Annotated in this window: 215 protein-coding genes and 1 tRNA gene (2 of these 216 cut by a window edge); 139 read left to right on the top strand and 77 right to left on the bottom strand. The window is 66.1% G+C overall.

Annotation, left to right across the window (positions count from 1 at the left end):
* The 3 genes in view from ACFFJ6_RS16015 to ACFFJ6_RS16005 are tightly spaced (each overlapping or abutting the next) and all read left to right on the top strand, a layout consistent with a single transcriptional unit that may run on beyond the window.
* A protein-coding gene (locus ACFFJ6_RS16015; RefSeq protein ID WP_378389426.1) for a CoA pyrophosphatase crosses the window boundary here: on the top strand, window positions 1-275 show its 3' portion. It extends 388 nt beyond the left edge of the window; only the last 275 of its 663 coding nucleotides appear in the window; the start codon falls outside the window, past its left edge; it ends in the stop codon at window positions 273-275.
* Entirely contained in the window at window positions 272-535 is a 264-nt protein-coding gene (locus ACFFJ6_RS16010) for a DUF6111 family protein (RefSeq protein ID WP_378389424.1), read from the top strand. Before ACFFJ6_RS16015 ends, ACFFJ6_RS16010 begins: the two co-directional genes overlap by 4 nt.
* Window positions 532-1,788: a CCA tRNA nucleotidyltransferase gene (locus tag ACFFJ6_RS16005; RefSeq protein WP_378389422.1), complete on the top strand. Its 1,257-nt coding sequence runs from the start codon at window positions 532-534 to the stop codon at window positions 1,786-1,788. Before ACFFJ6_RS16010 ends, ACFFJ6_RS16005 begins: the two co-directional genes overlap by 4 nt.
* Window positions 1,789-1,851: 63 nt before the next feature.
* On the opposite strand, the gene ACFFJ6_RS16000 is transcribed toward ACFFJ6_RS16005, so the two are convergent.
* From ACFFJ6_RS16000 to ACFFJ6_RS15990, 3 genes are all read right to left on the bottom strand, one after another.
* Window positions 1,852-2,085 carry a YodC family protein gene (locus tag ACFFJ6_RS16000; protein ID WP_378389420.1) on the bottom strand — a complete coding sequence of 78 codons (234 nt, stop codon included), beginning with the start codon at window positions 2,083-2,085 and terminating at the stop codon, window positions 1,852-1,854.
* Window positions 2,086-2,160: 75 nt separating this feature from the next.
* On the bottom strand, window positions 2,161-2,793 hold the full coding sequence (queE, locus tag ACFFJ6_RS15995) for a 7-carboxy-7-deazaguanine synthase (RefSeq protein ID WP_378389418.1): 633 nt from the start codon (window positions 2,791-2,793) through the stop codon (window positions 2,161-2,163).
* A 12-nt stretch (window positions 2,794-2,805) separates the two neighbouring features.
* Window positions 2,806-3,255 carry a tRNA (cytidine(34)-2'-O)-methyltransferase gene (locus ACFFJ6_RS15990; RefSeq protein WP_378389416.1) on the bottom strand — a complete coding sequence of 150 codons (450 nt, stop codon included), beginning with the start codon at window positions 3,253-3,255 and terminating at the stop codon, window positions 2,806-2,808.
* Window positions 3,256-3,531: 276 nt separating this feature from the next.
* On the opposite strand from ACFFJ6_RS15990, the gene petA reads away from it, so the two are divergent.
* From petA to ACFFJ6_RS15975, 3 genes are all read left to right on the top strand, one after another.
* Complete coding sequence (petA, locus tag ACFFJ6_RS15985; RefSeq protein WP_378389414.1) at window positions 3,532-4,059, top strand: ubiquinol-cytochrome c reductase iron-sulfur subunit; 528 nt, start codon at window positions 3,532-3,534, stop codon at window positions 4,057-4,059.
* Window positions 4,060-4,109: 50 nt separating this feature from the next.
* A complete protein-coding gene (locus ACFFJ6_RS15980; RefSeq protein ID WP_378389412.1) occupies window positions 4,110-6,179 on the top strand; it encodes a cytochrome c1 in 2,070 nt (689 codons plus the stop codon).
* Between the two features lie 180 nt (window positions 6,180-6,359).
* Window positions 6,360-7,034 carry a dienelactone hydrolase family protein gene (locus tag ACFFJ6_RS15975; protein WP_378389410.1) on the top strand — a complete coding sequence of 225 codons (675 nt, stop codon included), beginning with the start codon at window positions 6,360-6,362 and terminating at the stop codon, window positions 7,032-7,034.
* 647 nt (window positions 7,035-7,681) lie between these two features.
* Here ACFFJ6_RS15975 and ACFFJ6_RS15970 read toward each other — a convergent pair.
* Together ACFFJ6_RS15970 and pdxH are read right to left on the bottom strand one after the other, a co-directional pair.
* Window positions 7,682-8,455, bottom strand: a complete 774-nt coding sequence (locus ACFFJ6_RS15970) for an SDR family NAD(P)-dependent oxidoreductase (protein WP_378389408.1) — start codon at window positions 8,453-8,455, stop codon at window positions 7,682-7,684.
* Window positions 8,452-9,090: a pyridoxamine 5'-phosphate oxidase gene (gene pdxH / locus ACFFJ6_RS15965; RefSeq protein WP_378389406.1), complete on the bottom strand. Its 639-nt coding sequence runs from the start codon at window positions 9,088-9,090 to the stop codon at window positions 8,452-8,454. The genes ACFFJ6_RS15970 and pdxH overlap by 4 nt, the downstream gene beginning before the upstream one ends.
* A 192-nt stretch (window positions 9,091-9,282) precedes the next feature.
* On the opposite strand from pdxH, the gene ACFFJ6_RS15960 reads away from it, so the two are divergent.
* Window positions 9,283-9,621, top strand: coding sequence for an RT0821/Lpp0805 family surface protein (locus ACFFJ6_RS15960; RefSeq protein WP_512700692.1), 339 nt, complete (start codon window positions 9,283-9,285; stop codon window positions 9,619-9,621).
* A 118-nt stretch (window positions 9,622-9,739) separates the two neighbouring features.
* Complete coding sequence (locus ACFFJ6_RS15955; RefSeq protein WP_378389402.1) at window positions 9,740-10,708, top strand: DnaJ C-terminal domain-containing protein; 969 nt, start codon at window positions 9,740-9,742, stop codon at window positions 10,706-10,708.
* A 247-nt stretch (window positions 10,709-10,955) separates the two neighbouring features.
* Here ACFFJ6_RS15955 and ACFFJ6_RS15950 read toward each other — a convergent pair whose 3' ends face one another.
* The 3 genes from ACFFJ6_RS15950 to ACFFJ6_RS15940 all read right to left on the bottom strand — a co-directional run bounded on the left by ACFFJ6_RS15950 (window position 10,956) and on the right by ACFFJ6_RS15940 (window position 13,336).
* Window positions 10,956-11,777 (bottom strand): alpha/beta fold hydrolase, encoded by an 822-nt coding sequence (locus tag ACFFJ6_RS15950; RefSeq protein WP_378389399.1) that lies wholly within the window; start codon window positions 11,775-11,777, stop codon window positions 10,956-10,958.
* A 273-nt stretch (window positions 11,778-12,050) separates the two neighbouring features.
* On the bottom strand, window positions 12,051-12,824 hold the full coding sequence (locus tag ACFFJ6_RS15945; RefSeq protein ID WP_378389397.1) for an anti-sigma factor family protein: 774 nt from the start codon (window positions 12,822-12,824) through the stop codon (window positions 12,051-12,053).
* A 23-nt stretch (window positions 12,825-12,847) separates the two neighbouring features.
* On the bottom strand, window positions 12,848-13,336 hold the full coding sequence (locus ACFFJ6_RS15940; protein ID WP_378389395.1) for a sigma-70 family RNA polymerase sigma factor: 489 nt from the start codon (window positions 13,334-13,336) through the stop codon (window positions 12,848-12,850).
* 183 nt (window positions 13,337-13,519) lie between these two features.
* Here ACFFJ6_RS15940 and fabI point away from each other — a divergent pair, with 183 nt between their 5' ends.
* The 4 genes from fabI (at window position 13,520) to ACFFJ6_RS15920 (ending at window position 17,634) form a co-directional block, all read left to right on the top strand.
* Window positions 13,520-14,341 carry an enoyl-ACP reductase FabI gene (fabI, locus tag ACFFJ6_RS15935; protein WP_378389393.1) on the top strand — a complete coding sequence of 274 codons (822 nt, stop codon included), beginning with the start codon at window positions 13,520-13,522 and terminating at the stop codon, window positions 14,339-14,341.
* 154 nt (window positions 14,342-14,495) lie between these two features.
* Window positions 14,496-15,089 carry a histidine phosphatase family protein gene (locus tag ACFFJ6_RS15930; protein WP_378389391.1) on the top strand — a complete coding sequence of 198 codons (594 nt, stop codon included), beginning with the start codon at window positions 14,496-14,498 and terminating at the stop codon, window positions 15,087-15,089.
* Between the two features lie 210 nt (window positions 15,090-15,299).
* A complete protein-coding gene (gene aroC, locus ACFFJ6_RS15925) occupies window positions 15,300-16,385 on the top strand; it encodes a chorismate synthase (RefSeq protein ID WP_378389389.1) in 1,086 nt (361 codons plus the stop codon).
* A 49-nt stretch (window positions 16,386-16,434) separates the two neighbouring features.
* Window positions 16,435-17,634, top strand: coding sequence for an adenylate/guanylate cyclase domain-containing protein (locus tag ACFFJ6_RS15920; RefSeq protein ID WP_378389387.1), 1,200 nt, complete (start codon window positions 16,435-16,437; stop codon window positions 17,632-17,634).
* A gap of 334 nt (window positions 17,635-17,968) precedes the next feature.
* On the opposite strand, the gene clpS is transcribed toward ACFFJ6_RS15920, so the two are convergent.
* A complete protein-coding gene (gene clpS, locus ACFFJ6_RS15915; RefSeq protein ID WP_378389385.1) occupies window positions 17,969-18,280 on the bottom strand; it encodes an ATP-dependent Clp protease adapter ClpS in 312 nt (103 codons plus the stop codon).
* 219 nt (window positions 18,281-18,499) lie between these two features.
* Between clpS and ACFFJ6_RS15910 the strand changes: the two genes are divergently transcribed.
* Complete coding sequence (locus tag ACFFJ6_RS15910; protein ID WP_378389383.1) at window positions 18,500-19,342, top strand: DUF1194 domain-containing protein; 843 nt, start codon at window positions 18,500-18,502, stop codon at window positions 19,340-19,342.
* A gap of 321 nt (window positions 19,343-19,663) precedes the next feature.
* On the opposite strand, the gene yiaY is transcribed toward ACFFJ6_RS15910, so the two are convergent.
* Both yiaY and adh read right to left on the bottom strand, forming a co-directional pair.
* A complete protein-coding gene (gene yiaY, locus ACFFJ6_RS15905; RefSeq protein ID WP_378389381.1) occupies window positions 19,664-20,815 on the bottom strand; it encodes an L-threonine dehydrogenase in 1,152 nt (383 codons plus the stop codon).
* Window positions 20,816-20,999: 184 nt separating this feature from the next.
* Window positions 21,000-22,520 (bottom strand): aldehyde dehydrogenase, encoded by a 1,521-nt coding sequence (gene adh, locus ACFFJ6_RS15900; RefSeq protein ID WP_378389379.1) that lies wholly within the window; start codon window positions 22,518-22,520, stop codon window positions 21,000-21,002.
* Between the two features lie 235 nt (window positions 22,521-22,755).
* Here adh and ACFFJ6_RS15895 point away from each other — a divergent pair, with 235 nt between their 5' ends.
* The 3 genes from ACFFJ6_RS15895 to ACFFJ6_RS15885 all read left to right on the top strand — a co-directional run bounded on the left by ACFFJ6_RS15895 (window position 22,756) and on the right by ACFFJ6_RS15885 (window position 26,703).
* On the top strand, window positions 22,756-24,639 hold the full coding sequence (locus ACFFJ6_RS15895) for a sigma-54-dependent Fis family transcriptional regulator (protein ID WP_378389377.1): 1,884 nt from the start codon (window positions 22,756-22,758) through the stop codon (window positions 24,637-24,639).
* Between the two features lie 254 nt (window positions 24,640-24,893).
* Window positions 24,894-25,589: a glutathione S-transferase family protein gene (locus ACFFJ6_RS15890; protein ID WP_378389375.1), complete on the top strand. Its 696-nt coding sequence runs from the start codon at window positions 24,894-24,896 to the stop codon at window positions 25,587-25,589.
* A 106-nt stretch (window positions 25,590-25,695) separates the two neighbouring features.
* A complete protein-coding gene (locus tag ACFFJ6_RS15885; RefSeq protein WP_378389373.1) occupies window positions 25,696-26,703 on the top strand; it encodes an SDR family oxidoreductase in 1,008 nt (335 codons plus the stop codon).
* Between the two features lie 52 nt (window positions 26,704-26,755).
* On the opposite strand, the gene ACFFJ6_RS15880 is transcribed toward ACFFJ6_RS15885, so the two are convergent.
* Window positions 26,756-28,267, bottom strand: coding sequence for an AMP-binding protein (locus ACFFJ6_RS15880; RefSeq protein ID WP_378389372.1), 1,512 nt, complete (start codon window positions 28,265-28,267; stop codon window positions 26,756-26,758).
* Window positions 28,268-28,611: 344 nt separating this feature from the next.
* Here ACFFJ6_RS15880 and ACFFJ6_RS15875 point away from each other — a divergent pair, with 344 nt between their 5' ends.
* From ACFFJ6_RS15875 to ACFFJ6_RS15855, 5 genes are all read left to right on the top strand, one after another.
* On the top strand, window positions 28,612-29,835 hold the full coding sequence (locus ACFFJ6_RS15875; RefSeq protein WP_378389370.1) for a hypothetical protein: 1,224 nt from the start codon (window positions 28,612-28,614) through the stop codon (window positions 29,833-29,835).
* A gap of 20 nt (window positions 29,836-29,855) precedes the next feature.
* On the top strand, window positions 29,856-30,431 hold the full coding sequence (locus ACFFJ6_RS15870) for a hypothetical protein (RefSeq protein ID WP_378389368.1): 576 nt from the start codon (window positions 29,856-29,858) through the stop codon (window positions 30,429-30,431).
* A 2-nt stretch (window positions 30,432-30,433) separates the two neighbouring features.
* Window positions 30,434-30,826, top strand: a complete 393-nt coding sequence (locus ACFFJ6_RS15865; protein WP_378389366.1) for a phage holin family protein — start codon at window positions 30,434-30,436, stop codon at window positions 30,824-30,826.
* 83 nt (window positions 30,827-30,909) lie between these two features.
* Window positions 30,910-31,542 carry a hypothetical protein gene (locus tag ACFFJ6_RS15860; protein ID WP_378389722.1) on the top strand — a complete coding sequence of 211 codons (633 nt, stop codon included), beginning with the start codon at window positions 30,910-30,912 and terminating at the stop codon, window positions 31,540-31,542.
* Between the two features lie 18 nt (window positions 31,543-31,560).
* The gene (locus tag ACFFJ6_RS15855) at window positions 31,561-31,716 is read left to right on the top strand and encodes a hypothetical protein (RefSeq protein ID WP_378389364.1); all 156 of its coding nucleotides are present in this window, start codon (window positions 31,561-31,563) and stop codon (window positions 31,714-31,716) included.
* Between the two features lie 108 nt (window positions 31,717-31,824).
* Here ACFFJ6_RS15855 and ACFFJ6_RS15850 read toward each other — a convergent pair whose 3' ends face one another.
* On the bottom strand, window positions 31,825-32,754 hold the full coding sequence (locus ACFFJ6_RS15850) for a response regulator (RefSeq protein WP_378389362.1): 930 nt from the start codon (window positions 32,752-32,754) through the stop codon (window positions 31,825-31,827).
* A complete protein-coding gene (locus ACFFJ6_RS15845) occupies window positions 32,744-36,112 on the bottom strand; it encodes a hybrid sensor histidine kinase/response regulator (RefSeq protein ID WP_378389360.1) in 3,369 nt (1,122 codons plus the stop codon). Before ACFFJ6_RS15845 ends, ACFFJ6_RS15850 begins: the two co-directional genes overlap by 11 nt.
* Window positions 36,113-36,272: 160 nt before the next feature.
* Here ACFFJ6_RS15845 and urtA point away from each other — a divergent pair, with 160 nt between their 5' ends.
* From urtA to ACFFJ6_RS15810, 7 genes are all read left to right on the top strand, one after another.
* On the top strand, window positions 36,273-37,535 hold the full coding sequence (gene urtA / locus ACFFJ6_RS15840; RefSeq protein ID WP_378389358.1) for an urea ABC transporter substrate-binding protein: 1,263 nt from the start codon (window positions 36,273-36,275) through the stop codon (window positions 37,533-37,535).
* Window positions 37,536-37,714: 179 nt separating this feature from the next.
* Entirely contained in the window at window positions 37,715-38,641 is a 927-nt protein-coding gene (urtB, locus tag ACFFJ6_RS15835; RefSeq protein WP_378389356.1) for an urea ABC transporter permease subunit UrtB, read from the top strand.
* A gap of 16 nt (window positions 38,642-38,657) precedes the next feature.
* Complete coding sequence (gene urtC, locus ACFFJ6_RS15830; RefSeq protein WP_378389355.1) at window positions 38,658-39,809, top strand: urea ABC transporter permease subunit UrtC; 1,152 nt, start codon at window positions 38,658-38,660, stop codon at window positions 39,807-39,809.
* Between the two features lie 10 nt (window positions 39,810-39,819).
* The gene (gene urtD / locus ACFFJ6_RS15825; protein ID WP_378389353.1) at window positions 39,820-40,575 is read left to right on the top strand and encodes an urea ABC transporter ATP-binding protein UrtD; all 756 of its coding nucleotides are present in this window, start codon (window positions 39,820-39,822) and stop codon (window positions 40,573-40,575) included.
* Window positions 40,576-40,721: 146 nt separating this feature from the next.
* Window positions 40,722-41,411 carry an urea ABC transporter ATP-binding subunit UrtE gene (gene urtE, locus ACFFJ6_RS15820; protein WP_378389352.1) on the top strand — a complete coding sequence of 230 codons (690 nt, stop codon included), beginning with the start codon at window positions 40,722-40,724 and terminating at the stop codon, window positions 41,409-41,411.
* 48 nt (window positions 41,412-41,459) lie between these two features.
* On the top strand, window positions 41,460-42,689 hold the full coding sequence (fmdA, locus tag ACFFJ6_RS15815; RefSeq protein WP_378389349.1) for a formamidase: 1,230 nt from the start codon (window positions 41,460-41,462) through the stop codon (window positions 42,687-42,689).
* Between the two features lie 188 nt (window positions 42,690-42,877).
* Window positions 42,878-43,222: an FmdB family zinc ribbon protein gene (locus ACFFJ6_RS15810; protein WP_378389347.1), complete on the top strand. Its 345-nt coding sequence runs from the start codon at window positions 42,878-42,880 to the stop codon at window positions 43,220-43,222.
* Window positions 43,223-43,247: 25 nt separating this feature from the next.
* Here the strand turns inward: ACFFJ6_RS15810 and ACFFJ6_RS15805 are convergent, their stop codons facing one another.
* Both ACFFJ6_RS15805 and ACFFJ6_RS15800 read right to left on the bottom strand, forming a co-directional pair.
* Window positions 43,248-44,054, bottom strand: a complete 807-nt coding sequence (locus tag ACFFJ6_RS15805; RefSeq protein ID WP_378389345.1) for an MOSC domain-containing protein — start codon at window positions 44,052-44,054, stop codon at window positions 43,248-43,250.
* Window positions 44,051-45,085 carry a 2Fe-2S iron-sulfur cluster-binding protein gene (locus ACFFJ6_RS15800; protein ID WP_378389343.1) on the bottom strand — a complete coding sequence of 345 codons (1,035 nt, stop codon included), beginning with the start codon at window positions 45,083-45,085 and terminating at the stop codon, window positions 44,051-44,053. The genes ACFFJ6_RS15805 and ACFFJ6_RS15800 overlap by 4 nt, the downstream gene beginning before the upstream one ends.
* 107 nt (window positions 45,086-45,192) lie before the next feature.
* Between ACFFJ6_RS15800 and ACFFJ6_RS15795 the strand changes: the two genes are divergently transcribed.
* Complete coding sequence (locus tag ACFFJ6_RS15795; RefSeq protein ID WP_378389341.1) at window positions 45,193-46,656, top strand: aminotransferase-like domain-containing protein; 1,464 nt, start codon at window positions 45,193-45,195, stop codon at window positions 46,654-46,656.
* Window positions 46,657-46,688: 32 nt separating this feature from the next.
* On the opposite strand, the gene cobS is transcribed toward ACFFJ6_RS15795, so the two are convergent.
* A complete protein-coding gene (cobS, locus tag ACFFJ6_RS15790) occupies window positions 46,689-47,483 on the bottom strand; it encodes an adenosylcobinamide-GDP ribazoletransferase (protein WP_378389339.1) in 795 nt (264 codons plus the stop codon).
* A 403-nt stretch (window positions 47,484-47,886) separates the two neighbouring features.
* Between cobS and hyfB the strand changes: the two genes are divergently transcribed.
* The 16 genes from hyfB to flbD all read left to right on the top strand — a co-directional run bounded on the left by hyfB (window position 47,887) and on the right by flbD (window position 67,763).
* Entirely contained in the window at window positions 47,887-49,905 is a 2,019-nt protein-coding gene (gene hyfB / locus ACFFJ6_RS15785) for a hydrogenase 4 subunit B (protein WP_378389337.1), read from the top strand.
* Window positions 49,896-50,852 carry a respiratory chain complex I subunit 1 family protein gene (locus ACFFJ6_RS15780; RefSeq protein ID WP_378389335.1) on the top strand — a complete coding sequence of 319 codons (957 nt, stop codon included), beginning with the start codon at window positions 49,896-49,898 and terminating at the stop codon, window positions 50,850-50,852. The genes hyfB and ACFFJ6_RS15780 overlap by 10 nt, the downstream gene beginning before the upstream one ends.
* A gap of 2 nt (window positions 50,853-50,854) precedes the next feature.
* Window positions 50,855-51,517, top strand: a complete 663-nt coding sequence (locus ACFFJ6_RS15775; protein WP_378389333.1) for a hydrogenase-4 component E — start codon at window positions 50,855-50,857, stop codon at window positions 51,515-51,517.
* On the top strand, window positions 51,514-52,965 hold the full coding sequence (locus tag ACFFJ6_RS15770; RefSeq protein WP_378389331.1) for a hydrogenase 4 subunit F: 1,452 nt from the start codon (window positions 51,514-51,516) through the stop codon (window positions 52,963-52,965). The genes ACFFJ6_RS15775 and ACFFJ6_RS15770 overlap by 4 nt, the downstream gene beginning before the upstream one ends.
* 9 nt (window positions 52,966-52,974) lie before the next feature.
* On the top strand, window positions 52,975-54,486 hold the full coding sequence (locus ACFFJ6_RS15765) for a hydrogenase large subunit (protein ID WP_378389329.1): 1,512 nt from the start codon (window positions 52,975-52,977) through the stop codon (window positions 54,484-54,486).
* 2 nt (window positions 54,487-54,488) lie between these two features.
* Window positions 54,489-55,022 carry an NADH-quinone oxidoreductase subunit B family protein gene (locus tag ACFFJ6_RS15760; RefSeq protein WP_378389327.1) on the top strand — a complete coding sequence of 178 codons (534 nt, stop codon included), beginning with the start codon at window positions 54,489-54,491 and terminating at the stop codon, window positions 55,020-55,022.
* A 231-nt stretch (window positions 55,023-55,253) separates the two neighbouring features.
* Entirely contained in the window at window positions 55,254-57,221 is a 1,968-nt protein-coding gene (locus ACFFJ6_RS15755; RefSeq protein WP_378389324.1) for an autotransporter domain-containing protein, read from the top strand.
* Between the two features lie 373 nt (window positions 57,222-57,594).
* Window positions 57,595-57,951, top strand: coding sequence for a hypothetical protein (locus tag ACFFJ6_RS15750; RefSeq protein ID WP_378389322.1), 357 nt, complete (start codon window positions 57,595-57,597; stop codon window positions 57,949-57,951).
* A gap of 226 nt (window positions 57,952-58,177) precedes the next feature.
* Window positions 58,178-60,919: a cation-transporting P-type ATPase gene (locus tag ACFFJ6_RS15745; RefSeq protein ID WP_378389320.1), complete on the top strand. Its 2,742-nt coding sequence runs from the start codon at window positions 58,178-58,180 to the stop codon at window positions 60,917-60,919.
* 36 nt (window positions 60,920-60,955) lie between these two features.
* Entirely contained in the window at window positions 60,956-61,855 is a 900-nt protein-coding gene (locus ACFFJ6_RS15740; RefSeq protein WP_378389318.1) for a universal stress protein, read from the top strand.
* Window positions 61,856-62,206: 351 nt separating this feature from the next.
* The gene (gene sciP, locus ACFFJ6_RS15735; protein WP_002714638.1) at window positions 62,207-62,482 is read left to right on the top strand and encodes a CtrA inhibitor SciP; all 276 of its coding nucleotides are present in this window, start codon (window positions 62,207-62,209) and stop codon (window positions 62,480-62,482) included.
* A gap of 173 nt (window positions 62,483-62,655) precedes the next feature.
* A complete protein-coding gene (fliF, locus tag ACFFJ6_RS15730) occupies window positions 62,656-64,257 on the top strand; it encodes a flagellar basal-body MS-ring/collar protein FliF (RefSeq protein WP_378389315.1) in 1,602 nt (533 codons plus the stop codon).
* 6 nt (window positions 64,258-64,263) lie between these two features.
* A complete protein-coding gene (gene fliG / locus ACFFJ6_RS15725) occupies window positions 64,264-65,355 on the top strand; it encodes a flagellar motor switch protein FliG (protein ID WP_378389313.1) in 1,092 nt (363 codons plus the stop codon).
* Window positions 65,355-65,972 carry a FliH/SctL family protein gene (locus ACFFJ6_RS15720; protein WP_378389311.1) on the top strand — a complete coding sequence of 206 codons (618 nt, stop codon included), beginning with the start codon at window positions 65,355-65,357 and terminating at the stop codon, window positions 65,970-65,972. The genes fliG and ACFFJ6_RS15720 overlap by 1 nt, the downstream gene beginning before the upstream one ends.
* A gap of 18 nt (window positions 65,973-65,990) precedes the next feature.
* Window positions 65,991-66,335 (top strand): flagellar motor switch protein FliN, encoded by a 345-nt coding sequence (gene fliN, locus ACFFJ6_RS15715; protein WP_054164393.1) that lies wholly within the window; start codon window positions 65,991-65,993, stop codon window positions 66,333-66,335.
* Between the two features lie 48 nt (window positions 66,336-66,383).
* Window positions 66,384-67,763, top strand: a complete 1,380-nt coding sequence (flbD, locus tag ACFFJ6_RS15710; protein ID WP_378389308.1) for a sigma-54-dependent transcriptional regulator FlbD — start codon at window positions 66,384-66,386, stop codon at window positions 67,761-67,763.
* 184 nt (window positions 67,764-67,947) lie between these two features.
* Here flbD and ACFFJ6_RS15705 read toward each other — a convergent pair whose 3' ends face one another.
* From ACFFJ6_RS15705 to ACFFJ6_RS15695, 3 genes are all read right to left on the bottom strand, one after another.
* Window positions 67,948-68,103 (bottom strand): hypothetical protein, encoded by a 156-nt coding sequence (locus ACFFJ6_RS15705; protein ID WP_378389306.1) that lies wholly within the window; start codon window positions 68,101-68,103, stop codon window positions 67,948-67,950.
* Window positions 68,104-68,198: 95 nt separating this feature from the next.
* On the bottom strand, window positions 68,199-68,474 hold the full coding sequence (locus tag ACFFJ6_RS15700) for a DUF1488 family protein (protein ID WP_378389304.1): 276 nt from the start codon (window positions 68,472-68,474) through the stop codon (window positions 68,199-68,201).
* A 40-nt stretch (window positions 68,475-68,514) separates the two neighbouring features.
* Window positions 68,515-68,784: a hypothetical protein gene (locus ACFFJ6_RS15695; RefSeq protein ID WP_378389720.1), complete on the bottom strand. Its 270-nt coding sequence runs from the start codon at window positions 68,782-68,784 to the stop codon at window positions 68,515-68,517.
* A 226-nt stretch (window positions 68,785-69,010) separates the two neighbouring features.
* Here ACFFJ6_RS15695 and ACFFJ6_RS15690 point away from each other — a divergent pair, with 226 nt between their 5' ends.
* Window positions 69,011-69,847 (top strand): transglutaminase-like domain-containing protein, encoded by an 837-nt coding sequence (locus tag ACFFJ6_RS15690; protein WP_378389302.1) that lies wholly within the window; start codon window positions 69,011-69,013, stop codon window positions 69,845-69,847.
* A 73-nt stretch (window positions 69,848-69,920) separates the two neighbouring features.
* Window positions 69,921-71,030, top strand: a complete 1,110-nt coding sequence (locus ACFFJ6_RS15685) for an ATP-dependent DNA helicase (RefSeq protein WP_378389300.1) — start codon at window positions 69,921-69,923, stop codon at window positions 71,028-71,030.
* 219 nt (window positions 71,031-71,249) lie between these two features.
* On the opposite strand, the gene ACFFJ6_RS15680 is transcribed toward ACFFJ6_RS15685, so the two are convergent.
* On the bottom strand, window positions 71,250-71,945 hold the full coding sequence (locus tag ACFFJ6_RS15680; RefSeq protein WP_378389298.1) for a methyltransferase domain-containing protein: 696 nt from the start codon (window positions 71,943-71,945) through the stop codon (window positions 71,250-71,252).
* A 273-nt stretch (window positions 71,946-72,218) separates the two neighbouring features.
* Here ACFFJ6_RS15680 and ACFFJ6_RS15675 point away from each other — a divergent pair, with 273 nt between their 5' ends.
* Window positions 72,219-72,743: a Dps family protein gene (locus ACFFJ6_RS15675; RefSeq protein ID WP_378389296.1), complete on the top strand. Its 525-nt coding sequence runs from the start codon at window positions 72,219-72,221 to the stop codon at window positions 72,741-72,743.
* Window positions 72,744-73,048: 305 nt separating this feature from the next.
* On the opposite strand, the gene ACFFJ6_RS15670 is transcribed toward ACFFJ6_RS15675, so the two are convergent.
* The 3 genes from ACFFJ6_RS15670 to ACFFJ6_RS15660 form a co-directional block, all read right to left on the bottom strand.
* Complete coding sequence (locus ACFFJ6_RS15670) at window positions 73,049-73,576, bottom strand: hypothetical protein (protein WP_378389294.1); 528 nt, start codon at window positions 73,574-73,576, stop codon at window positions 73,049-73,051.
* Window positions 73,577-73,615: 39 nt separating this feature from the next.
* Complete coding sequence (locus ACFFJ6_RS15665) at window positions 73,616-74,128, bottom strand: PaaI family thioesterase (protein ID WP_378389292.1); 513 nt, start codon at window positions 74,126-74,128, stop codon at window positions 73,616-73,618.
* Window positions 74,129-74,207: 79 nt separating this feature from the next.
* Window positions 74,208-74,897, bottom strand: a complete 690-nt coding sequence (locus tag ACFFJ6_RS15660) for an HAD family hydrolase (RefSeq protein WP_378389290.1) — start codon at window positions 74,895-74,897, stop codon at window positions 74,208-74,210.
* 463 nt (window positions 74,898-75,360) lie between these two features.
* Here ACFFJ6_RS15660 and ACFFJ6_RS15655 point away from each other — a divergent pair, with 463 nt between their 5' ends.
* Complete coding sequence (locus ACFFJ6_RS15655; RefSeq protein ID WP_378389288.1) at window positions 75,361-76,071, top strand: DNA helicase; 711 nt, start codon at window positions 75,361-75,363, stop codon at window positions 76,069-76,071.
* A 942-nt stretch (window positions 76,072-77,013) separates the two neighbouring features.
* Here the strand turns inward: ACFFJ6_RS15655 and ACFFJ6_RS15650 are convergent.
* From ACFFJ6_RS15650 to ACFFJ6_RS15640, 3 genes are all read right to left on the bottom strand, one after another.
* Window positions 77,014-77,955, bottom strand: a complete 942-nt coding sequence (locus ACFFJ6_RS15650; RefSeq protein WP_378389286.1) for an aldo/keto reductase — start codon at window positions 77,953-77,955, stop codon at window positions 77,014-77,016.
* Between the two features lie 90 nt (window positions 77,956-78,045).
* Entirely contained in the window at window positions 78,046-78,891 is an 846-nt protein-coding gene (gene olsA, locus ACFFJ6_RS15645; RefSeq protein ID WP_378389284.1) for a lyso-ornithine lipid O-acyltransferase, read from the bottom strand.
* A gap of 231 nt (window positions 78,892-79,122) precedes the next feature.
* Window positions 79,123-79,986 carry an AraC family transcriptional regulator gene (locus tag ACFFJ6_RS15640; RefSeq protein ID WP_378389282.1) on the bottom strand — a complete coding sequence of 288 codons (864 nt, stop codon included), beginning with the start codon at window positions 79,984-79,986 and terminating at the stop codon, window positions 79,123-79,125.
* Between the two features lie 229 nt (window positions 79,987-80,215).
* On the opposite strand from ACFFJ6_RS15640, the gene ACFFJ6_RS15635 reads away from it, so the two are divergent.
* The 6 genes from ACFFJ6_RS15635 to ACFFJ6_RS15610 all read left to right on the top strand — a co-directional run bounded on the left by ACFFJ6_RS15635 (window position 80,216) and on the right by ACFFJ6_RS15610 (window position 87,290).
* Window positions 80,216-82,342 (top strand): molybdopterin-containing oxidoreductase family protein, encoded by a 2,127-nt coding sequence (locus ACFFJ6_RS15635; RefSeq protein ID WP_378389280.1) that lies wholly within the window; start codon window positions 80,216-80,218, stop codon window positions 82,340-82,342.
* A 73-nt stretch (window positions 82,343-82,415) separates the two neighbouring features.
* Window positions 82,416-82,721, top strand: a complete 306-nt coding sequence (locus ACFFJ6_RS15630; protein ID WP_378389278.1) for a 4Fe-4S dicluster domain-containing protein — start codon at window positions 82,416-82,418, stop codon at window positions 82,719-82,721.
* On the top strand, window positions 82,718-84,028 hold the full coding sequence (locus tag ACFFJ6_RS15625) for an FAD-dependent oxidoreductase (RefSeq protein WP_378389276.1): 1,311 nt from the start codon (window positions 82,718-82,720) through the stop codon (window positions 84,026-84,028). The genes ACFFJ6_RS15630 and ACFFJ6_RS15625 overlap by 4 nt, the downstream gene beginning before the upstream one ends.
* A 205-nt stretch (window positions 84,029-84,233) precedes the next feature.
* Entirely contained in the window at window positions 84,234-85,274 is a 1,041-nt protein-coding gene (gene dctP / locus ACFFJ6_RS15620; RefSeq protein ID WP_378389274.1) for a TRAP transporter substrate-binding protein DctP, read from the top strand.
* Between the two features lie 138 nt (window positions 85,275-85,412).
* Complete coding sequence (locus ACFFJ6_RS15615) at window positions 85,413-85,955, top strand: TRAP transporter small permease subunit (protein WP_378389272.1); 543 nt, start codon at window positions 85,413-85,415, stop codon at window positions 85,953-85,955.
* Window positions 85,956-85,967: 12 nt separating this feature from the next.
* Window positions 85,968-87,290: a TRAP transporter large permease gene (locus ACFFJ6_RS15610; protein ID WP_378389270.1), complete on the top strand. Its 1,323-nt coding sequence runs from the start codon at window positions 85,968-85,970 to the stop codon at window positions 87,288-87,290.
* Between the two features lie 189 nt (window positions 87,291-87,479).
* On the opposite strand, the gene ACFFJ6_RS15605 is transcribed toward ACFFJ6_RS15610, so the two are convergent.
* From ACFFJ6_RS15605 to ACFFJ6_RS15595, 3 genes are all read right to left on the bottom strand, one after another.
* Entirely contained in the window at window positions 87,480-88,655 is a 1,176-nt protein-coding gene (locus ACFFJ6_RS15605) for a PQQ-dependent sugar dehydrogenase (protein ID WP_378389268.1), read from the bottom strand.
* An 84-nt stretch (window positions 88,656-88,739) separates the two neighbouring features.
* Entirely contained in the window at window positions 88,740-88,919 is a 180-nt protein-coding gene (locus ACFFJ6_RS15600) for an HtrA2 peptidase (RefSeq protein ID WP_254985435.1), read from the bottom strand.
* Between the two features lie 132 nt (window positions 88,920-89,051).
* Window positions 89,052-89,705 (bottom strand): glutathione S-transferase family protein, encoded by a 654-nt coding sequence (locus tag ACFFJ6_RS15595; protein WP_378389265.1) that lies wholly within the window; start codon window positions 89,703-89,705, stop codon window positions 89,052-89,054.
* Between ACFFJ6_RS15595 and ACFFJ6_RS15590 the strand changes: the two genes are divergently transcribed.
* On the top strand, window positions 89,698-89,916 hold the full coding sequence (locus ACFFJ6_RS15590) for a hypothetical protein (protein WP_378389263.1): 219 nt from the start codon (window positions 89,698-89,700) through the stop codon (window positions 89,914-89,916). The genes ACFFJ6_RS15595 and ACFFJ6_RS15590 overlap by 8 nt on opposite strands.
* Here the strand turns inward: ACFFJ6_RS15590 and ACFFJ6_RS15585 are convergent.
* The gene (locus ACFFJ6_RS15585; RefSeq protein ID WP_378389261.1) at window positions 89,885-91,135 is read right to left on the bottom strand and encodes a glycosyltransferase family 87 protein; all 1,251 of its coding nucleotides are present in this window, start codon (window positions 91,133-91,135) and stop codon (window positions 89,885-89,887) included. The two genes, ACFFJ6_RS15590 and ACFFJ6_RS15585, sit on opposite strands and share 32 nt — an antisense overlap.
* A gap of 197 nt (window positions 91,136-91,332) precedes the next feature.
* Here ACFFJ6_RS15585 and ACFFJ6_RS15580 point away from each other — a divergent pair, with 197 nt between their 5' ends.
* From ACFFJ6_RS15580 to ACFFJ6_RS15550, 7 genes are all read left to right on the top strand, one after another.
* Window positions 91,333-92,535 (top strand): pyridoxal phosphate-dependent aminotransferase, encoded by a 1,203-nt coding sequence (locus tag ACFFJ6_RS15580; protein ID WP_378389259.1) that lies wholly within the window; start codon window positions 91,333-91,335, stop codon window positions 92,533-92,535.
* Window positions 92,536-92,675: 140 nt separating this feature from the next.
* Window positions 92,676-93,200, top strand: a complete 525-nt coding sequence (locus ACFFJ6_RS15575) for a DUF992 domain-containing protein (protein WP_378389257.1) — start codon at window positions 92,676-92,678, stop codon at window positions 93,198-93,200.
* 257 nt (window positions 93,201-93,457) lie between these two features.
* Window positions 93,458-93,925, top strand: coding sequence for a DUF992 domain-containing protein (locus ACFFJ6_RS15570; protein WP_378389255.1), 468 nt, complete (start codon window positions 93,458-93,460; stop codon window positions 93,923-93,925).
* Between the two features lie 184 nt (window positions 93,926-94,109).
* A complete protein-coding gene (locus ACFFJ6_RS15565; RefSeq protein ID WP_378389253.1) occupies window positions 94,110-96,161 on the top strand; it encodes an elongation factor G in 2,052 nt (683 codons plus the stop codon).
* Between the two features lie 105 nt (window positions 96,162-96,266).
* Window positions 96,267-96,542, top strand: a complete 276-nt coding sequence (locus ACFFJ6_RS15560) for a helix-turn-helix domain-containing protein (RefSeq protein WP_378389251.1) — start codon at window positions 96,267-96,269, stop codon at window positions 96,540-96,542.
* An 8-nt stretch (window positions 96,543-96,550) separates the two neighbouring features.
* Window positions 96,551-97,396 (top strand): shikimate dehydrogenase, encoded by an 846-nt coding sequence (locus ACFFJ6_RS15555; protein ID WP_378389718.1) that lies wholly within the window; start codon window positions 96,551-96,553, stop codon window positions 97,394-97,396.
* A 58-nt stretch (window positions 97,397-97,454) separates the two neighbouring features.
* Window positions 97,455-98,078, top strand: coding sequence for a hypothetical protein (locus ACFFJ6_RS15550; RefSeq protein WP_378389249.1), 624 nt, complete (start codon window positions 97,455-97,457; stop codon window positions 98,076-98,078).
* Window positions 98,079-98,250: 172 nt separating this feature from the next.
* On the opposite strand, the gene ACFFJ6_RS15545 is transcribed toward ACFFJ6_RS15550, so the two are convergent.
* The 3 genes from ACFFJ6_RS15545 to ACFFJ6_RS15535 form a co-directional block, all read right to left on the bottom strand.
* Entirely contained in the window at window positions 98,251-98,880 is a 630-nt protein-coding gene (locus ACFFJ6_RS15545) for a trimeric intracellular cation channel family protein (protein WP_378389247.1), read from the bottom strand.
* A gap of 28 nt (window positions 98,881-98,908) precedes the next feature.
* Entirely contained in the window at window positions 98,909-99,724 is an 816-nt protein-coding gene (locus tag ACFFJ6_RS15540; RefSeq protein WP_378389245.1) for an enoyl-CoA hydratase/isomerase family protein, read from the bottom strand.
* A gap of 154 nt (window positions 99,725-99,878) precedes the next feature.
* Entirely contained in the window at window positions 99,879-101,018 is a 1,140-nt protein-coding gene (locus tag ACFFJ6_RS15535) for an alpha-hydroxy acid oxidase (RefSeq protein ID WP_378389243.1), read from the bottom strand.
* Between the two features lie 158 nt (window positions 101,019-101,176).
* On the opposite strand from ACFFJ6_RS15535, the gene ACFFJ6_RS15530 reads away from it, so the two are divergent.
* The 16 genes from ACFFJ6_RS15530 (at window position 101,177) to ACFFJ6_RS15455 (ending at window position 118,141) form a co-directional block, all read left to right on the top strand.
* Window positions 101,177-101,389, top strand: coding sequence for a hypothetical protein (locus tag ACFFJ6_RS15530; protein WP_378389734.1), 213 nt, complete (start codon window positions 101,177-101,179; stop codon window positions 101,387-101,389).
* A 218-nt stretch (window positions 101,390-101,607) separates the two neighbouring features.
* Window positions 101,608-102,960 carry a phosphoglucosamine mutase gene (gene glmM, locus ACFFJ6_RS15525; RefSeq protein WP_378389241.1) on the top strand — a complete coding sequence of 451 codons (1,353 nt, stop codon included), beginning with the start codon at window positions 101,608-101,610 and terminating at the stop codon, window positions 102,958-102,960.
* Between the two features lie 166 nt (window positions 102,961-103,126).
* Window positions 103,127-104,389: an MFS transporter gene (locus tag ACFFJ6_RS15520; protein ID WP_378389239.1), complete on the top strand. Its 1,263-nt coding sequence runs from the start codon at window positions 103,127-103,129 to the stop codon at window positions 104,387-104,389.
* A gap of 312 nt (window positions 104,390-104,701) precedes the next feature.
* Window positions 104,702-105,547 carry an outer membrane protein gene (locus ACFFJ6_RS15515; protein ID WP_378389237.1) on the top strand — a complete coding sequence of 282 codons (846 nt, stop codon included), beginning with the start codon at window positions 104,702-104,704 and terminating at the stop codon, window positions 105,545-105,547.
* A 140-nt stretch (window positions 105,548-105,687) separates the two neighbouring features.
* Window positions 105,688-106,512 carry an outer membrane protein gene (locus ACFFJ6_RS15510; protein WP_378389235.1) on the top strand — a complete coding sequence of 275 codons (825 nt, stop codon included), beginning with the start codon at window positions 105,688-105,690 and terminating at the stop codon, window positions 106,510-106,512.
* Window positions 106,513-106,592: 80 nt separating this feature from the next.
* Window positions 106,593-107,198 (top strand): glutathione S-transferase family protein, encoded by a 606-nt coding sequence (locus ACFFJ6_RS15505; protein WP_378389233.1) that lies wholly within the window; start codon window positions 106,593-106,595, stop codon window positions 107,196-107,198.
* Complete coding sequence (locus tag ACFFJ6_RS15500) at window positions 107,198-107,668, top strand: GNAT family N-acetyltransferase (RefSeq protein WP_378389231.1); 471 nt, start codon at window positions 107,198-107,200, stop codon at window positions 107,666-107,668. The genes ACFFJ6_RS15505 and ACFFJ6_RS15500 overlap by 1 nt, the downstream gene beginning before the upstream one ends.
* 273 nt (window positions 107,669-107,941) lie before the next feature.
* Window positions 107,942-108,466 (top strand): PAS domain-containing protein, encoded by a 525-nt coding sequence (locus ACFFJ6_RS15495; protein ID WP_378389229.1) that lies wholly within the window; start codon window positions 107,942-107,944, stop codon window positions 108,464-108,466.
* A complete protein-coding gene (locus ACFFJ6_RS15490) occupies window positions 108,444-109,745 on the top strand; it encodes a methyl-accepting chemotaxis protein (RefSeq protein WP_378389227.1) in 1,302 nt (433 codons plus the stop codon). The genes ACFFJ6_RS15495 and ACFFJ6_RS15490 overlap by 23 nt, the downstream gene beginning before the upstream one ends.
* Before the next feature lie 107 nt (window positions 109,746-109,852).
* The gene (locus tag ACFFJ6_RS15485; RefSeq protein WP_378389225.1) at window positions 109,853-110,203 is read left to right on the top strand and encodes a hypothetical protein; all 351 of its coding nucleotides are present in this window, start codon (window positions 109,853-109,855) and stop codon (window positions 110,201-110,203) included.
* A gap of 166 nt (window positions 110,204-110,369) precedes the next feature.
* Window positions 110,370-110,648: a hypothetical protein gene (locus tag ACFFJ6_RS15480; protein ID WP_378389223.1), complete on the top strand. Its 279-nt coding sequence runs from the start codon at window positions 110,370-110,372 to the stop codon at window positions 110,646-110,648.
* Window positions 110,649-110,943: 295 nt separating this feature from the next.
* The gene (locus ACFFJ6_RS15475) at window positions 110,944-112,116 is read left to right on the top strand and encodes a phosphoserine transaminase (protein WP_378389221.1); all 1,173 of its coding nucleotides are present in this window, start codon (window positions 110,944-110,946) and stop codon (window positions 112,114-112,116) included.
* A 167-nt stretch (window positions 112,117-112,283) separates the two neighbouring features.
* On the top strand, window positions 112,284-113,873 hold the full coding sequence (gene serA, locus ACFFJ6_RS15470; protein WP_378389219.1) for a phosphoglycerate dehydrogenase: 1,590 nt from the start codon (window positions 112,284-112,286) through the stop codon (window positions 113,871-113,873).
* A 227-nt stretch (window positions 113,874-114,100) separates the two neighbouring features.
* Entirely contained in the window at window positions 114,101-115,786 is a 1,686-nt protein-coding gene (locus ACFFJ6_RS15465) for a methyl-accepting chemotaxis protein (RefSeq protein WP_378389217.1), read from the top strand.
* Between the two features lie 187 nt (window positions 115,787-115,973).
* Window positions 115,974-117,656 carry a methyl-accepting chemotaxis protein gene (locus ACFFJ6_RS15460; protein WP_378389215.1) on the top strand — a complete coding sequence of 561 codons (1,683 nt, stop codon included), beginning with the start codon at window positions 115,974-115,976 and terminating at the stop codon, window positions 117,654-117,656.
* 146 nt (window positions 117,657-117,802) lie between these two features.
* Window positions 117,803-118,141 (top strand): hypothetical protein, encoded by a 339-nt coding sequence (locus ACFFJ6_RS15455; protein ID WP_378389213.1) that lies wholly within the window; start codon window positions 117,803-117,805, stop codon window positions 118,139-118,141.
* Window positions 118,142-118,285: 144 nt separating this feature from the next.
* Here the strand turns inward: ACFFJ6_RS15455 and ACFFJ6_RS15450 are convergent, their stop codons facing one another.
* Window positions 118,286-119,641 carry an esterase-like activity of phytase family protein gene (locus ACFFJ6_RS15450; protein ID WP_378389211.1) on the bottom strand — a complete coding sequence of 452 codons (1,356 nt, stop codon included), beginning with the start codon at window positions 119,639-119,641 and terminating at the stop codon, window positions 118,286-118,288.
* A gap of 184 nt (window positions 119,642-119,825) precedes the next feature.
* Here ACFFJ6_RS15450 and mbfA point away from each other — a divergent pair, with 184 nt between their 5' ends.
* A complete protein-coding gene (gene mbfA, locus ACFFJ6_RS15445; RefSeq protein ID WP_378389209.1) occupies window positions 119,826-120,797 on the top strand; it encodes an iron exporter MbfA in 972 nt (323 codons plus the stop codon).
* 214 nt (window positions 120,798-121,011) lie between these two features.
* Entirely contained in the window at window positions 121,012-123,105 is a 2,094-nt protein-coding gene (locus ACFFJ6_RS15440) for a methyl-accepting chemotaxis protein (RefSeq protein ID WP_378389207.1), read from the top strand.
* A 157-nt stretch (window positions 123,106-123,262) separates the two neighbouring features.
* Here the strand turns inward: ACFFJ6_RS15440 and ACFFJ6_RS15435 are convergent, their stop codons facing one another.
* The 6 genes from ACFFJ6_RS15435 to ybaK form a co-directional block, all read right to left on the bottom strand.
* Complete coding sequence (locus ACFFJ6_RS15435; protein ID WP_378389205.1) at window positions 123,263-124,234, bottom strand: Bug family tripartite tricarboxylate transporter substrate binding protein; 972 nt, start codon at window positions 124,232-124,234, stop codon at window positions 123,263-123,265.
* Window positions 124,235-124,385: 151 nt separating this feature from the next.
* Entirely contained in the window at window positions 124,386-125,291 is a 906-nt protein-coding gene (locus ACFFJ6_RS15430; protein WP_378389203.1) for a DMT family transporter, read from the bottom strand.
* Between the two features lie 106 nt (window positions 125,292-125,397).
* Window positions 125,398-126,318 (bottom strand): DMT family transporter, encoded by a 921-nt coding sequence (locus tag ACFFJ6_RS15425; protein WP_378389201.1) that lies wholly within the window; start codon window positions 126,316-126,318, stop codon window positions 125,398-125,400.
* A 116-nt stretch (window positions 126,319-126,434) separates the two neighbouring features.
* On the bottom strand, window positions 126,435-127,721 hold the full coding sequence (locus tag ACFFJ6_RS15420; RefSeq protein WP_378389199.1) for an NAD(P)/FAD-dependent oxidoreductase: 1,287 nt from the start codon (window positions 127,719-127,721) through the stop codon (window positions 126,435-126,437).
* 227 nt (window positions 127,722-127,948) lie between these two features.
* Complete coding sequence (locus tag ACFFJ6_RS15415) at window positions 127,949-128,437, bottom strand: GNAT family N-acetyltransferase (protein WP_378389197.1); 489 nt, start codon at window positions 128,435-128,437, stop codon at window positions 127,949-127,951.
* 274 nt (window positions 128,438-128,711) lie between these two features.
* Complete coding sequence (gene ybaK / locus ACFFJ6_RS15410; RefSeq protein ID WP_378389195.1) at window positions 128,712-129,188, bottom strand: Cys-tRNA(Pro) deacylase; 477 nt, start codon at window positions 129,186-129,188, stop codon at window positions 128,712-128,714.
* Between the two features lie 224 nt (window positions 129,189-129,412).
* On the opposite strand from ybaK, the gene ACFFJ6_RS15405 reads away from it, so the two are divergent.
* A complete protein-coding gene (locus ACFFJ6_RS15405; protein ID WP_378389193.1) occupies window positions 129,413-130,036 on the top strand; it encodes a class I SAM-dependent methyltransferase in 624 nt (207 codons plus the stop codon).
* A 111-nt stretch (window positions 130,037-130,147) separates the two neighbouring features.
* Here the strand turns inward: ACFFJ6_RS15405 and ACFFJ6_RS15400 are convergent, their stop codons facing one another.
* Entirely contained in the window at window positions 130,148-130,972 is an 825-nt protein-coding gene (locus ACFFJ6_RS15400) for an aldo/keto reductase (RefSeq protein ID WP_378389191.1), read from the bottom strand.
* Window positions 130,973-131,357: 385 nt separating this feature from the next.
* Here ACFFJ6_RS15400 and ACFFJ6_RS15395 point away from each other — a divergent pair, with 385 nt between their 5' ends.
* From ACFFJ6_RS15395 to ACFFJ6_RS15380, 4 genes are all read left to right on the top strand, one after another.
* Complete coding sequence (locus tag ACFFJ6_RS15395) at window positions 131,358-131,684, top strand: PilZ domain-containing protein (protein ID WP_378389189.1); 327 nt, start codon at window positions 131,358-131,360, stop codon at window positions 131,682-131,684.
* A 138-nt stretch (window positions 131,685-131,822) separates the two neighbouring features.
* Window positions 131,823-132,875 carry an HD-GYP domain-containing protein gene (locus ACFFJ6_RS15390; protein ID WP_378389187.1) on the top strand — a complete coding sequence of 351 codons (1,053 nt, stop codon included), beginning with the start codon at window positions 131,823-131,825 and terminating at the stop codon, window positions 132,873-132,875.
* Window positions 132,876-133,136: 261 nt separating this feature from the next.
* Window positions 133,137-134,429, top strand: a complete 1,293-nt coding sequence (locus ACFFJ6_RS15385) for an adenylosuccinate synthase (protein ID WP_378389185.1) — start codon at window positions 133,137-133,139, stop codon at window positions 134,427-134,429.
* A gap of 37 nt (window positions 134,430-134,466) precedes the next feature.
* A complete protein-coding gene (locus ACFFJ6_RS15380) occupies window positions 134,467-136,071 on the top strand; it encodes a hypothetical protein (RefSeq protein ID WP_378389183.1) in 1,605 nt (534 codons plus the stop codon).
* 486 nt (window positions 136,072-136,557) lie between these two features.
* Here ACFFJ6_RS15380 and ACFFJ6_RS15375 read toward each other — a convergent pair whose 3' ends face one another.
* The 4 genes from ACFFJ6_RS15375 to carA all read right to left on the bottom strand — a co-directional run bounded on the left by ACFFJ6_RS15375 (window position 136,558) and on the right by carA (window position 139,380).
* The gene (locus tag ACFFJ6_RS15375; protein ID WP_054161531.1) at window positions 136,558-136,776 is read right to left on the bottom strand and encodes a hypothetical protein; all 219 of its coding nucleotides are present in this window, start codon (window positions 136,774-136,776) and stop codon (window positions 136,558-136,560) included.
* Window positions 136,777-137,414: 638 nt separating this feature from the next.
* Window positions 137,415-137,618, bottom strand: a complete 204-nt coding sequence (locus tag ACFFJ6_RS15370) for a light-harvesting protein (protein WP_054161530.1) — start codon at window positions 137,616-137,618, stop codon at window positions 137,415-137,417.
* A gap of 12 nt (window positions 137,619-137,630) precedes the next feature.
* A complete protein-coding gene (gene pufB / locus ACFFJ6_RS15365; RefSeq protein WP_011440233.1) occupies window positions 137,631-137,786 on the bottom strand; it encodes a light-harvesting antenna LH1, beta subunit in 156 nt (51 codons plus the stop codon).
* 400 nt (window positions 137,787-138,186) lie between these two features.
* Window positions 138,187-139,380, bottom strand: a complete 1,194-nt coding sequence (gene carA, locus ACFFJ6_RS15360; RefSeq protein WP_378389180.1) for a glutamine-hydrolyzing carbamoyl-phosphate synthase small subunit — start codon at window positions 139,378-139,380, stop codon at window positions 138,187-138,189.
* Between the two features lie 147 nt (window positions 139,381-139,527).
* Between carA and ACFFJ6_RS15355 the strand changes: the two genes are divergently transcribed.
* On the top strand, window positions 139,528-140,229 hold the full coding sequence (locus tag ACFFJ6_RS15355; RefSeq protein ID WP_378389178.1) for an alpha/beta fold hydrolase: 702 nt from the start codon (window positions 139,528-139,530) through the stop codon (window positions 140,227-140,229).
* 152 nt (window positions 140,230-140,381) lie between these two features.
* Entirely contained in the window at window positions 140,382-140,837 is a 456-nt protein-coding gene (locus tag ACFFJ6_RS15350; protein WP_378389176.1) for a GatB/YqeY domain-containing protein, read from the top strand.
* Between the two features lie 285 nt (window positions 140,838-141,122).
* Here the strand turns inward: ACFFJ6_RS15350 and ACFFJ6_RS15345 are convergent, their stop codons facing one another.
* Window positions 141,123-142,703 carry a DHA2 family efflux MFS transporter permease subunit gene (locus ACFFJ6_RS15345; RefSeq protein WP_378389174.1) on the bottom strand — a complete coding sequence of 527 codons (1,581 nt, stop codon included), beginning with the start codon at window positions 142,701-142,703 and terminating at the stop codon, window positions 141,123-141,125.
* A gap of 22 nt (window positions 142,704-142,725) precedes the next feature.
* Window positions 142,726-143,910: an HlyD family secretion protein gene (locus ACFFJ6_RS15340; RefSeq protein WP_378389172.1), complete on the bottom strand. Its 1,185-nt coding sequence runs from the start codon at window positions 143,908-143,910 to the stop codon at window positions 142,726-142,728.
* A 216-nt stretch (window positions 143,911-144,126) separates the two neighbouring features.
* On the opposite strand from ACFFJ6_RS15340, the gene ACFFJ6_RS15335 reads away from it, so the two are divergent.
* Together ACFFJ6_RS15335 and ACFFJ6_RS15330 are read left to right on the top strand one after the other, a co-directional pair.
* A complete protein-coding gene (locus ACFFJ6_RS15335) occupies window positions 144,127-145,734 on the top strand; it encodes an acyl-CoA synthetase (RefSeq protein ID WP_378389170.1) in 1,608 nt (535 codons plus the stop codon).
* A 585-nt stretch (window positions 145,735-146,319) separates the two neighbouring features.
* The gene (locus ACFFJ6_RS15330) at window positions 146,320-147,159 is read left to right on the top strand and encodes a DUF2189 domain-containing protein (RefSeq protein ID WP_378389168.1); all 840 of its coding nucleotides are present in this window, start codon (window positions 146,320-146,322) and stop codon (window positions 147,157-147,159) included.
* A gap of 9 nt (window positions 147,160-147,168) precedes the next feature.
* Here ACFFJ6_RS15330 and ACFFJ6_RS15325 read toward each other — a convergent pair whose 3' ends face one another.
* The 3 genes from ACFFJ6_RS15325 to ACFFJ6_RS15315 form a co-directional block, all read right to left on the bottom strand.
* Window positions 147,169-147,309 carry a hypothetical protein gene (locus ACFFJ6_RS15325; RefSeq protein ID WP_378389716.1) on the bottom strand — a complete coding sequence of 47 codons (141 nt, stop codon included), beginning with the start codon at window positions 147,307-147,309 and terminating at the stop codon, window positions 147,169-147,171.
* An 80-nt stretch (window positions 147,310-147,389) separates the two neighbouring features.
* Entirely contained in the window at window positions 147,390-147,857 is a 468-nt protein-coding gene (locus ACFFJ6_RS15320) for an SRPBCC family protein (RefSeq protein ID WP_378389166.1), read from the bottom strand.
* Entirely contained in the window at window positions 147,850-148,164 is a 315-nt protein-coding gene (locus ACFFJ6_RS15315; RefSeq protein ID WP_378389164.1) for an ArsR/SmtB family transcription factor, read from the bottom strand. Before ACFFJ6_RS15315 ends, ACFFJ6_RS15320 begins: the two co-directional genes overlap by 8 nt.
* 125 nt (window positions 148,165-148,289) lie before the next feature.
* On the opposite strand from ACFFJ6_RS15315, the gene ACFFJ6_RS15310 reads away from it, so the two are divergent.
* Window positions 148,290-148,907 carry a LysE family translocator gene (locus tag ACFFJ6_RS15310; RefSeq protein WP_378389162.1) on the top strand — a complete coding sequence of 206 codons (618 nt, stop codon included), beginning with the start codon at window positions 148,290-148,292 and terminating at the stop codon, window positions 148,905-148,907.
* Window positions 148,908-149,066: 159 nt separating this feature from the next.
* Here ACFFJ6_RS15310 and ACFFJ6_RS15305 read toward each other — a convergent pair whose 3' ends face one another.
* Window positions 149,067-149,867 (bottom strand): N-formylglutamate amidohydrolase, encoded by an 801-nt coding sequence (locus tag ACFFJ6_RS15305; protein ID WP_378389160.1) that lies wholly within the window; start codon window positions 149,865-149,867, stop codon window positions 149,067-149,069.
* A gap of 86 nt (window positions 149,868-149,953) precedes the next feature.
* Here ACFFJ6_RS15305 and ACFFJ6_RS15300 point away from each other — a divergent pair, with 86 nt between their 5' ends.
* Window positions 149,954-150,865 carry a transglutaminase family protein gene (locus ACFFJ6_RS15300; RefSeq protein WP_378389158.1) on the top strand — a complete coding sequence of 304 codons (912 nt, stop codon included), beginning with the start codon at window positions 149,954-149,956 and terminating at the stop codon, window positions 150,863-150,865.
* 32 nt (window positions 150,866-150,897) lie between these two features.
* The gene (locus tag ACFFJ6_RS15295; protein ID WP_378389156.1) at window positions 150,898-151,308 is read left to right on the top strand and encodes a gamma-glutamylcyclotransferase family protein; all 411 of its coding nucleotides are present in this window, start codon (window positions 150,898-150,900) and stop codon (window positions 151,306-151,308) included.
* Here ACFFJ6_RS15295 and ACFFJ6_RS15290 read toward each other — a convergent pair.
* A complete protein-coding gene (locus tag ACFFJ6_RS15290; RefSeq protein WP_378389154.1) occupies window positions 151,298-151,540 on the bottom strand; it encodes a hypothetical protein in 243 nt (80 codons plus the stop codon). The genes ACFFJ6_RS15295 and ACFFJ6_RS15290 overlap by 11 nt on opposite strands.
* A 757-nt stretch (window positions 151,541-152,297) precedes the next feature.
* On the opposite strand from ACFFJ6_RS15290, the gene dnaG reads away from it, so the two are divergent.
* The 11 genes from dnaG (at window position 152,298) to ACFFJ6_RS15235 (ending at window position 163,648) form a co-directional block, all read left to right on the top strand.
* Entirely contained in the window at window positions 152,298-154,307 is a 2,010-nt protein-coding gene (gene dnaG / locus ACFFJ6_RS15285; RefSeq protein ID WP_378389152.1) for a DNA primase, read from the top strand.
* Window positions 154,308-154,563: 256 nt separating this feature from the next.
* The gene (rpoD, locus tag ACFFJ6_RS15280; protein WP_378389150.1) at window positions 154,564-156,684 is read left to right on the top strand and encodes an RNA polymerase sigma factor RpoD; all 2,121 of its coding nucleotides are present in this window, start codon (window positions 154,564-154,566) and stop codon (window positions 156,682-156,684) included.
* Between the two features lie 635 nt (window positions 156,685-157,319).
* Entirely contained in the window at window positions 157,320-157,589 is a 270-nt protein-coding gene (locus tag ACFFJ6_RS15275) for a DUF4160 domain-containing protein (RefSeq protein ID WP_378389148.1), read from the top strand.
* Between the two features lie 7 nt (window positions 157,590-157,596).
* Window positions 157,597-157,863, top strand: coding sequence for a DUF2442 domain-containing protein (locus ACFFJ6_RS15270; protein WP_378389146.1), 267 nt, complete (start codon window positions 157,597-157,599; stop codon window positions 157,861-157,863).
* Between the two features lie 554 nt (window positions 157,864-158,417).
* Window positions 158,418-158,768 (top strand): VOC family protein, encoded by a 351-nt coding sequence (locus ACFFJ6_RS15265; protein WP_378389144.1) that lies wholly within the window; start codon window positions 158,418-158,420, stop codon window positions 158,766-158,768.
* Window positions 158,769-158,949: 181 nt separating this feature from the next.
* Complete coding sequence (locus ACFFJ6_RS15260; protein WP_378389142.1) at window positions 158,950-159,195, top strand: hypothetical protein; 246 nt, start codon at window positions 158,950-158,952, stop codon at window positions 159,193-159,195.
* Entirely contained in the window at window positions 159,195-159,401 is a 207-nt protein-coding gene (locus tag ACFFJ6_RS15255) for a hypothetical protein (protein WP_378389140.1), read from the top strand. Before ACFFJ6_RS15260 ends, ACFFJ6_RS15255 begins: the two co-directional genes overlap by 1 nt.
* 541 nt (window positions 159,402-159,942) lie before the next feature.
* A complete protein-coding gene (locus tag ACFFJ6_RS15250) occupies window positions 159,943-160,344 on the top strand; it encodes a hypothetical protein (protein WP_378389138.1) in 402 nt (133 codons plus the stop codon).
* 2 nt (window positions 160,345-160,346) lie between these two features.
* A complete protein-coding gene (locus ACFFJ6_RS15245) occupies window positions 160,347-161,147 on the top strand; it encodes a hypothetical protein (RefSeq protein ID WP_378389136.1) in 801 nt (266 codons plus the stop codon).
* Between the two features lie 1,018 nt (window positions 161,148-162,165).
* A complete protein-coding gene (locus ACFFJ6_RS15240; RefSeq protein WP_378389134.1) occupies window positions 162,166-163,188 on the top strand; it encodes a sensor histidine kinase in 1,023 nt (340 codons plus the stop codon).
* 88 nt (window positions 163,189-163,276) lie between these two features.
* Window positions 163,277-163,648: a hypothetical protein gene (locus tag ACFFJ6_RS15235; RefSeq protein WP_378389133.1), complete on the top strand. Its 372-nt coding sequence runs from the start codon at window positions 163,277-163,279 to the stop codon at window positions 163,646-163,648.
* 119 nt (window positions 163,649-163,767) lie between these two features.
* On the opposite strand, the gene ACFFJ6_RS15230 is transcribed toward ACFFJ6_RS15235, so the two are convergent.
* The 4 genes from ACFFJ6_RS15230 to ACFFJ6_RS15215 form a co-directional block, all read right to left on the bottom strand.
* Window positions 163,768-164,619 (bottom strand): SDR family NAD(P)-dependent oxidoreductase, encoded by an 852-nt coding sequence (locus ACFFJ6_RS15230; protein WP_378389131.1) that lies wholly within the window; start codon window positions 164,617-164,619, stop codon window positions 163,768-163,770.
* An 82-nt stretch (window positions 164,620-164,701) separates the two neighbouring features.
* Window positions 164,702-164,986 carry a hypothetical protein gene (locus tag ACFFJ6_RS15225; protein ID WP_378389129.1) on the bottom strand — a complete coding sequence of 95 codons (285 nt, stop codon included), beginning with the start codon at window positions 164,984-164,986 and terminating at the stop codon, window positions 164,702-164,704.
* Between the two features lie 42 nt (window positions 164,987-165,028).
* Complete coding sequence (locus ACFFJ6_RS15220) at window positions 165,029-166,369, bottom strand: S8 family serine peptidase (RefSeq protein WP_378389127.1); 1,341 nt, start codon at window positions 166,367-166,369, stop codon at window positions 165,029-165,031.
* A 243-nt stretch (window positions 166,370-166,612) separates the two neighbouring features.
* On the bottom strand, window positions 166,613-167,728 hold the full coding sequence (locus ACFFJ6_RS15215; protein ID WP_378389125.1) for a beta-ketoacyl-ACP synthase III: 1,116 nt from the start codon (window positions 167,726-167,728) through the stop codon (window positions 166,613-166,615).
* A 342-nt stretch (window positions 167,729-168,070) separates the two neighbouring features.
* On the opposite strand from ACFFJ6_RS15215, the gene ACFFJ6_RS15210 reads away from it, so the two are divergent.
* On the top strand, window positions 168,071-168,412 hold the full coding sequence (locus ACFFJ6_RS15210; protein WP_378389123.1) for a cupin domain-containing protein: 342 nt from the start codon (window positions 168,071-168,073) through the stop codon (window positions 168,410-168,412).
* 247 nt (window positions 168,413-168,659) lie between these two features.
* Window positions 168,660-169,223, top strand: coding sequence for a type 1 glutamine amidotransferase domain-containing protein (locus ACFFJ6_RS15205; protein ID WP_378389121.1), 564 nt, complete (start codon window positions 168,660-168,662; stop codon window positions 169,221-169,223).
* A gap of 159 nt (window positions 169,224-169,382) precedes the next feature.
* Here the strand turns inward: ACFFJ6_RS15205 and ACFFJ6_RS15200 are convergent, their stop codons facing one another.
* A complete protein-coding gene (locus ACFFJ6_RS15200) occupies window positions 169,383-169,736 on the bottom strand; it encodes a hypothetical protein (RefSeq protein WP_378389119.1) in 354 nt (117 codons plus the stop codon).
* Window positions 169,737-169,989: 253 nt separating this feature from the next.
* Here ACFFJ6_RS15200 and ACFFJ6_RS15195 point away from each other — a divergent pair, with 253 nt between their 5' ends.
* Window positions 169,990-170,808: a lytic murein transglycosylase gene (locus ACFFJ6_RS15195; protein WP_378389117.1), complete on the top strand. Its 819-nt coding sequence runs from the start codon at window positions 169,990-169,992 to the stop codon at window positions 170,806-170,808.
* 42 nt (window positions 170,809-170,850) lie between these two features.
* Here ACFFJ6_RS15195 and ACFFJ6_RS15190 read toward each other — a convergent pair whose 3' ends face one another.
* Together ACFFJ6_RS15190 and ACFFJ6_RS15185 are read right to left on the bottom strand one after the other, a co-directional pair.
* Entirely contained in the window at window positions 170,851-171,549 is a 699-nt protein-coding gene (locus ACFFJ6_RS15190) for a flagellar hook assembly protein FlgD (RefSeq protein WP_378389115.1), read from the bottom strand.
* A gap of 13 nt (window positions 171,550-171,562) precedes the next feature.
* On the bottom strand, window positions 171,563-173,071 hold the full coding sequence (locus ACFFJ6_RS15185; RefSeq protein ID WP_446694990.1) for a flagellar hook-length control protein FliK: 1,509 nt from the start codon (window positions 173,069-173,071) through the stop codon (window positions 171,563-171,565).
* Window positions 173,072-173,398: 327 nt separating this feature from the next.
* Between ACFFJ6_RS15185 and mnmA the strand changes: the two genes are divergently transcribed.
* The 11 genes from mnmA to ACFFJ6_RS15130 all read left to right on the top strand — a co-directional run bounded on the left by mnmA (window position 173,399) and on the right by ACFFJ6_RS15130 (window position 182,479).
* Complete coding sequence (gene mnmA, locus ACFFJ6_RS15180) at window positions 173,399-174,595, top strand: tRNA 2-thiouridine(34) synthase MnmA (RefSeq protein ID WP_378389714.1); 1,197 nt, start codon at window positions 173,399-173,401, stop codon at window positions 174,593-174,595.
* Window positions 174,596-174,613: 18 nt separating this feature from the next.
* Window positions 174,614-175,252, top strand: coding sequence for a class I SAM-dependent methyltransferase (locus ACFFJ6_RS15175; RefSeq protein WP_378389111.1), 639 nt, complete (start codon window positions 174,614-174,616; stop codon window positions 175,250-175,252).
* Between the two features lie 41 nt (window positions 175,253-175,293).
* A complete protein-coding gene (locus tag ACFFJ6_RS15170) occupies window positions 175,294-175,638 on the top strand; it encodes a hypothetical protein (protein WP_378389109.1) in 345 nt (114 codons plus the stop codon).
* 109 nt (window positions 175,639-175,747) lie between these two features.
* A tRNA-Met gene (locus ACFFJ6_RS15165) sits at window positions 175,748-175,824 on the top strand.
* A 346-nt stretch (window positions 175,825-176,170) separates the two neighbouring features.
* Window positions 176,171-177,220 (top strand): substrate-binding domain-containing protein, encoded by a 1,050-nt coding sequence (locus ACFFJ6_RS15160; RefSeq protein WP_378389712.1) that lies wholly within the window; start codon window positions 176,171-176,173, stop codon window positions 177,218-177,220.
* Window positions 177,221-177,381: 161 nt separating this feature from the next.
* Entirely contained in the window at window positions 177,382-177,831 is a 450-nt protein-coding gene (ureE, locus tag ACFFJ6_RS15155) for an urease accessory protein UreE (protein WP_378389710.1), read from the top strand.
* A complete protein-coding gene (locus tag ACFFJ6_RS15150) occupies window positions 177,821-178,501 on the top strand; it encodes an urease accessory protein UreF (RefSeq protein WP_378389107.1) in 681 nt (226 codons plus the stop codon). The genes ureE (ACFFJ6_RS15155) and ACFFJ6_RS15150 overlap by 11 nt, the downstream gene beginning before the upstream one ends.
* A gap of 15 nt (window positions 178,502-178,516) precedes the next feature.
* Window positions 178,517-179,215 carry an urease subunit beta gene (ureB, locus tag ACFFJ6_RS15145; protein WP_378389105.1) on the top strand — a complete coding sequence of 233 codons (699 nt, stop codon included), beginning with the start codon at window positions 178,517-178,519 and terminating at the stop codon, window positions 179,213-179,215.
* 2 nt (window positions 179,216-179,217) lie between these two features.
* The gene (gene ureC / locus ACFFJ6_RS15140) at window positions 179,218-180,924 is read left to right on the top strand and encodes an urease subunit alpha (protein ID WP_378389103.1); all 1,707 of its coding nucleotides are present in this window, start codon (window positions 179,218-179,220) and stop codon (window positions 180,922-180,924) included.
* The gene (ureG, locus tag ACFFJ6_RS15135; RefSeq protein ID WP_378389100.1) at window positions 180,921-181,571 is read left to right on the top strand and encodes an urease accessory protein UreG; all 651 of its coding nucleotides are present in this window, start codon (window positions 180,921-180,923) and stop codon (window positions 181,569-181,571) included. Before ureC (ACFFJ6_RS15140) ends, ureG (ACFFJ6_RS15135) begins: the two co-directional genes overlap by 4 nt.
* Complete coding sequence (locus tag ACFFJ6_RS15130; protein WP_378389098.1) at window positions 181,568-182,479, top strand: urease accessory protein UreD; 912 nt, start codon at window positions 181,568-181,570, stop codon at window positions 182,477-182,479. Before ureG (ACFFJ6_RS15135) ends, ACFFJ6_RS15130 begins: the two co-directional genes overlap by 4 nt.
* Here ACFFJ6_RS15130 and ACFFJ6_RS15125 read toward each other — a convergent pair.
* The 9 genes from ACFFJ6_RS15125 to ACFFJ6_RS15085 form a co-directional block, all read right to left on the bottom strand.
* Window positions 182,403-182,846 (bottom strand): MarR family winged helix-turn-helix transcriptional regulator, encoded by a 444-nt coding sequence (locus tag ACFFJ6_RS15125; RefSeq protein ID WP_378389096.1) that lies wholly within the window; start codon window positions 182,844-182,846, stop codon window positions 182,403-182,405. The two genes, ACFFJ6_RS15130 and ACFFJ6_RS15125, sit on opposite strands and share 77 nt — an antisense overlap.
* 36 nt (window positions 182,847-182,882) lie before the next feature.
* A complete protein-coding gene (locus ACFFJ6_RS15120) occupies window positions 182,883-183,587 on the bottom strand; it encodes an ABC transporter ATP-binding protein (protein WP_378389094.1) in 705 nt (234 codons plus the stop codon).
* Window positions 183,584-184,366 (bottom strand): ABC transporter ATP-binding protein, encoded by a 783-nt coding sequence (locus ACFFJ6_RS15115; RefSeq protein ID WP_378389092.1) that lies wholly within the window; start codon window positions 184,364-184,366, stop codon window positions 183,584-183,586. The genes ACFFJ6_RS15120 and ACFFJ6_RS15115 overlap by 4 nt, the downstream gene beginning before the upstream one ends.
* The gene (locus ACFFJ6_RS15110) at window positions 184,363-186,255 is read right to left on the bottom strand and encodes an ABC transporter permease (RefSeq protein WP_378389090.1); all 1,893 of its coding nucleotides are present in this window, start codon (window positions 186,253-186,255) and stop codon (window positions 184,363-184,365) included. The genes ACFFJ6_RS15115 and ACFFJ6_RS15110 overlap by 4 nt, the downstream gene beginning before the upstream one ends.
* 96 nt (window positions 186,256-186,351) lie before the next feature.
* The gene (locus tag ACFFJ6_RS15105) at window positions 186,352-187,548 is read right to left on the bottom strand and encodes an ABC transporter substrate-binding protein (protein WP_378389088.1); all 1,197 of its coding nucleotides are present in this window, start codon (window positions 187,546-187,548) and stop codon (window positions 186,352-186,354) included.
* A gap of 37 nt (window positions 187,549-187,585) precedes the next feature.
* Complete coding sequence (locus tag ACFFJ6_RS15100; RefSeq protein ID WP_378389086.1) at window positions 187,586-188,170, bottom strand: amino acid synthesis family protein; 585 nt, start codon at window positions 188,168-188,170, stop codon at window positions 187,586-187,588.
* Window positions 188,167-188,751, bottom strand: a complete 585-nt coding sequence (locus ACFFJ6_RS15095; protein WP_378389084.1) for an amino acid synthesis family protein — start codon at window positions 188,749-188,751, stop codon at window positions 188,167-188,169. Before ACFFJ6_RS15095 ends, ACFFJ6_RS15100 begins: the two co-directional genes overlap by 4 nt.
* Window positions 188,744-189,658 (bottom strand): UPF0280 family protein, encoded by a 915-nt coding sequence (locus tag ACFFJ6_RS15090; RefSeq protein WP_378389082.1) that lies wholly within the window; start codon window positions 189,656-189,658, stop codon window positions 188,744-188,746. The genes ACFFJ6_RS15095 and ACFFJ6_RS15090 overlap by 8 nt, the downstream gene beginning before the upstream one ends.
* 4 nt (window positions 189,659-189,662) lie before the next feature.
* On the bottom strand, window positions 189,663-191,156 hold the full coding sequence (locus tag ACFFJ6_RS15085; RefSeq protein WP_378389080.1) for a 6-hydroxynicotinate reductase: 1,494 nt from the start codon (window positions 191,154-191,156) through the stop codon (window positions 189,663-189,665).
* Window positions 191,157-191,459: 303 nt separating this feature from the next.
* On the opposite strand from ACFFJ6_RS15085, the gene ACFFJ6_RS15080 reads away from it, so the two are divergent.
* From ACFFJ6_RS15080 to ACFFJ6_RS14980, 21 genes are all read left to right on the top strand, one after another.
* Window positions 191,460-191,963, top strand: coding sequence for a (2Fe-2S)-binding protein (locus ACFFJ6_RS15080; RefSeq protein ID WP_378389078.1), 504 nt, complete (start codon window positions 191,460-191,462; stop codon window positions 191,961-191,963).
* A gap of 11 nt (window positions 191,964-191,974) precedes the next feature.
* Window positions 191,975-195,526 (top strand): molybdopterin cofactor-binding domain-containing protein, encoded by a 3,552-nt coding sequence (locus tag ACFFJ6_RS15075; protein WP_378389708.1) that lies wholly within the window; start codon window positions 191,975-191,977, stop codon window positions 195,524-195,526.
* A gap of 195 nt (window positions 195,527-195,721) precedes the next feature.
* On the top strand, window positions 195,722-196,495 hold the full coding sequence (locus ACFFJ6_RS15070) for a ferredoxin--NADP reductase (protein ID WP_378389076.1): 774 nt from the start codon (window positions 195,722-195,724) through the stop codon (window positions 196,493-196,495).
* A gap of 117 nt (window positions 196,496-196,612) precedes the next feature.
* Window positions 196,613-197,809, top strand: coding sequence for an amidohydrolase family protein (locus ACFFJ6_RS15065; RefSeq protein WP_378389074.1), 1,197 nt, complete (start codon window positions 196,613-196,615; stop codon window positions 197,807-197,809).
* A gap of 239 nt (window positions 197,810-198,048) precedes the next feature.
* Window positions 198,049-199,215 (top strand): transporter substrate-binding domain-containing protein, encoded by a 1,167-nt coding sequence (locus tag ACFFJ6_RS15060; protein ID WP_378389072.1) that lies wholly within the window; start codon window positions 198,049-198,051, stop codon window positions 199,213-199,215.
* 22 nt (window positions 199,216-199,237) lie between these two features.
* On the top strand, window positions 199,238-199,846 hold the full coding sequence (locus tag ACFFJ6_RS15055) for an ANTAR domain-containing response regulator (protein WP_378389070.1): 609 nt from the start codon (window positions 199,238-199,240) through the stop codon (window positions 199,844-199,846).
* 244 nt (window positions 199,847-200,090) lie between these two features.
* Entirely contained in the window at window positions 200,091-201,347 is a 1,257-nt protein-coding gene (locus tag ACFFJ6_RS15050) for an ABC transporter substrate-binding protein (RefSeq protein ID WP_378389068.1), read from the top strand.
* A gap of 60 nt (window positions 201,348-201,407) precedes the next feature.
* Complete coding sequence (gene urtB / locus ACFFJ6_RS15045) at window positions 201,408-202,301, top strand: urea ABC transporter permease subunit UrtB (RefSeq protein ID WP_378389066.1); 894 nt, start codon at window positions 201,408-201,410, stop codon at window positions 202,299-202,301.
* Window positions 202,302-202,303: 2 nt separating this feature from the next.
* Window positions 202,304-203,449, top strand: coding sequence for an urea ABC transporter permease subunit UrtC (urtC, locus tag ACFFJ6_RS15040; RefSeq protein WP_378389064.1), 1,146 nt, complete (start codon window positions 202,304-202,306; stop codon window positions 203,447-203,449).
* Between the two features lie 4 nt (window positions 203,450-203,453).
* Window positions 203,454-204,203, top strand: a complete 750-nt coding sequence (gene urtD / locus ACFFJ6_RS15035) for an urea ABC transporter ATP-binding protein UrtD (protein ID WP_378389062.1) — start codon at window positions 203,454-203,456, stop codon at window positions 204,201-204,203.
* Complete coding sequence (urtE, locus tag ACFFJ6_RS15030; protein ID WP_378389060.1) at window positions 204,203-204,898, top strand: urea ABC transporter ATP-binding subunit UrtE; 696 nt, start codon at window positions 204,203-204,205, stop codon at window positions 204,896-204,898. Before urtD (ACFFJ6_RS15035) ends, urtE (ACFFJ6_RS15030) begins: the two co-directional genes overlap by 1 nt.
* A 73-nt stretch (window positions 204,899-204,971) precedes the next feature.
* The gene (locus ACFFJ6_RS15025) at window positions 204,972-206,009 is read left to right on the top strand and encodes an aliphatic amidase (RefSeq protein ID WP_054160790.1); all 1,038 of its coding nucleotides are present in this window, start codon (window positions 204,972-204,974) and stop codon (window positions 206,007-206,009) included.
* A 162-nt stretch (window positions 206,010-206,171) separates the two neighbouring features.
* Window positions 206,172-207,494 (top strand): purine-cytosine permease family protein, encoded by a 1,323-nt coding sequence (locus tag ACFFJ6_RS15020; protein ID WP_378389058.1) that lies wholly within the window; start codon window positions 206,172-206,174, stop codon window positions 207,492-207,494.
* Between the two features lie 75 nt (window positions 207,495-207,569).
* The gene (locus ACFFJ6_RS15015) at window positions 207,570-209,018 is read left to right on the top strand and encodes an amidase (RefSeq protein ID WP_378389056.1); all 1,449 of its coding nucleotides are present in this window, start codon (window positions 207,570-207,572) and stop codon (window positions 209,016-209,018) included.
* A 39-nt stretch (window positions 209,019-209,057) separates the two neighbouring features.
* A complete protein-coding gene (locus ACFFJ6_RS15010) occupies window positions 209,058-210,077 on the top strand; it encodes an alpha/beta fold hydrolase (protein WP_378389054.1) in 1,020 nt (339 codons plus the stop codon).
* Between the two features lie 72 nt (window positions 210,078-210,149).
* On the top strand, window positions 210,150-210,701 hold the full coding sequence (gene ureE, locus ACFFJ6_RS15005) for an urease accessory protein UreE (protein WP_378389052.1): 552 nt from the start codon (window positions 210,150-210,152) through the stop codon (window positions 210,699-210,701).
* Window positions 210,702-210,703: 2 nt separating this feature from the next.
* A complete protein-coding gene (locus ACFFJ6_RS15000; RefSeq protein WP_378389050.1) occupies window positions 210,704-211,372 on the top strand; it encodes an urease accessory protein UreF in 669 nt (222 codons plus the stop codon).
* A gap of 10 nt (window positions 211,373-211,382) precedes the next feature.
* Entirely contained in the window at window positions 211,383-212,078 is a 696-nt protein-coding gene (locus ACFFJ6_RS14995) for an urease subunit gamma (RefSeq protein WP_378389048.1), read from the top strand.
* A 4-nt stretch (window positions 212,079-212,082) separates the two neighbouring features.
* Window positions 212,083-213,792 (top strand): urease subunit alpha, encoded by a 1,710-nt coding sequence (gene ureC, locus ACFFJ6_RS14990; protein ID WP_378389046.1) that lies wholly within the window; start codon window positions 212,083-212,085, stop codon window positions 213,790-213,792.
* A gap of 3 nt (window positions 213,793-213,795) precedes the next feature.
* A complete protein-coding gene (gene ureG, locus ACFFJ6_RS14985) occupies window positions 213,796-214,452 on the top strand; it encodes an urease accessory protein UreG (RefSeq protein WP_378389044.1) in 657 nt (218 codons plus the stop codon).
* Window positions 214,418-215,272, top strand: coding sequence for an urease accessory protein UreD (locus ACFFJ6_RS14980; RefSeq protein ID WP_378389042.1), 855 nt, complete (start codon window positions 214,418-214,420; stop codon window positions 215,270-215,272). Before ureG (ACFFJ6_RS14985) ends, ACFFJ6_RS14980 begins: the two co-directional genes overlap by 35 nt.
* Here ACFFJ6_RS14980 and ACFFJ6_RS14975 read toward each other — a convergent pair whose 3' ends face one another.
* The 8 genes from ACFFJ6_RS14975 to ACFFJ6_RS14940 form a co-directional block, all read right to left on the bottom strand.
* The gene (locus ACFFJ6_RS14975) at window positions 215,273-217,585 is read right to left on the bottom strand and encodes a nitric oxide reductase activation protein NorD (RefSeq protein WP_378389040.1); all 2,313 of its coding nucleotides are present in this window, start codon (window positions 217,583-217,585) and stop codon (window positions 215,273-215,275) included.
* Window positions 217,582-218,382, bottom strand: coding sequence for a CbbQ/NirQ/NorQ/GpvN family protein (locus ACFFJ6_RS14970; protein WP_378389038.1), 801 nt, complete (start codon window positions 218,380-218,382; stop codon window positions 217,582-217,584). Before ACFFJ6_RS14970 ends, ACFFJ6_RS14975 begins: the two co-directional genes overlap by 4 nt.
* Window positions 218,383-218,829: 447 nt before the next feature.
* Window positions 218,830-219,447, bottom strand: a complete 618-nt coding sequence (locus ACFFJ6_RS14965; RefSeq protein WP_378389036.1) for a pyridoxamine 5'-phosphate oxidase family protein — start codon at window positions 219,445-219,447, stop codon at window positions 218,830-218,832.
* Complete coding sequence (phnN, locus tag ACFFJ6_RS14960) at window positions 219,444-220,046, bottom strand: phosphonate metabolism protein/1,5-bisphosphokinase (PRPP-forming) PhnN (protein WP_378389034.1); 603 nt, start codon at window positions 220,044-220,046, stop codon at window positions 219,444-219,446. Before phnN ends, ACFFJ6_RS14965 begins: the two co-directional genes overlap by 4 nt.
* Complete coding sequence (locus tag ACFFJ6_RS14955) at window positions 220,043-221,197, bottom strand: alpha-D-ribose 1-methylphosphonate 5-triphosphate diphosphatase (RefSeq protein ID WP_378389032.1); 1,155 nt, start codon at window positions 221,195-221,197, stop codon at window positions 220,043-220,045. The genes phnN and ACFFJ6_RS14955 overlap by 4 nt, the downstream gene beginning before the upstream one ends.
* Window positions 221,198-221,211: 14 nt before the next feature.
* Window positions 221,212-221,910 (bottom strand): phosphonate C-P lyase system protein PhnL, encoded by a 699-nt coding sequence (phnL, locus tag ACFFJ6_RS14950; RefSeq protein WP_378389030.1) that lies wholly within the window; start codon window positions 221,908-221,910, stop codon window positions 221,212-221,214.
* 8 nt (window positions 221,911-221,918) lie between these two features.
* Window positions 221,919-222,713: a phosphonate C-P lyase system protein PhnK gene (phnK, locus tag ACFFJ6_RS14945; protein ID WP_054160801.1), complete on the bottom strand. Its 795-nt coding sequence runs from the start codon at window positions 222,711-222,713 to the stop codon at window positions 221,919-221,921.
* Window positions 222,706-222,928, bottom strand: the end of a protein-coding gene (locus ACFFJ6_RS14940; RefSeq protein WP_378389028.1) for an alpha-D-ribose 1-methylphosphonate 5-phosphate C-P-lyase PhnJ. 659 nt of this gene lie beyond the right edge of the window; only the last 223 of its 882 coding nucleotides appear in the window; its start codon lies beyond the right edge, outside the window; the stop codon is at window positions 222,706-222,708. The genes phnK and ACFFJ6_RS14940 overlap by 8 nt, the downstream gene beginning before the upstream one ends.

The following is a 222,928-nucleotide window of genomic DNA, read 5'->3' as shown; positions in this document are numbered from 1 at the left end:
TGGACGTCTACGGTACGGGCTTCGGTTTTCGCATCCTGCCGACGGTGGCGCGGGTGCGGCCCGGCTTCGAACTGACCATCAACAAGTCCGAAGTCGACGACGCCTTCGAAGTGCCGCTGTCGTTCCTCATGGATCCGGGTAATCATCAGTTGCACAGCAAGGAATTCCGCGGCGCGCTGCGGTCCTACTACGCGATGCCGTTCGCCGAGCGCTACATCTGGGGCGCGACCGCGGGCATCCTGCGCGTGTTGTACGAGCGGATCTGCCTGCCATGATCCGTGCCATTCTGACGGAAGTCGGGATCTTCCTGATCCCCTTCATCCTGTACGCGGGCTATCTGCTGATCACGCGGGCGGCGCTGACGCATCGCTCGTCCTGGCCGTTGCGGACCGTCGCCTGGCTGCTGATCGCGGCGCTGGCGCTGGTGATCATCAGCCTGCTGCTGCTGGTGCATTATTCGGGCGCCCCGCCGGGCGCGACCTATGTGCCGGCGCATATCGAGGATGGCCGGCTCGTCCCTGGAGCCGAAAAATGACCGGCGCGGTGGTGCGCGCCGATGCGCCCTGGCTGCATGGCGGCCCGGCCGCCAAGGTGCTCGCACTGCTGAACGGCGGCGGCGAGGAGGCGCGGGTGGTCGGCGGCGCGGTGCGCAACGCGCTGCTGCGGCTGCCGATCGGCGACGTCGACATCGCCACCACGGCGCTCCCCGACGAAGTGGTTCGCCGCGCCAAGTCGGCCGGCATCAAGGCGGTGCCGACCGGCATCGAGCACGGCACCGTGACGCTGGTGCTGGACGGCCACGGCTTCGAAGTCACCACGCTGCGCGAGGACGTCGAGACCTTCGGCCGCAAGGCCAAGGTCGCGTTCGGCCGCGACTGGGTGCGCGACGCCCAGCGCCGCGACTTCACGGTCAACGGCCTGTCGCTGTCGCCCGACGGCACGGTGCACGACTATGTCGGCGGCCTCGACGACATCGCGGCGCGGCGGGTGCGGTTCATCGGCGATCCCGATCAGCGCATCGCCGAGGACTATCTGCGCATCCTGCGGTTCTTCCGGATTCATGCCGCCTACGGCGCCGGCGCGCCGGAGCGCGACGGGCTGCTCGCCTGCATCCGCGGCGGCGGCGGCCTCGCCACGCTGTCGGCCGAACGGATGCGGATGGAGATCCTCAAGCTGATGGTCGCGGACGGCGCGCTGGCCTCGGTGGTGGCGATGGCCGATGGCGGCCTGCTGCTCAAGGTGCTGGGCGGCGTCACCTATCCGGGCACGTTCGCGGCGATGATCGACGCCGAGGCGGCGCTGGGCCTCGAACCCGATCCGGTGCGGCGCCTTGCGGCGCTGGCGGTGGCGGTGACCGAGGACGCCAAGCGGCTGACGCAGCGGTTGCGGCTGTCGAATGCCGAGAACAAGCGGCTGGATTCGATGGGTCACCGCTGGTGGCGGCTGTCCGGCATGGACGACGCGACGGCGCGGCGCCGGCTGTATCGTCTCGGCGAGGCACGTTTCCATGATCGCATGATGCTGGCCTGGGGACGGGCCGGCAGCCGGGCCGATCCCTCCTATTGGCGGGAGCGGATCGCCTTGCCGCAACGCTGGCGTGCGCCGGCTTTTCCCCTCAAGGCCGCGGATTTCATCGCCCGCGGCTTTGCCGCCGGGCCGGCGCTCGGTCATGTGCTGACGCTGGCGGAGGATGCCTGGCTGGCGGCGGATTTCCCGCTCGACGCGGACCGGCTGCAGGCGATCGCCGACCAGACGGCGGCGCGGTTCGCCCGCGATCATCTTCTGTAGCTGAGACGTCCGTTGCGGCCCTGGATCGGGTCCAGGACCGCAAGGTTTCGCGACGAAACGCGCTCAGGCGACCTTGCTGGCCTCGGCGTCGTCCTCGCTGTCGTCGTCCTCATCCTCGTCTTCGTCCTCGTCGGCGACTTCGATCGCTTCGAGAACGGCGAGCGGCAGGCTCTCGCGGAACAGGTCGCCTTCTTCGCCCATCCACACGCACACCGCTTCGTCGGCGCGGGCTTCCGCCACCGTCATTGCCTGGCCGCCGGATTTCAGGATCACGACGTCGCCCGCTTTCAAGTCCATGTTTGGCTCCCGCTGGAAGTGTTGATCACGCGGCGGAGCCTAGCGGTTCGGCATGACAGGGCGATCACGGCCCGGCTAGCGGATGCCGATCGCCTTATGGGTCTGGACGCTGAGCCTCCATTGCGGGTGGCGCAGGCAATAGTCGATCGCCTCCCGGGTGTTGTCGGCCTGCCGCGGGCCGTCCATCGGCTGCAGCGAGAACCGCTCGAAGGCGAGGTGCTGGAACCGCTCCGGCAGCGCGCCGTCCTGCGGGTACACCAGCTTGAGCTCGTTACCGCATTGCACGCGCAGCGGCGCGCCGGCTTTCGGACTGACACAAAGCCAATCAATTCCGTGGGGTGGCTCGATCGTGCCGTTAGTTTCGACGCCGATCGCGAAGCCCCGCTTGTGCAGCGCATCAATTAGTTCCGGGTCGACCTGCAGCAGCGGCTCGCCGCCGGTGATCACTACATAGTGGTCCTGATCGTCGCCGATCCATTGCGCTGCAATAACAGCCGCGAGCTGATCAGCGTCCGCATAGCGACCCCCGAGTGTGCCGTCGGTGCCGACAAAGTCAGTGTCGCAGAATTTGCACACCGCCTGATCGCGATCCTGCTCGCGGCCCGTCCACAGATTACATCCCGCAAATCTGCAGAACACCGACGCGCGTCCGGCATGCGCGCCTTCGCCCTGCAGGGTCAGGAAGATTTCTTTCACCGCGTAGCTCAACTCGTGTCCTTCTCAGTCTCGTGTCTGCCGCAGCGCCTCGCCGACCACCAGCGCGGCTGCCATCGCGACGTTGAGCGAGCGCATCGCCGGCTGCATCGGAATGACCACCTGCGCATCGGCCGTCTCGGCGACTTGTTGCGGTACGCCAGCGCTTTCTCGGCCCAGTAGCAGCACGTCAGTGGATCGGTAACGCTGTTCGAGATAGGGCGTTACGCCTTTAGTTGTAAGTAAAATCACGCGACAGTCGGCGCTATCCCGCCATTGCATGAATTTTGACCAGGAATCGTGCCGCACGATCGTTACCTGGTCGAGATAGTCCATTCCCGCCCGACGGAAATGACGATCGGAGATCGGAAAGCCGGCCGGCTCGATGATGTGAGCCTCGACGTTCAAACACGCGCAAAACCGAAGAATAGTGCCGGTGTTTTGAGGAATGTCGGGCTGGTACAGGGCGATCCGCATTCCGTAATGCTCCGTAGCAACTGAATCATAACTCGCGAGGTGACATCACTGCTTGGTCGAATTGTCCGAGCTGCGGCGATTAGCCCTTCGCGGGCTTGCGCTCTACCGGCAAGGGTGCCAATAGATCGATTCTGAACTGTCTGTTTCTAGCTGAACGGTTGATGACAAGCAGCCGTTGAATGCGTGGGCTGTGGAGTTCGGCGACCCTGCCTCGGGCGATTATTCGCACCTGCCAGAACCGCATCGCCGGCCGCAGAGATGAAAGGGCTTTGGATCGTGACGACAGAGACTTCGGCGGAACCGACACGCCGTGATTTTCTCTACATCGCAACCGGCGCCGTGGCTGCTGTCGGAGCAGCGGCCGCCGTATGGCCGTTCATCGCGCAGATGAACCCGGACGCATCGACGATCGCCGCCGGCGCCCCGATCGAAGTCGACCTCACGCCGATCGCCGAAGGGCAGGACATCAAGGTGTTCTGGCGCGGCAAGCCGATCTACATCATGAACCGCACCAAGAAGCAGGTCGAGGAAGCGCTCGCGGTCAACCTGTCGTCGCTGCCTGATCCGCAGACCGACCAGGAGCGCACCAAGCCGGGACACGAGCAGTGGCTGGTCGTGATCGGCATCTGCACCCATCTCGGCTGCATCCCGATCGCGCACGAGGGCAATTACGACGGCTTCTTCTGCCCGTGCCATGGCTCGCAATACGATTCGTCCGGCCGCATCCGCCAGGGGCCGGCGCCGCTGAACCTGCCGGTCCCGCCCTACCAATTCGTCTCCGACACCAAAATCCAGATCGGCTGACACGCTCTCCGTCCAGCGTCGTCGCTATATCCCTTGCTTAGGATCGCATCATGAGCGGACCATCGACCTATCAGCCACAGAGCCCTTTCATGAAGTGGCTCGAGCAGCGCCTGCCGATCGCGGGCCTGGTGCATTCGTCGTTCATTGCCTACCCGACTCCGCGTAACCTCAACTACTGGTGGACGTTCGGCGCCATCCTGTCGATGATGCTGGCGGTGCAGATCGTCACCGGCATCGTCCTGGCGATGCACTACACGCCGCATGTCGATCTCGCCTTCGACTCGGTCGAGCGCATCGTGCGCGACGTCAACTACGGCTGGCTGCTGCGCAACATGCACGCCGCGGGTGCGTCGATGTTCTTCATCGCCGTCTACGTGCATATGCTGCGCGGCCTGTATTACGGCTCCTACAAGGCGCCGCGCGAAGTGCTCTGGATCCTCGGCGTCATCATCTACCTGCTGATGATGGCCACCGGCTTCATGGGTTACGTGCTGCCGTGGGGCCAGATGAGCTTCTGGGGCGCCACCGTGATCACCAACCTGTTCTCGGCGGTCCCGTTCGTCGGCGACAGCATCGTGACGCTGCTGTGGGGCGGCTATTCGGTCGGCAACCCGACCCTGAACCGGTTCTTCTCGCTGCACTACCTGCTGCCCTTCGTGATCGCCGGCGTCGTCGTGCTGCACGTCTGGGCGTTGCACGTCACCGGCCAGAACAACCCGGCCGGCGTCGAGCCGAAGACCGAGAAGGACACCGTTCCGTTCACGCCGTACGCGACGCTGAAGGACGCGTTCGGCATGTCCTGCTTCCTGGTGTTCTACGCCTGGTTCATCTTCTACATGCCGAACTATCTCGGCGACCCGGAGAACTACGTTCCGGCCAACCCGGGCGTGACCCCGGCGCACATCGTGCCCGAATGGTACTACCTGCCGTTCTATGCGATCCTGCGCTCGATCCCGAACAAGCTGCTCGGCGTCGTGGCGATGTTCGGCGCGATCCTCGTCCTGCTGTTCCTGCCCTGGCTGGACAGCGCCAAGGTTCGCTCGTCGCGCTACCGGCCGCTCGCCAAGCGCTTCTTCTGGGGCTTCGTGGCCACCTGCGTGATGCTGGGCTGGCTCGGCGGCAAACCGGCGGAAGGCATCTACACGATCCTCGGCCGCGTCTTCACATTCTTCTACTTCGCCTACTTCCTGATCGTGCTGCCGCTGCTGTCGCGGGTCGAGAAGACCCTGCCGGTGCCGAACTCGATCGCCGAAGACGTGCTGAACAAGGGCAAGATCATGAAGACGACGGCCGCGAGCCTTTTCGCGGTGCTGCTCGGCGGTTCGCTGCTGGTCGGCGCCGTGCAAAACGCCAAGGCCTCGGAAGGCGGCGAAACCCCGCCGTCGCTGAGCTGGAGCTTCTCGGGTCCGTTCGGAACCTATGATCGCGCTCAGCTTCAGCGTGGCTTCAAGGTCTACAAGGAAGTCTGCTCGGCCTGTCACTCGCTGAAGTTGCTGCAGTATCGCAACCTCGCCGAGCCGGGCGGCCCGAGCTTCACCCTCGACCAGGCCAAGGCGATCGCCGCCGAAGCCTCGATCAAGGACGGCCCGAACGACGCCGGCGAGATGTTCGAACGCCCCGGCCGTCTGGCGGACACCTTCCACTCGCCGTTCCCGAACGAGCAGGCGGCCCGCGCGGCCAATGGCGGCGCCGCTCCGCCGGACATGTCGCTGCTCGCCAAGGCGCGGTCCTATCCGCGTGGCTTCCCGCAGTTCGTGTTCGACCTGTTCTCGCAGTTCCAGGAGCAGGGTCCGAACTACATCGACGCGCTGCTGCAGGGCTATCAGGACCCGCCGCCGGAAGGCTTCGCGCTTCCGGATGGCTCGTACTACAACAAGTGGTACCCGGGCCATTCGATCAAGATGCCGCCGCCGATCTCGGACGGTCAGGTGACCTACGACGACGGCTCGCCCCAGACCGTTCAGCAGTACGCCAAGGACATCGCGTCCTTCCTGATGTGGGCCGCCGAGCCGCATCTCGAAGCCCGCAAGCGCCTCGGTCTGCAGGTCATGATCTTCCTGATCATCCTCAGCGGCCTGTTGTACTTCACCAAGCGCAAGGTCTGGTCAAACGTGCACTGAGCACGCCGGCTACACGCCTCACTCTTCGCGCGTTAGACGCGCGCGAGACGGAAAGCCCCCCGCAAGGGGGCTTTTTTGTTGCGCGTTTTCCGCGCCCACCGGTCGCGCCGCCGGCGATTGCATCCGCCGGGCGGTGCGGACAATATGCGCCGCAATGAAAGTGCAACTCACGGAGGATTCATGGGCACGATCATCACCTTCAAGCGTCCCGACGGCAAAGAGGCGAACGGCTATCTGGCCAATGCGGCCCGCGGCAACGCGCCCGGCGTCGTCGTGATTCAGGAATGGTGGGGCCTGTCCGAGCAGATCAAGGGGCTGACCGACCGCTTCGCGCTCGCCGGTTTCGATGCGCTCGCGCCCGATCTCTACAACGGCAAGGTCGTGCCCTATCACGACACGGACGCCGCCAACAAAGAGATGAGCTCACTCGACTTCATGGATGCCACGACCCAGACGGTGCGCGGCGCCGCGGCCTATCTGGCGCGCAACGGCGCCAAGGTGGGCCTCACCGGCTTCTGCCTCGGCGGCGCCGTGACGGTGATCGGCGCGTGCAAGATTCCCGAGCTGAGTGCAGCGGTTGTGTTCTACGGCATTCCGCCCGAGCAGGTCGCCAAGCCGTCCGACGTGCGCGTGCCGATGCAGGGCCACTTCGCCAACCGCGACGACTGGTGCACGCCGCAACTGGTGGATGCGTTCGAGAAGGGCATGAAGGAAGCCGGCAAGTCGGCGGAGTTCTTCCGCTACGAAGCCGACCACGCTTTCGTCAACGAGCAGCGCGCTGCGGTGCATGATCGCGAGGCCGCGGAACTCGCGTGGTCGCGTGCGACTGCATTCTTTGGAAAGCATCTCGGCTGATCACCCGACGGTGGCCGGTTGCCTGTAAAATTTGAGCTTTCGGCTGAACACTTGGAAGAAGGGTTGCTGCGATAACGCTGTCAGATCTACGAGGACAGCAATGGTTGACAAAGTTGTAAAGCCAGGTCGCATCATCGATTTCGCGAACTATCAGCGAGCGCAGCGGCCGAGTCGGGCACCGGCAATGAGCGGCCGCTTCTGTCGCTACTGCGGGGCAGCGCTGTTCGAGGACGACCGTGAGGAGGATTGCTCCAGTGCGGGCATCCTGCAGCAAGGCCCCACGCGAACCCGGTCGCCCCGCCGGTTCCGCGCGGACTGAAGACCCTTCCGATAAAACCGAAGCGCCGGTTCTGAGAGATCAGAACCGGCGCTTTCGATTCAAATGAACGTATCCGGTGACCAAATCCGGCTCTGCCCAAGTCGTGCCCGGCCTTGTGCCGGGTAGGACGTGGGGTGATGTCGGATCAGTTGTGCTTGGCTGAAAGATCAGAGCTGCCAATCAGCTCCCGCCGTCATCCTGAGGTGCCCGCGGAGCCGCGCACTGCGCGGCGCTGCGGGCCTCGGAGGATGGGCCGCACGCCCTGTGGCCGCATCCTTCGAGGCGCGCTCTGCGCGCACCTCAGGATGACGGCTCCGCACAGGGCAGACTAGACGTGCTGGCCGCCGTTGATGTGGATTTCGGCGCCGTTCACGTAGGACGAGGTCTCGGTGCACAGCACGTAGATGATCTTGGCGACTTCGTCCGGCGTGCCGAGCCGGCGCATCGGGATGTCTTCCTGGACGATCTTCTCGGTGCCGGGCGACAGGATCGAGGTGTCGATCTCGCCGGGCGCGATCGAATTGACGCGCACGCCGATCGGACCGAAGTCCGACGCCATCTCGCGCGTCAGCGCCGCGAGCGCCGCCTTCGAGGTGGCATAAGCGGCGCCGGCGAACGGATGCACGCGCGAGCCGGCGATCGAGGTGACGTTCACGACCGACCCCTTGGCCGCCTTCAGCTCCTCGATCAGCCCGCGCGCCATCATGATCGGCGCGAAGAAGTTGACGTGGAAGACGTGCTCCCAGGTGTCCATTTCGGTGTCGATCGAGCCGAGCCGGCCTCCGCTCGCGTTCTTCGGCGAGATCGCCGCGTTGTTGACCAGCGCATGCACCAGCGCGCCGTCGAGCCGTTCGCGGATTTCATCGATGCCGCGCAGCGTGTCGGCGCGATCGCCGAGATTGATTTGGATATGATCTTCCGGCCCGGCGCCCCACGGGCATTCCTCCGGGAACGGGTGCCGCGAGCAGGTGATCACGCGCCAGCCGGCGCTGGAAAAACGGATCACCGTGGCGTGGCCGATGCCGCGACTGGCGCCGGTCAAGATCATCGTCCGGCGCTGCGCGTTGCCCTCGGGCGCACGCTTCGGTGTGTCGGGACTCATGGGTAAAGCCTTGTCTTGGTCCAGGGGTGGGCCGGTGTGTCCCGGCTGAATTCGATGCGGTCGTGCAGGCGGAACGGGCGGTCGTGCCAGAATTCGATCCGCGACGGCGTGATCCGCCAGCCGCTCCAGCCCGGCGGGCGCGGAACCTCGCCGACCAGATGCCGCGCCGCGACCTTGGCGATCGCCTGTTCGAACGCGAAACGGCTCTCTAGCGGCTGCGACTGCTTGCTGGCCCAGGCGCCGATCTGCGCCTGCTTGGGCCGCGTCGCGAAGTAGGCGTCGGCCTCTGCCTCGGTCACCGGCGCCACCGTGCCGCGGATGCGGACCTGCCGGCGCAGCGACTTCCAGTGGAACAGCAGCGCCGCCTTGGGATTGGCGGCGAGTTCGCGGCCCTTCTGGCTGGCAATGTGGCTGTAGAACACGAAGCCGTCGTCGTCGTAGCCCTTCATCAGCACCATGCGGACGTCCGGCAGGCCGTCGGGATCCACCGTCGCCAGCGCCATCGCGTTCGGATCGTTCGGCTCGGAGCCGCTCGCTTCCGCAAGCCATTCAGCGAACAGGCCAAACGGATTCTCCGCCGCGGTGAAATCACCGGACGTTAACTCACTGTGGTGTTTGATGGAGGTATCGCTCATGCGAGGGGATCCGACTTGTGCTTCACCGCGCTCCCGAACGCGCCGGCGGCTCTGTATAGGCCAGACCTATATAGGGCACGGCGGTGCGTTGTCCTATCGACGATCGGCCGCTCCGCCGGCCTGATAGTCATTCTAATGGGGGTGGGGCTCGGCGGCTGCAGCGTCGGAGGCAAGGACGCGGCATTTGCCCAAATGGACGCCAGCGAGTTCACCGGCTCGATCCGCGCCCTGACGCCGTCGGCGGAAAGCGGCCCAAGCGAAGCCGATCTGGCGCTGGCGCGCATCGCCGCGTCCGACGTGCTGACCAAAGGCGGCAAGGATTCCAGCCAGCCGTGGGAGAACCCGACCACCGGCGCGCGCGGTTCGGTCACGCCGCTCGCCGCGGCCTATACGGCGGACGGCCGGTCCTGCCGCGACTTTCTCGCCAGCTACGTCAAGGACGGGGCCGAAAGCTGGATGCAGGGCGCCGCCTGCCGGTCGGCTCAGGGCCACTGGGAAATCCGCTCGCTCAAGCCGTGGCGTCGGACCTGACGCGCCTGCGAAAGCGGGGCCGAAAGCGGTTGCAAAACAGACACAAACACCCCAGATGAAACCCGACTGGGCGTTCTGCCCATAGTTCGATTCCTGATTCCTGAAGGAGACGTGACGGATGCGCGACCCCTACGAGGTCCTGGGGGTGCAGCGGGACGCCAGCGCTGCGGCGATCAAAAGCGCCTATCGCAAGCTGGCCAAGAAGCATCACCCCGACGCGAACAAGAACGACCCGAAGGCCGCTGCCCGTTTCGCCGAGGTCAACTCCGCCAACGAGATTCTCGGCGACGAGGCCAAGCGCAAGCAATTCGACCGCGGCGAGATCGACGCCGAAGGCAAGCCGCGTTTCCAGGGCTTCCCTGGCGGCGGTGCGCGCGGCGGTCGTGCCGGCGGCGGCTTCGAGCAGTACAATTTCCGCAGCGGCGGCGCTGGATTCGGCGGCGGCGCGGGCGGTGGGTTCGAAGACATCCTGAATTCGATGTTCGGCGGCGCGGCCGGCATGCGCAGTGGTGCGCGCGGCGGTGGGGCCGGTGGCTTCGACTTCGACGGCGGCGGCTTTGCCCCCGACCTCGACCAGAGTGTCGCGATGACGGTGACGCTCGAAGAGGCCGCGAAGGGCTCGGAAAAGCGCGTCCGGTTGCCGAGCGGCAAGGAGCTCAACGTCAAGATTCCGGCCGGCGTCGGGCCGGGCCAGCAAATCCGGCTGAAGGGGCAGGGCGAGAGCGCGCCCGGCCATCGTCCCGGCGACCTGCTAATCACCGTCAACTACGCGCCGCATCCGTACTTCAAGGTCGACGGCAGCGATCTGCGGCTCGAACTGCCGATCACGCTGTACGAGGCGGTGCTCGGCGCCAAGGTCCGCGTGCCGACGCTGACCGGCGCGATCGAGCTGTCGATCCCGAAGAACACGTCGAGCGGCCGCATCTTCCGCCTCAAGGGCAAGGGCCTGCCGAAGGCCGGCGCGGCCGGCGATCTGTTCGTCACCATCCGGATCGTCCTGCCCGACGGCCACGACGCCGAACTCGAAGCGCTGATGACGAAGTGGCGCGACGGCCACCCGTACCACCCGCGCAGCGATCTGGGGTGATCCTGAAAGCTTGCTGCCGCGACGAGTGTCACCCTCCCCTGGAGGGGGAGGGTCGCTCGCATAGCGAGCGGGGTGGGGTGGCGAAGAGTTCATCCGCCGTGCCCGCGGCTCACCCCACCCCGGCACGCACCCGCTACGCGGCTGCGTGCCGACCCTCCCCCTCCAGGGGAGGGTGAAGACAGCTCACGTGTAGCTCCCGACACTCCATCTGCGAGGCGTTGTCGAGACTCGACAGCGGCTCGTTCCGCTAAGCGTTCGCCTCCGCCACGAACGCATCGAGCAGCGCGTTGAAGCGGTCGGCCTGCTCCCATTGCGGCAGGTGGCCGGCGCCGTCGATCACCTGAACCGCGCCGCGCCACAGCGTCGGCATCGTCAGTGTCTTGAAATATTCGCCGTTGACCAGCTGCTCCTCGGCGCCGTGCAGGACCGCGAGCGGCTGCCTCAGGTTTGCCACAAGGTCGATTTCGTCCCGATAGCCGCCCGGCGCGATGCTGGCGGCGAGCTGTCCACGCGCGCGTCCCTCGGTCCGCAGCACGTCCGCGACCATCTCGGGCGGCAGCGCAGTGACGCCCGGCCGGAACGCTGCCGCCACATAGGCCCGCGCCTGCTCCTCGTTCAGTTCGGGCTGAAACGTGTAGGCCATTGCGGGCGTTGCAAGAAACGCCTGCTCCATCGCGGGCGGAAAGCCGATCGGCGGCGTGCCGAAGATCGCAAAGCCCTTCGCCCGCGGCAGATCCGGCGCAGCCTCCAGCACGATATGTCCGCCCAGACTCCAGCCGACGAACACAGCCTCGGCGGCGCCGAGCTTGCCCGCAAACTCGCGCAGCATCGCCGCATAGCCCGGCATGGTGTAGGTCGCCGCCGGATCCGCCGCATCGGCCGACTCCCCATGCCCCGGCAAATCAGGCACCAGCAGTCGATACTTGGCGCCGAGAGCGCCGTCGAGTTGTCGGCCAAAGGCGCGCGACGACGCCGAATTGCCGTGGACGATCACGACGGTCGGCCCGCTGCCGGCGGACTGGCGGTAGGCGATCCGCCCGGCGCACGTCTCGATCGACTGAGTCTGCATACTGGTATCCCTTCACCCCGAATGGAGGTGATAAAATACCAAAGCGGTATCTGAGGGAAGTCTGCGCCCGGGCTGGGCCGGCCCAAAGTGGGAGCGGCCTCGGCGCGGGGGATCAGCGCAAACCCCGGCCAAGGCCGCTTGCGCCGATCGGCGGATCAGACGCCATCGCAGCATCGTGATTCGGTCGGACGACAGTGAGGCGCGTCGATGTTGGAATCCGCGATTATAAGTGTCGAAATTTGGACGGTGCCAAATCGGTGAACTAATCGCCAGCTAACCGCCTGTCTTCTCCGTCTGCGCGTACACCTGCTTGGCCACCTGGCTCAGCCGCTCCTTGTCGGTGGGCCCAGCCAGCACGTAGCCGACGCCGCGATCTGCCCAGAACAGCGCGCCGTCGCGAGCGTCGCTGGCGTAGCGCATCTGCGTCGCGTCGGTGGCGGCGCGTGACGTGTAGAGTGTGAAGCGCTCTCCGTTCGCGCTTTCGTACATCAGGAAAGCGGCCGGCGCGTCCGGCCCGGGCAGCAGACGGCCGCCCACGAGTTTAAGCCCGCTGGCTTCAAGCTCCGGCGCTGTCACCGTGTAGCCCACGCGTTTCGACAGCCATTGCTGCAGATGCGCGCGCTCCGAGGCTTCGACTTCGACCGGGTGCCGCACCTCGACCACGTAGAGTCGATGCGCGTCGAGCGCATCAACCGTGAAGCTGCGGAATGCGCTCGGCGTCGTCGCGGCACCGCGGGCGAACCATCCGGCCCCGCCGCCGACGATGAAGGCCGCCAGCGTCGCTGCCATCGCGCCGGCGATCCAGCGTCGCGGCGGCGCTGCGCTGAGCCGGTCGAGTTGCAGTCGCGCCGGGATCGGCTCGTCGAGAACGCGATCGTAGCGGGCATGCAGCGCCTCGGCCATCGCCTGCCACGAGCGGACGCGTTGCGCATCCGCAGGATGTGCGGCGAGCCACGCTTCGACATCCGCGCGCCGCTCCGCCGGCAATTCGCCGTCCACATAAGCGTGCAGCTCGTCCTCAGTGACGGGCATCAGGGGCTCAGTCATGGTGGTTCGTCTTTCGCATCGGCTTATTTCACCTGCTTGAGCATCGGCCGCTCGCCGTCGAGGCTGGCGCGGATGTGGGCGCGGGCGCGGGCGAGGCGGGACATCACGGTGCCGATCGGCACGCCCTGGATCTCGGCGACCTCGCGATAGCTCAGCCCTTCCAGCACGACGAGCAACAGCGCCGCGCGCTGCTCCTCGACCAGCGTCGCCAGCGCCCGCGCAATGTCGCCCCCCTCCGCTTCCGTGCCGCTGGCGTCGACGCTGGTGTCGGTCAGCGGCATCAAGGTCGGGCGCCGCGCCAATGTGCGCCGGCGGTTGCGGTTGAGATTGGTCAGGATGGTGTAGAGCCAGCTGCGCAGGTCGCCGCCGAGAAACAGCTTCTCGGAGCGCAGCGCCCGCACCAGCGTGTCCTGCACCAGATCATCGGCGATGTCGGTGTCGCGCGCCAGCGCCCGGGCGTAGCGCCGCAGGGCCGGGATCATCGCTTCGACGCCGTCTCGGAAATCGTTCATCGCGGGCCTGTGGCTCGTGCGCGCATCTTGTGCCGCTCCGACAACCATAACACCGCGCAAGCAACTCTATTCCAGTCCGGCGAACCGCGCCAAACGGCTGAATTTGCTCACAAACATTCGGGCTGTACCCGGCTGGGGCGGTGGTGTAGGTCGGGGCAGCAATTCAAGCCGAGGGGATGTGACATGGCGACTGGTTCGGGCCTGATGCAGGGCAAACGTGGGGTCATTCTCGGCGTGGCCAACAATCGCTCGATCGCCTACGGCATCGCCAAGGCCTGTCGCGAGCAGGGCGCCGAAGTCGCGCTGACCTATCAGGGCGATGCGCTGAAGAAGCGTGTCGAGCCGCTCGCCGCCGAGCTCGGCGGGCTGGTGCTCGGCCATTGCGACGTCACCGATGCGTCGACGATCGATGCCGTGTTCGACGTCGTGAAGGAGAAGTGGGGCAAGATCGACTTCGTCGTCCACGCCATCGCCTTCGCCGACAAGGACGAACTCGACGGCCGCTACATCGACACCTCGGAGGCGAACTTCTCCAAGTCGATGCTGATCTCCTGCTACTCGCTGACCGCGATCGCACAGCGCGCCGAAAAGCTGATGACGGACGGCGGCTCGATCATCACGCTGACCTATTACGGCGCCGAGAAGTGGATGCCGCATTACAACGTGATGGGCGTCGCCAAGGCCGCGCTGGAAGCCAGCGTGCGCTATCTCGCCGCCGACCTGGGCGTCAAGAACATCCGCGTCAACGCGATCTCGGCGGGACCGATCAAGACGCTGGCCGCGTCGGGCATCGGCGACTTCCGCTACATCCTGAAATGGAACGAACATAACGCGCCGCTGCGCCGCACGGTGTCGATCGAGGAGGTTGGCGACAGCGCCTTGTACTTCCTGTCCGACCTGTCGCGCGGCGTCACCGGCGAAGTCCATCACGTCGATGCCGGCTACCACGTGGTCGGCATGAAGAACCCCGACGCCCCGGATATCTCGCTCGGCGGCAAGGACTAACCGTCAAGTTTGACTTCCCGCCCAATGTCGTCATGCCCGGGCTGGTCCCGGGCATCCGCGTGTTCGACAACACCCTGATAGCAAGAACGTGGATGGCCGGGACGTGCCCGGCCATGACGGTTTGATAGATTTCGCTCTCACCACTGATCAGGCCATGCCCACCATCTACTTCATGCGTCACGGCCAGACCGACTGGAACGCCACCGGACGTTATCAGGGGACGCAGGACATTCCGCTCAACGACAAGGGGCGGGGGCAGGCGAGCACAGCCGGGCGGCTGCTCGGCGAGGTGCTGGCGCGCGAGGGGCGAGATGCCGCGACGCTGTCTTATGTGTCGAGCCCGCTCGGCCGCGCCCGCGTCACCATGGAGCTGGCGCGCGTGAAGCTCGGGCTGCCGGCGCAGGGTTATGCGACCGACGAGAGGCTGCGCGAAATCACCTATGGGGCCTGGGAAGGCTTCACGGTGGAGCAGATGCAAGCCTCGGACGCAAAAATCTATGCCGCCCGCCAAGCCGACCGCTGGACCGTCGCGCCGTTGCGGGGCGAGAGCTACGCCGACCGCTTTCCGTTCGTCGCCGACTGGGTCGCGTCCGTGACCGCCGACACCGTCGCGGTCGGCCATGTCGGCACCTGCCGGATGCTGATGGTCGCATGCGGCGTCAAGACCCCGACCGAAGCGCTGGAGGGACTGATTTTACAGGGCTCCGTTTATATGTTCCGCGACGGCGGCTTGGAGATTGTGAGCTGAGGCACGGACGCGCGCGCTCTTCCTTCTCCCCTCATGGGAGAAGGTGGCGCGGACGCCGTCCGCGCCGGATGAGGGGGCGCTGACCGCGCGGCGAACCCTCACACGGCGAGTTGCGCTCGCAACCCGCTCCTGCTGGAGTTGAGGGTTGGTTTGACCCTGTTCGACCGGCGCGTTACCACACCGGCGCAATTCTTGAGGGGCGGGTCCGCCATGTCGTTCAACACTTTCGGTCACATGTTTCGGGTCACCACCTTCGGCGAGAGCCATGGCGTGGCGATCGGCTGCGTGGTCGACGGCTGCCCGCCGCTGATCCCGCTGACCGAGGCCGACATTCAGGGCGATCTCGATCGCCGCCGGCCGGGCCAGTCGCGCTTCACCACCCAGCGCCAGGAAGCCGACCAGGTGAAGATCCTGTCCGGCGTGATGGTGCATCCGGAGACCGGGGTGCAGGTCACCACCGGCACGCCGATCGCGCTGCAGATCGAGAATACCGACCAGCGCTCCAAGGACTATTCGGACATTCAGAACAAATTCCGCCCCGGCCACGCCGATTTCACCTATGAGGCGAAGTACGGCATCCGCGACTATCGCGGCGGCGGCCGCTCCTCGGCGCGCGAGACCGCGAGCCGCGTCGCCGCCGGCGCGGTGGCCCGCAAGGTGATCGCCGGCATGAGCGTGCGCGGCGCGCTGGTGCAGATCGGCCCGCACAAGATCGACCGCGCCAAATGGGACTGGGACGAGATCGGCAACAACCCGTTCTTCTGCCCGGACAAGGACGCGGCCGGATTGTTCGCCGATTATCTCGACGGCATCCGCAAGGCCGGCTCGTCGATCGGTGCGGTGATCGAGATCGTGGCCGAGGGCGTCCCGGCCGGGCTCGGCGCGCCGATCTACGCCAAGCTCGACGGCGACATTGCCGCCGCGCTGATGAGCATCAATGCGGTCAAGGGCGTCGAGATCGGCGACGGCTTCGCCAGCGCCGAACTGACCGGCGAGCAGAATGCCGACGAGATGCGGATGGGCAATCATGGCCCGCAGTTCCTGTCCAACCACGCCGGCGGCATCCTCGGGGGCATCGCGACGGGTCAGCCGGTGGTGGCGCGGTTCGCCGTCAAGCCGACCTCGTCGATCCTGACGCCGCGCAAGACCGTCGATCGGGCCGGCGCCGACACCGAGATCCTCACCAAGGGCCGCCACGATCCCTGCGTCGGCATTCGGGCGGTTCCGGTCGGCGAAGCCATGGTCGCCTGCGTGCTCGCCGACCACCTGCTGCGCCACCGGGGACAGGTCGGCTGATCCGCCCGACCGGGTGCAAAGCAGCATCCGACCTGCTATTGGTACGCGGATGCACGAAAACCGACTCCGCGCCCTGATCGACTGGCTGGTCGATGGCGCGCGCTCCGCGCCAGACCCCATTGTGATGATGACGCAGACCTGCGAGCGCCTGGTCGAGGCCGGCGTGCCGCTGGCGCGCGTCGCGGTTTTCGTCGAGACTCTGCATCCTGACATCTACGGCCATCGTTTCATCTGGCGGCCGGGCAAGGAGGCAGAGGTCGGCGAGACGACGGTCGATGTCGACCTATCCGACGAATATCTGCGCAGCCCCCTGAAGGTCCTATACGACCACGGCGTAGAAGTCCGGTTCCGGCTCGACGATCCGGCCAGCCGGAACTTTCCGATTTTCGACGACATGCGTGCCGAAGGCATCACCGACTACGCGGCGCTCCCGCTGCAATTCCTCGACGGCAGCTTCCACGCCGCGAGCTACGCGACGCGGCAGCCCGGCGGCTTCACCGACGCGCAGCTCAACGCGATCCGCGCGGTGATTCCGCCGATCGCCCGGCTGGTGGAAGTGCTCAGCCTGCGCGAGATCGCCACCACGCTGCTCGACACCTATGTGGGCAACCGCGCCGGCGCGCGCATTCTTGCTGGCCAGATCCGCCGCGGCCATGCGGACATGCTGCGCACCGCAATCTGGCTGTCGGATCTGCGCGGCTTCACGGCGCTGTCCGACCGGCTGCCGCCGGAAGTGATGGTGAAGCTGCTCAACGCCTATTTTGACTGCCAGGTCGGGCCGATCCTGCGCCATGGCGGCGAGGTGTTGAAATTCATGGGCGATGGTCTTCTCGCCGTGTTTCCGATCGCAGACGATCGCGTCGATGAAGTCGACGTCTGCGCGCGGATGCTCGCCGCGGCCCACGAATGCCGCGTCAATGTCGCCGCGATGAACTACATCGAGGGCAACCACGTCATCGAGAGTTTCCGCTTCGGCGTCGCGCTGCATGTCGGGCAGGTGCTGTACGGCAATATCGGCGGCGGCAACCGGCTCGACTTCACCTGTGTCGGCCCCGCCGTCAATCTCGCGGCTCGGCTGGAGCGGATCGCCGGGCGCCTCGGCCGCACCGTGGTGGCCTCGTCCGATTTCATCAACCTCTGCGGCGACGGCTTCGTGGAGATCGGCGAATTCCCGATCGACGGGCTGTCGCACGCCGAGCGGGTTTACGGTCTCGAAGTCGAAACGCTGCAGGCGGCGGAAGGGCTGTAGACATCTGCCAGAATCGGCGGAGCTCAAAGAGCATCGGCATCGCTAGTTGCATGCAGCCCCTGGCCCCACGAGTAGCAGAGGGATCGCATGTGAAAATTGCGGTGGCGGCGATGATCACCCTCCCCTGGAGGGGGAGGGTCGCTCGCGCAGCGAGCGGGGTGAGGTGGCGACGTTACGAAACGCGGTGCCCGCGGCTCACCCCACCCCGTCGAGCACCGCGCTTCGCGCGCTGCCCGCCGACCCTCCCCCTCCAGGGGAGGGTGAAGAAAGCGCCGGTGCTGATGGTCTTTGCCGAGGCGAGACGAACGGTTCGGGACGCGCAACGAAGCTCCGCCTACTCCTCAGGTTCCGTCGTGAACAGCAGCGGATAGCCTTTGGCGCGGCCGGCGTCGGTGGCGCGGGTGGCTTTGGTTTCGGCGACGTCCCTGGTGAACACGGCGACGACGCAGACGCCGCGCTGGTGGGCGGTGAGCATCACTTTGTACGCCTGTTCCTCGGTCATCCTGAACTCGGCCTTCAGGATCATCACCACGAAGTCGCGCGGCGTGAAGTCGTCGTTGACGAGGATGACCTTGTGCAGCTTCGGCCGCTCGATCTTCGGCTTGGTCTTGGTCGTCCGACGCGTGACGACATCGATGTTGCTCATATCGTTCACCGCTGTTGATCGGTCCGAGTTTACAACTCCGGCGGCGCCGGCGAAACCTGTGCCGCTGTGCGATCTGCGCATTTTCGATGCAGCGCACGGCCCGCTCTTGTCCGCGGGCTTTTGCTATCAGTGAAACGTGATCGCGGTGGAACCGGCTTTCCGGTTGCGCGCGTCGTACGTCGTGTCACGATCGTGTCATCCTCGAGCGGAGGGCGTGCGATGCGGTGGATCTCGATCGGCACGATAGCCGCCGCTGTCACGGCGGCCGGCATGGTGGCGGGTCTCGCCGCGCCCAACCGGGCACCGCAACTCGCTGATCGCCCCGACGATTCCAAAACGGTGGATGTCGAACTGATCCTCGCGGTCGACGTCTCGTATTCGATGGATATGGACGAACTCGCGGTCCAGCGTGAGGGCTACGCGCAGGCGCTGCGCTCCAGTGAATTTCTCAAGACGCTGAAGACCGGCCCGACCGGCCGCATCGCCGTGACGTATTTCGAATGGGCGGCCGCCGGGGACCAGAAGATCATCCTGCCCTGGCAGATCATCGACGGGCCGGAATCGGCCGACTCGGTCGCGAACGAAATCATGAATGCGCCGCTGCGGCGCGCATCGCGGACTTCGATCTCCGGCGCGATCAATTTTGCCGTGCCGCTGTTCGACCAGAATCCCTATCACGGCCTGCGCCGCGTCATCGATATCTCCGGCGACGGCCCCAACAACAATGGCGAGCCGGTGACGATGGCGCGCGACGCCGCGGTGGAGAAGGGCGTCGTCATCAACGGCCTGCCGATCATGGTGAAGGAGCCGTCCTATTCGACGATGGATATCGAGAATCTCGATTACTACTACGAGGATTGCGTCATCGGAGGTCCGGGCGCGTTCGTAGTCACGATCAAGAGTCGCGACAAATTCAAGGAGGCGATCCGCACCAAGCTGGTGATGGAAGTCGCCGGACTGACGCCTCCCGGCTGGATCGTACCGATCGCCGGGCAGGAGAAGTCGGCGCGAGTCTCCTGCCTGGTCGGCGAGAAAATCTGGCAGGATCGCTGGGGCAGGTAGTCGCGGCGTTGATCTCCAATCCAGCCATGACCCTCGGCCTCTCGTTTGTCATTCCGGGGCGCGCGTAGTGCGAGCCCGGAATCCATGTTCACTGGACTCTCGTTCGATCGTCACGTCCGCCGTGCTCAGCAGCAGCGCTGCGGCGTATGGATTCCGGGTTCGCCGCTACGCGGCGCCCCGAATGACGAGGGTGGGGTGCATTTCAGATTCCGGGGGCACTCAGCCACTCATGGCTTGAGCGCCCCCGGATGGTTGGAGCCGTCGCTCTGAGCAAGCCCACGGACGCACGACGCGCGGGCATCCCAGGCTTGCCTAGAGCCGTCAGGCCGCAGCGCGGAAGATCGTTTCGATCTCGGACTGCGTCGCCTGCTTCGGATTGGTGAAGCCGCAGGCGTCCTTCAGCGCGTTGGCGGCGAGGATCGGCACGTCGGTTTCCTTCATGCCGAGACCGCCGAGCCCTGCCGGAATGCCGACATCCGCCGACAGCCGCTGGATGGCGTGAATGGCGGCGTCGGCGCCTTGCGCATCGGTCATGCCGGTGACGTCGACTCCGAGCGCGTGGGCGACGTCCTTCAGCCGTCCGGCTGCGACCTGCGCGTTGTAGGCCTGGACGTGCGGCAGCAGCACCGCGTTGCAGACCCCGTGCGGCAGGTCGTAGAAGCCGCCGAGCTGATGCGCCATCGCGTGCACGTAGCCGAGCGACGCATTGTTGAACGCCATGCCGGCGAGGAAGCCCGCATAGGACATCGCCTCGCGGGCGGCGAGGTTCTGGCCCTCGGCGACGACGGTGCGCAGGCTGTTGGAGATGATCGACATGGCCTTCAGCGCGCAGGCATCGGTGATCGGCGTCGCCGCGATCGACACATAGGCTTCGATCGCATGGGTGAGTGCATCCATGCCGGTGGCCGCCGTCAGCGCTGCAGGCTTGCCGAGCATCAGCACCGGATCATTGACCGACAGCAGCGGCGTGGTGTGGCGGTCGACGATGGCCATTTTCACCTGGCGTTCCTCATCGGTGATGATGCAGAAGCGAGTCATCTCGCTCGCCGTGCCGGCCGTGGTGTTGACGGCGATCAGCGGAAGCTGGGCGTGCGCCGACTTGTCGACGCCCTCGTAGTCCTTGATGCTGCCGCCGTTGGTGGCGGTGAGCGCGATGCCCTTGGCGCAGTCGTGCGCCGAGCCTCCGCCGAGCGAGATGACGCAGTCACAGTTTTCCTGTTTCAGCAGCGCGAGTCCGTCCTCCACGTTCCGGATGGTCGGGTTCGGCTTGGCGCCGGGGAAGATCACGCTGCCCACGCCGCGCTCGACCAGCATCGAGGCGATCTGGTCGGCGACGCCGAGCTTGTGCAGGCCGCTGTCGGTGACGATCAGTGCGCGTGTGAAACCGCGGGCCTTGGCGTGGTCAGCGGCGCTCGACACGCAGCCGGCGCCGAACAGGTTGAGAGAGGGAATGAAAAAGGTTGTTGCGGTCATTGTGTTTCCTTCCATGCGTTTGTTGTTGGTCGGTGGTCGATGAGCCGCTCGGCCGGACGAATGTGCCGGTCCAGATGCGCTCCGTATTGCAGGGCAAGGCCGTGCGGCCCGGACGGCGCCGGAAACGCCGTCCGGAGTTGCTGCGGCTGGGTGCTGCGCACCCGCCGCGGAAATGAGTTGCGTCCTAGAAAAAGCCGAGCGGTCCGGTCCCGTAGCTCACCAGCAGGTTCTTGGTGTGCTGATAGTGATCGAGCATCATCTTGTGGGTCTCGCGCCCGATGCCGGATTGCTTGTAGCCGCCGAAGGCGGCGTGCGCCGGGTAAGCGTGGTAGCAGTTTGTCCACACCCGGCCGGCGGCGATGGCGCGCCCGAACCGATAGGCGCGGGTGCCGTCCCGCGTCCAGACGCCGGCGCCGAGGCCATACTGGGTATCGTTGGCGATGGCGACGGCCTCGGCTTCGTCTTTGAAGGTGGTGACCGACACCACGGGGCCGAAGATTTCTTCCTGGAAGATACGCATCTGGTTGTGACCGCGGAACACGGTCGGATGCACGTAGTAGCCGCCGGCGAGATCGCCGGGCAACTGCGCGCGGGCGCCGCCGGCGAGCAGTTCGGCGCCTTCCTGGCGGCCGATGTCGATATAGGACAGGATCTTGTCGAGTTGTTCCTGCGACGCCTGCGCGCCGATCATGGTGGCCGGATCGCGCGGGTCGCCCTGGCGGATTGCGGCGACGCGGGCGAGTGCCCGCTCCATGAAGCGGTCGTAGATCGACTCCTGCACCAGCGCGCGGCTCGGGCAGGTGCACACCTCTCCCTGATTGAGCGCAAACATCACGAAGCCTTCGATCGCCTTGTCGAAGAACGGATCGTCCTCGGCCGCGACGTCGCCGAAGAAAATGTTCGGCGATTTGCCGCCGAGTTCGAGCGACACCGGCACCAGATTCTCGCTGGCGTATTGCATGATGAGCCGGCCGGTCGAGGTCTCGCCGGTGAAGGCGATCTTGGCGATGCGCGGGCTCGACGCCAGCGGCTTGCCCGCCTCGACGCCGAAGCCGTTGACGATGTTGAGCACGCCCGGCGGCAGCAGGTCGCCGATCAGCTCGGCCCAGACCAGGATCGACGCCGGGGTCTGCTCGGCGGGCTTGAGCACCACGCAATTGCCGGCGGCGAGCGCCGGCGCCAGCTTCCAGGCCGCCATCAGCAGCGGGAAGTTCCACGGAATGATCTGGCCGACGACGCCGAGCGGTTCGTGGAAGTGGTAAGCGATCGTATCGTGATCGATTTCTGAGATCGAGCCTTCCTGGGCGCGTAGTGCACCCGCGAAGTAGCGGAAGTGATCGATCGCCAGCGGCAGGTCGGCGGCGCGTGTCTCGCGGATCGGCTTGCCGTTATCGAGGGTTTCCGCGGTTGCGAGCAGATCGAGGTTGTCCTCCATCCGGTCCGCGATGCGATTGAGAATGAGTGACCGCTCCGTTGTGGTCGTCTTCGCCCAGCCCGGGCTCGCCGCATGCGCGGCATCGAGCGCGAGTTCGATATCTTCTTTCTGCGAGCGCGGAATCTCTGTGATCTTGCCGCCGGTAATCGGCGTGGTGTTGTCGAAGTAGCGGCCTTCGAGCGGCTCGATCCAGCGCCCGCCGATGAAGTTGCCGTAGCGGGTTTTGAAGATCGAACTCGCCTTGGGCTGCAGTGTGGTGATGATGTTCATGGCTTCCTCCCGATTTATTGAAGCGGAAGCAACTACGCACATCGTGTGCCAATTGCGCGGGACGGCGCGCCGGATGCGCGACCAATGGCGCAGCGCGTTGATAAGTCAGGGAGGATTCTACGTTGCGCGAATTTGCGCTGGCGTTCGTTCTCTGGACAGCGCGCGACACTGCGTGTGATACTGCGATCAGTTGGGCGCAACAGCTGTTGCAGAATCCAACATTCCGGAGACGCCCATGTCGCCTGCATCAAGTCATGATGCCGTTTTCGTCGCGCGTCGTCGCTTCTTCGACGAAGGACGGTCTGCTTCTGGAATTGTCGCGGCGCCGATTCTGCGGTCGTGGGAACGCTGCGCCGGGCAGGGCCTCGATGTCAGCCGCTCGCCCTTGCTCGTACCGCCAACTGCTCATGAGTTGCGTGAGCTTCAAGAGCGTCACGCGCGCCTCAGCCGTCTGGCGCGGCCCGAGCTCGATGCATTGCAGGGCGACGCGCGACTGACTGGTAGCGTGGTAATCGTCACGGATACGGCCGGCGTCGTGCTCGATATGGTCGGCGACGCCGCCTTTGCGGGACGCGCCGCCGAAGTGGCGCTGCGGCCCGGCGTGTCGTGGAACGAGGCCGCGACGGGCACCAATGCGATCGGCACCGCGCTGGTCGAGCGGCAGCCGATCGCGGTGCATGGGGCGGAGCACTTCTTCGAACGCCATCGGATCCTGGCCTGCGCGGCGGCGCCGCTGATCGATCCGCGCGGCAACGTCGCGGGCGCGCTCGACATGACCGGCCCGGCCGCGATCCGCCACGTCCACGCCCTCGGATTGATGCGCCTCGCCGCCGAGCAGATCGAGCACCGCTTTTTCAGCGAGGGCTTCGCGCATTGCATGATGCTGCGCTTTCACGCGGACCGCGCGCTGGTCGGCACGCCGCGCGAGGGAGTCCTGGCCTTTGCGGAGGGCGTGCTGGTCGGCGCCAATCGCCGCGGCCTCGAGCTGATGAAGCTCGATTGGTCTGCGATCGACCACGCCAAGCTGGCGGCGCTGCTACCCGGAGTTCGCCCGTCCGATCAGATCCAGCCGCTTCGCGGACCGCAAGGGACACGGCTTTACGGTCGGCTTCTCGACCCCGCCCGTCGGCCGTCCCGTGGCGGGGCGACGTCCGCGCGGGCAAAGGCTTCGGCTGCGCCGTCGGGCGAGATCGAGCCGATTCTCGGCGAGGAGATGCAGGCCTCGCTGGCGCGGGCGGTGCGTCTGGTCAATGCGGGCATCCCGCTGCTGTTGCTGGGCGAGACCGGCTCCGGCAAGGACGTGTTCGCGCGCCGTGTGCACGCCGAGAGCGAACGATGCGACAAGCCGTTCGTGCCGGTCAATTGCGCGGCGCTGCCCGAGGGACTGATCGAGTCCGAGCTGTTCGGCTACGAGGCCGGCGCCTTCACCGGCGCACGTCGGCAGGGCGCGCCCGGCCTGCTGCGCCAGGCCGATGGCGGCGTGTTGTTTCTCGACGAGATCGGCGACATGCCGTTGTCGTTGCAGAGCCGGCTGCTCCGCGTGCTGCAGGACAAGCAGGTGTCGCCGCTCGGCGGCGGCAAACCGGTGCCGGTCGATTTCGCGCTGATCTGCGCCACGCACCAGTCGCTGTCGACGCTGCTGGCGGCCGGCGCGTTTCGGCAAGATCTGTATTTCCGCATCGCCCAATACGTCGTCGAGCGTCCGCCGGTGCGGCATCATCCGGATCGGCTCGCGCTGGTGCGCCGGCTGTGGCGCCAGCTTGGCGGCGAGACCGCCGGCGTTGCGCTGTCGGACGAGGTCGAGCGACTGCTGGCGGCCTATGAGTGGCCGGGCAATTTCCGGCAATTGGTCGGCACGCTGCGGGCCCTGATGGTGCTGGGCGAACCGGGCCAGCCGGTCGATGTGTCAGCTCTGCCGGCAGAGATCCGCGCGGCGGTGCCGACGTTCAATGTGGTGATCAGCACTCCGCCGACCTCGCTGGCGGAACAGACACGGTCGGCTTTGCAGGCGGCACTCGACGCCAGCGACGGCAACGTCTCCCGCGCGGCCCGGCGGCTCGGAATTGACCGAAGTACGTACTATCGCCGCCTGCTGAAAGAGAAGGACCGATGCCTTTAGACCAAGCCGATCGATTGATTGCAGCGATCTGTCTTCTCCTTATGCGTTGACATTCCGAGAGCCTGGCCGACCCAGGCATCTCGTGGAATAGGCCGCGGGGTACGTGCCGCAAGGTTCAGCGCAACGCGCCCCACCGAGGTTTGGCCGGTGAGGCTTGACCGGCGCGCGGATCTCTTCGATCGTCTCCGAAAGCGAAGCGATTATGTGCGGCCTCCCGGATCGCACCGCTTCGCGGCGTCGAACTGGGAAGCGCAATGACCTTGAAACTCTTCGAACTCGTCGGCCTCGATGGCGCGCGGCCGTTCTCCCCCTATTGCTGGCGAATCCGGATGGCGCTGGCGCACAAGGGGCTCGATGCCGTGTCGATCCCGTGGCGGTTCACCGAGAAGGCGGCGCTCGCACCCTACAAGTCGGAGAAAGTGCCCGTGCTGCTCGACGGCGACCAGGCGATCGCAGATTCCTGGGCGATCGCGCTCTATCTCGAAGATGCCTATCGGGATCGTCCGTCGCTGTTTGGCGGCGAGGGTGGTCGTGCGATGGCGCGGATGCTCAACGCATGGGGCGACTTGGCGATCGTCGGAGGCATCTTTCCGTTGATCATCGCCGATATCGTGAGCCAACTCGGCCCCGAGGATCAGGCTTATTTCCGCAAGACCCGCGAAGCCCGGTTCGGCAAGACGGTCGAAGAGGTCGCGGCCGGCCGAGACAGCGCGGTGATCGGGTTCCGCAAGTCGCTCGATCCCCTGCGGCTGACGCTGAAGGCGCAATCCTTTATCGGGGGCGAGCAGCCCAACTACGCGGATTACATCGTGTTCGGTGGTTTCCAGTGGGCGCGAGCGGTCAGCTCGTTCGCGCTGCTCGAGGCCGATGATCCGGTCTATGCCTGGCGGGACAAGCTGCTCGATGCGTTCGGCGGCATGGCGCGCAACTCGGGCGGCTATCCGGTCTGAAGCCGCTGGACGGCGCCCCGTCCTGACTCACGGCGCGATCGATCCGCCCGTCCAGGAACGATCGCGCGATCCTGCTGTTGCCGCTGACATTAGCAGGACGATAAACATGACTGACACAATTACCCGTCGAAACATGGTCGGTGGCGCTGGGGCCGGAGTGCTCGGCGCCGCGGCCGCAGCCGCGCCCGCTTTCGCGCAGAAGGCCGCCACGCCGAATGCGGTCGCGACGGCGGCGCCGTTCGAAAGCCCAGTCAGCAAGTATCCGAAGCCGCCGTTCCAGCGGCAGGAACAGCCTTGGCCCGGACTGGCGTCCAAGATGAATCCGCCGCCGGATCATGGTGAAAAGAGCTACAAGGGATCGGGTCGATTGGCCGGCCGTAAGGCGCTGATCACGGGCGGCGACAGCGGCATGGGCCGCGCCGCTGCGATCGCCTTCGCGCGCGAGGGCGCCGACGTCGCCATCAACTATCTGCCGGCCGAGGAAGAAGATGCCCGGCAGGTGATCGAGCTGATCAAGGAAGCGGGCCGTAACGCCGTCGCGATTCCGGGCGACCTGCGTGACGAAGCATTCTGCAGCCGGCTGGTCGAGCAGACGGTGCAACAGCTTGGCGGGCTCGACATCGTCGTCAACAACGCCGCCCGCCAGCAGACACGCGCTTCGATCATGGACGTGTCGTCGGAAGATTTCGATGCGACGATGAAGACCAATATCTACGCGCCGTTCTGGATCATCAAAGCGGCGCTGCCGCACCTCAAGCCCGGCTCGTGCATCATCGGTACGTCGTCCGAGCAGGCGACAGATCCGTCGCCGGAGCTGTACGACTACGCCCAGACCAAGGCGGCCACGACCAACTATGTGCGGTCGCTCGCCAAGCAACTTGGCCCCAAGGGGATCCGCGTCAACGCGGTGGCGCCGGGGCCGATCTGGACGCCGTTGCAAGTGTCGGGCGGCGCGACGATGGAGAAGCTGGAGAAGTTCGGCGGTACAACCCCGCTCGGCCGGCCCGGCCAGCCTGCCGAACTCGGCTCGATCTACGTGCAGCTCGCCGCCAATGACGCGAGCTTTTCGACCGGGCAGGTCTATGGGGCGATGGGCGGCGGCGGCCTGCCGTAGCCAAGGCAGTCGCCACCCGAAGCCTTTCGCCGGAGCACTCAGCCGGCGAGCGTTATGCCGCGCCGTGCGCCGCCTTCACGGCGGCGCGGTCGATCGCTCCGCTGGCGTTCTTCGGCAGCGTCTCCACGAACACCACGTGCTTGGGCTTCTTGTAGCGTGCGATCAGCGAAGCGACGAAATTCGCCAGCTCGTCGGCACCAATGCTCTCGCCGGGCCTCAACACGCAAACGGCTTTGACCGCCTCGCTCCATTGCGGGTCGGGCACGCCGATCACGATCGCCTCGACGACAGCGGGATGCTGTTTCAGCGCCGCTTCGACCTCGGCCGGGTAAACGTTCTCGCCTCCGGTCTTGATCAGCTCCTTCTCGGGCGCGCGTCCGGCGTAGAACAGGTAGCCGTCCGCGTCGAACCGCCCCATGTCGCCGGTGTGATGCCAGCCGTTGCGGAACGCATGCTTGGTCGCAGCCTCGTTATTCCAATAGCCTTTGAACACCGTTGGGCCCCGCACCACGATCTCGCCGACGTCGCTGGGGGGCAGCGGCTTGTCGTCGGCATCGACCACCGCGATGCTGCGCCAGAACAGCGGACGTCCGGCCGAACCCGGCCGGTCCCGATACGGTGCGAAGGTCGACAGGCCCGACGTCTCGGACTGGCCGAAGGTCGCCCAGAACGTCGCCTCCGGGCAAAGCTGCTCGAAGCGTTCGATGGTTGCCGGCGTGTCCAGCCCCGTGACCGCGCGCAGGCTTTGCAATTGCGCCGGCTCCGCCTGATCCAGAATGTTGCCAAGCATCGGCGCGAATTCTGCCATCACTGTCACTTGCTCGGCAGCGATGTCGCGCGCGGCCTGCGCGGCGTCGAATTTGGCCGCGATCACGCTGGCGCCACCGGCCTGCTGCAGCGTCAGCATCAGGCCGAGGCCGGTGACGTGAAACAGCGGCAGCATGCCGAGATTGACGTCGCGCTCGGTCAGGCGCCAGGACTCGATCGCCGAGCTTTGCGCGATCAGCAGATTGCCCTGCGAGATCAGCGCGCCGCGCGGCCGGCCGCCCACCGCGGCGGTGTGGATGATGACGAAACCGTCCGCAGCGGCGACTTCCGGCGGCACAAAAGCGTCGTTTGAAGCGAGTTCGGAAAACGGCACGAACGGGGCCGGCTCGCAGCCGATGGTGTAGATGCGGCGCACACTCGGCAGCGACGGCTGCAGGCCGGCGACGATGTCGCGATACTCGGCGGCGACGACCAGCACCGCCGGGGCGCCGTCGCTCAGCACGAAGCCGATCTCGTCGGCCCCAAGCCGATAGTTCACCGGCAGCAGGATGGCGCCGACCAGAGCCGCCGCGCCGATCAGCTCCACCATTTCCACGCAGTTTTGCGACAGGATTGCAACACGGTCACCCGGGCGGATGCCGTCGCGCAGCAGGCCGGCGGCGAGCCGCTCCGTCCGTGCCAGATAGTCGCGGTGCGTGACGCGTTCGCCGCTGTCGAACACGAAAGCCGTGCGATCCGGAAACAGCGCGGCATTGCGGCGATAGACATCGCCCAGGGTGAAGTCGTGAAGCGCCATGCATTTTCCCCATGTAAGGCTTCGGCAGGCATTCTTCCGGCCCACCCGATAGCTCCCGCTCGCCGGGCGGCGCCCGGGTCGCGATCCGGGCTTTGTAGCGAAGTTTGGCCGGGAAGGGACACTTCAAAGTTGGGGTGGAGTTCACCTGCAGCGAACCCCTGATTGGATTACCGCAAAGCTCGATGAAGGAGTTGGCAACCGGCTGTGGCGGCCGGCATTTTCGTCGCAGCCTGGCGAGCGACGTCTTACGATGACACGAACCACGAACCATCTGATGATTGTCCACCGGCGAGGAACATCGTCTGCAGTACCGAGTTGGACGCTCACAACTTCTGGAGGAACCGATGGCGCACGACGCTCGAACCCTAGACGAGATCCGACGCGAGACCGAGAGCGCCCGGGCCGGACTGACCCAAACCGTCGGTGAGCTGCGGGCCACCGTGGCGGACACCGCGAGCGATCTGCGCGAGCGCTACTCGCCGCAGGCGATCAAGGACGATGTCACCAGCTACATCAAGACGCGCGGTGAAGAGCTTGCCGACAAGGTGAGCGATACCATCCGCAACAATCCGGTGCAGGCGGTCGCGGTGGGCGCGACGCTCGCTTATCCGTTGTGGAAGATCGTGCGCGCCATTCCGGCTCCGGTGCTGATGGTCGGCGCCGGCCTGTATCTGGCCGGGTCGAAGTCGGGCCAGCGCTTGACGCAGCGTGCGTCCGTCGCGGCGGGCGAACTCGCCGTCGAAGTCGAGCGGCGCGCTCGTGCGTTCGGGTCGGACGTGGCGGACACCGCGGAGGCCGCGCGGGATTACGCAGCCGGCGCGATCCAGGCTGCGGGCGAGGTCGCCGGAACGCGGGCCGACGAATTCCGCCGCACCGCTGCTTCCACCGCTGCCGACTTGAAGCGGAAGGGCGAAGACCTCGGCCGCACGCTGTCGGCTGAGACGGATCGCCTCGGTCGGACTGCTGCGGCGGCCGGCCATGCCTTCGCGGGGGAGGTTGACGACGCAGCTCAACGCGGCGCCGGTCTGGCCGATACCGTCTCGGATACGCTGCGCGAGACGGCGGCTTCGGTCCGCGACACCGCGGCGTCGGTTCGCGAGACCGCGACGGACGCTGCGTCCCGGCTTCGTCACAAGATGAGCGAGACCGCGGACGCTGGGCTCGATGCGGCCGTTCGGATCCGCGATCGCGCCGGTGATCTCGGCCAGCGCGCGAGCCGCAACGTGACTGAAACCGTCAGCGCACATCCGCTGCTCGTGGCGGGTGTCGGCTTGGTCGTTGGCGGGTTGATCGCCAGCGCCATCCCGCGGCTCCGCGCGGAGAAGCAGATCTTTGGCGGAGCGGGTCGTCGTCTGCGCGAGCAGGCCGAGGACACCGTGAACCGCGGCCTCGATGCCGTGAAGCAGAAGGGCCGCGACGTGTATCAGAGCGCGGCGAATGCGGCCGAGGACGAAGGGCTCACGCCCGACAAGGTTGGCGGTCAGGTGCGGGAGTTCGGTGAGCGGGCTCGAAAAGTGGCGGAAGCCGCCGTCTCGACCTTCGAGTCGCCCTCGCAGAACAAGCATTGAGACAGACAGAGAGCAGGGACATGGCCGAGCAGATCGAAAAGACAGGTAACGGAGCAGGCATGCGGTCGCAGCCGCTGAAATCGGCGAAAAAGGAAGGCCAGAACATGGCGGATCAGGCGACCGAAGCAGGGCGTGATATCAAGGATCGTGTGGTCGGACTTGCGGAGGAGTCGGTCGGAGCCGCGCGCGCGCAGGCGGAGAATCTCGCCGGCGTGGCCCGCGAGTTCGCCTCCGAGGCGGGCGAGGCAATTAAGAGCCGTGCCAACGAGCAGCGCGAGGCGGGCGCCGATTACATCGGCGGGATCGCCGAGGCGATCCGCCGTGCGTCACGCGAATTCGACAATGATCTGCCAATCGCGGGCGTCTACATGCGCAAGGCGGCGTCGAAGGTCGAGGAAATCTCCGACACCGTGCAGCAGGGCGATATCTCCAATCTCGTCCGCGGCGTGCAGGACTTCGCGCGTCGTCAGCCGACGGCCTTCCTCGGTCTTGCGGTGCTGGCGGGCTTCGGCGCGGTGCGCTTCTTGAAGAGCTCGTCGGCGGCCGCGCCGCGCGCGTCCGTGGCTGAGCGGCCGGATTTTGAGGATCGGAGTTGACGATGACGTCTCCGACCAATCGATCGATCCCGGAGCTGTTCGGCGACGCTTTCAATCAGTTCGCCAAGCTGATCAGTAACGAATTCGATCTCGCGCGCGCCGAGATGGCCGACAAGGTCGGTCAGGTCGGCCGCGCGGTGGCGATGATCGGCGCGGGCGCGGTCGTACTGATTCCTGGGCTCGTCGTCCTGCTGTTCGCGCTGGCTGCGCTGCTGGTCGAAAACGGGCTGTCGCAATCGCTCGCCTATCTGATCACGGGTGGCGGCACGGTGATTGTCGCGGCGATCCTGATGTGGATCGGTGTCAGCCGCTTGTCACCGGACTCCCTAAAGCCGACTGTCACGATCGAACAATTGCAGCGCGACAAGGTCGCCGCGAAGGAGATGGTCAAGTGAACGACAAGAGCAGGGCGATGCCCTTCATCCACGATGTCGGCGACGCAATGCGTCGCAATCCGGTTTCCACGGCGCTGATCGGCATGGGCGTGTTGTGGCTGTTCGCCGGCAGCGCCGGCTCGCGATCGCGCGCCTCGAAGCTCGCGCACAGCGCCGGGCTCGATCGCGTGCCTGACCTCGCGTCGGACCTCGTCGAAACCGGCCGTGCACGGATGCACGACGTGCAGGACCGCCTCAGTGACGGCCTGAGCGACGTCGGCGAAAAGGCTGCCAGCGTCGCAAGCGTGGTGCGGGACAGCGGCGCAGCGGCGATGGATCGGGCGAGCGATTTTGGCCGACAGCTTCCGGAGACCGGTGCGGAATTGTTCGACGCCGCCAAGTCTCGCATGACCGACCTGCTCGAGGAGCAGCCGTTGTTGCTAGGTGCGCTCGGTCTGGCGATTGGCGCTGGCATTGCGGCTTCGCTGCCGTCAACCTCGGTCGAGGCCGATCTGTTTGGCGAGACCAGCGACGAGTTTAAGGCGCAGGCACGTGGGTTTGTCGATCACGCCAGCGAGCGGGTCACGGCTGCGACACGGGACGCGGTCGGCGCCGCTACCGACGAGGCGCGCCGTCAAGGCCTCACGCCCGATGGTGTGATGAAGGCGGTCGGCGAAATGGGCGACAAGGCCCGGCGCGTCGTCGACGCGGCTGAGGACAATCTGCGGCTGGAGTGAGCCAGACGGGAGTCATTGATGGCCGACGATAAGAAGCCCGACGATCGTCCGGGCGACGCGATGAAGAGCGGCACCCGCGAACCGTGGAAGAAGCCCGACCAGAGTTCGCAGACCACCAAGGACGCACCGTCGAAGCCGGACCTGGAAGAGTGGCAGGACAGTAATACGCACTGATCTCAGACGGTTGACGGCGTCGTACCACGACGATCGTTATTTGCGGCCGGGACGTCGTCCCGGCCGTTTCTCTTTTGACATCCCGTGCCTTCTCAGCCGCGCCGCTCTTCAGGAATCCCGCCGGGCCGCATTCGTCGCGATCGCGGCTGCCGCGGTACGGTTTTCAACGCCGAGCTTGGCGTAGATCTGCTCCAGATGCTTGTCGACGGTGCGCGGGCTGAGACCGAGGATCTGCGCAATGTCGCGGTTGGTCTTGCCTTTGCTGAGCCATGCGAGCACTTCGCTTTCGCGGCTGGTGAGTCCGAATTCCGTGGCGAATTCCTTCGGCGACTCGGTCGAGCTGTCGCGCGCCAGCCGCAGCAGAAATTCGTTCGGGCCGAGCTTGCCCATATATTGCAGCCGCAGCTCGTCGTTGCGCAGCAGCGATGCTTTCATCGGCGTCTTGGGTTGCGCCAGACCGCTGTGGACCTGCTCCAGCCAGTCGAGCCACGGCTTCGGCAGATCGAGTCGATAGCCTTCGGCCGAGGCGCCGTCGGCGGCGAGCAGTTTCTGCGCCTGCGGCGTCGCCCACAGCACCTTGCCGACGCGATCGACCGCGAGCAGGAAGCGCCCCGACACGTCGAGCGCCGCGCGTGCGCTTTGGCTCAGCCGCGCATTGCCGAGATGCACCCGGATCCGCGCCAGCATTTCGGCGATCACGATCGGCTTGGTGACGTAGTCGACGCCGCCGGCTTCGAGGCCGCGGACGATGTGCTCGCTCTCGGTGAGGCCGGTCATGAAGATCACCGGGACGTCGGAGAGTCCGGGATTGCGCTTCAGCCGCCGGCAGGTCTCGAAGCCGTCGAGGCCCGGCATGATGGCGTCGAGCAGGATGATGTCCGGCGTGATCTGCTCGACGATCCGCATCGCCGCGGCGCCGTCGAGCGCGACCATCACGGTCATTCCGGCGCCGTCCAGCGCATCGGTCAGCATCCGCAGCGTTTCCGGCGAGTCGTCGACGACCAGAACGATATCGCGCTTCTTCATGTCATTGTTCATGGCGATACAGCGTGTTCAGTGTCTTCATGTATTGATCGAGGTCGAACTGCTCGACTAATGAACGGATCTGCGACACGAACGGTCCCGACTCCGGATAGTCGATGTTGATCTGATCGAGTTTGGACTCGATGCCGCGGATGTAGCCGATCTTGCCGAGCTCGATCAATTCTTCGACGTGCTGCATCGGCGGTGTGAGTATGTCGCTGTCGGTCTGCGGCGGCTCGGCTACGTCGCCTTTGTAGATCCATTCCAGTTTGAGAAGCTGTCCGATCTGCTCGAGCAGCCGCGGGATGTCGATCGGCTTCATCAGGTAGCCGTCGTGGAACGGCTGCGCCAGCGGCGCCCCGTGCGCCTCGATCGCGCTCGCGGAGACCATCAGGATGCGGGCGTGGTGATGACCGTTGGTGCGCAGCGTCTCGGCGACAGTCCAGCCATCCATGCCGGCCATCGAGATGTCGAGCAGGAACAGGTCCGGCTGGCAGTGTTCGGCAAGGCTGACACAGGTAAACCCATCCGGCGCGCTGAGTACGATGAAGCCGAGCGGCGACAGCAATTCCTGGAGCAGATTCCGTTGTGCGGGATCATCGTCGGTGATCAGGATCGTTTTGCGCGGGCCGTGATAGCCGAGGATCGGCGCGCGGATCGAACGGGTGCGGGTCGGGTTGGCGACCTCCGACAGCAGCAGCTTGACCCGGAAGGTCGAACCCTGGCCGAGCGTGCTGGTGACGCTGAGATCGCCACCCATCACGCCGGCGAGCAGCTTGCTGATCGTCAGCCCGAGGCCGGTGCCGGTGTGCGGCTGCGACACGCCGAGCGCACCGCGCTCGAACGGCGCAAAGATCCGCTCGAGATCGTCGGCGTGGATACCTGGGCCAGTGTCGCGGACTTCAAGTTCGGCGACCGGATTCCGATAATGCACGATGAAGTGCACGCTGCCTTCCTGCGTGAACTTGATCGCATTCGACAGCAGGTTGATCAGCACCTGGCGCAGCCGCTTCTCGTCGGCGTAGACCACCGGCGGCAGATATTGCGGCCGCTTGAACACGAACTCCACGTCCTTGGCTGCGGCCTGCAGCCGGAACATGCCGACGAGCTGATCGAGAAACTCGCCGAACCGCACTTCGTCACGCGACAGATACAGCCGTCCGGCTTCGATCTTGGAAATGTCCAGCAGCCCATCGATCAGGCCGGAGAGATGATCGGCACTTCGCCGCATCAGCCGGATCTGGTCACGCGGCCGCGGCGGCAGCGTGCTGTCCTGCTCCAACAGCTGGGCATAGCCGCTGATCGCGTTGAGCGGAGAGCGCAGCTCGTGGCTGAGGCCGACGACGTAACGGCTCTTGGCGAGGTTGGCGGATTCCGCGACTTCCTTGGCGCGTTGCAGTTCAGCGTCGGTCTGGCGGTGCGCGTCGATCTCCTGCATCAGCAGCGTGGTCTGCCGCCGCGTTTCGGCCTCGGCCGCCTGACGGCTCTGCCGTGCGAGCACGAACAGCCACGTCACCACGCCGACGATGATCACCAATGCGAAGAACAGCTTCCACAGGATCTCCGACAGCAGCAGGTGTTGCGCGTCGGTCGCCGGTGCCGCCTGCAGATAGATCATCAGCAGGGTGATGCCGACCAGCCCGACCGACACCGTGAACACGCCGAGATAGTGCCCGACCTGTGAGTTCAGCAGCGCTTGGACGCGCTGCGGCAGCACCTTGCCGAGCGTATCGGCGAACTGCGCGTCGAACCGCGCGTGCGGCTTGCACAGATCGTGGCATCGCGCGTCCAGCGAACAGCATAGCGAGCAGATCGCGCCGGCATAAGCGGGACAATGCGCCATGTCCTCCGGCTCGAACGCGTGCTCGCAGATACAGCACTTGATCGCCGGCAGGTCGCGCCAGGCGCGTTTCGGCTTGCGGGCGATGTAGAACCGGCCGCGGGTGACGAGCGCGATCGCCGGGGCGGTGACGAACGCGGCCAGCAGCGCCACGAACGGGGCCAGCGCCTTGGCGGTCGGCCCGAACACGCCGTAGAACGCCGTGATCGACATCACCGTGGCAATCGCCATCGAGCCGACGCCGACCGGGTTGATGTCGTAGAGATGCGCGCGCTTGAACTCCATCTGCCGCGGCCGTAGCCCGAGCGGCCGGTTGATCACGAGGTCCGCGACCAGCGCGCCGACCCACGCGATCGCCACGTTGGAGTAGAGAGCCAGCGTATGTTCCAGCGCCTTGTAGACGCCGATTTCCATCAGCAGCAACGCCACCAGCACGTTGAACACCAGCCAGACGACTCGGCCGGGATGACTATGCGTCAGCCGCGAGAAGAAATTCGACCAGGCGATTGACCCCGCATAAGCGTTGGTGACGTTGATCTTGATCTGCGACAGCATCACGAACGCGCCGGTCAGCGCCAGCGCCAGTTCGGGCTGGGCCAGCACGTAGCGGAACGCCTCGCGATACATGTGCGACGGCTCGGCCGCATCCTCCGCGCCGACGCCGTGGCTCAGCGCGAAGTAAGCGAGGAACGAGCCGGCAATCAGCTTGAGCGCACCCGGCACGATCCAACCCGGCCCGGCGCTGATCATCGCCGCCCACCACGCCGCCTTCGAGGTGCGGCGGTCGCGCGGCAGGAAGCGCAGGAAGTCGACCTGTTCGCCGATCTGCGCCACCAGCGCGAACACCACGGAGGCGGCGGTGCCGAACAGCAACAGATCGAGGTGGCCGTCCGGGTTGCCGTGCGTGCCGGCAAAGCTGGTCCAGCCGACGAAGGATTCCGGACTCTTGATCGCGATCGCCGCGAACGGAAGAATGTGCAGCAGGATCCAGAAAGGTTGGGTCCACAGTTGAAACCGGCTGATCAGCGTGATGCCGTGCGTCACCAGCGGAATGATCACCACGGCGCTGAACAGATAGCCGAGCGCCAGCGGCAAGCCGAAACACATCTCCAGCGCCTTGGCGAGAATAACAGCCTCGATGGCGAAGAAGATGAACGTAAAAGAGGCATAGATCAGCGACGTGATGGTCGAGCCGATATAGCCAAATCCGGCTCCACGCGTGAGCAAGTCTATATCGACGCCACATCTGGCTGCATGATAGGCAATCGGCAGGCCGCAGCAGAAGATGATCACGCTGACCACCAGGATCGCCGCGGTGGCGTTGGTGACGCCGTAGTTCAGCGTGATGGTGCCGCCGATCGCCTCCAGGGCCAGGAACGAGATCGCGCCCAGCGCGGTGTTGGCGACCCGGGCGGCTGACCAGCGGCGGGCGCTCTTGGCGGTGAACCGCAGCGCGTAGTCTTCGAGCGTCTGGTTGGCGACCCATTGATTGTACTGGCGCCGAACGCGGTCTATGCGCTGCCGCCCAACCACTCGCTGCTCTCCCTGATGCCACGCTCCCTTGCGTGATGAAAAATCTACGTCGCGGTCTTGCGATGCAACATACGTGATCTTGCGTATCGGTGCAGCGGAAAATTTCGCCGATCGTCTGCCCCGGCTGCACACGCGTCCAAACAACACGAAGGGGTAGTTCATGGCAGACGAGAAAGACCAGGGCCTTCACTCGCCGTTCCGGCGCAAGCTGCTGATGGGGATGGCGGCGATTCCGGCGATGACGATGTTGCCGCGCACGTCGTTCGCCCAGGCGCCGGCGACCTCCGCGGTCAACACCACGGGCCTCGCGGTCACCGACACCGAAGTCACCGTCGGCATCCTGCATTCGGTCACGGGCACGATGGCGATCTCCGAAACCGGCTCGGTGCAGGCCGAAAAGCTGGCGATCGAACAGATCAACGCCGCCGGCGGCGTGCTCGGCCGCAAGATCAAGTTCGTGCAGGAAGACGGCGCCTCCGACTGGCCGACCTTCGCCGAGAAGGCCAAGAAGCTGCTGGTCAACGACAAATGCGCCGCCGTGATGGGCTGCTGGACGTCCGCCTCGCGCAAGGCCGTGCTGCCGGTGTTCGAACAATATAACGGCATGCTGTACTACCCGACCTTCTACGAGGGCCTCGAGCAGTCCAAGAACGTCATCTACACCGGCCAGGAAGCCACCCAGCAGATCATCGCCGGCCTCGACTGGGTCAACAAGACCAAAGGCGCCAAGAGCTTCTATCTGCTCGGCTCCGACTACATCTGGCCGCGCACCTCGAACAAGATCGCCCGCAAGCACATCGAGGGGCATCTGCAGGGCTGCAAGGTCGTCGGCGAAGAATACTTCCCGCTCGGCCACACCCAGTTCAACTCGGTGATCAACAAGATCAAGCTGACCAAGCCGGACGTGATCTACGCGATCATCGTCGGCGGCTCCAACGTTGCGTTCTACAAGCAGCTCAAGGCGGCCGGCATCGACCTCTCCAAGCAGACGCTGCTGACGATCTCGGTGACCGAGGACGAAATCGACGGCATCGGCGGCGAGAATATCGCGGGCGCCTACGCCTGCATGAAGTATTTCCAGTCGCTCGACAATCCGAACAACAAGAAGTTCGTCGCGGACTTCAAGAAGATGTGGGGTGAAAAGACGGTGATCGGAGACGTCACCCAGGCTGCCTATCTGGGCCCGTGGCTGTGGAAATTGACCGTCGAGAAGGCCGGCTCGTTCGACGTCGACAAGATCGCGGCGGCATCGCCGGGCGTCGAGTTCAAGGGTGCGCCGGAAGGCTACGTCCGGATCCACGAAAACCATCACCTCTGGTCCAAGACCCGCGTCGGCAAGGCCAAGGCGGACGGTCAGTACGAACTGGTCTACGAGACCGCCGACCTGGTCGAACCCGATCCGTTCCCGAAGGGCTACCAGTAAGAAGCGCGCCGGCGCACGCCTCACGCGCGCAACCGTCATCGCCGGGCCCGACCCGGCGATCCATCCTCTTCGCAAGAAGATGGATGCGCGGGTCAAGCCCGCGCATGACGGCGGTGAGCGGGGCTGGCGCCGGCGACTCTCCGCGTCCGGATCTTTTTAACTCAGCAGGGGCAGCCTCCATGTTCGGCGATTATTCCATTGGCGATCTCGGCGCGATCTTCGCGATGCAGGGCTTTGCCGGCCTGATCCTGTTCTCGGTCTACGTGCTGATGGCGCTCGGTCTGGCGATCATCTTCGGCCAGATGGGCGTCATCAACATGGCGCACGGCGAGTTCATGATTCTCGGCGCCTACGTCACCTGGATGACGTCGAACGCGTTTCAAACCTATTTGCCGGCGCTGTTTCCCGGCTACTTCTTCGTCGCGATGATCCTCGCCTTTATCGCGTCGGGCGCGCTCGGGATGCTGGTCGAATGGGGATTGATCCGGCATCTCTACAAACGTCCGCTCGACACGCTGCTCGCGACCTGGGGCCTGTCGCTGATCCTGCAGCAGGCCTATCGGTCGATCTTCGGCGCGCGTGAAGTCGGCGTCGAACTGCCGCAATGGATGCTGGGCTCCAAGCAGGTCACCGACACCATCGAAGTGCCGATCAACGGCATCTTTGTGATGTGCCTGACGGTGCTGATCACCGCGACCGTTGCCTATGTGATGTACAAGTCGCGCTGGGGCCGCCAGGTCCGCGCCGTGGTGCAGAACCGGGTGATGGCCGGCGCGGTCGGCATCAACACCGAGAAGGTCGATCGCTACACCTTCGGCCTCGGCTGCGGCATCGCCGGCATCGCGGGTAGCGCCTTCACCATGATCGGCTCGACCGGGCCGACCTCCGGTCAGCTCTACATCGTCGACACCTTCCTGGTCGTGGTGTTCGGCGGCGCCGCCAGCCTGTTCGGCACCATCGCTTCGGCCTTCAGCATCTCGCAGGCGCAGTCGACCATGGAGTTCTTCATGTCCGGCTCCATGGCCAAGGTGCTCACGCTGCTCGCCATCGTCGCGATCCTGATGATGCGCCCGCAAGGCCTGTTCGCCCTCAAGGTCCGCAAGTAATCGGGGAGACACGACAATGGAAAGCCCGCGCTTTCTCAGCCGCTCGGACATCATCGGTCTCGCCGCACTCGCTCTGCTGCTGGTGGTGATCCTGCCGCTGTCGCTGGATGTGTTTCGCCTCAATCTGGTGGCGAAGTATCTGACCTACGCCTTCGTGGCGCTCGGCCTGGTGTTGTGCTGGGGTTTCGGCGGCATTCTCAGCCTCGGGCAGGGGGTGTTCTTCGGCCTCGGCGGCTACTGCATGGCGATGTATCTCAAGCTGGAAGCCTCCAGCGTCGAGAACACCAAGATCCAGTCTACCCCGGGCATCCCGGACTTCATGGACTGGAATCAGATCACCCAGCTGCCGTTCTTCTGGCAGCCGTTCCACAGTCTGACGCTGACGATCCTGGCGATCCTGATCATCCCGGCGCTGTTCGCCTATCTGGTCGGCGCCGCGATGTTCAAGCGCCGGGTCGGCGGCGTGTATTTCGCCATCATCACCCAGGCGATCGCGGCGATCTGCACCATCCTGATCATCGGTCAGCAGGGCTACACCGGCGGCATCAACGGCATCACCGATCTGCGCACGCTGAAGGGCTGGGACATCCGTCCCGACCACGCCAAGGTGATCCTGTACTTCGTCGAAGTCGCCTTCCTGTTCGGCTGCATCATGCTGGCGCTGTTCGTGCGGCACTCCAAGCTCGGCCGCATCCTGGTGGCGATGCGCGAGAAGGAGGACCGGGTGCGGTTCTCCGGCTACAGCGTCGCCAATTTCAAGATCTTCGCGCTCTGCCTCGCAGCGATGTTCGCGGCGATCGGCGGCGCGATGTTCACCCTCAATGTCGGCTTCATGTCGCCGTCCTTCGTCGGCATCGTGCCGTCGATCGAGATGGTGATCTACACCGCGGTCGGTGGCCGGCTGTCGATCTTCGGGGCGATCTACGGAACGCTGCTGGTCAACTTCGCCAAGACCGGTCTGTCGGAATCCTTCCCGCAGCTGTGGCTGTTCGGCCTCGGCGCGCTGTTCATCGCGGTGGTGCTGATCTTCCCGAACGGACTTGCCGGCATCTGGCGCGACTACGTCCAGCCGCTGATCGACAAACTGATCAGCAAGCGCAAGTCCGGTTCGGATCACCACAACGGCAAGACCATCGGCCCGATCGCGGGCAGCGCCCCGGCGGAATGAGGAGGCAACCATGCTGATCGGCCATCAACAGCCCGACTTCCTGCTGGCGGTGGAAGGGCTCACCGTGTCCTTCGACGGCTTCAAGGCGGTCAACGACCTGTCGTTTTACGTCGAGGAAAACGAGATCCGCGTCATCATCGGCCCCAACGGCGCCGGCAAGACCACGGTGCTCGATCTGATCTGCGGCAAGACCAAGGCGACGTCCGGCGCGATCCATTTTCGCGGCAAGGATCTCACCAAGATGAAGGAGAACCAGATCGTCCAAGCCGGCGTCGGCCGCAAGTTCCAGACGCCGTCGATCTACGAAGACCTCACGGTGTTCGAGAATCTGGAGATCTCCTATCCGCAGGGCCGCTCGGTGTTCGGCGCGCTGGCGTTCCAGCGCACCGCGGCGGTGCGCGAGCGCGTCGAGGAAGTGGCGGAAGCGATCTTCCTCAAGGACAAGCTCGGCATGAGCGCCGACCTGCTCAGCCACGGCCAGAAACAATGGCTCGAGATCGGCATGCTGCTGATCCAGGACCCCGACCTGCTGATGCTCGACGAGCCGGTCGCCGGCATGAGCGTCTCCGAGCGCGTCAAGACTGCCGAGCTCTTGCACACCATCATCAAGGACCGCTCGGTGCTGGTGATCGAGCATGACATGAAGTTCGTCGAAGACATCGCCCACAAGGTCACCGTGCTGCACCAGGGCCAGATCCTGTCGGAAGGCACCATGGACACGGTGAAGAACGATCCCAAGGTCATCGAAGTGTATCTGGGGCACTAGGAGGTTGCTGATGCGCACAGCCTCTCCTCCGTCATTGCGAGCGAAGCGAAGCAATCCAGCTCCGAATGCTGCGTTGGATTGCTTCGTCGCTTCGCTCCTCGCAATGACGCCGTCCATTGTTGCTCCGACCAAATAAGGAGATCCCGATGCTCGCTATCAACGATCTGCACGTCGCCTATGGCCAGAGCGAGGTGCTGCACGGGCTCAATATCAACGTCGCGCCGAACGAGATCGTCGCGATCATGGGCCGCAACGGCATGGGCAAAACCACGCTGATGAAGTCGCTGATGGGCATCATCCCGCAGCGCAAGGGCTCGATCTCGATGGAGGGCGCCGAGCTCGGCGGGCTGAAGAGCTATGAGCGCGTCGCCAAGGGCCTCGCTTACGTGCCGCAAGGCCGCATGATCTTCTCGACCATGACGGTCAAGGAGAACATCGAGACCGGCCTCGTCGTCTCCGGCGAGAAGGATGTGCCGAGCGATCTCTACGAGTTGTTTCCGGTGCTGCTGGAGATGAAGAGCCGGCGCGGCGGCAATCTGTCCGGCGGTCAGCAACAGCAGCTCGCGATCGCCCGCGCGCTCGCGACCAAGCCGAAAGTGCTGCTGCTCGACGAGCCGACCGAGGGCATCCAGCCGTCGATCATCAAGGAGATGGGGCGGACGCTGAAGCGCATCCGCGACACCAAGGGCCTGTCGATCATCGTCTCCGAGCAGGTGCTGAGCTTCGCGCTCGACGTCGCCGACCGCGTGCTGGTCATCGAGAACGGCGAAATCGTCCGCGACGATCCGCGCGACAGCGTCGATGAGGCGCAGGTCGCCAAATATCTATCCGTCTAACTCCGCGTTTTCTTCACGTCCGTCCACTGGTCACAAGGGGAGCTTCCGATGCCAGAGACACTGATCAAGGTCGATCTCACGCAGTCCGCTTACGACAACGAGATGGTCCACAACCGCTGGCATCCGGACATCCCGATGGCGGCGTGGGTCAATCCGGGCGACGACTTCATCGTCGAGACCTACGACTGGACCGGCGGTTTCATCAAAAACAACGACTCGGCCGACGACGTCCGCGACATCGACCTGTCGATCGTGCACTTCCTGTCGGGCCCGATCGGCGTCAAGGGCGCTGAGCCGGGCGACCTTCTGGTCGTCGACCTGCTCGACGTCGGCCCGATGAAGGAGAGCCTGTGGGGCTTCAACGGCTTCTTCTCCAAGCAGAACGGCGGCGGCTTCCTCACCGATCACTTCCCGCTGGCGCAGAAGTCGATCTGGGACTTCAAGGGCATGTACACCTCGTCGCGCCACATCCCGGGCGTGAACTTCGCCGGCCTGATCCATCCCGGCCTGATCGGCTGTCTGCCCGATCCGAAGCTGCTGGCGACTTGGAACGAGCGCGAGACCGGCCTGATCGCGACCAACCCGACGCGCGTGCCCGGCCTCGCCAATCCGCCGTTCGGCCCGACCGCGCATATGGGCAAGCTCACCGGTGATGCGAAGGCCAAGGCCGGCGCCGAGGGCGCCCGCACCGTGCCGCCGCGCGAACACGGCGGCAATTGCGACATCAAGGACCTGTCGCGCGGCTCGAAGATCTACTTCCCGGTCTATGTGCCGGGCGGCGGTCTGTCGATGGGCGATCTGCACTTCAGCCAGGGCGACGGCGAGATCACCTTCTGCGGCGCCATCGAGATGGCCGGCTGGCTGCACATCAAGGTCGACATCATCAAGGACGGCGTGTCGAAATACGGCATCAAGAACCCGATCTTCAAGCCGTCGCCGGTGACGCCGAACTACAAGGACTACCTGATCTTCGAGGGCATCTCGGTCGATGAGGCCGGCCAGCAGCACTACCTCGACGTCACCGTTGCGTATCGTCAGGCCTGCCTCAACGCCATCGAGTATCTGAAGAAGTTCGGCTACTCCGGCGCCCAGGCCTATTCAATCCTCGGAACCGCGCCGGTGCAGGGCCACATCTCCGGCGTCGTCGACGTCCCCAACGCCTGCGCCACGCTGTGGCTGCCGACCGAGATCTTCGACTTCGACATGATGCCGTCTTCGGCCGGCCCGGTGAAACACATCAAGGGCGACATCCAGATGCCGATCTCGCCGGACAAGTAACCAGAAGGTCGTCATTGCGAGCGAAGCGAAGCAATCCAGCGCCGTGCACTGAGCTGGATTGCTTCGTCGCTTCGCTCCTCGCAATGACGGCCAAGACTTCCCTGCGCGAAGGGAGCGGGACGGTGCGGTTTATCCGCCCCGCTCCCATCGCGGGCAGGGGCAAATCGTCAGCGCAAGGGAAAACGACGATGCCAGTCTATGAATACATGTGCGACGCCTGCGGGCCGTTCACCGATTTGCGGCCGATGTCGGAGTATGAAGAGCCGCAGCCGTGCCCGGTGTGCGAGACCACCTCGCCGCGGGTGATCCTCACCGCGCCGAACTTCTCCTGCATGCCGGCGGCGCAACGCAGCGCGCACGCCACCAACGAGAAGAGCCGCAACGCCCCGATGAGCGTCGGCGAATACAAGGCCAAGCACGCCCCCGGCTGCGGTTGCTGCTCCGGCCTGAAGAAACCGTCGCGGCTGCAAACCCGCACCAAGAGCGGCGCCAAGGGATTCCCGACGGCGCGGCCGTGGATGATCAGCCACTGAGACCGCGCCGGGAAGCCGGGTAGCATCAGAAGTTGAACGTCACGTTCAGCTGCTGCCCGACTTCGAGCCTGTCGCCGAAGCCCTTGGCGATGGCGGCGTAGTTGCCGAACTTCACCCCCGGCTCGGTCTTGCGATAGGCCGTCAGCGTCGCCAGCGGCTCGGCACCGAACTCGGCGGCGTCCTGATCGATGGTGGTGAGGTTGCAGCGGTAGCACAGGTCGACGAACCGCAGTTCGACAGCGCCAGCGCTGGCGGTGGCGAAGAAGTCCTCGTCATAGGCCGCCACGCCCGACACCACGATGTTCGGCCGAAAGCGATTGACCGGAAGCGGCGTGTCCATGCGGCGGTTGAGGTCGTCGAGCGAGGCCTGCGACACGACGAGGACGCCGAAATTGTCGACGAAGCTCGTCGGCGCGTCGTCGCGGCTGGGATACTGCACGCCGCCTTTGCGCAGGAAGCTCGGCTCCTGCGCGACGACGCGATGCGGCGCGCCGAGATAGTCGCTGATCCAGTCGTCCGTGGCGGGGCCGACGCCGCGCGCCGGAATCGTTTCGCCGAAGATGACGACATCGACGTTGCCCTCGACCTCGTTGGTCGAGAGGTCGAGCGGATCGTAGCCCTCCGCCGTGAGCGTGACGCCGCCGTCATGCAGCGTCGGACGCAGCAGAGCGAGCCGGGGCTGTTCGCGCTGGGTGACGAACATTCCGTCGCCGTCGACGATCATCCAGTGCCGGTCCAGCGCCAGGCCGGTCGGCGTGATGGTGGCGCTGGTCAGACGCGCGCCGCCGCAGGATTTCACCGGGTAGATGTAGATGTCCGAAATGGTCGTCATGCTGTTGCGCCTCTGCTGGGGATCGGGTCGGCTGCGGCCGGCGGTGGAACGAGGTTGAAGCTGTCGGCAAAGAAGCGCGCGGGCGGAACGCCGCCGTCGATCGCGACATCTTCCATCGCGCGGACCAGCAAGGGATTGCCGCAGGCGTAGACGTCGAACTGGCAGAGGTCCGGCACGTCGCTGCGGACGATGTCGTGAACGAAGCCGGATCGTCCGCGCCACTGCGCGTCGTCGTCGGACACCACCTGCACGCAGCGGAAGTCTGCGAAGTCCGCCGCAATGTCGTCGATCTGCGCGCTCGTGTAGAACTCCCGCGAATTCCTGCAGCCCCAATACAAACGGATGGGCTGGCGCGGAGCCGACGGCGCCAGCGCCTGCAGCATGCCGATGATCGGCGCGATGCCGGTGCCGCCGGCGACGAACAGCATCGGACGCTGGGCGTCGGCGATGCCGAACTCACCGAACGGTCCGGCCAGTCTGAGGATGGCGCCCTCGCTCAGCGTCTCGAAGACATGGTTGGTGAACTGGCCGTTCTGAACACGCCCGATATGCAGATCGATCGTGCCGTCGCCGCGCGCTGCGTTGGCGATCGAGAACGAGCGCAGCCGCCCCTGCCATTCGATGCCGACGAATTGTCCAGGCCTGAAGGCCGGCGCCATGCCGGGCGGAAAACGCAGCGTCAGGCCGACGACACTCGGAGACAATCTCTGCAGCCGCAAGACGCGCGCCGGAACCGTCGCGGCCGGTTGATCGCTGCGCAGCGCGACCTCGGTAGCCTTGATGGTCAGGTCCGACCGCGCATAGGCGCAGCATAGCAGCGCCTTGCAGAGCGCGAGGTCCGTCCGGGTAAGGGCGCTGGCGCGCTCGTCGTGGATGATGGCGCCGGAGACGACCTCGGCCTTGCAGGCCCCACACGTCCCGTTCTCACAGGCGCTGGCGAGGTTGATCGCCTGGCGCTTGGCCGCTGCCAGAATGGTTTCGTCGCTTTCGCAGGAAAAGGCTGTGCCGCTTGGGACCAGGACGATTTGCATCGATGGTTGTCTCGTGAAGTTGCCAGACCCTAAGACCCGCGCTAGGACCCGTGAATGGTCCAATTTTGTGTTATTGCATGGGCCAAGCTTGACGTCTGGAGGGCGGCGTGGCGAAGGATTGGAAAGCGCTTCTGGCGCCGCGGATCGCATTGGACGGTGCGACGCCGGTCTATCTGCAGATTGCCCAGACGGTGATCGAGGAAATCCGGCGCGGCCGGCTGGCGCCGCAGGATCTGCTTCCGAGCAGCCGCGAACTCGCCGCGAGTCTGGCGATCAACCGCAAGACGGTCGTCGCCGCGTATCAGGAGCTGGAAACCCAGGGCTGGCTGTCGACCAGCGGCACGCGCGGCACCTTCGTCGCCACTCAGCTGCCGATCATGGCCGAAGAGTCGGCGCCGTCAGCGCTGAAGGCGTCTCGCGCGTCGACGCGCTTTGCCGGCCGGCTCCGCTCCGGCGTCGAGATTCCCACCGTGTATCCGACTGCGTCGTCGATTTGCCTCGACGACGGCATCCCCGATACGCGGCTGTTTCCGGCACAATCCTATGCGCGCGCGTATCGGCAGGCGCTGTTGTTCGGCGGTCGCCGCGGCAGTCTCGGCTACGGCGATCCGCGCGGGCTGGAGTTACTACGTGTGCAGATCGCCCAGATGCTCAACGCCGAACGCGGCCTCGCCAGCGCGGCGGACAATATCTGTCTCACCCGCGGCAGTCAGATGGCCTTGTTTGTCGTCGCGCGGATCATCACCTCACCCGGCGACAAAGTGGTGGTAGAGGAGCTGACCTACCCGCCCGCCCGAGAGGCATTCCGCGCCGCGGGCGCCGAGATTTTGCGCGTGAGGCTGGACGACGACGGCCTCGACGTCGAGCATCTCGAACGGCTGTGCCGTCGCAATACGATCCGCGCGATCTATCTCACGCCCAATCATCAATTTCCCACCACCGTGCTGATGAAGCCGGAGCGGCGGTTGCGGCTGTTGAGCCTGTCGGATCAGTTCGGCTTCTCGATCGTGGAAGACGACTACGATCACGAATTTCATTTCCGTCATCGTCCGCTGTTTCCGCTCGCCAGCGTGGCGCCCGACAAGACGTTCTATATCGGCTCGATGTCCAAGCTGCTCGCGCCGACCTTGCGGCTCGGTTACATCGTCGCGCCCACCAAGGTGATCGATCGCGCCGCACAGGAAGTGCTGCTGATCGATCGGCAGGGCGATCAGGTGACCGAAGCCGCGGTCGCCGCTCTGTTGTCCGCCGGCGAGATCAGGCGGTTCGCCCGCAAGGCGGTCGGAATCTATCGCGAGCGGCGCACGCATTTTGCCGAAGCCCTGCAGACGCAGCTGGGCGACGAACTCAGCTTCAGGCCGCCCGACGGTGGCCTCGCGTTCTGGCTCAAATTTCGCGATCTACGCAAGCTCGATCGGCTCGAGCGGAGCAGCGGCCGTCTGCAGTTTCTGCCGTCGCGCTGCTTCGGAGACGGCACGGCGAGCAGGGGACTACGCATCGGCTTCGCCGCACTCGACCGAAAGGAGGCGCAGACGGCGATCCGGCTGCTACGGGACGGGATTGTTGGGTAGCTCTGCCGAAGCGGCGGAGGATGCGCGATAGCCTACGCGGCCAGCACCGCCGCCACCCCGAGCAAAAATCCGATCTCGAACATTTGCTCGACCGCGCCGAGCACGTCGCCGGTGTAGCCGCCGAGCAGGCGTTTGGCCCACCTCGTCATCAGCGCGGCCAGCGCGGCGCCGCCGCCGAGGCCGGCGAGCAGCGCCAGCGGCGACACCAGCAGCAGCGGCAGCGACGCGAGCGCGACGGTGATCAGCACCAGCACGAACTCGTCCTTGCGCATCGGCGCGTCGGCGTAGCTCACTTTCATGCCGCTGATATTGCCGGCGTAGGACAGCTTCCGGGTGACGAAGCCCGGCGTCGCTCGCGCGGCGGCATGGCAGGCGACCAGAGCCGCGAGCGCGGCCCACAGCGGCAGCTGCGCCAGCGCAGTGGCGCGCAGCGCGACATCGAGGCCGAGCGCCAGCCCGCCATAGGTGCCGAGCCGCGAGTCCTTCATGATCTCCAGCCGCCGCTCGACCGACCAGCCGCCGCCGAAACTGTCGAAGGTGTCGGCGAGGCCGTCCTCGTGCATCGCGCCCGTCACCATCACCGAGGCGGCGACGGCGAGCAGCGCGGCAAGGCCGGGGCCGAACAGCGAACTGCCGAGCACCAGCACCATCGCCGAGATCACGCCGATGCCGACACCGACGATCGGGAAGAACGTCATTGCGCGGGTCAGCCAGTCCGGTTCCGGCGCGCGGTCGGAATTCGGCACCGGCAGGATGGTGAGGAAGCGGATCGCGTCGAGCAATTGTGCGAGGGTGGGCGTCGGCCGGGGCGGAGTGTTGTCGGACATGGCGGTCCTTTGCGGGGGAGCGCTTTACTGCGCGCCGCCTCGTGTCGCGGTCAACCGCGACCTTGGACCGTCGGTCGTCGCTGCCGGCCAAGTCACCTGCGGGATGGAACCTTGAGCTGGCACAAACCGGAAATTGAGCTGGGTGACAAACTTGAAGTGGTCCAGCCGGTCGGCCAATTATGATATTTGAAACATCATTTATGCGGATCAAAAATAGATGATTGATAGACCTGCTGCGATTCGGATAATGAGACGTCGTCATGCGCCGGGCTCCGCGCTTGAATGGAATTGAGGTCGACCCCGATGCGAATGGGGCAAGATCGCAGATGATGGTTCCGCCGCAGGATCGCGCGCAGACCTTCCTCGCGCGCCGAGTCTGGCGCGCGGCGCGGGTGCGCGGCTGATGAGCGGGCTCGCGGTCCAGCTGTGGTGCGTGGCGGCGCTGCTGGGGCTCGCGCTGGTTGCTGTCGCGCTCAGTCGCAGCCCGCGGCTCGCCACGGCGGTGATCTATTCGGCGACGTTGCTGTGCTGCGCGGTCGCCGCCGGTAGCGCCCTGACCTGGCTGCTGCTGCATGCCGATGCCGCCGCCGAGAGCGTGCTGCCGATCGGGTTGCCGTGGCTCGGCGCACATCTGCGGCTCGATGCGCTCGCCGCGTTCTTCCTCGTCGTGGTCAATCTCGGCGGCACACTCGCCAGCCTCTATGCGCTTGGCTATGGCCGCCACGAACATGCGCCGCAGCGCGTCCTGCCGTTCTATCCGGCGTTTCTGGCCGGCATGAACATGGTCGTGCTCGCGGCCGACGCGTTCTCGTATCTGCTGTCGTGGGAGTTCATGTCGCTGGCGTCGTGGGCGCTGGTGATGGCGCATCACCGCGTCGCCGCCAATCGCCGCGCCGGCTATGTGTATCTGCTGATGGCGAGCTTCGGCACGCTGATGCTGCTGCTCGCCTTCGGCCTGCTCGCCGGCACTGCCGGCCATTACGATTTCGCCGCGATCCGCATCGCGCCGCATGCGCCGTGGATTGCCACGCTGGTGCTGCTGCTGATGCTGCTCGGCGCCGGCTCCAAGGCCGGTCTCGTCCCCTTGCACGTCTGGCTGCCGCAGGCGCATCCGGCCGCGCCGAGCCACGTTTCGGCGCTGATGAGCGGCGTCATGACCAAGGTGGCGATCTACGGCTTCATCCGCGTGGTGTTCGATCTGCTCGGCACGCCCGACTGGTCGACCTCCGGCGTGGTGCTGGCATTCGGCGGCGTCACCGCCGCGGTCGGCATTCTGTACGCGCTGATGGAAAGCGATTTGAAGCGGCTGCTCGCTTACTCGACCATCGAGAACATCGGCGTGGTGTTTGTTGCCCTTGGTCTGGCGCTGGCGTTCCAGGCCAATGACGAGAAGCTGCCGGCGGCGCTGGCGTTCACCGCGGCGCTGTTTCACGTTTTCAACCACTCGCTGTTCAAGAGCCTGTTGTTCTTCGGCGCCGGCGCGGTGCTGAGCGCGACCGGCGAGCGCGACATGGACAGGCTCGGCGGCCTGATCCATCGCATGCCGGTGACCAGTGTGGTGTTCCTGATCGGCGCGATCGCGATCTCGGCGCTGCCGCCTTTCAACGGTTTCGTCTCCGAATGGCTGATCTTCCAGGCGGTGCTGCAAAGCCCGCAACTGCCGCAATGGGGCCTGAAGATTCTGGTGCCTGCGGTCGGCGCGCTGATGGCGCTCGCCGCGGCGCTGGCGGCGGCGTGCTTCGTCAAGGCTTACGGCGTCACCTTCCTCGGCCGGCCGCGCGGCGCGGCGACCGGCTCGGCGCACGAGGTCGATCGCTTCTCGTTGTCCGCGATGGCGATCCTCGCCGCGCTGTGCCTTGCCGCCGGCGTGTTGCCCGGTTTCGTGATGGACGCGCTGGCGCCGATCGCCGCCGATATTCTCGGCGGCCGTCTGCCGGCGCAGACGCCGCTGGCGTGGCTGTCGTTCGTGCCGATCACCGAGAGCCGCGGCTCGTATAACGGCCTGCTGGTCGCGCTCTTCATTGCGGTGTCGGCATCGCTGGGCTTTGTAGCAATTCGGCTGGTGTCGTCCGGCGCGGTGCGCCGTGGCCCGGCCTGGGGTTGCGGCTTCACCGATCCTGCGCCGCTGGCGCAATATTCCGCGGCCGGCTTCGCGCAGCCGATCCGCCGCGTGTTCGGCACGCTGCTGTTCCGCGCCCGTGATCGCGTGACGATGCCGCCGCCCGGCGACGTCGCGCCGGCGCGGCTGCGGATCGAGCTGCACGATCAGGTGTGGGAGCGGATCTACGCGCCGCTGGCGAACGGCATCGTCGGCGCTGCCGTGCGGCTGAATCGGCTGCAACTCCTCACCATCCGCGGCTATCTCAGCCTGGTGTTCGCCACTCTCGTCACGCTGCTGCTGGTGCTCGCGATATGGCCGTGATCACCGACATCGCCGTGCAGGGCGTGCAGATGCTGCTGGTGTTCCTGCTGGCACCGCTGCTCACTGGCTTCATCCGCAAGATCAAGGCGCGGCTGCAGCGCCGCCGCGGGCCGTCGCTGCTGCAGCCCTATCGCGACCTGATCCGGCTGCTGCGCAAGGACGTGGTGCTGGCCGACAACGCCTCGTGGCTGTTCCGCGCTGTGCCTTATGTCACCTTCGCGGCGATCTGGGTCGCCGCCGCGCTGGTGCCGACCTTCGCCACTGGCCTGCTGTTCAACTGGACCGCCGACCTGATCGTCATCGTCGCGCTGCTCGGCTCCGCGCGGTTCTTCCTCGCGCTCGCCGGCATGGATGTCGGCACCTCGTTCGGCGGCATCGGCTCGTCGCGCGAGGTGATGATCGCGGCGCTGGCCGAGCCGGCGATGCTGATGATCGTGTTCTGCGTCGCGCTGGTCGCCGGCTCGACGCATCTGTCCACCGTCGCCAACTACATCGCGTCCACGGCGGTCGGCCTGCGCGTCTCGCTCGGCCTCGCGATGATCGCGCTGGTGATGGTGGCGCTCGCCGAGAACGCGCGCATCCCGATCGACAATCCCTCGACCCATCTCGAACTCACCATGGTGCACGAGGCGATGATCCTGGAATATTCCGGCCGGCATCTGGCGCTGATCGAGTTCGGCGCGCAGCTCAAGCTGCTGCTCTACGTCTCGCTGATCGTCTGCCTGTTCTATCCCTGGGGCATTGGCGTGTTCGGCGCCGGCCCGGCCGCCTATGCGGCCGGCGCGGCGCTGTACCTGTTCAAGATCGCGGTCGCGGGCTTCCTGCTCGCATTGTTCGAGACCGCCACCGCCAAGATGCGGGTGTTCCGCGTGCCGCAGTTCCTCGGCGCTGCGCTGATGCTCGGCCTGCTCGGTACCCTTCTGCTCTTTGTATCGAAGGGGCTGTGACGATGCACGGGCTTGCCTTCGACATCTCGCATTCGCTGGCCGGTGGTCTGGTGCTGGTGTCGTTCATGATGCTGTATCAGGACCGCCTGACCTCGCTGCTCAACGTGTTCGCGCTGCACGCGCTGATGCTGTCGGCGGCGGTAGCCTGGCAGGCGCTGATCCAGGACGCGCCGCATCTTTACGTCACCGCGGCGATCGCGCTGCTGTTCAAGGCGATCATCATTCCGGTGGCGCTGCGCCGCATCGTCTACAAGCTCGGCATCCATCGCGACATCGAGACCGTGGTCGGCATCGGCCCGACCATGCTGGCCGGCATGGGGCTGGTGGCGCTGTCGCTGGCCTTGATGCTGCGCGTCACCGCCGATGCCGACGCGCTGGCGCGCGAGGATCTTGCCTTCGCGCTGTCCGTCGTGCTGCTCGGGCTGTTGTTCATGGTGACGCGGCGCAACGCCGTCAGCCAGGTGGTCGGCTTCATGTCGCTCGAGAACGGCCTGATCCTCGCCGCCGCCGGCGCCAAGGGCATGCCGCTGGTGGTCGAGATCAGCGTCGCGTTCTCGGTGCTGATCGCCTTCATCGTCATCGGCATCGTGCTGTTCCGGATCCGCGAGCGGTTCGACTCGGTCGATGTCTCGCAGCTCGACGTCTCGCGCGGAGAGCGGACATGACGATGTCCGGGATCGATCCGGTGGTGGGCGTGCTGCTGATCCCGGTCTGCGCGGCTGTCGTCCTGGCACTGCTGCCGGGTTACAAGCTCACCGCGAAACTCAACGTGCTGGCGAGTCTCGGCAGTTTCCTTTGCGCCGCCTCGCTACTGGTGCTGCCGCGCCCGGCGCCGGGGCCGTACATCCTGGTCGACGATCTCAACATCGTGTTCATCGTGCTAAACACCTTCGTCGGCTTCACGACGAGCCTCTTCAGCGCCAGCTACATCGCCCACGAACTCGAAACCGGCAAGCTGACGCCGACCTATCTGCGGTTCTACCACGCGATGTATCAGATCATGATGTTCGGCATGAACCTCGCGTTCATGTCGAACAATATCGGCCTGATGTGGGTGGCGGTCGAGCTTGCGACGCTGACCACGGTGCTGATGGTCGGCATCTATCGCACGCCGGCTGCGCTGGAAGCGGCGTGGAAATACTTCATCCTCGGCAGCGTCGGCATCGCGCTGGCGCTGTTCGGCACCATCCTGATCTACATGGCGGCGCGGCCGGTGGTCGGCGAGGGCCCGGATGGCATGATCTGGACCGTGCTGGTGGCACGCGCCTCCGGCTTCGACGCGGCGCTGCTCAACGTCGCCTTCGTGTTCCTGTTCCTCGGCTACGGCACCAAGGTCGGCCTCGCACCGCTGCACGCCTGGTTGCCCGACGCCCACGCTGAAGGCCCGACGCCGATCTCGGCGGTGCTGTCCGGCCTGTTGCTCAACGTCGCGCTGTACGCGCTGCTGCGCTTCAAGATGCTGCTCGCCGCCAATGGCGACGCGATGCCGCCGGGCGTGCTGATGATCGTGATGGGGCTGGCGTCGCTGCTGTTCGCCGCCTTCATGCTGTATCGGCGCCGCGACATCAAACGGCTGTTCGCCTATTCGTCGATCGAGCACATGGGCATCATCGTGTTCGCGTTCGGCATGGGCGGGCCGCTCGCGAATTTCGCCGGGCTGCTGCACATGGTGATGCACAGCCTGACCAAATCGGCGATCTTCTACGCGGTCGGCCACATCACCCAGGTCAAGGGCACGCAGTCGCTGGCGAAGATCCGCGGCATCACCGAGACCCATCCGGTGCTCGGCTGGGGCCTCGTCGTGGGCGTGGTGGCGATTGCCGGCCTGCCGCCGCTCGGCATCTTCATGAGCGAATTCCTGCTGGTGTCGTCGACCTTCGCGCGCTCGCCGTGGCTGGCGCTGCTGCTGGTGTTCGGCATTCTGGTGGCGTTCGGCGCGCTGACGCTGCGGCTGACCGGCATCGCGTTCGGCGCGCCGCGCGGCAGCCGGCAGCCGGTGCAGGCGTCCTACGTGCCGATGTTCGCGCATCTGACGCTGGTGCTGATCGCGGGCGTGTATCTGCCGGCGCCGGTGGTGGCGTGGTTCCAGCACGTCGCCAAGCTGCTCGGGTAGGGGGATCGCATGCCGTCGCTGATCGATCTCAACCTTGAAGGCTTGCAGGTGGCGCGGCATCGGCCGTGGCCCCGCACGGTGGTCGACAGCGCGGTGTGGAGCTTCGCCGTCAAGATGCTCGCGGAGCGGCAGTGGCAATTGCTGTCGCTGTGGGGCGAGCCGACCAGCGTGCACATGGCGCTGTTCGATCCGCGCAGCGGCGAGTTCGGGATCGTCAGCCTGGATTGCCCGCATGGCTCGTTTCCCTCGGTCGCGGCGAAGCATCTGCCGGCGCTGCGGCTCGAACGCACGATCACCGATCTGTTCGGCCTGAAGCCCGCAGGTGCAATCGACGATCGGCCCTGGCTCGATCACGGCCAATGGGGCGTGCACACGCCGCTCGGCGACCGCGTCGAAATAGATGCGCCGTCGCCGCCCTATCGCTTCCTGCCGGTCGAAGGCGCCGGCACGCATCAGGTCGCGGTCGGGCCGGTGCATGCCGGCATCATCGAGCCCGGCCATTTCCGCTTTACCGTGAGCGGCGAAACCGTGGTGCGGCTGGAGCAGCGGCTCGGCTACGTCCACAAGGGGATCGATGGACTGATCGCCGGCGCTGATCTGGCGCGTGCGGCAAAGCTCGCCGGCCGCGTCTCCGGCGATTCGACGGTGGCCTATGCGCTGGCGTTTGCGCGCGCGGTCGAGACTGCGGCGGAGATCGCCGTTCCGGCGCGTGCGGTGTGGCTGCGGGCGCTGTGCGCCGAACTGGAACGCCTCGCCAATCACCTCGGCGACATCGGCGCGATCTGCAACGACGCGGCCTTCGCGATCATGCTGGCGCAATTCGGGGTGCTGCGCGAGAACGTCCTGCGCGCCGCCGACACCGCGTTCGGTCATCGTCTGATGCGAGACGTGGTGATCCCCGGCGGCGTCGCGCGCGATCTCGACGACACTGGCATCGCGGCGATCCGTGCGGCGCAGGCCGGCGTGCGCAAACAGTGGCCGAAGCTGATCGCGCTCTATGAAGACACCGCCTCGCTGCAGGACCGCACCGTCGCGACCGGCACGCTGAAGCCCGCTCTGGCCGATCAATACGCCGCCGGCGGCTTCGTCGGCCGCGCCTCCGGCCGCGGCTTCGATGCGCGGCGCGCGCTGGCTTACGCGCCCTATGACGAGCTGCGCTTCGATGTGCCGGTGCTGAGCGAAGGTGACGTCGATGCGCGGGTGCGGATCCGTATTGCCGAAGCCGAGCAGAGTCTCGCGCTGATCGACCAGATTCTCGAGCAGCTGCCGCGCGGCGCCATCCATGTCGCGCCGACGTTGCCGGCGCAGGGCTGCGAGGGCCTCGCGCTGGTCGAAGGATTCCGCGGCGACATCTTCGTATGGCTGCGCATTGCAAACGGCGTCGTCGAGCGCTGTCATTTGCGCGATCCATCGTGGTTCCAATGGCCGCTGCTGGAAGCGGTGATCGAGGGCAACATCATCGCCGATTTTCCGCTGTGCAATAAGTCGTTCAACTGCTCCTATTCGGGCGTGGACCTGTAGCGATGCGCAAGCTGCTGTTCGAGAGCCTGTTCGCCAAGCCGCTGACGGAAGCCGCGCCGACGCCGGACGACGCCGCGGCCGCCGAACTCGCCGCGCTGCTCGGCGCCCGCGCGCGCCGCGCGCTCGGCCGCAGCCTGGCGATCCGCGAGGTCGATGCCGGCTCCTGCAACGGCTGCGAGCTGGAGATCCACGCGCTGAGCAACGCGTACTACGATGTCGAGCGCTTCGGCCTGCGCTTCGTCGCCTCGCCGCGCCATGCCGACGTGCTGATGGTCACCGGGCCGGTGACGCACAATATGCGCGAGGCTCTGAAGCTGACCTATGACGCGACGCCCGGCCCGAAATGGGTGGTCGCGGTCGGCGATTGCGCCAAGGACGGTGGCTGCTTCAAAGGCAGCTACGCGGTTGCTGGCGGCGTTTCCGCGGTGATCCCGGTCGATCTTCACATCGCCGGCTGCCCGCCGTCGCCGCTGCAGATCCTGCGCGGCCTGCTGGCGCTTCTCGATCGCGTCACCGCGGGCGAGTCCTTGCGCTAACATAAGCTGATACCAGCAAACGCTAATTCCGTAGCTGTATTGCGTGTGACACGACTAATGAGTCGTGCGTTTCGTAATTCTATCAGTTGCTGCTCTCCTCGATCGCCTCACCGATAGACATCGATGGGCAAGGGGTGATTCGTGATGTGTCGCATTTTTAGTAACCGCCGGGGCGATTGCGCGCCGATTTTTTTCTCGCGCGTTCGCACGGCATTGCTGGCAGGCGCGGCGATGACCGCGATGCTCGGCGTCTCGCTGGCGCCCGCTCAGGCGCAGTTCGCAAGATTATACGGCTTCGGCGACAGCTATGCGGACACCGGCTCGGCGCCCGGCGGCGCGTATCGCCTGATCGGTCAGAACGGCACCGGCACGGTCAGCATTCCATTTCCGCCCTATACGCTGACGCCGTCGAATTTCTGGCCCTGTCCCAGCCCGACCTACACAAGCTGCCGCTTCACCGGCAGCACCAATTTCGTCGATACGCTGCAATCGATCTACGGGCTGTCGGGGCTGACCAACTATTCGATCGGCGGCGCCCGCACCAGCAACACCAACACCATGCCGTTTCTCTCCGCCAGTTACGGCCTGCCCTACGAGTTGCAGCAATTCGCCGCCAGCGGCACCCGTTTCACCGAGCGCGACCTGATCGCGCTGTCGATCGGCGGCAACGATCTGTCGGGCATCAATGTCGGCACCGGCGACGTCGCATCGCAGACCCAGATCGTCGTCGCCGGCGCGCTGCAGTCGGCCGCCAACGCGGTCGGCGGCGTGCAGCAATTGGTGGCGGCCGGCGCGCGCAACATCGCCTGGCTCGGCACCGGCAGTTCGAAATGGTTTCCGGAGGCGACGCTCGGCTCGCAGGGCGGGGCCATCGGGACATTCAATTTCAGCGCGCCGCAGCGCGACGCCTGGGCCGATACCTATTATCAGCAGACGCAACTGATGCTGGCGCCGATGGCGCAGGCGGGTGTGCGCATTTTCCTGTTCAATTTCGGCATCCTGCAGCAGCGCGTCGCTGAAAATCCGGCGCTGTACGGCTTCGCCGCCGTGCCGGCGGGTTTCACCGGGTGCGAGGCGGGGCCGGGCACTGGCTCGACGCCGCCGACGGTCGCAGTGAACGTTGCTGGCTGCTTCTACGAAAACTCGGTGCACCCGACTGGTGCGGCGATGGCGCTGATCGCCAACTATATGGCCAACCAGATCGACGCGCCGACCACGGTGACGCCGCAGGCGGCCATCGCAACCGGCCTGCTCGGCAGCTTCTCGAATTCGGTGTTCGATCGCCTCGATGCCAGCCGGCGCGTCCAGCCGTTCGGCGCCTATGCGGCAATGGCGGCGATGCCGACCAAAGCGGTCGCGCTGACCGAGCCGGCGGACCGCTGGTCGGTCTATGGCGCCGCAAGCTATGCGGGCGGCAGCCGCGACCGGCAGTTCTACGCCACCGCCTACGATTACGACGCGGCGGGCGGATACCTCGGGCTGGAATATCGGCTCAATGCCAATTGGCGGTTTGGCGGCGTGTTCGGCTATTCGCAGCCGGACGTCAAGCTCGCGGTGCAGAATGCGCGCAATCGCATCGATGCGTTCCAGTGCGCCGGCTACAGCTCCTACACCGATGCGCATTGGTTCGCCGACGGCCTTGTCGCCTACGGCCGGCAGGACTTCGCGCTGGAGCGCCGCGGCATCATCGACATCATCCGCGCCAATACTCATGCCGATGTCGTCACGGTCGCGGCGCGCGGCGGCTATCTGTTCGATGCCGGTGGGCTGCGCGTCGGGCCGATCGCGGGGCTGAACTACACCAACGCCACGATCCGGGGTTACACCGAAACCGGCGACGTGCTGCTGACCATGGCGGTCGATCGCCAGACGCTCGATACGCTGACCGGCGATGCGGGCATGCAATTGCGCTATCCGCTGCAACTCGGCAACGGCATCTACGCGCCGTTCCTCAACCTCACAGCCGCGCACGACTTCCTCGGCTCCAGCCACACCATCACCACCACGCTGGTGTCGGCGCCGCTGCTGCCGATCCTGACGCCGGTGTCGGCCAATGGCGGCACCTATGGCCGGGTCGCCGGAGGCGTCTCCGCAGTGGTTGCCGGCAACGTCACCGCGACCCTGACCGGGACAACCAGCTTCGCCCGCAAGGGCGGCAACGACGCCGGCGTCACGGGCGGCATGAAGCTGGCGTTCTAGAGCGGTTTATCGATTGATTGCAGCGATACGGCCTTTCCAGAGGCACTGAGTCCTCATCTGAGGAGCCCGGCGAAGCCGGGCGTCTCGAAGGATGAGTGCCACGCATAACTCGTGGCGCATGGTTCGAGACGGCGCTTCACGCCTCCTCACCATGAGGCTCTCCCTGGGGCAAGAGATCCGGATCGCCAGCTGCGGTTCCATCAGAAGCAGAACAGCTCCAGCGCGCGCACCGATCATCTAAGATCACCTGCTATCAGCTGCGCGTTGCGGCGAGTGGCCGCAGCCGTGCGCGTGCGCGCCTTGATGGAGGTCAATGATACGATCGGCTCGCCGTCTAGCGTTGCCACTCGGCAAGTTGCCAGCGCGGAGAGACATGCGGCTCGATCGAACCAGCCTTGATGTGACACGGCCTGCTTTGCGCGTCTGGCTCAAATCGGCGCTGTGTCTGTGCGCGCTGGTGATGATTGTGTTCGGCACTGTGTCGGTTGCGTCCGCGGCGTCCGATGCTCCGCGTCACCAGCTCGAATTCGTCAAGACGCCGCCGGCCGTACCCGCGCCGAGTGTAAGCGACGAGCCTGAAATCACCATCACCGACAGCGCCCAGGCGCTGACGCCGAGTTCGACCCGCAGCATCGCTTGCGATGAGTCGATCCGCGTACGGCTGCCGCTCGATGAGCCGATGCTCGATCGCAGCGAACCCCCGCAGCTCCGCCCGCCGATCGGCACTTAACAGCCGCCGGACTCCATCCGCGTTCGTAACCGACGTATGGCGCACCGTCTCGCGACGGCGTGAGGCCTCATGCCTCGCCGCGTCCGAGCGCGACGCCGCGGTGTCCGGCCTCTCCTGATCGTCCCGTCTGGCGCGACGCTGCTGCGGCCGCCCGCGTATGGCCAGACCCGCCGCGGGACCATGTCCCGCAGCGCTGATCTTCAACTCACACATCCCGGACGCTCGCATGACCATGCCGATGGAAGCCACGATCAAGGGCCCGAACGACCAGGCCTCGGAGGAGATGTGGCACGCGATCGATGCCGACCGGGTTCTGGCGGGACTGGACACGAGCCGGAGCGGATTGGGGAGCGAAGAAGCCGCGAAACGCCTCGCGACGGTGGGGCCGAACGCGTTGCCCGAGCCGCAGCGGCGGTCGCCGATTCTGCGCTTCCTGGCTCAGTTCAACAATACGCTGATCTACTTCCTGCTGGCTGCGGCGGTCGCCGCCGCGATTCTCGGCCATCGCATCGACGCCGCGGTGATCGTCGCGGTGGTGACGATCAATGCGATCGTCGGCTTCATCCAGGAGGACAAGGCCGAGAAGGCGCTGGCGGCGATCAAGAAGATGATCTCGCCGCGCGCCCACGCCTGGCGCGACGGCCATCGCGTTGCGATTCCAGCGGCCGACCTCGTGCCCGGCGACGTGGTGATGATCGAGGCGGGCGATCGCGTTCCGGCCGATCTGCGGCTGACGCGCGCCCGTGGCCTCTTGATCGACGAGGCGATGCTCACCGGCGAGTCGGTCGCCTCCGAGAAGCACGATCAGCCCGCCGCCGCGGACGCGCCGCTCGGCGACCGGCTGTGCATGGCGTTCTCCGGCACGCTGGTGTCGGCGGGGCAGGGCTTCGGCGTCGTGGTCGCGACCGGCGAACGTACCGAGATCGGCCGCATCAGCACGATGATCCAGGGTGTCGAGCAACTGACGACGCCGCTGCTCGGCCAGATCAATCGGTTCGGCGAGCGCTTCACCTGGGTGGCGATCTCCGCGGCGGCCGCGATCTTTGCCTTCGCTACGCTGGTGCGTGGCTACGAATGGAGCGACGCGCTGATCGCCGTGGTTGCGCTGGCTGTCGGCGTCGTGCCGGAGGGATTGCCGGCGGTCATCACCATCACGCTGGCGATCGGCGTGCAGCGGATGGCGCGGCGCAACGCCATCATCCGCAGCCTGCCGGCGGTCGAGACGCTGGGCGCGACTTCGGTGATCTGCTCCGACAAGACCGGTACGCTGACCCGCAACGAGATGACGGCGCGGCGCATCATCACCGCCGAGCACACCATCCTGGTCAGCGGCTCGGGCTACGTCCCGAAGGGCGAACTGACGGTCGATGGTCGCGAGGCGCCGGCCGCCGTCGCCTCGGCTATGCAACTGATCCGCTGCGGATTGCTGTGCAACGACGCCCAGCTCCGCGAGGCGGGCGGGCACTATGTGGTCGACGGCGATCCGATGGAAGGAGCGCTGGTGGCGCTCGCGCTCAAGGCGGGCCTCAATCCGACGCTGGAGCGCGCGAGTTGGAAGCGCTCCGACGAGATTCCGTTCGACGCACAGCACCGCTTCATGGCGACGCGCCACGCCGCTTCGCCGGGCGGGCAGGTGATCTTCGTGAAGGGCGCGCCGGAGCGCTTGCTCACGATGTGCGCGTCGCAGGCCAGCCGCGACGGACTTGTGCCGCTCGATCAGGCGTTCTGGACCGAACAGATCGCACGCGCCGCCGCGGAAGGCGAGCGCGTGCTCGGCTTCGCGGTGCGTTCGCCGGCGCGTCTCAGCGATCAGCTCGGCTTTGCCGATCTCGACGAGGGCCTCGCCTTCATGGGGCTGATCGGCTTCATCGATCCGCCGCGCGACGAGGTCATTCAGGCGATCGCCGAATGTCGCTCGGCCGGCATCGTGGTCAAGATGATCACCGGCGATCACGCCGCCACCGCGGGCGCGATCGCGCGCCAGCTCGCGCTCACCGAGAGCCCGGATGTCGTCACCGGGGCTGATCTCGACGCCACTGCGGACGCCGATTTCACCGGCGTCGTCACGCGGTCCGACGTGTTCGCCCGCACCAATCCCGAGCACAAGCTGCGGATTGTCCGCGCGCTGCAGGCGGCCGGCGCGGTGGTGGCGATGACCGGCGACGGCGTCAACGACGCGCCGGCGCTCAAGCAGGCCGATGTCGGCATCGCCATGGGCCACAAGGGCACCGAGACCGCCAAGGAAGCCTCCGAGGTGGTGCTGCTCGACGACAATTTCGTCTCGATCGTCGCCGCCGTGCAGGAGGGGCGCACGGTCTACGACAACATCCGCAAGGTGATCGCCTGGACGATCCCCACCAATGGCGGCGAAGTCATCACTGTCATCATGGCGATCCTGATCGGCTTCACCATGCCGATGACGCCGGTGCAGATCCTGTGGATCAACCTGATCCTCACCGTCACGCTCGGCCTCGTCCTCGCGTTCGAGCCGCCGGAGCCCGGCGTGATGCAGCGGCCCCCGCGTCCGGCAGACGCGCCGCTGCTGTCTCGCTTCCTGGTGTGGCGCATCTTCTTCGTGTCGTTCCTGTTCACCGTCGGGGCGCTGGCGATCTTCTTCTACGCGCTCGGCAGCGGGCTGTCGGTCGAGACGGCGCGGACCATGGTGGTCAATGTGCTGGTGGTGTTCGAGATCTTCTATCTCTTCAACGTCCGCTATCTGCACACCTCATCGTTCTCGCTCCGCGGCGCACTCGGTACCCCGGCGGTGCTGGCGGCGCTGATCGTGGTGATCGCGGCGCAGCTCGCCTTCACCTACGCGCCGTTCATGCATTCGCTGTTCGACACCACGCCGCTGTCGCTGCTCGAAGGCGCGGTGATCGTTGCGGCCGGCGTGGTGATGATGGCCGTGCTGGAGCTGGAAAAGTTCGTGATGCGGCGCGTCGGCCTGCTGCGCAGGCTGGAGCCGTAACGCGGGCGCGAGCGACCAATCAACAGGAGGTGCACCATGGATCAGATGCGGTCCGAGTTCAGCAGGCCCGAATTGAAGGTCGTGCTGGTCGCCACGGATTTCTCGGCCCGGTCGGACCGCGCGGTGCGCCGCGCCGCCGCGATCGCGCGGGAGGCAGGGGCGCGGCTGGTGTTGACCCATGTGGTCGACGACGATCAGCCTGACCGCATCGTTGCGGCGGAATGCGACCTCGCCGAAACGGCGCTCGCGGATGCGATCCGCGAACACGCTTATCTGGCCGGCTTGCAGTGCAGCCCGCTGGTGGTGTGCGGTACGCCGTTTGCCGGCATTGTCCAGGCTGCCGAGCAGCAGGGCGCGGATCTGTGCGTGATCGGCAGTCACCGCCGTGCGTTTTTGAAAGACATCTTCGTCGGCACCACGGCCGAGCGGGTGATCCGCAACAGCCCGGTGCCGGTGCTGATGGCCAATATCGATCCGGCGCTGCGCTATGCCACCAGTCTTGTGCCTGTCGATCTGTCCGATTGTTCGTTGCAGGCGCTGAAGACCGGGCGGCGCTTCGGTCTGCTGGAGCACACCCGCATGGTGGTTCTGCACGTGTACGACGCCGCGGCGGCCGGCATGCTGAGCTATGCGGGCGTGCGCAAGGGAAATGTCGACGACTACCTGGTCGAGGCCCGCGTCGAAGCGGTGCGCGATCTGGCGCGTTTTCTTCAACCGCTTGATCTCGACGATATGGACTACACCACGATGGTCCGGGAAGGCATCGCGCAGGTCGCGATCGTCGATGCGTCGGCTGAGCTGCGGCCCGATCTGGTGGTGATCGGCACGCACGGCCGGCGTGGTGCGGTCCGTCTTCTGCTCGGCAGCGTCACCGAGGAAGTGCTGCGGCGGCTCAGCCGCGACATCCTCATCGTGCCGGTGCGCGACGCGGTGTAGCTCGCGGGCCTCACCAGCATGGCCACCGCAAGCGAAGGGCCGCCGGCCCGGTCCGACGTGCTCGATCGCTGTGTGGCGGGGGCGCCCGCCGGATCACGCGCCATCACATCGCTTCACCAGCGCTGATATCGGCAACGCTTCAGGGACGGGGAAAGGGCGTACGGAAGCGCCGAAATGCGCTGAATCCGGACCATGCGCGGGCGCTTTATTATGGCGTCGGCATTCCGGTTACCAATCTTACGACTTTACTAACATCATCCATCACAATCCGGAATGTCGCTTAGCCAAATTTTAAGCCGCCCCGCGTACGTTCGATCAAACAGTGTCTTGAGTGAGAGTTGTGAGTACGCCATGACAGAACCCCACCGCCCGCGGGTCAAATACGTCATTGGGCCTGATGGAAGTCCGTTAACGATTGCGGATTTGCCTGCTCCGGGGACCAAGCGTTGGGTGATCCGCAGGAAGGCCGAGGTGGTCGCCGCCGTTCGGGGCGGTCTCCTTTCCCTCGAAGAGGCCTGCAGCCGCTACACTCTGACCGTGGACGAGTTCCTGTCCTGGCAGTTCTCGATCGACCAGCACGGGCTGGCGGGGCTGCGGACCACCCGAATCCAGCAATATCGCCAGTAACCTTTCTTACCAAGATCTTAACGAATTCCGGAAAGCCGGCCCCGTTTCGGGAAGCCGGCTTTCGTCATGTCTGAAGCAATTTCCGTCTCGTTAAGATTTATTAACCTTCTGGAAACCATCCCATAGGCAAGATTTGCCTAGTCGGCCTTGGAGCCGAATCCGAGGGGCTGGTCTTGCAGAGTTTGGTGGGTTTCCTGAAGGGCTTGGGTGCCGCTCGGGTGATGGCGATGATCGCCGTCACGGTTGCGCTGCTCGGGTTTTTCGCCTTCGTCATCATGCGCGTCTCGCAGCCGCAGATGACCACCCTCTATACCGACCTCAGCAGCGCCGATGCCTCCAGCATCATCAAGGAGCTGGAGCGTCAGGCGATCCCGTTCGAGATGCGCAACGACGGCTCCACCCTGATGGTGCCGAAGGACAAGGTGACCCGGCTGCGCATGAAGCTCGCCGAAGGCGGCCTGCCGAAGGGCGGCGGCGTCGGTTACGAGATCTTCGACAAGTCGGACGCGCTCGGCACCACCAGCTTCGTCCAGAACATCAACCATCTGCGCGCGCTGGAAGGCGAATTGTCGCGCACCATCCAGGCGATCGATCGCGTTCAGGGCGCGCGCGTGCATCTGGTGCTGCCGGAGCGGCCGCTGTTTTCGCGCGAGGCGCCGGAGCCCTCGGCCTCGATCGTGCTGCGGGTGCGCGGCACGCTCGAGCCGCAGCAGGTCCGCGCCATCCGGCATCTGGTCGCCTCCGCCGTCAACGGCCTCAAGCCGCAGCGGGTGTCGATCGTCGACGAGGGCGGCCAGCTTCTGGCCGACGGCTCGGCGGGAGCCAACGCCGACAGCACGGCCGGCGACGAGCGCCGCACGGCGTTCGAAAAGCGGATGCGTAACGAGGTCGAGGCGATCGTCTCGTCGGTTGTCGGTTCTGGTCGCGCCCGCGTCCAGGTTACAGCCGATTTCGACTACAACAAGATCACCCAGACCTCGGACAAGTTCGACCCCGAAGGCCGGGTGCTGCGCTCCAGCCAGACCCGCGAGGAGCAGTCGCAGACGCTGTCGAACGACGGCCAGGTCACGGTCAACAACGAGCTGCCGGGCAATCAGGGCCAGGGCGGCGCCGGTCCGCGCGATCAGAGCAAGAAGTCCGAAGAGACCAACAATTACGAGATCTCCCGCGTCACCAAGACCGAGGTGACCGAGGCCGGCCGGGTCAACCGGCTGTCGGTCGCGGTGCTGGTCGACGGCATCTACACCAAGAACGACAAGGGCGAGCTGGTCTATGCCGAGCGCACCAAGGAGCAGCTCGACCGGATCGCCGCGCTGGTGCGCTCGGCGATCGGCTTCGACCAGAAGCGTGGCGACCAGGTCGAGGTCGTGAATCTCAAATTCGCCGAAGCGCCGCAGATCGAGAAGCTGCCGGAGCCGGCAGGCCTGCTCGGCATGCTGCAGTTCACGAAGGACGACATCATGAACATGATTCAGCTCGGCGTGTTGTTCGTCCTCGGCCTGGTGGTGCTGTTCATGGTGATCCGCCCGCTGGTCAAGCGCGTGCTCGCCGCCGACCCGGCGCTGGAAGCGGCCGGCGTGCCGGCGCTGACGGACGGCACCGTGCCGCAGATCGGCGCCGACGGACAGCCGATCGCTCCGCCCAGCATGATCGACATCGCCCAGGTTCAGGGCCAGGTCCACGCCCAGTCGGTCCACCGCGTCGGCGAACTGGCCGAGCGCAATCCCAATGAAACCGCAGCCATTGTCCGCCAGTGGCTGGCCGAGCCCGCCTAAACCGCCATGGCCGAAACTCCCGCCACCGTCTCCTCGGGCCCCGACGACATCGCCAGCGTCGTCGCGACGCTTGCGCAGCGTCAGAGCGGCCGCCCCGCGTCGAAGCCGCTCCCCGGCCCGAAGCGCGCGGCGATCCTGATGCTCGCACTCGGCGAGCAATATGGCGGCAAGATCTGGAGCCTGCTCGACGACGACGAAGTGCGCGAGCTGTCCTCGGTGATGTCGACGCTCGGCACGATCGAGCCGGAAGTGGTCGAGGATCTACTGCTCGAATTCGTGTCGCGGATGTCGGCCTCCGGCGCGCTGATGGGCAACTACGACGCCACCGAGCGGCTGCTGCAGCGCTATCTGCCGGCCGACCGTGTCAGCGGCATCATGGAGGAAATCCGCGGTCCGGCCGGCCGCAACATGTGGGAGAAGCTCTCCAACGTTCAGGAAGAGGTTCTCGCCAACTATCTGAAGAACGAATATCCGCAGACCACCGCCGTGGTGCTGTCGAAGCTCAAGCCCGAACACGCCGCCAAGGTGCTGGCGATCCTGCCCGACGACATGGCGCTCGACGTCATCAACCGCATGCTGCGGATGGAGTCGGTGCAGAAGGAAGTGGTCGAGAGCCTCGAGCGCACGCTGCGCTCCGAATTCATGTCGAACCTGTCGCAGACCCGTCGCCGCGACGCCCATGAGGTGATGGCGGAGATCTTCAACAATTTCGATCGCCAGACCGAAACCCGGTTCATGACCTCGCTGGAAGACGACAATCGCGAGGCCGCCGAGCGCATCAAGGCGCTGATGTTCACCTTCGACGATCTGGTCAAGCTCGATTCCGGCTCGGCGCAGACGCTGATGCGCAACATCGACCGCGACAAGCTCGCCATCGCGCTGAAGAGCGCCAACGAAGAGGTTCGCGGCTTCTTCCTCGGCAACATGTCGTCGCGCGCCGGCAAGATGCTGCTCGACGACATGGCGGCGCTGGGCCCGGTCCGGCTGCGCGACGTCGACGAGGCGCAGGCGTTGCTCGTCAATCTCGCCAAGGATCTCGCCGCCAAGGGCGAGATCGTGCTCACCAAGAACCGCGCCGACGACGAACTGGTGTATTGATGGCTGCTCCCGCGCAGAAATTCCTGTTCGACAACGATTTCGGGGCGCCCGACAAGGCTCGCGAAAAGGCCGCGGCTGCCGCCGAACTGGCGCAAGCCGTCGCCGCTGCCGAGCAGCGCGGCTATCAGGTCGGGTTCGCCCAGGCGCAGCGCGAGATGCAGGCCGAGGCCGAGCGTCTCGCCGCGATGGCGCTCGAACAGATCGGTCAGTCGATGCAGGTGATCGCCGCCGGCATCGGCAGCGTCGAAACCCGGATGGAGACCGAGGCGGTCGAGGTGGCGGTGGCGGTGGCGCGCAAGCTGTGCGCCGAGCTGATCGCCGCGGAGCCGCTGGCGGAAATTACCGCGCTGGTCGGCGAGTGCTTCCGCCATCTGGTATCGACGCCGCATCTGGTGGTGCGGATCAGCGACGCCCTGTACGAGGCGGCGCGCGAGCGGATCGAGCTGCTCGCCAAGCGCAGCGGCTTCGCCGGTCGGCTGGTGCTGCTGTCCGATCCGGAGATCGCCGGCGGCGACTGCAAGATCGAATGGGCGGATGGCGGCGTGGTGCTGGAGCGCGCCGTGATCGAAGCCAAGATCACCGAATTGGTCGGACGCTACATGGCGTCGCGCAAGTAACGACATCGAGGATTGAACATGGGCGAGAACGACGGTCTGCCGCTGCCGGATCTGAACGGGGCCGATGCGCCGCCGCTGGCGGATGTCGGCTACAACGAAGAAGAGCAGACGTCGCGCGTCGCCGCCGATCTCGAAGCGGTGTTCGACGTGCCGGTGCAGGTCTCGGCCGTGCTCGGCCGCTCCAAGATGGACGTCGGCGAGCTGCTCAAGCTCGGGCCCGGCGCGGTGCTCGAACTCGACCGCCGCGTCGGCGAGGCGATCGACATCTACGTGAATAATCGGCTGGTGGCGCGTGGCGAAGTGGTGCTGGTCGAGGACAAGCTCGGCGTGACCATGACGGAAATCATCAAGGCGGACAACTAATCGCAGCCGTTCGGCGGCGCGGCAGACCTAGGATCACAGGAGCAAATCATGCGGCTTCTCATCGTTGGCACTCTGAAGGGCCAGCTCACCACCGCAACCAAGATCGCCATCGACAACGGCGCGTCGGTCACCCACGCCTCGGACCACGAGCAGGCGATGCGGGTGCTGCGCGGCGGCAAGGGCGCCGACCTGTTGCTGGTCGATGTCGCGCTCGATATCCGCGATCTGGTGATGCGGCTCGAGGCCGAACATATCGCCGTGCCGATCGTCGCCTGCGGCATCGCCAGCGACGCCCGCGCGGCAGTCGCCGCGATCCATGCCGGCGCCAAGGAGTACATCCCGCTGCCGCCGGATCCGGAGCTGATCGCGGCGGTGCTGGCCGCGGTCGCCAATGACAGCCGCGAGCTGGTGTATCGCGACGAGGCGATGGCCAAGGTGGTCAAGCTGGCGCAGCAGATCGCCGGCTCCGAAGCCTCGGTGATGATCACCGGCGAGAGCGGCACCGGCAAGGAAGTGCTGGCGCGCTACGTCCATACCCGTTCGCATCGCGCCAAGAAGCCGTTCATCAGCATCAACTGCGCGGCGATCCCGGAGCATCTGCTGGAATCCGAACTGTTCGGCCACGAGAAGGGAGCCTTCACCGGCGCCATCGCGCGGCGTATCGGCAAGTTCGAAGAGGCCAATGGCGGCACGCTGCTGCTCGACGAAATCTCCGAGATGGACGTGCGGCTGCAATCCAAGCTGCTGCGCGCCATCCAGGAGCGGGTGATCGATCGCGTCGGCGGCAAGACCCCGGTGCCGGTCGATATCCGCATCCTCGCCACCTCCAACCGTAACCTGCAAGAAGCGGTGCGTGCCGGCACGTTCCGCGAGGATTTGCTGTTCCGGCTCAACGTCGTCAATCTCAAGATCCCCGCGCTGCGCGAGCGGCCGGCCGACATTCTCGAACTGGCTCAGCACTTCGCCAAGAAATACGCCGCCGCCAATGGCGTACCGCTGCGGCCGCTGTCGGCCGAGGCGCGCAGCGTGCTCACCACCAATCGCTGGCAGGGCAACGTCCGCGAACTCGAGAACACCATCCACCGCGCGGTGCTGATGGCGAGCGGCGACGAGATCGGCGCCGATGCGATCCTGACGCCGGAAGGCGACCGGCTCGATCAGTCGAAGACGCCACCGGCGGTGGCGCATGCCACCTTCGCGGCCGAGCAGGTCACCCGCGCGCTGGTCGGCCGCACCGTCGCCGACGTCGAGCGCGACCTGATCCTGGAGACGCTGAAGCACTGCCTCGGCAACCGCACCCACGCGGCCAATATCCTCGGCATCTCGATCCGTACGTTGCGCAACAAGCTCAACGAATACGCCGACGGCGGCTTGCCGATCACGCCTGCCGGCGCGGGCGAACCGCGAGCGTTCGTGTCGATGGGGTAAGGGCGCCGCCCACGAACTCCGTCATTCCGGGGCGCTCACGCAGTGAGCGAACCCGGAATCCATACGCCGCAGCTTCGCCATGGAAGCACGGTTGTCGTCTTCGCCTCGCATCCAGCGGATAAGAATTCCGGGTTCGCGCTCCGCGGGCCGTGGAATGACGAGTGCCGACGTTACGAATATTCCGTCACGAATATTTCGGCGCATCGGGATTGCGGAAGATCTTGATCGGCTCGCCGGGGACCAGCTTCGGCGCGGTCAGCACCGAATGGGCGTACAGCGCCAGATAGGCGCAGGCGAGCGCGCCGATCGCATACAATAGCCAGGTCGCCACACGTCGCATCTGCCGATCCTCCTTCGCGACAGATGGCGAAGGCTCGGCAAAAGTCAAACGCGGATCATGGTGCCGGGCGCGGGCGGATCAGCGCAAGCTTCGCATCAGCGGAAATCGATGCTGCGCAGGATGATTCCCGCGGGCTTGCCTTCCATCTCCGCATTCTCGAATTTGCGCTCGGCGCGGGTCTCGATGCTGGCGCGCAGCCGCATGAATTGCTGTTCGCGCTGCGCCGGCGATGTTCGCTTGGCGCCGTCGAGAAAGTCCATCGCGTCGGAACTGATCGCGCAGGGCACCTCGGTGTGCCCGTGGATCATCGAGAACAGCACGACCGAACGGTCCTCGTCGTAGCGGTGAAAGCTGCCGCTGGTGAATGCCATGGTGGGTCTCCTTTGTGTTGGGTCGTCCGCGCCGAACGGGTCAGGTCTGGCTGATACCGCCGTCGGCATGTCGCGCGTCGCGGATGGCCTCCGGATCTACGGCGATCATTTCGACCGCGCTGTGATGCGGTGGTGCGCAGGGTACGGTGATCATCGTCGCGACGCGGCGGAACACCGGAAACGACAGACCTTCAATCAGTTCTTCGTCGGTGACGACGTCGTAAGCGCCGGCAGGTAGTTCGCGGTCGAGGCCGCGCAATCGAAACGATTGAGCGAAGACGATGGTTTCGCGGCGTGTACGTGTGGTCATGGACGCTCCTTCGGGCCGCTGCGTCCCTGCGTCGGCAGCGTCGTTGTCGCGCCCCCACGATTGCGCGTGATGCTGCGCCTTTTCACGCGCGATAGCCACCGAATTCGGCATCGACGTAGTCGCATCTGCCGCAGCGGCTTGTATTTTCGCCCCTGGATCGCCATTTATGGAAGGCAGCCGGCAATCAGTTCCGATCAGGCCATGGCGCACTGCGGAGACCATCACCATGAAACTCCGCGTCGGTTACGAGATGATCTACGACTTCGCGCAGCCAACGCCGATGATCGTCGTGCTCGGAACCCATTTCAGTCGTGCGTCCGACATCATCGTTCCGGATTTTCTCACCGTCGATCCGCCGGTGCTGGTCACGCCGTATCGCGACATGTTCGGCAATTGGTGCAGCCGCATGGTGGCGCCGGCCGGCCGCGTCCGGCTCGCGGCGGACGGTATCGTCCGCGATCTCGGCGTGCCCGATCCGGTGGTGCCGACGGCGGTCCAGCACGCGATCGAGGATTTGCCGGCCGATACCATCGTGTATCTGCTCGGCAGCCGCTATTGCGAGACCGATCTTCTGTCCGACATTGCCTGGAAGATGTTCGAGAGCACCAAGCCCGGCTGGCCGCGGGTGCAGGCGATCTGCGATTTCGTTCACAACCACATCAAGTTCGACTATCAGCACGCGCGCGCGACGCGCACTGCGCATGAAGCGTTCGACGAGGGCCGCGGCGTCTGCCGCGACTACGCGCACCTGGCGATCGCGCTGTGCCGCTGCATGAACATCCCGGCGCGCTACTGCACTGGCTATCTCGGCGACGTTGGCACGCCGAAGCCGTGGGCGGCCGGCGATTTCGCCGGCTGGTTCGAAGCTTTCATCGGCGGCCGCTGGTACACCTTTGATCCGCGCAACAACGTGCCGCGGCTCGGCCGGGTGCTGATCGCGCAGGGCCGCGACGCCGCCGACGTGCCGCTGACCCAGACCTTCGGCCCCAACACCCTGGTCAGCTTCAAGGTCTGGACCGACGAGATCGACGAAAGCGCGGGCGCTGCTGCCGGCTTGCACTGAGCGCGCGACGCGCTAGCTTGCCGGCATCGAATCGCCGCGGGTCCGCCCGCGGCGTGTCCGCCCGCGAGATCCCATGACCACCTTCACCCCCGTTCAGGACGAGGCGTTGAAAGCCGTCGGCGACTGGCTGAAAGCCAGGCCCGGCCGTGGCGGCACGCCGCTGGTGTTCCGGCTGTTCGGCTTCGCCGGCACCGGCAAGACCACGCTCGCGCGTGAGATCGCCGAGGGCGTGTCGGGCGAGGTGAAATTCGCCGCCTTCACCGGCAAGGCGGCGCTGGTGATGCGCAACAAGGGCTGCGACGACGCCCAGACGATCCATTCGCTGATCTACCGCACCAAGGAGAGCGGCGTCGAACAGCCGAGCTTCGAATTGTGGGACGACGCCCCGGCCTCGAAGGCCAAGCTGATCGTGATCGACGAATGCTCGATGGTGGACGAGGAACTCGGCCGCGACCTGATGTCGTTCGACTGCCCGCTGCTGGTGCTCGGCGATCCGGCCCAGCTGCCGCCGATCCAGGGCGGTGGCTTCTTCACCAATGCCGAGCCCGACGTGATGCTGACCGAGGTGCATCGCCAGGCGCAGGACGATCCGATCGTGCGGCTGTCGATGGACGTGCGCGAAGGCAGGGCGCTCGAACGCGGCCGCTACGGCGAGACCGAAGTGGTGACGCGCGACCAGCTCGATCCGCAGCGGGTGATGGACGCCGATCAGGTGCTGGTCGGCCGCAACAACACCCGCCGCGCCTACAACGCGCGCTTCCGCCAGCGCCTGAACATCGAGGACCCGTTCCCGGTCGGCGGCGACAAGCTGGTGTGCCTGCGCAACAACCGCAAGAAGGCGCTGTTCAACGGCGGCCTGTGGCGGGTGAAGTCGCGCTCGCCGATCAAGACCAAGATCATCACCATGCGGGTGACGCCCGACGAGGATTTCGGCGGCCGCCTCACCAAGGTCTCGGTGCGCCAGGAATGCTTCGCCGGGGGCATCGAGGACATCAGCTGGGATCAGCGCAAGCCCTATGACGAGTTCGACTACGGCTACGTGCTCACCGTGCACAAGAGCCAGGGCTCGCAGTGGGACGACGTCGTGCTGTTCGACGAAAGCTTCGCGTTTCAGGACTCCCGCGCGCGCTGGCTCTACACCGGCATCACCCGCGCGGCGAAACGGCTCAGCGTGGTGGTGTAGCGCTAGGCCGTGCCCGCGTCGCCCTCACCCCAACCCCCTCCCGCAAGCGGGAGAGGGGACTCGCCGTGCCTGGGGTGGGGCCTTTGTTCTTGAGCGGCGCTTGTTGCGCACGATGTTGCGCTTGCACTTCGCGCTCCCTCTCCCGCTTGCGGGAGAGGGCTGGGGTGAGGGTGCCGCAGGCAGTGTGCCTGCGTAGACAACTTCTGACGGCGCTTGGTGCTACCCCGCCCGCTTCGCCACGAAGGTCATCCGCCACGGGTTGTGGCCGATGTTGCTGTCGGCGCGGAGCGCCGAGAAGCCTGCGGCGGTGAGCTTGGCGAGCATCTCGGCCTCGCCGTAGCGCTGCAGGCCGATCTTGGTGCGGAGCTGGCGGTAGTCGGACAGCGCCGTCCGCGCCAGTCCCCACAGCGCGTCCTGCAGGAAGCCGTGGCGGGCGGCCATCTTCAGCAGCGCGGCGACGTCGCGGCTCATGCCGACTTCGGGCCGCAGGATGTCGCCGAGCACCAGCTTGCCGGAGCGGCGCAGCAGCCGCCGGATCAGCGCCAGCGCCTTGTCCAGCTCGGCCGGCTTCATGTACTGCGCCACCGAATTCATCACGACGAGGTCGAGCGAGCCGTCCGGCAGCGCCGCCAGTTCGTCGAGCGAGCGGACCTTGATGTTCGGATGCTGGACGAACCGCTGCTTGAGCCGGCCGCGCACCCCGGGGGCCGGCTCGGCCAGGATCAGCGTTCCGCAGGCCGCCGCGACCTTGGCGGCCGACAGCGCCTCGCCGCAGGAATAGTCCAGCACGGTCGCGTCCGGCGCGCCGATATAGCCGATGATGTCCTTGGCGATCTCGTCGAAGTGCACGTCGCGATGGAGCTTGCTGACATAGATCGTGTGGGTGGAGTCGTAATAGTCGATCCAGTCTTCCATCGAAGCCTCGAAACCGGAAGGAAAGCGAATTCGATCGTCCGCTCAAGCGGTTGACGGAATTCGCGCGACACGGGGAGCGGGCAGTCAGATCTTGTTCCATCACTGGAACGCGGCGGAATTTGGCGCGTTGACACCGGTCTAAGGCGTTTGCCGACCGAGGGAAACAAAAACCGCAAATTCCGGCAAGACGATGCGGTTCCCGCCCGTCATGCTCGCGCCCGAACCGGCCCACGCCGACTGTCACCACCCGCCCATCATCATAGGATCGCCATCGTGAGCAAGAGCAAATCCGCCGTCGCCGCCGACCTCGACACCCCGACCGACCTGCCGCAACAGTCGGTCGACAAGATCTCGGTGGCGCTCAATACGCTGCTGGCCGACGCTTTCGCGCTGTATCTGAAGACGAAGAACTTTCACTGGCACATCAGCGGCCGTCACTTCCGCGACTACCACCTGATGCTGGACGAACAGTCCGACCAGATCTTCGCCACCACCGACCAGCTCGCCGAGCGCGTCCGCAAGGTCGGCGGCGTCACGCTGAAGTCGATCGGCCAGATCGCCAAGCTGCAGACCATCAAGGACAATGACGAAGACTACGTGCCGCCGCGCGAGATGCTGCGTGAGCTGATGAACGACAACAAGAAGATGGCAGCGGCGATGCGCAAGGCCCACGAGATCGTCGACGACTGCAAGGACGCCGCGACCGCCGGCCTGCTCGAGAACTTCATCGACGAAACCGAACGCCGCACCTGGTTCCTGTTCGAAGCCAGCCGCCAGGAAGGCGGCAACGAAGAGTAAGCCGAAACTCATATCGGCGCGTAGCTAACCCCGCGCACAGCGCGCCCCTCTCCCGCTCGCGGGAGAGGGCTGGGGTGAGCGCGCCCCGCGCACTGCGATTGCATCTCGATCAAGCGTGCTTGTAACAGGCACAGCCGCGGAGTGAGGATTCGCGCAGCACCGGCTTGGGCCATGTGCTGTGCCGCTAGCCCTGCGCTAATCTCATATCCTTCGAGACGCCCGACTCTGCACGGCTCCTACGATCAATCCGTGCTCTCGGACGTGTCCTCGAGAGGCGTGGCGGAACGACCGATTGCTTCACAGGCCTACGCCCGCCACAACCGCGTCAGCGGACCATCATCGCCGCCGACCGGATCGCTCTCCGGCAATGCCACCTCGGGGATTGTCTTCAGCGCGCGCTGATAGTTCGCCGGCGTCGGCCGCGTGACCTGCATTTCCGGGCCGGGCGGATAGCCGCCGACGACCTGGAAATCATGCGTCGCGAACAGCCGCTTGTGGCCGGTGCCGGCGGGCAGCACGGCGACGTCACCCGGCTTCAGCTCGATGGCCTCGCCCTGTTCGCCACCGAACAGCACCAGCGCATGGCCGCGCGCCACGCCGAGCGCCTCGTGCACCGTGGCGTGGTAATGCGTGTAGTCGAAAATGCCGTTGCGCCACATCTGCTGGCCCCAGCCGTTGCGCGCGAACAGTTCCTCGATCGCCGCGGCCGGATCAGGCCGCGCGATATCGACCGCGCCCTTGTAGATCAGGAGCGGCATCGGATTGTTCGGGACCAGCCCGTCGTCGTCGAAACGATAGGCATGCGGCATCGTCTGGTCGCGAGCGAGCGACATGATCACTCCGGCGATTGTTGTGATGTGCCGGGGACAACGTCACGACGCCGACGCGGTTCCGATCGGCAGGTCGAACACCAGGCAGGTCGTGGTCGCGTGTGCCAGCAACCGGCCGTTGCTGTCGGTGATCCGCGCCTCCGCTGTGGCGGCGCGGCGGCCCACATTCAGCGTTCGGCCCTCGGTGCGGACCACACCGCTGTCGGCGCTCATGCCGCGGATGAAGCTGATCTTGAATTCCAGCGTGGTGTAACCTTGGCCGGGCTTCAGCATGCTCTGCACCGCGAGCCCCATCGCCGAATCCAGCAGCGTCGCCGCGTAGCCGCCGTGGACCGAGCCGATCGGATTGTAGTGCCGCAGCCCGGGCACCGAATGCATCACGATCAGTCCAGGCTTGGCGGTTTCGTCGAACGGCTCGATCGGCTGCATGATCGGCGGCGCCGGCAGTTCGCCGGCGAACATCTTGCGGATGAAGTCGAGCCCCGACATCGACGCCATCACCTCGACCGGCGTCACGCCGTAGTTTCTGTCTCTCGCTACGTTGCTCGCATCCATCGCGCGTCTCCCATTGAATTATGTTTATCATATCAAGTCGGCACGGGAATTCCAATGCGCATGGCTGCGGCGACGGGTGTCAGGTCAGCGCGCGTGCCGGCACGAAACGGCCGCGCTGCTGCATCGTCGCCAGCACGGCGTGCAGGTCCGGCAGCACGGCGGCGCATTTGCGGCGCGTCGCGGCGTCGGGCTCCAGCATGTCGGGCACCATCAGGGTGATGGCGCCGGCGCTGGAGGCGGCCGCGACGCCGACGCTGGAATCCTCGACCGCGATGCAATTCCGCGGCGCACTGCCGATGCGGTTCGCCGCCAGTAGATAGAGATCGGGCGCCGGCTTGCCGTGGGCGACGTCGTCGCGGGTGAGGATGGTGTCGAACCGGGCGCGGATGCCCGCCAGCGTCAGGTGCATGTCGGCGGTCTTGCGCGACGACGAGGTCACCACCGCCATCCGGCAGCGCGCCTCGCGCAGCGTGTCGAGCAGTTCGAGCGTACCGGCCTTCACCGGCAGGCCGGTCGCGAACCGGGCGTCGCGCTTGCGCGCAAAGGCGCGGTTGATGTCGGCGAGCGGCACGCCGTCGCCATAGCGCGCCACCAGCAGCGCCTGACACTCGGGGCCGGGCAGGCCGATCATGCTTTGGCAGGTGGCGAGCGCATCGGGCAGGCCGAGTTCGTCGAGGACTTCACTGAGGCTCTCGAGATAAACGCGCTCGGTGTCGACCAGCGTGCCGTCCATGTCGAGCAGCACCGCCTCGATGATCCAGTCCGTCACGCGCTCACACCTCGTCTCCCGCCGGCCGGCTCGCCTTCGCCAACTCGCGCATGCAGTCCGGGCACAAACAATCCGCCGCATCCGACGGCATCGGCAGCGTCACCGTCTCCGCCGCACACCAGCACTGCGCATCCATCGTACAGCCGAACTCCGCCCCGCATCCGGCGCAGATCAGGCGGCGGGGCTGGGGAGGGGAGGGGGACAGCGCGGTCATGGCCGCAGTCTAGCGCCGGGCCTCCGGCAGCGTAAGGGCTTTGGCCGAATTGCGCATAACGGCGACGGACGCAATCCGGATTTTCTCAGCGGTAGACTCACGCTATGATCTCGCCCTGGCGCGGCCCACGCCTCCCCCCTCCATCGGGAAAGTATCCTTCATACCGGGCCGGATGATCATCGAACCGACTGTTCGGGCGCCAGCATAAGGAGGGATTGCAGACATGGCCCGCACCAGGAGGTTTTCGAGATGCGACTGTCTGCTCCTCTCTATCGGCTGAAGCGCGAGGCAAAACTGCTGTCGCGCGACCAGCACATTCCGCTGCACGCGGCGCTGGACCGCGTCGCCGCGCAGCAGGGCTTCGCCCGCTGGAGTCTGTTGGCAAGCTCCCATGCGCGCGGCCGGGCCGCGCGTCTGTTCGCGCAAGTGCAGCCGGGCGATCTGGTTCTGATCGGCGCGCGGCCGGGGCAGGGCAAAACGTTGCTCAGCGTCGAACTCGCCGTGGAGGCGATGAAAGCGGGGCAGCGCGCCGCCTTCTTCACGCTCGAATATACCGAAGCCGAAGTCGAAGATCGCTTCAAGGCACTCGGCGCCGACCCGGCGGGCTTCGCCGGTTTGCTCGACCTCGATACGTCGGAGACGATCTGCGCCGACCACATCGTCGCCCGTCTGGCAACGGCGCCGCGCGGCACGCTGGCGGTGATCGATTATCTCCAACTGCTCGACCGCCGCCGCGACACCCCTGACCTCGCCACGCAGGTTGGCACGCTGCGGGCCTTCGCCCGCGCGCGCGGACTCGTGTTCGTCGTCATCTCGCAAATCCACCGCTCGTTCGATCCGAAGGCGAAGAGCTGCCCGGATCTCGCCGACGTTCGCCTGATCAACGACCTCGATCTGAAGCTGTTCACCAAGGCGTGCTTCCTCCACGCCGGCGAAATCAAATTCGCCGCGGTGAACTAAGCGCTTCGGGGCCTTGGTCCGCTCACCAGCTTCGCCATGGCCGGGCTCGTCCCGGCCATCCACGTTTTCGGCGCCACTGCTCGGCAAGACGTGGATGCCCGGCACAAGGCCGGGCATGACGGGTTGAAACGAATGTGCGTGATTTCAAAAGCCACACTCCGGTCAGGCTCTGAGGCCCCCCGCGAAGCCGGGCGTCTCGAAGGATGAGGCTACGCAGTGCCCGCGGCACATGGTTCGAGACGGCGCTTCGCGCCTCCTCACCATGAGGCTGTGCGTGTTGGCGCGCCAGAGCGTCCGCTCCGACTGCTATCAGCAGCAGAAGCGCTTCGAGCTCTCAGGAAAAATTCTTCCACTGCGCCTCCCGCCTCTTGACTTCCCCACAAACATCTGAATATATTCCCATCACCTCATCCCATCGAGGGGCGTTTCCTGGGACGCTTGGAGATGTGGGGTGAGGCGGTGGCGCCTGCGGGCGTGGGGCAGACGTTGCCCTGCGCACTCGGGACGCTTCGGGTCGCCGTCCGGCCCCACTACGGGGGTCTGCCACTTGTTAGTTGGCTGGACGCGGCACAGGCGAAGGCGGGAGAAATCCCGCCGGATCAACGGGGTTTAATTACCCTGACCTGTGCCCGGAAGCACGGCCCCGAAGCGAAAAATCGCCACGGTGGAGCGTCGAAAGGCGTTTCCGCGGCCTCTGATCGCCGGCGATCCGGCGACCATGCTGCGGCCACTACTTAAAGTCGCGCCTTTCGGCGCTCCGCCTCCCTCGGCTGATGGCCGGCGCGGAGGTCCTCCGGGCCGGCCATTCACGCGATCAGCGTCGCGGGCGCGGCTCGCGCATGCGCGCTTTGATCTCATTTCATCGCAAGCGAAGGAGATCGTCTCATGGCGAAGATCGTCACCGCCGCGCGAGCGCCTCGGAAGGACGGAGCGTGAGCGATGCTACGCCTTGGTGATCGTATCGATCTCCGCCATCTCCTCGGCGGTGAGCTGCCAGCTCGCGGCTTTGACATTCTGTTCGATCTGCTCCGGCGTGGTCGCGCCGGCGATCACGCTGGAGACTTGCGGGCGGCAGGCCAGCCACGAGAACGCCAGTTCGAGCAGCGACTTGCCGCGCGCGTCGGCGAACGCCTTGAGCTTGTCGACGATGTCGAGATTGGCCTCGGTGAAGTAGCGGTCGCGGATCGCCGGCATCTTGGCGAAGCGGGTGGTCGGGGCGATCTCGGCGCCGCGCTGATACTTGCCGGTCAGAAGCCCGCTGGCGAGCGGGAAGAACGGCAAGAGGCCGAGCTTGTATTCCTGCGCGGCCGGCAGCAGGTCCTTCTCGATGTCGCGGACGACCAGGCTGTATTCGTCCTGGCACGACACGTAGCGATGGGTGCCGAGCGCGCGGGCGACGTATTCGGCCTCGGCGATGCGCCAGGCCGGGAAATTGGAATTGCCGATGTAGCGCACCTTGCCGGCGCGGATCAGGTCGTCGAGCGCGCGCAGCGTCTCGTCGATCGGCGTCAGCGGGTCGTAATCGTGCTGCTGATAGAGGTCGATGTAGTCGGTCTTCAGCCGCGTCAGGCTCGCCTCGACGGCGGCGACGATGTAACGGCGCGAGGCGCCCTGCTTGGTGCCGTCGGCGGCCATCGGCTTGCTGAACTTCGTCGCCAGCACGATGTCCTTGCGGCGATCGCCGAGCACATTGCCCAGCACGGTCTCGGAGCCGCCCTGGCCGGCGTAGATGTCGGCGGTGTCGAACAGCGTGACGCCGAGATCGATCGCCTTGTAGATCACCTTGCGCGAGGTGTCGGGATCGGTGCGCTGGCCGAAATTGTTGCAGCCGAGGCCGACCAGCGACACGCGAAGGCCGCTGCCGCCGAGATTACGAAGTTGCATGATGGGTCCTGTGCGAAACGCGGGAGCGGCGATTGTGGCCCGCGCCGCGCGCCTGAGCAAGACGCCGGACGCGGCGCAGCTCTGCGCGGCTCAGGTCGGCTCGAGCTGGGCGTCGCCCTGCGGCGCGGCGGCGGTCGCCGGACGCGGCGCGAGCGCGCCCCGTACGCCGGCGCGTCGCGCGGCCTCGCACATCCGGCGCACCGAGATCTCGGCGTCGCGCGCGATCGCCTTGCGGTCGGCGGTGTGCGGGATCGGTTCTCCCCAGCTGACGGTGACGTCGATCGCGCCGGCCGACAGCAGGCCGATGAAATGCGGGATCAGTTCGGCGTCGCCGTACCACGCCACGCGCTCGCGCAGTTCGCGCCCGATCGGCAGGCCACCGAACCCGGTGTAGGTCACGGCCATCGGCTGCACGCTGATCGGCGTGGCGGTCTCGTCGCCGAGCGCGTGATGCACCGCGCCGATCAGCGCCGAGCGGAACGGCAAGACACGGCTGCCGTCGCTCGATGTGCCTTCGGCGAACAGCACGATGGCTTCGCCGTCCGCGAGCCGACCTCCGATCTCGGCGGTGGCCTCGCCGGTGCGCTGCCGCGCCTGACGGTCGATGAACACGGTGCGCTGCCACTTCGCCAGCGCGCCGAACACCGGCCAGCCCGCCACCTCGCTCTTGGCGACGAACGACACCGGCGCCATCGCGGAGATCACACAGATGTCGAGCCAGGAGACGTGATTGGCGAGGATCAGCACCGGGCCGTCGCCATGTCGGCGGCCGACCTGGCGAATGCGCACGCCGATCAGTCGGCAGACTATGCGGTGATACAACTGCGGGATGGTGCGCTGAATACGCCAGCCGTAGCGCAGCGCGAGCAGATGCACCGGAAGCAGCGCCAGCGTCAGCGGCACCACGCAGGCAATCACCAGGACGAAACGGATCATCGCAATATCGCCAGCTCAAAAAGGTGCGGCCCCGGTCAGACGCGGCGACTGACGGGGACCGCTGGGGGACGCTGATCGGCGACGGGGGTCACGATCAAACGCAGCATTAACTTATCGGTAGTTTGTTACATGGTGGTGACGCATCGCACGAGCGCGCTACAGGCGCTGCTTTTCACGCGACGCCGGAGCGGCGTGCCCGCTTGCCGGTACACATCAGGAGGAGCGTCGGCATCATGCCGACGGGTCGGTGCGATGCTGCGCGCGGTACAGTCGCGGCGTGGTGCCGACCGCCTTGCGGAAGGCGCGGTTGAAATTCGCCTGCGACGAGAACCCGGTCGCATAGGCGATCTCGGCGAGCGACTGGCGGTCGTTGGCGAGCATGCGCTTGGCCAGATCGAGCCGCTGCCGGCTGACATATTCGTGCGGCGCGCAGCCGGTGGCGGCTTTGAAGCTGCGCGAAAAATGCGCCGGGCTCATACAGGCGATCGAGGCGAGGTCGTTGACGCTGAAGTCGCGCTCGGCCGACGCGCTGATGAACTCGGTGACGCGCGCCAGCCGCCGCGCGTCGAGCGGGCGGTTCGCCGCCTGCGTCTGCTTCAGCCGCACCGCCGTGTCGGCGTAGGTGTGGACCAGATGCGCCGACAGCGCGCGGCCGAGGCTCTCGATCAGCAGGCGGCCGGTCGAGGATTCGTGCGCGAGCTCCCGGAGAATCTGGTCGGCGACATGCTCGATGAAGATGTCGTGGTCGATCGCCTCGTAGCGGATCGCGATCCCGGTCGGATCGATATCCATGTCCTGCAGCATGGTGTCTTCGAACGGCCGGCCGGGCAGGAAGATGTGCAGACATTCGTGGATCTGACTCTCGACCCGGATGAAGTCCTCGCGGATTCCGGCCGGGCACAGCCAGACCGTGCCGCGCCGGCCATGGGTCCGCTGCCGCATCCCGGCGCCTTCGCGATCCACCACCGAACTGCCGCGCAGCAGCACGGCAATCTCGGTGTCGCGCGGCAGCAGCGACGGCAGGTCGCCGGACTCGTGACTCCACCGCTCCGCGAGCAGGTGGGACCACCGCCGGTCGTTCGAAGTCTGGAGCATTCTGCCGGTAACATATTTATCGACAGAATTGCCGAGCATCCCCATCGTGAATCTCCACAGATCAACGCGAGTGCAGGCAAGAGCAGTCCAGGTAAGCAATTACCATGCCACAAGGGCGGGTTTTCGTCCATGGCAGATTTGGAAAACAACCAAGCAGGTTTGGAAAAGCCACGTCGCCCCGGGTGCCGCATCCTTGCGCATGTTTTGAACGTGCACATGGAGGAGACACATGGCCCGGACCACCGTCGTAGGCGCCTGCCCCCACGATTGTCCCGACACCTGCTCGATCCTGACCACCGTCGAGGACGGCAAGGCGATCGCGGTGCGCGGCAATCCCGATCACCCGTTCACGCGCGGCCGGCTCTGCGTGAAGGTCAACAACTACGAGGAGCGCGTCTACAGCGACAAGCGCGTGCTGTATCCGATGAAGCGCGTCGGGCCAAAGGGCACCAAGCAGTTTCAGCGCATCAGCTGGGACGAGGCGATCGACACCATCGCGTCGCGCTGGAAGACGATCATCGCCGAGCACGGCGCGCAGGCGATCCTGCCCTACAGCTATCTCGGCACCCAGGGCGTGATCAACGGGCTCAACGTTGGCGACCCGCTGTTCAACAAGCTCGGCGCCACCGTGCTCGAACGCACCTTCTGCGATTCCGGCTCGTGCACCGCCTATCTGCTGACGATCGGCCACACGCCGGGCGTCGATCCGGAAAGCTTCGTGCACTCGAAGTACATCATTCTCTGGGCCTGCAACACGCTCAGCACCAACTCGCATCACTGGCCGTTCATCGAGCAGGCCAAGAAGAACGGCGCCAAGCTGGTGGTGATCGATCCGGTCAGGACGCGCACGGCGCGGCTGGCTGATTGGCATATTCAGATCCGGCCCGGCACCGATGCGGCCCTGGCGCTGGCGATGATGCACGTGATCATCAAGGAAGACCTGGTCGACCGCGACTACATCGACAAGCACACGGTCGGTTACGACGAACTGGTCGAGCGCGTCGCGACCTACACGCCGGAATTCGCCGCGCAGGAAACCGGCATTCCGGTCGAGGACATCCTGAAGCTCGCGCGCGAATACGCCACGACGCCGCCCGCTGTGGTGCGGATCGGCGTTGCGGTCGAGCGGCACGCCGGCGGCGGCCAGACCGTGCGCGCCATCGCCTGTCTGCCCGGACTGATCGGCGCCTGGAAGCACGTCGGCGGCGGTCTGTTGCAACTGCCAATCTGGGCCTTCCCGGTGAAATGGGAAGTGCTGATGCGCCCCGAGCTGGCGCCGGAAAAGATGCGCGTGCTGAACTCGTGGCGGCTTGGCGCGGCCCTGACCGGCGAACTCGGCTTCGATCCGCCGATCAAGGCGCTGTTCGTCTACAACGCCAATCCGATGGCGATGGTGACCGAGCAGGACAAGATCGAGAAGGGGCTCGAACGCGAGGATCTGTTCACCGTGGTCAGCGAACATTTCATCACCGACACCGCGAAGTACGCCGACATCGTGCTACCCGCGACGACCCAGCTCGAGCAGAAGGACATCATGTTCTCCTGGGGGCATCTGTATCTGTCCTACAACAATCAGGCGATCGAGCCGCTCGGCGAAGCGGTGCCGAACACCGAGCTGTTCCGCCGCCTCGCCAAGGCGATGGGCATCACCGACCCGAGCTTCTTCCGCACCGACGACGAGATGATCGAAGCCGCGTTGGACTGGACCAACCCGGTGCTGCAAGGCATCACGCTGGACGACGTCAAGGCCAAGGGCTATTCGCGGCTCAACATGCCGGCGCCGGCCGACTGGGCGCCGCATCGCGACGGCAATTTCCCGACCGCCACCGGCAAGATCGAGTTCAAGTCGACCATCGCGGAGGGCGGCAATTTCGTCGCGCCCCTGTTCCGGCAGGGCTATGGCGGCGATCAGGACGGCTCGCCGATCGATCCGTTGCCGCACTACATCTCGCCCAACGAAAGCGCCCGCACCGCGCCGCACCTGGCGGAGCGCTATCCGCTCAGCCTGATCTCGCCGAAGAGCCACGCCTTCCTCAACTCCAACTACGGCAACCTGCCGGCGCAGACCGCGCAGGCCGGCGAGGAGCAGGCCGTGATCCTCAATCCCGACGACGCCGCGCATCGCGGCATCGAGGCCGGCGCGCCGATCCGCGTGTTCAACGATCGCGGCTCGTTCGAGGCCTATGCGACGGTGTCGGCCGACGTGATGGCCGGCGTGGTGGTGGCGCCGTCCGGCTACTGGCAGCGCTCCAACCGCAAGGGCGCCACCGTGCACGCGCTGACGCCGCCGGCCTTCGCCGATCTTGGCCGCGCGCCGACGTTCTCGGACGTGCTGGTGCAGGTGGGGCGGGTGTAACCGGCATCGCACATCACAAGGCCGGCGCTGCGCGGCGCCGGCCGTCTCCTCGTCTCACCACGGAACGCCGACGATGACTCACGTCGTGACTGATAACTGCAAGGGCTGCCGCTACACCGAATGCGTGACGGTGTGCCCGGTCGAGTGCTTCCATCTCGACGGCACCATGACTTACATCGATCCCGAGAACTGCATCGATTGCGGCGGCTGCGTGCCGGCCTGTCCGGTCGGCGCGATCGAGCCGGATTATCGGCTGGCGGCCGACAAGAAATTCTGGATCGCGATCAATCGCAAGCGTGTCGCTGAGACGCCGGTGATTACTGCACGCCTGCCGCCGCTGCCCGGCGCCGACGAGCGCAAGCTCGCGCTGGGTCGATGACTTTCCCGTTTCACGTCGCCGTCGTCGGCAGCGGGCCGAGCGGGTTCTACGCCGCCGAAGCGCTGCTGCGGTCCGGTGTGCCGATCGCCGTCGATATATTCGAGCAACTGCCCGTGCCCTATGGGCTGGTGCGGTTCGGCGTTGCGCCCGATCACCCGAAGCTCAAGCTGGTCAGCCTGACGTTCGACAAGATCGCGGCGCTGCCCGGCTTTCGTTTCTTCGGCGGCGTCGCGGTCGGCAAGGACGTGACGATCGACGAACTGCGCGCGGCCTACGACGCCGTCGTGCTGGCGACGGGCGCCGATCTCAGCCGGCCGCTCGGCATTCCGGGAGAAACGCTGCCGGGATGTCATTCGGCCGGCGCATTCGTGGCCTGGTACAACGGCCATCCGGACTATCGCGATTGCAGCTTCGATCTGGGGCACGAGGTCGCCACCGTCATCGGCCACGGCAATGTCGCGCTCGATGTCGCGCGCATCCTGTCGAAGACCGCCGACGAATTAAGGCGCACCGACATCGCCACACACGCGCTCGAGGTCTTGGCCGAGAGCCGCGTGCGCGAAGTTCATGTGGTCGGGCGCAGCGGGCCGGCGCAGGCGAAGTTCGGCGCCAAGGAGCTGCGCGATTTTCTCAGCCTCGCCCAATGCGATGCCTGGGTCCATCCGCAGGATCTCGCCTTGCTGCCCGAGACGAGCGACGATCCGGAACGCGACGAGAAGCTGACACTGCTGCGTACTTTCGCGCAGCAAGTGCCGTCGAAGCCGCGGCGCTGCGTCTTCCGCTTCGGCTTGTCACCGACCAAAATTCAAGGGGAAGAGCGCGTCGCGGCGATCCGCTTTGCGCGTCACGCCGGCGCGGCCGAGGAGGTCGCGTGCGGCGCCGTTTTCAGCAGCATCGGCCGCCGCACGGCGGTGCTGCCGGGCGTGCCTTACGACGCCGAGCGCGGCGTGCACGCCAATATCGGCGGCCGCATCGTCAACGGCGGCGAGGTGGTTCGCGGGCTCTACGTCTGCGGCTGGAGCAAGCGCGGGCCGAGCGGCACGATCGGGACTAATCGCGCTTGCGGAATGGCGACTGCGGAAGCGGTGCTCGCCGATCTCGCGACCGGCGCGCCGCGCGATGGCAAGCGTGCCGACTCGCTGCTGACGAAGCTGCGAGCGCGCGTCCCGCGCCTCGTGAGCTATCAGGACTGGACGGCGATCGATGTCGCCGAGAAACGGCGAGGCGCCATTGATGGACGCCCGCGCGAGAAATTCGTCAGCGTCTCGGAGATGCTCGCCGCGCTGGACGCGTCTGTCGAGGCATAGCAAGGTTCCTGCCGCTCGATCGGGAGCGCTGATTTGTCGCGTCACTCGGCGCTCACCAAATTCATCTTCGCAACTGCGTGTTCGCTGGCGAACTAACAAGCTAACAAGTGCGACATCATCGCTTCTCCCGAGCGGTGTCGATGCGTTGACTGGCGCGTTTACGCCATGGTCAATTCGTCGAAACAATCCGCCAGGGGAGAAGCGCGTGCCAGGCTCGATCAGCAAGACAAACCGCCGCAGCATTCTGAAAGGCGCACTCGCCGCAGCCGCGGCTCCGGCACTGATCGGTCCTGCACTGGCGCAGCAGAAGGTGAACTGGAAAGTCCAGGCGCACTGGCCGAAGGCGTCGGGCTCGTTCAACGATAGCCTCGGTGCACTCGCCAAGGAACTCGCCGCGCGGACCGACGGCCGCTTCACACTGGAGACGTTCGGCGCCGGCGAGATCGCCAAGGACCGCGAGATCTACAACGTCGTGCGCCGCGGCGTCGTGCAGATGGGCACGATCTCTCCAGCCTACATTCTCGGCGAGGCGCAGGCGATGGGGCTGCTCTACGGCGTGCCCGGCACACTGCGCGAACCGTGGGAAATGATGCATTTCACCAAGAACCTTGGTGCCGAAAAGCTGGTCAATGACGAACTGCGGCCAAAAGGCGTGATGATATTCGCCGAGAAGGCCTACCCGACCGAAGTCGTGCTGAAGCGCAAGATCAGCTCTGCGGCCGAACTCGGCTCACTGAAAATTCGTTCCACCGGCGCGATGCTGGAATACTTCGCCGCCGCCGGCGCGTCGCCGCAGCAAGTCGCGGGGCCGGAGATCTATCAGGCGATTTCGACCGGCGTGGTCGACGGCGCGCATTGGGGTGCGGCGGTCGGCGCGCTGTCGATGAAGTTCTGGGAAGTCGCGCCGTTCCACATGAAGCCGGCGCTCGGCATCACCAACGATGCCTGGATCATCAACGTCGCGGCGCTCGACAAGCTGCCGCCGGATCTCAAGCTGCAGCTGTTGTCGCTGATCGAGGAGCGCTACTTCCTGCGCTCGGTCGAGTATCAGCATCAGGAAGCGATGGCGCTCGCTACCGGCCGGGCGAAGATGAACGTCGAAGTCGTGCAGTTTCCTGACGATGTGCTGGCGAAATTCGCCGAGGCGTCGAAGACGATTCTGCAGAAGGAGACGGCGAAGGGCGAACTCGCTGGCAAGGGTGGTGCCGCGCTGTCCAAGCTGATGTCGGATCTCGGCTACGCCTGAGTGCCGCCAGTCCGGATCGGGTCGATGGTCCAGCCAATTGCTGCGGCTGCCGCAGGCAAGCCCGACCTTTCCAAGTCGCGCGCGGACCGTCGATGACCTGCGGCCCGACCGCATGTGCCCAGCCATGAAAGTTCTCGCATGTTGAAGGTCGCCGCAGCCATCACGCGGATCAACTATTTGGTCGCCCGGATCGCCGCATGGCTGATCGTGCCGATCTTCGTGCTGCTGATGACCGACGTGATCATGCGCTATGTGGTCGGCAGCGCGGCGATCTGGACCTCCGAATTCGCCCAGCTGATCTTCGGCGTCTACGCGGTCGTTGCCGGCGGCTATCTGCTGGCGGAGCGGGCGCATGTCAATGTCGACATCTTCTACGGCAAGTTCAGCCGCGTGCAGAAGGCGAGGGTCGATCTCGCCACCTCGTTCCTGTTCTTCATGTTCCTTGGCGTGTTGATCTGGCAGAGCGCCGACATGGCATGGGAGTCGACCGCCAAGCTCGAGACCTCGTCGAGTATCTGGGATCCGTATATCTGGCCGGTGAAGCTGGCGATCCCGATCGCCGGCGTGCTGCTGCTGTTGCAGGGACTGGTGCGGATCGCCTCGGACATTCGCACGCTGGCCGGCCACGACAACGATCCCGCCGTGTTCGGCAAGCAGGCCGGCGACGCTTCCTCTCACTGATCGGGCGATCTCGTGTCTGTCGAGCTTCTGACCTTCCTGTTCTTCGGTTCGCTGCTGGTGTTCCTGTTCATCGGCACGCCGCTGGTGTTCACGCTCGGCGGCATCTCGGTGATCTTCCTCTATTTCGCCATGGGGCCTGTCGGCTTCTACATCGTCGCGTCCAAATTCTGGGACTCGATGACCAACTTCACGCTGATCGCCATCCCGATGTACGTCTACATGGCGATGCTGCTGGAGAAGTCGGGCGTCGCGCAAAATCTCTACCGGATGATGCACGTCTGGTTCGGCGCGATGCGCGGCGGGCTGGCGATCGGCACGGTGATGATCTGCGCCATCTTCGCGGCGATGAGCGGCATCAGCGGCGCCGCGGTGGTGACGATGGGTGCGATCGCGCTGCCGCGGATGCTGGAGCGCGGCTACGACAAGCGGCTGGCGATCGGCGCGATCAATGCCGGCGGCGGCTGGGGCGTGCTGGTGCCGCCGTCGATCCTGATGGTGCTGTACGCGATGCTGACCGAAGTCTCGGTCGGCCGGCTGTTCGCCTCGGGCATCGGCCCCGGCATCCTGCTCGTCGTGCTGGTGACGGTCTACATCATCGTGCGCGCCTGGCTGCAGCCGTCGCTCGCGCCGGCGCTGCCGCCGGAAGAGCGCGGCGACTGGCGGCTGAAGCTGAGCACGCTGAAGGCGGTGGCGCTGCCGATCCTGATCGTGCTGCTGGTGCTCGGCTCGATCTTCGGCGGCTTCGCGACACCGACCGAGGCCGCGGCGCTGGGCGTGTTCGGCGCGCTGATCGCCTCCGCGGTGCATCGCAAGCTGTCATACGCGGTGCTGTCGGATTCGGCGATGCAGACGCTGCGGCTGACCGCGCTGATCATGTGGATCCTGTTCGCCGCCCACGCCTTCTCGACCGCCTACACGACGCTCGGTGCCAACGAACTGATGAACCATCTGGTGTCGCAGGTGCCCGGCGGCGAATGGGGGGCGCTGGTCTTCATCCTGGCGGTGCTGCTGCTGCTCGGCATGGTACTCGATCCGGTCGGCATCATGCTGATCACGCTGCCGGTGTTCATGCCGGTGGTGCAGCTCTATGGCTGGGACCCGGTCTGGTTCGGCGTGGTCTTCATCATGATGATGGAGATCGGCTACATGACGCCGCCGTTCGGCTTCAACCTGTTCTATCTGAAGGCGGTGGCGCCGCCTGAGGTCAGCATGGGCGACATCTATTGGTCGGTCATTCCCTACGCGCTGGTGACGTTCCTGGGCGTGCTGATCGTGATCATGGTGCCGCAGATCGCGCTGTTCTTCCCGAATCTGTTCTTCGGGATGCCGCGCTGATCGGCCTGCTTCTCGTCAGGGCCGGGCTTGTCCCGCCTGCGCGGCCGAAGCCGCTTCGGCGCGGCGAAGGCCCGGCCATCCACGCCTTCCGACGTATCGCCGCTGCAAGACGTGGATGCCCGCGACAAGCCCGAGCATGACGGGGTGAGGTTTGTCGCTACGCGACAGACCGAGCATTTGTCCCGGGCACTATTGGCTCGCCGGCGTGACGCGCAGGATACGGCCGGCGGCGTTGTCGGTGAGCAGCCATAGCGCGCCGTCGGGGCCCGGGCGGACGTCGCGGATGCGCTCGTTGAGCGGCTGCAGCAGCCGTTCCTCGCTGGTGACCTTGTCGCCGGACAGCGTCAGCCGCACCAGCATCTTGCCGGCGAGCGCGCCGACGAACAGGCTGCCATTCCACTTCGGAAACAGCTTGCCGGTGTAGAACGCCATGCCGGATGGCGCGATCGACGGCACCCAATACTTGACCGGCTGCTCCATGCCGGGCTTCGCGGTCGCCTCGTGGATCTTGGCGCCCGAATAGTCGATGCCGTAGCCGATCACGGGCCAGCCATAGTTCTTGCCGGGCGCGATGATGTTGACCTCGTCGCCGCCGCGCGGACCATGCTCGATCTCCCACAGCTTGCCGTCGGCCGGGTTGAAGGCGAGGGCCTGCGGATTGCGATGGCCCCAGCTCCAGATCTCCGGCTTGGCGCCGTCGCGGCCGACGAACGGATTGTCCTTCGGCGCGCTGCCGTCCGGCGCGATCCGGACGATCTTGCCGAGATGATTGCCGAGGTTCTGCGCTTCGTCGCGGCTGCTGAAGTGCTCGCCGAGCGTGACGAACAAATGGCCGTCCGTGCCTTGCGCGATCCGGCAGCCGTAGTGATTGCCGCTCGACAGCGGTCCGTCCTGGCGGAAGATCACATTGACCGCACTGAGCGCCGGTGCGTCGCCGTCGGTCAGCGCCGCGCGCGCGACCGCTGTGCGGCCCCCGCTGCGTCCGCCTTCATTGGCGCGTTCGGAATAGCAGACGTAGATTGTGCGGTTAGTGGAATACTCTTTGTCGGTCGCGACATCGAGCAGGCCGCCTTGGCCTGTCGTCCAGACCTCAGGGACACCTGTCACCGGAGGCGACAGCGCGCCCTGCGACGACACGACCCGCAACCGTCCGGGCCGTTCCGTGACCAGCACGCGGCCTTCCGGCAGAAACGCCAATCCCCACGGATAGGCGAGGTTCTCGGCGAAGGTCTTCACCGCCAGCGGGCCGGCGGAGGAGCTGAACGACGTCGGCTCGCCGCTGCTTTTGGTGGCGATCAGGAACGAGGCGATGATCACCGTGGCCGCGGTCAGCGAACCGGAGACCCAGACCAGCAGTGCCTTCATCGAATGGCCTCCACGCGATAGAACAGCGGATGCAGCCCGGTGCCGCCGCAGCGGAGCGGCGGCGCAGTCGATCGAGTTCGGAGTTCAGTTTGCAAACGGCATCGCCATGCTCGACTGTGTCGAGGCGACGGCCAGCAGCAGGATCACGCTGAGCAGGACGACGGCCACCGCCAGCGATGCGGCGACGGCGCGCATCAGCCGGAGTGAGCCAAACGGCTTGGAACGCGGGACGAATCCGGCTTCCGGGCCGGGCGACCGAGTCATGACCAAATCCTCGCAAGCGTCGGCGAATCGCCGCGCAAGCGGAATCTCCCTGCAATCCCAGGCATTTATAGGGCGTCAGGAGCGTAATCGTGTCGAAATCGCGGCGAAAACGCCTGCAAATGGCGGATTTCGCTAGGCCTCGGCGGCGAAATCCGCGTGGTTGTGGGGCGTCGGGTCGGGCGTCCAGTCCATCGTCACGAAGCCCGGCGTCTGTTCGACCCGCCGCAGCCAGGCGTTGACCGACGGGAAGGTCGACAGATCGAAGTCGCACTGGTCCGCCACGTGCGTGTAGCCGTACAGCGCGATGTCGGCGATCGTGAGTTGTCCCGCTGCGAAGTAATCATGGGTCTTGAGGTGATTTTCCATCACCTGCAGCGCCGCATAGCCGCGCTCCAGCCAGTCCTCCAGCGCGTGGGTCTGCAGGTCGCGTCCGCCCTTGACGAGGCACAGCCAGAAGTACGCGGAGCCGATATTTGGCTCGAGCGCATGCTGTTCGAAGAACATCCATTGCAGCGCTTCGGCGCGGTCCATCCGAGTGTCGGGCGCCAGCGACGTGCCGACGGCCAGATACCAGAGGATGGCGTTGGACTCGGCGAGATAGCGGCCCTGCGCGACTTCCAGCAACGGCACCTGGCCGCTCGGATTCTTGGCGAGGAAGTCGGGCGTGCGGCTCTCGCCGCGCAGGATGTCGACCTCGATGCAACGATACGGCGCGTCGAGAAACGCCAAGGCCAGGCGGGCCTTGTAGCTGTTGCCGGATCGCTGCATCGAATAGAGCTTGTACATCTACATCGCCGTCGATCGTTTGCCGTCGCCGCGCCGGACGTCGGCGCTTGTCGCTATGGAAAGCGGTCAAACAATGATGCCGATGGCGTCGGGTCGCAAGGCCCCCGCGCTGGAAAAAGTCGAAGCGTGCTGCATCGCACGCGCCTGCGATGCCATTGCGCAAGGGGCCGTCGCGCCGGTCACGCTTGTGCGACGCGGCCGGAGCCGCTGATCGCATTCTCGCGATGACGAAGCGCCCGGACCAGCACCAGGCCGTACAGCGCGATCGAGACCGAAAGACCCAGCGGGATGGCTGTCGTGCCGGCGATGCTGCGCGCCAGCAGCGGCGTGAGCCAGGCTGCGGCCATCAGCGAAATCTCATAGCGGCGAAAACCGCCGGAGATGCCCGCGCGGACCATGAAGGCGATCGCCGGGCCGAGCAGCATCAGGTCGTAGTCGAGCGTGTGCGGGGAGGCGAGCAGCGTGGCGAGCACCAGCAGGGCGCTCCTGACGGCGTCGTCGCATGGCACGCGCCAGGCCCACACCGTGCCCCCGATCACTGCTGCCGAGAGGGCGCCCTGGACGCCGTAGGCGAGCGCGATGCCGCCGCCCCACATCCGGACGGCCGCGAAGGCGCTCTGCAATTTCTCGAAGCCGACGTCGCCCTGTTCGAGCAGCAGCTTGCGGGACATCTCGGTCGAGGCCGCGAAGCCCGCCCAGATATCCGGGCCGAAGGCGAGGGTCGCGGCCGCCACCAGCGCCGCGACGGTGAGGGTGGCAGATGCGATGGTCCGCCATCGCCCGGCCGCAAGTAGCGCCAGCGGGATGACCAGCGCGAATTGCGGCTTGTAGGCCAGCAGGGCGAACAGGATGCCGGACAGGATCGGTTGCGGGCGCAGGAGGCAGAGCGCCGCCCCGAGCAGACCGGCCGTGAGAAATCCGTTCTGGCCATGGCCGAGATTGATGAACACGGCGGGGAAGGCCGCCGCGACCGGCAGCCATAGCGATGCGATCGCCTCTCTGGCGCGGGCGCGCCGCAGGATCGCGCCGATCACCGTGAGGTAGAGCGCGAAGCCGGCGGCCTGCCAGACCGCCAGAGCGAGCCAGTAGGGCAGCAGCGCCAGCGGCGTCGCGACCAGCAGGAAGAACGGCGGATACAGCCAGCTGTAGTAGGGGGTGTCCGGACCGAACAGTTGCTGCTCGCGGGCATAATGGGCCGCGGGGCTGTAGACCTCGCCGGCTCGGCCCTCGAGCGCCAGCGAGCCGGCCGCATAGAAACTGGAAAAATCGGTGCCGATCGGCTTGCCGTTGCGATCGATCAGCCCATCGGACAGCGCAACCCAGCCAACCATCGCGGCCACGCAGATGCCACCCATCAGCAGGCTGTAGATCCGCACCCGCTCGCGGGTCAGCCACTCGCCGGTGGCAAATTGCTGCCAGAATCGAGACATTTGCGCTCGCGCAGGGAGGGGGCGGGCAGGACCTTAACGGCGGGCTTTTAAGGCTTCCTGAACCGCTCGCGCTTTGCCCATTGCCGCACCAAGCTTCTTGCGATGCAGCGTGCCCCCGCCTAGTGTATGAGCATTCCCCGTCAGAACTTGAAGAGTCGCGCCCTCCGCCGGCTCATGACGGCTGCAAGGAGATAACGATGTCGTTCCTGTCCGCCTCGCTTGATCGTGTGAAGCCGTCCGCGACCATCGCGGTCACGGACAAGGCACGTGAGCTGAAAGCGGCGGGCCGCAACGTCATCGGGCTGGGCTCGGGCGAACCGGATTTCGACACGCCGGCCAACATCAAGCTGGCGGCGATCCACGCCATCGAGGCCGGCAAGACCAAGTACACCGCGGTCGATGGCATTCCCGAGCTGAAGCAGGCGATCATCGACAAGTTTCAGCGCGAGAACGGCCTGACCTACAAGCCGAACCAGATCATCGTCGGCACCGGCGGCAAGCAGGTGCTGTACAACGCGCTGATGGCGACCATCAACCCGGGCGATGAGGTGATCATCCCGGCGCCGTATTGGGTCAGCTATCCGGAGATGGTGGCGCTCGCCGGCGGCGAGAGCGTGCCGGTTGTCTGCACCGCCGAGCACGGCTTCAAGCTGCAGGCCGCTGCGCTGGAAGCGGCGATCACGCCGAAGACCAAGTGGATCATCCTCAACTCGCCGTCGAACCCGACCGGCGCCGCCTATTCGCACGACGAGCTGAAGGCGCTGACCGACGTGCTGGTCAAGCATCCGCATGTCTGGGTGATGACCGACGACATGTACGAACACCTCGTCTATGACGACTTCAAGTTCACCACGCCGGCGCAGATCGAACCGAAGCTGTTCGATCGCACGCTGACGGTGAATGGCGTGTCGAAGTCGTATTGCATGACCGGCTGGCGCATCGGCTATGCGGGCGGCCCGGCGTCGCTGATCAAGGCGATGTCGACGATCCAGTCGCAGTCGACCTCCAACCCGTCGTCGATCGCCCAATGGGCGGCGGTCGAAGCGCTCAACGGTCCGCAGGACTTCATCGCGGCTCACAACAAGGTGTTCAAGGAGCGCCGCGACCTCGTGGTGTCGATGCTGAACCAGGCGAGCGGAATCGATTGTCCTCGGCCGGAAGGCGCGTTCTACGTGTATCCGTCCTGCGCCGGCACGATCGGCAAGACCGCACCGTCCGGCAAGGTGATCGCGACCGACGAGGACTTCGTCACCGAGCTGCTCGAGTCCGAGGGCGTTGCCGTCGTGCAGGGGTCGGCATTCGGTCTCGGCCCGGCCTTCCGCATCTCCTACGCCACCAAAACGTCGGACCTCGAAGACGCCTGCAAGCGCATCCAGCGCTTCTGCGGAAATCTGCGCTGATCGCTCAACCGGGCGTTCATTAAAAATCGGCAAGATCCACTGGATTTATTCTGGTGTCGCGGAGCTGCCTTGTTTTGGACAAGACAGTTCCTTCTTGTCGCCGCCGTACAATTTATCCCCGAAATGCGGAGTTCTGTTCAATGTCCATCTCAAGACTGTTCGGTGTTGCTGCCGTTGCGCTCGTTGCAACCGTCGCCAGCGCAAGCGCGCAGGAGCGGGTGCAGGTCGGCGTGATCGAATGCGCCGGCGGCCCGAACGTCGGCTACGTCGTTGGCTCGACCACCCAGCTCGAATGCGTGTTCAAGACCGACGGCCGTCGTCCGGAGCCCTACGTTGCCACCGTGCAGCGCATCGGTGTCGACCTCGGCTTCACCCAGAACACCGGCCTCGCCTGGGCCGTTTACGCGCCGACCCGTCAGATCGGTCGCGGTGACCTCGCCGGCAGCTTCGGCGGCGTTGGCGCCAACGCGTCGTTCGGCGTCGGCTTCGGCGGCAACCTGCTGATCGGTGGCTCGGGCAATGCGTATGCGCTGCAGCCGCTCAGCCTGCAGGGCCAGACCGGCCTCAACGCCACTGCCGGTATCGTCGACGTGCAGCTCCGCGCGGTCGAGATGCCCCGCAAGTATCGCAAGCACAAGCGGCATCATCATCGTCATCATCGCTGATCGCCACACGACAACGTTGTGACGAAGGGCCCGCCTCGCGCGGGCCCTTTTTTGTTCTGGCGTGGCGCGTTTTGGCGAATCGGGAACTGTCATTGAAGATTCGTTGTCGCTGTGACTAGATGCGAACCGCTTCGCACGCAGCGGGCGCATTGCCGGATCGCGACGATCCGCGGCATCCGTCGGGGCTCGAATATCTGACAACTATCCGCAAACTATCCGCAAACTATCTGCATCACGTCGAACGGGAGAAAATCCAAATGCGCCGCTTATCGCTTCTGCTCGGTGCCGCCGCCACCCTGATCGCCAGCGCCGCCCATGCCCAGAGCCGTGTGCAGGTCGGCGTTCTGGAGTGCCGCGGTGGCGCCAGCATGGGCTTCATCGTCGGCTCGGTGACCAATCTCGGTTGCGTGCTGCGCGTCAACGGCCGCCCCGACACGCCCTATGTCGCCACCATCCGCAAGGTCGGCCTCGACATCGGCCTGACCGAGCAGACCGCGCTGGCCTGGGCGGTGTTCGCGCCGGTCGAGCGCTTCGGCCCGGGCGACCTTTCGGGTAACTACGCGGGCGCGCAGGGTTCGGCTGCAATCGGCGTCGGCGCCGGCGCCAATGTGCTGGTCGGCGGCTCGTCGAATTCGATCGCGCTGCAGCCGCTCAGCCTGCAGGGCCAGACCGGCGTCAACGTCGCGGTCGGCCTGCAGGAACTCGAGCTGCGCCCGGGGCGCTAACTAATCGTCTCGCTGCGGCGCAGCGGATTTGCGCCGCAGCGATCATTTCTTGTTGTCCTTGATCCTGCTCAAGACGGTCATAGAGGCATCGTAATTTTTCGCGCTTGCCAAGCGTCGTGTGTTGCGGAAGCATCCTGTCTTGCCGACCCAATCACGGGCCGAGCTCCAGAAGAAGGAGGCGGCGATGGGACAAGACGTCAGAAGTCCCCGTGGTCCCCGGTGCATCGCACTGGTGGGCCCATTCCAAAGCGGAAAAACCACACTACTTGAAGCGATCCTCGCCCGCACGGGCGCGGTGCCGCGCGCCGGTTCGGTCGACGCTGGTACCTCAGTGGGCGATTCCAGCCCCGAGGCGCGCCATCACAAGATGGGGCTCGGCCTCACGGCGGTGACCACCCAGTTCATGGGTGAGACCTACACCTTCCTCGATTGTCCCGGCTCCATCGAATTCGCCCACGACATGCGCGCCGCGCTGCCTGCGGTCGATGCGGCGATCGTGGTGTGCGAAGCCGACGAGCGCAAACTGCCGCAGTTGCAGCTGATCCTGCGCGAACTCGAGGATCTCGGCATTCCGCGCTTTTTGTTCCTCAACAAGATCGATCGCGCCAACAAGCGCATTCGCGAAGTCCTCGACAGCCTGCAGCCGGCGTCGCGGATTCCGCTGGTGCTGCGCCAGATCCCGATCTGGAATGGCGAACTGATCGCCGGCTATGTCGACCTCGCGCTGGAGCGCGCCTTCGTCTATCGCGAGCACAAGCCCTCCGAAGTGATCGCGCTCGAAGGCGGCGATCTCGGTCGCGAGAAGGAAGCGCGTTTCTCGATGCTGGAGAAGCTCGCCGATCACGACGACTCGCTGATGGAGCAACTGCTCGAAGACATCCCGCCGCCGCGCGACGCGGTGTTCGACGATCTCGCGCGCGAGCTCCGCGAAGGTCTGATCTGCCCGGTGCTGCTCGGCTCCGCACTCCGCGAGAACGGCGTGATGCGTTTGCTCAAGGCGCTGCGCCACGAAGCGCCCGACATTGCCGAAACCGCGGCGCGGCTCGGCGTGACGTCGGCCAAGGAGGCGATCGGTTACGTCTTCAAGACCAATCACCTGCAGCACGGCGGCAAGCTGTCGCTCGCCCGCGTGTTTGCCGGCACGCTCAACGACGGCGACACCGTGCTGTCGTCCGCCGGAGAGTCGGCGCGGGTCTCGGGCATTCAGGCGGTCAACGGCGGACACGACAGCAAGCGGTCCTCCGCTGCGGCCGGCGATGTCGTCGCGCTCGGCAAGCTCGATACGATCAAGACCGGCGACACCTTCGGCAACGGCAAGGCCGCGCCAGCGGCTCTGGTCGAGATCGCCGCGGCGCCACCCGTGCTGGCGATGGCGCTCGCCGCCGCCGACCGCAAGGACGACGTCAAGCTCGGCCAGTCGCTGCAGCGACTCTTCGAGGAAGACCCCTCGCTGACCGTGATCCACGATCCGCAGACCCACGACATCGTGCTGTGGGGCCAGGGCGAGATGCATCTGCGCGTCGCGCTGGAGCGGCTGAAGGAGCGCTACGGCGTCAGCGTCAAGTCGCATCCGCCGGCGATCGGCTATCGCGAGACCATCCGCAAAGCGGTCACCCAGCGCGGCCGGCACAAGAAGCAGTCGGGCGGCCACGGCCAGTTCGGCGACGTCGTGCTCGACATCAAGCCGCTGCCGCGTGGTGACGGCTTCGTCTTCGCCGAGACGGTGGTGGGCGGCGCAGTGCCGCGCAACTACATCGGCGCGGTCGAGGAAGGCGCGGCCGACGGGCTGCGGATGGGGCCGCTCGGCTTCCCGGTGGTCGACGTCCACGTGACGCTGACCGACGGCTCGTATCACAGCGTCGACTCGTCCGATCAGGCGTTCCGCACCGCGGCGCGGATCGGCGTCACCGAGGCGTTGCCGCAGTGCCAGCCGGTGCTGCTCGAGCCGATCCATACGGTCGAGATCGTCTGCCCGACCGACGCGACCGCCAAGGTCAACGCCATCCTGTCCGGGCGGCGTGGTCAGATCCTTGGCTTCGACACCCGCGAGGGCTGGCCGGGCTGGGACGTGGTGCGCGCCACCATGCCTGAGGCGGAGATCGGCGACCTGATCGTCGAGCTGCGCTCGGCCACCGCGGGCGCCGGCAGCTTCACCCGCAGCTTCGACCACATGGCCGAGGTTTCCGGACGCACTGCCGACCAGATCATCGCCGCGCATCGCCAGGTCGCGGCCTGATCCCTCTGAGGATGAGACGAAACGGCTTCAATGATGTCCCAAGCATCATTGAAGCCGTTTCATATTTGCTGTAGCCGATAGGCGGACCGGAATTGGAAGGCTCGCTTGATCACTTCGGCTCAAATGCGTGCGGCGCGGGCGCTGCTCGGGATCGACCAGCGCGAGCTGGCGAAGCTCGCTGGCGTGTCGGTGCCGACCATCCAGCGGATGGAAGCGAGCGGCGGCAACGTCCGCGGCATCGTCGAGTCGCTGACCCGGGTGGTCGATGCCCTCAATCGCGCCGGCGTCGAGCTGATCGGCGAGCACGCCCGCAGCGAGGACGGTGGCCGCGGCGTGCGGCTTCGCCAGGCGACGCCGCAACCGGCGAGGGACGAGGCGTGAGCGCGCCCGTGCATCCCGGCGAGGGCCACACCGCCGCCTGCCTGATCGGCTGGCCGGCCGCGCATTCGCGCTCGCCGCTGATCCATCATTACTGGCTGCGCACGCTCGGCATTCCGGGCGGCTATTCGATCGAGTCGGTGCCGCCGGAGGGCTTTGCCGAATTCGTGCTGAACCTGCGCACCCACGGCTACAGCGGCGCCAACGTCACCATCCCGCACAAGGAGCGCGCGCTGCAGCTGACGCAGCCGGACGAGCGCGCCCGCGCGGTCGGCGCCGCCAATACGCTGTACTACGATGGCGACGTGCTGCGTTCGACCAACACCGACGTCGAAGGCTTCATTGCCAATCTCGACGCCAGCGCGCCCGGCTGGGACCGCGCCGGGCAGGCGCTGGTGCTCGGCGCCGGCGGCTCGTCGCGGGCCGTGCTGTTCGGTCTGCTGGAGCGCGGCATCAAGCGCATCGCGCTCGCCAACCGGTCGATCGAGCGGGCGCAGGCGCTGGCCGATCTGTTCGGCGATCGCGTGGTGCCGATCGCCTGGACCGAAGCGGTCGCGGCCCTCCCGGGAGCCGGCCTGCTGGTCAACACCACCTCGCTCGGCATGAAGGGCCAGCCCTCGCTCGACCTCGATCTCGAACCGCTGCCGGCCGACGCGGTCGTGGCCGATCTGGTCTATGTGCCGCTGCAGACCGAACTGCTCGCCGAGGCGCGCGGCCGCGGCCTGCGCACCGCGGACGGGCTCGGCATGTTGCTGCATCAGGCGGTGCGCGGCTTCGAGCTGTGGTTCGGCGCGCGGCCGCACGTCACCGCCGAGCTGCGCGAATTGGTCGAGGCCGATCTGCTCGCGCATACGTGACTGGAATAACCGGCGATCGACAGCATTTGCATCACGGGGCTTGCTGGAGAACTCGTCGATGTCGTTTCGTCTTTCTGTCACCCGTCCGCTGATCGCTGCAACCGTTCTCGGACTGTCCGTTTCCACTGCTTTGGCCCAGCAATCGCCGACGCCCACCAAGGTGCGCGGCGAGATCGAGCGTGTCGACGGCGACAGCCTCTCGGTGAAGTCGCGCAGCGGTCAGGACGTCAAGCTGCAGCTCGCGCCCGACGCGAAGGTCGCCGGCATCGCGCCGGTCGCGCTGTCCGACGTCAAGCCCGGCTCGTTCATCGGCGCCACCACCGTTCCGGGACCGAACGGCACGCACAATGCCGTCGAAATTCACATCTTCCCGGAATCGATGCGCGGCACCGGCGAGGGCTCGCGCGCCTGGGACCTTGGCCCCAACAGCACGATGACCAACGCCACCGTCGATCAGTCGGTCGCCAGCAATGACGGCAGCACCGTGACGGTGAAGTACAAAGGCGGCGAGAAGGTCATCACCGTGACGACGAAGACCAAGGTCGTCACCTACGTGCCGGCCGACAAGTCGGACCTCAAGCAGGGCGCCAAGATCATCGCGTTCGGCAAGACGCTGCCCGACGGTTCGTTCCAGACCAGCCGCATCGCGGTGGGCCGCGATGGCATCACGCCGCCGATGTGAGCTGCGACAGGCAGGGCCTCATGGTGGGGAGGCGCGAAGCGCCGTCTCGAACCGTGCGCCACCGACACGGCGTTGCCTCATCCTTCGAGACGCCCGGCTTCGCCGGGCTCCTCAGATGAGGACGCGGTGCCTCGGGGAGGGCCGTCGCGCTTCAATCAGGCGATCAAGCTATCTAATTATCACCCTGGCCTGGCCGTGGCCGGTAGCGTGGCAGCGACCAGCCGCGCTGCAGGGCCGCGGCGCGTACCAGCAGGGCGATGATGAAGCCGGCGGCGGTGCTGAGTTCACGCGAGGCGCCGAACGCCATGAGCACGACGAAGGTCACGGCGCCGATCAGCGCCGCCGTGACGTAGATCTCGCGCCGCAGGATCACCGGGATCTCGCCGCCGAGCAGATCGCGGATGATGCCGCCGAACGTCGCGGTGACGACGCCCATCGCCACCGCGACGATGCCGTTGGCGCCGGCGAGCACGGCCTTCTCGGCGCCGGTCACCGCGAACAGCGCGAGGCCGATCGCGTCCAGCCAGAGCAGCGCTTTGTAGCGCGAGTGCGGAATGTGCGCGGTGAAGAACGCGACGCCGGCGACCACCACGCAGGTCGCCAGATAAGCGGGTTCGTGAACCCAGAACACCGGCAGCCCGAGCAGCACGTCGCGCAGCGTGCCGCCGCCGATGCCGGTGGCGGTGCCGAGCATCGCGAAGCCGACGATGTCCATCTGCTTGCGCGACGCCACCAGCGCGCCGGTCACGGCGAATACCACGATGCCGAGCCAGTCGAGCAGCGTCGTGACGGTTTCGAACATGGGGGCGTTTCCGTCACGACGCCGGGCGCTAGCGCCCGACGAACTTCGCCTCGCGTTTTTCCATGAAGGCCGCGATGCCTTCCTTCATGTCCTGCGTCTTGAACAGCGGCAGCAGCTGTAAATACACATGATGGACGTGATCCGGGAAGGTCTCGTTGAGGCCGATCCGCATCATCCGCTTGGCGGCCTGCACGGCGAGCGGCGCGTTGGCGGCGATCTCCCTGGCCACCGCGCGGGCGCGGCCCATCAGCTCGGCGTCGGGCACGACCTCGTTGGCGAGACCCCAGTCGAGGCTCTCGCGCGCCGACAGCGTGCGGCCGGTGAAGATCAGCTCGGACGCCTTGGCCCAGCCGATCATCCGCGGCAGAAACCAGGTGCCGCCCGACTCCGGCACCACGCCGCGCTTGACGAAGGCGGCGGCGAGCTTGGCCGACTCCGCCATGATGCGGATGTCGCAGCCGAGCGCGGTGTCCATGCCGTAGCCGGCCGCACCGCCATTGACGGCGCAGATCGTCGGCTTGTCCATGCCCTGCAGCACGGTCGGCGGGGTATTGCGCAGGTCGAGCGTGGTCGGCGACGACGCCGCGCTGAGCCCTTCGTCGCCGCGCTCCTTCGTGAGGTCGAGCCCGGCGCAGAACGCGCGGCCGTTGCCGGTAAGGATCACGCAGCGCACCTCGGGATCCTGATTGGCCTTGAGCAGCAGCGCCGCCAGCTCGTTGAGCATCGGCCCGGAGATCGTATTCATCCGCTGCGGCGCGTTCAGCGTGATGGTGGCGATGTGGTCTTCGACTGCGTAGAGCACTTCGCTCGAAGCGGCCTGCGCGCTCGTCTGCATGTTGGTCATCGGTTTCCTCCTGATTGTTGCTTTTGTTGTTGTTAGTCGGCCTCACCCCGTCATTGCGAGGAGCGAAGCGACGAAGCAATCCAGCTCAGTGCACCGGGCTGGATTGCTTCGCTGCGCTCGCAATGACGGATGGCGAGCGTTGTTTGCCGGCCGCTTACTCCGCCAGCACCTTCTCGTCGATCTGGTTGATGGCGTTGACGCCGCACAGGCCCATGGTGGTCGACAGCTCGCGGCCGATGATGTCGATCGCCTTGCTGACGCCCGGGCCGCCGAAGGCGCCGAGGCCATAGATATAGGCGCGGCCGATCATGCAGCTGCGGGCGCCGAGCGCCAGCGCGCGCATCACGTCCTGGCCGGAGCGGATGCCACCGTCGAACATCACTTCGATGTGCGAGCCGACGGTGTGGACGATCTCCGGCAGCACCTCGATCGACGACGGCGCGCCGTCGAGCTGGCGGCCGCCATGGTTCGACACCACCAGCGCCTCGGCGCCGACCTTGACGGCCTCGCGCGCGTCCTCGACGTCGAGGATGCCCTTGATGATCAGCTTGCCCGGCCAGATCGAGCGGATCCAGTCGATGTCCTTCCAGTTCAGCGACGCATCGAACTGCGACGCCACCCAGGCCGACACCGATTCAAGATCCTTCGAGCCGGGCAAATGGCCGGCGATGTTGCCGAAGTTGCGCTGCTTGGCGCCGAGGATGCCCTTCACCCAGCCGGGCTTGGTGGCGATGTCGATCAGGTTCTTCGGCCGGAAAATCTCCGGCGGAACGGTCATGCCGTTCTTGATGTCCTGATGGCGCTGGCCGATCACCTGCAGGTCGACGGTGAGCACCAGCGCGCTGCACTTCGCCGCGATCGCGCGCTCGATCAGCGCCTTGACGAAGCCGCGGTCCTTCATGACGTAGAGCTGAAACCAGAACGGCTTCTCGACATTGCCGGCGACGTCCTCGATCGAGCAGATCGACATCGTCGACAGCGTATAGGGAATGCCGGCGGCCTGCGCGGCGCGGCAGGCGTGGATCTCGCCGTCGCCGTACTGCATGCCGGTGGAGCCGACCGGCGCCAGGATCAGCGGCATCGCGTAGGTGTCGCCCAGGATGGTGGTCGCCAGATCGCGCTTCGAGATGTCGACCAGGATGCGCTGGCGGAATTTGATCCGCTTGAGGTCGTCCACATTGGCCCGGAGGGTTTCTTCCGCGTAGGAGCCGTGGTCGACATAGTCGAAGAACATCTTCGGCACCTTGCGCTTGTGAATCTGGCGAAGGTCCTCGATGCAGGTGATGTATTTCATGAACGTTGCCGCCCCTGGTCCGTTTCTGCGCGTGGCGTCCTCTAGCACGCCGCAGCGGCGCGCAACATGGCCGGGAACGCTGCGCCGGTCCGTCGCTGGAACAGCGCCGGTTCCCACGCGTTTGCCCCGCAGACATCCAACGGAGCAGGAGCGACACCATGGCCGACGCCAAGACTATCGAAAAGACCGTGAAGAAGACGACCGTCGAGAGCACGGCCGACACCCCGATCAAGCACAGCACCGCCGAGAAGAAGGAGCGGGACGACGAGCTCAACGAGGCGCTGGAAGAGTCCTTTCCGGGCTCCGATCCGGTCAGCGTGACCCAGCCGGCCCCCTCGAAGCCGGACGGCGACAGCAAGCGGAAGTCCTGATCCACAGCGCAGTTCCGCGCCCAGCGGGCGCGCGTTGCCGCAAAAACCCGTGAATTCAACAGGTTGCGCCGTGGCCATCGGCCGCGGCGCGTAATCTTTCTTTATATTTTTTGAAGGCTCCCCCCGCAGAATGGCCGTATAAGCGGGGTTTCGCCAGGGCGGCGCGGACCGGATTCCGGTCGGCAGCAGCCGACCCGTGGCTTGGGCGGGGGATTTGAATGAGCCGCAAATATTTCGGGACGGACGGGATCCGGGGCCGCGCCAATGGCCTGATCACGCCGGAGCTGGCCTTGAAGGTCGGGCAGGCGGCCGGGCTGGTGTTTCAGCGCGGCGAGCATCGTCATCGCGTGGTGATCGGCAAGGATACGCGGCTGTCCGGCTACATGATCGAGAACGCCATGGTGGCGGGCTTCACCTCGGTCGGCATGGACGTGATGCTGGTCGGGCCGATGCCGACGCCGGCCGTCGCGATGCTGACCAAGTCGATGCGCGCCGATCTCGGCGTGATGATTTCCGCGTCGCACAACATGTTCGAGGACAACGGCATCAAGCTGTTCGGCCCGCTCGGCTTCAAGCTCAGCGACGACGTCGAGAAGCAGATCGAACAGCTGCTCGACGAGTCGCTCGACAAGAAGCTGTCGGAGAGCGCCGGCCTCGGCCGCGCCCGCCGCATCGACGGCGTCCGCGACCGCTATATCGAATTCGCCAAGCGCACGCTGCCGCGCGACCTGTCGCTCGACGGGCTGCGCGTCGTGGTCGATTGCGCCAACGGCGCCGCCTACAAGGTGGTGCCCGAGGCGCTGTGGGAGCTCGGCGCCGACGTGATCGCGATGGGCGTCGAGCCGGACGGCTTCAACATCAACAAGGAATGCGGCTCGACCTCGCCGGAGGCGCTGTGCCGCAAGGTTCGCGAGATGCGCGCCGATATCGGCATCGCGCTCGACGGCGACGCCGACCGCGTCATCATGGTCGATGAGCGCGGCCATGTGGTCGACGGCGATCAGTTGCTGGCGGTGATCGCGCAGAGCTGGAAGGAAGACGGCCGGCTCGCCAAGCCCGGCATCGCCGCGACCGTGATGTCGAATCTCGGCCTCGAGCGCTTCCTGGCCTCGGAGGGCATCGAACTGGTGCGCACCGCGGTGGGCGACCGCTACGTGCTCGAGGCGATGCTGAAGGACGGCTACAACGTCGGCGGCGAGGCGTCGGGCCACATCATCCTGTCCGATTACAACACCACCGGCGACGGCTTCGTAGCTGCGCTGCAGGTGCTGGCGGTGGTGCAGAAGTCGGGCCGGCCGGTGTCGGAGGTCTGCCACCGTTTCGATCCGCTGCCGCAGATCCTCAAGAACGTGCGCTACCACGCCGGTCGTCCGCTCGATGACGCGCGCGTCCAGGCAACGATCAGCGATGCCGAGAAGCGGCTCAACGGCCACGGCCGGCTGCTGATCCGGGCATCGGGTACCGAGCCGGTGATCCGGGTGATGGGCGAGGGCGACGATCGCGAGCTGGTCGAGGACGTCGTCGACACCATTGTCGACGCGGTCGGCAGCGCGGCCGCGGCGGCGGCCTGAGCGCCGACGCGTAGTTGCACCGCAGCGTGCATCGCTGCCATCGCGATTTGTCGCTACCAAGACGCGGCTATACGGACTAATTTGCTGACGGCCGGCACCGATGCCGGCCGTCTTGCGTTTGTGCCGCCGGAATTGACCGCGGCCGCCACCATCTCCAGGAAACGCCGTGAACAAGCCTGTCGTCGACGCGGATATCGCCGCTCCGGTCACTGCCACCGAGCCGCCGCTGCCCGAGCTCAGCAAGCCGGCGGCGCCGTCGGCGACGGGGCCGGCCTATATCGTATTGGGCGGCATCAGCTTCTCGCATTTCCTCAACGACACCATGCAGTCGCTGATTCCGTCGGTGTATCCGATCCTGAAGGCGAACTACGCGCTGGATTTCGGCCAGATCGGCATGATCACGCTGGCGTTCCAGTTCACCGCGTCGCTGCTACAGCCGGTGGTCGGGCACATGACCGACAAGAAGGCGCAGCCGTTCTCGCTGGCGATCGGCATGGGCTCGACCTTCCTGGGGCTGCTGCTGCTCAGCGTCGCGCATTCCTACGCGGTGATCCTGGTCGCTGCGGCGATGATCGGCCTCGGCTCCGCGGTGTTTCATCCCGAGTCGGCGCGGATCGCGCGGCTCGCCTCCGGCGGCCGGCACGGCATGGCGCAATCGGTGTTTCAGGTCGGCGGCAATGCCGGCACGGCGCTCGGCCCGGTGCTGGCGGCGCTGATCGTGGTGCCGTTCGGCCAGCCGTCGATCGCCTGGTTCTCGTCGATCGCCTTCGTCGCCATCCTGGTGCTGTGGCGGATCGGCATGTGGTACAAGCCGCAGGTCGCCGGCAAGAAGAGGATGGTGGTGAGCCCGCATCCGCATGCGCCGGGGCGCCGCCGGGTGATGGTCGCGCTGGTGGTGCTGGTGGCGCTGCTGTTTTCCAAGCAGCTCTATCTGTCGAGCCTGTCGAGCTACTACACGTTCTACTTGATCGAGAAATTCCACGTCTCGACGCAGACCGCGCAGATGTTCCTGTTCATCTTCCTCGCCGCCACCGCGGCCGGGGTGTTCTTCGGCGGGCCGCTCGGCGACCGCTTCGGCCGGCGCTACGTGATCTGGTTCTCGATCCTCGGCATCCTGCCGTTCACGCTGGCGCTGCCCTATGCGGGGCTGTACGCCAGCGCGGTACTCACCGTGTTCATCGGCTTCATTCTCGCTTCGGCGACGCCGGCGATCATCGTGTTCGCCCAGGAGCTGATGCCGCATCGCTTCGGCATGATCTCGGGCGTGTTCTTCGGCTTCGCCTTCGGCATCGGCGGCCTCGGCGCCGCGGCGCTGGGCGAGGTCGCGGATCATTACGGCATCGACTTCGTGTACCAGGTCTGTTCGTTCCTGCCGATCCTGGGCCTGCTCGCCGTGCTGCTGCCGAAGATGCCGCGCCACGCGCATTAGGGCAGGCGCGGGGACGAGCGCTCCCGCCGGAACACCTAAAACGGCCCCGGTTCCGTGATGGAACCGGGGCCGTTTGCTTTGGCGTTGTTCCGGCCAGCCGAGCGATCCGCCGTCAACGATTTGTTAGCAAACATCCCCGCAGCGGCGCATCGGCGCACGGGTTGTTAGCAGCCCCGGATTGTCTCCTCACCAAATATCAACCTTAAAAATTAGGGTTAAGTCGCGCTTAAGGAATTGCTGGCATCGTTGGTTCTCATAGGTTTCCGGGTAAGGGGCCTTCGTAATTGATCATTGGACCAAAGGACGAAGCCAATGCGTAGCGTGAAGATGATGATGGCCGCCGGCGCGGCTTCGCTGATTGCCTCGACCGCGATGGCGGCCGATATGCCGATTGCCCCGCCGCCGGCCTATGCGCCGCCGCCGGCCGAAGATTTCGGCGGCTGGTACCTGCGCGGCGACATCGGCTTCAGCAACCAGAAGGTCAAGGATCTGCGCTACGGTCGCGACTCGGCCTATTCGCAGCTCACCTCGTTCGATCAGCAGACCTCGTTCGATGCGGCCGGCATCTACGGTCTCGGCGTCGGCTATCAGTTCAACAGCTGGTTCCGCGCCGACCTCGTCGGCCAGTATCGCGGCAACTCCAACTTCAAGGGCACCGACCGGTTCACCGGCACGTCCTTCGGCACGCCCTACAACGGCATCGACAATTACGGGGCCAGCAAGTCCGAATGGCTGGTGATGGCCAACGGCTATGTCGATCTCGGCACCTGGTGGTGCGTCACCCCGTTCATCGGCGCCGGCGTCGGCGCAGCCCGGGTGACGATGGCGAACTTCACCGACACCGGCATCAACAACCTGCCGTTCTCGACCACCAGCTTCGCCAGCGCGCCGACCGCCTCGAAGTGGAATCTGGCCTGGGCGCTGCACACCGGTCTTGCCTACAAGGTCAATCCGAACCTGACCCTCGAACTGGCCTACAGCTACCTCAATCTCGGCGACGGCTACACCGGTGCGCTGTCGGATTACGTGGGCAACACCACGAACAACACCTTCAAGTTCAAGGATATCACCTCGCACGACGTGAAGCTCGGCGTGCGCTGGAACATCGACTCTGGCCCGGTCTACGCGCCGCCGCCGCCCTTGATGCGCAAGGGCTGATCGGCCTCAAACGTTTACCAACCTTAACGGCGCGGGAGCTTCCCGCGCCGTTTTGTTTTGCGCGGCGCGTGCTTCGACAAGGATTGATTAAGGTTAACACGCGATGATTGGACGTACCGGTTTGGTCGAGGAGCGTTGCGATGCGTGGAGTTCTGGTAGCAGCGGCGATGGTGGCGGCGGCGGCGCAGGGCGCGCATGCGGCCGACATGCCGGAGTTCGGAGCGCTGCGCGGTGCAGTCGTCGATACGCCGCCCGGCGTGGTCAACTGGCAGGGTTTCTATGTCGGCGGTCAGGCCGCCTACGGCACCTCGGATATGGACTTCAGCAACGCGACCAGCGACATCACGGCCCGCATGCTGGTCAACACCTCGATCGAAAACGAAGGCGGTGTTTCGAGTTGGCCGGTGCTCGGCAAGACCTCGTCGCACGGCCAGGGTTGGGGCGGCTTCGCCGGTTACAACGCGCAGTGGGACGATGTCGTGCTCGGCATCGAGGCGAACTATCTGCACGGCAATTTCGGTGGAGCCCAGACCGGCTCGATGTCCCGATTTTTCAGCACGACCAACGGCTACACCAATAGCGTTCTGTATCAGGCCAACGCCGCGATCAACGTGAAGGACATGGGTTCGGCCCGGCTCCGCGCCGGCTGGGCATTCGGAAGCTTCCTGCCGTACGCCTTCGGCGGGGTCGCGCTGGGGCAGGCCGATATCATTCGCTCCGCGACCGTTTCCGGCACGCAGGTCAATGCCAGCGCGGCGCCGGGATTCACCAACGTGCCGTTCTACTCGACCGGCAGCCAGGTGCAGAACAATCACTTCATCTACGGCTATTCGGCCGGTCTCGGCATGGACATGATGCTGTATCGCGGACTGTTCCTGCGCGCCGAGTGGGAGTACCAGAAATTCGCCGCGCCGATCAACACGGCGGTGTCCACCGTGCGCGGCGGCATCGGCTACAAATTCTGAGCGCCGAGCGTCATCGTTCGGCACATTGACGAAGTCGCCGCTGCCTGATCGACTGTTCGCGCGATCAGGGCGGAGCGACGATGCGGATTTACGGCGATCTCAACTCGGGCAATTGCCTGAAGGTGAAGTGGGTGTGCGATGCGCTGTCGCTGCCCTATGAATGGGTCGCTGTCGACATCCTGAAGAGCCAGACGCGGTCGCCGGAATTCCTCGCGCTCAATCCCGCCGGGCAGGTCCCGGTCGTGGTGCTGAACGACGGCAGGGCGCTGGCGCAGTCCAATGCAATCATCCGCTATCTGGCGCGGGACAGCGATCTCGTCCCTGACGATGCCTATCTCGCCGCGAAGATGGACGAGTGGCTGTTCTGGGAGCAGTACAGCCATGAACCCGCCATCGCGGTGTGTCGCTATCAGATGGTGTATCTCGGCAGGCCGGCCTCCGAGCTCGATCCTGATCGGGTGAAGCGTGGTCACGCCGCGCTGGCGTTGATGCAGCACCATCTCGCGGACTCGACGTTCCTGGTCGGCGAACGCCCCACATTGGCGGACGTATCGCTGCTCGCCTATACGCGGCTTGCGCATGAAGGCGGCTTTGCGCTCCAGAATTATCCGGCGGTGGAGCGCTGGATCGCCGACGCCGAACACGTGCTCGGCCTTGCGCCTGTCGATGGGGCGACGCGATCGTGATGAGCAAGGACGGGATCTCGCTTCGCCCGGCGCGGCGCGCCGATGTTGCCGCCATCGTGGCCATGCTCGCCGACGATCATCTCGGCCGCGGCCGCGAACGGGTCGAGGATCCGCTGCCGGACTCGTACTACGCGGCGTTCGATGCGATGACAGCCGCGCCGCAAATTCAGATGGTGGTGGCCGAAACCGCGTTGGGTCGCGTGGTGGGCTGCCTGCAGCTCGCCGTGCTGCCCGGATTGAGCTCACAAGGCTCGTCGCGGGGCATCATCGAAGATGTGCGCGTCGCCGCCGACTGCCGCAGCCGAGGAATCGGCGAATTGATGGTGCAGTGGGCGCTCGCGGAGGCGAGGCAGCGCGGCTGCCGGCTGGTCGAGCTGTTCACGCACAACAGCCGCGTCGACGCCCAGCGTTTCTACGCACGGCTGGGCTTCTCACCGAGCCATGTCGGCATGACAATTCGATTCGAATAACCGCGACTGGTTAGATCTTCTCCAGTCTGACGTCTGCTCTCCAGTTGCACTGGTTCCGGTAGAGACGGCCAGACTTCGCCTGGCGTCTGCGCATCTCGTAGAACGACGAGCACGCCTGCACGGTTATTTTGATCAATACTGGTAGAGTTACGCGGAACATCTTTAAGATCGCAGTAATTCACGACGGTCATATTCGTCACATTGAATTAGCTGGACGATATATCACCCGGTTTGAGAGCCCCCGGCTCTCGCTCCTGCCTGAGGAAATTCTAAATGGCCAGGCCGCAGGTCAAGCCGACGGGCGTCGAATGCCCATTCGGCGAGGACGAACTGATCGTGTCGAAGACGAATCTCAAGGGACACATCACATACGCCAACGATGTGTTCATCAGGCTGTCGAAGTATCCGCGCAACGAAGTCATCGGTGCGCCGCACAGCATGATCCGGCACCCGGACATGCCGCGTACCATCTTCAAGCTGCTATGGGACACCATTCAGGAGAAGAAGGAAATCTTCGCCTATGTGGTGAACATGGCGAGCGACGGGGACCACTACTGGGTGTTCGCCCATGTCACGCCGACGCTGGACGCGCAGCGCAACGTTCTCGGTTTCCACTCCAATCGCCGCAAGCCCACCCCGACCCAGCTCGCCAAGATCGAGCCGCTTTACGCGCAGATTCGCGAGGAGGAAAACCGCCATCGCAACGCCAAGGACGGCATGATGAGCGGCTACGCGATGTTGATGGACATGCTGAAGAAGCAGGGCTTGGGTTATGATGAATTCATCTTCTCTGTCTAAGGCGGTGCTCGCGCTGTCCGGCGCGCTGATCGCGACCGCGGCCCTCGGTGGTCTTCGGCTTGTATTCGGTCCGTTCGGCTTCCTGGCGGAAGCGGCGGCGATGCTGCCGGCACTACTTCTGATCGGCTTTGCGATTTGGTCGACGCTGCGGGCGTCGGCGGCGGTCGGCGAGATCGCCGAGGTCTGCGAGAGCGCCAAGCGCGGGGATCTGGAAAGTCGTGTGATGGGCCGCCGCGACGGCGGCGAGATCGGCCGCGCCCAGGCCGGCATCAACGACGCGCTCGACATCGTCGACGCCTTCATCCGCGAAGCCTCGGCGTCGATGGAGTATGCGTCGCACGGCAAATGCTTCCGCAAGGTGTTGACCCGCGGTTTGCCGGGCTCGTTCCGCAATGCCGCCGACGTCATCAACAGCGGCACCGACTCGATGGATCGACGGGTGCGCGACACCGCCAAGCAGGCGCAGGGCTTCGCCGCGAGTATGGATCGCGTCGCCGAAGCGCTCGCCGGAGCCGCGGTGGAATTGCGCTCGGACTCCTCTGCCATGGCGGCGGCGGCGGAAGAAACCAGCCGGCAGTCGAGCGGCGTCGCCGCCGGCTCGTCGGAGGCCTCCGCGAATGTGCAGAGCGTCGCCAGCGCCACCGAGGAACTGTCGGCGTCGATCGTCGAGATCAGTCGGCAGGTTGCGCTGTCGTCCTCGGCCACGCATCACGCCGTGGAGGAGGCTCAGCAGACCAACGAGAAAATTCGCAATCTCGCCGACGCCGCGCAGCGGATCGGCGATGTGGTCAAGCTGATCAACGCGGTCGCGGCGCAGACCAATCTGCTGGCGCTCAATGCGACGATCGAGGCGGCCCGCGCCGGCGAGTCCGGCAAGGGGTTTGCGGTGGTCGCCTCCGAGGTGAAGACGCTGGCGAGCCAGACCGCCAAGGCAACCGAAGAGATCGCCTCGGCGATCGCCGAGGTGCAGCAGATCACCGAACAATCCGTCCAGGCTGTCGAAGCGATCGGCCGGCGCATCGGCGAAATCAGCGAAGTGTCGAACACCATCGCGGCCGCCATGGAGCAGCAGGGCGCCGCGACGCGGGAGATCGCGCGCAACGTTCAGCAGGCATCGAGCGGCACCAGCGAAGTCTCGGGCAATATTTCCGGCATCAGTCAGGCCGCCGACGACACCGGGCGCATCGCCTCCCGGGTCAACGACGCCTCGGGCAAGATCGCACACGAGGTCGAGACCTTGCGCAGCGAAGTGCGGCAGTTCCTCGCCAAGGTGGCGTAGTCGCTGGACGACGGCTCGCCTGCCAGCGCACTGCGGCAATCGCGGCGCTGGAAGGAACGGCCGCGGCGGGCGGTGGTTGGTCCCGGACATCAAACCGGAGACTCACTATGCGCCTGCTATCCACGACGACGTTGATCGCCACGCTGCTCGTGGCCTCCGCGGCTCAAGCGCAGACCACGACGCCCGGTTCGTCGGGCGTTGCCGTCGATCCGACCACCGGCGCGCAAAGCCCCGGCACCGCCGGCATCAGCGCCGCCCCCGGCGGCTCCAGCACCACCGCCACCGGAACCGGCATTACAGGAACCACCACCGGATCGAGCCTCAACAGCCCCGGCATCAATCAGCCCGGCGTGGCGAACACGACGTCACCTGGCCGCATCGGCACAGGCGCTTCGCCGAGCGGGCTGCCCGGCGACAATCCGAACTCGCCCGGCTTTCCGTCGCCTGTCGGCAAGTAACAAGTCAAGCGAATGCAACGATGAGGCGGCCGCGTGAGCGGCCGTTTTGCTGCGTGCGCGGCAGCGCAATATCGCGACTCTGCCGGCGTCATGCTTTGCGCTATCGCGCACGGAACGGTGCGCGCAGTCCACGGTTAGTCCCGCACACAACCCGAGGGAGTATCGAATGTCATCCAAGTTCGGAATGTCTGCGGTGATCGCAGCCGCGCTGCTGGCCTCCACCGCGATCGCGTCGGCCCAGAACAGCAGCGGGACGACGACGTTGAATTCACCCAGCAAGGCGGGCGGCGAGTCCGCATCGCAAGGCTCGACGCCAGGCGGCGCGTCGAATGCCGGTTCGGTCACGGCGCCTCCCGGATCGTCGGCAAGCAGCGGCGCCGCCTCGGGTGCGACCACCGGGTCCGGTGCAGCCGGCGCCCCGGCGGGAACCGGCACCGCCCGATAACTACTAACTGCACGACGGAGCGAGCGGTGAGTTATCACCGCTCGCTTCTGCGTGGCGACCACGCGATCATCTGGGACTGAGAGGGGCAGGTCTGAGAATTCGGCTGCCACAAGTTTGCCACAGCCGCGCACGGCTCCATCCGGACTGGCGGAGGACGACAAGCGGGGTGGCCTCGGCAGGCCCCTGTCCGGAATCTCCCTGAGCTGCGAGATCCTTGACTTTCGGCCCCAAAGGACTATCCCCAGCGGCGGGAAACCTCTCCCCACCGAGAGGCAGCTATCTGGAAGGATAGACTATGACTGTAGCGAAGCCCGCTTCGCGGCCGAATGCGCCGCAATTCTCCTCCGGCCCCTGCGCGAAGCGCCCCGGCTGGTCCCCCGAAAATCTCAAGGACGCCCCGCTCGGCCGCTCGCATCGCGCGAAGGTCGGCAAGGCCAAGCTCAAGCTCGCGATCGACCTGACCCGCGACGTGCTCGAGGTCCCCGCCGACTACAAGATCGGCATTGTCCCCGCTTCCGATACCGGCGCCGTCGAGATGGCGCTGTGGTCGCTGCTCGGGCCGCGTCCCGTCACCACGCTCGCCTGGGAATCGTTCGGCGACGGCTGGGTCGGCGACGTCACCAAGGAGCTCAAGCTCCCGAACGTCACCAAGCTCAAGGCTGGTTACGGCGAAATTCCCGACCTCTCCAAGGTCGATTGCAACACCGACGTCGTCTTCACCTGGAACGGCACCACCTCCGGCGTGCGCGTCCCGAACGCCGACTGGATCAAGGCCGACCGTGAAGGCCTGACCATCTGCGACGCCACCTCGGCCGCCTTCGCGCAGCCGCTGGATTGGCCGAAGCTCGATGTCGTCACCTTCTCCTGGCAGAAGGCGCTCGGCGGCGAAGCCGCGCACGGCATGCTGATCCTCAGCCCGCGCGCCGTGGAACGTCTCGAGAGCTACACGCCGAGCTGGCCGATGCCGAAGATCTTCCGCCTCACCAAGGGCGGCAAGCTGATCGAGGGCATCTTCCAGGGCGAGACCATCAACACGCCGTCGATGCTCTGCGTCGAGGACTACATCGACGCGCTCAACTGGGCGAAGTCGATGGGCGGCCTCAAGGGCCTGATCGCCCGTGCCGACGCCAACACCAAGGTGCTGACCGACTGGCAAGCGAAGGCCAAGTGGGCCGACTTCCTGGCCGCGGATCCGGCGATCCGCTCGAATACGTCGGTGTGCCTCAAGGTCGTCGATCCGGCGATCACCGCCTTGTCGCCCGAAGCCCAGGCCGACTTCGCCAAGAAGCTGGTCGCGGTGGTCGAGAAGGAAGGTGCCGGCTACGATCTCGGCGCCTATCGCGACGCCCCGGCCGGTCTGCGCATCTGGTGCGGCGCCACGGTGGAAGCCGCCGACGTCGCCACGCTGACGCAGTGGCTCGACTACGCGTTCGAGACCACCAAGGCCGGCCTGTCGCAGGCGGCGTAGTTCGTCACCCTCCCCTGGAGGGGGAGGGTCGACGCACCATAGGTGCGGCGGGGTGGGGTGACAGACTCTCCCCGCCCTCGGATTCCAATTTCCATTCTCGATGCTTTCATCCCACCCCGGCGCTACGCGCCGACCCTTCCCTCGAGGGGAGGGTAAGGAGACATCCCATGACCGCTCCCAAAGTCCTCATTTCCGACGCGCTGTCGGAAGCCGCCGTGCAGATCTTCAAGGATCGCGGCATCGACGTCGATTTCCAGCCGGCGCTCGGCAAAGACAAAGAGAAGCTCGCCGAGATCATCGGCAACTATGACGGCCTCGCGATCCGCTCCGCCACCAAGGCAACCGCGAAGATCCTCGAGAAGGCGTCGAAGCTCAAGGTGATCGGCCGCGCCGGCATCGGCGTCGACAACGTCGAGATTCCCGCGGCGACCGCCAAGGGCATCATCGTGATGAACACGCCGTTCGGCAATTCGATCACCACCGCCGAGCACGCCATCACCATGATGCTGTCGCTGGCCCGCGAGATCCCCGCCGCCGACGCCTCGACCCAGGCCGGCAAGTGGGAGAAGAACCGCTTCATGGGCGTCGAGATCACCGCCAAGACGCTCGGCGTGATCGGCTGCGGCAATATCGGCTCGATCGTCGCCGACCGCGCGCTCGGCCTGAAGATGAAGGTGATCGCGTTCGATCCGTTCCTGTCGCCGGAGCGCGCCAAGGACATCGGCGTCGAGAAGGTCGAGCTCGAGGACATCTTCAAGCGCGCCGACTTCATCACGCTGCACACCCCGCTCACCGACAAGACCAAGAACATCATCGACGCGGCCGCGATCGCCAAGATGAAGAAGGGCGTGCGCATCATCAATTGCGCCCGCGGCGGTCTGGTCGATGAAGCCGCGCTCGCCGAAGCGTTGAAGTCCGGCCATGTCGCCGGCGCGGCGTTCGACGTGTTCTCCGAAGAGCCGGCAACCACCAACGTGCTGTTCGGCCTGCCCAACGTGATCTGCACCCCGCATCTCGGCGCGTCGACCACCGAAGCGCAGGAGAACGTCGCGCTGCAGGTCGCCGAGCAGATGAGCGACTACCTGCTCAGCGGCGCCATCACCAACGCGGTCAACTTCCCGTCGATCACCGCCGAAGAAGCCCCGAAGCTGAAGCCGTTCATCGAGCTGGCCGAGAAGCTCGGCTCGTTCGCCGGCCAGCTCACCGACACCGGCATCACCAAGGTTACCATCACCTACGAGGGTGAGGTTGCCGAGATGAAGATCAAGGCGCTGACCTCGGCCGTGCTGAGCGGCCTGCTGCGGCCGATGCTGGGCGACATCAACGTCGTCTCAGCGCCGGTGATCGCCAAGGAGCGCGGCATGGTGGTGGACGAGGTCGTCCGCGCCGCCGAAAGCGACTACGAGAGCCTGATCACGCTGACGGTCGCGACCGATAAGCAGGAACGCTCGGTGTCCGGCACGGTCTATGCCGACGGCAAGCCGCGCCTGGTCGACATCAAGGGCATCCGCGTCGACGCCGAGTTCGGCAAGTCGATGATCTACGTCACCAACGAAGACAAGCCGGGCTTCATCGGCAAGTTCGCCAGCCTGCTCGGCGACGCCAAGGTCAACATCGCGACCTTCAACCTCGGCCGTCACAGCGAAGGCGGCGACGCCATCGCGCTGGTGACGATCGACGGCGCGGCCCCGGCCGACGTCATCGCCAAGGTGCAGGAGCTGCCGCAGGTGAAGCAGGCCAAGGCGCTGGTGTTCTGATAGCTGCGGTTTGTCCTCCGGGCCTCGTGGTCCGGACGTGAAACGTTCGTTGCGAAAATCCCTCCCCTCGGGGAGGGATTTTTTTGTTTACGCTGGATTCATCTCCGGCCGCGCTCCGATCGAGCCGGCCGCACTGCGGTAACACTCCGGGAACATTTCACCCGTAATTGTACAAGGCGCTCATTTCGCGCCTCGGTTGGCGCGCCTTTGTACCGTCGGAGGCTTCGTTGAAATTTTCCAATCTTCGTATCACCCCCAAGCTCGGCCTCTTGATCGGGGGGACATTGCTGGGCCTCTGCCTTGCCGGCCTGTTCGCCGGCTACATGATGAAGCGCGAAATGCTGACCGCGCGGTTCGAGCAGACCAAGGCGATCGCCGAGATGGGCCGCAATCTGGCGCTCGGGCTGCAGAAGCAGGTCGATGCGGGAGAGCTCACCAGGGAGGCGGCGCTCGCCCAGTTCGCGCGCGACGCCAGCATGCTGACCTACGATAACGGCCAGGGCTATCTGTTCGCCTACACCATGGACGGCCTGACCATCGCGACACCGGACAAGAAGGCGATCGGCACCAACCGCATGAACACGCCGACCGGCGACCGCTATCTGGTGCGCGAGCTGCGCGACGGCGTCGCCGCCAAGGGCGACGTGACGCTGCATTACGACTTCCGCCGGCCCGGCACCGACGAGAACATCCGCAAGATCTCCTACGGCGTGGCGATCCCGGGCTGGAACATGTTCGTCGGCACCGGCGCTTACCTCGACGATATCGACGCCAAGCTGCGGCCGATCTTCTGGACGCTCGGCGTCTCGGTGCTGGCGATCGCGCTGATCGCCGGCCTGTTCGCGCTGCTGATCTCGCGCAGCATCACCCGTCCGCTCGGCCGGCTCGGCGCGCGGATGCAGTCGCTCGCCGGCGGCCAGCTCGACGAGCCGATTCCCGGCATCGAGCGCGGCGACGAAGTCGGCGAAATGGCGAAGACGGTCCAGGTGTTCAAGGACAACGCGCTGCGCATCCGCGGCCTCGAGCAGCAGGAGCAGGAGGCACAGCAGCGCACCGCGGCGGAGCGGCGGGCGCTGATGCAGAGCATCGCCGACGATTTCGAGCGCAGCGTCAAGGGCGTGGTGCAGAGCGTGGCCGACGCGACTCACGAGCTGCAGGCGACCGCGCAGTCGATGACCTCGACCGCGTCGGACGCCAGCTCGCGCGCCGCCGCGGTCGGCGCGGCCTCCGATGCCTCCGCCGGCATGGTCGGCACCGTCGCCTCGGCTTCGGAAGAACTCTCCGCGTCGGTTCAGGAGATCTCCCGCCAGGTCGAGCAATCCCGCACCATCGCCGGCAAAGCGGTCAACGACGCCGAGCACACCAACGAGACGGTGATGCAGCTTTCGGTCAGTGCCGAGAAGATCGGCGAGGTCGTGCAGCTGATTCACTCGATCGCGTCGCAGACCAATCTGCTGGCCCTCAACGCCACCATCGAGGCGGCGCGCGCCGGCGAGTCCGGCCGCGGCTTCGCGGTCGTGGCGTCGGAAGTGAAGGCGCTGGCGAGCCAGACCGCGAAGGCGACCGAAGAGATTTCGGCACAGGTGTCGGCGATGCAGTCCTCGACCGCCAACGCCGTGCAGTCGATCAGCGGCATCACGTCGACGATCGGCCAGATGAGCGAGATCACCATGGCGATCTCGTCGGCGGTCGAACAGCAGGGCGCGGCGACGCGCGATATCGCCCGCAACATCCAGTCGGTCGCGGCGGGATCGAGCGAGATCAGCAGCCACATCGGCGGCGTCAGCGCCGCCGCATCGGCGACGGGCGACGCGGCCTCGCAGGTGCTGGCGCATGCCGGTGCGCTCGACAGCCAGTCCGGTGCGCTGCAATCGGCGGTCGATGACTTCCTGCACAAGGTTCGCGCCGCCTGATCTCCATTCGCTGCGGTCAGCTTCGGCTGGCTGCCTGCAAGTCACACGACGCCGCCCTTCGGGGCGGCGTTTTGCTGCGATGTCCGGGATACCACCCTCGGGTTTTTAAGGGTTCGTATCGTAAAGGAACCGAAAATCAATCTCGATAACTATGCCGCACGCAATGCTTGCGTGCGGAGTCATCCTGGTGAAATTCAGCAATCTTCGAATCACCCCGAAGCTGGGCATTATCGTTGCGGTCGCGATGGTTGGTCTCGCAATGGCCGGTCTGTTTGCCGCCTCGACCCTGAAGAGGGAAATGCTGGAGGCGCGGGTCGACCAGACCAAGGCGATCGTCGAGAGCGCCGTCTCCATGGCGGCCGGTCTGCAGAAGCAGGTCGACGCCGGGCAACTCACCAAGGACGCCGCGATCGCCGACTTCGTGCGCCTCGCCCCGACGATGACTTACGATAAGGGCGTCGGCTATCTGTTCGTCTACAAGATGGACGGCACCGTGGTGTATCTGCCCGGATTCAAGGCCGGTACCAACCGCCTCGACGCGCTGGTCAATGGAAGGCCTTTGACGCGCGAACTGCGCGATGGCGTCGCCGCCAAGGGCGCCCATCTGATGTTCTACGAATTCCAGAAGCCGAACTCCCAGGAGTTGCAGCGCAAGCTCGGCTACGTGGTGGCGCTTCCCGGCTGGGACATGTTCGTCGGCTCCGGCGCTTATCTGGACGACATCGATGACAAGCTCCGTCCGATTCTGTGGGGGCTCGCCGCCGCCATCATCGCGATCGGCGCGGTCTGCTCGCTGATCGCCTGGCTGCTCGGCCGCAGCATCACCAAGCCGCTCGGTGCGCTGGGCGCGCGCATGACGTCGCTCGCGGGTGGCGAACTCGACGGCGCCATTCCAGGCGTCGAGCGTGGCGACGAAGTCGGGGAGATGGCCAAGACGGTGCAGGTTTTCAAGGACAATGCGTTGCGGATTCGCGGTCTCGAGCAGCAGGAGCAGGAGGCGCAGCAGCGCGCCGCGGCCGAACGCAGGGCGCTGATGCAGAGCATCGCCGACGATTTCGAGCGCAGCGTGCACGGCGTGGTGCAGAGCGTCGGATTGGCGACGCGGGAGATGCAGCAGACCGCGCAGTCGATGACGTCCACCGCGTCGGATGCGAGCGTGCGTGCCGCCGCGGTCGGCGCGGCCTCGGATGCATCCGCCGGCATGGTCGGCACCGTCGCCTCGGCTTCGGAAGAACTGTCCGCGTCGGTTCACGAGATCTCGCGGCAGGTGCAGCAGTCGCGGGAGATCGCCGGCAAGGCGGTCAGCGATGCCGAGCACACCAACGAGACGGTGATGCAGCTCTCGGTCAGCGCCGAGAAGATCGGCGAGGTCGTGCAGCTGATTCACTCGATCGCGTCGCAGACCAACCTGCTGGCGCTCAACGCCACCATCGAGGCGGCGCGCGCCGGCGAGTCCGGCCGCGGCTTCGCCGTGGTGGCGAGCGAGGTGAAGGCGCTGGCGAGCCAGACCGCGAAGGCGACCGAAGAGATTTCGGCGCAGGTGTCGGCGATGCAGTCCTCGACCGCCAACGCCGTGCAGTCGATCAGTGGCATCACCTCGACGATCGGCCAGATGAGCGAGATCACCATGGCGATCTCGTCGGCGGTCGAACAGCAGGGCGCGGCGACACGCGATATCGCCCGCAATATCCAGTCGGTCGCGGCGGGATCGAGCGAGATCAGCAGCCACATCGGCGGAGTCAGCGCCGCCGCATCGGCGACCGGCGACGCGGCCTCGCAGGTGCTGTCGCACGCTGGGGCCCTCGACAGCCAGTCCGGCGCGCTGCGCTCCGCGGTCGAGGACTTTCTGCAGAAGGTGCGCGCGGCCTAACGGATCGAGCAGCGATGCTGCGATGCGGCATCGCTCGTTTCGCGCAGACGTGACTGCTGTGTGAGCGCATCACGCTTGAACCGGCGCGTGCAACAGCGCGACTATTCAAAGGCTGGGGGCATGCCTGCCGAACCGAAAGGGAGCGCATGCCGATATCGTTGCAAGGGACTGTTGCGTTCGAACCGGAGTTCGTCGGCAACCTGAATATGCTGACCCGCACGATGATCGCGCGCGGGCTCGATCCCGATGAGTTCGTGATCAGCAAGGATATCGCGAGCGCCCCGACGCTGCCGTTCGTCGGGCCGATCGCCTATGATTACATCGTCGTCAGCGGCGAAGACGAATTCGCCGTCACCGAAACCGGCGACCAGTGCTTCCTCGAACGCTTTCTCCACCACATCGGCGACACCGCCGACGAAGCCGCGCCATTGGTCCAACCGGGCATGTTCGCCCGCCTGTCACGCTGGATGTCGCCGGCGGCCTGAGGGCCTCGTCATTGCGAGAAGCGAAGCGACGAAGCAATCCATGGCACGCTGACCGCGCGACTGGATTGCTTCGCGGAGCCTCTGCCCGGACGGCGCGAAGCGGCGATCCGGGTGCTCGCAAGGACGGCGACGAATGCCGTCCGCTTACTTCGCCTTCAGGAAGTCCGCGACTTCGAGCAGCACGAACTCGTTGTCGTCGGCCTTGTTGGGATCGCGGCTCGACGAGAACGGCAGGTTGTTGTCGTTGCCGACGATGATGTGCGTTTCGTCGACCTTGTCGACATTCTCGATGGTGAAGAACGGGAACGCCAGCGCGCCGTCGGTCAGCGGCTTGCGGGCCTTCTTGTTCGGATCGCGGATCTTCATCAGGTCGATGTAGCCGACCTTGCGGACCGGCTGGCCGGCCGTCGCGTCGCTGAGCTCGATCTTGAACACGCGCTTGAACTTGGCGAGGTCATTGAAGCAATCGGTGCCCGTCTTGCCTTCGGGGCAGGCCTTGTCCTTGGTGCCTTCGCCATTGTCGCGTTCGATCACCAGGCCGAAGCGGTCGTCGATCATGTTGAAGTCGCCGATCGCGTTGCCGTTCTGCTCGAACACGTACTTCCAGGAGCGGCCGGTGAACTTCTCCGCCTTTACGTCGAATTCGAGGATGCGCGAGGCTTCCTTGCCGTCGACCTTTTCCCAATCCTTCTTGTCGGCGTCCCACAGCGGGCCTTCGAGCAGGCCGTACAGGAACTTGCCGTCCTTCGAAGCGGCGAAGCCTTCGTAGCCCTTCGAGCGCTTGAGGTTGACGCCCGTGTAGGTCGCGCCCGGCGCGCCCGGCGACTGCACCGACCAATGGTCGGGCGACTTGATCGGCTTGCCGTCGGCCTGCGATTCGAACACCGCCAGCACCTTGCCGGTGAGGTCGGTTTTCAGGATGTACGGACCGAATTCGTCGCCGATCCAGAAATTGTCGCCGATGATCTGGAAGCCTTCGGTGTCGAAGTCAGCGCCGGTCAGATAGCGCTTGTCGGTGTCCTCGTGGACGATGCGGAACGGCACCTTCTTGTCCGGGTCGTGCAGGAACACGGTCTGCTTGCGCTCGACCGCGCCGTTCTGCCAATCGATCTTGTAGTTGTCGAGGTACAGCATCGAGTCGGCCGAGTTGTAGCGCGAGCCGAAGCCGTTATCGGTCAGCACCCAGAACGTGCCGTCGGGCATCGTCTTGATGCCGGAATGGCCCTGCAGCGGCTGGCCCTTGAACGGGGTCGACAGGCCGGTCGGACGACCGTTGGACTTGCCCTCGACGCTGCCGATCTCGGTGACGCGCTTGCCGGTGATGTACTTGCCGGACGTCTTGAGGTCGGCCGGCGCATCGGCCGGGGCATCGATGAAGGTCGCGGCGGGCAGCACGGCGTGGCCGGCCAGCGTCGCCGGGAATTCGCCTTCGGATTGCGCCAGCGCACCGGATGACGCCAGCGCCAGCACCGCGACGGAACCGAGCAGCAATTTTCGCATGGGAAAGCCTCCTGTGTGGTCGATCGCGGACTTGTGGCGGCGGCGGATCACACGCGGCTGACGTTTCGGTGAAGCGGCGATGACGGTCCCTGCGGCGAAATGCCGGCCCGGGGCGCTGCTTTGACACGGCCAGCGCCCCGGCGTAGAGATTAGAACCGTTCTAAAATACCGTGAGCTGTAGCAGATGAAGGCGTTTTCCGACCTGAGCGAGCGCGAGATCCTGGCCGTTGCGATTTCCGGAGAGGAGGAGGACAGCCGGATCTACCTTGCCTTCGCCGAGGACCTTGCCGACCGCTATCCGGATTCCGCGAAGGTGTTCAGGGAGATGGCCCAGCAGGAGAAGGGCCACCGGCACATGCTGCTGCGGATGTATGAGGAGCGGTTCGGGCCCGATCTGCCGCCGATCCGCCGCGAGGATGTCAAAGGCTTCATCCGCCGCCGACCGATCTGGCTGACCCGCAACCTGCCGCTCGAGCGCATCCGCAAGGAAGCCGAGACCATGGAGTTCGAGGCGCAGCGCTTCTACGAGCGCGCCGCCGAGCGTGCCACCGACGTCCACATCCGCAAGCTGCTCACCGACCTCGCCGAATTCGAGAAGCGCCACGAGCAGCGCGCGACGCAGCTCACCGATCGCATCCTCACCCCCGACGCGCGCAGCGCCGAAGACCACACCGCGCGGCGGATGTTCGTGCTGCAATACGTCCAGCCCGGCCTCGCGGGGCTGATGGACGGCTCGGTGTCGACGCTGGCGCCGCTGTTCGCCGCGGCCTTTGCGACGCATCAGAACTGGCCGACCTTCCTGGTCGGCCTCGCGGCGTCGATCGGCGCCGGCATCTCGATGGGCTTTGCCGAGGCGCTGTCGGACGACGGCTCGATGACCGGCCGCGGCTCGCCCTGGCTGCGCGGCGGCATCTGCGGCCTGATGACCACGATCGGCGGCCTCGGCCACACGCTGCCTTATCTGGTGCCGGACACCTGGGCCAACGCGTTCTGGATCGCGACCGCCATCGCCAGTCTGGTGGTGTTCGTCGAACTCTGGGCGATCGCCTATATCCGCGCCAAGTACATGGACACGCCGTTCCTGCACGCCGTGTTTCAGATCGTACTCGGCGGCGTCATCGTGCTGGCCGTGGGGATATTGATCGGCGGCGCGTAATTCGGATTCGACGATGGTAGGACGGTATTGCTACTAGGGCGGGAAATTAACCGAAACTGATCCAATTGTAACTATCCTCCAATACCGACGATTATTCGGGTACCGGCATTTTCAAAGACGAATACTGCCGCTCGGTTTGACGCGAGCCCGCCATTGCGAAGGGCTCCGGGCGCCGAGCCGTGCCCTACGGACCAGCGCATATTGGGGGCTCACCATGTTGAAGATCAGGATTCTGTTGCCGCTCGTCGTGGCGGCGCTGGCGTTGACGGCGATCGTGTTCGCCGGGCTGGAGGCGCGGGACGCCTTCTTGCGAAGGCAACGGTCGGAAGCGTTCCTGTCCGTCAACCGCATCTCGCTTCTGCTGCTGAAGAGCGCCGGTCATTGGGCGCTCGAGCGCGGCCAAACCAATTCGGCGCTGAGTGCGCCCGCCGCGGCGGACAGCACGCGCCGCGGCGCGCTGGATCAGGCGCGGCGCGAGGGCGACGCGGCGTTCGATGAAGCCATCGTGGCGATCCAGCAGGTGCCCGAAATGGCCGCCGGCGCCGCCGCGATCGCCGACGCGCAGCGGGCAATGGCCGCCCACAAGGAGTTGCGGAGCAGGATCGATCAGGCGATCGACCTGCCGGCGGCCGGCCGCGATCCTCAGCTGGTGCGGAGCGCGTTTGCCGCGATGACCCGCAGCATCGATAGCTCCGCGACCTCGCTGCGGCAGACTCTGGAAACGCTGACCGACGCGCCGTCGGCGCCGCTGTCGAAGATGGTGACGATGCGGCATCTGGTGTCGGTGATGGGCGAGAACGCCGGCCGCGAGCGCGGCTATCTCGTCGGGCTGGTCAGCGCCAGAGCGAAGCTCTCGGCCGACAACATTCGCGATCTCGCCGGCTTCCGCGGCCAGATTGATCTCGCCTGGCCGATGATCACGACGCTGAGGCAGCGCGCCGACACGCCGCGAGAGGTGGCGGCCGCGATCGAGAGCGTCGAGGCCGGTTACTTCGGCGCTTACGGCAAGATCCGCGGCGATGTGCTCGCCGCGGGCGACAGCGGCAACTACCCGCTCGCCGGCCCTGATTACTTCGCCAAGGCGACGGCGGGCGTCGATTCGATCCTGTCGCTGGCGCGGGCGATTGGGACCGAGGCCGATGCCGAAGCCGCCCAGGATGCCGCGCGCAGCACCTCGCGTCTGATCACCGCTTTGGTGGCGCTCGGCGGCGCGCTGGCGCTGGTGCTGGTCAGCCTGTGGATCACCTTCATCCGCATTCTGCGGCCGCTCACCGAGCTCGGCGGCGCGCTCCGCAAGCTGGCGCAGGGGCAGCTCGACCTGGTACTGCCGGGGCTCGACCGCAAGGACGAGATCGGCGACATGGCGCAGGCCGTCGAGGCGCTCAAGGTGCACGCCGCCGCCAAGGCGCGCGAGGAAGCCGAAGCCAAGATGCAGCAGGAGTCGCAGGCCGCCGCACAGCGCCGCGCCGACATGCACAAGCTCGCCGACGACTTCGAAGGCGCCGTCGGTGAGATCATCGAGACGGTGTCGTCGGCCGCGACCGAACTCAACGCTTCGGCCGAGACGCTGAGCAGCAACGCCGCGCATGCCCAGCATCTCACCGTGCAGGTCGCCAGCGCCTCGGAGGAAGCGTCCACCAACGTGCAGTCGGTAGCATCCGCGTCCGAGGAGATGACCGCGTCGGTCGACGAGATCAGCCGGCAGGTGCAGAGCTCGGCGCAGATCGCCGCCGAGGCGGTGCAGCAGGCGGCGCACACCAATCATCGCGTCGAGGCGCTGTCGCAAGCGGCATCGCGCATCGGCGACGTTGTCGAGTTGATCAATTCGATCGCCAGCCAGACCAATCTGCTGGCACTCAACGCGACCATCGAAGCGGCGCGTGCCGGCGAAGCGGGGCGCGGATTTGCGGTCGTCGCCGCCGAGGTCAAGGCGCTTGCCGAACAGACCTCCAAGGCGACGGGGGAGATCGGTCAGCAGGTCGCCAGCATCCAGGCCGCGACGCATGAATCGGTGGACGCCATCAAGGCGATCAGCGGGACGATCGAGCGGATGTCGGAGATCGCCGCGATGATCGCGTCGGCAGTGGAAGAGCAGGGTGCCGCGACGCGCGAGATCTCGCGCAACATCCAGCAGGCGTCCGAAGGCACGCGCGCGGTGTCGGCCAATATCATCGAGGTCGAACACGGTGCCGCCGGCACCGGCACGGCCGCCGCCGAAGTGCTTTCCGCCGCCAATGCGCTGGCCGGCGAAAGCAATCGCCTGAAACTCGAAGTCGGCAAATTCCTGCACACCGTACGGGTGGCGTGAACGGCACCTCGTCCAGAGGTCTCTCCATACGCCTCGACGCTATTGCGAGGAGCGCAGCGACGAAACAATCCAGCCCGGTGTACGACACTGGATTGCTTCGCTGCGCTCGCAATGACGGATGCAGCGGTGCCGATCTGTTTGATTGCCCGCAGCTCTCCTACTGCTTCTCGATCCCGGCCTCGCGCACCAGCTTCTCCCACAGCACGAGCTGATCATCGACGAACTTGCCGAGATCTTCGGGACTGCCTGAGAACGCGTCCATGCCCAGCGTCGCGAGCTTGGCCTTGGTCTCGGGGTCTTCGACGATCTTGCGGATCTCGGTGTTGAGCTTGGTCACGACCTCCTTCGGCGTGCCGGCCGGCGCGAAGTAGCCCTGCCACGAGGTGATGTCGAAATCCGGCACGCCGGCTTCCTGCATCGACGGCAGGTCCGGCACCAGCGGCGAGCGGTCCTTGGTGGTGACCGCGAGCGCGCGTAGCGCGCCGCCCTGGACGTGCGGCAAGCCGGTCAGCACGTCGGTGAACATCATGGTGATGCGGCCGCCGATCACGTCGTTCATCGCCGGCGGCGAGCTCTTGTAGGGCACATGCAGCAGGTCGATGCCGGCCTTGCGGGCGAAGGTCGCGCCCGACACGATCGCCGACGACGAGCCCGACGCGTAGGTCAGCTTGCCCGGATTGGCCTTGGCGTAGGCGATCAGTTCGCCGACCGTCTTGGCCGGCACGTCCGGGTGCACCACCAGCATGAACGGCAGGTCGCCGGTGCGCGCCACCGGGGTGAAGTCCTTCACCGGGTCGTAGGTGAGGTTCTTCAGCAGATACGGGTTGGCCGAATGCGTGGTGTTGGTGGTGACGAACAGCGTGTAGCCGTCGGGCTTGGCGCGCGCCACATAGGTCGCGGCGATCATGCCGTTGGCGCCGGCCTTGTTCTCGATCACCATGCCGACGCCCAGCGCCTGGCCGAGCTTCTGCGAGATCAGCCGTGTCGTGGTGTCAGTGCCGCTGCCCGCCGCGAACGGCAGCACCAGCGTGATGTTGTGGTTGGGGTAGGTCGCGTCGGCGCGCGCCGGCGCGGCGGCGACGTTGGACAACAGCACGGCAGCCACAAACGCGGCGCAGATCGATCGCATCAGAATCCTCCCGGACGTCTTGTTCTTGTCCGCACAGACTGCGCGAAACGGGACGAAAAGGCGAGGCCCCCAAGCACATCATTCCGGGGTCACGAGCGCCCCGGAATGACGGTGTGGGGTGAGAGAAAGAGGGAGGGGCGAACGCCGGCGGTTATCGCCGCGCCGCGATGAACACGCCCGCGATCACCATCGCGTAGCCGGCGAGGTGGAACAGTTCCGGCTTTTCGCCGAGCAGCACGATCGCCATCACCGAGCCGAACACCGGCATCAAATGCAGGAACGGCGCCGAGCGGTTCGGTCCGATCAGCGCGACGCCGCGGTTGAAGCACAGATACGCCAGCGCCGAGGGGAAGATCACCACATACGCCATCGACGCCGTGGTGATCCAGTCGGCGCTCGGCCGGATGCCGGCGGCGAACTCCGCCACCGCGAACGGCAGCAGCAGCAATGCGCCGCCGCCGGTGGTGACGATAATCAGCGACAGCGGATGCGTCACCGGCCGCTTCGGCATCAGCGCCGAATACATCCCGAAGGCGCACAGCGCGCCCGCCACCATCAGGTCGCCGCGGTTGAGCTCGATCCCGGCTAGGGCGAGCAGGTCGCCGCGCAGAATGATGGTGAGGACGCCGAGCAGCGACAGCGCAATGCCGATCGCCTGCGTCCAGGTCAGCCGCACCCCGAACAGCAGCAGCGACCACAGCGCCACGAACAGCGGCCCGGAGGATTGCAGCAGCAGCGCGTTCAGCGCCTGGGTGTATTGCAGGCCCCAATAGGACAGCACGTTGTTGATCGCGAAGCCGGTCGCCGACAGCACGATCATCAACACCCAGTGCTTGCGCAGCTTCGGCCAGTCGCGCCGCAGATACGGCCAGGCGAACGGCAGCAACACCAGCATCGCGCCGATCCAGCGCACGCAGGACATCGCCACCGGCGGAATGTGGCCCGCGACCGCGCGCGCGAGCACGATATTGCCGGCCCAGAACAACGAGGTCAGGCTGAGCAGAAGATAAGGCTGGTCAGTGAGCCAGCCGAAGGCCTTGCGGGACAGGGCGATCAAGCGTCACGGGCGGTTGGAGGGACTGCCAGCCATGCCTGAATTCGGCCGGGCCGCAAAGGCCTGTGGCGGAATGCCGGCATGCGCGGGCAGGGGCCGCCCCGCGCCGCTACGCCTCGGCGGTCTTCTGCCTGCGCGCCGCGATGACGACGCCGGCCAACACCAGGGCATAGCCGACCGCGTGATAGAGATGCGGCCGTTCGCCGAGGAACAGGATCGCCATCGCCGAGCCGAAAACCGGGACGAGGTGGAAGAACGGCGCCGAGCGGTTGGCGCCGATCAGCCGGACGCCGCGGTTGTAACAGAGATAGGCCAGGATCGACGGGAAGATCGAGACGTAACCGACCGCCGCCACGTTGGTGACGTCGAACACCGGCGCCGGTTTCACCGAGAGTTCCCAGATCAGCGGCGGGATCAGAAACAGCGCGCCGCAGCCGAAGGTGAAGGCGAGGAACGACAGGCCGTGGATCGCCGGCCGCTTCTGCGACAGCGCGGTGAACAGGCCGAACGCCGCCATCGCGCCGAGAAACAACAGGTCGCCGTAGTTCAGATCGATCGCGGCCAGTTCGGCGATGTTGCCGTGCAGGATGATCACCGCCACGCCGATCATCGATGCGAACGCGCCGATCGCCTGGGCCAGCGTCATCCGGACGCCGAGCACGATCAGCGCCCAGATCGCAACGAACAGCGGCCCGGTCGATTGGAGCAGCAGCACGTTGAGGGCCGTGGTGTATTGCAGCGACGTGTATTGCAGCGTGTTGAAGGTGCTGATCCCGATGATCGACACCACCACCATCAGCCTGATGTGGCGACGGATCATCATCCGGTCGGTCACGAGGTGACGCCAGGCGAACGGAATCACGATCAGGAACGCGACGCTCCAGCGCAGGAACGACAGCGTCACCGGAGGAAAGTGGCCGGCGATGAAGCGTCCGACGATGGCGTTGCCGGCCCAGAACAGCGACGTCAGGCTGAGCAGGAGATAAGGCTGGTCGGCGAGACGCGCGAGCGGGCTTGGGGCGGAGGTCACGATGGGCTGCTTTGCTGAGGAACAAGGCGACTTGTGCCCAAATCCGCGGCTTTCGCAACCCCGTCGCAAGCATCCGCCCCATGCGCCGCCGGGGTCCGGCCGGCGGACGCGCGCTGCTACACCGTTTCGGTCGTCTTCTTCAGCTTGCCGATGCCGAGAATGTCGAGCATCGCCTTCTCGTAGAACGGCTCGCTTTCGCCGCGGCTCATCTTGCGCATGAAGTACTTCTCGAACGCGATCTTGGCGTTGTGCACCCACGCGCCCGATGCCGACCAGTTGACGTTGCGCGGCGGCAGTTGCGGCTGCGCCACGAAGGCGACGCCGCTGTCGCCGAAATCGGCGAGGCACACCGCGTTCCACGTCGCCTGATGCGTGGGCTCGCCGCCGTCGAGGATCTGCCGGATGTTATGCGCGGTGGCCGTCACCATCGACTCGATCATGAAGCCGGTCTTCGGCACGCCACACGGCACCGGCGTCGGCCCGGTCGGCGGGATCGCGACGCAGACACCGACCGCGAACACATTGGCGTATTTCGGATTGCGCTGATGCTTGTCGATCAGCACGAAGCCGCGCGGATTGACCAGTCCGTCGATGCCGCGCAGCGGCGCGATGCCGCGAAAGCCGGGGATCAGCATCGAGAAGCCGAACGGCAGCTCGGCGGTCTTCTTCACCGATCCGTCGTCGGCGATTTCCTCGGCAACGATGCTGCCGGATTCGACCCTGGCGACGCGGGTGTTGGTCATGAACTTGATGTGGTGCTGCCGCATCTCGGCTTCGAGCAGACCCTTGGTGTCGCCGACGCCGTCGAGGCCGAGATGGCCGACATAGGGCTCCGGGGTGATGAAGGTCATCGGCACGCGGTCGCGGATCTTGCGGCGGCGCAGCTCGGTGTCGAGGATGAAGGTGAACTCATAGGCCGGGCCGAAGCACGACGCGCCTTGCACCGCGCCGGTCACGATCGGGCCGGGGTTCTTGCAGAACTGCTCGAACCGCTCGGAGGCTTCGACCGCGTGATCGACATGGCAGATCGAGGCGGTGTAGCCGTCGGGGCCGAGGCCGGGGATCTCGTCGAAGGCGAGCTCGGGGCCGGTGGCGATGATCAGGAAGTCGTAATCCACGACGCTGCCGTCGGCGAGCTGAACGCGGTTCTGCCCCGGCTCGACCTTGGTCACCGGCACCGGCCTGTAGTCGATGCCGCGGCGCGCAAACACCGGCGCGAGGTTGACCTCGACCGCCTCGCGCGTTCGCCATTTCACCGCGACCCACGGGTTCGACGGCACGAAGTGATAGATCGGATCCTTGGTGACGACGGTGAGCGTGTCGTCACGTCCGAGCAGATCCTTCATCTCGTAGGCCATCACCACGCCGCCCAGGCCGGCGCCCATGATCAGGATATGTGCCATCTGCCGTCTCCCTTCCGCCGCGCACCGGCGGCTTCGCGTTTCCCGTGATCCGGCCGCAGCTCGCCGATGCTTGTTGTTGTGGCTGCTTGGTGTGGTTGTGCTGGCATCCGACCGCCGCCGGCAGGGCCGCGCGTCAGGCTGCCAATATCTTCATAAATTCGAATGTAAGAATATATTGGGCGGGATGGCAAGGGGCTTTTGGTCGAAGGCGACCCGCGATGGGCGTCTCAGCCGGCCGCCGCCGGGCTGTTGTCCAGCACCGCCAGCGTGGTGTCCCCAATCTGGCGCAGGTCGGAGGTGAAGCGCGCCGCCAGAGCCTGCATCGGCAGGTTGGTCTTCAGGCATTGCAGTTCGATGCGCTGCACGCCGCGCTGCCGCGCCGCGTCGATCATCGCGGTCATCAGCAGCCCGCCGATACCGCGGCAGCGCCAGTCCTGTTCGACGCTGAAGGCGGCCTCGGCGCCGTGCGGATCGTCGGTACTGGTCAGCAGTTCGCAGGCGCCACGGATCTCGTTGTCCTCGACATAGCCGATCGCCACGCGTCCGTCGGACAGCGCCGCGCCGGCATGAAACAGCACGTGGAAATCCGAGACGTCGGCGAAGAACCGCATCCGCCGCGCGTCCGCATCGAGTCGTGTCAGGTGATTGCAGTAACGGTCGGTGTCGGCCGGCCCGAGCGCGCGAACCTCGCCTTGCGCTGCGATTGTCTCCGTCATGGCGAGTCCCCCGGCGCTGATGATGCGAGCATAAAGAGCGAGAGCGCCAAAGCAATCGGCGCCGACAAGGTGATAATCGCGATTAGGACTTATCAGCGTATTGGTCGGAATGGATCGTGCCCCGGACAAAGCGCAGTGCGCCGCGCAGCGGCGGACTGCGCTGCAGATCCGGGGCCCCGGTTGACGCGGTGCTGAACACAACCGGGGTCCCGGATCGGCGGCACAGCGCTGCGCGCTGCGCCTCGTCCGGGACACGTGGCGAAAGCGTTGCGACTCACTCCGCCGCGAGTGACTTGGTCACCGCGCCGAGCGCCTTCACGGCGTCGCGCGGATCGATCTCGATCTGCAGGCCGCGCTGGCCGCCGTTGAGATACACGGTGGTCTCGGCCAGCGCCGCCTCGTCGATCGCCACCGGCACGCGCTTCTTCTGGCCGAACGGCGAAATGCCGCCGACGTAGTAACCGGTCAGCCGTTCGGCGTCGGCCGGCTTCATCATCTTCGCGCTCTTGCCGCCCAGCGCGCTGGCGAGCTTCTTCATGCTGACTTCGCGGTCGGAGGCGATCACGGCGCAGACCGGCTTGCCGTCGAGTTCGGCCATCAGCGATTTCAGCATCCGCCGCGGCTCGACGCCGAGCGCGGCCGCCGCCGCCAGCCCGATCGCATCGGCGTTCGGGTCGTAGTCGTAGCTGTGCAGCTTGAAGGAGACGCCGAGCTTCTCCAGCGTCTGCGTCGCACGGGTGGATTTGGACATGGGCGTCGACCGGATGTTTTGGCGGGGCTTCGTGCCGTGGCGGTGGTGTAGCAAAGTAGGCACGAGCCGGGCAATTGCCGGTGCCCCACCCACGCATGTCTTTCCGGGGCGCGACCACAGCGCGCGAACCCGGAATGACGGTGGGTTCGGGGCTTCGCCCTTCGCCGTGGTTCTCGGCGTCATAGTGCTGCGCTACATCTGCGATTGAATCGAACGAGGCCTCCATGACCGATCGCAGCACGCAGTTCTGGGACAGGGTGGCGGAGCGCTATGCGGCGCGGCCGATCAAGGACGTCGCCGCCTACGAGGCGATGCTCACCGATGCGGCATCCTGGCTGTCCTCGACCGACGAGGTGCTGGAGATCGGCTGCGGCACCGGCGGCGCGGCGATCCGGCTGGCGCCGCATGTGGCGCGCTGGCGGGCGACCGACGGTTCGGCCGAAATGATCCGGATCGCGCGCGCCAAGCCGGCACCGGCAAATCTCAGCTTCGTTGTGGCGGATGCCGAGCAGGCGTTCGACGGCGCGCCGTTCGACGTGATCTGCGCGTTTCTGGTGCTGCACCTCGTGCCCGACATGCGCGCGACGCTGCGGGAGATCCACCGCAACCTCAAATCCGGCGGCCTGCTGATCAGCAAGACCTATTGCTTCCGCGACATGAATATCCTGATGCGCCGCCTGGTGATCCCGGCATTGCAGGCGTTCGGCGTGATCCCGCGCTTCGCCGTGCTGCGCAATGCCGAGCTGCGCCGCGCCATCACCGAAGCCGGCTTCGTCATCGAAGCCAGCCACACCTTCGGGAGCAATCAGCACGCCCACTACATCGTGGCGCGAAAGGCTGCCAATTAGCCCCGGTCGTTCCGGGGTCGCTCGCTACGCAAGCGCCCGGAATGACGGGGATCGGGGCAGGGGTTGCGTGCTTGGTAAACCTTGCACGACAAGTCATAGGGCTGTCAGCCCTTACCCCTCGTCCCACTGCGGCGCGAAGCCGGGGTTCACGAAGCGCTGGTCTTTCGGCAGCTTGGCGATCATGGCGCGGTCGTCCTGGTCGAGGCGGACCTTGAGCGCGTCGAGGTTGCTCTTCTGGCTGGCTTCGCTGCGCGCCTTCGGGATCGCCATCACGCAATCCTGCTCGAGCAGCCAGGCGAGCGCGATCTGGGCGGCGGTGGCGCCGTGCTTCTCGGCGATCTGTTGCAACTCCGGAAACGACGCGAGGCGACCCTGCGCCAGCGGCGCGTAGGCGGTCAGCGGGATGCACTTCTCCTGCATATAGGCCAGCAGCTTCGCCTGCCCGAGCAGCACGTGGTACTCGACCTGATTGCAGGCGATCGGCGCGCCGATCTCCTCGACCGCCTGCTGCAGCAGCGCCACCGGGAAGTTGCAGACGCCGATCGCGCGGGCGCCGCCTTCGTCCTTGATCCGCAGCAGCGTCTCCAGCGCAGCGCCCAGATTCATATCCGGCGCCGGCCAATGGATCAGATAGAAATCGACATAGTCGGTCTTCAGCTTGCGGCGGCTCTGGTCGAACGCCTTGCGGATCGCGTCGGGCGCCAGATTCTGCCACCACACCTTGGTGGTGAGGTGGATCTGGTCGCGCGGCACGTCGCTGTCCTGCAGCGCGTCGCCGACCGCGTCCTCGTTGGCGTACATCTCGGCGGTGTCGATGTGGCGATAGCCCATGCCGAGCGCGCTCAGCACCGCCTCGTGGCAGTCCTTGCCCTGCATCTTGAATGTGCCCAGTCCGAGCCGGGGGACCTCGATCCCCTGCGTCTTGATCGTCTCCATGCGGTCTCCTGCGTGCCGCCACCCGGCGGCTGCCAATGGGAATGTAGCTCGTCGGTCTCGACGTGCCGTCAATAGCCCGCGGCGCAAATAGGTCCTTCGCCGAGCCGTCGCCCCGTCATCCGGTTTGTTGGCAGCGAGGCTGGTGTCGTCACCGGGGAGGGAGGGGCTGCCGAGGTTGGTGACGGCAACGAGACGTCCTCACGTCAGACTCGGGTGCAAAAGCGGGACGATCGGTGGGTGTTGTTGAGTGATCCATGCGCCAAGTGAGTTCCAGCCACGAAGAGGGCAGCACGATCGCTACTAAATCGAGTCGGTCTCATTTGATACAATTGCTGCGTTGTTTTGAGAATCACTACTGCCGGTAAATTAGTGTGGTCGATTTGCTTTGCGCAGTCATTTCAGCGCAGCCGCCAATCTCGGACAAGCGGGCGAGGGCGCAACATTGGTTTATGGCGACCGGAAGGACCCCCGGGTCAAATTCGAGCAGCTGGTCGACGCCCTCCTGGTCGGTGTCGATGGCACCTGGGCTAGGGCTTGCGGCGTCGCGGATATTTCGGCGTCCGGCGCCAGGCTGGTGATGAAATGCCCGATTGCCGGGCTCAATTTGACCGAATTCTTCCTGGTGCTGACCCCGGCTGGGAAACCTTACCGGCGCTGTCAGCTCGTCCGGGTCGATGGGCAAGTCATCGGAGTGCGCTTCGTTGCGAACTGACGACACCCGCCCCCGACCAACAGCCTTCGGCGCCGGAGCCATGCGGGCGGTGAGCCGCGCGGCCTGTCGCGCCGATCATGTCGCGTGGCGCGGTACGCGTCCGACCGGCCGCCGCAGTGCCTTGGCGCGAGCACCCCGATGACCGTTCATGTGGTTGCCGACCATCCCGACAAGTTGGCTTCGCTGCGGCTGGTGTTGCCTCGGCGGCTTGAGCCGCACTTCCATCTCCTCCGCGCCGCGGAGGGCATGACGGCAGCGGAGGCGGATGCGATCGTGGTCTCGGTGGATATCCGGACCATGGGGAATATCGCCGCCCTGAAAGACCTGATGCTGAGGCTGGGGCGCGCCGAGCGGCGCATCTTCCTGATCGACGACCGGTCCCACGTCGCCCAGGCGCAGGCCTATGCGCTGGGCGCGACGCGCGTGCTGCACAATCCGGTATCGCCGTCGCTGCTGATCGCCCAGCTCAGCGATCAGGTCGTGCTGAACTGGTCGCCGGCCTCGGCGGCCCGCGATGCCATGGGCGCCGCCTCGCTGGCGTCGGCGCGGCTGTCGAAGGCGTTCGCGGCCGTCGCCGGCGGCATGAATGTCGACGTCACCGGCATGGAAGAGGCCGCCGCCGCGATCGCCGACAGCGTGATGGACGACGGGCTGTCGAACTGGCTGGCGACGGTGCGCCAGCATCACGAGGGCACGTATCAGCATTGTCTGCTGGTCGCCGGCATTGCGGTCGATTTCGGCGTCAGCCTCGGCGTCCCCAGCGCCGACATCCGCCGCCTCGCCGTCGCCGCCACCTTCCACGACATCGGGAAGGCCTGCATTCCGCTCGACGTGCTGGACAAGCCCGGCAAGCTCGATCCCGAGGAGCGGGCGATGATCGAGACGCATTCGTCCCTCGGCTACGACGTGCTGAAGGATACGCCGGGGCTGTCGGCGGAGGTGCTGGGCGCGGTCCGCCATCACCACGAATTCCTCGACGGCAGCGGCTACCCCGACGGCCTCGTCGGCGACAGCATTCCGGACATCGTCCGCCTGCTGACAATCGCGGACATCTTCGGCGCGCTGATCGAGGACCGCCGCTACAAGCCGCCGCTGCCACGCGAGGAGGCTTACGAGGTCCTGCTGAAGCTGCGCGGCAAGCTGGAAGCGCCTTTGGTGGCGGCATTCCGGCAGGTCGCGTTCGGCCAATAGGCGCCCCGAGCGGCGGCTCGCCGGCTTTCCGGCGTGTCCGGATTTTTAGCGGAAATCAATGTGTTGAGGCTGCCCGCCGAGGCGCCGAAACGGCCCCTTTCGCTTGCGTCGCAGGCCCGCTTCCGTTATCCGGTGGATCGCCTCGCATGCGAGCGGCCGCGGCCGTGTTTTGGCTTGGCGCTCAGTACGATCCGAAAACAGCCTGCGGGCGTCGTGGCGATCGTGCTTCATCCGGTTGAGTTGCAGGGGAACGGCTCGAAAATGGCCAATGTCGTCGTGGTCGGCGCCCAATGGGGCGACGAGGGCAAGGGGAAGATCGTCGATTGGCTGTCGGAGCAGGCGGACATCGTCGCCCGATTCCAGGGCGGGCATAACGCCGGTCACACGCTGGTCATCAACGGCGAAACCTACAAGCTGGCGCTGCTGCCGTCGGGCGTGCTGCGGCCGTCGAAGCTGGCGGTGATCGGCAACGGCGTGGTGTTCGACCCGCAGGCGTTTCTCGACGAGATCAAGAAGCTGCAGGGCCAGGGCGTGGCGATCTCGCCGGAGAACCTGCGCGTCGCCGAAAACGTCACGCTGATTCTGCCGCTCCATCGCGAGCTCGATGCGCTGCGCGAGAATGCCTCCAAGGCGACCTCGATCGGCACCACCCAGCGCGGCATCGGCCCGGCCTATGAAGACAAGGTCGGCCGTCGCGCGATTCGGCTGATGGACCTCGCCGATCTCGACACGCTGCCGCACAAGGTCGAGCGGCTGCTGACGCATCACAACGCGCTGCGCCGTGGCCTCGGCCTCGCCGAATTCGACGCCGCCACGATCATCAAGGATCTGACCGCGCTGGCGCCTCAGCTCTTGCCTTACGCCGAGACGGTGTGGCGGCTGCTCGACATCAAGCGCCGCGAAGGCAAGCGCATCCTGTTCGAAGGCGCGCAGGGCGCGCTGCTCGACGTCGATCACGGCACCTATCCGTACGTGACCTCGTCGAACACCGTGGCGGCGCAGGCGGCGACCGGCACCGGCATGGGCCCGAGCGCGGCCGGCTATGTGCTCGGCATCTGCAAGGCCTACACCACGCGCGTCGGTCAGGGTCCGTTCCCGACCGAGCTGCTCAACGAGATCGGCGAAGAGATCGGCCGTCGCGGCAAGGAGTTCGGCGTCAACACCGGGCGCAAGCGGCGCTGCGGCTGGTTCGATGCGGTGCTGGTCAAGCAGACCGTGCGAACCTGCGGCATCCATGGCCTCGCGCTGACCAAGCTCGACATTCTCGACGGCTTCGACACCATCGAGGTCTGCGTCGGCTACAAGCTCGACGGCAAGGAGATCGACCATCTGCCGGCCGGCGAGGGCGCGCAGGCGCGCGTCGAGCCGATCTGGGAGACCATCGAAGGCTGGAAGGAACCGACCGCGGGTGCCCGATCGTGGGCAGACCTTCCGGCGCAGGCGATCAAATATGTCCGCCGCATCGAGGAGCTGGTCGGCTGCCCGGTGGCGTTGTTGTCCACCAGTCCCGAACGCGAGGATACAATTCTGGTGCAGAATCCCTTCGAGGCTTAATAAGATGTTACCGAACGGCATCGATCATTGAGTCAAGATGGCTGATTACTATCCGCTGATCGCGCGTGCGATATCCGGCCTGGACCCCAGTGCTCCGGGCGAGCAGCGACGCGCGATCTACGAGCGGGCCCGCGCAGCACTGATCGCGCAGCTTCGCGGCGTGCAGCCGCCGCTGACCGAATCCGAAATCACCCGCGAGCGCCTGGCGCTCGAAGAGGCCGTGCGCAAGGTCGAGTCGGAGGCCGCGCAGCGGGCCCGCGATGCCGCCCGCGCCGAGCTGAAGAACCGTCGTCCGGCGGGTGATGGATCGCGTCCCGGCGATGCGTTGCGGGCATCGAGCCGGCCCCCGGTTCGGCCCGGCGATCCGCCGCCGCAGGTCTCCCGCGCGCCGCTGCCGCAGAGCGCGGCCGAACCCGATCCGGAGCCGCCGGTCCGTCCTCGTGCGGCCCCGCCCGCGCCGCCGGCGAACGAACGTCCCGCGCGCAATCTGCGCGTCGAGCCGCCGCCGATTCCACCCGAGCCGCCATTGCCCGGCCGCGAGCGTCCGGTGCCGCCGCGCCGCCCCGATCAGGGGCCGGCCGCTGCGGGCGCGGATGCGCCGGGGCTGCGCGGCTTCCGCGACGTCACCGCCGATCTCGATGGTCTCGGCAACGCCGCCGCGCAGGCCAATCGCGCGGCGCGAAAAACCTACGCCAATGTCGCGCCGTCGCCGGAGTTCGACCGGCTCGAGCCGTCGATGGAAAACCGCACCGATCCGGATGCGCCGTATTCCTATGACGAATCGGTCGATGAGGCGCAGCGCTATGCGCCGCCGCCCGCCCCGATGCGGCCGCGGCTCGAGCCCGATCGCCAGCCCGGCCGCAAGGCAACCCGTACGCCGTCGCGCTTCCCGCTGAAGAGCGCGCTGATCATCGGCGTCGTGCTGATGCTCGCCGGCGCCGGCACGCTGTGGGGCCCGGCGCTGTGGTCGTCGCTGCGCGGCATGATGAAGTCGCAGCCGGCGACCGAGACGGCGACGCCGACTCCGCCGGCTTCGACCGAGCGGCCGAAGATCACCGATCGCGTCGGCCAGCCGTCGAGCTCGGAGACGATCGCGCCGGTAGCGCAGCGCGTCGTGCTGTATGATGAGGATCCGTCGGATCCGAAGGGCAAGCAGTATGTCGGCACGGTGGTGTGGCGCACCGAGCAGATCAAGGGCGCCAGCAACAAGGGCGGCGCCGATCTGGCGGTGCGCGCCGACGTCGAAGTGCCCGAGCGCAAGTTCAAGATGACGATGTCGTTCCGCCGCAACACCGACACGTCGCTGCCGGCCAGCCATACGGCCGAGCTGACCTTCATCCTGCCGCAGGACTTCAATGGCGGCGGTGTCGCCAACGTCCCCGGCATCCTGATGAAGTCCAACGAGCAGGCGCGCGGCACGCCGTTGGCAGGCCTCGCCGTCAAGGTCACGGACGGGTTCTTCCTGGTCGGCCTCAGCAATGTCGAGGCGGACCGCTCGCGCAACCTGCAGCTCCTGAAGGAGCGCTCCTGGTTCGATCTGCCGATCGTCTACAACAACCAGCGCCGCGCCATCATCGCGATCGAAAAGGGCCCGCCCGGCGAACGCGCCTTCAACGAAGCCTTCGCCGCCTGGGGCGAATAATCAGCCGCGATTGATCCAGCGCGGCTCCGCCTGATTCATCGAGGCTTCGCCATATTGAGCGCGGCTCCGCCGCCGCCTGGATCAGAACCTCTGCGGCAGTCTCAACGCCCGGTCATTCCGGGGCGCGAGCGCAGCTCGCGAACCCGGAATCCATATCCCCTGTGGTCGCTCTGATGCCCGGCGCCGCACCGCCACGTCCCGACGGTCAGCGCCAGTGGTGATGGATGCCCCTTCGCGCGGAGCCCGTCATCCGGCCGGCCGAAGGCCGGACCCGTTGGCGCCCCGCAATGACGTGCGGGAGTTGAGAAACAGCAGGCGTGTCCAGCTTCCTCTGCACGGAGCGCTTCCGCTGCACTCGTCGCCCGTCACGCCCTGTCCCGTTCTGAATCAAATCGCATCCCCGAATCAAAACGCGCCGCGAAATCGCGGCGCGTGGAGGTCGAGTGGAGCAGGTCGCAGTTGCCGCGGCCGGAGAAACCGGGCGCGTTACGGCGCGCCGTGGGCGCCGGCGCGGACGGCGTCGTGCACCAGCGCGTTGGCGTCGGTGATGCCGCGCGCGGCGTTCTGCACGATGATCTGCGCCATCATGGCTTTGGTCGCGGGCGTGCGATGCTCCATCGCGATCTGCTCAACCGCGATATCGAGCACTTCGCGCAGCGTCGCGACGTAATCGGGATCGAACTTCGGCTGGTTCATGGCAGTCATCGATGGCCTCCTTCATTTCAGGTTTGCATCATTGCCGATGCAATGCGGCTCAAGTGGGTCCGCTGGATGAAGTTGCAGTGACGTTACTGATTTTTAAGTGAGCATGATCGTGAACGTCGCCGCGATGATGCAAGAAAGCGCTGCGGCACAATGCTTTCCTGAATCAATGTGAAGGATGGATGGCGCGCGGCGCTGGAGCAATTCCAGATCGATCGATGACGATGCAAGCCGAAGCGCGCCACAAGTGTAAACGAGGCGCGCGCGCCACAGCCGTCGCCCGCGAGACACACACACGGTTGCGGCAGACTCGTCGTGGTTGAGATCGCGATGAGTTGCGATGCGTGTCGCCGGTTCGTCGCGTGCGCGTTGCACGGCGCGTCGCGCTGACGCGCCATCGTCCGGAGCGCCGGACGCGAGCCGGTGCTCGTCGTGCGACGATTGGACTCGCGAGGTCGGTCGGCGGGAACTGCGCGCGATCGAGATGGCGATCCGCTGAAGGGGTTTCCGATGCGCGGGAGGGCGAGGGCCGGGCCGGCGGCGGCGGCCGCTCGCACCGGAGGTGCGGCCGTCCGAAACGCACGACGCCCGCCGAGGTCGCACGGACCTCGACGGGCGTCGGTCGATCGCTTAGGCGAAGCTTACTTCTTCGCCGGAGCAGCAGCCGGAGCCGGAGCGGCCGGCGCGGCGGCGACAGCGGCGCCACCCTGCCAGTACTTCGGGAACCAGGCGGTGTTGTTCAGCACCGCGGCGTGCACCAGAATCGCGATCACGGTGACGCTGCCGAGCAGCAGCGGCAGGCCGACGGTCGGATTCACGACGGTCCAGATACGTCCTTGATTCATGTCCGATCTCCCTTAGTGCAGCCAGGGCGAGTAAACATAGGCCAGGAAATGGGCCACGATGGCGATCGCGCCGAAAATGCGCGTGCCGTCGATCACATGCTTGTGGATCTCTTCCGACTCCGCGATCGTCAGACCGGTCGGCCAGACCTTGTTGGGATCGTCTGCCATAATAACCTCCTCAGAGATTCAAATTCGTGCTGAACCCGCACGCGAGTGCCGCGAGCAGCAACCGGACCGAGTACACCGCCGGTCGGATCGATGGCGGCCCCCTGGGCTCGCCACGCTGCCGTCGGGGCGCTAGTCCCGGCTGAGACCTCCGTTGTGGTCCACCAGCAGCTGCTGGCCGGTCCCGTTCACGGTGTTCTCTCGCTTGGTCAAATTATCGTGACACTGTTCTTTGTCAACTTGACATGACACTACAGACTGTCCGGTTCATTCCGGACAGCATGAGGGGATCGCTGGCTGCGGGCCAGAGCGGGCCGTCTGGGCGCCCGAAACGGCAAGGGCCCGGCCTTGCGGCCGAGCCCTTTGAAGAGCGTTCAAGCTTATGGAAGAAGGACCGAGCGCGTTACGCCGCGCTCTTCTTCGCCCGCATCAGGTCGCTGAAGCGGCGGAACAGATAGTGCGAGTCCCGCGGACCGGGCGAGGCCTCGGGGTGATACTGCACCGAGAACACCGGCTTGTCGGCGAGCGCGATGCCGCAATTGCTCTCGTCGAACAGCGACACGTGGGTCTGCTGCACGTTGCCCGGCAGGGTCGATTTGTCGACCGCGAAGCCGTGGTTCATCGAGGTGATCTCGACCTTGCCGGTGGTGAGATCCTTGACCGGATGATTGGCGCCGTGATGGCCCTGATGCATCTTCACGGTCTTGCCGCCCAGCGCGAGGCCGAGCATCTGGTGGCCGAGGCAGATGCCGAAGGTCGGCACGCCGGAGCTGATCACCTGCTGGATCACCGGCACCGCATATTTGCCGGTCGCGGCCGGGTCGCCCGGGCCGTTGGACAGGAACACGCCGTCCGGCTTCATCGCCAGAATGTCTTCGGCCGAGGTGGTGGCGGGCACCACCGTGACCTTGCAGCCTTCGCCGGCGAGCAGCCGCAGGATGTTGCGCTTGATGCCGTAGTCGATCGCCACGACGTTGAACTCGGGCTTGTCCTGCCGGCCAAAACCCTCGCCCCACGCCCACGGCGTCTCGTCCCAGGTGAAGCGCTGGCCGGAGGTGACCATCGGCACCAGGTCCATGCCCTCGAGGCCCGGCCATTCGCGGGCTTCTTCCTTGAGCGCGTGCAGGTCGAATTCGCCGGTCGGCGAATGCGCGATCACCGCGTTGGGCATGCCCTTGCTGCGGATCAGCGCGGTCAGCGCCCGGGTGTCGATGCCCGACAGGCCGATGATGCCGCGTGCCTTGAGCCAGGCGTCGAGATGCTTGGACGAGCGATAATTCGACGGGTCGGTGATGGCGTCGCGCAGGATGACGCCGCGCGCGCCCGGCGTCGCCGCCATGTTCACCGTCTCGATATCCTCGTCGTTGGTGCCGACGTTGCCGATATGCGGGAAGGTGAAGGTGATGAGCTGCCCGGCATAGGACGGATCGGTGAGGATCTCCTCGTAGCCGGTCATCGCGGTGTTGAAGCAGACCTCGCCCACGGCGGAGCCGACGGCGCCGAGACCGAAGCCTTCGAACACCGTGCCATCGGCGAGCACGAGCAGCGCGGTCGGTTTGTGGTCCGGCCAGGCGGGATTGGATGCTGAATTGGTCATGAGCGCATTACATAGTCGCGGCGGGCGGCGGCGTCAAAGCGCTCCGCCCGCCAAATTGTGCGCATTTGGACGATATTTGACAGGGATTTTGCCGGCCTTAGCTTCGCCGGCCTGCGTCGGTCCGAATCGTGCGCACAGGGAGGTTCCATGGACACATCGTTGCCGATCGTGCTGATCCCCGGCCTGGGCGGTTCGCCCCGGATCTACGCGCCGGTGCTGCCCGCGCTGTGGGCGTTCGGCCCGGTGACCGTGGCGAACCATATCCGCGACGACAGTATGGGCGCGATCGCCCGCCGGATCCTGTCCGAAGCGCCGCCGCGATTTGCGCTCGGGGGCCATTCGATGGGCGGCTACATCGCGTTCGAGATCCTGCGCCAGGCGCCCGAGCGGGTGGCGAAGCTGGCGCTGATCAACACCCAGGCCCGGCCCGACAGCCCGGAAGCGTCCGCGCGCCGCACCCGGCAGATCGGCGAGGCCAATGCGGGCCGGCTGCACGGCGTGCTCGACGAGCTGTATCCCGGCTTCGTGCATCCGTCGCGCGCCGACGACCACGGGCTGCGCGAGATCGTGCATGCGATGGGCGACGATGTCGGCGGCGGCGGCTTCGCAAGGCAGCAGCGCGCCATCATCGCCCGCATCGACTCGCGGCCGACGCTGGCGACCATCACCTGCCCGACGCTGGTGCTGAGCGGCGACACCGACAACACCATTCCGAACAGCCTGTCGCAGGAGATGGCCGACGGCATCAAAGGCGCCAGGCTGGTGATCATCCCCGATTGCGGCCATCTTCCGCAGATCGAGCAGCCCGACGCCACCGCGGCGGCGCTCGCCGACTGGCTGCGCAACTGAGTTGTTTCGGGCGGCCGAACCGCCTACATCAGGCGCCGTAAACGCCATTTGCCGTCATTGCGAGCGAAGCGAAGCAATCCAGCGCCAAGCGCAGCATGGATTGCTTCGTCGCTTCGCTCCTCGCAATGACGAAGACATCAAGGAGCCCGAGAATGCTGCGCGACGACATCAACACCGCCGTGAAGGAGGCGATGAAGGCCAAGGACGAGCGCAAGCTGTCCACGCTGCGGATGATGAACTCGGCGATCAAGAACGCCGACATCGAGGCCCGCGGCCAGAGCAAGCCGCCGCTCGGCGACACCGAGCTGTTGTCGCTGTTCCAGAAGATGATCAAGCAGCGCCAGGAGTCCGTCGAGCTTTACGAGAAGGGCGGCCGCGCCGAACTCGCCGAGCAGGAGCGCGGTGAGATCGCCGTGATCCAGGCCTATCTGCCGCAGCAGATGTCGGACGCCGACGTCAACGCCGCGATCGCCGCGATCATCACCGAGACCGGCGCCGCCGGCATCAAGGACATGGGCAAGGTGATCGGCGCGCTGAAGGCGAAGTACGCCGGCCAGATGGATTTCGGCAAGGCCAGCGGCCTGGTGAAGGCGGCGCTGAGCGGTTAGTTAGTCGTCGAGCAGCAGCTTCGTCGCTAACCCCATCCGCCGTCATTCCGGGGCGCGCGCAGCGCGAACCCGGAATCTCGATCGGTTCTGCGACTCCGGCGTTTCCACAACTTCTGGATTCCGGGGTCGCCCGCAAGTGCGGGCGCCCCGGAATGACGGCGCTTGAGGCTGAAGGCCTTTCGACCGTCATTGCGAGCGCAGCGAAGCAATCCAGCGCCTTGCACGGAGCTGGATTGCTTCGTCGCTGCGCTCCTCGCAATGACGGGGTGATACCTCGCGCGCCTCTCAATGCCCCATCACCGGCTTGGCGCTGCGGTCGACGCTGCGCAGCGACAGCGCCAGCGGAATCATCGCGGCGGCGATCAGGCCGAGGGCGACGAACACGTCCAGATAGGCGAGCAGCGCGGCCTGGTTCTGGACCATCTGGGCGACGATCGCCATCGCGCTGCCGGACTTGCTGCCGGTGGCGTTCTGGGTGCCGAGATAGCCCTGGATCTGCGCCAGCGTGTCGTGCAGCACCGGATTCCACGACCCGACGTGTTCGCTCAGCCGGCTCTGGTGAAACTGCTCGCGCCGCGCCAGCACGGTCTGGCTGATCGAGACGCCGATCGAGCCGCCGAAATTGCGCGCCAGGTTGATCAGCGCCGAGGCCTGGTCGGTCTTGTTCGGCGGAATGCCGTCATAGGACGCGGTGGTGATCGGTATGAAGATCAGCGGCAGGCCGATGCCGAGATAGATCCGCGACAGCGCGAAGAACCAGTAGTCGGCGTCCGGCGACATCCGCATCAGGTCGAGCATCGCGCCGCCGGCGATGGCGGCGCCGAGCGCGATCAGCCAGCGCGGCTGCACCGAGCTGCCGAGCCGGCCGACCACCACCATCATCACCATCGTCACCAGCCCGCCGGGCGAGATCACCAGACCCGCGAGCGTTGCGGTGTAGCCGAATCGCTCCTGCAGCAGCTGCGGCACGATCTGCGTGGTGGCGATCAGGAGCGCGCCGGTCGCCAGCATGATCAGGAAGCAGGTGCCGAACTGTCGGCCGGTCAGCATCCGGACGTCGATCAGCGGCCGCTCGCGCGACAGCTCCCACGGCACGAAGGCGATCAGCGCCGCGGCTGAAATGATCGCGAAGGTGACGATGAAGGTCGAGCCGAACCAGTCGTCGACCTGGCCGCGGTCGAGCACGACTTCGAGTGCGCCGAGAAACGTCGCCACCAACGCGAAGCCGACGAAGTCGAAATTCAGCCCCTTGGCCCACAGCCTGGCGCGCTCCTGCCGCTGCTTCTCGGACGAGGGAATGATCAGATAGATCAGCGCCAGCGTGATCACGCCGACCGGCACGTTGATCAGGAAGCACCAGTGCCACGACAGGTTGTCGCTGAGCCAGCCGCCCAGCGTCGGCCCGACCACCGGCGCGACGACGACTGCGATGCCGTAGAGCGCGAAGCCCTGGCCGCGCTTGGCCGGCGGAAACGCCGCCGCGAGGATCGACTGCGCCACCGGCGTCATGCCGCCGCCGGCGAGCCCCTGCATGATCCGGAACACCAGCAGCGATTGCAGATTCCACGCGAAGCCGCACAGCAGCGAGCTGACCGTGAACAGCGCGATGCACACCAGAAAGAAATTCTTGCGGCCGAACATCTGGGCGATCCAGCCCGATGCGCACAGCACGATCGAATTGGCGACCAGATAGGTCGTCACCACCCACGACGCCTCGTCGCCCGACACCGCGAGGCCGCCGGCGATGTAGCGCAGCGCGACGTTGGCGATGGTGGTGTCGAGCACTTCCATGAAGGTCGCGACCGACACCAGCACCGCGATCAGCCAGGGATTGGCGCCGCCATATTCGCCTTCGCTCTCGGCCATCGCCGGATGCCTCGCGCCGGCCTTAGGGGCGGACGGTGACGCGCGGCACCACCGACATGCCGGGGCCGAGCTCGACGTCCGGCCGCTGATCGAAGGTGATCTTCACCGGCACGCGCTGCACCACCTTGACGTAGTTGCCGGTGGCGTTCTCGGCGGGCAGCAGGCTGAACGCCGTGCCGCTGCCGGCCTGGATGCTGTTGATGTGGCCCGGATAGGATTTGCCATAGGCGTCGATGTGGATGTCCACCGGCTGCCCGACGCGCATCAGCTCGAGCTGCGTCTCCTTGAAGTTGGCGGTGACCCAGACGTCGAGCGGCACCAGCACCATGATGGCCTGTCCGGGCGAGGCCAGCGCGCCGACCGCGCCGGTCAGCTTGGCGATGCGGCCGTCGGTCGGCGCCAGCAACTGGGTGCGCTGCAGATTGGCGTCGGCCTGCTCCTTCTGCGCCTGCGCGGCCTGCAATTGCGCCTTGGCCTGCTCGCCCTTGGCGCGCAGCACGTCGACCTGACGGTCGGCAGCGAGCTTGGCGGCGTTGGCGGCGTCGAGCGCGGCCTTCTTGCTGGTGAAGTCGGATTGCGCCTGCTGGGCGCGCTGCACGGTGCCGGCGCCCTTCTGCACCAGCTCCTGATAGCGCTGGTTTTCATCGGTGGCGAAATTCAGCGCGGCCTGCGCCTCCTGCACCTGCTGATTGGCCTGCTGGATCTGCGCCTGCTGGGCGCCGATCTGCGCCTCGATGTCGGCGATCGAGGCCTGCGCCTGCAGGATCTGGGCGGCGGCCTGATCGACGGCGGCCTTGTAGTCGCGCTGGTCGATGGTGGCGAGCAGATCGCCGGCCTTCACGATCTGGTTGTCGGTGACGTTGACGCCGGTGATCGCGCCCGACACCTGCGGGCTGATCAGCACCGTCCGTGTGTCGATGAAGGCGTCGTCGCTGCTTTCGAAGTTGCGCGCGTGCAGCCACCACAGGATGCCGCCGACGATCGCGGCCGCGATCAGCACCGCGCCGACGATCGCGGCGATCGGGTGCTGGCGGATCAGGCCGCGCAGGCCGGCGGGTTTTTGCGGCGCCGGGGCCTCGGCCTCGCGGGTGGGCTGGTCGGGCCTGGCCTCGCGGCGATCGGTCTCGCGCAGCGCCGGGACGTCTTGCGACTGGGTCGATCGCGGGCCGCCGTCGCCCTTGGCGGAAATCACGTCAGCCGCGCTCATCGGTCTCACCATCTCTGGGGAACAAACTGGACCCCGAAAGAACCCGCACCGGCGGCCACGGTTCCCGGCAATGCTGCAATGCAGAGCATGCGTTCCACACAATCCCGCGACCGGGAAAAGACGTCGTCGCGGGAGCGCCGATGGCGCTAAGATGGCCGCCAGTCTTCGAAGAAGCCTCACGGGAGAAGGCTTCATGAACGACCTTGGGGAAATGCCTTGCTGACCGAGACCTCCGACTACGACAACCTCTATCGCAACTTCCGCTGGCAGGTGCCGGCCCGTTTCAACATCGCGACCGCCTGCTGCGATCGTCACGCGATCGGCGACAAGCCGGCGCTGATCTATGTGGAGGAGGGCGGCGCCGTCACGCGGCTGTCCTTCGCCGAACTTGCCACCGCCTCGCGTCGCTTCGCCAACGTGCTGAAGGACGGCGGGCTGACGCGCGGCGACCGCGTCGCGGTGTTCCTGTCGCAATCGATCGAGCTGCCGATCGTGCATCTCGCCGCGTTTCGCTCCGGCCTGGTGTCGGTGCCGCTGTTCACCCTGTTCGGCGAGGACGCGCTGGAATTCCGGCTGAGCAATTCCGGCGCCCGCGCCGTCGTCACCGACGAGAGCGGCCTGCCGAAGCTGCTGAAGATCCGCGACCGGCTGCCGGAGCTGCAGCACATCTACGTCGCCGGCGGCGCCGCGCAGCCGGGCGTCGAGCTGTTCTGGTCGAAGCTCGACTCCGCCTCCGATGCGTTCGAGACCGTGGACACCTCCGCCGACGATCCGGCGATCATCATCTACACCTCGGGCACGACGGGAAATCCCAAGGGCGCGCTGCATGCGCACCGCGTGCTGCTCGGCCATCTGCCGAATGTCGAGATGGCGCACGACTTCTTCCCCAAGCCGGGCGACCTGATGTGGACGCCGGCCGACTGGGCGTGGATTGGCGGGCTGTTCGATGCGCTGTTTCCGACCTGGTATCACGGCGTCGCGATGGTCGGCTATCGCGCCAGGAAATTCGAGCCGCAGGCGGCGATGCAGCTGATGGCCGATCTCGGCATCCGCAACGTCTTCCTGCCGCCGACCGCGCTGAAGCTGATGCGGCAGGCCGACGTCAGGCACGACGGTGTCAAGCTGCGCAGCATTTTCACCGGCGGCGAGTCGCTCGGCGGCGAATTGCTGCAATGGGTGCGCGCCACCTTCGGCGTCGAGGCGCACGAGATCTACGGCCAGACCGAATGCAACCTCGTGGTCGGCAACAACGCCAAGCTGTTTCCGATCCGCCCCGGCTCGATGGGCAAGGCGACGCCGGGCTTCGACGTCCGCATCATCGACGAGGGCGGCCGCGAACTGCCGCGCGGTGAGCGCGGCATCATCGCGGTGCGCCGGCCCAATCCCTGCATCATGCTGGAATACTGGAAGAACCCGGACGCGACGGCGAAGAAATTCGCCGGCGACTTCCTGCTCACCGGCGATCTCGGCTCGCAGGACGAGGACGGTTACTTCTGGTACGACAGCCGCGAGGACGACGTCATCACCTCGGCCGGCTATCGCATCGGCCCCTCCGAGATCGAGCACACGCTGCTCAAGCATCCGGCGGTCGCCTTCGCCGCGGTGGTCGGCGTGCCGGACCCGATCCGCACCGAGTCGATCAAGGCCTGGATCGTGCTCCGTCCCGGCTTCGACAAGGCCGACACGCTGGCGCGCGAGATCCAGGACTACGTCAAAGTCCAACTCGCCGCCCACGAATATCCGCGCCTGGTCGAATTCACCGACACGTTGCCGATGACCGCGACGGGCAAGGTGCTGCGCCGGGAGTTGCGGGCGAGGGGATAAGAATCATCGACGCTCCGCAGGGAGAAGCATCGCCTAGTAACCATTGAGTGCTCGCATCACCTCTTCGCGTCATTCCGGGGCGCGCGCAGCGCGAACCCGGAATCCATAACCACAGGTGTTCGGAGTTGGACGACGGCGGCGGTCAGCGGCCCTGCCACCAAGCGAGTTCAGGGGATATGGATTCCGGGTTCGCTCACTGCGTGAGCGCCCCGGAATGACGGGGAGAGGATCTTGTCACCTGATGAGTCGGTTAGTGCAGCTGCGCTCGCCCCCAGCACAGCGCACTCCCTCTCCCGCTTGCGGGAGAGGGTTGGGGTGAGGGCGACGCGAGCACTGACTCTCGGCTTCATCGACAACACGGCAACGGCCTAGAGAACCGATCCCAGATCCCACCGCCGCGCCGCAATCTGTTTGTTGCACCGCGCAAGCATGTTGCGGCGCCGCACTCTCCCGCCTGAACTAATCGCTGCGCAAAGTTGTGATCCGCGCGCGGATGCGATGCGTTGACGAAAGCAGGACTCCGGTTCTTAATTCCCGCAACTAACAAACGAACAAGCATCCGCCGTTCACCAGGGAGGAGCGACCATGTCGATCTCCGGGAAGGTTGATCCTGTCGTGCGCCGCGTCACGGTCGCCGACATTGTGGAAGCGTTCGGACAAGGGCTGCGGGATTTCCAGGCGGCGCCGGCCTATGGCCTCGCGTTCGGGGCATTCTATGCGGTGGGCGGCATGCTGATCCTGGCCTGCCTCACGGCCCTGCACATGGTCTATTTCGCCTATCCGCTCGCGGCCGGCTTCGCGCTGCTCGGGCCGTTCGTGGCGCTGGGGCTGTACGAAGTCAGCCGGCAGCGCGAGGCCGGGCGCAAGCCGTCGGTGATGCAGATCGTCGGGCTGATCCGCAGCCGCAGCGAGCTCGGCTGGATGGCGTTCGTCACCCTGTTCCTGTTCGTGATCTGGATGTACCAGGTCCGCCTGCTGATCGCGCTGTTCCTCGGCATCGGCGCGTCGTTCGGCAGCCTGCAGGAATTCATCTCGGCGGTGCTGACCACCAACGAGGGGCTGGTGTTCCTCGCCGTCGGCAATTGCATCGGCGCCGCGCTGGCGCTGGTGCTGTTCTCGCTCACCGTGGTGTCGTTTCCGCTGCTGCTCGAGCGCGACGTCGATTTCGTCACCGCGATGATCACCAGCGTGCGCGCGGTGGCGACCAGCCCGTTGCCGATGATCGGCTGGGCCGCCACCATCGTGCTGCTGCTGGCGATCTCGGCGCTGCCGTATTTCCTTGGCCTCGTCGTCACGCTGCCGGTGCTCGGCCACACCACCTGGCATCTCTATCGCAAGATCGTCGCGCCGGTCGCGGCCGAACTGCCGGTGAGCGAGCCCGCCGGCAACGTGCTGCAACTGCCGTCCGTCGCCTCGCGTGGCTGAGCGGGACGCTTAGTGCCGCAGGCCCGGGATGCGGATGCCGCGTCGCTTCAGTGTCGCGATCACCCGCATCGGCAGCTTGCCGCCGGCCCGCGGCTCCACGGTCACCGCGAAGCCGGAAAAGGACTGCCGGCTGAACGCGGGCGAGGTCAGCGCCTCCCATACGCGTTCGGCCGGCGCCGCGATTTAGATGGTGTAGATGGTCTGCGGCGCCCAGCCGCCGAAGTCGATCATCACGCCGCTTCCGCGGCGGCGTGTGCGGCCATGTCGTACGGCAGCGGCTGACCGGTCTCCAGGATGCTCTTCAGGCTCGCCAGCACCATCGGCCAGCCGAATGCGATGCTCGGCAGCGTCGCGCTGCCGTCGGCGAAGCGTTCGTGCGTGACGGTCAGCTTGACCACGTCGCCGAGCGGCTCGATCTCATAGGTGACGCGCGACGGCTTCTCCTGCCTCATCGTCTCGTCCCACACCGATACCCAGTCGTACGCCAGCCGCCGCGGCGGATCGGACTCGACGATGGTGCACTGGTTCTTGATCTCGCCATCGCGCTCCATGGTCATCACCGAGCCGACCTGCCAGTCGGAGCGCAGCGTGCAGTCCATCCAATAGCGGCGCGTGAACTCGGCATCGGTCAGCGCGTGCCACAGCGCGTCGGGCGTCGTGCGGATGTAGGTGACGTAGGCGAATTCCGGTCTAGCCATCACGTTCCTCCAGTCGTCGTTTGAGGTCGCTCAGCGCCGTCAGGCGCCCGCGTTCGAACTTCCTGATCCAGCGCTCGCCGATCTCGTGGATCGGCACCGGGTTGAGGTAGTGCAGCTTCTCGCGGCCGTGCCTGACCGTGGCGACCAGATTGGCCGCCTCGAGAATCGCAAGGTGCTTGGTCACGGCCTGCCGCGTCATGGCGAGGCCGTCGCAGAGATCGCTCAGCGTCTGCCCGTTGCGGGCGTGGAGCCGGTCAAGCAGCGCGCGCCGCGACGGATCAGCCAGCGCTTTGAAGACGTCGTCCATGGCGGTGATATTAGGCAACCAAAAGGTTGCATGTCAAGCGCCGCGGGCGCCATGACGTTTCGGTGGTCGATGGCGCCGCACCTGCCTGCTATGTTGCGCGGCTTCGACCATGAACAGGACTGCCGATGTCGCTCGAACTGTATCTGACCTACGTTGCCGCCTGCATCGGGCTGGCGCTGCTGCCCGGACCGGTGGTGACGCTGGTGATCGCCAACGGGCTGCGTCACGGCACGCGCGCGGCGCTGCTCAACATCGCCGGCGCGCAGCTCGGGCTCGGCCTCGTCATCGCGCTGGTCGCCGCGGGCCTGACCACGCTGATGGCGACGATGGGCTATTGGTTCGATTGGGTGCGGCTGGTCGGCGCCGCCTATCTGGTGTGGCTCGGCATCGGCCTGATCCGCAAGCCGGTGGAGGGCGTCGCCGCCGACGCGCCGCCGCCCGCGCCGCGCGGCGGTTTCTTTCTGCAGGGCCTGCTGGTGCTGCTCGCCAATCCGAAGGTGCTGGTGTTCTTCGGCGCCTTCATTCCGCAATTCGTCGACATGCAGCGCGATCACGTCCCGCAGGTCGCGCTGCTCGGCGTCACCTTCATGGTGATCGCGGCGATGACGGATGCGATCTACGCGCTGCTCGCCGGCCGCGCCCGCTCGCTGTTCTCGGCGAGGCGGACGCGACTGCTGTCGCGCGTCTCCGGCGGCTTCATGATCGGCGGCGGCGTCTGGCTGGCGCTCAGCCGCGCGAAGTAAGCATTCTTCACCGCACCCGTGCCCCGGATGCTGCGCAGCGCGCCGCCCTTGCGGCGTGGTGCGCTGCTGATCCGGGGCCCCGGTTGGTCGGATGGAAGGAACCGGGGTCCCGGGTCTGCGACGCAGCGCTGCGCGCTGCATCGCGCCCGGGACACGGACTTAGGCCGTTAATGCCGCCTTCTCGCGCAGCGCCGGTTCGATCGCCGTCAGCACGCGCGCCAGACGCTCGGCCCATGCGGCCTGGCCGGCCTCGTCGCCGATCTGGTCCTGGCGGATCTCGATGCCGGAGTTGATCAGGCCGCGGGCTTCGCCGTGCACCGGGATCGAGTAGTCGGTGCCGTCGGTCACCGCGTAAGGCTGGTTGTCGCCGACCACCAGGCCGTCCTCGCGGCGCAGTTCGGCGAGCAGCAGCGGCGGCAGCACGGTGTCGCGGTGATACAGCGTGCCGATATGCCAGGGCCGCACCATGCCGTGATACACCGGCGTGAACGAATGCAGCGACAGCAGGATCGTCGGCCGGCCGGCGGCGAGGCGGGCGCTGATCACCGCGTCGATGCGGTCGTGATACGGCGCGAAGATCAGCCGTCGGCGTTCCTCGGCCTGTTCGCGGGTCAGCCCGTCATTGCCCGGAATGGTGGTGATCTCGCTGACCAGCGGGATCGAGCTTTCGGCGCTCGGCGGCCGGTTGCAATCGATCACCAGCCGGGAATAGCGCTGCGCGACCAGATGCGCGCCGAGCTGATCGGACAGCCGCTCGGCGACGCCCGCGATGCCGATGTCCCAGGCGATGTGGCGGGTCAGTTCGGCCTCCGGCAGGCCGAGATCGCCGAGCTGCGGCGGGATTTTGCGACCGTAATGGTCGCAGACCAGCAGAAAGGGCGAAGGACCTTCGGGATTTCGTTCGATCACCGGAACTTGTCCCGGCTCGAGACGTAGTGCCACCTGCGGTGCGCCGTTCATCTATAAGTGCCCATCAAATCAGCAGTCCACCTGTGATGACGCTGGTATCGTCTCGCTGCCGCAAAGTCGAGAACCATGCAGTCTTCATGCCGCTTCTGACCATCACCCATCGCACCGATTATCACTACGCCCGCCCGGTTGCCTTCGGCGAACACCGCGTGATGCTGCGGCCGAGCGACGGCCACGATCTGCGGATGCTGGAGGGCTCGCTGGTGATCACGCCGCAGCCGGCCTCGCTGCGTTGGATTCACGATGTCTTCGGCAACAGCGTGGCAATCGCAACGTTCGACCAGCGCGCCACGCAGCTCAGCTTCGAGGCGACCGCCGTGGTCGAGCATCACCCGGCCGAGGCCTTCGCGCTGACGCCGGACGACCGGGCCTTCTTCTATCCGTTCCTGTACGACGAGGAGGAATATCCCGACCTTCAGGCTTTCATCCGCCCGCATTATGGCGATCCGGAGGGAGAGCTGGCGGCCTGGGCACGCGGCTTCCTCGACGACGGTCCCTCGACCCGGACCTTCGACATCCTCAGCCGCATCACCCACGGCATTCGCGACGGCTTCCACTATCGCAAGCGCCACGCCCACGGCACCCAGCATCCGCTCGACACGCTGCAGACCGGCTCCGGCACCTGCCGTGATTTCGCGCTGCTGATGATCGAGGCGCTGCGCCGGCTCGGCATCGCGGCGCGGTTCGTGTCGGGCTATCTGTTCGTCCACGACGGCGGCGATGGCGGCCATGTCGGCGGAGGCTCGACACATGCGTGGGTTCAGGTCTATCTGCCGAGCGCCGGCTGGATCGAGTTCGATCCGACCAACGGCATCATCGGCAGCCGCGATCTGATCCGCGTCGCGGTGGCGCGCGATCCGTATCAGGCCGTCCCGCTGCACGGGACCTATGCGGGCGGGGCCGACGACTTCCTGCGGATGGATGTGCGGATCGTGGTGTCTTCGGCCGACGAAGCCGTCGCCATGCCGATGGTGGCGGTGTCGGCCTAGCAGGCCACAGAGTGAGTTGCCCGGGGAGCCCGATGCTGGACCGTCTGTTCGTCTATGGCACGCTGATGCGCGGCTATGATCATCCGATGGCGCGGCAACTGTCGGACAATGCCGACTATCTCGGCGCGGCGACGATGCCCGGCCGGCTGTATCAGGTCCGTCATTATCCCGGTTTGATCGAAGCGACCGCCGCGTCCGACCGGGTGTTCGGCGATCTGTTCAGGCTGCACCGTCCGGCCGACCTGCTGGCGGTGCTCGACGATTACGAAGGCTGCGGCGAGGGCTGCGAACAGCCCGCGCCATACCGGCGCGAGATCGCGCGCGTCACGCTCGCGGAAGGCGGCGAGGTCGAGGCCTTCGTTTACATCTACAATTTCGACGTCGCGAAGCTGCGGCACATTCCGTCGGGACGGTTCGCCGACGTCGTCGCCTCTAGCGATTGAGGTGCAGTTCGACGTGCGCGTTGGCGGCGAGCGGCAACAGCGTCAGCCATTCCGGATCGCCGGGCTCGGACAGGCAGAAGCTGGGGAAGTCATAGGTCTCGACCGCAGCGGTCGCGATGGTGAGCGCGTCGCCGCAATCGTCGCATTTCCAGGCGTGGATCGCATAGACCCCGTCGACCGTTTCGGCGCCGAGCGAGGTCATTTCCGCATTGCATCGGGTACAATTTGCCATGGTTCTGGCTCCAGTCGTTTGGCGCCGCTCCCCACAGGGGACCGGCGCAGTGAGCCCTCGACCTTGGTGAACCGTTCTCCCCGACTCCCCGCAAAGCAGGGTGCGGCACTGAGCGCCCGCTTCCGCGGTGCAACAATGAGCCAGATCAAATCTGCTGCAGATGCGAAGGAAAGTGGACGAAAGTGATCATAGGTGTCGTCATTGAAGGGAGCCCATCATTCCCGCGCTCCGTCTGAGGACGAGGACTAACCCCGACCGCAGCGCGCTCCCTCTCCCGCGCGCGGGAGAGGGCTGGGGTGAGGGCGCCCCAGGCACCGTGCTGCGACGACGCGAACACACGGCACGGTGTCTGCGAACGACGCCGGCACAGTGCCTGGGGACCCCCACCCCCGACCCCTCCCCGCAAGGGGGAGGGGAGCAGAGGCGCCGGGCTCGAGGCTTGCTCGATGTCGGCAATCGCTCCCTATGAGATAGCCCCGAGCCGCAGCGCGCTCCCTCTCCCGCTTGCGGGAGAGGGCTGGGGTGAGGGCGCCCCAGGCAGTGAATGTGCGATGTGCAGCCGGCATAGGGTCGCTCCCCAACTTCTGGATTCCGGATTCGCTCGCTGCGAGCGCCCCGGAATGAGGGTGGGGTGGGTTGGCGGGTGGGAAACCGTGCTGGCCGCACGCTGTGGATATCCGGTATAACGCGGCCGCGGCCCCTCCATATATGTCAAGCCTAGAGCCCCTGGCGCCCGCCGGGCCACGCAAGGTTGTTCATGCGCTTCACGCCGCAATTTCTCGACGAGCTGAAAGCCCGGCTTCCGGTGTCGGATGTCGTCGGCAAGCGCGTGAAGTTGAAGAAGGCGGGGCGGGAGTGGAAGGGGCTGTCGCCGTTCCAGCAGGAGAAGACGCCGTCGTTCTTCGTCAATGACGAGAAGCAGGCGTGGTTCGACTTCTCGAGCGGCCGCAACGGCTCGATCTTCGATTTCATCATGCTCACCGAGGGCGTCGATTTCCCCGAGGCGGTGGAGCGGCTGGCAGGAATGGCCGGGCTGGCGCTGCCGGCGGCGACGCCGGATGCGGCGCGGCAGGCGCAGCGCCGCAAGTCGCTGTACGACGTGATGGAACTGGCGGCGGCGTATTTCGCCGAGAATCTCGCCTCGCGCGCCGGCGCCCGCGCCCGCGGCTATCTGGCCGATCGCGGCATGCTGCCATCGACCCAGGTCAAGTTCCGCATCGGCTACGCCTCGCCCGAGCGGTTCGCGCTGAAGGAGCATCTCGGCAAGCACGGCGTCCCGGTCGAGGACATGGTCGAGGCCGGGCTGCTGTCGGCCGGCGACGACATCCCGGTGCCGTTCGACAAGTTCCGCGACCGCGTGATGTTTCCGATCACCGACATCCGCGGCCGGGTGATCGCGTTCGGCGGCCGGGCGCTGGAGAAGGACGTCGCGGCCAAGTACCTGAACTCGCCCGAGACGCCGCTGTTTCACAAGGGCGACAACCTCTACAACCTCACCACCGCGCGCAAAGCGGCGCATGACGGCGCTTCGGTGATCGTGGTCGAGGGCTATGTGGATGTCATCGCCATGGTGACGGCGGGCTTCACCGGCACCGTCGCGCCGCTCGGCACCGCGCTGACCGAGAACCAGCTCGCGCTGTTGTGGAAGATGGCCGACGAGCCGATCCTGTGCTTCGACGGCGACCGCGCCGGCCAGAAGGCGGCGTATCGCGCTGCCGACCTGGCGCTGCCGCAGCTCAAGCCCGGCAAGAGCCTGCGCTTCGCGCTGCTGCCGGAGGGCCAGGACCCCGACGATCTCGCCCGCGCCGGCGGCCGGCTGGCGATCGAGGAGGTGCTGGGCGTCGCCCGGCCGCTCGCCGACCTGTTGTGGATGCGCGAAACCGAAGGCGGCAGCTTCGCCACGCCGGAGCGCCGCGCCGCCCTGGAGGCGCGCATCAACGAGCTGGCGAACGGCATCCGCGACGAGGTCGTCCGGCGCTATTATCGCCAGGACTGGGCCGAGCGCCTGCGCAACGCCTTCGCGCCGGTCGGCGGCTTCGGCGGCGGCTATCGTGGCGGCGATGGCGGCTATCGCGGTGGAGGTGATTCGGGGCGGCGGTTCCCGTCGCGGGGCAGTTTTCCACAGGGCGGCCGGCCCGGACCGCGCCCGGGGCAGGGCGGCGGCGCGCCTTCGCTGGCCCGCGGCCCGTACCAGATGATGAGCCCGCAGCTCGCCTCCAGCCCGATCATGCGCGGCCAGCGCAGCGCGATCTCCCGCCGCGAGGCGCTGATCCTGACCTCGCTGCTCAACCATCCGTGGCTGCTGGACGACCATCTCGAGGAGGTCGCGGCGCTGGAATTCGCCCACCCGGAGGCGCATCGGCTGCGCGCCGCGATCATCGCCGCCTTCGCGCAGGACCACCATCAGGCGGCCGATGAGGCCGGGCAGGCCGAGCGGCTGCGTGCGGATCTGGCAAAGGCCGGGTTAACCGAGCAATTGCAACGCCTTGAGCGCGCGATCACGACCCAGGCGGTGTGGGGCGCGGGCCCCGGCGCGGCGCGCGAGGATGTACTTTCGACGTGGCAGCAACTCGTTGCCTTGCATCGACAATCTCACTCCTTACTTAGGGAGCTGAAGGATGCCGAGCTGGCCTTGGGTGAAGACGGCAGCGAAGCCAACGTCGCCTGGTTGCGGGACGTCAAGGCGCGGCTTTCGGAAGTGGACGGAACTGAGGCGCTGATCGAAGGATTTGGCGAATCGTCCGGCCGGTTCCACCGGGGCGTGTGATCGCAGGATGCACGGCGACGCGGCGGGATTTGTGAAAAGACTCGCCAAGCCCCCGCATTGGCTGCAAAAACAGGGTTAGTAAGGGCTTAACGGCATTCCGGTAGAAGGCCTTCGGGCGACCATTTTGGGAAACCAGCAAGCGGGATCGTGTCGGGTGGCGTCGGCGAGCGCCGCCCTTTGCGTGTCTCACCCGGCAAGGCAAGTTTGGATGACGGCGCGGCGACGTGACCGGCATGCGCGCGTTCAGGAGCAGTGAATGGCCAGCAAGGCGAAGACGGTTCAGTTGAAAGACAAGGAAAAGGACGACAAGGCCGACGCGCCGGAGAAGGACTCCGCCGACGCTCCCTCGCCGCTCCTCGACCTGTCGGATGCGGCCGTCAAGAAGATGATCAAGCAGGCCAAGAAGCGCGGCTTCGTGACCTTCGATCAGCTCAACGAAGTGCTGCCGTCCGACACCACCTCGCCGGAGCAGATCGAGGACATCATGTCGATGCTCTCGGATATGGGCATCAACGTGTCCGAAGCCGAGGACACCGACAGCGAGGACGAAGAGGCCAAGGACGAGGCCGACGAGGAGCCCGATAACGACCTCGTCGAGGTCACCCAGAAGGCCGTCACCGAGACCAAGAAGTCCGAACCCGGCGAGCGCACCGACGATCCCGTCCGCATGTATCTGCGCGAGATGGGCACCGTCGAGCTGTTGTCGCGCGAGGGCGAAATCGCCATCGCCAAGCGGATCGAGGCCGGGCGCGAGGCGATGATCGCCGGGCTGTGCGAAAGCCCGCTGACCTTCCAGGCGATCATCATCTGGCGCGACGAGCTCAATGAAGGAAAGATCTTCCTTCGCGACATCATCGATCTCGAAGCGACCTACGCCGGCCCCGACGCCAAGAACAACATGAACCCGGCGATGGCCGGCGAGGGCGGCGAAGAGGGCGCTGCGGAAGCCGAAGGCGGAGCGCCCGCGCATGTCGCGCCGCCGGCCGCGCCGCCGTCGCCGACGCCGTTCCGTCCCGCGCAGCAGCGCGGCGCCGCGCCGGCCGAATCCGGCGGCGAGGGCGGCGAAGGCGCGTCCGAAGGCGAGATGGACGACGACGAGTTCGAGAACCAGATGTCGCTCGCCGCCATCGAGGCCGAACTCAAGCCGAAGGTGGTCGAGACCTTCGACAAGATCGCCGACAACTACAAGAAGCTGCGCAAGCTGCAGGAGCAGGACATCGCCAACCAGCTGCAGAACGAGCAGCTGTCGCCGTCCCAGGAGCGCAAGTACAAGAAGCTCAAGGACGAGATCATCGTCGAAGTGAAGTCGCTGCGCCTCAACCAGGCGCGCATCGACTCGCTGGTCGAGCAGCTCTACGACATCAACAAGAAGCTGGTGTCGTTCGAAGGCCGCCTGCTGCGCCTCGGCGACAGCCACGGCGTCGCGCGCGACGACTTCCTGCGCAACTATCAGGGCTCGGAGCTCGATCCGCGCTGGCTCAACCGCGTCTCGAAACTGAGCGCCAAGGGCTGGAAGAACTTCGTCCACTACGAGAAGGACCGGATCAAGGAGCTGCGCCAGGAGATCCAGTCGATGGCGGCGCTCACCGGCCTCGAGATCGGCGAATTCCGCAAGATCGTCCACTCGGTGCAGAAGGGCGAGCGCGAAGCCCGTCAGGCCAAGAAGGAAATGGTCGAGGCGAACCTCCGCCTCGTGATCTCGATCGCCAAGAAGTACACCAACCGCGGCCTGCAGTTCCTCGATCTCATTCAGGAAGGCAACATCGGCCTGATGAAGGCGGTCGACAAGTTCGAGTATCGCCGCGGCTACAAGTTCTCGACCTACGCGACCTGGTGGATCCGGCAGGCGATCACGCGAAGCATCGCCGACCAGGCCCGCACCATTCGTATTCCGGTGCACATGATCGAGACGATCAACAAGATCGTGCGTACCTCGCGGCAGATGCTCAACGAGATCGGCCGCGAGCCGACCCCGGAAGAGCTCGCCGAGAAGCTCGGCATGCCGCTGGAGAAGGTCCGCAAGGTCCTCAAGATCGCCAAGGAGCCGCTGTCGCTCGAAACCCCGGTGGGTGACGAGGAAGACAGCCATCTCGGCGATTTCATCGAGGACAAGAACGCGGTGCTGCCGATCGACGCCGCGATCCAGTCGAACCTGCGCGAGACCACCACGCGCGTGCTCGCCTCGCTGACCCCGCGCGAAGAACGCGTGCTGCGCATGCGCTTCGGCATCGGCATGAACACCGACCACACGCTGGAAGAAGTCGGCCAGCAGTTCTCGGTGACCCGCGAACGCATCCGCCAGATCGAAGCCAAGGCGCTGCGCAAGCTGAAGCATCCGTCGCGGAGCCGGAAGCTGCGGAGCTTCCTGGATAACTAATCGCCTCAACGCCTCATGGCCGGGCTCGACCCGGCCATCCATCAAAACGGCGGGCCAATGGCCCGCCGTTTTTGCGTTTCGGTCACCGCGACGAGCGCTTGTCGCAGCTATGCTTTTGCTGAGCCGAGGCCTCTCGGTCCCCCTCCCCGCAAGGGGGGAGGGTCGGCCGAGCACCCGGATCGGCGCTTCGCGCCGTCCGGGCACAGGCTCCGCGGAGGCCGGGGGCGGGGGTCCACGAGTCGCAGTGCCCGCGGCCCCCACCCCCGACCCCTCCCCGCAAGGGGGAGGGGAGACGGCGCAACCGCAACCTGAGATTCGCTTATCGCGGCGGGCTACGCCTTCGGCCCATCCGCCCGACGGCCTCGCACCCCGTCGTCCCCGCGCAGGCGGGGACCCATAACCCCTGACCTGACAATTGAACGAAGGGCGCCACCCTCATCGCCTCCGGCGAGACGCTGCGGCATATCGATCCCCGCCTGCGCGGGGATGACGAGCCGAAAGGCGGCACCCGTGGTCCAGTTGCCCGGATGAGCGAAGCGACATCCGGGGCCGCGGCCCCTATGGTCAGTATCGAGACGTTCTCGAAGCTGTTAGTTTGGAGGCATTGCCAAACCTGTAGCGAAGGTTCTTTCGCTATGCCGACGATTGCCTGGTTCTACGGTATTGCGATCCAGATGTACTACGACGACCACCAGCCACCGCATTTTCACGCGCGGTATGGCCGGGCCAAGGCGCTGGTCAGGCTGTCGGACGGGGTGATCATCGCAGGGGAATTGCCGCCAGTTGCGAGCCGGATGGTTCGCGATTGGGCTCTGGCGCGCCGTTCCGAATTGCAGGATAATTGGCGGCGTGCCCGAGCTTATCAACCGTTGGAAAAGGTGCCGGGTCCCGATGCGGACGAATGACTGGCCGATGGTCGAGGTGCTGCGCCTCAAGGCGCTCGACGAGCGACGCCTGTGGCTGCGTTTCACCGACGGCTGCGAAGGCGTGCGCGATCTCTCGGATGTCCTGAGCCGTGATGGCCCGATGCTGGCGCCGCTGCGCGATCCGGCGTACTTCGCCCGCGCCTTCGTCGAGATGGGCGCGCCGACCTGGCCCAACGGCTTCGACCTCGATCCGATCCAGCTCTATGTCGAACTCCGGGACGCGGGCGAGTTGTCCCGCGTAGCGGCGGAGTAAGCGCCGTAGGGTGGGTTAGGCGAAGCCGTAACCCACCATCTTCTCTTCGCGGCGGATTACGCCTTCGGCTAATCCGCCCTACGGGCTGAATCTGCTAGTTAGTAGCCCGGATGCAGCGAAGCGAAATCCGGGATTTACGGCAGGTCCCGGATTACGCTGCGCTCCATCCGGGCTACGATTACTGGTGTACACCCCGCGCCGCAGCCCGCTCCCTCTCCCGCGTGCGGGAGAGGGCCGGGGTGAGGGCGACACGGGCACAGTGCCCGGGGACCCCCACCCCCGACCCCTCCCCGCAAGGGGGAGGGGAGCAGAGCCGCAGAGCACTCCCTCTCCCGCGTGCGGGAGAGGGCTGGGTGAGGGCGACACGGGCATGGACTTGGCGAGTTTGGACGCAGCCGCAGCGCGTAGCGTCGAAGTAAGCGGCGCAGCGTCGTCGGGTGGTTAGGCGAAGCCATAACCCACTATCTTCAATCGCGGCGGCGGATGACGCCTTCGGCTCATCCGCCCTATGGGCTAGATTTTCGCCAACGACTCTGGATCAGAGGAGATCGAGCGTGGCCGTCCGACGAATCGTCACGAACATTCATGCAGACAGGCTGGAGGACGCCAAACGTTTCTATGGCGACATCCTCGACATGGAACTCGTGATGGACCATGGCTGGATCGTCACCTACGCGTCAGACAGCGCCATGAAACCGCAGGTGAGTCTTGCATGCGAAGGCGGATCGGGGACGCCGGTCCCGGACCTTTCCATCGAGGTCGATAATTTCGATGAGGTCTATCGCCGGGCATCGGCGTCCGGCATTCCGATTCAGTATGGTCCCGCGACCGAACCATGGGGCGTTCGTCGCTTCTTTGCGCGCGATCCATTCGGACGGTTGGTCAACATTCTCACGCACGACTGAAGCGGCGGCGGAAACAGGGCCGTAGCGCGGGTGAGGGCGACCCGAGCTCGGAATTAGCGCGCCTCCGCCAAGCCGGACGACGTCCGCGATCCGTTCGATCTCCCGACGCCGACACAACCAGCCGGGATTGACTCTCCGGTATGTTCTGCTTCTGTTCTTTTACCCAACACGGTGAGCCCCCATGGACCTCGAACAGACCCGTTCCGAGATTGCGCAACTGCGCGATCAAATCCGCCGCAAGCAGGCCGACCTCGTCCAGCTGCAGCGGGCCGGCATACGCACCGACGACGCCGAGGCCGTTCTGCAACGGATGCAGGATCGGCTGGACAAGCTCTGCGCTGATCGCGACCGCCTGGCCGGGGAGCAGCGACGGACCTATGCCGGGCGCGACAAGCTCATTCGCGGTCCGCTGGCGAGGCGCGTGTGATGGCGGTTCAGCCGATCAAATGGTTCGAGGAGTCCGACGACCATTCCGACTTCGTCAAGGCGCTCGCCGAGGTGCGGCGTCTCGGGACGCGGGAAGGTTGGTGTTATCACCACGTCCAGGCCATCATGCTGTCGATCGACCAATACGCCGAAAGCGCGCTCGGCAACCGCGAGTACTTCTGGAACAAGCCGCACGGGATGCGATAGCGCCAGCGCAGGACGGCCCTCCACCCTGCGAGCGATCGTCGCTCCGCCCCCACCCCAAGCCGCAGCGCACCCCCTCTCCCGCTTGCGGGAGAGGGCCGGGGTGAGGGCGACCCGAGCAGTGAGTCCAACCTACGCGGCTGACACCGTCTCGCTCCCCTACCTGCGGGATTCCGGGTTCGCTCACTACGCGAGCGCCCCGGAATGACCGGCCGGGGTGAGGCCGAGCCGCCGCTGGAGCAAGGTCGCGCCCTGCGCCGCAGCGCGCTCCCTCTCCCGCTTGCGGGAGAGGGTTGGGGTGAGGGCGACACGAGCACTGAATCAGCAAGTTAGCAGCCCGGATGCAGCGAAGCGAAATCCGAGATTTACGGCAGGTCCCGGATTACGCTGCGCTGCATCCGGGCTACGCTCGCTGTGAACATCAATCACGGGACGAGGCCCGGCGCATCGCCTTGGCAATCTCGCGGCTAACCAACCTTATTGAGACGTCCGCAGTATTGAGCTGTCGCAACCTCCGGGTGATAATGTCGCCCTGGGGGCGGAAATGGAATGGTCTATTCTTGTGGTGCTGCTGGTCGGCGCCTTTTTCTGGTGGCGCCACACGAAGAACATTGAAGCAGCGCGGGTCGCAAACGAGCGTTTGGATAAGGACACGCGACTCCTTCAGCATATCAAGGCGGGGCTCCGTGAGCTTGAGCGGAAGCGACGGGAAGAGGGCCTTACTTTCTCGAAGGATGGGAAGCTATTGCTGGAGACCCCACACATGGCGGCCTACAAGGTCAGCCATTTCGCGGAAAGCCGTACTGGCTTCTATTTCAAAGACATCAATGAATACGGCTTGCACGGGTTTTTTGCAGGTGAGCCGGGCGAATATTTCGACAGCTATTACCGAACCGACAGCACCTTCAAGAAAGAAGGTCGTCTGGTTACGCGTGACGAGGACTGACCATGGAGTGGGGATACATCCTGGCGCTGGGGATTGGCGCGCTGGCTGGATATGGCTTTAAGCCGAAGGCGAAACCGGTGTCACAGGACACGTCGAGGTTCTCGAGAGCATCGGCGATCGACCGCAGCAACCTGCTGCAGGCGTATTCGCGGGAGTTGTCAAATTACCTTATCCAGCTCGACCCGGAGCGCTACTATTCGGTCTACAGCAGAGCCTTTGATGAGCAAGAAAGGCTCTTTGCCGCGGATGCAAAGCTGAGAGAAGCCGAGCTGCTTATCCTGACCGAGCGATACCCGCAGTACGAAAATTTTGATTTTGTCGGAACGCGCCCTTACGTGGTCTACGAGTCAACCTTTGAGCGGTACGATGCCGAAGATATCGAGGAACACTTCGTCAACCTGGTGAAATTCCACTCCCTGCAGCGGGCGGGCTCGGAAGCGTGGCGCGAACTATTCCCAATGCTGAGCACCAAGGAGCGGGAACACTTGGTAAAATACATTAGGGAGGTGAAGGATAAGAAATTTAAGGAGCGGCTGAAGCAGGCCGTTCGCGAATATCGTCTCGCCACGGTTTCAAAGCCCATTGATTTCGAGACACCTGATGGAGGTCTGGTCTACGAAAACCAGGATATAGCTGTCTTCAGGCTCTATGACATCGCTGAAAATGCAGAAGGCTATTGGTTCAAAGACACTGATGAGTACGGCGTCCATTCATCGTTTTACGACGATGAGCGAGATAAGTCCTATGAGAGCTGGTATCGCAGCGACCGCATATTTAAGAAGCGGGAAGTGCTGATGCGATAGCTGGGCGGGAGGCGTCAAACCGCTTGGTTGTTTGTTTTTCGGCTTTCTTCCCTCCTTCCTTTGCCCTAATGCGGCCGGCATTGATTGTAGCCGACCAGAGAGTCGTCGAAAACGGTCTGCATCTCGTCGATGGTTTCGAACCAAGTGCGGCGGCTCTCGACGCGGAAGTTCTTGTCGAGCTAGGTGCGGTGTAGCCGCTCGACGATGGCCGAACTGTCAGGTGATTACGAACTCAGCCCCCAGCAAGGCAGCTTCCTCTTGACAACTTTCCTATATCGTATATATTCCTATCCATCCCGCTCCACTCCCGAGGGGCGGCTCGCGATCGTCACTTGTCGCGGGGCGGGGTGCGGTGGACGCGGCAGCGTCGGCGCGGAGGAAGGCGGTTGGGGGCCGCGAGGCAGGAGGTCCGCAGGGCCTGGCCTCGGGGTCTATGGAGCCGCCGACCGAAGCGCGGACGACGACGCTGTGCGGTGCGGGCCGGGGCGGAGATGCGCCCCATCTGCATCGCCTTTGCGCGCCGGCCCAAGTCGTGTGGTCCTGACGCCCGTCGCTGGCGCCAAGGGACGGAGCGCCTGCACGCCAACCGGCCGCAGGAGACAAGGTCCGGACGTTCGCGTCCGCACTGCTTAGTCCCGACGGTGACGAACCCAAGCGTATCAATCGCCGCCGGGGAGAGCACGAAGCAAGCCGGAAGCCTCACCGCGTGCGGAACGCCGGACGTCTCGGTGCTTTCGTGGTGACTAACTCGTGCGCTTTTTACATTGCGCATGAGGCTGCGGACGCATCGTGCGTCCGGCGTTCCGCGCGCCCTCGTTTCGGGCGCGGCGCGACGGGGCAGGCGCCCCGAAGCGCAAGGCCGATCGGCGTCCCCCGCGCCGCCCAAACAACAGGGGCGATGACGCACGTCCGCTTCCCGCCGGGACGAGGGAGAGCCGCCATGGCCGCGATCGCCTGTCCTTTTGGCTGCGTTTCGGCCATAACGGTCGCCGGTGGGGACGAATCCGTAGAGCCTGCTTTGGCGCGCCTTAAAGTCTGGGACATCATTCACGCGACGCGGCGGCTGCGGTCGCTCGGGCTGGTCGGCGATCTGGTCGCGGTGGCGGCCGCGGCGCTGGCGCTGCTGCTCCGCTACGTCGCCGATCCGGTGCTGCCGCCCGGCTTTCCCTATCTCACCTTCTTCCCGGCGGTGGTGCTCACCACCTTTTTCTTCGGCCTGCGCGCCGGCGTCGTCTGCGGCGTGCTGAGCGGGCTCGGCGCCTGGTACGTCTTCATCCCGCCGTTCTACAGCTTCGAGATGTCGCCGCCGACCGCGATCGCGCTCGGGTTCTACGTGTTCATCGTCGCGGTCGACATCGCGCTGATCCACGTCATGCACCTCGCCGCCGCGCGGCTGCGCGAAGACGCCGAGGAGACGGCGCTGCTGTACGAGCAGCAGCGCACGATGTTCCAGGAGCTGCAGCACCGCGTCGCCAACAACATGCAGTTCGTCTCGGCGATGCTGCGGCTGTACAAGAAGCGCGCCGGCGACGATCCGGCCGCGATGCTGACCGCGCTCGACGACGCGCGGGTGCGGCTCGACACCATGTCGCGCATCCACCGCTATCTGTACGATCCCGCCAACGTCACCCGCCCGGTCGGGGCGTTCTTCCAGGATCTGTGCGCCAACCTGCTCGAGGCCGCCGGCGCCAAAGACGTGCGCATCACCGTCGACATGCCGCCGGTGCAGTTCGATCTCACCCGGCTGACGCCGCTGTCGCTGATCGTGGTCGAAGTGATCACCAACGCGCTGAAGCACGCCTTCCCGGACGGCCGCGGCACCATCGCGCTCCGGCTGGTGCAGGACGGCGACCGGATGGTGCTGACCGTCGCCGACGACGGCAAGGGCATGGCGCCCGGCGCCGCGCCGGACCTCGCGCCGGGTGACGGCGGCAGCCTCGGCCTCAAGATCATCACCAACCTCGCCACCCAGATCGGCGGCCACATCAGCTACGAGGTCGCCCAGGGCACCACGGCGCGGATCGCGTTCGACGCCGCCTGATCGAAACGGCACGCCACGCCGGGACGATTCCGCGCTATCATCGCGGCGTTGCGATTGTGCTGACCAAACCCATTTCCAGGAGGCCCCGATGCCGCGAATGCTCGCGCCGATTTCGATCGCCGATCCCGACCTGCCCGCCGCCGCCGGCGGCAACGGTCCGCTGTCCGGCGGCGTCGCCCAGGTGATCAATCCGTGGCGCTGGTTCACCAGCGTGTTCGGCAATCAGGTCAGCCTGTTCCAGATCAACCTCGGCCGCTCCTCCGCGCCCGAAACGGAAACCCGCATTCTCGACGAGGTCGGCTCCTACGGCCGCCAGCTCGGCCGCATCGGCGATGCGCTCGACGTGCTGGTGAAGGAATTCCCCCGCGAAGGCCTCAGCGAGCAGGCGGTCGCGGCGCTGGAGGATTTTTCCGCGCAGATGCGCGAGATCAAGCGGGTGAAGGAGCGGGCGCGCGGCTGAGCGTGGGTATTCGGGCTCGGGCACCGGCCGTCGTGCTGACAACTCGCCGCCGCGGTCATCCTGAGGCGCGCGCGCAGCGCGCCGCGAAGGATGGGCCGGGCTGCCGAGAGGGGCAGGAGTTACTTCCCCTCCACGAACGCCTTGAACTTGTCCGCCCAGTCCGGATGCCAGCGCGACAAAGCGGGGCGGTTGTCGATGATATCGCCGGCGGCCCAGGCGATGCGGCGTTCGTCGAGGCTGCGCGGCACGTCGTTGTCGGGGCAGAGGATGTAGAAGTCCCGCGCCGCGATGCGCTCCAGCATGAAGTCGACGGTCTGGTCCGCCGTCCAGGCGCCGTCGGGCTTCTCGCTGCGGCCGCGCGCGGTCAGCGCGGTGAACACGAAGCCGGGGATCAGCAGGTGCGCCGTCACCGCGCAGCCTTCGGTGTTGCGCAGCTCGTGCGCCAGCGCTTCGGTGTAGGCTTTCACGCCGGCCTTCGAGACGTTGTAGGCGGGATTGCCGGGCGGCGTGGTGATGCCCTGCTTGGAGCCGGTGTTGATGATCAGTCCGGGCCGGCCGCGCGCGATCATGCCGGGCGCGAAGATCTGCGAGCCGTTGATCACGCCCCACAGATTGACGCCGAGGATCCGCTCATAGGCGTCGCGCGGGCCGAGCGCGGCGCTCGGCGGCTCGATGCCGGCGTTGTTCATCAGCACGTCGACGCCGCCGAACTTCGCCGTCACCGCGTCGTGCAGCGCGTCCAGCGCGGCGGGCTGCGCGACATCGGTGGCGAGCGCCAGCACGTCGTCGGCGCCCCCGGCCGCCGCGCCGGTCAGCAGTTCGGCGGCGCGCGCCAGATGGTCGGCGCCGATATCGGCGATCGCGACCTTCATGCCGGCCTGCAGGAACCGCTTGGCGGCGGCGAAGCCGATGCCCGACGCGCCACCGGTGACGACGGCGACATGGTCCTTGGCGATGGCGGGATGCGGCATGAAGGGCTCCGATCGGTCGCAAAACTGCTGAGGCTTGCAGATAGACCGCCGGGGCAGCGATGCAAGCGAGCCGGCCGCGCGATCAGTTTTCGCTGCTGTCCGGTTTGGCCGGGCCGGACTGGACCGGACCGAAGCCGGCAATCGGCGGATTGGAGAACGGCCCGCGCACCGCGTCGGCCGCGCCCGGCGGCAGCGCGTCGGCATCGACCTCCACGGCGAAGCGGCCCTGCGCGGCGTCGATCGGGATCACGCCGAACGCAGCGTTGAGCCGGCCGACGTCGACGCCGAGCTGGGCGGCCGCTTCCGCCAGCGTCGGCACGCCGCCCGTTCCGGTCACGGTCATCAGCACGGTCTTCGGATCGGCCATCCGGGCTTCCTCGGTCCGCTGCGCAGGCTGCACGCCTCGCTGCTACGAGAGGCCGGCAATCTGCGCCGCAGCTTCAGGGTCGAGGATGCCATGGCCGTAATCGCCGTTCCATCCCTGGTTGCCGCGGACGTGGCGGGCGCTGGCGCGCAGCTGCGCGAACAGATTGGCGGGCGGCACATGCGCCGGCGACAGCCGGGTGCGCAACGCCGCGATGCAGCCGGCCGCGACCGGGCAGGCCGCCGAGGTGCCGCTGTCCGGTGTGCCGGCACCGAACGCCTCGGAGCCGAGGAAATGCGTGTAGCAGGTCAGGTCCGGCTTCTGCGGAAACATGCCGGCGATCGACGGCCCCTGCGACGAGTAGCCGACACGGGCGTCCTGGATATCGCAGCCGGCCAGCGTCAACACGTCGGCACTGGCATTGGCGCCCATGATGGCTTCGGAGGTTCGGGTCTGGCAGCGGCCGTCGGGACATTCGCGTCCGCAATTGCCGGCCGCGAAGACGATGTCGCCGCCGGCGCGCGCCATCACCGACACCAGGCCGTTGAACGGATGGTTCGGGTTGTCGATGTAGCGGCCCGGATGGCCGGCGGGAAAATCCCAGCTCGGATGGAAGATGCCCCAGCTGTTGTTGATCACCAGCCCCTTGTAGCGCGATGCGCCGCCGGCCGCGAAGGCGACGGCCCACACCGTGATGAGTTGGGCCAGCCCCTGGAACGCCATCGCCAGCGTGGCGCCGCTGATCGAACCGCCGGGCGCCGTCGAGGACAGGATCGGATAGTCCAGCAGCGTGGCGTTCGGCGCTGCGATCAGCACGTCGTAGGCGCACATCGTGCCGTGATCGACGGGATGATGGCCGGGCGCGCTGGTGTTGCCGGGTGGCTGCCAGGAATTCGCGGCGTCGAACCGCGGCATTCGGCCGAGCTTGCCACGCAGGTGCTGGAGATTGATGCCGGTGTCCATGATCGCGACCGCGACCTCGCTGCCGTCGAGCCCGCGCTCCGCCAGCCAGCGCACCCCCAGCTTGGCCTGCACGTCGGCGGCATTGCCCAGCGGCGGCGTGCCGCCGCATGTGATGAACGGCGCGATCGCCGGATCGGCGAACAGCGGCGCGCCGCCGAGCGACACCGGGATCTGGGACGGATCCTCGGCCTCGATGAAGCCGCGCACCGCGAACTGCGCCGATTGGTCGGGTTGCAGCTGGCTCAGCCGGGTGTCGCGCCCACCGCTTCCCAGCGGCACCGCCGCGAAGCTCGGGTCGATCTCGAAGTCCGGGGGCAGCCTGGTCTGCTGCAGCGCTGCCTCGGCGCCGATCCCCGCCTTGGCGGAGGCCACCAGCGACTGCTGCGAACCCAGAATGGTCAGTACGGAGACTTTTATCGTCATAGCGCACCTCGACGGCCAAAGGGATTACAACTATAAGTTGTAGTACGGGCCGGGCTTACGCAACCGTATTTTATGCGGGGTGGTAGGGAGGGCGGATGACGACTGACAGGGAGTCGCTCGCAGCTCAGAATACCGCAGAAGGCACGCTCAGCGTCAGTCCTGAGCGGGCTGTCGCCGTGGTTCGGTGCGTCGGAGCTGAAGGAGATGGACCAGCGCGCGAGCGGTGCCCGCGCGCTGCGGCGCTCAGCGCTTCTGCACGAACACCGTGCCGGCCGAGTAGCCGGCGCCGAACGAGCAGATCAGGCCGAGGTCATCCTTGACGAGATCGTCCGAGGTCTTGTGGAAGGCGATGATCGAGCCGGCCGACGACGTGTTGGCGTAGTCGTCGAGGATGATCACGTTCTCCTGCGGGGTCGGATCGCGGCCCAGCACCTTGCGGCCGATGATCTCGTTCATGTTGATATTGGCTTGGTGCAGCCACATCCGCTTCAGCGCGTGCGGATCGACGCCGAGCTCGCGCGCGTGCTCGATGATCATCTCAGAGACCATCGGCACCACTTCCTTGAACACCTTGCGACCCTGCTGCACGAACAGCTTGTCGGTGTTGTCGCGGCCTTCCGGCGCGGCGCGGTTGAGGAAGCCGGCATTGTTGCGGATGTTGTTGGAGAACTGCGTCTTCAGCTTGGTGCCGAGAATGTCCCAGCCGCCCTGCGCGTCGTCGGCGCGCTCGACGATCGCCGCGGTGGCGACGTCGCCAAAGATGAAGTGACTGTCGCGGTCGCGGAAGTTGAGATGGCCCGAGCAGATCTCGGGATTGACCATCAGCACCGCATCGACCGAGCCGCCGCCGACGAAGTCCGCCGCGGTCTTCAGCCCGAACGTCGCCGACGAGCAGGCGACGTTCATGTCGAAGGCGAAGCCGCCGAGGCCGAGCGCGGCCTGTACTTCGATCGCCATCGCCGGATACGCGCGCTGCATGTTGGAGCAGGCGCACAGCACCGCGCCGATCTTCTCCCGCGGCTTGCCCCAGCGTTCGATCGCCTGCTCGGCCGCCTTCACGGCGATCTCGGCGAGGATCGAAAGTTCCTCGTTGGGCCGCTCCGGGATCACCGGCCGCATGATCTCGGGATCGATGATGCCGGGCTTGGCGACGACGTAGCGCGACTTGATGCCCGACGCCTTCTCGATGAATTCGGACGACGACGGCGCAAGCGGCTCGACCTCGCCGGCCGCGATCGCGTCGGCATGGGCCGCGTTGAAATTCGCCACATAGGTGTTGAAGGCCTCGACCAGCTCGGCGTTGGAAATGCTGTCGGGCGGGGTGTAGAGGCCGGTCGCGGCGATGACGGCAGGGCGCACGGAAAGCTCCGGTCACGAAGGCTGAGTGAGAGGACCGCCGGCCGAAAGCGATCCGTCGCGCCCCGCCGGGATCCGACGCCGAACGGCCGCCGTCTTCTTTGACGCCGGACAAAAGGCGGCAGCGGCCGGATCGTCCGTTGGTCGAGCGCAGCCGCCGGGCAGGGCGCGCAGGCGTTCAGGCCGGCGCGGGCCGATGCGGTATGAAACGGCCTGCGGCGAAACACAAGCAGATTGCCCACCAAACAGGCGCTAAAATGCGCTGCAGTGCGGGGTGGAGCGCCGTGGTTTCAGGCGCGTCGGTCGGCCCCGGCCGCAGCCGTTCTCGCTTCAGGAGTGTCGTCGATGCAAACCGGTCATCTGCTTCTGCCGCTGCCGCCCGCCGGCCCTGACGAAGCGCTCGACACTCTGGTGGCCCGCGGCGGCGTCCGCGTCGAGCGCATCGTCTCGTTCGGCCAATCGAGCCCCGACGACTTCTGGTACGACCAGGCCGAAGACGAGTTCGTGCTGCTCGTCTCCGGCTCGGCCACCCTGCGCTTCGACGACGGCCGCGACGTCGCCCTCACGCCAGGTGTCTGGGTCGACATCCCCGCCCACTGCCGGCACCGCGTCGAGGCGACGTCGGACAACGAGCCGACGGTGTGGCTGACGATGTTCTGGCCGTGCGAGACGCAGCCGACTTCGTAGCCTGGAGGAGTGGAGCGAAACTCAGATCCACTACTACTTGCCACCAATCACCGCGGAATGCGCGCAGCGCAAACGTGGAATCCAGCGCTGTGAATTCGAGGCCACCGCACCGGGGGATCGGTGGGGTTCAACTACGCGTGAGCGATCACATAGGCGGCGGCGGTTCCTCAGGGCCGGTGCCGGAACGATCACTTGCGCAATCGATTAGGCACGCAGGCGGGGCGATCGGATAGCAAAGGAGATTCAAATGGCAGGCCAAATCGATGGCAAGCGCGTGCTCATTCTCGCCACTCACGGTTTTGAACAGTCGGAACTCGAAACGCCGCGCGATCGGCTGAAGGCGGCGGGTGCGCAGGTTGATATCGTGTCGCCGGAGCAGGGCGAGATCAAAGGCTGGGACGGCAAGGATTGGGGTCGGCCGGTCAAGGTCGACAAGGCGCTCGGCTCCGTGAAGGCCGACGATTACGACGCGATCGTGTTGCCGGGCGGTCAGATCAATCCGGATCTGCTGCGCGTCAATCAGGACGCGCTGAAGCTGATCAAGTCGTTCTTCGAAGCCGGCAAGACCGTCGCGGCCATCTGCCACGCGCCGTGGCTGCTGATCGAGACCGGCATCGCCAAGGGCCGCAAGATGACGTCCTACACTTCGATCAAGCAGGACGTGGTCAACGCCGGCGCCAAGTGGGAAGATTCGGCGGTGGTGACCGACAACGGCGTCATCACCTCGCGCAACCCGGGGGACCTCGAGGCCTTCTCGAACAAGATCATCGAGGAGATTCGCGAAGGCCGTCACCAGCGCAAGGCTGCGTAACCGCCGGATGGGAGTGGGTGGATCTGCGAAGTAACAGCTCCGCATCCACACGTCTGAAACGACAAAACCGCGCCGGTCTGATCGGCGCGGTTTTGCTGTGAAGGGGAATTGAATGCAGTCGGATGGCTGCCGCAGATTGCGCCGGCCGTTGCGCGATGCTCAGCCTCGCAGCCGGCGGTGCCGCATCAGGCGCGCGGCGCTTTCGCTGCGGACCGGGATCGGCTGCGGGATCAAGCCGGCCGGCATCCGCTTGCCGCGGTCGCCGCCGCGAAGGTCGGTGCCCATCGCCATGATGGCCGAGCCCATCGCGGCGCTGCCGAAGGTGATGACGAAGCCGAACAGCAACAGGCCGAATGCGGTGCCGGGCGAGGCATCGGCCAGGATCAGTTCGCGCAGATGGCCGGGATTGACCCACATCAGCCCGCCGATCAGCAGCACTGCGAGGGAAATTCCCGCCGCGAGATTGATCGCCAGCAGCCGAAACAGCGGTTGTCGCAGAAGCGTGCGGGACATGATGCGGTCCTCATTCTCGGCCAGCATGCCAATCAGGCTGGCGTCAGGCAGTCCACGACAGGCAGTCTCGAAACTCGGCGTCGTTTATCCACCGATCATGTTGGCTGCCGTCATGATAGCGTTCCGCAGATATGGGACTGCGGGGCGCGCCTCGCAACGGCGGTCCGGAAATGCTAGATTCGCCTTATTGTCATAGCAATCCGCATCAATACGCATCCTGAATAATCCCCTTCCGCTCGGAGAACCGCGTCAGATGGTCAACCTGCGTTCCGCCCTCGCCACCTGCGCCGCGATTGCCGCGCTTCTTGCCGCTGCTCCCGCGCAGGCCGCGCGCTGCGGCGGTGATTTCAACACCTTCATTTCCAGCATGTCGGCCGAAGCCGCCCAGGCGGGCATTTCGCAAGGCGTGATCTCGCAGGCGCTCGGCGGCGTGACGCCGGATCCGGCGGTGCTGGCCTTCGATCGCCGCCAGCGCGGCACGTTCAACAAGAGCTTCGAGCAGTATGTGGCGACCCGCGTCGGCCCCGGCCGGATCAAGACCGGCAAGGCGATGCTGCTGCGTCACGCCTCGCTGCTGTCGCGGATCGAGCAGCGCTTCGGCGTGCCGCCGCAGATCCTGGTGGCGATCTGGGGGCTGGAGTCGGATTTCGGCAAGGGCGACATGGGCAAGCTGCCGGTGTTCCGCGTGCTCGCCACCATGGCACACGACTGCCGCCGCACCGAGCTGTTTCAGGGCGAATTGCTGGCGGCGCTGCAGATCGTCCAGCGCGGCGACCTCGACCTGCGCGACATGGTTGGCGCCTATGCGGGCGAGATCGGCCAGACCCAGTTCCTGCCGTCGTCCTACATCAAATACGGCGTGGACTTCGACGGCAACGGCCATGTCGATCTGCGCCACAGCGTGCCGGACGTGCTGGCCTCGACCGCCAATCTGCTGAAGACCAACGGCTGGAAGGCCGGCGCCTCCTACGAGGAAGGCACGGCGAATTTCGAGGCGATGCGCGAATGGAATCGCGCGCTGGTGTATCGCAAGACGATCGCTTACTTCGCCGATCAACTCGCCGGGCAATAACCGGCGATCAACTGCGCCGGCCGAAAGGCCGGCGCAGGCGCATCACGAGCCGGCCTTTACGACCCGCTTGATCTGGTCGAGCGTGAAGGTCTGGGCGCCGATCGACAATAGCGGCGGCGACTTCGACAGATCGACCGCGGTGATGGTGCCCTGGATCTGGGTCGAGACCGTCGCCGTCTGGCCCGCGGCGTCGGTCGCCACGATCGACAGCGAGTAGTCGCCCTCGGGCCATTTGGTGCCGTCGTTGCCGCGGCCGTCCCAGGTGAAGCCCTGATTGTTGCCGGCGTTGAGGGTGAACTTGCCGGTGTACACCGTCTGCCCGGTCGAACTCTGGATCGCGACCTGGGCGCTGACCGGCTTGTCGGTCGACATCGACCAGCCCGCGGTCTTGCCGTCGAAATGCGACTTGCTGCCGTCCACCACCGCATTGGCGCCGACGAAATTGATCGCCTGCGAAGCCTGCGCGGTGGTCTGCAGCTTGAGCAGCGAGGCCAGCGTCTCGTTGCCCTTGAGCTGCTGTTCGACGCCGGCGAACTGCACGAGCTGCTGGGTGAACTGATTGGTATCGAGCGGATCGGTCGGGTTCTGGTTCTTGAGCTGCGTCGTCAGCAGCGTCAGGAACGTCTGGAAGTTATCCGCAATCCCCGGGCTCGACGTTCCGGACGAGCCCGAACTCGGCGCCGTATAGTTCGCGTTGGGGGCGGAATACGGCGTGGTCGCATTGGTTGCATCGACCGACATGGTGGCGACCTCCTCAGATCCTGATATCGACGCCGCTGCTCGCACCGAGCATGCGGCCGTAACTGCGGCCGGCGGTCATCGCCGGGGGCAGATCCTCGTCCTTGATCACCAGCCGCTGTGCGTGGCGGCCGCCGTCCTGTTGTTGCTGTCCCTGCTGACCGGACGACGACTGGTCGCGCAGGCTGAATTGCAGGCCGCTGTCGCCGGTCTTGAGACCGGCATTGTCGAGCGCGCGCTGCAATTGGGTCTGATCCTGGCGGAGCATCGCCAGCGTCTCGGGCTTCTCGACGGTGAGATGCGACGTCACCTGACCGTGGCGGTCGACGTCGATGCGGACATCGATACGGCCGAGCTCGGCGGGATCGAGCCGGATCTCGAACCGGCTGGCGCCCCCATTGGCGCGCGCCGCGATGGTGACGGCGAGATCCTGCACCGCGACCGGCACGTTGGTGGCGAGCGCGGCGGTCAGCTGCGGCGCTGCGGCGGTCTGCTGGGTGAGGGTGGAGGCCTGCAGCGGCTGGGCCGGCTGCACCTGCGGCTGCAGCGCGCTCGGGTCCGGCGCCGCCTGCGCGGCCGCATCGGCATGGTGCTGATGAGCCGCGGGTTTCGCCTGGACGTCGAGCTGATCGACGGCGTTGCCGGTCGCAGCCGTGGTGCCCGCCTGATCGCCCTGCGGTTTCGCCGCGTCGGCCTGCGCTTGTCCGTGCGGCGCTCCGGCAGCGGGCGTGGCTTCCGTGGTCGCCGGCGTCTTGATGGTCGCGGCCGGATTGGTCTCGGCCTTGGTTTCGACGGTTTTGCCGGTATTGGGCTGCGCCGCCAACAGCGCGAGCTTGGGATCGGTGGTGACGCCGGTCGCCGTCGCCGCAGTCGCAGTGGCCGCCGTGCCGGTTTCGGCCGGTTGTCCCGTCGGCGCCAAATCCGCGATCGTCGCCTGCGCCTTCAGCGCGGCGGCTGCAGCGATCGTCAGCGGCCCGCTCCCGGCAGTTGCATCCGTGGTGCCTTCCGTCGGGACGCCCGCGGCGCCGGTGGGAGTCGTGGGCACGACAGTGGCGACGATGGCGGCCTGGATCACGGGCTGCGTCGCGGCATTTGAATCGGCGGACTGGCTCTGGTCCGCGGTCTTGGTGTCCGTGTCGTCCTTGCTGTCGCTGGACTTGGTGGCGTCGGCTGGTTTGCTGTCGCCGCTCTTGGCGGTCTTGCTGTCGTCGCCCGGCTTGGTGGTCGAAGACGAATTGGTCTGGGACGCATCGGTCCGGTTCGGCGGGGCCGAGTTGTCATTGCTGCGGTCCCGCGGACGACTTTGGTCCGTCGAGTCGCTGCGATTGGGGCGGGCCGCCCGGTCGTCCGCGCGGCTGGGCGTGCGGGTGTCGGGTGTCGAAGCCGGCTGGGAGCTGGCGGCATCGGCGGTGTTGCTGTCGACCAGCGACGCGAAGCTGTCGGTCGGCGCAGCCCGGTCCTGACGGGGCGCGTTCCGCTGGGCCGTAGGTGCGGTCGAGGCAATTTCCGAAGGTGCGTTCAACACAGGCATGCTCTCACAACTGTTCCACCGCTCTCTCAGCAAGGAGCGGGCCACCCGGGCGAACGCGAAATAGATGAATAATATCAATGCCACGGCAGCCGGGGACGCGCGGAGTGCGGGGCGGACTCCGGCGAGCTTTCTGCCCGCCCGGCAAGAATTGCCCCAGCCTTCAGGGAAACGCCCAGCCGGCGCATTGCGCCCCCGGAAGGCCGCCTATATTAAAGAACAAGCACCCATCGAAGTTTGCGGAAACTGGTTTGCGGCTTCCGGAACAGGCGGAAGGAATGGTCGCGTCGGCACGCCCCGCGACCGCAGCGTATGACTGACACCATGCTCAACAGCCTGGATCTGGAAGGCCGCCCGCAGGACACCCGCGTCGTGGTGGCGATGTCGGGCGGGGTCGATTCCTCGGCGACGGCGGCGCTGCTGAAGTCGCAGGGCTACGATGTCGTCGGCATCACGCTGCAGCTCTACGACCACGGCGCGGCGATGCATCGCAAAGGTGCCTGCTGCGCCGGTCAGGATATTCACGACGCCCGCATGGTGGCGGAGCGGATCGGCATTCCGCACTACGTGCTCGACTATGAAAGCAAGTTCCGCGAATCGGTGATCGACAGTTTCGCCGACAGCTACGCGTCGGGCGAAACCCCGGTGCCGTGCATCGAATGCAATCGCTCGGTCAAGTTCCGCGATCTGCTGGCGACTGCGCGTGAACTCGGCGCATCGGCGCTTGCCACCGGTCACTACGTCTCGTCGCGCCGTCTGCCGGATGGATCGCGCGCGCTGGTCTGCGCCGCCGATCGCGATCGCGACCAGAGCTACTTCCTGTTTGCGACCACCCGCGAGCAGCTCGACTTTCTGCGCTTTCCGCTCGGCGACATGACCAAGCCGCAGACCCGCGAACTGGCGCGGCAGTTCGGCTTGTCGGTTGCCGACAAGCAGGACAGCCAGGACATCTGCTTCGTGCCGACCGGGCGCTACACCGACATCGTCGAGCGGCTGAAGCCGAACGCGATGGAGCCGGGCGACATCGTCGATCTCAACGGCCGCGTGCTCGGCAGTCATCCGGGCATCGTGCATTTCACCGTCGGTCAGCGCCGCGGCCTCGGCATCGCATCGCGTGCGCCGCTGTACGTGCTGCGGCTCGATGCCGCGACGCGTCGCGTCGTCGTCGGCCCGCGCGACGCGCTGCGGATGGAGCGGATCGTGCTGCGCGACGTCAACTGGATTGGCGATGGCGCGCTCGAGCAGGTCGTCGGTGACGGCCTCGAACTATTCGTCCGTGTGCGCTCGACCCGCGCGCCGCAGCCGGCCTGGTTGCGCGCCGCCAATGGCGGCTACGAGGTCGAACTCGTCGCCGGCGAGGAAGGCGTTTCGCCCGGCCAGGCCTGCGTGTTCTACGACGCGGCCGAGGGGCAGGCGCGCGTGCTCGGCGGCGGCTTCATCAAGAGCGCCGCGCCGCGCTCGATCGGCGACACGGCGCGCGAGTCCGCGGATAAGCCCGCGCTCGCGGCGATGCGCGGCTAAGGAATTTCGGGGCAGATCATGGGGAATGATATCGACCGCGCAGGCGTCGCGAAGGCGTATGCGCGCTGGGCGCCGATCTACGACATGGTGTTCGGCAAGGTGTTCGACAGCGGGCGGCAGTCGACCATTGCGGTTGCGGATGCGATCGGCGGGCGTGTGCTCGACGTCGGGGTCGGCACCGGGCTGTCGCTGTCGGACTACTCGCCGACCACCAAGCTGTGCGGCGTCGATATTTCCGAGCCGATGCTGCGCCGGGCGCATGAGCGCGTCCGCACGCTGAACCTCACCAATGTCGAGACGCTGGCGGTGATGGATGCGAAGAACCTCGCATTCCCCGATGGCTTCTTCGACGCCGTGGTGGCGCAATACGTCATCACCGCAGTGCCGGACCCGGAAGCGACGCTCGACGATTTCATCCGCGTGCTGAAGCCGGGCGGCGAGCTGATCCTGGTGAACCATATCGGCGCGGAGAGTGGTCCCCGCAAAGTGTTCGAGCTGGCTTTCGCGCCGCTGGCGCGGCGGCTCGGCTGGCGTCCTGAGTTTCCGTGGGCGCGGCTGGTGAACTGGGCGAAGCGCCATGGCGGCGTGGAACTGGCCGAGCGGCGACCGATGCCGCCGATGGGCCACTTCTCGCTGATCCGCTACCGCAAGCTCTGAGCCGAATTTGGAACTGCGCGGCGGCCGGGTCGTTGTCGCGCATGACCAGGAAAATCGCACTCGCATTCGCCTGTCTGATGATGGCTTCGGGGCCCGCGCTGGCGCAGGCGCCGCCCAAGACGCCTGCGAACCCGGCGCAGACGCCCGCGACGCAATGTCCTCCGGGGGCCGCCCGGATCAATCCGCCAGGCACGACCTCACCCGGGGCGACCACCGGCCAAACCCAGGAGCCGCTCGGCGACAAGCTCGCCCGATCGGACGGCGTTTTGTGCCCGCCGGCGGGCGTCGACCCCGAGATGCACACCCCGGCTCCCGACACCGGCACCATGCGCGTGATCCCGCCGCCGGGATCTCCGGGCGGCGACCAGAGCCTGCAGCCGAAGTAGGACTGCGGCCTGTAACAGGCGGGCTGCGATTGCTTGACAGCGCGCCGCCCGCCTCCTTATATGCCGCGCGTTCGCACGGGTGCCCATCGCGGCACCTCCGAACCGCCGTGGCGGGGTAGCTCAGCTGGTTAGAGCACGGGAATCATAATCCTGGGGTCGGGGGTTCAAGTCCCTCTCCCGCTACCATTTCTTCCCAAACATTAATGGCTTCGTCGGGCTGCTCGCTGGCGCGAGTGGGGCGCTTTCGTCCGGATTTGACGAACTCAGCCGATGCGCTCTGGGATTCGAGCCTGGCGGTCTTGGTTGCGAGGCGATGGGGGACGGCCGTCGACAACGCGGCACGTTGTCCAGCGGCTGCGAATAAATCCAGCTCAATGCGCATTGATTAGGCTGCTTCCGGCCCGTGTTGATGCCCAGGCGCTCAGCAGCATTTGGCGTCGCCCGATCTGACCGCAAAAATGCTGGCGGAAGCCGGCCGCTCGAATTGGCATGATTCGTGAGTGTGCATCTCGATCTGATGGAGATGCTGCGCTTGGGAAGTGTCCGAATTTGCTTGCTGATCCCGCAAACCGGCGCGGCCGGGTTGTGGGCGCCATCGGCTGAAGCCTGTGGTCGTCTGGCGGTCGACGAACTCAATCGGGATTCGGGCCTGCTCCGGCGTCACATCGATCTGCGGATCGTCAACGCCGGGGAGACCGGCGAGAGCGCCGGCCGCGCCGCCCGCGATGCGATCGAGATCGACGGCGTCGATGGCATCGTCGGTATGGTGCCCAGCTTCGCGCGGGACCGCGTGGCCGAAGCGGCGCGCGATCGCGTGCCGTTCATCTACACGCCGCAGTTCGAAGGCCTGTCGCCGTCGCAGAAGGTGATGGCGACCGGTGAGACCGCCGACGAATTGCTCGGGCCTGCGATCCACTGGCTCTCCGAGGTCAAGCACGCGCGGCGGTTCTTCCTGTGCGGCAGCGACTATGTGTGGCCGCGCGGCTGTCTTCAGATCGCGCGGGCGTTGATCGCCCGTTACGGCGGTACGGTGACGGGCGAATGCTATCTGCCGATCGGCGAGCACGATTTCGACGAGATCCTGGACCGTATCAAGACCACGCGCTCGGACGCGGTGCTGCCGTATTTCCTCGGGTTCGACTGCATCGCGTTCAACCGCGCGTTCTGCGCCGCCGGACTGAGCTCGCGCGTGCTGCGGTTTTCCTCGGCTGTCGACGAGACCGTGGCCTATGGGCTCGAGTGCAGCGAGACCGAAAATCTCTATGCGGCCTCGAGCTATTTCTCGTCGATCCGCTCGCGCAACAACGGGGCGTTCCTCGAGCGCTATCACACCGCGTTCGGCGACAGCCCGCCGCCCGCAAACGCGTTCGGAGAGTCCTGCTACGAAGGCATCTACTCGCTCGCCGCCCTGATCGAAGAGGCTGCGAGCCTCGACGCGCGCAAGCTCGCGCGCCACTATGGACGCACCCTGCAACAGCGCACCGCGCGAGGCGACCAGGCGCAGTCGGTGGTCGGCGGGCGGCATCCGGTCTATCTCGCGCAGGTCGAAGGCTACGACTTCTCGATCATCGATTGGCGCTAGACGCTTGTGTTTTCAAATATTGCCGTCTTAAATAATAGCGGTCGCCCGTCGCGATGGTGTTTCGCGCGCAGCGACACGGCATGCCTCGGCTTTCTTCAGCAACACATGCTCAGAGGAATGCCGACCCCCCACCGCCAACCTCCGCTCGGGAGATTTTCGAGATGCTGCGGCTCCATGGCATCATCGGACGGTCCGACGACGCGAATTGCGCGGCGCGACTGCACCATGTCGAGCATCACGGCGGCATCGAGCTGCTGTTCGTGCCGTCCTCGGATGCCGGTCGCAAACGTTTCCGTCTGACGACCGATCGCGGCACTGATTGTGCGGTGAGTCTCGACCGCGACGAAGAGCTGGTCGACGGCGCGGTGCTGTTCCTCGCGCATGATCGCGCCATCATCGCTCGCTTCGGTGAGCAGGCGCAACTGCGCTTGAAGCCGGTCGATCAAGCCGCGGCGTTGAAGCTCGGCTGGAACGCGGGCAATTTGCATTGGCGCGTTCGCTTCGAGGGCGATGAATTAGTCGTGTTGCTGGACGGGCCGGCCGAGACCTATCGCGCGCGGATCAGGCCGCTGCTGGACTCGGGCGAGGTGGTCGAGAGCGATGCTGTTTGACCGCGCGCAGACGCTGGCGTTGCTGCAACTGGGCGACAGCGCCTATCCGGCCGGTGGCTTCGCATTCTCCTGGGGGCTGGAAGGTCTGATGGCCGATGGCTTGCTCGGCAGCCGTGACCAGCTCGACGAGGTCATCGCCGATCAGCTCGCGCGGCGCTGGGCGACGATGGATCGCATTCTGCTTCGTCGGGCGTTCACTGCCGAAAGCTGTGCAGCCATCGCCGCGGTCGATCGGGCCGCCGAAGCGGGAACCGCAGCGGCGGAGATGCGCGAGGGCTCGCGCCGTGCCGGCCGCGCATTGCTCGGCGTCTGGGGCAAGCTGGGCGGCTCGCTGTCGGTGTCGTATCGGCAAGTGGTGGCCTCCGACGCGCGGTTGGGCCACCTGCCGATCGTGCAGGCTGTCGTGGCGCGCGATGCCGGCTTCCGTCTCGAAGCCGCCGAGCTGGTGTCGGGCTGGACGCTGATCACCGGGCTGGTCAGCGCAGCCGTCCGGCTCGGACTGATCGGCCATATCGAGGCGCAGCGCAGTCAGTCGGCGGCGCGTGACCTGCTGGCAGAGTTGCTGGCGGAGACGCCGTCCGCCGATCTGCAGCCCGCGAGCTTCACGCCGTTCATCGACATCGCGATCGCGCGCGGACCGCTTCGACACATCCGCATGTTCACGACCTGAAGAGGTGATCTCCGCATGATGAACCTGTCGCCGACCGAGATGGATCGCCTCGTCATCTTCAATGCCGCGCAGATGGCGCGCCGGAACATGTCGCTCGGAATCAAGCTGAGCCATCCGGAGGCGGTGGCCTATCTCACCGACGAGGTGATGACCGCGGCGCGCCGTGATCTGCCTTATGCCGAGATCCGCGACATGGCGGGACGCTTGCTGACCACCGACGATGTCGAGCCCGGCGTCGCGCAGATGATCCCGCTGATCTACATCGAGTGTCTGTTCGCCGAGGGCACCAAGGTGATGGCGCTGTTCGAGCCGATCGGCCCGGGCGAGGCGGAGATCGCCGACGGTCTGGTGCCCGGCGAGATCATCGCCGGCGACGGCGACATCGAGAGTTTCGCCGATCTGCCCGCGATCACCATCGACGTGGTCAACACCGGCGACCGCGACGTCCAGGTCCGCAGCCACACGCACTTCTTCGAGGTCAATCGCGCGCTGCGGTTCGATCGCGCAGCCGCGTGGGGCATGAAGGTCGACCGGCCGGCCGGCGCTGGTGTTCGCTTCGAGCCCGGCGTGGTGAAGTCCGTCCGCCTCGTGCCGATCGCGGGCGATCGCGTCGTGCGCGGGCAGGCGGGGCTGGTCAACGGACCGCTGGATGCGCCGGCCGCCAAGGACGCCGCGCTCGAACGCGCCCGCGCTCGCGGCTATCTGGGAGCCTGATCATGGCCGTCCTCACCCGCCGCGCCTATGGCGAACTCTACGGCCCGACCAAGGGCGATCTGGTGCGGCTGGCCGACACCAGCCTGCTCGCCGAGATCGAGCACGACTACACGACCTACGGCCACGAGTTGCTGGTCGGCGCCGGCAAGAACCTGCGCGACGGCGAAGGCGTCAACGGCGATCGCACCTCATCGCACAAGATCCTCGACGTCGTGATCAAGAACGCCACCATCGTCGACGCGGTCGCCGGGATCATCAAGGCCGATATCGGCATCCGCGACGGCCGCATCGTCGGCATCGGCAAGGCCGGCAATCCCGACGTGATGCCGGACGTGCACCCCGACATGATCGTCGGCCACACCACGGCGCCGATCGCCGGCGGTCCGTTCATCGTCACGGCAGGCGCGATCGAGTCCCATGCGCACCTGATCTCGCCGGAGCAATCCGACCACGCGCTGGCGGGCGGCACCACCACGCTGGTCGGCAATGGCTCCGGTCCGGTGTTCGACGTCGGCAGCGGCGCGGCGGCGACGTTCGGCAACTTCCTGCGCGCGATCGAGTTCTCGCCGCTCAACTACGCGCTGTTCGGGCGCGGCGGCTCGAATCCCGAAGCTGTCGAGGAGGCGGTGGCGTCCGGCGGCATGTCGGTGAAGATCCATGAGGATTTCGGCGCCGCGCCGGCGGTGATCGACCAGAGCCTGGTCGCGGCCGACCGCAACGATTTTGCTGTCCACCTGCACACCGACTCGATCAACGAATACGGCTTCTGCGAAGACACCATGGCGGCGGTGGATGGGCGGACCATCCATATGTATCACGTCGAAGGCGCCGGCGGCGGCCACGCGCCGGATCTCCTGAAGGTGGTGTCGTGGGACAACGTGATCCCGTCCTCCACCAACCCAACCAACCCCTACACCTCCTGTGGCATGGAGGAGGGCGTGCCGATGACGATGATCTGTCATCAGCTCAACTACAACGCCCCAGAGGACGTGATGTTCGGCGAGGCGCGGGTGCGCGCGCAGTCGATGGCGGCGGAGGATTTCCTGCACGACATGGGCGCGATCTCGATCTTCGGGACCGATACGCAGGGCATGGGCCGGCTCGCCGAGAACGTCGCCAAATGCTGGCAGCTCGCCAGCGTGATGAAGGATCGCATCGGCCGGCTGCCGGAAGAGAGGACCGCGCGGGCCGATAACGAGCGGATCAAGCGCTACATCGCCAAGCTGACGATCAACCCGGCGATCGCGGTCGGCATCGATCGTGAAGTCGGCTCGATCGAGGTCGGCAAGATGGCCGACCTCGTGCTATGGCCGCGCGCCTCGTTCGGTCTCAAGCCCTACATAGTGATCAAGAACGGCTTCGTGGTGTGGGCCGCGATGGGCGACGGCAACGGCAGCCTCGGCCTGTCGGAGCCAATGATCCAGAAACGGATGTGGGGCGCGCTCGGCGCGGCGCCTCAGCAGCTCGGCGTCAACTTCATGTCCAAGCTGGCGATGGACGCGGAGGTCGGGCGCAAGCTCGGGCTGGATCGCAAATCCGTCCAGATCAAGAACGTACGCAAGCTGCGCAAGACCGACATGATCCGCAACGCCGCGATGCCGCACGTCGATGTCGATCCGCAGACCTTCGAGGTGCGGGCCGACGGCAAATTACTAATGTGCGAGCCGGCCACCAGAGTGCCGCTCGCACGCCGGTTCATGCTGCGATGAGCCGGCTCTCGCTCGGCGGCGGAATGGCCGCGCCGGTCGCATCCGCCGCACGCGTCGGCATCGGCGGTCCGGTCGGGTCCGGCAAGACGGCGCTGGTGGAGCGGCTGATCCCCGCGCTGCTGGCGCGCGGCATCGACATCGCGGTGATCACCAACGATCTCGTCACCGCCGAAGACGCCGAACGGATCCGCCGCTCCGGGCTGATCGATCCGGCGCGCGTCTCGGCGGTCGAAGCGGGGGCCTGTCCGCACACCGTGATCCGCGAGGATCCGACGCTCAACATCGAAGCGGCCGACGAGCTGGAGCGGCGCTTTCCGGGCGTCGAGCTGATCCTGCTGGAAAGCGGCGGCGACAATCTCGCTTCGACTTTCTCGCGCGATCTCACCGACTTCTGGATGTTCGTGATCGACGTCGCCGGCGGCGACGATATTCCGCGCAAGCGCGGCCCCGGCGTGATCCGCGCCGACCTCCTGGTGATCAACAAGGTCGATCTCGCGCCGCATGTCGGTGTCGACCTGGAGCGGATGCATCAGGAGGCGCTGAAAGTCCGCGATCATCGCCCGGTGCATCTCACCAACTGCCGGCGCGGCGAGGGCATCGACGGCATCGTCGATCTGCTCGAGCGCGAGGTGCTGTTCAGGTCGTGACCAAGCCGGCGACCAAGGGCAGCGCGCTGCTCGATCTGAGCTTCGTCCGTCGTGCGGGGCGCACCGTGATCGACCGGCGGCTGTTCGCCTGGCCCTTCGTGCTGACGCGTGGATTCTATCTCGATCCCGAGCGACCGGATCGGCTGAGCCTGATCGTGCAGACCGGCAGCGGCGCGCTGCATGGCGAAGACAGTCTGGTGCAGCGGCTTGAGCTCGGCCCGGACACGGCCGTGTGCCTGACCAACCAGGGCGCCACGTCGGTGCATCACGCCGACGCGGGGACGCGCGCAACCGAATTGGTGTCGTTGCAGGTCGCGCGCGGGGCCAGTCTCGAATATCTGCCGGAGCCGCGCATTCTGTTTCCCGACGCGGCGCTGTCGCAGCAGCTCGATATCGATTGCGACTGGGACGCCAACGGGCTGGTGGTCGATGCGTTCACCATGCATGCGCCGGAAGCCGAGCAGCGGACGTTCCGCGAACTGGAGTCGGTGGTGTGTCTGCGCAGGTCGGGCGGCGATCCCGTGCTGATCGACCGCTCGCGTCTGCTGAGTCCGGATGCCAATGTCTTTCGCGGCGCTCGCGCCTTCGCGTCGGCCTATCTGATGCCGTCATCCGCGGTCGAGCTTGGCGGCGTGCAGCACCGGCTGACCGAAGCGCTCAACGAGATATCCGGCGTATATGGCGCCGCGAGCGTGATGCCGGAAGAAGCGGGGCTCGTGGTCCGAATCGTCGCGCCGGATCTCAGGTCGGTCCGTGCTGCGTTCGAACGCATCAAGGAGATCTATCGCCAGTCGCTGCCGCCTGATCGAACGAAGCGGCTGCCGGCGACTGTTACTTCAGCCGATCCAGCAGCGCCAGAAATTGCGTGCGTTCGTCCTTCGTCAGTGGAGACAGTGTCTCCTTTGTGATCTCGTGTGCCAGCGGGATCGAGCGCTCGGTCAGCGCCTTGCCGTCCGGCGTCAGCGACACGACGAGCCGGCGGCCGTCTTCCGGATCGGGGCGGGTCTCGACCAGCCCGCGCTTCACCAGCCGTTCGACCACGCCCTTGATCGTCGCGGCGTCCATGGCGGTCGCGCGACCGAGCAGGTTCTGCGAGCAGGGACCTTTCTCGAACAGCTTCGACAGCGCCGCCCACTGCGTCATCGTCAGATCTTCGCCCATGCGGCTGACGAAGATCGTGGCGTGACGCTGAATCACCTGGCGCAGCACGAAGCCGACCTGACTGTCCAGCAGATAGGCGGATGCGCTCTTGGCCTTGCGGCGCGGCTTGTCCAACACTTTGCTCTTACCCAAACTTGAAGCCACGTTGCGTCACACCGCGAGGTAAGCGTCCCGGATTTCGGGATGCGCCTCCAGTTCGTCGATCGTGCCGGAGAAGCGAATGCGGCCCTTCTCGATGATATAGGCGCGATCGCAGATCAGCTTGGCGAAATGCAAATTCTGCTCCGAAATGATGATACTCAACCCTTCGCGCTTCATCGCCAGGATGGCGTCGGCCATCTGCTCCACAATCTTTGGTGCCAAGCCTTCGGAAGGTTCGTCGAGCAGCACCAGCGACGGGTTGCCCATCAGCGTGCGGCCGATGCTCAGCATCTGCTGCTCGCCGCCGCTCATGTCGCCGCCGAGCCGCTTGCGCATCTCGCCGAGATTGGGAAACAGCTTGTAGATGCGGTCCGGCGTCCATTCGGCGACGCCGGGGCGCGGCTTCTGCTTTCCGACCTCGAAATTCTCCTCGACCGTCAGCTCGGTGAAGATGCGCCGATCCTCCGGCACGTAGCCGAGGCCGCGGCGCACGATCTCGTAGGACGGCAGCCGCGAGATGTCCTCGCCCTCGAACGTCACCTTGCCGCTGCGCCGCTGCACCAGACCGACCACCGAGCGGAAGCTGGTGCTCTTGCCGGCGCCATTGCGGCCCAGCATGGCGACGACCTCGCCTTCGCCGACCGCGAAGCCGACATCGAACAGGATGTGCGCCGGGCCGTAATGGCTGTTGAGATCGGAGACTTCGAGCTTCATGACAGCGCCTCCGCGCGGTGCTTGGCATCGTAGAGCAGGCCTTCGCCGAGATAGATCGCCTGCACCTGGCGGTCCTGGCGGACCTGCTGCGGCGTGCCGCGCGCGATCAGCTGGCCGCGGTTCAGCACCATCACCTCGTCGGCATGTTCGAACACCACGTCCATGTCGTGCTCGGTGAACAGCACGCCGATGTTCTTGGCGCGGGCGATGCCGGCGGTCAGCCGCATCAGCTCGACGCGCTCCTTCGGCGCCATGCCGGCGGTCGGCTCGTCCATCAGCAGCAGCCGCGGCTGATTGGCGAGCGCGATCGCCAGTTCGAGCCGCTTGAGGTCGCCATAAGCGAGTTCGCCGCACGGCCGCTCGGCCTGTTCGCTCATGCCGACCAATGCGAGTAGTTCGTCGGCCTCGGCGCGATGCCGCGCGCCGGCGTAGCCGATCATCGACCACAGCCGGTGATGAAACGACAGCAGCGCCACCTGCACGTTCTCGCGCACGGTCATCGACGCGAAGGTCGCGGTGATCTGAAAGGTGCGACCGACGCCGCGGCGCCACACCGTGCGCGGCGGCTGCCCGACGATTTCCTCGCCGGCGAGCCGGATCGAGCCGGCATCGGGCTTGATCTGGCCGTTGAGCATGTTGAAGCAGGTGCTCTTGCCGGCGCCGTTGGGGCCGATCAGCGCCAGGATCTCGCCGGCGTTCAGCGCAAAGCTGACGTCGCGCACCGCATGGACACCCGCATAGGACTTCACCAGCCCCTTGACGTCGAGCAGCGTGGTCATTCGGCGGCCTCCATCTTGGCGACGGCGAGCGCATCGGGCTTGCCGTTCTTTGGCCGCGGCCCGCGGTGTCGCCAATCGTCGATGAAGCCGACGATGCCCTTCGGGGCCGCGACGACGAGCAGCACGATGATCGCGCCGAGCACCAGCTTGGACCAATCGGTCTGGCTCATCAGCCAGATCGCCAGCGCCTTGTAGACGATGGCGCCGATCACCGCGCCCGACACCGTCTCGATGCCGCCGAGCAGCACCATCACCAGGCCGTCAACCGAGATCGGGATGGCAAGAGATTCCGGAAACACCGAGCCCTTGAGGAAGGCGAACAGCGCGCCCGCAACGCCCGCGAAAGTGCCGGCGACGATCAGCGCCGCCCACTGTGTCGATTTGCGATCGATGCCGATCGCGTCGGCGCGCAGGGTGTTGTCGCGCGTGGCGCGCAGGCCGAAGCCGTAGGGTGAGAACACCAGCATGCGCAGCAGCGCGACGCCGACGACCGCGACGCCGAGCGTCAGCCAGAAGAAGCCGCGCGGGCTGGACGCCCAGGCCGACGGCCAGATGCCCAGGATGCCATTGTCACCGCCGGTGACCTCGACCCACTGGAACGCCACCGACCAGATGATCTGCGCGAAAGCCAGCGTCAGCATCGCGAAGTACACGCCCGACAGCCGCACGCAGAACCAGCCCGCGACCAGCGCGCCCATCAGGCCGAAGGCCGGCCCGACCAGCAGCGCCAGCTCCATCGGTGCGCCGAGGAACTTCACGGCGAAGGCTGCGCCATAGGCGCCGAGGCCGAAATACGCGGCGTGGCCGAACGAGGCGAGGCCGCCGACCGTCATCATGAAGTGCAGGCTGGCGGCGAACAGCACGAACACCAGGATTTCGGCGCCGACGCTGAGCAGATAGTTGCCGGCGAACAGCGGCAGCAGCGCCGCGATCGCGATCAGCACGGCGACTCCGGCGCGCTCGAGCATCGACATCGGCTTCCATGGCCGGAACGAGATGCCCGTGCTGGAGCGTGCGCCGCGCTCCGCCTTGCCGAGCAGGCCGTAGGGCCGCACAACCAGCACCACCGCCATCACCAGGAATACGGCGATCAGCGAGATCTTCGGTAGCACCAGAATGCCGAGCGCGTTCAGTTCGGAGACCAGCACCGCGGCGATGAACGCGCCGGTGACCGAGCCGAGCCCGCCGATCACCACCACGACGAACACCTCGACGATGATCGAGAGGTCCATGTAGTGCGTCACCGTGGTGCGCGGGATCTGCAGCGCGCCACCGAGTGCGGCGAGGAAGACGCCGAGCGCGAACACGCTGGTGAACAGCCATTTCTGATTGACGCCGAGGCAGGCGACCATGTCGCGGTCCTGCGTCGCGGCGCGCACCAGCACGCCCCAGCGGGTGCGGTGGAACAGCAGCCACAACCCGCCGAGCACCGCCGGGCCGAGCACGATCAGCAGCAGGTCGTAGGTCGGCACCAGCCGGCCGAACAGGCTGAAGGCGCCGGTGAAGCCGGGGGCGCGCGGGCCCATCAGATCGTCGGCGCCCCAGATCAGCACCACGAGATCCTGCACCATCAGCGTCACGCCGAAGGTGGCGAGCAGCTGGAACAGCTCCGGCGCCTGATAGATCCGGCGCAGCAGCACCATCTCCATCAGCGCGCCGAGCGCCGCGACGATCAGGCTGGCGACGAGCAGACCGCCCCAGAAGCCGAGCGCGCCGCTGAAGCGGTCGGTCAGCGTGAACGCCATATAGGCGCCGAGCATGTAGAACGCGCCGTGCGCGAAGTTCACGATGCGGGTGACGCCGAAGATGATCGACAGTCCGGATGCCACCAGGAACAGCGACGCCGCGCTGGCGAGACCACTGAGAGCCTGGACCAAGATCAGTTCCACGGCGGCGCCTTTCGTTCAGGTTGCTGGTCGTCGGAGCTTGGGAAGGTTGCCGCCGCTGACTTCAGCGGCGGCGATTGTTGCAAGAAGTCGCCGGGCTCAGTTCGCGGGACGAAGCTTGGCGGCTTCGGCCTCGGGCGGCAGATAGTCTTCGCCCTTCTTGAACTTGATGTCGGTCATGATGCCCTTGCCGTCCTTCTGGGTGGTCTTGCCGACGAAGGCGCCCATGGTCGACTGATGGTCGCCGGCGCGATACACCACCGGACCGAACGGGGTATCGACCTTGAGGTTCTTCATCGCCTTCATCAGGCCCTCGGTCGAATGATCGTCGGTGGCGCTCAGCACCGCGGCGACGCTCTTGACGGTGGCATAGCCGACCACCGAGCCGAGCCGCGGATAGTCCTTGTTGAGCGCCTGATAGGCGTCGAGGAAGGCTTTGTGGTCCGGCGTGTCGATCGCGTACCAGGGATAGCCGGTGACGATCCAGCCTTCCGGCGTCTCGGTCTTCAGCGGATCGAGATATTCGGGCTCGCCGGTCAGATACGACACCACGACGCGGTCCTTGAACACGCCGCGGGTATTGCCCTCACGCACCAGCTTCACCAGGTCGCCGGCGAAGGTGGCGTTGAGGATGGCGTCGGGCTTGGCGGCGTCGATCGCCTGCAGCACCGGGCCGGCGTCGATCTTGTTCAGCGGCGGCCACTGCTCGGCGACGAATTCGACGTCCGGCCGCTTCTTGCTGAGGATTTCCTTGAAGGCGGCGACGAAGGACTGGCCGAATTCATAGTTCGGCGCGATCGTCGCCCACTTCTTGGCCGGCAGCTTGGCGGCTTCCTCCGCCAGCATCGAGGCCTGCATGTAGTTCGAGGTGCGCAGCCGATAGGTGTAGTCGTTGCCCTTCGACCAGACGATCGCGTCGGTCAGCGGCTCCGCGGCGATGTACAGCACCTTCTTCTGCTTGGCGAAGTCGGACAACGCCAGGCCGATATTGGAGAGGAACCCGCCGGCGATCATCACCACGCCGTCGCGCGACACCAGCTCGTTGGCGGCGGTCAGCGCGTCGCCGGGCTTGCCGCCGTCGTCCTTGGTGATGACGACCAGCTTCTTGCCCTTGATGCCGCCGGCATCGTTGATCTGCTTGAGCGCCAGCTCCATGCCCTTGCGATACGGCTCGGTGAAACCGGGCAGGGCGGAGTAGGAGTTGATCTCGCCCACCTTGATTTCGCCCTGCTGGGCATGCGCCGCCCCGGACGCCAACAACAATGCAGTCAGTGCTAGTCGTGCTACGTGTTTCATACGCTCTTGCCCTCTTCTGGTGATACTCAGCCTGGTTTCAGCGCAACCCGTCTTCGCCCTTGATCTCGGCGGTGGTCAGACCGCCGACGCGCGGCAGCGGGCGTCCCGAATCGGTCACTGCCACCGCCACGACGATTTCATTGGCGCGCGGCGCATCGCCGACGCTCACCTGCATGCCGTCGAAATGGCTGCGGACGAAGGCGGCGTCCTTGTGGCCGAGCGGAATGTCGAGTTCGGCGCCGAGGCCGCCGCGACGTTTCGACGACGGGATCAGCGCCGCGCCCTTGCCCAGCACCTTGCGCACCGGTGCGCCCATCTTCGGATGCAGCAGCGCGGCGGCGTGTTCGAGCTCGCCGTTCTCGCCGACCAGCGCGGCCTTGCCGTAGCTCTCGGCCTTAGCGCCCTCGATGCCGAGCGCCGCTACGGCCTTTTCGGTCAGCAGGCCACCGAGCTCTTCGCCGATCGCGATCAGCTCGGACAGATCCTCGACATAGCGGCCGGCGAACGGATTTTCGATCACCGCGATCGCGGCGGCGCGGCGGGTCGGCGGCGCGACTGGCCGGCCCATCTCGCTGAGCGTTTCTTCGACGACGAGGACGATCTTGCGGATCTTGGCGCTCATCGCAGCCCGTCCTCGCCCTTGATGTCCTTGGCCGCGAGGCCGCCGACGCGGGCGTGAATGCGCGGGCCGCAGCTCATCACCAGCACCAGCGCGATCTCGTTGGCCTTGGGACCGTCGGGCACGCCGACTTCCATCGCGTCGAAATGGCTGCGCACGTAGGAGGCGTTGACGTGGGTGACCGGCACGTCGAGCTTGGTGCCCGGGCCGCCCACCTTCTTGGTCGATGGCACGATCGCCTTGGCGTCGCCGAGGATCTCGCGCATCGCGTAGCCGCCCGGCACGTGCCACAGCGCGCCGTGCTCGAGTTCGCCGTTGGCGCCGACGATCGCGCCCTTGCCGTAGCCGTCGATCGCCTTGGCGTCGCCGCCGAGCGCCTTGAGCAGTTCGCCAGCCAATGCGACGCCGAGTGGCGTGAGGTCGTCCATGAAGCCGGCGATTTCCGGCTCGTAGCGGCCGGCGAACGGGTTCTCGATCACCGCGATGATGGCGCCGCGCTTGCGCGGCGTCGCCGCCACCGGGCCGCCTTCGTGGAAGACCTCCTCGGTGATCAGCAGCTTCTTCCGGACTTTGACCTCAGGCATTGGTTCGCTCTTGGTGGGGGTGCGAGGAAAGGAAGGCGGCATCGCCGGCGCTGACGGTGTCGCCCTGCAAATGCAGCGCCGCGGATACGATCAATCCACGTGACATCAGGTCGCGCGCCACGGCGAGTCCGGCGGACAGTGCCTGCGCCCGCTCGGCACCGGAGAGCAAGGGCACATCCTGCGTGACTCGACGATCGCCGAGATCGTTGTCGGGCTGGATGTCTCGCGCAGGCACGCGGACGATGCCGGAATGATCCGGCAGGTCGACGGCATTGGCCACGACGGTGGCGGCCGCATCGGCCATCGCGGCGGTGGGCGCCAGGATCGTCACCGCGTCGGCGATGCCGAGCGAGAAGCTGCGCCCGCGCCAGCCGCTGGTGGCAACGCCGCGCACCGGACCGCTTGAGGTGATCTCCGCCGAGCCGATCAGGCACGGCTGGTCGGGACGATCGACCAGTCCGACCGTGTAGGTCGCGCCCTCCGCCAGATGTAGCGCGATGTCGCCGCCATTGTTGACATAGGCGCGGGTGATGCCGGGGCAGACCAGCGCCTTCAGCACCTCGTCGGCGACCGCGCCTGCCACCGCCGCCATCGGCGTGATGAACATCGCATCGGCGAACGGCGTCACCGCCTCGGCCATGCGCTGCGCGACCGGATGAACCAGCGCCGGCGCCTTGCGGCTAACTGGTGCCCGCAGCGCCGGCAGTTCGACGCACAGCACATCGAGCAGGCCGGTGAAGCGGCGCACCGCGGCGTCGTAGGCGTAGCGGATCGCTTCCTGTTCGCCGGTCGCCTCGATGATCAGATCGATCGGGCCGTCCTGCAGATGCAGGCGACGGCCGTCGGCCAACAGCGCCGCCTGAATGGGCCGCCCTCGAACCGGCGAGATGGGTTGCGGGGCGGCCATGCGATCAGCCGAAGTAACGTTTGACGGAGTTGGGCGCGAGCGGCCACGGATTGTCGGCATGCGGTGCCACCGGCCGTCGGCCGTCGTCGAGCGTGATCGACGACACCGGCCGAACCTCAGCCATGTGGCCGCCGAGTTCCTGATAGTCCGACAGCCGCAGCGTGAATTCGATCGGCGCGACCAGCGCCGGCGTTGGCACGTAGCCGAAGGCATTCTCCGGCATCTTGGTGACGTCCACCATGATGGTGATGCCGCCGCCCGGATAGACATAGACCGGCGCGCCGCCGCAGGTGACGTAGGTCAGCGCGTCCTTCACGGAGTTGGTGAGCCGCACTGGATTTTCCGTCACGCCAGCGCGCAGCGAGCCGCCGGCGCCGGCCATGAACAGCACGGTGGAGAGTGCCGGCTCGCAATTGTCCTTCACCCGCTGCGACAGCATCGCCAGGTCTGCCGGCATGTCCTTTTCGCGCGGAATGAGCTCATCGTCGAGTTCGAAATACGCGGCGTGTTCGCCGGTGGTCGAGATGAAGTACAGCCGCAGTCCGGGCCAGGCGACCTTGCGGTCAAACGGGCCGAGGATCGACAGCGGATCGGAAATGTTGGTGCCGCCCCAGCCGGTGCCGGGCTCGGCGACCTGGAAGTAACGGCCTGGGGTCGAGCGTCGTCCCTTGATCTTGATGCCGGTGTCGGGAATGCCGAGGACCTTGCCGGCCTGGTGTTCCGACAGCACGCCGGTGATGTGATCATCGACCACGACGACGTCGTCGACGAGGCCAAGCCACTGCTTGGCGAACATGCCGATCGTCGCCGAGCCGCAGCCGACGCGCATGCGCTCTTCCTTGACGCCGTTGACGATCGGCGCCTGACCGGCCTGCACCACCACGGTCGAGCCGCCGTCGATCGTCAGTTCGACCGGCTTGCCGTTGCACAGGTCGAGCAGAGCCTCGCAGGTGATGCGGCCTTCCTTCTTGCTGCCGCCGGTGAGGTGATGCACGCCGCCGAGCGACAGCATTTGCGAGCCGTATTCCGAGGTCGTGACGTGGCCGACCGCTTCGCCCGCGGCGCGCACCGTCGCCTGCTCGGGGCCGAGAAAGCGGTCGGTGTCGATCTTCACCTTGACGCCGCAGTAGCTGAAAATGCCCTCGGTGACGACCGTCACCATGTCGACGCCGTTCACTTCCGACGAGACGATGAACGGCGCGGGCTTGTAGTCCGGATAGGTGGTGCCGGCGCCGATCGCGGTGACGAACGTCTCCGGCGATGCAATCAGCTTGCCGTCCCACGAGCCGTCGCGATGAAACGGCACCACGGCGGCGCCATGCGCCAGCGCGCGGTCGAGCACGACGTGCGGATCGACGCGGATCAGTTCGCCGTTGTCGTTGGCGTAGCGATCGCAGGCGCCGCTGGCGCCCGGCTTGATGTAGCACATCACCGGACATGCATCGCAGCGGATCTTGCCGTCGCTCGTCGTCTCCGTTGCGGGAATGCTGTCGCTCATGTGGCTGCTGGCTCCAGGCCGTCGGCTCCGGTGATCCGGCGCTGCCATTTCATATGTACACTAATGAAAAGCGACGCCTGCCGCGAAGTCAAGCATAAGGAATGGGCAGCACTTGCACAAACATTGTCGCAGCGCACACTGCGCTTGACGAAATTCATTGGTGTAGAAACAATCACGTCATCAGCCCGCAACCTGGCCGGAGCGCGGAATGCCCGAAAGTAGTCAGAGCGCTACGCAGTTTGTTGCGGTGCACGATGGCTGCTGCACGCGTAAGGATGTCTTTGCGTCGGTGGGGCGGTTCCGATGAACGCGATCGGTCCGGTTCATCTGACCGTCAACGGAACCGCGCATTCGTTCGATCTGCCGGGTGATACCAAGCTGATCTACGTGCTGCGCAACGATCTCGGTCTCAACGGCCCGAAGTTCGGCTGCGGTCTCGGCGAGTGCGGCGCCTGCACGGTATTGATCGACGGTGTGCCGGCACGCTCCTGCGTGGTGACGCTGAAGACTGCGGAGGGCCGCTCCGTCACCACGCTCGAAGGGCTCGGCAATCTCGAAATGCTGCACCCGGTGCAGGCCGCGTTCATCGCCGCGCAGGCGGCGCAATGCGGCTACTGCCTCAACGGCATGATCATGACGGCGACGGCGCTGCTCGTCCGCAACCCGACGCCGAGCGTCAGCGAGGTGCGCGAAGCTCTGCGCTACAATCTGTGCCGCTGCGGCACCCATGTCGAGATCATCCGCGCCGTGATGACCGCGGCTGGCGCCCGTCCGGAGGCCGCGGCTGCGGAGGCGTCTGCGCAATGAGCGAGCGCCCGATGACCGAGCCGACGCCCGACACCGCGGAGTTGCTGTCGCGCAGCGGAACGTTGGCGGTGCTGCGGCCGTCGCAGCATGTGAAGGGATTAGTTGAAACCGCGCCGCCGCCGGACGGTGCGCTCGATCTGTTCCTGTTCGTCGACGACAGCGGGCAGGTGCTCGCCTTCAGCGGCCATGTCGATCTCGGCACTGGCATCCGCACCGCGCTGGCGCAGATCGTCGCCGAAGAACTCGACGTGCCGTTCGAGGCCGTCACCATGGTGCTCGGCCACACCTCGGGCACGCCCAACCAGGGCGCCACCATCGCCAGCGACAGCATCCAGGTCAGCGCCGTGCCGCTGCGCAAGGCGGCGGCGCAGGCGCGGCACCATCTGGTGGAGCTTGCGGCTCAGCAACTGGAGCTTGCGCCCGAGCAACTCACCGTCACCGACGGCATCGTGCATCCGCGCGATGCCTCCAATCGTGGCGTGTCCTATGCGGCGCTGCTGCAAGGACGCCGCGAGCGGCTGATGCTGGCAGACGATGTCGCGGTCAAGCCGGTGAGCGAGCATCGCATCGTCGGCCACCGCGTCGCGCGCTCGGATATTCCGGCGAAGGCGACTGGCGATTTCGTCTATGTGCACGACGTCCGCGTGCCCGGCATGCTGCACGGCCGCGTCGTGCGGCCGCCTTATGCCGGCATCGACGCCGGCGACTTCATCGGCAACAGCCTGCTCGGCGTCGATGAGAGCTCGATCGCGCATATTCCCGGTGTGGTCGCGGTCGTCACGATGGGCGATTTCGTCGGGGTGGTCGCCGAGCGCGAGGAGCAGGCTGCCGAGGCCGCGCGCGTGCTCGAGGTCAAATGGAAGCCGCCGCCGCCGCTGCCGAAGCTCGACGATCTCGCGACCGCGCTGCGCGCCAATCCGGCGACGACACGCACACTGCTCGACAAGGGCGACGTTGAGTCCGCGCGTAGCGGCGCCGCCGTGCCGATGGATCGCACCTATGTGTGGCCGTATCAGATGCACGGCTCGATCGGGCCATCCTGCGGCGTCGCCGATGTGCAGGGCGGTATGGCGCGGATCTGGTCCGGTACGCAGAATCCGTATCCGCTGCGGCTGGATATTGCGATCCTGCTCGGCATCCCCGAGGCCGACGTTGAAATTCTGCGCTTCGAGGCCGCCGGCTGCTACGGCCGCAACTGCGCCGACGACGTCTGCGCCGATGCGGCGCTGCTATCACGTGCAGTCGGTCGACCGGTCCGCGTGCAACTGACGCGCGAGCAGGAGCATGCGTGGGAGCCGAAGGGCGCCGCGCAACTGATGGAAATCTCCGGCGGCCTCACCGCCGACGGCAGCCCGGCCGCCTACGATTTCGCCACGCGCTATCCGTCGAATGCCGCCGTCACGCTGGCGCTGCTGCTGACCGGGCGTGTGCCGGCGAACAATCCGGTGTTCGAGATGGGCGACCGCACCGCGATCCCGCCTTACGCCTACGACAACATCCGCGTGCGCGTGCACGACATGGCGCCGATCGTGCGCGCCGCGTGGCTGCGCGGCGTCTCGGCGCTGCCGAATTCGTTCGCGCATGAAAGCTACATCGATGAACTCGCCGCCGCGGCCGGTGTCGATCCGCTGGAATATCGGCTGCGCTATCTGCACGATCCGCGCGCCGTCGATCTGGTGAAGGAAGTCGCCGCGCGAGCGAACTGGGTGCATCGCACCGGACCACGCCGCGAGATCGTCGAAGGCGACGTGGTGCGCGGGCAGGGGCTCGCCTACGCGCTCTACGTTCACTCCAAGTTTCCCGGCTACGGCGCCGCCTGGTCGGCCTGGGTCGCCGATGTCGAGGTGAATACCAGGACCGGCGACGTCGCGGTGAAGCGCGTCGTGGTCGGTCAGGACTCCGGGCTGATGATCAACCCGGCCGGGATCGAGCATCAGATCCATGGCAACGTCATCCAGTCGACCAGCCGCGCGCTCAAGGAACAGGTGAGCTTCACCGACACCGCGGTCGCCGACAAGGAGTGGGGCGCGTATCCGATCCTCACCTTCCCCGAGGTGCCGGTGATCGACGTCGTGCTGATGCCGCGGCCGAACGATCCGCCGCTCGGCAGCGGCGAGTCCGCCTCGGTCCCGTCCGCGGCGGCGATCGCCAACGCGATTTTTGACGCTACCGGGGTGCGGCTGCGCGAGCCGCCGTTCACGCCGGACCGCGTCCGCGCTGCCTTGGGTTTGCCACAGCCTGAAACGCCCGCCGCACCGTTGGTGCGGAAGCGCTCATGGTTCGCAATGGCGGGCGCCGCCCTGGTCGGTGCGCTCGGTATGGCGGCGGTCGCGCTGCCGATCCGCGGCGCCATTGCGCCGATCGCGCCGCCCGATCCGTCGACCTTCTCGGCCGATATGATCTCCCGCGGCCGCCAACTCGCCGCGCTCGGCGGCTGCGCGACCTGTCACACCGTGCCCGGCGGCATCCCCAACGCCGGCGGCCGCGCGATGCAGACGCCGTTCGGCACCGTGTATGCGACGAATCTCACGCCAGATCCCGAGACCGGCATCGGCAATTGGTCCTACGCGGCGTTCGAACGCGCGATGCGCGAGGGTATCGCGCGCGACGGCAGCCACCTCTATCCGGCGTTTCCCTATGCGTCGTTCACGCGGACCAGCGACACCGACCTGCAGGCGCTGTACGCCTATCTGATGTCGCAAGAGCCGGTGAAAGCGCCGACGCCGGCGGCCAAGATGGCGTTTCCGTTCAACATCCGACCGCTGATGGCGGGCTGGAATACGCTGTTCCTGCGGCCGGGACCGATGCAGGCCGATCCGACGCGCGCCGCGCAATGGAACCGCGGCGCCTATCTGGTCGAAAGCCTCGGCCATTGCGGCGCCTGCCACACCCCGCGCAACGCGCTCGGCGCCGAGAAGGCGAAGGTGGCCTATCTGGCTGGTGGCGAGGTCGATGGCTGGCACGCGCCGGCGCTGACCGCGCTGTCGCGCGCGCCGATCCCGTGGACCGAAGCCGAGCTGTTCGCCTACCTGCGCAATGGCTTCTCGCGCTTCCACGGCACAGCGGCGGGGCCGATGGCGTCTGTCGTCGAACAACTCGGCCCGCTCCCCGACGCCGACATCCGCGCGATGGCGACCTATCTGGCCTCGTTCGCGCCGGCAGCCGAGCCGGATCCGGCGCAGCGCGCCGCTGCGCTGCAGGCCGAAGCCGCAGCGACGCTGCGACCGCTCGATACGCTGGGAGGGCGGTTGTACGAGGGCGCCTGCGCCTCATGTCATTCCGAGGCCGGCCCGACGCTGTTCGGCGTCCGCCCGGCTTTGGCGCTCAATACCAACGTGCATGCCGCCGAGCCGGACAATCTGATTAGGGTCATTCTAGACGGAATACCTAGTCCGGCCGCGGCCGAATTGGGCGATATGCCCGGGTTCCGCCACAGTTTTGACGATAACCAGATCGCGGCGCTGGTGAGTTATCTCCGCGCCTCCTTCGCCCCGCAGGCGCCCGCCTGGGGCGGCGTGGAACAAGCGGTGGCGCGCCTGCGCGCCCACCAAGGCTCCCACTGATTGTCGTCTTTCCCTTCAGGTTGCCCGATAAATCGGCGCGATATGCCTGAAATGTCCGCGCGGTACGGGCGTTCGCCGCGTTGACAGGGGGCGGGCTGCGATCCTATTTTCATTCGTGTACAAACAATCAGCCGCGCCGACGCGTTGGGCCTTTGCCGCGTCCCGGCCGATCAACACCAACTCCGGAGTTCTGCCGTGAGCAATCTGATGGAAGAGCGCGTTCTCTCCGTTCGTCATTGGACCGATCGTTTGTTCAGCTTCACCACCACCCGCGATTCCGGCTTCCGGTTCCGCAACGGTGAATTCACCATGACGGGCATCAAGGTGGACGGCAAGCCGCTGCTCCGCGCTTACTCCGTTGCGAGCCCGAACTACGAAGAGACGCTGGAGTTCTATTCCATCAAGGTGCCGAACGGCCCGCTGACCTCGCGGATGCAGCACCTCAAGGAAGGCGACACCATCATCGTCGGCCGCAAGGCGACCGGCACGCTGGTGATCGACAATCTGCGCGAGGGCAAGAACCTGTATCTGCTCGCGACGGGCACCGGCGTCGCGCCGTTCCTGTCGATCATTCGCGATCCCGAGACCTACGAGCGGTTCGAGAAGATCGTGCTGGTCCATGGTTGCCGGCAGGTCGCCGAGCTGGCCTACGGCGAGTCGATGGTCACGGCGCTGCAGGACCATGAATTCCTCGCCGACGAAGTTCGGGCCAAGCTGATCTACTACCCGACCGTGACCCGCGAGCCGTTCCGCCACGAAGGTCGGATCTCCAAGCTGATGGACAACGGTCAGCTCTATTCCGACATCTGTCTGCCGTCGCTCGACACCGCGCGCGATCGCGTGATGCTGTGCGGCTCGACCCAGATGATGGTCGACCTCAAGAGCCGTCTGGTCGCGCTCGGCTTCGAGGAAGGCAATCACGGCGAAGCCGGCGACTTCGTCCTCGAGAAGGCATTCGCCGAGCGCTGAACGATACACGCCGCGCAGCGATCAGCGTTGCGCGGCGCTGCCGAGATCGTATGCTGACAAACAAACAGCCCCAAGGCTGACAGCCGGCGGGTCGGATCGTTGAGGGAGATAGCCGAAATGGCTCACGACGCGCCCGCCCCGCAGGGGCCGACCAAGCTGGTGGTCCGCAACATCGGTCTGATGCTGAGCGGCAATCTCGATCAACCGATCCTCGAAGCAGACACCATCGTGGCCGAGAACGGCCGCATCACCGCGATCGGCCGGTTCAAGGACGTCGACACCGAAGGCGCGACCACCATCGTCGATGCCCACGGCGCTGCCGTGACCCCGGGTCTGATCGACAGCCACGTTCATCCAGTCGCCGGCGACTGGACGCCGCGGCAGAGCCAGCTCAACTGGATCGACTCCTCGCTGCACGGCGGCGTCACCACGATGATCTCGGCGGGTGAAGTGCACTATCCGGGCCGGCCGCGCGACGTGATCGGCATCAAGGCGCTGGCGATCACCGCGCAGCGCAGCTTCTCGGCGTTCCGCGCCACCGGCGTGAAGGTCCATGCCGGCGCGCCGGTGATCGAACACGAGATGGAAGAGAACGACTTCAAGGAGCTCGCCGCCGCCGGCGTCAAGCTGCTCGGCGAAGTCGGCCTCGGCGGCGTCAAGGACGGCCCGACCGCCAAGAAGATGGTGGCGTGGGCGCGCAAATACGGCATCCAGTCGACCATTCACACCGGCGGCCCGTCGATCGCTGGCTCCGGACTGATCGACAAGGACGTCGTGCTCGAAGCCGGCACCGACGTCGTCGGCCACATCAACGGTGGTCACACCGCGCTGCCGGACGATCAGATCCGCTGCATTTGCGAGGGCTGCAAGGCCGGCCTCGAACTCGTGCACAATGGCAACGAACGCTCGGCGCTCTACACGCTGCGGATCGCGCGCGAGATGGGCGATCTGCATCGCGTCATCCTCGGCACGGATGGGCCGGCCGGCTCCGGCGTGCAGCCGCTCGGCATCCTCCGAATGGTGTCGCTGTTGTCCTCGCTCGGCGATCTGCCGGCCGAGCAGGCGTTCTGTCTCGCCACGGGCAACACCGCGCGGATGCGCGAACTCGACTGCGGCCTGATCGAAGTCGGCCGCGCCGCCGACCTCGTCATCATGGACGTCGCCCAGCACTCCGGCGGAGCGACGCTGCTCGAGAGCGTACGGCTCGGTGACTTGCCGGGCATCGGCATGACCATCATCGACGGCATCGTCCGTTCCGAGCGCTCGCGCAACACGCCGCCCGCGAAGCGGTTTCCCAGCATCGTCAAGGTCTGACGAGCTTCTCGCTCGCGGCGCGTTGAAGACGTAAGCGGCGTCGCGCTGATTACGCACACGCGATCGCCGTTGCCCGGTGGCGCGTCGCTTTGCTTGTTGAACGTCCACTTCATGCTCGTGGATTGTGCATCCACTGCCCGGAGGTGACGGTCTTGCTGTCGGGACGGCCTTGCGCGACGCCCGCGGCTGGATCATTTCTCGATTGATCAATTTTATCGTCGAGGATAGTTCTGAAAAACATGGCTTTGCATGAGGACCAATCGGGTAGCTGGCGCGTCGGCGTCTTGTTTTCGCAAACCGGCGTGACGGCCGCGGTCGAGCGGTCGCAGCTCAACGCCACCTTGCTGGCCATCGAGGAAATCAACGCAGCCGGCGGCGTGCTGGATCGGCCGATCGAGCCGGTGATCTACGATCCGGCCTCCAGCCCCAAGCAGATTCGCGGACTGGCCGAGCGATTGTTGCAGGCAGACCGAGTCCGGTTGCTGTTCGGCTGCTACATGACCAGCACCCGCAAGGCGATCCTGCCGGTCGTCGAAGCTTATCGAGGCCTGTTGTTCTATCCGACGTTGTACGAAGGGTTCGAATACTCGCGCCACTGCATCTACACCGGCGCGGCCCCGAACCAGAATTCGATTCAGCTCGCGAAATATCTGCTGTCCGTTTACGGCAACCGCTTCGTCTTTGTCGGCTCGAACTACATCTATCCCTACGAGTCCAACCGGCTGATGGCGGATTTCGTCTCGCAGGACCGCGGCAAGGTGCTGGACGAGCTGTACGTGCCGCTGCAGGTGCAGCCGAAGGACTTCGAGCGTGTCATCGCCAAGATCAAGAAGGCTTCGCCCGACGTGATCTTCTCGACGGTGGTCGGCAGCGGAACGGCGATGTTCTATCAGGCCTATCGCGAAGCTGGTTTCGATCCCGCCAAGATGCCGATCGCCAGCCTGACCACCAGCGAGGCCGAACTGGCCGAGATGTCGGCTGAAGCGGCCGAAGGCCACATCACGGCGGCGCCGTTCTTCGATACGCTGTCGACGCCGTCGGCACGACGCTTCGTCAACAACTTCAAGCAGCGGTTCGGGCCTGATGCGCCGGTCACCGCGAGCGCAGAAGCCGCGTATTTCCAGGTCCATCTGGCGATGCGCGCAGTTGCGAAATGCGGCTCCGACGATCCGGAGCGCGTGCTGGTCGAATTGCGAGATGCGGAATTCGACGCACCGCAGGGGCGGGTCCGGATCGATCACGAGAACAACCACACCTATCTCTGGCCGCGTATCGCTCGCGTCGACGGTCAGGGGCGGTTCCGGACCGTGTGGAATCCGGGCGTTCGGATCAAGCCTGATCCCTATTGCGTCGTGCAAAGCCTGGACGATTGGTCCGCAGACGAATTCCACGCATCGGTCACATGAACCTCAGACACGGAGCTGACGGGTGACCATCCAAATTCTCCGCGATCTGCGTGGCCTGCGCGTTCATGTGGTTCATCCCGCCGATCTCGAGCGGGCACAACTCGTCGAACATCTGCGGCGGATCGGCTGCATGGTGGAGGCGCAGTGGCCGGTGCCGACCACGTGGCCCGATGGAACCGACGTTGTCATCCTGGCGATCGAGCACGACGTTCGCGCGGAAATCCTCAAGCTGCTCAAATCGGACGGCGCCGCGCGGCCGACGCTGATCGCGGTCGTCAGCTACGAAGATCCATCGACGCTGCAACTTGTACTTGAGGCTGGCGCCGTCGCGGTGATCGAGCGGCCGATCAGGCCTTTCGGTTTGCTGACGAATCTGACGATCGCCCGCAGCCTGTGGTTGGAGCGGCGCGAGACAACCAAGCGCATCCGCAAGCTCGAGCGCAAGCTTTCCGGCATCCAGCGCATTCAGAAGGCGAAGACCATTCTGATGGAAGGGCAGGGGCTCGACGAGGCTCAAGCTTATGAAAGTATTCGCCGTCAGGCGATGTCGAAGCGTGTATCGATGGACGACATGGCGTCTGCTATCATTCATGCAAATGAGCTCTTGCAGTACCGCGCGAAAGATGATTAGTCTTTAGTCGTCACGCGGGCACTGCCTGTTAGTGACGCAGCCGCACCATCGATGAAGCTGGTTCGGCATTAGGCTGTGTAGCCCGAGGGATCCGCGAGGATCTGTCGGGCTTTTTTGTTTTGCGGCTGGCGTGAGCCGGCGGGCGTCGTTCGCTCCGCCGCGCGGCAGACGATTAGGTCATCTTTGGGTCGAAACAACGCGCTCGGGCGCGAACGATGGGTCATGCCTGAGGAAAGGGAGCAGTATGGCAATCGATCGGCGTAAATTCATCAAGGGCGGCTTGCTCGCCACCGGCGCGGCGATGACGTCGCCTGCCGTGTTCTCGAGCGCCGCACAGGCTGCGGGCGAGATCAAAGTGGGCGTGCTGTTCAGCCTCACCGGTGGTCTGTCGATCGTCGAGAAGTCGCTGCACGACGCGACCATGATGGCGATCAGCGAGATCAACGCCGCCGGCGGCGTCAAGGGCATGAAGATCGTTCCGATTGCCGAGGACGGCGCGTCGGATCCGAAGACCTACAACGAAAAGGCTTCGAAGCTCGTCATTCAGGACCGGGTGCCGACCGTTTTCGGGTCCTACACGTCCGCCAGCCGCAAGGCCGTGCTGCCGGTGTTCGAGAAGCGCAACAATCTCTACTTCTACCCGACCTATTACGAAGGCTTCGAGTGCTCGAAGAACGTGGTCTACACGGGCGCCGTGCCGAACCAGCAGCTCTCGAACTTCATCCCCTGGATCATCAAGACGCTCGGCAAGAAGAAGTTCTTCATCGTCGGATCGAACTACATCTATCCGCGCGAAATGGCCAAGGTCTCCAAGATCCTGATCGAAAAGAACGGCGGCGAGTGGATCGCCGACGAATATCTCGAACTCGGTCATTCCGAGTGGGGCTCGATGGTCAACAAGATCAAGAGCTCCGGCTGCGACGTCGTGCTGTCGAACGTCGTCGGTGACTCGGTGATCGCGTTCTATCGCGAATACAAGAATCAGGGTCTCACCCACGACAAGCTGCCTATCTGCGCGACCGTGACGTCCGAGATCGAGATCGCCGCGATGGGACCGGAATACGCGGTGGGCAGCTACACCTCGTTCCCGTACTTCCAGGCGATCGACACCGACCGCAACAAGGCCTTCATCGAGCGCTACCGCGCGTTCGTGAAGGATCCCAAGGCGGTGACGCATCACGCGCTGGAATCGTCCTACTTCCAGGTGTTCCTGTGGAAGCAGGCGGTGGAGAAGGCGACCGAGATCACGCCGACCGCGATCCGCGAGGCGGTGAAGGGGCAGGAGTTCGACGCGCCGAACGGTCACGTCAAGATCGATCCGCAGAATCTGCACTGCTACCTCACGCCGCGCATCGCGCAGTGGCAGGCGGACGGCCAGGGCAAGATCATCGACGCCTACAAGGAGCCGGTGATGCCGCTGCCTTACGTCGCCTACGGCGAGACCGAGTCGAACCTGTTCTGCACCGCCAAGGGTCTCGACACCGCCAAGCTCAAGATCTGACACCTCGCTCCAGCGCCGCCGCACGCAATGTGCGGCGGCCCTTCTCCTCGGGGAGTTGCGATGCTCGACGTCCTGTTCATCGGTTTGAGTCTCGGCTCGGTGCTGCTGCTGGTGGCATTGGGGTTGGCGATCACCTACGGCGCCATGGGGGTCATCAATATGGCCCATGGCGAGATGGTGATGATCGGCGCCTATGTGACGGTGCTGTCCGGCATCTGGCTCGGTGCGAATATCTTCGTTGCGATCCCGCTGGCGTTCATCGTCACCGCGCTGCTGGGGCTGCTGATCGAGCGGGTGGTGGTCCGCAAACTCTATGGCCGCCTGCTCGATACGCTGCTCGCCACCTGGGGCATCGCCATCCTGATCCAGCAGGCGGTGCGCCTCGAGTTCGGCCTGTCGTTCTTAGGTATTCACATCCAGGGGCTCGGCCCCGGCCTGCAGAACGTCGCCGTGCCGGCCTTCCTGCAGGGCACGTTCATGATCGGCGGCGCCGAGATCAATCGCTACCGCGCCTTCATCATCGTCGTCACCACGATCCTGGCGCTTCTGACCTGGCTGATCATGTATCGCACCGCAATCGGCACCCAGGTTCGCGCGATCATCCGCAATCCCAAGATGGCCGCCGCCTGCGGCATCAATGTCCAGCGTGTCAACGCGCTGACCTTCGCGTTCGGCTCCGGCCTTGCGGGTATCGCGGGCGTGATGATGTCGGGTTTCAAGACGGTGTTCCCCGACATGGGGACGTCGATGGTGGTCGACGGCTTCCTCGTCGTCGTGATGGGCGGCGTCGGCAGCCTGCTCGGATCGGTTCTGTCCGCCGGCATTCTCGGCGAGATCAACGGTCTCGTGGCGGCCGCGACCAACGACATCCTCGCGCGCGCCGTTGTGTTCGGCATCGTGATCGCGATCATCATCCTCAAGCCGAAGGGCCTGTTCGCCCTCAAGGGACGCTGACGATGACCTCGAAGCGCAGCATCACCTGGGCGGCCTACGCGACGTTCATCGTGCTGATCATGGCGGCGCCGCTGTTCATGGATCCGTTCTGGCTCAATCGCGTCGCCAAATATCTGGTGTTCGGCATGCTCGGCATCGCGATTGCGCTGTCCTGGGGCTATGCGGGCATTCTCAATCTCGGCCAGGGGCTGTTCTTCGGCGCCGGCGCGTACATGCTGGCGATGTCGCTGAAGCTGGCTAGCCCGACCAGCCTGCAGCAGGGCTCGGACAAGCCCGTGCCGGACTTCATGCTGTGGAACGCCGAGCCCGGCGCCCAGACGGATCTGTGCTGCATCAACAAGGCGTCCTTTCTCTGGATCCCGTTCAAGAGCGAATGGTTCGGCATGGCGATGGGCATCGTGCTGCCGGTGCTGATCGCCGGCCTGATCGGCACCATCGTGTTCCGCAAGCGCATCTCCGGCGTGTTCGTGTCGATCATCACGCTGGCGCTGGTGTTGCTGGTGCGCCTGGTGGTGATCGACGCGCAGCCGATCACCAACGGCTTCAACGGTCTCACCGATCTCGGCTGGCTCAAGATCGGCGGCTTCGAATTCGATCCCTATGTGGTCCCGACCTATTATCTGATCGCGGTGTCGCTCTCTGTCGTGCTGGTGGCCACGCGTCTGCTGGTCGAAACGCGCGCCGGCCTGATCCTGCAGGCGATCCGCGACGACGAGAACCGGGCGCGTTATCTCGGCTTCGACGTCCCGACCTATCAGATCTTCTTCTACGCGGTTTCGGCGGCGATCGCGGGATTTGCCGGGATGCTGTACGTCGTCATCTCCGAGTTCGCCTCGCCGACCTTCATGGATCTGGCGTTCTCGATCACCATGGTGGTGTGGGCGGCGGTCGGCGGCCGCAAATCCATCCTGGGCGCCTGCATCGGCGCGATCCTGATCAACACGATCTCGGCGACCGTCAGCGAAACCGAGGGCTTCGCCGAAGCCTGGAAGGCGATCATCGGACTGATTTTTGTGCTCGTCGTTCTGTATCTGCCGCACGGCCTCGCCGGCCTGGCCCACGATCTGATCGATCGGGTGATGCGCCGCAAGCCGAAGTCACCATCCCGGCAGATCGACGCCACCGGCGTCTCCCAGCTCGCGGAGTAATCCGATGGACCGTGTCGCACTCACCATCGACGGTCTCGGGGTCGACTTCGAAGGCTTCAAGGCGGTCAACAACGTCTCGCTGACGATCGGCGAGGGCGAGCTCCGCGTCGTGCTCGGCGCGAACGGCGCCGGCAAGACCACCCTGATGGATCTGATCTCCGGCAAGACGCAGAGCACCAGCGGACGCGTATTCATCGACGACACCGAGATCACCAACTGGCCCGAGCACAAGATCGCGCGCGCTGGCATCGGGCGGAAATTTCAGATCCCGAGCGTGTTCAAGGAGCTCAGCGTTCGCCGCAATCTCGAGGTCGCGAGCTGCAAGAATCCTGGCGTGCTCGCCAATCTCCGCTTCGGCTTCGGCGCGGATACCAAGCGGCGGGTCGCCGAAGTGTTGGATCTGATCGGCCTGACCGAGGAAGCCGATCGGACTGCGGCTTATCTCAGCCACGGCCAAACGCAATGGCTCGAACTCGGGCTGCTGATCATTCAGAACCCCAAGGTCATTCTGCTCGACGAGCCGACCGCCGGCATGACGCAGGCCGAGACCCACAAGACCTCGCAGATCGTCAACAACCTTAAGGGCCGCCACACCATCATTGTGGTCGAGCACGACATGGCGTTCGTCCGCGAGATCGCCGAGCGCATCACCGTGCTGCACCTCGGGCAGGTGCTGGCCGAGGGCAGCGTCAGCGAAATCGAGAACGACCCGCGGGTCAAGGAAGCCTATCTCGGCGCGCAGGGGATCACCTGATGCTGACCTTCGCCAACGTCAACAGCTTCTACGATCGCAGCCACATTCTGCACAATGTGAGCCTCGAGATCCCCACCGGCCAGATCACCGCGATCCTCGGGCGAAACGGCACAGGCAAGACGACGCTGCTCAAGACGCTGATGGGGCTGACCGACCGCAGCGAAGGCCAGATCCGGCTCGAGAGTGACGATCTCGCCGTGCTGCCGACGTTTCGTCGGGCGCGCGCCGGCATCGCCTATGTGCCGCAGGGCCGCGAGATCATTCCGGATTTCACCATCCGCAACAACATCCTGATGGGCGCATTCGCGCGGACCGACGGCAAGCGCGAGATCCCGCCGCTCGTCGCGGAGCTGTTTCCGTATCTGATGCAGAACCTCGATCGCAATGGCGGCGTGCTGTCGGGCGGTCAGCAGCAGCAGCTCGCGATCGCCCGCGCGCTCGCGGCCGATCCGAAGATCATCCTGCTCGACGAACCCAACGAAGGCATCCAGCCCTCGATCGTGCAGGAGATCGAATCGATCATCGTCAAGCTGAACCGTGAGCTCGGCCTCACGGTGCTGCTGGTCGAACAGAATATCCCGTTCGTCCGCCGTGCCGCCCAACGCTTCGCCATGATGGAGAAGGGACGCGTGGTTGAATTCGGCGGCATCGAACGACTCTCCGACGACATGGTCCACCGCCATATGGCGGTGTGATCGCCACGAAGTCACCCGGCCCAACGGTGCGCCGGCATCTGCCCGACAACATCGCTCATCAAGGGAGTGCGACATGCATCATGGTGATATCTCGTCCAGCAACGACACGGTCGGCGTCGCCGTCGTAAACTACAAGATGCCCCGGCTGCACACGAAGGCCGAGGTGCTCGCCAACGCGAAGAAGATCGCCGACATGATCGTCGGCATGAAAGTCGGTCTTCCGGGTATGGATCTGGTGATCTTCCCGGAATATTCGACCCACGGCATCATGTACGACTCCAAGGAGATGTACGAAACCGCGTCGACCGTGCCGGGCGACGAGACCGAGATCTTTGCCGAAGCCTGCCGCAAGGCGAAGGTGTGGGGCGTATTCTCGCTCACCGGCGAGCGTCACGAGGAACATCCCAACAAGGCGCCGTACAATACGCTGATCCTGATGAACGACAAGGGCGAGATCGTTCAGAAGTATCGCAAGATCATGCCCTGGGTGCCGATCGAAGGCTGGTACCCCGGCAATTGCACCTATGTCTCGGAAGGGCCGAAGGGCCTCAAGGTCTCGCTGATCATCTGCGACGACGGCAACTATCCCGAGATCTGGCGCGACTGCGCCATGAAGGGCGCCGAGCTGATCGTCCGCTGCCAGGGTTACATGTATCCGGCCAAGGACCAGCAGGTGATCATGGCCAAGGCGATGGCCTGGGCCAACAACGTCTATGTGGCGGTGGCGAACGCCGCCGGCTTCGACGGCGTGTACTCGTACTTCGGCCATTCGGCGATCGTCGGCTTCGACGGCCGCACGCTCGGCGAATGCGGCGAGGAGGAATACGGCATCCAGTACGCCCAGCTTTCGAAGTCGCTGATCCGCGACGCGCGCAAGACTGGCCAGTCCAACAACCACCTCTTCAAGCTGCTGCACCGTGGCTACACCGGCGTCATTAATTCCGGCGACGGCGACAAGGGCGTGGCGGCTTGCCCCTACGATTTCTACGCCAAATGGATCTCCGATCCGGAAGGCACCCGCGAGATGGTGGAGTCGTTCACGCGCGACACCATCGGCGTCGAGGAATGCCCGATCGACGGCATCCCGAACAAGAAGGTCGTGCATCGCTGACGATGCCGAGGCCGGACCGTCATCGCGGTCCGGCCTCCCGCCTCCCGCTCATTGGAGGAAGCACCTGAGACCGTTCGCGATGGCCGGGATCGCATCGGAGTCTGTTCCGATCTTTAGAAACGCACTGGGACCGCCAGAAGCGTCAAAAACGAGGACCGCGATATGAACTCCACTGTCGATGAACTGAAAGTTGCTGAAGACAAGGTCGATCATCTCCTCGGCGAGGAATACGAACACGCGCCCGTGCCGATGGCGGCGCGGCGAAGCGCGTTCTCCGTGACCATGGTGTGGGTCGGGTTTCCGATGATCATCACCGGGGCGATGACCGGATCCATCCTGGTGCTCGGCATGGGCTTCAGCCGGGCCCTGATCGCGATGATCATCGGCAATCTCATCATGCTCGCCTATGTGGGGCTGCTCGGGCATCTCGGCGTCAAGAGCGGCATGAATTTCGGCCTGATCGCCAGCCAGGTGTTCGGCAGGAAGGGCTACGTTCTCGCGTCGGGCCTGCTGTCGTCGCTGCTGCTCGGCTGGTACGCCGTGCAAACCGGCATCACCGGGGCGCTGATCAGCTCGACCTACAATCTCAATTATGTGGCGATGACGGTGATCGCCGGATTGCTCTACATCGGCATCACCTTCGTGGGCGTCCGGGGGCTGCATTACATCGGCATGATCTCGGCCCCGCTGTTCGTGATCCTCGGCGTCTGGGTGGCCGGGCATGCGGCGTCGACGACGACCTGGTCGGCGATCTACAACTACGCGGGCAACAACGGCGTCGCCACGATGTCGATGGGCGTCGGGCTGACGGTGGTCATCGCGCTTTTCATCGATGCCGGCACGGTGACGGCTGACTTCAACCGCTGGGCCAAGACGCCGGCGGCGTCGTTCGGCGCGACGTTCAGCGCGTTTCCCTTCGCCAACATCGTCGCCATGATGGTCGGCGGCGTGATGACGGCGGCGCTGGCGACGCCGAACGCCAATCCGTTCGGAGCCGACAACATGTTCGGCTACATGAACAAGATGCAGCTCGGCTGGCTCAGCGTGCTGGCCTTTCTGTTCCTCTACATCAATCTCGGATCGGTCTGCTCGCACTGCCTGTATAACGCATCCACCGGTTGGTCGCGCATCACCGGAACCCACATGCGGTTGATGGCCGTCGTTCTCGGCGTCATCGGAATCGCGATCGCCGCCGGCAACGTCTGGGCGTTCTTCATCCAGTGGTTGTCGCTGCTGGGGATCGTGGCGCCTCCGATCGGGGCGATCATCATCGTCGACAAGTACATCACCAGGCCCGAGGTCAATACTGCGACCGCGGACTGGCGGGCGCCTGCCTTCATTGCCTGGGCGGTTGGTTCGGTCGTCGCCTTCATCGTCGAGGAGGTGATGCCGGGCCTGTCGACCGCGATCTCCGCGATGGTCGTCGCCGGCATCGCCTATTGGGCGCTGGCGGCCCTGAAGGTGCGCAAGCTGCAGACCGCGTAGCACTCCATGAAGCCGATGCTACGGCGCGCAGCGCCGTAGCGCCTCGATCCCATCATGCGAGTTCGGAGGTGTTCGATGTCGCGATCTACGGACGAAATCTGCGCCATGGAAGCCGGGACCATCGCGGACCTGGTGCGGCGTCGGGAGCTGTCGCCCGTCGAAGTCACAAAGGCGCATCTGGAGCGGATGGATCGTCTCGATCCGCTGCTGCATGCGTTCTGCACGCCGACGCCGGAATTGGCGCTGGCGACTGCGAAAGCAATTGAAGACGATCTCGTCGCCGGACGCGCGGTCGGTCCGCTCGCCGGCGTCCCGGTCGGCGTGAAGGATCTGATCTGCACGGCCGGCATCAAGACCGTCTCGGGCTCTGCGATCTACGAGGAGTTTATCCCGGACGAAGACGACGTCGTGGTGGAACGCCTGAAGGCCGCGGGCGCGGTGATCCTCGGCAAGACCAACGTGCCGGAATTCGGTTACAGCGGCGTCGGCCACAATCCGGTGTTCGAGACCACGCGTAACCCCTGGAATACGAACCTCACTTCGGGCGGATCCAGCGCGGGATCGGGAGCGGCGGTTGCGAGCGGGATGTGCCCGTTCGCGCTCGGCAGCGACGGCGGCGGCTCGGTTCGCATTCCCTCGGCCCATTGCGGCATCTACGGCCTCAAGGCGTCGATGGGGCGTGTGCCGCTGTATCCCGGCACGAAGGACGAGCGCTACCCCGGCGTGTCGAGCTGGGAGAGCCTCGAACACATCGGCCCGATGAGCCGAACGGTCGCGGATGCGGCGTTGATGATGTCGGTGATCGCCGGCCCGGATCCGCGCGATCGCTTCACGCTTCCCGAAGCGCCTTATGATTGGCGCGAGACCGTGAAGGGCGACCTGAAGGGGCTGAAAGTCGCGTTCAGCATCGATTGGGGCTACGCGGCCGTCGATCCCCGCGTCCGAGAAATCGTGACTGCAGCGGCGCGGGTGTTCGAGACCGAGCTCGGCTGCTTTGTCGAAGAGGCGCATCCCGGCTGGAGCGATCCGTTCGGTGCGTTCTGGGGTTTGGTCGCCGCGGAGACCGATCTCAAGGGGATGCGCGCGCTGCTCAAGACGCACGGCGACCGGATGTCGTCGCATCTCGTCGCCTTCCTCAACACGCCGTGGACCGCCGAGGATTTCACCGACGCGCTGATGGTCCGCAAGGCCGTCAACAACAAGATGTGGCGGTTCATGCAGACTTACGATCTCATCCTGACGCCGACGCTCGCGGTCCCGCCGTTCGCGATCGACATTCAGGGTCCGGAAAAGATCGACGGCCGCATGGTCGCCAACACGCAGTGGCTGGCCTTCACGTTCCCGCTCAACATGACGGGGCAGCCCGCCGCCACGGTGCCGGCCGGCTTCACCGAGGACGGCCTGCCGGTCGGCATGCAGATCATCGGCCGGCATCTAGACGACGCGCTGGTGCTGAAGGCCTCTGCGGCCTTCGAACGCGCGCGCCCCTGGACTCAGCGTCGCCCGCCGGTGCTCGACGCCTAACGATCCGAAAACGACTGCAAAATGGTGAGGGTGACGACCATGAGCCTCGACTATCAGATATTCGATCTCGGCGACGTGCAATTGCAGCGCGGTGCGACGTTGCGAGACTGCAAGCTGGCCTACAAGACCTTCGGTACGCTCAGTCCGAAGAAGGACAACGTCATCGTCTACCCGACCTGGTATTCCGGCCAGCACTACGACAACGAGTGGCTGATCGGCGAGGGTATGGCGCTCGACCCGAGCAAATACTTCATCATTATCCCGAATATGCTCGGCAATGGGCTGTCCTCCTCGCCGAGCAACAATCCGGAGCCGTACAACGGTCCGAAATTCCCCCTCGTCACGGCGTGCGACAACGTGCGGGCCCAGCACAAGCTGGTCACGGAGAAGTTCGGCATCGAGCACATCCGGCTGGTGACCGGCTGGTCGATGGGCGCGCTGCAGACGTTTCATTGGGGCGCGCTTTATCCCGACATGATGGATCTGATCGCACCGTTCTGCGGCTCGGCGAAATGCTCGCGCCACAACTACGTGTTCCTCGAAGGCGTCAAGGCGGCGCTGACCGCCGATGCGGCGTGGAAGGAAGGATGGTACACCGACAAGCCGCAGCGCGGGCTCCGCGCCGCCGCGCGCGTTTATGCTGGCTGGGGCTTTTCGCAGACGTTCTATCGCCAGAAGCTCGATCTCGAGCGAATGGGCTATTCGTCGCTGGAAGACTTTCTGGTCGGGTTCTGGGAAGGGTTCTTCCTGCCGAAAGACCCCAACAACCTGCTGACGATGCTGTGGACCTGGCAGAACGGCGATATCAGCGACAACGAATTGTACAACGGCGACTTCCAGGCGGCGCTCGCGGCCATCAAGGCCAAAGCCTACGTGATGCCGGGCCAGACCGATCTGTATTTCCCGGTCGACGACAGCGAGTTCGAAGTCGCCAACATGCCGAACGCTTCGCTGATCCCGGTGCCGTCGGTGTGGGGCCATTTCGCGGGCGGTCCCGGCACCAACCCCGACGACGTGAAGTTCCTGGACGACAAACTGAAAGAACTGCTGGCCTCGTGACGCGGCGCGGCGGCGCGCAGACCATCACCGCGCGCCGTCCTCCGGTTGGATGGAATAGGAAGGACTCTTGCAATGCTTCGGATCGATCATGTTCTGGGCAGCCGTATTGATCCGGACTTCTCCGAAGATCTGCACCGGCTCGAGCATACCGGCGGCGTGGATATCGTCAGCATTCCGGTTGCCGATCTGGCGCGGCGCCGTTTGCTTGCGACGACGCGGGGCGGCCAGGAGTTGGCGATCGCGCTGCCGCGTCATGAGAAGCTGTTCGACGGCGCGGTGTTGTTCATCGACGAGGCGCGGGCGATCGTCGTACACGCCGGCACCGAGCGCTGGCTGCGCCTCGCGCCGCGTTCGATCGCAGACGCGATCGAACTCGGCTACCAGGCCGGCAATCTGCATTGGCGCGTGCGGTTCGAGGGCGAGGCGCTGTTCGTGGCGATGGAGGGCCGCGCCGAAGACTACATCGCGCGCCTCGACGAATTGATCGGCAGCCGCCGGATCGGTGTGTCGATCGTCGATCAGGAAAGCGGTGAGGGCGGACGACAGGGAAACGAGCCGGCGCACAATGGCGCGCCGCATGCACACGGTCACGGCCATCACCATGGCCACGATCACGACCATTGATCATGCGCTCCGCCCTTCTCGCGATCTGGCAGGCCGACAGCGGATTTCCGAACGGCTCGTTCGCGTTCTCGTACGGCATCGAGGCGATCGCCGAGCTGCGCGGCAAGCTGTCGCCGCAGGCGCTTGCCGAATTGATCGAGTCGGTGCTCCGGCTGCGCTGGACGAGCTTCGATCGGGTGCTGCTGATCCGCGCGTTTCGCGCCGGTGACGATCTCGACCAGCTCGCCGCGCTGGACCGGCTGTGCGAGGCGATGTCGTTGCTCGAGCCGCATCGGCAGGGCTCGCGCCGCAACGGCGGATCGTTCGTCGCCGCGCATGCGCGGCTCGGCCATCCCATTGCGGCGCGGCTGCGCGATGCGATCAGCAGCGGCCAATGCCTCGGACATCTGCCGGTGATGCAGGGCGCCGTGTGGCAGGCGCTGCAGTTCGACGAAGCCTCGGCGCAACTCGCCTCGGGCTACATCACGGCGTCCGGCATGATCGCGGCCGCGGTGCGGCTCGGCGCCATCGGTGCGCTGCAGGCGCAGGCCGCCCTGCAGAGCGTGCTGCCGACCATCGAACAGCTCGTCGCCAGCAGCGACGCAAACGCCGAGTTGGCGAGCTGTCTTCCTTTCATCGATATCGCCGCGGCCCGCCACACGCGGGCCGATCTGCGGCTGTTTGTAAACTGAGAGATTCCGGATGCTGCTGACACCGACCGAACTCGAACGCCTGACGATCTTCAACGCCGCCGAACTGGCGCGCCGCCGCCGCGCGCGCGGCCTCAAGCTGAACTATCCGGAAGCCGTGGCGCTGATCACCGACGAGATCCTCGAAGGCGCCCGCGACGGCCGCACCGTGGCCGATCTGATCGGCTACGGCTCGACCATCCTGACCACGGACGACGTGCTGTCCGGCATCGCTGCGATGATGGACATGATCCAGGTCGAGTGCGTGTTTCCGGACGGCACGAAGCTGGTGACGGTGCACGAGCCGATCCGTCCGGCTCCGGGCAGCGAGGCCGATCCCGAGCATCCGGGGCTGATCACCGCGGCGGACGGCACGCTGGAACTGAACGCCGGCCGGCGACGCCTGACACTGACCGCCGTCAACACCGGCGATCGTCCGATCCAGATCGGCTCGCACTATCACTTCTTCGAAGTCAACCGCGCGCTCGAATTCGATCGCGGCGCCGCGTTCAACATGCGGCTCGATATTCCGGCCGGCACCGCGGTGCGGTTCGAGCCCGGCGCGTCCAAGGAAGTCAGCCTGGTCGAATTCGGCGGCAACGGGGAATTGACCGGCTTGAACAATCTCACGGCGGGGCGCGGCTCCGATCCGCGTGTGCGCGAAGCGGCGCTGGCGCGTGCCAAGGCGCGCGGCTTCAGGGGAGCTTGACACCATGGCGAAGATTCAGAGGCGCGATTACGCCGCGCTGTACGGCCCGACCACCGGCGATAGCGTCCGGCTCGGCGATACGGCACTGCAGGCTGTGGTCGAGAAGGACTACGCGGTCTATGGCGACGAGTGCCTGCACGGCGGCGGCAAGACGCTGCGCGACGGCATCGGCATGGCCGGGATCACCAGCGCAGAGGGCGCGCTCGACTTCCTGCTGTGCAACGTGCTGGTGATCGATCCGGTGCTCGGCATCGTCAAGGGCGATCTCGGCATTCGTAACGGCCGCATCGCCGGCTTCGGCAAGGCCGGCAATCCCGCCATCATGGACGGCGTCGATCCGCGGCTGATCGTTTCGACCGGCACCACGGTGCGCGATTGCGAGGGCATGATCGCGACGCCCGGCGCCATCGACGTCCACGTGCATTTCGACAGCGCCGGGCTGGTCGAGCACGCGCTCGCCTCGGGTATCACCACGATGATCGGCGGTTCGCTCGGTCCGATCACGGTCGGCATCGATTCCGGCGGGCCGTTCAACACCGGCAAGATGCTGCAGGCGGCCGAAGCCTGGCCGATGAATTTCGGCTTTCTCGGCCGCGGCAATGCGCACGTCGCAGCGCCGATGGTCGAGCAACTCGAAACCGGCGTGATGGGGCTGAAGCTGCACGAGGACTGGGGCTCGATGCCGGCGGCGATCGACTGCTGCCTGCGCGTTGCCGACGAGTACGACTTCCAGGTCCAGATCCACACCGACACGCTGAACGAGTCCGGCTTCGTCGAGGATACGCTGCAGGCGATCGGCGGCCGCACTATTCACATGTATCACACCGAAGGCGCCGGCGGCGGCCATGCGCCGGACATCATCCGCGTCGCCGGCGAGATGCACTGCCTGCCGTCGTCGACCAATCCGACCAATCCCTACACGGTCAACACCTTCGACGAACATCTCGACATGACGATGGTGTGCCACCATCTCAATCCGGCGATCCCCGAGGACGTCGCCTTCGCCGAGAGCCGTATCCGAGCCCAGACCATCGCGGCCGAAGACGTGTTGCACGACATCGGCGCGATCTCGATGCTGGGCTCCGACAGCCAGGGCATGGGCCGTATCCACGAAGTGATCTGCCGGACGTGGCAGCTCGCCTCCAAGATGAAGCAGCAGCGCGGCGCGCTGCCCGAAGACAAGCCCGGCATGGGCGACAATGCCCGCATCAAGCGCTACATCGCCAAATACACCATCAATGCGGCAAAGACCTTCGGCATCGCCGATCACATCGGCTCGCTGGAAGACGGCAAGCTGGCCGACATTGTGGTGTGGAAACCGGCGTTCTTCGGCATCAAGCCGGAGCTGGTGATCAAGGGCGGCTTCATCGCCTGGGGCGCGATGGGCGACAGCGCCGCGTCGCTGATGACCTGCGAGCCGATCCGGATGCGGCCGCAATGGGGCTCGTTCGGCCGCGCGCCGTCGGCGTTGTCGGCGTGCTTCGTGCATCCGCTGGCGATCGACGGCGGCATCGGCGGCCGGCTTGGACTATCGAAGTCGCTGCTGCCGGTGAAGGGCACGCGTAAGCTCAGCAAGCGCGACATGCTGCACAATGACGCCTGCCCGCGGATCACCGTCAATCCGGATACGTTCGACGTGTTCGTCGATGGCGAACTCGCGACCTGCGAGCCCGCGACCGAGCTGCCGCTGGCGCGGCGCTACATGTTGAGGTGACGCATGGGACTGCAACAATCGCCGCCGACAGCGAGCGCCGGCGCCAAGCCGTCCGTCGCCGCGCGCATCGGCATCGGCGGGCCGGTCGGCTCCGGCAAGACCGCTTTGATCGAGGCATTGATCCCGGTGCTTCAGCGCCGCGGCGTCGATTTCGCGATCGTCACCAACGATCTTGTCACCAAGGAGGACGCCGAGCGTCTGCGCCGCTCCGGCCTGATCGATCCGGCGCGCGTCTCGGCGGTCGAGGCCGGCGCCTGTCCGCACACCGTGATCCGCGAGGATCCGACGCTGAACATTGCGGCGGGCGATGCGCTGGAGGCGAAGTTTCCGGGGCTCGAGCTCGTTCTGTTCGAATCCGGTGGCGATAACCTTGCTTCGACCTTCTCGCTCGATCTGGTCGATTGGTGGATCTTCGTCATCGACGTTGCGGGCGGCGACGACATCCCGCGCAAGCGAGGGCCTGGTGTGATCAAGTGCGACCTGCTGGTGGTCAACAAGGTCGATCTCGCGCCGCATGTCGGCGTGGTGCTCGAATCCATGCTGGCGGAGGCGGAGCGGGTGCGGGGCGGGCGGCCGGTGATCGCCACCAATGCGCGTTCCGGATTGGGTATCGAAGCGGTGGCCGATGCAATTACTTCCGCCGTCCTGTTTCCATCCTGAGCCCTCGCGGGTCTCGGCCGCGCATCTGGCGGCCGAGTTCGCCGGCGGCCGGACGATCCTGCGTCGGCAGCAGGTCGGCTACCCGTGGCATCTCACGCGCGGCTTCTATCTCGACCGCGCGCGGCCCGATCTGCTGACATTGTATCTGCAATCGGCCGCGGGCGGCATGTACGGCGCGGACGATCTGCGGTTCGACGTCAAGGTGAGCGATGGCGCGGCGCTGAATCTGACGACGCAATCGGCGACCGTGGTGCATCCGGGCCGCGACCGCCCTGCAGCGTTGCGCCAGCGCATCGATGTGGGCGCCGGCGCATTCGCGGCGCTGATCAGCGATCCCTACATCCTGTTTCCCGACGCCGAGCTGGCGCTGTCGACCACCGCCGTGGTCCAGCGGGACAGCGTGCTGCTGATCGCCGATGGATTTTCCACGCATTGCCCGCCGCGGTCGACGGGCGTGTTCCGCCGATACTCGAGCGAATTGCGGGTCGAGCGACCCGACAGTGAGCTGCTGATGCTGGATCGCGGCGCCTTGCGCGGCAGCGATCTGTCGGGCGATTTCGATGCGCTCGGCGGCGCCCGCGCTGCCGCCTCGGTCGTACTGATTGCCCCGCCGGATCGGCTGCCGCCTGCGGGCGAGATCGAGGCTGAAGCCGATGTTGTCGGGTGTTTCGCCGGGGTCTCGCAAGCCCCGAATGCGGCGGGTCTCGTGGTGCGCATGACGGCGCCGGACGCTGGCGGCCTGACGCGCGGCATCACCGCCGCATTCCACGTCATCACCCGCCACGTGCTCGGCGCCGAGCTGGCGCCGCGCCGCAAGTAATCAGCGCCGCGCCAGGCGGAAATACAATTCCGACAGCCGGCTCGGCAGATCCTCGACGCGGTGCACCAGCATGGTGTTGCCGCGGCCGAAGATCCGCGCCGCCGCCGCCATGCCGGCGCTGCCGAGCACGACGCCGAACGTGTCGATGCCGCGCCCATGCAGCTGCAGCACGGCGCGCCGCGCGTCCTCGATCAGATCGGCCGGGTCCTCGATGTCGATGTCCGACGGCTCGCCGTCGGTCAGCACCAGTACCAGCTTGCGGAAACTGCTCGTCCGGGAAATGACGTTGCCGGAGTGGCGAAGCGCCGTGCCGAGCCGCGTCGAATAGCCGGACGCGAGGCCGTCGAGGCGCGCCATGCTGTCGGGGCCATAAGGTTCCTCGAATGCTTTGACAGTGGTCAGCTTGACGTCGTCGCGCCCGTCCGAGGCGAAGGCCAGCAGGCCGAACGGATCCTGCAACGCCTGCATCGCTTCGGCCAGCAGGGCGACGGCGAGGCGCTCGACATCGAGCACCGTCGCACCCGAGGCGAGGCGGTCACTGGTCGATTGCGACACATCGATCAGCAACAGCGCGGCGAGATCGCGATGTTTCGAGGTCGAGGAGCGGAACACCCGCGGGTCGGGATCCTGCCCGGTGCGTAGCGCCAGTCCGGCGTCGATCACCGCGTCGAGGTCGAGGTCGTGGCCGTCGTGCTGGCGGTTGAGCCGCACGGCGCGGCCGACGCGCAGGCCCCGAACCAGTTGCGCGACCCGGCCGCGCAGGATGTCGGCGCGATCCAGCGCTTCGGCGATGCGCTTAGGATCGCCGCGCACGGCGGCGACCTCGCGCACCGTTGTCCATTCGGGACGCTCGATGCCGTGGCGACGGTCCCACTCCGGATACTTCGCCAGCACCGTGCCGCGCTGATCGGGCGCGACCGGGCGGGCCTTGCCGGCCTCGCTGTCCTGTGGCTGCTCGTCAGTGTTGCCGGGACCGTCGTCGGATTCCTGCTGCTCGATCCGCGCCGCATCGATGAACATCTCAAGTACGTCGGCATTGGCCTGCGGAGGCTCGTCGAAATCCCAAAGGCCGAGATTGTCGTCGCGGTACACCGGCTCGACCACGTAGGTCTTGGCGTTGAACTGCACCCGCATCTGGCCGAGGTCGTTGCCGAGCAGCATCCCGATCTCGCGCGAGATCGCCGGATCGCCGAGCCGCGGCAGCGCCTGCGCGAACAGCGCGCGGCCCTTGGCGACGAAGCCGTCGTCGTCCTGATAGTCCGGATCGAACAGCGCGCGGGAGAGGCGGGCCAGCAGCACCGGCGCGGTGGCGATGCCGGCGGGTTTCGCCGTGTGATAGGGAGCCCACAGCCGGCGCAGGCCGGGCAATTGCCGCATCGCCAGCGCCTCGATGCGGGCGTCCTCGATCAGGCCGACCAGCACGATCTGCAACGGCTTCAGTTTGCCGACGACGAAGCGTTCATCGCCGAGCTCGAGATGCGCCTGCGCATGGGCGGCGGCGGCGCGATACAGCGACCAGGCGGCATCGCCCTCGATGCCGCGATACACGTCCGGCAAGCGGATCAGCGGGCCCGCGATCGCGGCGCGCCGCGGCACGGCGGTGTCGGCCGGCGGCAGGCTGCGCAGCAACGGCGCGCGGCCCCACAGCGCGGTCACGAACGTCTTGAGATGCCGCTCGGTCTCGGCGAAGTCGACGCCGCCGAACTCGCGGCTGATCAGGCGTTGGGCCAGTTCGTGTTGCAGCGTGAAGTAGGTCAGCCGGACCTGCTTGTTGCCGGCGGCGAGCTTCAGGCCGGCGGCGATGAAGTTCTCGAACGCCTCGATCGAACCGGGGGCGAGGATCGGGGACATCCGCAGTGCGGCGGCTTCGACGACATCCGGCGCCTCGCGCGACAGGCCGCGCAGCGCAGCCCACCAGCGCGCCAGCATCGGTTCCGAGGCGAACGCGTTGCGGGCGATCGGCAGCGCTTTCAGGCTGAGCGCCGCGGCGCGGGCGCCGGCATTGCGGCAGATCTCCGCGGCCGCTTCGGCCGCACTCAACAGCGGCGCCATGTCGGCGGCGGCCGGTTGGCTCCGGCTGACGTCCCAAAAGGCGATCAGGCCGGTCGGGCCGATATTGACGTTCGCCAGCGCCAGCACCGCCTCCGCCCAAGCGTCGAGATCGGACTCCGGCCATCGATTACTCAGCTCGTCCCATGTCGCACGGAACGGCGCGCGCAGCGCATCGCGCTGGCGCATCAGCAGATGCAGCGTGCGGGTCGCGGCAGGCGTCTCGGCCGGCTGCACCGGGCTGAGCTGATCGCTGGTGCTCACGGCATGCACGCGTCGATCGCGGCGCGCAGCGCGGCGCGGACGTCGGGATTGTCGGTGATCGGCAGCACGATGCTCGATTGCACCGCGGTGGCGAGCGGCAGGCCGCCGCGCACCAGCCGGCCGGCATGGATCAGCATCCGGGTCGAGGCGCCTTCGTCGAGGCCGTGGCCCTGCAGATTGCGCGAGCGCTGGCCGATCGCCACCAGCACGTCGGCCAGCGCGGCATCGGCGCCGCTCTCGCGCGTCACGATCGCGCTCTCGACCTGCGGCGGCGGGTAGGAGAAGTCGATCGCCAGGAAGCGCTGCTTGGTGGATTCCTTGAGATCCTTGACGGCGCTCTGATAGCCCGGGTTATAGGAGATCGTGAGCTGGAAGTCCGCGTGGGCCGAGACGATCTCGTTGTGCTTCTCCAGCGGCAGCACCCGCCGCGCGTCGGTGAGCGGGTGGATCACCACGGTGGTGTCCTGCCGGGCCTCGACGATCTCGTCGAGATAGCAGATCGCGCCCTGCCGCACCGCCTGGGTCAGCGGGCCGTCGTGCCAGACGGTGCCCTCGGGTTCGAGCAGATAGCGACCGGCGAGGTCGGCGGCGGTCATGTCCTCGTGCGCCGCCACCGTGATCAGCGGCCTGCCGAGGCGCCAGGCCATGTGCTCGACGAACCGCGTCTTGCCGCAGCCCGTCGGCCCCTTGAGCATGACGGGAAGCCGCTCGTCATAAGCCGCGCGAAAGATCTCGATCTCGTCGCCGTGCGGCTGATAATAGGGCTCGGATGTGATCCGGTACGCGTCCAGGCTCATGCAATCCTCCAGGTTCGGAACGAAGGACGGACGCCGCGGACTGGAGATCGGAACATGCGGCAGCCACCGTCCCTGCAAAAGGGATCATGGCAATCACTGCCGCTGGGGCGCGCTGCTGCCTTGAAGCACGCTTGATAGCTGACAATAGCCCGAAACCGGCCGAGCGCAAGGGCGGAGCGGCCGCAGGGACCGCCGGCTCGAAGTCGGACCTCGAGCGGTTCGGCTTCTGAAGAATCAGAGCTAGCCATCGGACTGATGGCCACATGTGCAACCTCATGGTGAGGAGGCGCGAAGCGCCGTCTCGAACCATGGGCCGCTGGTGCTGCGCGGCCCCATCCTTCGAGACGCCCGGCTTTGCCGGGCTCCTCAGGATGAGGACTCGGTGCAGTTTGGCCAGGGCAATATTGTTTCGATCAAGAGACGAAGCGCTCTACCCCGTACGACCGCTCACCACATCGTCTCGGCGGCGCGCTGTGGCCAGGCGCGGTCGTAGGCGTCGCCGCCGACCCGGCCTTCGGTCATCGACGCCAGGATCTGGCCGGGCGTCGGCAGCATGGCGGGATCGACCTGCTTGTCGGGATTCCACAGCTCGGACCGGATCAGCGCCCGGCCGCACTGGAAATAGATCTCCTCGACCGTCATCACCATTACGCTGCGTGGCGCCTTGCCGTCGACGCGGAAGGAGTCGAGCAGCGCCGCGTCGGCGCTGATGACGGCGCGGCCGTTGATGCGCAGTGCGTTGAGCGAACCGGGGATCAGCAGCATCAGGGCGACGCGCGGATCGCGGACGACGTTGCGCAGCGAGTCGATGCGGTTGTTGCCGCGCCGGTCGGGCAGCATCAGCGTGGTGTCGTCGTGGATATGGATGAAGCCGGGCAGGTCGCCGCGCGGCGAGCAGTCGAGGCCTTCCGGACCGACGGTCGCCAGCGCCGCGAACGGCGAGCGCTCGATCAGCGTGCGATAGGCCGAGGTGATGTGGTTCGCGACCTTTTCGGTCGAGGCGTCGTTGGGCGCGCCGTACAGCGCTTCGAGCTCGGCGACAGAGGTGATGGCCGGGAACGTCATGGCTGGGCCTTCCTTCCAGCTTCGGGCGTGCCGCGGATGATCGCCAGCAGTTCGCGGGCGTGATCGTCGGGGCTCGCGACATTCATGATGGTGAAGTCGGCGATCTCGCCGCCGACGCTGCGCCCGATCCGGTCCGCACTCATCGCGTCGCTGCTTCGCGCCCGCAGTGCGATGCGCCGCGCCAATACGTCCGGCGGCGCCGTGATCTGGACCACCACGACGTTGGCGTAGGTCTGCCGCGCCTGCGCGATCACCGTGCGCGAGACATTCGCCACCACGGTGCGGCCGGCGCGGATGTCGTTGTCGATGGTGCGCAGCACGCCGTAGCAGTGCCCGTGCGCCTCCCAGTGCAGCGCAAATTCGCCCGCCGCGATCATGGCGCGGAACGCCTCGGGCGTGCTTTGCAGATTGTCCTCGGCAGGCGAGGGCTCCCGCGTCACCACCCGCCGCGCAAAACCGACGCGGCTTTCGCCGAGGCATGCGATCTTGGCGATGCCGAGCAGTGTATCCTTGCCGGCGCCGCTCGGCCCGACGACCAGCACCAGCCGGCCCGGTCCGATCCGGCTTGGCTGCGGGGCGATCGGCGCGAGCTCGGTCATGCCACCCGGTGTCCTTCGCGCCAGACGCTACGCACCGCCGGCACGTCGTGCGCAACGTGGACGCGGATCAGATCGGCGCGCTTGCCGACCGCGATCTCGCCGCGGTCGGGCAGGCCGACCGCTTCGGCGGGCGCCTTGGTGACGGTGCGCACCGCCGCCGGCAGATCGATCGCCGGCGCGCGCAGCGGCAGTTGCAACGCCGCCATCAGCAGGCTCGACGGGATGTAGTCCGACGACAGGATGTCGAGCAGTCCTTCGCGCGCGAGATCGATCGCGGCGATGTTACCCGAATGCGAGCCGCCGCGCACCACGTTCGGCGCGCCCATCAGAATGTCGATGCCCGCCTCGTGCAGGCGGCGTGCGGCCTCCAGCGTGGTCGGAAATTCGGCGACCGCCACCTTGTCGCGGATCGCCTCGACGACGTTCTCCTCGGTGGTGTCGTCATGGCTTGCCAGCGGAATCGCGTGCTGATGCGCCAGCGCGACGATCGCGCGCATGTTGGCGTCGGCGTAATTCTCCTTGCAGTACAGCCGGCGCGCGAACATCACGTCGAGCTCGGCGTCGGTCATGCCGGCGCCCTTGCCGCGATAGTAATCGCGCAGCTTCTCTTCGTCGCGGAACTGACGCTGCCCCGGCGTGTGGTCCATCAGCGACATCAGCCGGATGTCGGGCCGGTCGATCAGCTCCTTGGCCTCGTCGACTACATTGGGCATCGGGATCTCGCAGCGCAGATGCAGGAAGTGATCGGCGCGCAGCAGACCCGCGTCGCGCGCCGCCGAGATCGCCCCGGCCAGCACGATCGCCTGACCGTCGACGTCCTCGGCGCCTTCCTCGCGCCACACCCGCAGCGAATCCAGCACGGTGGTGATGCCGCAGGTCGCGAGCTGGCCGTCATAGGAGACCACGGCGGCCACCGGATTCCACTGCACTTTGGGGCGCGGCATGTAGTGCGCCTCGAGGTGGTCGGTGTGCAGTTCGATCAGGCCGGGGATCACCAGGTCGCCGCCCATGTCGAGGCCGCCGGCCGGCACGCCGCTGTCGCCGATCTCGGCGATGCGGCCGTCCGCGACCGCCAGCCAGCCGTGCTCGATGACGCGGTCGGCCAGCACGATACGGGCATTGCGGAGGATGAAGTCGGAAGTCGTCGTCATTACTGTCTCTCTCGTCAGGCGGCCGCGGCGAAGCTGGTGACGTCGATCAGCCGGTCGGCGATCCGGGTGCGCACCTCGTCGTCGTGCACGATGGCGATCATCGCGACGCCATCGCGTTTCTTCTCGGCCACGAGGTCCATCACCACAGCGCGGTTGGCGGCGTCCAGCGACGCGGTCGGTTCGTCCAGCAGCAGGATCGGAAAATGCGCGATGAAGCCACGCGCGATATTGACGCGCTGCTGCTCGCCGCCCGAGAAGGTCGCGGGCGGCAGCGTCCACAGCCGCTCGGCGATGTTCAGCCGTTTCAGCAATTCGCCGGCGCGCGCGCGGGCTTCGTCCTTCGCCACGCCGTTGGCGAGCAGCGGCTCGGCGACGACATCGATCGCGGCGACGCGCGGCACCGCGCGCAGAAACTGGCTGACATAGCCGAGCGTGAAGCGGCGCAGCTCCAGCACCTTGCGCGGCTCGGCGCTGGCGAGATCGATGGTCGCGCCGCGATGCAGGATGTCGATCCGGCCGCCGTCGCAGCGATAATTGCCGAAGATCATCTTCAGGATCGAGGACTTGCCGGCGCCGGACGGGCCGGCCAGCACCACGCATTCGCCGGCGCCGACCTCGAACGACACGCCGCGCACCACCGGCAGCCGCAGGCCGCCCTGCAGGTGCATCACGAAGGATTTCTGGGCATTGCTGAGTTGAATCATCGCGGTCATCGGCGGGCTCATGCGGGCAGGATCGAGGCGACGAGAAGCTGGGTGTAGGGCTCGTGCGGATCGTCGAGCACCTGGTCGGTCAGTCCGGTCTCGATCACGCGGCCGCCCTGCATCACCATCACCCGATGCGACAACAGCCGCGCCACCGCAAGATCGTGCGTGACGACGACGGCGGCGAGGCCGAGCTCGGTGACGAGGCCGCGCAGCAGATCCAGCAGCCGCGCCTGCACCGAGACGTCGAGGCCGCCGGTCGGCTCGTCCATGAACATCAGTCGCGGCTCGGTGACGAGGTTCCGCGCGATCTGCAGCCGCTGCCTCATGCCGCCCGAATAGGTGCGCGGCGCGTCGTCGATGCGATCCTGCGCGATCTCGACGCGCGACAGCCAGGAGGACGCGGTGTCGCGGATTTTGCCGTAGTGATTCCAGCCGACCGCCATCAGCCGCTCGCCGACATTGGCGCCGGCCGACACCGCCATGCGCAGGCCCTGCGCCGGGTCCTGATGCACGTAGCCCCAGTCGGTGCGGAACAGAAACCGCCGCTCCGCTTCGCCCAGCGCCGCGAGATCGCGCAGCACGCCGTCGCGCATCCGGTAGGAGACGGTGCCGGTGCTCGGCGCGAGCTGCGCCGACAGCATCTGCAGCAGCGTTGATTTGCCCGAGCCGGACTCGCCGACGATCGCCAGCACTTCGCCGGGATAAAGCTTGAACGAGATGTCGCGGCAGGCCTGCAGCCGGCCGTAGGACTTCGACAGATGCTCGGCGACGAGTAGCGGCTGATCGGCCGGGATGGTCCGGTCAAGCATCGGCGTGCTCCTGATGCGGCGCGCTTTCGCTGCCGCGATGGCCTTGCGCCTGGCGTGTCTCACAATAATCGGTGTCGGAGCAGACGAACATCCGGCCGCCGCGATCGTCGGTGACGATTTCGTCCAGATACGACTCTTCCGAGCCGCACAGTGCGCAGGGCGCGTTCTGCCGATAGCGCGTGAACGGGTGATCCTCGAAGTCGAGCGACACCACC

This window comes from Rhodopseudomonas telluris (assembly GCF_042432815.1).
Taxonomy (GTDB): domain Bacteria; phylum Pseudomonadota; class Alphaproteobacteria; order Rhizobiales; family Xanthobacteraceae; genus Rhodopseudomonas; species Rhodopseudomonas telluris.
This window is presented reverse-complemented; position numbering and strand designations above follow the sequence as displayed.

Excerpts from the sequence above, each read along its gene's own strand:
- ACFFJ6_RS15910 (WP_378389383.1), top strand. The coding sequence starts at position 18,500 with ATGCGGTGGATCTCGATCGGCACGATAGCCGCCGCTGTCACGGCGGCC.
- ACFFJ6_RS15310 (WP_378389162.1), top strand. The coding sequence starts at position 148,290 with ATGTCGCTCGAACTGTATCTGACCTACGTTGCCGCCTGCATCGGGCTG.
- ACFFJ6_RS15210 (WP_378389123.1), top strand. The coding sequence starts at position 168,071 with ATGCAAACCGGTCATCTGCTTCTGCCGCTGCCGCCCGCCGGCCCTGAC.
- ACFFJ6_RS15960 (WP_512700692.1), top strand. The coding sequence starts at position 9,283 with ATGGACGCCAGCGAGTTCACCGGCTCGATCCGCGCCCTGACGCCGTCG.
- urtE (WP_378389060.1), top strand. The coding sequence starts at position 204,203 with ATGCTGACCTTCGCCAACGTCAACAGCTTCTACGATCGCAGCCACATT.
- ACFFJ6_RS15060 (WP_378389072.1), top strand. The coding sequence starts at position 198,049 with ATGGCTTTGCATGAGGACCAATCGGGTAGCTGGCGCGTCGGCGTCTTG.
- fliG (WP_378389313.1), top strand. The coding sequence starts at position 64,264 with ATGGCCGAAACTCCCGCCACCGTCTCCTCGGGCCCCGACGACATCGCC.
- ACFFJ6_RS15655 (WP_378389288.1), top strand. The coding sequence starts at position 75,361 with ATGCGACTGTCTGCTCCTCTCTATCGGCTGAAGCGCGAGGCAAAACTG.
- ACFFJ6_RS15220 (WP_378389127.1), bottom strand. The coding sequence starts at position 166,369 with ATGACGATAAAAGTCTCCGTACTGACCATTCTGGGTTCGCAGCAGTCG.
- ACFFJ6_RS15085 (WP_378389080.1), bottom strand. The coding sequence starts at position 191,156 with ATGAGCGACAGCATTCCCGCAACGGAGACGACGAGCGACGGCAAGATC.
- rpoD (WP_378389150.1), top strand. The coding sequence starts at position 154,564 with ATGGCCAGCAAGGCGAAGACGGTTCAGTTGAAAGACAAGGAAAAGGAC.
- phnK (WP_054160801.1), bottom strand. The coding sequence starts at position 222,713 with ATGCTTGACCGGACCATCCCGGCCGATCAGCCGCTACTCGTCGCCGAG.
- ACFFJ6_RS15455 (WP_378389213.1), top strand. The coding sequence starts at position 117,803 with ATGCCGATATCGTTGCAAGGGACTGTTGCGTTCGAACCGGAGTTCGTC.
- ureB (WP_378389105.1), top strand. The coding sequence starts at position 178,517 with ATGATGAACCTGTCGCCGACCGAGATGGATCGCCTCGTCATCTTCAAT.
- ACFFJ6_RS15380 (WP_378389183.1), top strand. The coding sequence starts at position 134,467 with ATGGCTGATTACTATCCGCTGATCGCGCGTGCGATATCCGGCCTGGAC.
- mbfA (WP_378389209.1), top strand. The coding sequence starts at position 119,826 with ATGAAGGCGTTTTCCGACCTGAGCGAGCGCGAGATCCTGGCCGTTGCG.
- fabI (WP_378389393.1), top strand. The coding sequence starts at position 13,520 with ATGGCGACTGGTTCGGGCCTGATGCAGGGCAAACGTGGGGTCATTCTC.
- ACFFJ6_RS15940 (WP_378389395.1), bottom strand. The coding sequence starts at position 13,336 with ATGAACGATTTCCGAGACGGCGTCGAAGCGATGATCCCGGCCCTGCGG.
- fliN (WP_054164393.1), top strand. The coding sequence starts at position 65,991 with ATGGGCGAGAACGACGGTCTGCCGCTGCCGGATCTGAACGGGGCCGAT.
- urtE (WP_378389352.1), top strand. The coding sequence starts at position 40,722 with ATGCTCGCTATCAACGATCTGCACGTCGCCTATGGCCAGAGCGAGGTG.
- ACFFJ6_RS15435 (WP_378389205.1), bottom strand. The coding sequence starts at position 124,234 with ATGCGATCGATCTGCGCCGCGTTTGTGGCTGCCGTGCTGTTGTCCAAC.
- ACFFJ6_RS15955 (WP_378389402.1), top strand. The coding sequence starts at position 9,740 with ATGCGCGACCCCTACGAGGTCCTGGGGGTGCAGCGGGACGCCAGCGCT.
- ACFFJ6_RS15750 (WP_378389322.1), top strand. The coding sequence starts at position 57,595 with ATGCGGCTCGATCGAACCAGCCTTGATGTGACACGGCCTGCTTTGCGC.
- ACFFJ6_RS15390 (WP_378389187.1), top strand. The coding sequence starts at position 131,823 with ATGACCGTTCATGTGGTTGCCGACCATCCCGACAAGTTGGCTTCGCTG.
- ACFFJ6_RS15195 (WP_378389117.1), top strand. The coding sequence starts at position 169,990 with ATGGTCAACCTGCGTTCCGCCCTCGCCACCTGCGCCGCGATTGCCGCG.
- ACFFJ6_RS15850 (WP_378389362.1), bottom strand. The coding sequence starts at position 32,754 with ATGAACAATGACATGAAGAAGCGCGATATCGTTCTGGTCGTCGACGAC.
- urtD (WP_378389062.1), top strand. The coding sequence starts at position 203,454 with ATGGACCGTGTCGCACTCACCATCGACGGTCTCGGGGTCGACTTCGAA.
- ACFFJ6_RS15095 (WP_378389084.1), bottom strand. The coding sequence starts at position 188,751 with ATGCCTGAGGTCAAAGTCCGGAAGAAGCTGCTGATCACCGAGGAGGTC.
- ACFFJ6_RS15760 (WP_378389327.1), top strand. The coding sequence starts at position 54,489 with ATGCGCAAGCTGCTGTTCGAGAGCCTGTTCGCCAAGCCGCTGACGGAA.
- ACFFJ6_RS15065 (WP_378389074.1), top strand. The coding sequence starts at position 196,613 with ATGGCTCACGACGCGCCCGCCCCGCAGGGGCCGACCAAGCTGGTGGTC.
- ACFFJ6_RS15575 (WP_378389257.1), top strand. The coding sequence starts at position 92,676 with ATGTCCATCTCAAGACTGTTCGGTGTTGCTGCCGTTGCGCTCGTTGCA.
- ACFFJ6_RS15615 (WP_378389272.1), top strand. The coding sequence starts at position 85,413 with ATGTTGAAGGTCGCCGCAGCCATCACGCGGATCAACTATTTGGTCGCC.
- ACFFJ6_RS15275 (WP_378389148.1), top strand. The coding sequence starts at position 157,320 with ATGCCGACGATTGCCTGGTTCTACGGTATTGCGATCCAGATGTACTAC.
- ACFFJ6_RS15345 (WP_378389174.1), bottom strand. The coding sequence starts at position 142,703 with ATGGCCGAGAGCGAAGGCGAATATGGCGGCGCCAATCCCTGGCTGATC.
- ACFFJ6_RS15385 (WP_378389185.1), top strand. The coding sequence starts at position 133,137 with ATGGCCAATGTCGTCGTGGTCGGCGCCCAATGGGGCGACGAGGGCAAG.
- ACFFJ6_RS15120 (WP_378389094.1), bottom strand. The coding sequence starts at position 183,587 with ATGAAGCTCGAAGTCTCCGATCTCAACAGCCATTACGGCCCGGCGCAC.
- ACFFJ6_RS15245 (WP_378389136.1), top strand. The coding sequence starts at position 160,347 with ATGGAGTGGGGATACATCCTGGCGCTGGGGATTGGCGCGCTGGCTGGA.
- ACFFJ6_RS15025 (WP_054160790.1), top strand. The coding sequence starts at position 204,972 with ATGCATCATGGTGATATCTCGTCCAGCAACGACACGGTCGGCGTCGCC.
- sciP (WP_002714638.1), top strand. The coding sequence starts at position 62,207 with ATGACAGAACCCCACCGCCCGCGGGTCAAATACGTCATTGGGCCTGAT.
- ACFFJ6_RS15625 (WP_378389276.1), top strand. The coding sequence starts at position 82,718 with ATGACTTTCCCGTTTCACGTCGCCGTCGTCGGCAGCGGGCCGAGCGGG.
- ACFFJ6_RS15100 (WP_378389086.1), bottom strand. The coding sequence starts at position 188,170 with ATGAGCGCCAAGATCCGCAAGATCGTCCTCGTCGTCGAAGAAACGCTC.
- ACFFJ6_RS15475 (WP_378389221.1), top strand. The coding sequence starts at position 110,944 with ATGACTGTAGCGAAGCCCGCTTCGCGGCCGAATGCGCCGCAATTCTCC.
- ACFFJ6_RS15720 (WP_378389311.1), top strand. The coding sequence starts at position 65,355 with ATGGCTGCTCCCGCGCAGAAATTCCTGTTCGACAACGATTTCGGGGCG.
- ACFFJ6_RS15885 (WP_378389373.1), top strand. The coding sequence starts at position 25,696 with ATGACTGACACAATTACCCGTCGAAACATGGTCGGTGGCGCTGGGGCC.
- ACFFJ6_RS15970 (WP_378389408.1), bottom strand. The coding sequence starts at position 8,455 with ATGAGTCCCGACACACCGAAGCGTGCGCCCGAGGGCAACGCGCAGCGC.
- ACFFJ6_RS15745 (WP_378389320.1), top strand. The coding sequence starts at position 58,178 with ATGACCATGCCGATGGAAGCCACGATCAAGGGCCCGAACGACCAGGCC.
- ureG (WP_378389100.1), top strand. The coding sequence starts at position 180,921 with ATGAGCCGGCTCTCGCTCGGCGGCGGAATGGCCGCGCCGGTCGCATCC.
- ACFFJ6_RS15405 (WP_378389193.1), top strand. The coding sequence starts at position 129,413 with ATGACCGATCGCAGCACGCAGTTCTGGGACAGGGTGGCGGAGCGCTAT.
- pufB (WP_011440233.1), bottom strand. The coding sequence starts at position 137,786 with ATGGCAGACGATCCCAACAAGGTCTGGCCGACCGGTCTGACGATCGCG.
- ACFFJ6_RS15485 (WP_378389225.1), top strand. The coding sequence starts at position 109,853 with ATGCGCCTGCTATCCACGACGACGTTGATCGCCACGCTGCTCGTGGCC.
- ACFFJ6_RS14965 (WP_378389036.1), bottom strand. The coding sequence starts at position 219,447 with ATGACGTTCCCGGCCATCACCTCTGTCGCCGAGCTCGAAGCGCTGTAC.
- ACFFJ6_RS15010 (WP_378389054.1), top strand. The coding sequence starts at position 209,058 with ATGAGCCTCGACTATCAGATATTCGATCTCGGCGACGTGCAATTGCAG.
- ACFFJ6_RS15605 (WP_378389268.1), bottom strand. The coding sequence starts at position 88,655 with ATGAAGGCACTGCTGGTCTGGGTCTCCGGTTCGCTGACCGCGGCCACG.
- ACFFJ6_RS15880 (WP_378389372.1), bottom strand. The coding sequence starts at position 28,267 with ATGGCGCTTCACGACTTCACCCTGGGCGATGTCTATCGCCGCAATGCC.
- ACFFJ6_RS15170 (WP_378389109.1), top strand. The coding sequence starts at position 175,294 with ATGACCAGGAAAATCGCACTCGCATTCGCCTGTCTGATGATGGCTTCG.
- ybaK (WP_378389195.1), bottom strand. The coding sequence starts at position 129,188 with ATGTCCAAATCCACCCGTGCGACGCAGACGCTGGAGAAGCTCGGCGTC.
- ACFFJ6_RS15420 (WP_378389199.1), bottom strand. The coding sequence starts at position 127,721 with ATGGCACATATCCTGATCATGGGCGCCGGCCTGGGCGGCGTGGTGATG.
- ACFFJ6_RS15330 (WP_378389168.1), top strand. The coding sequence starts at position 146,320 with ATGTCGATCTCCGGGAAGGTTGATCCTGTCGTGCGCCGCGTCACGGTC.
- ACFFJ6_RS15600 (WP_254985435.1), bottom strand. The coding sequence starts at position 88,919 with ATGACTCGGTCGCCCGGCCCGGAAGCCGGATTCGTCCCGCGTTCCAAG.
- ACFFJ6_RS16010 (WP_378389424.1), top strand. The coding sequence starts at position 272 with ATGATCCGTGCCATTCTGACGGAAGTCGGGATCTTCCTGATCCCCTTC.
- ACFFJ6_RS15340 (WP_378389172.1), bottom strand. The coding sequence starts at position 143,910 with ATGAGCGCGGCTGACGTGATTTCCGCCAAGGGCGACGGCGGCCCGCGA.
- ACFFJ6_RS15535 (WP_378389243.1), bottom strand. The coding sequence starts at position 101,018 with ATGAAATACATCACCTGCATCGAGGACCTTCGCCAGATTCACAAGCGC.
- phnN (WP_378389034.1), bottom strand. The coding sequence starts at position 220,046 with ATGACCGAGCTCGCGCCGATCGCCCCGCAGCCAAGCCGGATCGGACCG.
- ACFFJ6_RS15205 (WP_378389121.1), top strand. The coding sequence starts at position 168,660 with ATGGCAGGCCAAATCGATGGCAAGCGCGTGCTCATTCTCGCCACTCAC.
- urtD (WP_378389353.1), top strand. The coding sequence starts at position 39,820 with ATGCTGATCGGCCATCAACAGCCCGACTTCCTGCTGGCGGTGGAAGGG.
- ACFFJ6_RS15090 (WP_378389082.1), bottom strand. The coding sequence starts at position 189,658 with ATGGCCGCCCCGCAACCCATCTCGCCGGTTCGAGGGCGGCCCATTCAG.
- ACFFJ6_RS15630 (WP_378389278.1), top strand. The coding sequence starts at position 82,416 with ATGACTCACGTCGTGACTGATAACTGCAAGGGCTGCCGCTACACCGAA.
- ACFFJ6_RS14980 (WP_378389042.1), top strand. The coding sequence starts at position 214,418 with ATGCAATTACTTCCGCCGTCCTGTTTCCATCCTGAGCCCTCGCGGGTC.
- ACFFJ6_RS15020 (WP_378389058.1), top strand. The coding sequence starts at position 206,172 with ATGAACTCCACTGTCGATGAACTGAAAGTTGCTGAAGACAAGGTCGAT.
- ACFFJ6_RS15225 (WP_378389129.1), bottom strand. The coding sequence starts at position 164,986 with ATGGCCGATCCGAAGACCGTGCTGATGACCGTGACCGGAACGGGCGGC.
- ACFFJ6_RS15810 (WP_378389347.1), top strand. The coding sequence starts at position 42,878 with ATGCCAGTCTATGAATACATGTGCGACGCCTGCGGGCCGTTCACCGAT.
- cobS (WP_378389339.1), bottom strand. The coding sequence starts at position 47,483 with ATGTCCGACAACACTCCGCCCCGGCCGACGCCCACCCTCGCACAATTG.
- ACFFJ6_RS15565 (WP_378389253.1), top strand. The coding sequence starts at position 94,110 with ATGGGACAAGACGTCAGAAGTCCCCGTGGTCCCCGGTGCATCGCACTG.
- urtC (WP_378389064.1), top strand. The coding sequence starts at position 202,304 with ATGACCTCGAAGCGCAGCATCACCTGGGCGGCCTACGCGACGTTCATC.
- ACFFJ6_RS15415 (WP_378389197.1), bottom strand. The coding sequence starts at position 128,437 with ATGACGGAGACAATCGCAGCGCAAGGCGAGGTTCGCGCGCTCGGGCCG.
- ACFFJ6_RS15490 (WP_378389227.1), top strand. The coding sequence starts at position 108,444 with ATGAATTCATCTTCTCTGTCTAAGGCGGTGCTCGCGCTGTCCGGCGCG.
- ACFFJ6_RS15550 (WP_378389249.1), top strand. The coding sequence starts at position 97,455 with ATGTCGTTTCGTCTTTCTGTCACCCGTCCGCTGATCGCTGCAACCGTT.
- ACFFJ6_RS15115 (WP_378389092.1), bottom strand. The coding sequence starts at position 184,366 with ATGACCACGCTGCTCGACGTCAAGGGGCTGGTGAAGTCCTATGCGGGT.
- glmM (WP_378389241.1), top strand. The coding sequence starts at position 101,608 with ATGAGCCGCAAATATTTCGGGACGGACGGGATCCGGGGCCGCGCCAAT.
- olsA (WP_378389284.1), bottom strand. The coding sequence starts at position 78,891 with ATGATCCGTTTCGTCCTGGTGATTGCCTGCGTGGTGCCGCTGACGCTG.
- ACFFJ6_RS15450 (WP_378389211.1), bottom strand. The coding sequence starts at position 119,641 with ATGCGAAAATTGCTGCTCGGTTCCGTCGCGGTGCTGGCGCTGGCGTCA.
- ACFFJ6_RS14995 (WP_378389048.1), top strand. The coding sequence starts at position 211,383 with ATGCTGCTGACACCGACCGAACTCGAACGCCTGACGATCTTCAACGCC.
- ACFFJ6_RS15690 (WP_378389302.1), top strand. The coding sequence starts at position 69,011 with ATGAAACTCCGCGTCGGTTACGAGATGATCTACGACTTCGCGCAGCCA.
- ACFFJ6_RS15105 (WP_378389088.1), bottom strand. The coding sequence starts at position 187,548 with ATGAAACACGTAGCACGACTAGCACTGACTGCATTGTTGTTGGCGTCC.
- ACFFJ6_RS15480 (WP_378389223.1), top strand. The coding sequence starts at position 110,370 with ATGTCATCCAAGTTCGGAATGTCTGCGGTGATCGCAGCCGCGCTGCTG.
- ACFFJ6_RS15250 (WP_378389138.1), top strand. The coding sequence starts at position 159,943 with ATGGAATGGTCTATTCTTGTGGTGCTGCTGGTCGGCGCCTTTTTCTGG.
- dnaG (WP_378389152.1), top strand. The coding sequence starts at position 152,298 with ATGCGCTTCACGCCGCAATTTCTCGACGAGCTGAAAGCCCGGCTTCCG.
- ACFFJ6_RS15585 (WP_378389261.1), bottom strand. The coding sequence starts at position 91,135 with ATGTCTCGATTCTGGCAGCAATTTGCCACCGGCGAGTGGCTGACCCGC.
- ACFFJ6_RS15515 (WP_378389237.1), top strand. The coding sequence starts at position 104,702 with ATGCGTAGCGTGAAGATGATGATGGCCGCCGGCGCGGCTTCGCTGATT.
- ACFFJ6_RS15545 (WP_378389247.1), bottom strand. The coding sequence starts at position 98,880 with ATGTTCGAAACCGTCACGACGCTGCTCGACTGGCTCGGCATCGTGGTA.
- ACFFJ6_RS15860 (WP_378389722.1), top strand. The coding sequence starts at position 30,910 with ATGGGCGTGTTGTGGCTGTTCGCCGGCAGCGCCGGCTCGCGATCGCGC.
- ACFFJ6_RS15855 (WP_378389364.1), top strand. The coding sequence starts at position 31,561 with ATGGCCGACGATAAGAAGCCCGACGATCGTCCGGGCGACGCGATGAAG.
- ACFFJ6_RS15945 (WP_378389397.1), bottom strand. The coding sequence starts at position 12,824 with ATGACTGAGCCCCTGATGCCCGTCACTGAGGACGAGCTGCACGCTTAT.
- ureE (WP_378389710.1), top strand. The coding sequence starts at position 177,382 with ATGCTGCGGCTCCATGGCATCATCGGACGGTCCGACGACGCGAATTGC.
- ACFFJ6_RS15200 (WP_378389119.1), bottom strand. The coding sequence starts at position 169,736 with ATGTCCCGCACGCTTCTGCGACAACCGCTGTTTCGGCTGCTGGCGATC.
- flbD (WP_378389308.1), top strand. The coding sequence starts at position 66,384 with ATGCGGCTTCTCATCGTTGGCACTCTGAAGGGCCAGCTCACCACCGCA.
- ACFFJ6_RS15765 (WP_378389329.1), top strand. The coding sequence starts at position 52,975 with ATGCCGTCGCTGATCGATCTCAACCTTGAAGGCTTGCAGGTGGCGCGG.
- ACFFJ6_RS15315 (WP_378389164.1), bottom strand. The coding sequence starts at position 148,164 with ATGGACGACGTCTTCAAAGCGCTGGCTGATCCGTCGCGGCGCGCGCTG.
- ACFFJ6_RS15500 (WP_378389231.1), top strand. The coding sequence starts at position 107,198 with ATGAGCAAGGACGGGATCTCGCTTCGCCCGGCGCGGCGCGCCGATGTT.
- ACFFJ6_RS15375 (WP_054161531.1), bottom strand. The coding sequence starts at position 136,776 with ATGACTGCCATGAACCAGCCGAAGTTCGATCCCGATTACGTCGCGACG.
- ACFFJ6_RS15255 (WP_378389140.1), top strand. The coding sequence starts at position 159,195 with ATGGCGGTTCAGCCGATCAAATGGTTCGAGGAGTCCGACGACCATTCC.
- ACFFJ6_RS15920 (WP_378389387.1), top strand. The coding sequence starts at position 16,435 with ATGCACGAAAACCGACTCCGCGCCCTGATCGACTGGCTGGTCGATGGC.
- ACFFJ6_RS15950 (WP_378389399.1), bottom strand. The coding sequence starts at position 11,777 with ATGCAGACTCAGTCGATCGAGACGTGCGCCGGGCGGATCGCCTACCGC.
- ACFFJ6_RS15400 (WP_378389191.1), bottom strand. The coding sequence starts at position 130,972 with ATGGAGACGATCAAGACGCAGGGGATCGAGGTCCCCCGGCTCGGACTG.
- ACFFJ6_RS15510 (WP_378389235.1), top strand. The coding sequence starts at position 105,688 with ATGCGTGGAGTTCTGGTAGCAGCGGCGATGGTGGCGGCGGCGGCGCAG.
- ACFFJ6_RS15370 (WP_054161530.1), bottom strand. The coding sequence starts at position 137,618 with ATGAATCAAGGACGTATCTGGACCGTCGTGAATCCGACCGTCGGCCTG.
- ureC (WP_378389046.1), top strand. The coding sequence starts at position 212,083 with ATGGCGAAGATTCAGAGGCGCGATTACGCCGCGCTGTACGGCCCGACC.
- aroC (WP_378389389.1), top strand. The coding sequence starts at position 15,300 with ATGTCGTTCAACACTTTCGGTCACATGTTTCGGGTCACCACCTTCGGC.
- ACFFJ6_RS15700 (WP_378389304.1), bottom strand. The coding sequence starts at position 68,474 with ATGGCATTCACCAGCGGCAGCTTTCACCGCTACGACGAGGACCGTTCG.
- ACFFJ6_RS15260 (WP_378389142.1), top strand. The coding sequence starts at position 158,950 with ATGGACCTCGAACAGACCCGTTCCGAGATTGCGCAACTGCGCGATCAA.
- ACFFJ6_RS15890 (WP_378389375.1), top strand. The coding sequence starts at position 24,894 with ATGACCTTGAAACTCTTCGAACTCGTCGGCCTCGATGGCGCGCGGCCG.
- ACFFJ6_RS15175 (WP_378389111.1), top strand. The coding sequence starts at position 174,614 with ATGGGGAATGATATCGACCGCGCAGGCGTCGCGAAGGCGTATGCGCGC.
- ACFFJ6_RS15230 (WP_378389131.1), bottom strand. The coding sequence starts at position 164,619 with ATGCCGCATCCCGCCATCGCCAAGGACCATGTCGCCGTCGTCACCGGT.
- ACFFJ6_RS15800 (WP_378389343.1), bottom strand. The coding sequence starts at position 45,085 with ATGCAAATCGTCCTGGTCCCAAGCGGCACAGCCTTTTCCTGCGAAAGC.
- ACFFJ6_RS15665 (WP_378389292.1), bottom strand. The coding sequence starts at position 74,128 with ATGGATGCGAGCAACGTAGCGAGAGACAGAAACTACGGCGTGACGCCG.
- ACFFJ6_RS15190 (WP_378389115.1), bottom strand. The coding sequence starts at position 171,549 with ATGTCGGTCGATGCAACCAATGCGACCACGCCGTATTCCGCCCCCAAC.
- ureG (WP_378389044.1), top strand. The coding sequence starts at position 213,796 with ATGGGACTGCAACAATCGCCGCCGACAGCGAGCGCCGGCGCCAAGCCG.
- ACFFJ6_RS15770 (WP_378389331.1), top strand. The coding sequence starts at position 51,514 with ATGACGATGTCCGGGATCGATCCGGTGGTGGGCGTGCTGCTGATCCCG.
- ACFFJ6_RS15300 (WP_378389158.1), top strand. The coding sequence starts at position 149,954 with ATGCCGCTTCTGACCATCACCCATCGCACCGATTATCACTACGCCCGC.
- ACFFJ6_RS15805 (WP_378389345.1), bottom strand. The coding sequence starts at position 44,054 with ATGACGACCATTTCGGACATCTACATCTACCCGGTGAAATCCTGCGGC.
- ACFFJ6_RS15320 (WP_378389166.1), bottom strand. The coding sequence starts at position 147,857 with ATGGCTAGACCGGAATTCGCCTACGTCACCTACATCCGCACGACGCCC.
- ureC (WP_378389103.1), top strand. The coding sequence starts at position 179,218 with ATGGCCGTCCTCACCCGCCGCGCCTATGGCGAACTCTACGGCCCGACC.
- ACFFJ6_RS15685 (WP_378389300.1), top strand. The coding sequence starts at position 69,921 with ATGACCACCTTCACCCCCGTTCAGGACGAGGCGTTGAAAGCCGTCGGC.
- ACFFJ6_RS15975 (WP_378389410.1), top strand. The coding sequence starts at position 6,360 with ATGGGCACGATCATCACCTTCAAGCGTCCCGACGGCAAAGAGGCGAAC.
- ACFFJ6_RS15580 (WP_378389259.1), top strand. The coding sequence starts at position 91,333 with ATGTCGTTCCTGTCCGCCTCGCTTGATCGTGTGAAGCCGTCCGCGACC.
- mnmA (WP_378389714.1), top strand. The coding sequence starts at position 173,399 with ATGCTCAACAGCCTGGATCTGGAAGGCCGCCCGCAGGACACCCGCGTC.
- ACFFJ6_RS15650 (WP_378389286.1), bottom strand. The coding sequence starts at position 77,955 with ATGCAACTTCGTAATCTCGGCGGCAGCGGCCTTCGCGTGTCGCTGGTC.
- ACFFJ6_RS15505 (WP_378389233.1), top strand. The coding sequence starts at position 106,593 with ATGCGGATTTACGGCGATCTCAACTCGGGCAATTGCCTGAAGGTGAAG.
- ACFFJ6_RS15865 (WP_378389366.1), top strand. The coding sequence starts at position 30,434 with ATGACGTCTCCGACCAATCGATCGATCCCGGAGCTGTTCGGCGACGCT.
- ACFFJ6_RS15755 (WP_378389324.1), top strand. The coding sequence starts at position 55,254 with ATGACCGCGATGCTCGGCGTCTCGCTGGCGCCCGCTCAGGCGCAGTTC.
- urtB (WP_378389066.1), top strand. The coding sequence starts at position 201,408 with ATGCTCGACGTCCTGTTCATCGGTTTGAGTCTCGGCTCGGTGCTGCTG.
- urtB (WP_378389356.1), top strand. The coding sequence starts at position 37,715 with ATGTTCGGCGATTATTCCATTGGCGATCTCGGCGCGATCTTCGCGATG.
- ACFFJ6_RS15775 (WP_378389333.1), top strand. The coding sequence starts at position 50,855 with ATGCACGGGCTTGCCTTCGACATCTCGCATTCGCTGGCCGGTGGTCTG.
- ACFFJ6_RS15875 (WP_378389370.1), top strand. The coding sequence starts at position 28,612 with ATGGCGCACGACGCTCGAACCCTAGACGAGATCCGACGCGAGACCGAG.
- ACFFJ6_RS14955 (WP_378389032.1), bottom strand. The coding sequence starts at position 221,197 with ATGACGACGACTTCCGACTTCATCCTCCGCAATGCCCGTATCGTGCTG.
- ureE (WP_378389052.1), top strand. The coding sequence starts at position 210,150 with ATGCTTCGGATCGATCATGTTCTGGGCAGCCGTATTGATCCGGACTTC.
- ACFFJ6_RS15680 (WP_378389298.1), bottom strand. The coding sequence starts at position 71,945 with ATGGAAGACTGGATCGACTATTACGACTCCACCCACACGATCTATGTC.
- ACFFJ6_RS15980 (WP_378389412.1), top strand. The coding sequence starts at position 4,110 with ATGAGCGGACCATCGACCTATCAGCCACAGAGCCCTTTCATGAAGTGG.
- ACFFJ6_RS15495 (WP_378389229.1), top strand. The coding sequence starts at position 107,942 with ATGGCCAGGCCGCAGGTCAAGCCGACGGGCGTCGAATGCCCATTCGGC.
- ACFFJ6_RS14970 (WP_378389038.1), bottom strand. The coding sequence starts at position 218,382 with ATGAGCCTGGACGCGTACCGGATCACATCCGAGCCCTATTATCAGCCG.
- ACFFJ6_RS15780 (WP_378389335.1), top strand. The coding sequence starts at position 49,896 with ATGGCCGTGATCACCGACATCGCCGTGCAGGGCGTGCAGATGCTGCTG.
- ACFFJ6_RS15670 (WP_378389294.1), bottom strand. The coding sequence starts at position 73,576 with ATGTCGCTCGCTCGCGACCAGACGATGCCGCATGCCTATCGTTTCGAC.
- phnL (WP_378389030.1), bottom strand. The coding sequence starts at position 221,910 with ATGACCGCGATGATTCAACTCAGCAATGCCCAGAAATCCTTCGTGATG.
- serA (WP_378389219.1), top strand. The coding sequence starts at position 112,284 with ATGACCGCTCCCAAAGTCCTCATTTCCGACGCGCTGTCGGAAGCCGCC.
- hyfB (WP_378389337.1), top strand. The coding sequence starts at position 47,887 with ATGAGCGGGCTCGCGGTCCAGCTGTGGTGCGTGGCGGCGCTGCTGGGG.
- ACFFJ6_RS15740 (WP_378389318.1), top strand. The coding sequence starts at position 60,956 with ATGGATCAGATGCGGTCCGAGTTCAGCAGGCCCGAATTGAAGGTCGTG.
- urtC (WP_378389355.1), top strand. The coding sequence starts at position 38,658 with ATGGAAAGCCCGCGCTTTCTCAGCCGCTCGGACATCATCGGTCTCGCC.
- ACFFJ6_RS15075 (WP_378389708.1), top strand. The coding sequence starts at position 191,975 with ATGACCGAGCCGACGCCCGACACCGCGGAGTTGCTGTCGCGCAGCGGA.
- ACFFJ6_RS15530 (WP_378389734.1), top strand. The coding sequence starts at position 101,177 with ATGGCCGACGCCAAGACTATCGAAAAGACCGTGAAGAAGACGACCGTC.
- ACFFJ6_RS15015 (WP_378389056.1), top strand. The coding sequence starts at position 207,570 with ATGTCGCGATCTACGGACGAAATCTGCGCCATGGAAGCCGGGACCATC.
- ACFFJ6_RS15150 (WP_378389107.1), top strand. The coding sequence starts at position 177,821 with ATGCTGTTTGACCGCGCGCAGACGCTGGCGTTGCTGCAACTGGGCGAC.
- ACFFJ6_RS15640 (WP_378389282.1), bottom strand. The coding sequence starts at position 79,986 with ATGCTCCAGACTTCGAACGACCGGCGGTGGTCCCACCTGCTCGCGGAG.
- clpS (WP_378389385.1), bottom strand. The coding sequence starts at position 18,280 with ATGAGCAACATCGATGTCGTCACGCGTCGGACGACCAAGACCAAGCCG.
- urtA (WP_378389358.1), top strand. The coding sequence starts at position 36,273 with ATGGCAGACGAGAAAGACCAGGGCCTTCACTCGCCGTTCCGGCGCAAG.
- ACFFJ6_RS15595 (WP_378389265.1), bottom strand. The coding sequence starts at position 89,705 with ATGTACAAGCTCTATTCGATGCAGCGATCCGGCAACAGCTACAAGGCC.
- ACFFJ6_RS15305 (WP_378389160.1), bottom strand. The coding sequence starts at position 149,867 with ATGAACGGCGCACCGCAGGTGGCACTACGTCTCGAGCCGGGACAAGTT.
- ACFFJ6_RS15235 (WP_378389133.1), top strand. The coding sequence starts at position 163,277 with ATGCCGCGAATGCTCGCGCCGATTTCGATCGCCGATCCCGACCTGCCC.
- ACFFJ6_RS15270 (WP_378389146.1), top strand. The coding sequence starts at position 157,597 with ATGGTCGAGGTGCTGCGCCTCAAGGCGCTCGACGAGCGACGCCTGTGG.
- ACFFJ6_RS15695 (WP_378389720.1), bottom strand. The coding sequence starts at position 68,784 with ATGACCACACGTACACGCCGCGAAACCATCGTCTTCGCTCAATCGTTT.
- carA (WP_378389180.1), bottom strand. The coding sequence starts at position 139,380 with ATGACCAATTCAGCATCCAATCCCGCCTGGCCGGACCACAAACCGACC.
- ACFFJ6_RS15290 (WP_378389154.1), bottom strand. The coding sequence starts at position 151,540 with ATGGCAAATTGTACCCGATGCAATGCGGAAATGACCTCGCTCGGCGCC.
- ACFFJ6_RS15295 (WP_378389156.1), top strand. The coding sequence starts at position 150,898 with ATGCTGGACCGTCTGTTCGTCTATGGCACGCTGATGCGCGGCTATGAT.
- ACFFJ6_RS15705 (WP_378389306.1), bottom strand. The coding sequence starts at position 68,103 with ATGCGACGTGTGGCGACCTGGCTATTGTATGCGATCGGCGCGCTCGCC.
- ACFFJ6_RS15050 (WP_378389068.1), top strand. The coding sequence starts at position 200,091 with ATGGCAATCGATCGGCGTAAATTCATCAAGGGCGGCTTGCTCGCCACC.
- ACFFJ6_RS15355 (WP_378389178.1), top strand. The coding sequence starts at position 139,528 with ATGGACACATCGTTGCCGATCGTGCTGATCCCCGGCCTGGGCGGTTCG.
- yiaY (WP_378389381.1), bottom strand. The coding sequence starts at position 20,815 with ATGACCGCAACAACCTTTTTCATTCCCTCTCTCAACCTGTTCGGCGCC.
- ACFFJ6_RS16000 (WP_378389420.1), bottom strand. The coding sequence starts at position 2,085 with ATGGACTTGAAAGCGGGCGACGTCGTGATCCTGAAATCCGGCGGCCAG.
- ACFFJ6_RS16005 (WP_378389422.1), top strand. The coding sequence starts at position 532 with ATGACCGGCGCGGTGGTGCGCGCCGATGCGCCCTGGCTGCATGGCGGC.
- ACFFJ6_RS15895 (WP_378389377.1), top strand. The coding sequence starts at position 22,756 with ATGTCGCCTGCATCAAGTCATGATGCCGTTTTCGTCGCGCGTCGTCGC.
- ACFFJ6_RS15930 (WP_378389391.1), top strand. The coding sequence starts at position 14,496 with ATGCCCACCATCTACTTCATGCGTCACGGCCAGACCGACTGGAACGCC.
- ACFFJ6_RS15440 (WP_378389207.1), top strand. The coding sequence starts at position 121,012 with ATGTTGAAGATCAGGATTCTGTTGCCGCTCGTCGTGGCGGCGCTGGCG.
- ACFFJ6_RS15000 (WP_378389050.1), top strand. The coding sequence starts at position 210,704 with ATGCGCTCCGCCCTTCTCGCGATCTGGCAGGCCGACAGCGGATTTCCG.
- ACFFJ6_RS15635 (WP_378389280.1), top strand. The coding sequence starts at position 80,216 with ATGGCCCGGACCACCGTCGTAGGCGCCTGCCCCCACGATTGTCCCGAC.
- ACFFJ6_RS15990 (WP_378389416.1), bottom strand. The coding sequence starts at position 3,255 with ATGCGGATCGCCCTGTACCAGCCCGACATTCCTCAAAACACCGGCACT.
- ACFFJ6_RS15870 (WP_378389368.1), top strand. The coding sequence starts at position 29,856 with ATGGCCGAGCAGATCGAAAAGACAGGTAACGGAGCAGGCATGCGGTCG.
- ACFFJ6_RS15540 (WP_378389245.1), bottom strand. The coding sequence starts at position 99,724 with ATGACCAACATGCAGACGAGCGCGCAGGCCGCTTCGAGCGAAGTGCTC.
- ACFFJ6_RS15350 (WP_378389176.1), top strand. The coding sequence starts at position 140,382 with ATGCTGCGCGACGACATCAACACCGCCGTGAAGGAGGCGATGAAGGCC.
- ACFFJ6_RS15570 (WP_378389255.1), top strand. The coding sequence starts at position 93,458 with ATGCGCCGCTTATCGCTTCTGCTCGGTGCCGCCGCCACCCTGATCGCC.
- fmdA (WP_378389349.1), top strand. The coding sequence starts at position 41,460 with ATGCCAGAGACACTGATCAAGGTCGATCTCACGCAGTCCGCTTACGAC.
- pdxH (WP_378389406.1), bottom strand. The coding sequence starts at position 9,090 with ATGAGCGATACCTCCATCAAACACCACAGTGAGTTAACGTCCGGTGAT.
- ACFFJ6_RS15080 (WP_378389078.1), top strand. The coding sequence starts at position 191,460 with ATGAACGCGATCGGTCCGGTTCATCTGACCGTCAACGGAACCGCGCAT.
- adh (WP_378389379.1), bottom strand. The coding sequence starts at position 22,520 with ATGAACATCATCACCACACTGCAGCCCAAGGCGAGTTCGATCTTCAAA.